We start from the raw sequence: 226,668 nt of genomic DNA, 5'->3' as shown, positions 1-226,668 counted from the left end.
GACGAGCGCAGCGAGATCAACCGCATCATCATGGAAGAACTGGTGCCGGGCGTGGTCAAGGGGGACAGCGTGGCGCGCTTCCAGGCCGTCATTGCCGGCTTGCGGGAGCAGGGCTGCGACGCCGTCATCCTCGGCTGCACGGAAATCCCGCTGATCATCAGCGACGCCAATTCGCCGCTGCCGACGCTCGATTCCACGCGCTTGCTGGCGCGCGCCGCCTTGCGCCGGGCGCTGGAAAACTAGCGTTCCAGCTGCGCCTGCAGCGCGGCCACCACCAGTGCGTGGTCGTCGGCTTGCGCCAGGCCGGAAACGGTCACCGTGCCCACCAGTCCCACGCCGCGTATCAGCAGGGGGAAGGCGCCGCCGTGGCCCGCGTACTCGATGTCATCGAGGTATTTCACGTCTTCGAAGGTGCTGCCGCGGCTTTTATACGAGATGCCCATGTAGTAGGAGCTGCGGCAAAAGCGCTGTACCGTATTGTTCTTGCGGCGTATCCAGTCCGCCTGGTCCGCCGTGGCGCCCGTCATGGCGTGGTGGAACAGGATTTGACCGTTGCGCGTGATGTTGACGGTGACGGCCTTGCCCCGCTTGCGCACTTCCTCGACGATCCACAGGCCCACGGCCAGCGCGGCATCGTTGTCGAAGCGTTCGAATTGCAGGGATTCTTCCTGTTGCGCCAGGGTTTGCAGCAGATCGGCGTAATGATCCATCGTGGAGGCGGGTAGTAGTGGCTGGAAGCGCTACTGTAGCGCACCATGGGGCAGCCGCGCGCGCTTTTTCCGTGGCGCGGCTAAAATAGGCCGCATGAACCTGTCCCTGTTTGCCGATGAAGACCAGGCCCCGGCCGGGCCGGCGCCGCTGGTGCCTGGCTCTTCCGCCTCGGTGCTGCTGCGCGGTTTTGCGCTGCCGTATCTGGACGAGGTGCTGCCGGCGCTGGACGCCATCGTGCTGGCGGCGCCCCCGCGCCACATGGCCACGCCGGGCGGTTTGCGCATGTCCGTTGCCATGAGCAATTGCGGCCCTCTCGGCTGGGTCACGGATGGACGCGGTTACCGTTATGCGCGGCTCGATCCGGCCAGCGGCCTGCCTTGGCCGCCGATGCCGCCCGTGTTCCTGCGCCTGGCGCGGCAGGCGGCGCTGGCGGCCGGCTATCCGGGATTTGCTCCCGACGCCTGCCTGGTCAACCGTTATGCGCCCGGTGCGCGCATGGCCCTGCACCAGGACCGCGATGAATGCGATTTCACCGCGCCCATCGTCTCCGTCTCGCTGGGCTTGCCCGCCACCTTCCTGTTCGGCGGGGCGGAGCGGGCCGACAAGGCTGCTCGCATCGGCTTGCTGCATGGCGACGTGGTGGTGTGGGGCGGCACCGATCGCCTGCGTTTCCACGGCGTGGCGCCCCTGAAGGAGGGCGAACACGCGGTACTGGGTTCGCAGCGCATCAATTTGACGTTTCGCAAGGCTAGCTGATCTGCCCATTTGCCCTATTAATGCAAGTTTCTTGCAAATGTGATTGTTTTTCTCCATGATATGCAACTTGTTTGCATATGGAGCCACCAACATGAAGCGCGATCCGATTTCCTCGCCCCTGCCCGACGTGGCGGCCGGCCCCCATCTGGGCAGTCCCTTGCCGCTGGAGTGGGTCGGCATGCAAGGCATCGCCTTGCCGCTGTGGCTGGAGGAGGGCGGGCAGGCGCAGCAAGTGCATGCCTGGGCCGACGTGCACGTGGATTTACCCGACCCGCGTGTGAAGGGCATCCACATGTCGCGCCTGTACCTGCTGCTCGATGCGTTTGCCGCAGCGCAGCCGCTCGATGCCGGGGGCCTGGCCGCCGTGCTGCGGCGCATGGTGGACAGTCACGCCGATTGCGGCAGCACGCAGGCGCGCATGGCACTGGCCTTTCCCTTGCTGCGGCGCCAGCCGGCGCTGCTGACGGCGGGACTGTCGGGCTGGAAATCGTATCCCGTGCGCCTGCAGGCCAGCTGCTCGCCACAGGGCTTTGCGCTATCCCTGACGGTGGAGATCGGCTACTCGTCGACCTGTCCGTGTTCGGCGGCGCTGTCGCGGCAACTGCTGGCCGACGCCTTTGCGGCGCAGTTCGGCGCGGGCGGCATTGACGGCGCGGCCGCCCGCGCCTGGCTGCAGGAGCACGCCAGCCTGGCCACGCCGCACAGCCAGCGCAGCACGGCGACGGTCACCGTGCCATTGACGCAGCAGGCGGAGCTGGACCTGTTCCCCCTGATCGACCTGGTGGAAGCGGCGCTGGCGACGCCGCTGCAGACAGCCGTGAAACGGGCGGACGAACAGGCGTTTGCGCGCCTGAATGGTGCTAATCTGATGTATGTGGAAGACGCGGCCCGCCGCGTGCAGGCGGCGCTGGCGCTCAGGTACGCGCAGGCCAGCGTTAGCGTGCGGCATATGGAAAGCCTGCATCCGCACGATGCCGTGGCGCAGACGGGCAAGCTTGCCTGAGCTTTTCACCCAACCACCGTGGAGGAGGACAGCATGCCGGAGAAAATCGAGCGGGAGCCTGACGAAGGTAGCCTGGAAGAGGAACTGGAGCGGGAGCGGCGCGAACATGCGCTGATCGATGAGGAAAAGCTGGGGATGGATGAGCTGGAGGAAGAACATCTGAAGCGGGAGCGCCCGCCGGGCGGGCTGGCAGGGCGCTAGAATCAAGGCGACGTCATCATCGCTGGCATCGCGCCGCGCCGCCCGGTACAATTTCGCTTTGTCCTTCTCCCCCAACCCCGGAGGCTCATGAAATATCGCGCATTGTTCCCGTTCATCCTCGGCCTGGCAGGCGCTATTCCGGCCGCCTCGCAAGCCCAGGCCGCCACCATCTGCACCGCCATGGCCGATGCCAAAACGGGCGCCGTCCTGCTGCAAGAGGGCAATTGCCTCGACCGCGTCACCCCCGCATCCACGTTCAAGATCGCGCTTAGCCTGATGGGCTATGACGCCGGTTTCCTCAAGGACGAGCACAAGCCCAGCTTGCCATACCGCCAGGGCTATGTGGACTGGGGCGGCGAAGCCTGGCGCCAGGATACGGACCCGTCGCGCTGGATGCAGTATTCCGTCGTCTGGTATTCGCAGCAGATCACGCAGGCGCTGGGCGCCGAACGCTTCCAGAAATACGCCAAGGCTTTGCGCTATGGCAATGCAGACCTCTCGGGCGACCCGGGCAAGGACAACAGCCTGGAACGCTCGTGGATCAGCTCTTCGCTGAAAATCTCTCCGCTGGAACAGCTGGGTTTCTTGCGCAAGCTGGTCAATTACCAGCTGCCCGTGACGAAGCAGGCGATGGAAGCAACCCAGCGCCTGACCCGCCTGGCAGACGTGGACGGCTGGCAAGTGCATGGCAAGACGGGCGCCGCTTTCCCGCGCAAGGCAGATGGCAGCTTCGACGAAGCACATGGCTACGGCTGGTTCGTGGGCTGGGCCAGCAAGGGCGAGCGCAGCATCGTCTTTGCGCGCCTGGTGCAGGACGAGCAGAAAGGCCAGCAGTCTGCGGGCTTGCGCACGCGCGAAGCCATGCTGAAAGAATTGCCGGCCCTGCTGGAGCAGGCGCAGAAGTGACGGCCAGCATCGTCGCCGCCACCTTCATCGCGACCGAGGGCGAGTACCTGGAAGCCATCATCGAGGTGGGCGGCCAGCGCCTGCATGTGATGGACGAGTTCGGTGGCGGGCAGATGGCCGCCGGCGCGCACGTCCAGCTCGAACTGTGGCCCATGCCCGGCGAGATGGATGACTGGGACGCCATCTTCCGCGCCAACCCGGGTGAAGAAAAACGCCTGCAGCGCCTCGATGGCTGGCGCTACCTGGCGTTGGGCGTCGTGACCCAGGTTGATCCCGTCATCTGCGACTGCGGCCTGTTGCAGCTGGAAAACCCGTTTACGACGCATGACGCGCGCTGCATTGGCGCCTATGTCGGCGTCACCCTGGCCCGCCTGGATGCTTGCCTGCCGTAAATTCCGGCCCGCTTTGTTGCCCGCCCTATATACTTGCTGAAACGGATTTTCCGGCATCAGACAAGGTACAGGCATGGCATCAGGCATGGAGCAGTTTCAGGAAAAAGCACGGCAGGCATTCATACGGGCGCGCGCGCAGGCATGGCGCGTGGCGCGTGCGGGGTGGGCAAGGGCGGTGGCGCTGTACCGGCGCGGCCGCGCGCATTTGATGACCTTGCCGCCCGTGCGGCGCGCGCTGGTGCTGGCCTTATGGTCTTTCCTGGCCGTGCTGGCGCTGCTGACTGCATACATGCTGCTGCTGATTCCCCTGACACCGAGCATCCACGACTTGCGCCAGGCGCGCGCGGCCGCGCCGAGCACCATGGTCAGCGCGGATGGGCAGGAACTGGCCCGCTTCGACCAGGGCTTGCAGGAACGGGTCACCTTGAAACAGATTTCGCCGAACGTGATCAGCGCGCTGATCTCGACGGAAGACCACCGCTTCTACGACCACCACGGCATTGACTTCACGCGCACGGCGGGCGCCATCTTGCACACTGCGGGAGGCAATCCCCAGGGCGGTTCCACCATCACGCAGCAGTTGGCGCGCAATATGTTCCCCGAAGAAATCGGCCGTTCGCGCAACCTGAACCGCAAGCTGAAGGAGCTGATCACGGCCCTCAAGATCGAGGCCACCTACAGCAAGACGGAAATCCTGGAAGCGTACCTGAACACCGTACCCTTCCTGTACAACACCTACGGCATCGAGATGGCGGCCCGCACCTACTTCGACAAGCCCGCCTCGCGCCTCGATATCCTGGAAAGCGCCACCCTGGTCGGCATGCTCAAGGGGACGAATTATTACAATCCGGTCGGCAATCCCGAACGCTCGCTGCAACGCCGCAACGTGGTGCTGGGGCAGATGCGCAAGCATGACGTCATCGACGAGGCGCGCTACAAACAGTTGATCAAACGCCCGCTGCGCCTGCATTTCGAGCGCCAGAGCGAACGGGCGCAATCGGATAGCCATTTCACGGCATATGTGCGCAAGTGGCTGATCCAGTGGGCCGACGAGAACGACTACAACCTGGAACTCGACGCCCTCGTGGTGCACACCACGCTCGACTACGACTTGCAGCAGGCGGCCGAGCGCGCCGTCGAACGCCAGGCGAATGCCTTGCAGGCGATTGCCGACGTGGAATGGAGCCGCGCGGGCGTGCCGTCGTCCACCTCGACAGGCATGTACGCGGGCATGCAGGGCGGCAGCGTGCCGTTCGATTATTTCTGGAAATCGCATCCGGCCCTGCTGGACGCCTTCGTGCGCGAGTCGGGCGACTACCGCAAGCTGACGGCCGCCGGCGCCACGCCGGACGACGCGCTGGCGCAACTGAAAGGCGACCGCGCCTTCATGGCGGCCCTGCGCAAGTCGAAGACGCGCCTGGAAGCGGGCTTTACGGCCATGGATCCGGCCACGGGCGCCGTGCGTGCCTGGGTGGGCAGCCGCGACTTTGCGCGCGAACAGTTCGACCATGTGTCGCAGGCGGCGCGCCAGCCCGGCTCCACCTTCAAGCCCATCGTGTATGGCGCCGCGCTGGAAAAGGGCTTGAGTCCCGAGCACGTCTACCGCGACGCCGTGATGGATATCAAGGCGGCCGACGGCACGATATGGCGCCCGACGGACATGAGCGGCACCACGGGGCGCGACATGACCATGCGCGACGGCCTCGTCTACTCGAAAAACACCATCACGGCGCAGGTGATGCAGGACGTCGGCTTGCCGCCCATCATCAAATTGGCGCGCGCGCTCGGTATCCGCGACAGCAAGCTGGAAAAAGTGCCGTCGCTGGCGCTGGGCACCAGTCCCGTCACCTTGCTGGAAATGGTCAACGCCTACGCCAGCATCGCGGCCCAGGGCGAAGCCCGCCTGCCGTTTGTCGTCACGCACATCACCGACCGCGAAGGCAAGGTCATCGCCCGCTTCGGCGAAGACAAGCCCAAGCGCGCCATGCAGGCAGCATCGGCGTCTACCTTGACGGACATGATGCGCGGCGTCATCGACCGTGGCACGGGCACGGCGATCCGCAGCCGCTTCGGTATCCGCTCCGACGTTGCCGGCAAGAGCGGCACCACGCAAAACAATGCGGATGGCTGGTTTATCCTGATGCACCCGGAACTGGTGGGTGGCGCCTGGGTCGGTTTCAATGACGCGCGGGTCACCATGCGCAGCAATTACTGGGGCCAGGGCGGCCACAACGCCGTGCTGGTGGTGGGCGACTTCTTCAAGACGGCGCTCGACACGGGCAAGCTGTCGCGCGACGCCATCTTCCCCGGCGGCAAGCCGCCACCGCCGCTGCGCCATGTGGAGCCGGTCGAAGAGCCCGAGGATGAACCGGTGGAAGAGCCGGGCGATTTGCTGCAAGAGGGCGCGCCGCCGGCGCCGCTGGCCATGCCGGCCGAAGGCGACGGCGGACAGGAGTCGCATGGCAAGGCGGTGCCGGAGCCGGCCCCAGCCCCGGCACCGCAGCCCGCTCCAGTGCCGGCGCCGCAAGGCTGAGCACCGGGGTGTTGTGGCGTTTTATTGATAGCGACTGATAGCGGGAGCCATGCGGATGATTGCATTCAAACACGGCAGTGTCATCACTGAGATTGGCTTCGAGAATGCGTTTTACTCCCTGTTTTCCACGGTGGCCGTCCACCTGGAAGACGGCCGCTGGGGTTCACGGTTTCCGCATATCATGGAAAAACTCTACCAGGGCAGGCTGGACGCCGCAGATGCGCCGGCTGCCTGCCTGCAAATACAGGCCATCAAGAGAGGCCTTGCCGCGCTGGCGCCGACGGAAGTCGTCTGGGATATGCATGACCGTGCGAAGGAACCGCCCTGGGGGAGCGCCATCGGCCCCAACGTGACGTCCATGGCAAATTACCATGCGACGACGGCCGGCCGGAATCTGCTCGACGAGATGGCAGGCTGCGTAGCGGCGCTGGCCGCACTTGGCGGGATGCTGGAGATTATCCCGTTTGACGGCATTCCTCCATTTTACTATCCCGACTAGCCAGCCTCAGGCCGGGATATGCTGACTCCCGGACGGCCGCCGCGGCATGACCATGCGTGAGTGTCATGGCGGGAATGGCCGGTCTACAGCGTATTGCGCCTCAAGCCCGCTTCCCGCACGAACACTTGCAGCGCAGGCATGGTCTGCCGGTGCAGCGCTTCCAGTTCCGCATCCAGCGCGGGCCGGATGACGAGGCTGCCGTCGGCCTGGCGGTGCACGGGCAGGCCCAGCGCCTGCGCCATTTCCACCGGGTAATTCGTGAAGTCTCCGTACGGGCGTTTGCCGTCGACGGACGGGGTGGGCCAACAGCCTTCGGCCAGGTAGTCTTCCGCCGCCATGCCCAGCATTTCCAGCGGCAGCCACGACTGCTGGCGCAGCAGTTGCAGGTGCCGGGTGGTAAACGTGAACGGCGCCTTGCCGTTGGCGTAGCTGCCCGGCTTCAGCCTGGCCATCTGCACGAAGTGGGGCAGCAGCAGTGCCGCTTCCATCAGGCGCTGCGCGGCCAGCGCCGCATCCTTGCCGGCGATGGCTTGCATGGCCAGTTCCAGGGTATCGCCTTTGCCCAGTGGGTAGGCCGGATTGAGCATGGGCGCGCCGCTTTCCACGGGCGACCAGCCGATGTTGAAACGCCGTATCAACGCCAGATGGTGCACATTGAGCACCTTGGGCAGCGGAGCGTCGAGGGTGGCCAGGATGCGCTGGCGCACGGCGCGGGGCAGGCCGCCGCCGTCGGCTGCGCGCGCGAGCATGGGCGAACATAGCAGGGCGCCGGCGAGGCGCAGCAGCTGGCGCCGCAGGGGCTGGATCAGGCGCGGCATCACGGCGCCGTCAAGTCCTGGCGCTGGAATTCGATGCGGTTTTCCTGGTAGTCCCACTTGGTGTAGGGGCCGAACACGCGCCGGTTTTCCTTGCTGTCGGCATTCGACAGCTCGCGTTTCATGCGCCGTACCAAAGCGGGATCCGTGAGGGGCGCTGTCGTGGCGGCGAAGACGTCATGCCGCACGCTTTGTTTGGCATCGGCGCCGCGCGAAATGATGGTGAGCTTGCGCGAGGCCGGGTCGAAGTACAGGCGCATGGCGAAGGTATTCATGTCTTGCAGATACAGGCCGTCGTCGCGCTGCTGGGCATAAAAATAGTCGCCGCAGACGGCCTTCGGCTCGCGTTTCCATTCGCAGGACAGGGCGATCAGCAGATGCCGCTCATCGAGTTGCTTGACCGAAATGCGTCCTTTGGAATAGCCCCAGGTGCTGGCCGGCACGGTCGCCGACGAGGCAAGATTGTATTCGCCCACCAGCTTGGCCAGGGGGAGGGGAGATTGCGCCGATGCGCTGATGCAGAGCGTCAAGGCGGCTGCCGCTGCGGCGCCGCGTATCTTGGTAAATGGTGTCATGATGGCCATAAAGAAAAGTTGCCATATTATAGATGGCAACTTTTCAATCTGGCCACGCGCTAGCGCAGCGCGCCGGCCTTACTTCAGCTTGCTCAATTCCGCCACGTCGATTTTGACGGCCTTGCCCTCAGTGGCGGCCACCAGGGTCAGGAAGTGGGGTGTCGCATAGTGCGCCGTCAGGGCCGCCTTGTCGGCCCATTCTTCCAGCATGATGAAGCGCGTGGGAATCTTGTTGTCGAGGTGCAGTTCGTAGCGCAGGCAGCCGCTTTCCGCGCGGCTGGGCGGCACGACGGCTTCCAGGGCGGCGCGCACGGCGTCGATATGGTCGGCTTGGGCATCGATGGTGGCGACGACGATCAGGGTCATGGTGTTCCTTGTGGTTGGGGTTCCGGCAGCTTAGCGCATCTGGCGCTTCCTTGCCGGCCATGCCCAGTCTGGCTGCGCCGAAACAGTTTCTGTTGTAGAAATGAAATGAGCTGTTTTGTTACGCTGGCACCGCCGCTTGCGCCTCTGTTTCCTCGCTGATCTCGCTCAATATGGCGGAGCTCAATGCAGCGCACGCCCAGTGATTCTAGGTAGCTGAACAAATAGCTTCTTAGTATTCCGTAAATATGTCCCCCTACGATTCTCATTCGGCGGTCAGTATTGATGGTATATAAAAATACTGGAACTGTCCTCAGGTACGGTAGAATGTTTTTATATTATCGACTGGGAGGAAAATATGCATCGTATCGTGAAAGCACACTTGGAAAGTTTTGTGTCGAGCTTTGGACTTGACGCTGATGATGAGGCAACGCAATTCGAAAAATTTGCGACGTATTGTGTACTTTCGAATCGATATAGCTCAAGTTTCGATCTTGACGACGTATCAACTGGTGAAGGCGATGAGGGGATTGATGGAGTGGCTCTCGTCATTGATGAGATCGTTATCCCATCAGCCGATGATGCGCATAGTGTTTTTTTGACGCCAAGGCGTAACCATGACGTTGATGTTGTTTTCGTTCAGGCTAAGAGATCCGAAGGCTTCGATCTTGGCGATTTTTTGAAATTTAAAGAAGGTATTCTTCGTTTTGCAACGCAAAGTCCTTTTGCCGCTTTAGATGAAAATCTTGTCGAAGCACGCTCAATTTTTGATGTTGTATTGAAGGAAGTGCCTAAGGTGCGCAATGGTAAGCCCTCTCTTATAGCACGCTATGTTACAACCGGGCACTATCAAGCTCCCGCTGCATTGGAAACAGCTCTTAGAGATTTCTTGATTCAACTACATGATTTAGGTTTATTTCATGAGATAGATGTGAGGTTTGTCGATCGTGATGAATTGACTAGACTTTGGGTTGGCACCTATTCAGGAATCAATGCGAGTCTTCCAGCTTTTAGTACGGCCGCTTTGCCAAATATTGCAGGTATTGATGAGGCCTATCTTGCTGTAGTTAAAGCAAGCGACTTTGTTGGGAATCTTTTGTTATCTGAAGATGGTAATCTGCGCACTCAGGTTTTTGAGGAAAACGTTAGATCATTCCTCGGCTTAGAAAATTCAGTAAATCAATCTATTGCTGCGACTCTCGCTTCAGATGTTGCCAGTAGATTCCCGGTTTTGAATAATGGAATTACCATTGTTTGTCCTGAAATGAAGCTTCAAGGTACTACTCTTCATTTGACAAATTTTCAAATTGTTAATGGGTGTCAGACGTCAAATGTTCTTTTTGAGAATAGAGATATCCTCAAAGATGTGATGGTTAATGTGAAAGTTGTAAAAACACAGTCGGAAGATGTTTTCTCCGAATTGGTTCGTGCTACCAATAGCCAAACAAAAGTTGAGGATACCCAATTCCTTTCATTGCGGCCTCTTATAAAGCGTGTGGAGCAGTATTTTAACACTTATAACGGTGCAGAAAGTCGCCTTTATTTGGAACGTAGAGATCGTCAATATGTTGGTCAAGACATCCCTGCAACTCGAATATTTTCTCTGCACAATGCTGCAAAGTGCGTGGCAAGTATGTACTGTAATCGACCAGAATTTGCCTCAAGATACCCTAAGCAAATGTATGAGGAGCTAACTGACGTCATGTTTGATGATTCAACGCGAGAAATGATATTTTATGCTGCCTGTTTAACCATGTATCGGTTCAATTTGCTGGTTTCAAATAGCACCATTCCACAGAACATGAAAAGATTTAAATGGCATATGTTGCCGTTGGTTCGTGCTGTAGTTTCGGAAAAAACCGTTTTGCCACTTAACTCGAAAAAAGCCGAGCAGTCTGCTGAGAAAATTATTAAGGTGATGGGTCAGCATGGAAAGAAAGCAACGGAGGTATTTGAAAAAATCGTTGAAATTTGTCAGTCAATGGGCGAAGTGTCAAACGATCGCCTGAAGCGTCAGGCAATTTTGGCTGAGATGCTAGATAAGATTTAAGGAAGGTGTTTTTTATATTTGTCCGGTTCTATTTTTCGAGAATTTCTGATGCGGTATCAGGCACATTCCGCCTCTTAATCGATTATGTAGCCGAGTTTTCTGACCTTGATGCTTTTCTGAGAGTAAGCTCACGTAAAATCCCATCTTCGCACATTGAGAGGAGTAAGATCAATTGATCGGAGTGTCAAGGGGTCTTTCCTTCATTCGTACGCGAATTTAGAGTTAATGCAATTTTTTATATTTTATGTGAAATATTTATCTCTTGTTCGTAATCGCTATGAAAAATTCAGTTCCTGCCTGACTGTTAGCCAGACAATTCTCAAGCCGGGGTTCAGTAGCACTGGCGAATGTGCGAATACGGTCATATTGTTTTGTTTATTGTTACTATCGAGGCTGTCACTATGCGGTGGCATTAGGGGCTGCGCCGCAACGGCTTGCGGCGCAGCTGGCACTCCTTAGGCCGCTTGCAGTGCGCCGATCTGCTCGAAGGCGCCCGTCAACGCCTGCGCCCGGGCTGCGTCGCTGATCTTGACGCCTTCGGCGCGCACGATCTCGATCTGCGTGACGCCGAGGAAGCCGAGGAAGGCGCGCAGATGGCTTTCCTGGTGTTCCAGGGCCGCCATCGGCGTGTCGGCACCGTAATAGCCGCCGCGCGTCGAGGCGATGATCACGCGCTTGCTGCCCAACAAACCTTCGGGGCCGCTGGCGCCATATTGGAACGTCTTGCCTGGCACGGCCAGCGCATCGAGCCACGACTTGAGCTGGCTGGGGATGGCAAAGTTGTACATGGGCGCGCCGATGACGATGACGTCGGCGGCCAGCACTTGCTCCAGCGCGCCGGCCAGCACTGCGCCGTCGGCGGCGCTGGGGGCTGCCGTAAATTGCGGCAACGGTTGCGCGGCCAGGTCGCGGTACTGGGCGGTGGTGCCAGGCGCGGCCGCTTGCAGGCGGGCGACGATGGCGGCGGACAATTGGCGGCTGATGGAATGCTCGCCGAGGATGCTTGAATCGATATGCAGGATGTTCATGTGGGCCTTCTTGGGTGGTATGATCGGGTGGTATGTTTTTGTAACCGAGTTAAATATAGTGACTATCAAATGAACGCACAAGAAGGCACTTTTTCCACACTGGGGCACACGGATGTGACTATTGGCGACGCCGCCGCGCAAGGGGCGGAGCTGGAACGGCGCATGCGCGACGAAGGCGGCCATGCGGGCGTGGCCGCTTCCTGCCGCCCGATCACGGACATCCTCACGCGCGTGGGCGACAAATGGAGCGTGATGGTGGTGATATTGCTCGGCAATGGCACCAAGCGCTTCAACGAGATGCGCCGCCTGATCGGCGGCATCTCCCAGCGCATGCTGACGCTGACCCTGCGCGGGCTCGAGCGCGACGGCCTGGTGACGCGCACCGTGTTCCCCACCGTGCCGCCGCGCGTCGACTACGCCTTGACGGACCTGGGCCGCTCGCTGCTGATCCCCATCAGCGCACTGGGCGCCTGGGCCCATGGCCACCGCGACGCCATCGATGCGGCACGGCTGGCGTTTGATGCCAGGGCAGCGAAGCAGTTGCCAGCCGACGATTAAGCCAGCTCGATGATTTACCTGGCTGCCATCGCTTCTGTTGCGGCCTGCGGTGCCTGCCAGCCGCCGCCCAGCGCCCGGTAAGTGGCGACAGCAGCGCGCGCCGATGCCGTTTGCGCCTGCGCGCGCGCGTCCGCTGCGCGCAGCAGCCTCGTGTCGGCTTGCAACACATCGAGCCGACTGACCACGCCTTTTTCGTAGGCTGCCAGCGCGGCGGCGCGGGCGCGCTCAAACGCTTGCACGCTTTGCGCCAGCAGTGCGGCCTGTTCTTCGTGGCGCAGCAGGGCCGAGCAGGCGTTTTCCACGTCTTCGGCGGCATGCAGCGCAGCGAGCCGGTAGGCCGCCAGCAGCTCGGCTTCCCGGCCACGGGAAGCCTCGATCTGCGCATCGATGCGGCCGAAATCGAACAGGCGCCAGCGCAGGCCCAGCATGCCTGCGGCCTGGCCGGAGCCGCTGCCGAACAGGGCGCCGCCGGACGTGGCGCTGCCAAACAGGGCACCCAGGCTCAGTTTCGGGTAATACTCGGCGACGGCCACGCCGATGCGTGCGCTGGCCGCGGCCAGTCGCCGTTCGGCGGCGATCAGGTCGGGCCGGCGCCGCAGCAGTTCGCCCGGCGCACCATCGGCCGTGATGCGCGGCGCGCGCGCCATTACCCCTGCCGCGGCCATTTCATCGCCATAGGTGCCGGGTGCGGCGCCCAGCATCACATCGAGCGCATGCAGCGCCACCTCGCGCGCCGTGTCCAGGCCGGGCACGACGGCGCGCGCTTGCGCCAGCGACGCTTCGGCCTGCCGCAGCGCCGGCTCGTTTACCAATCCCTTGTCATATAGCAGCGTGGCGAGCTCCAGCAGCGCCGCCTCCGTGTCGACCTGCCGGCGCGCCAGGTCGAGCCGCGCCTGCAATCCCTGGATGGACAGGTACAGGTCGGCCGTTTGCGCCGCCACGGCCAGCCGCGTGGCAGCCCATCCCGCCTCGCTGGCTTCGTAATCGGCGCGCGCCGCTTCGCGTTCGCGGCGCAGGCCGCCGAACAGGTCGAGCTCCCACGACGCCTGCAGGTTCAATTCGCGCGCGCTGCCGGCGCGATCATGGCCTGGCGTCGCGTCCAGGACCTGGCCCAGCGGCGTCTGCACCGATTGGTAGGCGCGCGCCGCCTGGCCGCCAAGGCTGGCCGACGGCAGCAGCGCTGCGTCGGCCGCACCGGTGGCGGCGCGCGCTTGCCTGACCCTGGCCTGCGCTTGCGCCAGGTCGAGGTTTTGCGCCAGCGCCACCGTCACCAGATGGGTCAGGCGCGGATCGCCGAAGGCCGTCCACCACTGCCGCAATTCGGCAGCGTCGGCAGTGTTGGCACCCTCGCGCGCGCCGAGCGCCGCCCGGTGCGGATACTGCGCCGCTTGCGCTAGCTCGGGCGGGCGGTAATCGGCACCGGCGGTGCAGCCAGCGGCCAGGCTGGCGGCGAACAGCAGAAAGGGGAGGCGCAGGCGCGGCAGTGACATGGGGTCTTCCAGTTCAAAAGAGAATAATGTGTGACTATAATACACATTGGTCACTTATTGTGCATTCCGGCGCGGCACGTTAAGCTGTCGCCATGAATTCCACTACACCCGATACACCAAGCCCTGCGCGCGGCCCCGCCGGTCACGACGTGCGCGACCAGATCGTTGCCGCCGCCACTGACTACTTCAGCCGCTACGGCTATGAAAAGACGACTGTCTCCGACCTGGCCAGGGCGATCGGCTTTTCCAAGGCCTATATCTATAAGTTTTTCGAATCCAAGCAGGCCATCGGCGAGCATATCTGCGCCAGCTGCCTGCGCCAGATCGAAACCGAGGTAAGAAGCGCGGTCGCGGCGGCCGAGCGGCCGCCAGAGCAGCTGCGGCGCATGTTCAGGGCCAGCGTCGAGGCCAGCTTGCGGCTGTTTTTCCAGGACCGCAAGCTGTACGATATCGCCGCCTCGGCCGCCACCGAGCGCTGGCCAGCCGTGCAGGCCTACGAGCTGGCGATGGGCGCCTTGCTGCAGGATATCTTGCAGCAAGGGCGCCAGACAGGCGACTTCGAACGCAAGACGCCGCTCGACGAGACGGCCAGCGCGATCTATCTGGTGATGCGCCCCTACGTCAATCCCTTGCTGTTGCAACACAGCGTCGACAGCAGCGAAACGGCGGTGGTGCAACTGTCCAGCCTTGTGTTGCGCAGCCTGTCGCCATAACCTTCCAGTCAGATTGTGACCATTGACTTATTTGGTCACTAGTACCAGAATGAGAACCCTGATCACTCGTTCATGGGATTCTTATGCGCTGGCGCCGCCTCGCTTCATCTGTAGTCATCTCCACCTTGCCCCTGGCTTTGAGCGCCTGTGCCGACAAGGCGCAGGCCGATCCGCGCACCGCCACGCCGCTGGTGCGCGCCGTCGCGGTGCAGGGCGCCGAACCGGGCGCGCGCAGCTTTACGGGCGTGGTCGCGCCGCGCGTGCAGAGCGATCTCGGTTTTCGCGTTTCCGGCAAGGTGCGCGAACGGCTGGTCGACGCCGGTCAGTCCGTGCGCCGCGGCCAGCCGTTGATGCGCCTCGACGCCGACGACTTGCAGCTGCTGGCGCAGGCGCGGCAGGAGTCCGTCACGGCCGACCGCGCCCGCGCGCGCCAGGCGGCGGACGAAGAAGCGCGCTACCGCGACTTGCGCGGTACCGGCGCCATTTCGGCATCCAACTACGACCAGGTGAGGGCGGCGGCTGAGGCGGCCGGCGCCCAGCTCAAGGCGTCCGAAGCCCAGGCCGGGGTGGCGCGCAATGCGCTGCATTATGCGGTGCTGCTGGCCGACGCCGACGGCGTCGTGATGGATACCCTGGCCGAACCGGGCCAGGTGGTGGCGGCCGGGCAGGTGGTGGTGCGCCTGGCCCATGACGGCCGGCGCGAAGCGGCGATCCAGCTGCCGGAAACCGTGCGCCCCGCGCTCGGCTCCACCGGCCAGGCTACCTTGTTCGGCCGGCCGGGCGCCAGCGTGCCGGCCACCTTGCGCCAGTTGTCGCAGACGGCGGACCGGCAAACGCGGACCTTCGAGGCGCGCTATGTGCTCGATGCGGCGCTGTCAAGCGCGCCGCTGGGCGCCACCGTCACCTTGCGCCTGCCCGGTGGGCAAACGGCCGGCGGCACCGTGCAAGTGCCGCTGGCGGCCCTGTACGATGGGGGCAAGGGGCAGGGCGTGTGGGTCATCGCCGGTGCACCGGCGCAAGTCACCTGGCGGCCCGTGAAGGTGCAGGGGCTGCACGATGACGGCGCCGACGTCAGTGGCCTGAAGGCGGGCGAGCGCATCGTCGCGCTGGGCGCCCATCTGCTGCATCAGGGCGAACGGGTCAGGGTCGAGCAGGCGCCAATGGCCGCTGGCGCCGGAGCGCGTCCATGAGCGCGGCCGGCTTCAACCTGTCGTCGCTGGCCGTGCGCGAGCGTTCCGTCACCCTGTTCCTGATTTGCCTCATTTCGCTGGCCGGCCTGCTGTCGTTCTTCAAGCTGGGTCGCGCGGAAGACCCGGCCTTCACGGTCAAGGTGATGACCATCGTCACCGCCTGGCCAGGCGCCAGCGCCCGCGAAATGCAGGACCAGGTGGCCGACAAGATCGAGAAGCGCCTGCAGGAGCTGCGCTGGTATGACCGGGCCGAGACCTACACCACGCCAGGCCTGGCCTTCACGACACTGACCCTGCTCGACGGCACGCCGCCCGAGCAGGTGCAGGCCGAGTTTTACCAGGCGCGCAAGAAGGCCGGCGACGAGGCGGCCAATTTGCCGGCCGGCGTGATCGGTCCCATGATCAATGACGAATACGCCGACGTCACCTTTGCCCTGTATGCACTGAAAGCCAAAGGCGAGCCGCAGCGCCTGCTGGTGCGCGAGGCGGAAACCTTGCGCCAGCGGCTGCTGCATGTGCCTGGCGTCAAAAAGGTCAATATCATCGGCGAACAGGCCGAACGCATCTACGTGGAGTTTTCTCAGGAGCGCCTGGCCACCCTGGGCGTGCGGGCGCAAGACGTGTTCGCCGCGCTGAACGGCCAGAATGCCTTGAGCCCGGCCGGCTCGGTGGAAACGCGCGGGCCGCAGGTATTCATCCGCCTCGAGGGCGCGCTCGATGCGCTGCAAAAGATCCGCGATACGCCCGTGGTGGCGCAGGGGCGCACCTTGACCCTGTCCGATATCGCCACCGTGCGCCGTGGCCAGGAAGATCCGGCCAGCTTCATGGTGCGCAATGGCGGCGAGCCGGCGCTGCTGCTGGGCGTGGTCATGCGCGACGGCTGGAACGGGCTGGACCTGGGCAAGGCGCTGGAAGGGGAAGTGACGGCCATCGGCGCCGCCATGCCGCTGGGCATGAGCCTGGCCAAGGTCACCGACCAGGCCGTCAATATCGGCGCGGCGGTCGACGAATTCATGCTCAAGTTCCTCGCCGCGCTGCTGGTGGTGATGCTGGTGTGCTTTATCAGCATGGGCTGGCGGGTCGGTATCGTGGTGGCCGCCGCCGTGCCGCTGACTCTGGCGGTGGTATTCATCGTGATGGCGGCGACCGGCAAGAACTTTGACCGCATCACCCTCGGTTCCCTGATCCTGGGCCTCGGCCTGCTGGTGGACGACGCCATCATCGCCATCGAAATGATGGTCGTGAAAATGGAGGAGGGCTACAGCCGCATCGCCGCCTCCGCCTACGCCTGGAGCCACACGGCCGCGCCCATGCTGGCGGGCACCCTGGTCACGGCCGTGGGCTTCATGCCCAACGGCTTTGCCCGCTCCAGCGCCGGCGAATACACCAGCAATATGTTCTGGATCGTCGGCATCGCCCTGATCGCCTCGTGGGTGGTGGCGGTGGTGTTCACTCCCTACCTGGGCGTGAAGCTGCTGCCCGAGCTCAAGCAGGTCGCCGGCGGCCACGAAGGCCTGTACGACACGCCGCGCTACCACCGCTTTCGCCGGCTGCTGGGGCGCGTGATCGCCCGGAAATGGCTGGTGTTCGGCACAGTGATCGGGCTGTTCGTGCTGGCCGTGCTGGGCATGGCCATCGTCAAGAAGCAGTTTTTTCCGATCTCGGACCGTCCTGAAGTACTGATCGAAGTACAACTGCCGTACGGCAGCGCGATCGGACAGACCAGCGGCGCGGCGGCCAGGGTCGAAGCGTGGCTGGCGGGCCAGCCCGAGGCGAAGATCGTCACGGCCTATGTCGGCCAGGGCGCGCCGCGCTTTTACCTGGCGATGGGCCCGGAATTGCCCGACCCGTCGTTTGCCAAGATCGTCGTGCGGACCGACAGCCAGCAGGCGCGCGACGCCCTGAAGCAGCGCCTGCGCGTGGCCGTGGCCGCCGGGCTGGCGCCCGAGGCCAGGGTACGCGTCACGCAACTGGTGTTCGGCCCGTATTCGCCGTTTCCCGTCGCCTACCGGGTCAGCGGCCCCGATCCCGCGGTGTTGCGCGGCATTGCCGGCGAGGTGCAGCGCGTGATGCAGGCCAGTCCCATGATGCGCACCGTCAATACCGACTGGGGCACGCGCACGCCGACCCTGTATTTCAGCCTGCAGCAGGAGCGCTTGCAGGCGATGGGCCTGACGTCCGGCGCCGTGGCGCAGCAACTGCAGTTCTTGCTCAGCGGCATGCCGGTCACCGCCGTACGCGAAGATATCCGCACGGTGCAGGTGGTGGCGCGCGCGGCCGGCGACGTGCGGCTGGATCCGGCGCGCATCGCCGACCTGACCCTGGCCGGCGCGAATGGCGAACGCATCGCGCTGTCGCAGGTGGGGACAGTGGAGGTGCGCTCGGAAGAACCCGTGATGCGCCGGCGCGACCGCCAGCCGACCATCACCGTGCGCGGCGACATCGCCGACGGCCTGCAGCCGCCGGACGTTTCGGGCGCCATTTCGACCCGGCTGCAAGCCGTCATCGACAAGCTGCCAGCCGGCTACCGCATCGAGCAGGCCGGCTCCATCGAGGAATCGGCCAAGGCAATGCAAGCCATGCTGCCGCTGTTTCCCATCATGCTGGCGCTGACCCTGCTGATGATCATCCTGCAGGTGCGTTCGATCTCGGCGATGGTCATGGTGCTCCTCACCAGTCCCCTGGGCCTGATCGGCGTGGTGCCCACCTTGCTGCTGTTCCAGCAGCCGTTCGGCATCAATGCGCTGGTCGGCCTGATCGCGCTGTCGGGCATTTTGATGCGCAATACCCTGATCCTGATCGGCCAGATCCACCAGAACGAAGTGGCCGGCCTGGCGCCGTTCGATGCCGTGGTTGAAGCGACCGTGCAGCGCGCGCGTCCCGTGATCCTCACGGCACTGGCGGCCATCCTGGCGTTTATCCCGCTGACCCATTCGGTTTTCTGGGGCACCTTGGCCTACACCCTGATCGGCGGTACGTTTGCCGGCACGGTGCTGACCCTGGTGTTCCTGCCCGCCATGTATGCGATCTGGTTCCGGATACGGCCGGGTAGAGATTGAGAACAGCGGGCCGGAGACGCGGGCCTGAGAAAATGCCGATGGCGGCGTTGCAGCTTCCTTGCCGTACATGCGTACTGTCTGCGTCGCTGCGCCTTGCCCTCGACATTTTTCAGGCCCGCTTGGCCCGGGGAGCCTGTCTCCCTGACTTGGGCCGTTTCGTGGCTTGCAGGTTTTCTTGTTTCTTGTTTCTTGTTGCTTGCCACTTGTCTCTTTCTCTAGGCTCCGGCGGCATCCTGCCGGTAGCGCGCCGGCGGCAGTTCGAACTGGTTCTTGAAGAAGCGGGTGAACGCGCTTTGCGAGGAAAAGCCGAGGCGCTCGCCGATTTCCACCACGCTCAGGTTCGTTTCGCGCAGCAGCCGGCGCGATTCGCGGCTCTTGGCGCGCAGTTCCAGCGCGCGGAACGACGTCTGCTCCTGCTGCAGCTGGCGCTGCAAGGTCCAGCGGTTCATCGCCAGGCCGTCGCACAGGGCCGGCAGCAGCGAGGCGCCGTCGGCATCTCCTGCGCCTTGCCGGCCCAGCAAATCGATGATGGCTTGCTCCACGCGGGCGGAAAACAGCTGCGCGCCTTGCAGCTGCTGCAATTGCCCCTGCGCGTGCCGCAGCGCGTGCGGCGCCAGCATGGCGTTGAACTGGGCGAAAGGCCGGTCCAGCGCCGGCGCGTCAAACGTCAGCGTGTTGCGTGCCTGGCCGAAGGTGGCGGCGGCGCCAAAACACTCGGAAATGGCCGGCGCGAACCACGGCGCCTTGCCCTGGAAGCCGGCATGGAAGGCGGTGGGCGCGCCATCGTCGTAGGCGCGCGCCACCAGCGACAGCATGCGGAAATTGGCCAGCGCCTGCATGGCGCCGCCTGCCGGGCAGAACTCGGACAGGTATTCGATCTCGATGCGCGTGCCGTTCTCGCTCATCAGCATGAAGTCGAACTCGCCGATCAGGCCCCGCAAGTGCAGCAGCTCGTGCAGGGCGCTGCGCAGGGTGGGGCGGTTGAAGCAGACGTGGGCGATGCCGGAGTAATGCGCGAACCAGTGCGTCACATCGAGGTCGAGAAGGGCCCGGTGCTGCGGCAGTTGCTGGGCGTAGGCCGTCATGCGGCGGTGCCGCTCGGCGTTGATGCGCCCGCCAGGTTCCGTAAGCTGCGCCGGCGTGATGCCCGTTTGCTGAAAAAAGTCGGCGGGATCGTGTCCATCGGCCTGCATGGCGCGCGCGCATTGCTGCGCGATCCGGTTCGAAACCGTGCGCGTATCGGGTTTGTGCAAGGGTGTCTCCTGCTTGTTGTAGTAATTTTTCACAAATATTAGCACTTTGTAGGAGATTGTTGGTTGTCGTGCCGTCTAACCAAAAATTGTTCTCGCGGGTATAAAACGCGTGCTGCGCGGTCAAGAAACTCACGCATTCTCACGCTATATTGTTTTCGGCCGGCCTTGCTGCCGCGCCTTGATACCTACAAAAACAGTCTTGGAGATAATGATGAATTGCACTTTGAAACCGATGGCCCGCATGGTCGCCGGCTGCGTCGCCACGCTTGCCCTGGCCGCCTGCGGCAACGACACCGTCAGCGAGGAATACAAGCAGCCCGTGTTCGGCGCCACCACCTATGCCCAGCTCAAGGTCGACGGCTATGCCTTCAAGGACATGAACCGCAACGGCAAGATCGACCCGTACGAAGACTGGCGCCTGTCGGCCGAGGCGCGCGCCGACGACCTGCTGTCGCGCATGAGCCTTGATGAAAAAGCGGGCCTGATGATGCACGGCACGGCGCCCACCGTGGCCGACCCCACCGGCATCGGCCAGGGCGGCGCGTACGACTTGACGGCCCTGCAAGACCTGATCGTCAAGCAGTACGTCAACACCTTCATCACCCGCATGGCGGGCGACGCGGCCAACATGGCGACCCAGTACAACAAGGTGCAAGCCCTGAGCGAAACGTCGCGCCACGGCATTCCCGTCTCCATCAGCACGGATCCGCGCCACCATTTCCAGTACACGGTGGGCGCCAGCGCCGGCACCAAGGGGTTCTCGCAGTGGCCGGAAACCCTGGGCCTGGCTGCCATCGGCGACGATGCGCTGGTGCGCCGTTTCGGCGATATCGCGCGCCAGGAATACCTGGCCGTCGGCATCACGCAGGCGCTGTCGCCGCAGGCCGACCTGGCCACCGAGCCGCGCTGGTCGCGCATCAACGGCACCTTTGGCGAAGACGCGGACCTGGCCAAGCGCATGGTGCAGCACTACATCGAGGGCTTCCAGGATGGGAACACGGGCTTGCACGATGGCAGCGTGGTGGCCGTCGTCAAGCACTGGGTCGGCTACGGCGCCACGAAAGAGGGCTTCGACGGCCACAATTACTATGGCCGCTACATGACCTACCCGGGCAACAACTTCGCCTACCACGTGAAACCTTTCGAGGGCGCCTTCACGGCCAAGGCGGCCTCCGTCATGCCGACCTACGCTCTGCCTGATGGGAACATCACCATCGACGGCATCACCCTGGAACAGGTGGCGGCCGGTTTCAGCAAGACCATGCTGACGGATCTGCTGCGCGGCAAATACGGTTTTGACGGCGTGATCCTGTCCGACTGGGGCATCACGTCCGACTGCGACGCCAATTGCCGCAACGGCACGGCGCCTGGCGTGGCGCCGTCCTTCATCGGCTTCGGTACGCCGTGGGGCATGGAGGACGCCACCAAGGCCGAGCGCTATGTCAAGGCCGTGACGGCGGGGATGGACCAGTTTGGCGGCGTGACGGAAGCGCCGTACCTGACGCAAGCCGTGCAGCGGGGCCAGTTGACGGAAGCGCGCATCAACGCCTCGGCGCGCCGCATCCTGGTGCAGAAATTCAAACAGGGCCTGTTCGAGCATCCGTTCGTCGATGCGGCTGCTGCGGCCACCACCGTGGGCAAGGCGGACTTCATCGAGGCGGGCCTGGATGCCCAGCGCCGCTCGCTGGTCCTGCTGGAAAACAAGGACAAGGTCTTGCCGCTGGCGGCCAGCGTCAAGAAGGTCTACCTGTACGGCATCGATGCGGCCGTGGCGAAGCAGTATGGCTACACGGTGGTCGCCACGCCCCAGGAAGCGGACGTGGCCCTGCTGCGCGTGGCCGCGCCATTCGAGATACTGCACCCGAACTACATCTTCGGCAGCATGCAGCACGAGGGGCGCCTGAACTACGCCGATGGCGACGCCGACTACGAGGCGATCAAGAACGCGGCGAAGTACGCGCCGAAGACGGTGGTCACCGTGTATCTGGACCGCCCGGCCATCCTCGGCAACGTGCAGGACAAGGCCAGCGCCATCCTCGCCAACTTTGGCGTGAGCGACGGCGCGCTGTTCGACGTCCTGACGGGCAAGGCCAAGCCGCAAGGCAAGCTGCCGTTCGAACTGCCATCGTCGATGGCCGAAGTGCAGGTGCAGAAATCGGACGTGCCGTATGACACGGCCCATCCGCTGTACAGGTTCGGTTACGGCCTGGCGTACTAATCACGCTCCTGCTGTCAGCGCAGCGTGATCCAGCTGCGCTCCTGCACGGAGCGCAGCGCCGCGTCGATCAGCCGGTCCACCTCGTAGCCGTCACGGAAGGTGGGCCAGACCGGCTGGCCGCTGGCGATCGCCTGCAGAAAATCGCGCGCTTCGATGACGATCTGCTCGTTGTAACCGGTGCCGTGCCCGGCGCCCTGACTGAATGCCAGGTAGTCGGGGTGGGCCGGTCCCATCAGCAGGCGCTGGAAACCCTGGCGCTGCGCGGGGCGGCTGGCGTCGTACAGCCATAGTTCATTCTGGTTTTCCTGGTCGAAGGCGATCGCGCCTTTCGTCCCCGTGATGCGGTAGGTGTAACCCATCTTGCGCCCGGCCGCCACGCGGCTGAAGGTCATGGCGCCCAGCGCGCCGCTGGCAAAGCGCAGCATCACATTCCCCTGGTCGTCATTTTCCACCGCCTCCATGCCGTCCGGCCCTTGCCGCTGCGCGTGCACGGTGTTCATGTCCGCCACCAGCGAGTCGACGGGGCCGCCCAGGCGCAGGGCCAGGTTGAGCAGGTGCGAGCCCACGTCGGCCAGCGCGCCGGCCCTGGTCGCCGTAGCTTCGCGCGTGCGCCACGAGGCGGGGGCGCGCGGATCATGCAGGTAGTCTTCCACGTGTTCGGCGGCGACGTGGATGATCTCGCCGATTTCGCCCGACTCGATGATCTGTCGCGCCAGCTGGCTGGCCGGTGTGCGGATGTAGTTATAGCCCACCATGTTGGCCACGCCCGCTGCTTCCGCCGCCTGCGCCAGTAACAGGGATTCGGCGGCCGTCATGCCCAGCGGCTTTTCGCAAAATACGGGTTTGCCCAGGGCCAGCGCCGCCAGCACGATCTCCTTGTGCGTGGCCGGCGGCGTGGCGACGACGATGGCGTCGATGGCGGGATCGGCCACTAGTGCGCGCCAGTCGCCCGTGGAACGCTGCCAGCCCAGTTCCTGTGCGCTGCGGGCAGCGCCTGCTTCGCTGCTGGTGCTGATGCAGGCGCACACGGGGTTCAGTGACGTGTGAAAAATGCTGCGCACGGCTTTATAGGCGATGGTGTGGGCCTTGCCCATGTAGCCGGCGCCGATCAGGCCGATGTTGAGGTCTTGCATATGAGCTTGCTCCTGAGGTGACGGGGGATGGGATCAGGCTTGCTGGCGCCAGGCATGGCTGTCCAGGGCATCGAGGAAGCGGGCAGCGGGCCAGTGTTGTGCCAGCGCTTCGTGCATGAGCTGCTGCTGCGTGGGCGGCGCCATGCCGCCGATGGGCTGGTCGCGGTCCAGGTTGCTGGGGAATGCATAGCCCTCGGCGCAGGCGGCGATCGCGTGGCTGGCGCCAAGCTCATTCAAGTCGCCCTGCGCGCGCAGCGCCTGCAGCGCCGGGTATAGCGCTGCGCTCATGGCGCGGCGGTCCAGCGCTTCCATGGCGCGCCCGAATGGCGACGATACCTGCAGCAGGTTGGCCATGCGCCGGATATCGGACGAGCGGTTGTGGCCTGCCGCATGGAACAGGGCCGGGTTGAAGAAGACGGCGTCGCCTTGGGACAGCGGCAGCTGCACGCAATGTCGCGCAAAATAGTCGCGGAAAGGCTGCTGCTGCCAGGCGAGAAAGCCGGCCGGGTAGCGCTGCGAATAGGGCAGGTACAGGGTGGGCCCCGATTCGAGCGGCATGTCGCAGTGGGCGACGGCGCCCTGCAAGGTCAAGAGGGCAGACATCTGGTGCACGGGCGCGGGATAGGCGGCGCAGCTGGCCGCGCTCTGGAAGCCCAGGTGGTAGTCGCGGTGCGGCGCCTGGGCCGCTCCGCCGGGATTGACGACGTTCACTTGCGCCGTCACCTGGTAGGCGGGCCCCAGCCAGGCCTCGGCTATCCAGGCGAAGACGGGATTGGCGTAGTAGCGCGCGAACGCCTCGGGCGCGCGCAGACACAGTTTTTGCTGGGCGTTCCAGATGCGGTCATTCGCGCCCGGTTTGGCGAAGTGGTCACCGCCCGCCTGGCCGCTGGCATGCTGTTCGGCGATCAGCGCGCGAAACACGCCGCTGACCTGTTCCAGAGTCGCCGTGTCGTCGACGGCGCGTTGGAGCACGATGACGCCGGGACCATCCATCAGCGCCTTGCCCCATTCTGCCTGCAGCGCGCGCAGCGACGCCGCACTGGCGGCCAGCGCACGCACGGCGTCGCAGTCGTAGACGAGGATATTCGCATCGACCGAAGCGGCGTGGGGATAGTCGGCCAGCGCCGTGCGTTGGCTGACGGTACGGATGAAATCATCGAGCCGGCAGTCTTGCTGCGACAGCCAGAAGGGGCTGGGCGGCGCTGCGCCGGCGTTTGTGGTGGGCATGCGGTGTCTCCTGATGTTGTATGTTGTAGTATCAGTATAGGGATGAAAATCCGCATTTTTCATCAAGAAATCCATCAAAAAACCATCAATTAGATCGGACATGGCATGACGCATCCGTTTCCCGTCAAGGTCGTGGCGCTGCAGGCCGGCGTCAGCGTGGCCACGGTCGACCGCGTGATCAAGCAGCGCGGCGGCGTGCACGCCAATACCGTGCGCCGCGTGATGCAGGCGCTCGATGAGCTGGCGCGGCAAAGCACGCAGGTGGGGCTGGCCGGCAGAAAATTCATGCTCGACGTGCTGATGGTGGCGCCGCAGCGCTTTACGCACGCCGTGCGCGTGGCGCTGGAAACGGAACTGCCGTCCTTGCATCCGGCCGTGCTGCGCTCCCGCTTTCACCTGCATGAAACGCTGGACGTGGATAGCATCGTCGAACTGCTGGAACGCATCCGCAAGAACGGCAGCCACGGCGTACTGCTGAAAGCGCCGGACTTGCCGCCGGTGGCCGAGGCGGTGAGCCGGCTGGCGGCGGCCGGCATTCCCGTGGTGACCCTGGTGACGGACTTGCCAGCTTCCGCGCGCCGCAGCTATGTGGGCATGGATAACCGCGCGGCGGGCGAAACGGCCGCCTGCCTGATCGGCCAGTGGCTGGGCGCGGGCAAGCGGCAGCAGCAAGTGCTGGTGACCCTGAGCAGCAACCGTTTTCATGGCGAGGAAGAGCGCGAGATCGGCTTTCGCCGCGCGCTGCGCGAACGGCACCGCCATTTGAGCATCGTCGAAGTGAGCGAAGGCCATGGCATCGATGGCGCCACGGGCGCGCTGGTGCGGCAAGCCCTGGCAGATCATCCGGATATCGCCGCCGTGTATTCCATCGGCGGCGGCAATGCCGCCATCGTGCAGGCATTCGCGCAGGCGGACCGGCCTTGCCAGGTCTTCATCGGTCATGACCTGGACGCGGACAACGTGGCGCTGCTCAAGTCGGGCGCCATCCAGGCCGTGCTGCACCATGACCTGGGCCAGGACATGCGCCGCGCCTGCCAGGAAATCCTGCGGGCGCAAGGCGCGCTGCCGGCATTGGCGCAGGCGCCGCCATTGTCCGCGATCCAGATCGTCACCCCGTGGAACCTGCCCGCAACCTGCCCGCGCTGAACGGCCTGAATTGACAGGCATGCGAGGCTGGCCGATACTCGCCGCTTCGCTCATCGCTCACCTCAGGAAGGAATCCCCCGATGTCCGTCACTCCGCAATTGTCCAAGACCGTGCTGGTAGCCGCACTTTCCGTCTCGTTTGCCATGCCCGCCATGGCCGCCGCCCCTGCAACTGCCAGCGCTTCATCGGCCTGGGTGGAAGCGAGCAACCGCAACGCGGCCATCGTGCTGGCGGCCCAGGCGCAGTTCTCGCCCGAAGACGCCTCCGACACGGGCCTGGCCCAGTACGACGGCCTGGCCGCCGACCTGGGGCCGAACATCACCGAGCGCCATGTGGCGGCCATGCAGAAGGCGCGCGCGCAATTGCAGCAAAAGCTGGAACTGGAACGCGACGAGCGCATCCGCCAGGATCTGGAAATCTTGATCGGCGCTGTCGACCAGGAAATCACGGACACCCAGCTGGAAGCCAAGTACACCTTGCCGTGGGTCGATGTGCCGCAAATGGTCTTTGGCAGCATGCAAAGCCTGCTGCAGGAACAGCGCCCGGCCGCGCGCCGCGCCAAGGCGCTCGAACGCCTGCAGCGCTATGTGGGCCAGTTCCCGGGCAGCACGCCGATCACGCAGCAGGCCAAGGCGCGCTTCACGGAGCAAATCGGCCAGCCTGGCCTGGCGGGACCCGTGCGGCTGCAGGTGGAGCAGTCGCTGGAAAACGTGCCGACGTATATCGCCGGCATCCGCAAGCTGTTCGCCGACATGAAAATCACTGGCGCCGGGCCTGCGCTGGCGGCCATGGAGCTGCAGTTGAACGAATACGCGGCGTGGGAAAAGCAAGTGGTGCTGCCCCTGTCGCGCACGGATTTCCGCATGGCGCCCGAGCTGTACGCATTCCGCCTGAAGCAGGTGGGCATCGATATCGAACCGCGCGCGCTGGTCGAACGGGCGCAGGTGGCTTACCTGGAAACGCGCGCCGCCATGCAGGCGCTGGCGCCCGTGGTGGCGGCCAAGCTGGCATTGAAGGGCGTCGACGGCAGTGATTACCGCCAGGTGCTGCGCGCGCTGAAGGCCGATTCCATCCCCAACGAGCAGCTCGAGGCGCACTACAAGGGCGTCAATACGCAGCTGGAGCAGCGCATCGCCCGGCAGCGCGTGGTCGATATTCCTGCGCGCGCCATGACCATGCGCCTGGCATCCGCCGCCGAATCGGCGGCCCAGCCGGCGCCGCATATGCGTCCGCCTCCGCTGATCGGCAATATGGGCGAGCACGGCCAGTTCGTCCTCCCCGTCAGCAATCCGGCTGCCAGCGGCAAGGGCGAAGCCTATGACGATTTCAATTTCGCCGGCGCCGCCTGGACCCTGAGCGCGCACGAAGGCCGCCCTGGCCACGAGCTGCAGTTCAGCGCCATGGTGGAGCGGGGCGTGTCGCAGGCGCGCAGCCTGTACGCGTTCAACAGCGTCAACGTGGAAGGTTGGGCGCTGTACGCGGAGGCGGAGATGATTCCCTACGAGCCGGCCGAAGGCCAGTTCATCGCGCTGCAGTTCCGCATGCTGCGCGCGGCACGCGCCATGCTCGATCCGATGCTGAACCTGGGGCAAGTCACGCGCGAAGAGGCGGGCCGTATCCTGACGGAAGAAGTGATGCTGTCGAAACCGATGGCGCGCCAGGAACTGGACCGCTACACCTTCAATGCGCCGGGCCAGGCGGGCAGCTATTTCTATGGCTACACGCGCATCCTGCAGCTGCGCGCGGAAACGGAGCTGGCGCTGGGAGACAGATTCGACCGCCTGGCATTCAATAATTTCCTGCTGGGGCAGGGCTTGCTGCCGCCGGACTTGCTGGCCAAGGCCGTGCGCGAACACTTCATCCCGGAGCAGAGAAAAGCCAGGGGCTGACGCGATGGCAGGGGATGGCGCGCCGCATGCCAGCGGCGAACGGCGCGCGCCATCCGGAGCGGCATGGAGGGGGAATTTTGCCGCTATTGTCCCCGGGCGAGTCGTATAATGACGCTCATTGTGCTGGCCACCCAGGAGTTCCACTTGCAGCTACCGATCCGTTATCCGAACATGCCGCAACTGCTGCTGAAGGCCCGCGACAGCCTGCTGCAGCATTTCCGCCCCATCCTCAATCACTTCGGCGTGACGGAGCAGCAGTGGCGCATCATGCGCGCGCTGAATGAAAGTCCGACCCTGGAACCGCGCGAGCTGTGCGAGATCTGCCAGATTTCCAGTCCCAGCATGAGCGGCATCCTGGCGCGGATGGAAGAAATCGGCCTGATCGGGCGCAGCAAGTTCGAAGGCGACCAGCGCCGCCGCAAGGTGCACCTGTCGGAAGCGGGCGCCAGTTTGCTGATGCAGATGGGTAAACTCATCGACCTGCAATATGCCCACCTGGAAGCGGCTTATGGCAAGCAGGTGTTCGAAGACATGCGCCGCACCCTGGAAGCCTTCATTGCCCTCGAAACCCTGCCGGTGGCGCCCGCCATCCTGCGCTGACCTCCCCGGTTTCCCCGTTTTTCTGCCCGCCTGACTATCCACCGGGCGCGTGTTTTCCGACACGCGCCGCCGCTGCTTTCCCCATATCTGTTCCCCGCATTTCCGCACGTTGCGGGGCATGCGGCCGTGCTCCTGCCGATTTTGCTATAAGACACAAGAAAGTTTTGCTATAAGACTATGCCTTACAGTCAATCACTTATATGTGAGTAAATAAGCGTATAATTTGCCTCACTTGATCCAAATCAAGAAGAACAGCGGACGCCCGTATCGATGGATGGGGCGGCAACAGGCGCCACGCCCGTATTTCGCCAGATAAAACAGGAAAGTCAGGAAAAAAATGAACAAAACATGCATGCGCGCTGCGGCGCTGGCCGTCTCCACGCTCATCGGCGCAAACGTTTGCGCCCAAAGCAATGTCACCATTTATGGCGTGGTCGACGCGGCCACCGCGTACGCGAGCAATCAGGGCGGCAATTCGAATACCTACATGCGCAGCGGCAGCTTGTCTGCCAGCAAAATCGGTTTCCAGGGCGTGGAAGACCTGGGCGGCGACCTGAAGGCGCTGTTCCTGCTGGAAAACGGCTTTGAAAGCGACACGGGCGCGCAAAGTTCGGCCAGCTCCCTGTTCAATCGCCAGGCTTACGTGGGCTTGCAATCGGCAGCCTACGGCACCGTGACGGCCGGCCGCCAGTACACGCCGTACTACCTGCTCGTGGGTTCCCTGGCGTCGAGCAATGTCTTGACGGGCGCGACCGGCGCCCACCCGGGCGATATCGACGGCCTCGATACGACCGTGCGCATCAGCAATTCCGTCACCTACAGCATGCCCGCATGGCGCGGCCTGCAGGCCAGCGCGCAATACGGCTTTGGCGAGGCGGCCGACGGCAATGCCGCGGGCAGCAGCTTCAGCGCCGCCGTCAAGTACAGCACCGCGCCAGCCGAATTCGCGCTCGGCTACTTGAAACTGAAAAATGGACAGAATGGCGCCGGCTGGAGCGACAACGCATCGGGCAGCTTCGGCATCTCCGCCATCAACCAGGGCTACGCCTCGGCGGAAAGCATAGCGTTCATCGCCGCCAGCGCGCGCTACACCATGGGCAAGTGGATGGTGGGCGCCAATGTCAGCAACGTGCAGTACCAGGCGGGCAGCCGCTCGGCCTTCCGCGACACGGCCATCTTCAACACGGCCGGCCTGATCTCCAGCTACCAGCTGACGCCGCAGTGGTTCCTGTCCGCCGGCTACAGCGACACCTTCGCCAGCCACGCCAACGGCGTGTCGGACCGCGCGCGCTACCGCCAGCTGTCGTTCGAACAGAATTACGCGCTGTCCAAGCGCACGGCGATCTACCTGATCGAAGCGCGCCAGCTGGCGCGCGGCCAGACCCTGGGCCAGGACGGCAACATCGTCAACGCCGTCGCCTCGGTCGGCGATTCGCAAAACGGCACGCCGTCGTCGAACGGCGGCCAGACGGTGGTGATGGTCGGTCTCAAGCATTCTTTCTGAACGGTTGCTGAACTCACGGGAGCTTCAATTGGACGCTACACACAATAAGGAGGGCCGCGGCCCTCTGAATCCCGGCCGCCGCATGGTGCTGGCCGGTTTGCTGTCGGCTTCGGCCGCGGCGCTGATCCCCTGGGCGCTGGCCGAACCGGTCGCCAGTGCGGAGCAGGGCGCATTCCTGGGCGTGTCGGCCATGCTGGTGGGGCGCCAGGTGCTCGATCCCGTGCTGGCCAGGCGCCTGTATGACGCGCTGGTGGCGCAGGACGCGGCCTTCCCCGTGAATGTGCGCGCGCTGCTGGCCCTGATCAATGCGCAGGGTCTGCAGGCGGCCGGCCTGCAGGAAGCGCTCGACGGGCTCGACCCGGCCCAGTCGCCGCTGGCGGCCTTGCCGCGCCAGATCGCCAGCGCCTGGTACCTGGGCATCGTCGGCACGGGCGAGGCGGCCGTCTGCGTCGCCTACGAGCAGGCATTGAACGCGGCCGTCGTGGCCGATGTGCTCAAGCCTCCCACGTATTCCTACGGCGCCTACGGCAGCTGGGCCAGAAAACCAATTTAAGGAGCCATCATGGCTGAAGAACTCTCCGCCGATTACCTCGTGATCGGCTCCGGCATCATCGGCTCGCTGGCCGCGCGCAAGCTGGCGCTGGCCGGCGCCTCGGTGCTGATCCTGGAAGCGGGGCCACGCGTGTCGCGCGGCGAAATCGTCGCCCGCTTCCGCAACACGACGCGCCGCAGCGACTGGATGTCGCCGTATCCCTCTGTGGCCACGGCGCCGCACCCGATCTACCAGCCGAAGGATAACGGCTACCTGGTGCAGGCCGGTCCGTATCCGTACCCGGCCGAATACATCCGCCAGTTCGGCGGCACCTCGTGGCACTGGGCCGCGCAGGCGTGGCGCAATGTGCCGAACGACTTCCGCATCCATACCCTGTACGGCGTGGGCGTCGACTGGCCCATCAGCTACGCAGACCTGGAGCCGTTCTACCAGGAAGCGGAAGACATCATGGGCGTTTCCGGTGCGGACAATACGGGTTCGCCGCGCAAGCAGGCCTTCCCGATGGACCCCGTGACGGAGCCGTACGCCATGCGCCGCATCCGCGAACGCCTCGATCCCACGTTCAAGGTGGTCGGCAACACGGTGGCGCGCAACAGCGTCAGCTACGATGGCCGCCCGGCCTGCTGCGGCAACAACAGCTGCCAGCCGATCTGCCCCATCGACGCGCAATACCACGGCGGCATCGCCGCGCAGCAGGCCGAAGACGCGGGCGTGAAGATCGTCTGCAATGCCAACGTCTACAAGCTGGAGCACGACGCGCAGGGCCGCATCACGGCCGCCCTGTACTACGACGTCGACAAGAAAAGCCACCGCGTCACGGCCAAGACCTTCATCCTGGCGGCCAACGGTATCGAAAGCCCCCGTTTGCTGCTCGTTTCCGCCTCGGACAAATACCCGAACGGCCTGGCCAATAGCAGCGACATGGTGGGCCGCAATCTGATGGACCACCCGAGCACCTCGATCACCTTCGACGCCGATGAAGACCTGTGGCTGGGCCGGGGCCCGCAAAGCCCCAATTCCATCAACACCATGCGCGACGGCGATTTCCGCAGCCAGCATTCGCCGTACCGCCTGGACTTCACGAACATCTCGCGCGTCGATGGGGCCACCAAGGAACTGATCGGCAAGGGCGTGTTTGGCGAGGAATTCGAGCAGCAGCTGCGTTTCCGCTCGGCCCGCGAAATGAGTTTGAAGAACGTGCTGGAAGTGCTGCCGAACCCGGAAAACCGCATCGCCCTCAGCAGCGAAAAGGATGCCATGGGCATTCCCAAGCCGCAGGCGCACTATGCGATCGACGAGTACACCAAGCGGGGCCACGAGCGCTCTAAGCAGGATTTCGAGCAGATCGCCAGGCTGATGGGCGGCACCAATCTGCGCCACAGCAAGGAATGCGTGTTCGCCAACAACCAGCACATCTGCGGCACCCTGTCGATGGGTTCCGATCCCGCCAAGGCCGTGTGCGACCAGTGGGGCCGCACCTTCGACCATGCCAACCTGTTCCTGTGCAGCACCGGCGTGCTGCCCACATCCGGCACCTGCAATTCGACGGAAAACGGCCTGGCCGTGGCACTGCGCACCGTCAAGCACATCCTCGATGAACAACGGGGAGGCACAGCATGATGGCGGCCTTCCGACTGGCGGCTTGCGCCGCCTTGCTGTCCCTCGCGGCCATGCCGGTGCTGGCCGCGCAAGCTCCCGGCGCGGACGTGCAGGCGATCGAACGTGGCCGCTACCTTGCCACGGCCGGCGACTGCATTGCCTGCCACAGCGTACCTGGCGGCAAGCCGATGGCGGGCGGCCTGGCGCTGGCGACGCCGCTGGGCGCCATCGTTGCCACCAATATCACGCCGTCGACAACGCATGGCATCGGCAACTACACGCTGGCGCAGTTCTCCGCTGCCGTGCGCCATGGCGTGCGGGCCGACGGCGCGCGCCTGTACCCGGCCATGCCCTACACGGCCTACGCCAAAGTGACGGATGACGATACGGCCGCCCTGTACGCCTACTTCATGCATGGTGTGGCGGCGGTGGACACGGCGCCGGCGCAAAAGACGGACTTGCCATTCCCGTTCAATATCCGCCTGTCGATGGCGGGCTGGAATCTGCTCTTCCTCGACAAGAAACTGTTTGTGGCAGATACATCGAAAAGCATGGAGTGGAACCGCGGCGCCTACCTGGCGCAGGGGCTGGCCCACTGCAGCACTTGCCACACGCCGCGCAATGCGCTGATGGCCGAGCAGCTGTCGAAGGAACTGGGCGGCGCTGATCTGGGCACCTGGCATGCGCCGAATATCACGTCGGACGTCAACAGCGGTGTCGGCGGCTGGAGCCAGCAGGAACTGGCCGGCTACCTGCGTACGGGCCGCGCGGCCAACAAGGCGCAGGCGGCCGGACCGATGGCCGAAGCCATCGACCATAGCCTGAAGCATCTGAGCGACGCGGACTTGAACGCCATCGCGCATTACATCAAGAGCGTACCCGCCATCCGCGACAAGGCGGACGTGAAACCGGTGACGCAATGGGGCCAGGCGGGCGACGAGCTGAACGCCATCCGTGGCGTGCCGCTGCCGCAAAACCTGAACCAGATGTCGGGCGCGCAGCTGTACGATGCGCAGTGCGCCAGCTGCCACCAGGCCAGGGGCGAGGGCAGTTTCGACGGCAGCTTGCCGCCGCTGTTCCATAACTCGGTGACGGGCCGCAGCAACAGCAACAACCTGGTGATGGCAATCCTCGATGGCGTCGAGCGGCAGGATGGCAGGGGTGCCCATGCCGGTCATTTGATGCCTGCCTTCCGCCAGACTCTGTCGGACGAACAGATCGTCACCCTCGGCAATTACGTGCAAAAGATGTACGGCAATCCCGCCATCAAGGTGACGGCGGAACAGGTGACGACCTTGCGCAATGGCGGCGCGCCGTCAAACCTGATCGGCCTGGCCCGCGCGGGCATCATCGTCGGCGTGCTGGTGCTGCTGGCCTTGCTGGTATGGTGGCGGGGACCGCGGCGCAAGCCGGTGTAAGCGTGAATTGATCGCATAAGCTGGGGCCAGGCCGCAAAGTCTGGCCCTTTTTTTATGCCGCAAAAATTGCAACTCAATTGCATCTGCGCAGATTATGTACTATCATTAGTTACATGAGACGCGACAGCAAACTATCATCGATCCTCCATGTGCTGCTGCACATGGCCCATGCGGGACGCCCGATGACGTCCGAGGAACTCTCCGGCTACCTGGACACCAACCCCGTGCTGGTGCGGCGCGTGATGGCAGGCTTGCGCGAGCGCGGCTACGTGGCGTCGGGCAAGGGCCATGGCGGCGGCTGGCGCATCGTTTGCGACCTGCACCGCGTGACCCTGCAAGACATCTACGTGGCCGTGGGTTCGCCCACCATCTTCGCCATGGGAAACCGCGTCGACCAGCCGGGCTGCCTGGTCGAGCAAGTGGTCAACCAGTCGCTGGCCGGCGCCTTCGACGAAGCCGAGGTGCTGCTGATCCAGCGCTTTGGCGCCGTCACCCTGGCCGACCTGGCCGACCGTTTCAGCCAACAATACGCCAACCACAGAGGAGCACCGCATGCACATTCCTGAACTCCAAGGCGCGGGCAGCGGCACGCCTGCCGCCCCGTTCGACGCCATCATCGTCGGCGGCAGCTACGCGGGCCTGTCCGCGGCCACGCAACTGGCGCGCGCCCGCCGCCGCGTGCTGGTAATCGACGGCGGCCAGCGCCGCAACCGATACGCCAGCCATTCCCACGGTTTCCTGACCCAGGACGGCAGCGGGACGGCCGCCATCGCGGCCGAAGGCAAGGCGCAGCTGCTGGCGTATGCCACCGTCACCTGGCTGGACGGCACGGCCACGCAGGCAGCCGCCAGCAGCGATGGCGATGGCTTCGGCGTGACCCTGGCGGACGGCAGTGTCGTTCACGGCCGCCGCCTGGTGCTGGCCACCGGCGTGATCGATGAACTGCCGCCCGTCGATGGACTGGCCGAACGCTGGGGCGGCAGCGTCTTTCACTGCCCGTATTGCCACGGCTATGAACTGGAGCAGGGCGCCATCGGCGTGCTGGCCACCGGCCCCCTGTCCATGCACCATGCCCTGATGCTGCCCGACTGGGGCACGGTCACTTTTTTCCTGAATGGCGCATTCGAGCCCGATGCGGCGCAGCTGGCGCAACTTGCCGCGCGGGGCGTGACGGTGGTGCGCGCGCCCGTGGCGCGGATCGACGGCGTGGCCGACGTGGTCATGGCGGACGGCAGCCGCCACGTCATGGCCGGCCTGTTCGTGGTGACCCGCACCCGCCTGGCCAGTTCCCTGGCCGGCGAATTGGGCTGCTTGCTGGAAGACGGTGCCATGGGACCGTTCGTGCGCACCGACGAGCAAAAGGCCAGCAGCGTGCCCGGCGTCTTTTGCTGCGGCGATGCGGGCCGCATGGCTGGCAGCGTGGCGTTCGCGGTGGCCGATGGCGCCATGGCAGGCGTGGCAGCACACCGCTCGCTGATGTTCGGACTGGATCAGGCGGCAAAACCGCCATCGATCTTCAGCCCGGCACCCGTGACGAACGCCGCTTCCGGGCTGGCCAGGTAAGCCACCATGCCGGCGATTTCATCGGCCGTGCCGTGGCGGGGCAGGGCCATCAGGCCGTGCATCAGGTCGGCGAAGTCGCCCGTGGGCGGATTCATGTCCGTGGCGACGGGGCCCGGCTCCACATTGTTGATGGTGATGCCGCGCGGGCCCAGGTCGCGCGACAGGCCTTGCGTCAGGCCGCTCAGCGCCGATTTGCTCATGGCGTAGGCAGCCGCGCCGCCGAACGGCATGCGGTGCGCATTCGTGCTGCCGATATTGATGATGCGCCCGCCCGTCTGCATGTGCGCGACGGCTGCCTTGATGGCGACGAAGACGGCGCGCACGTTGACGTTCAAGGTCTTGTCGAAGTCTTCCAGCGAAAAATCGTCGATGGCGCCGGGCAGGAACACGCCCGCATTGTTGACGAGGATGTCGATGCTGCCAAACTGCGCCGCCACCTTGTCGATGGCCGCCGTCAGGGCCGTGGCATCGGCCGCGTCGGCTTGCACGCCCAGGGCCTTGCCGCCTGCGGCCTCCACCTTGCCGGCCAGCGCCTGCGCTTCGGCGGCGGAGCTTTGATAGGTGAAGACGACGTTGGCGCCCTGGCTGGCCAGGCGGCGCACGATGGCGGCGCCGATGCCGCGCGAGCCGCCCGTCACAAATGCGATCTTGTCTTGCAGTGGCAAAGAGGTGCTGGCGGTGGTTTGGGTTTGCATGATGTGCTTTCTAAGTGAGGAGTCGAGGAGTTCAGTATCTGCCTTTCATTCCTGCCGCGCTAGCCATGAATCATTACAATCACTTTCAACCATTGGTATCAGCTGAGCGGGTAGAATAGGCGCATGGACGCTCTCAATCACTTGCAATCCTTCGTGCTGTCTGCCGAACTGGGCAGTTTTTCGGCCGCCGCGCGCCGCCTGGGGCTGACGCCGGCGGCCGTCAGCAAGAACGTGGCGCGGCTGGAAGCGAGCCTGGGATTGCGGCTGTTCCAGCGCAGCACGCGCCGCCTGACCCTGACGGAAGGGGGCGAGCGCTTCCTGCAGCAGATCGGCGGCGCCCTGACCACCTTGCGCGAGGCGATCGCCGGCGTGGCCGAAGAGGGCGGCCAGCCGGCCGGCATACTGAAAATCAGCATGGCGCCGTCGTTCGGACGCAGCTATGTGGTGCCGCTGCTGGGCGACTTCATCGCGCGCTACCCTGGCGTCATTCCCGACTGCCATTTCGATAACCGGCAAGTGGACCTGATCGGCGAAGGGTTTGACGTGGCCATCGGCGGCGGCATCGAGCTGACGCCCGGCGTGGTGGCGCGCGAACTGGGCCACGCCCACATCGTCGCCACGGCGTCGCCCGCTTTCATGCAGGGCAAGGCCATGCCCGTGCATCCGTCAGACCTGGCCCACTTCGACGGCGTGGCGCGCCGCTCGGCCGGCAGCGGCAGATTGCGCAGCTGGATACTGCGCGACGGCTCGGGCGGCGAAGGCGTGGCCGAATGCCGGCCGCGCGCCATCTTCGACGATCCGGAAGCGATGGCGCAGGCGGCCATCCTCGGCGTCGGCGTGGCGCTGCTGCCCATGCCGCACGCGCTGGCCCATCTGCGCAGCGGCGCCTTGGTCCGGCTGCTGCCTGGCTGGCATGCCGATTCCGGTCCCCTGTCCGTGTACTATCCCAGCAAGAAGCTGCTGCCCGCGAAGACGCGCGTGTTCGTCGATTTCCTGCTGGAGCAGTTCCGCCAGCGCGATTTCGCCGCGCAGATACGGCCCGATTAAACGATGAACAATTCCCATGCATAGTAACTACAGCCTGTTTTACACCTTTGACGGCGATCAGCCCCTGCATTTCCGCGAAGCGCGCGTCTTCGGCACGAGCGTCTGGACGGCCGCCGGCGCGGCCATGACTTGGGGCGCGGAGACGCGCAACGACTATGCCAGCGAGGCGCAGGCGCACGCCGCCTGCCTGGCCCACTGCGATGCAGCGCTGGCCGACGGTTATGCCCTGGCGCGCGCCATGCCGATCGACCCGGCCGTCTTCGATTTCGCGCTGCTGCAAACCCTGGTGGCGCATGCCGCGCGCCAGGCTGTCGATGCCGTGCGCCGTGCGCATCCCGACCAGCACATCGACGCCTTCGCGCTGGTGAGCGACGACAGCGCCATGACGATAGGCTGCATGGCGAATAGCCGCGAAGCGCTGGCTGCCTCGGAATACGGCGAAGAGATGGTATGGAACCCAGCCGAATGGGCGTTTGACGAAGGTGGCGCGTACTTCGACAGCGCCTACCGCTTGCTGCTGCAGGCGCACCGCTGGCTGCCGTTCGACGTGGATTTCACTACCTTTCGCACTGGGGTGTTCGACGCCTGCATCGCGGCGCTGGCGCAGCTGGACGCCGAAGGGATATTTGGTGCGGGCGCCCGGCGCGACGGGAGCGTGCTGCTGTTCGAGGTCAGCGACAGCGAAGCGGTGGACGGAGCCATGGCGCGCCTGAATCCGCCGGCGGTGGTGGCGCGTTTCGAGGCGTGGATGGCCAGCTGGGCGGAGTGAGTCTTACTCCGCCACCAGCCTGAGTAGCGTAATCTCCGCCGGCGCGCCGATGCGTTTCGGCGGACCCCAGTAACCGGTGCCGCGGCTGACGTAAATCCACAGCCGGCCTTGCCGGTGCAAGCCCGCCACGTAGGGCTGCTGCAGCGGCACGAACAGGTTCCATGGCCAGAACTGGCCCCCGTGCGTGTGGCCCGACAGTTGCAGGTCGTAGCCGGCCGCTTCGGCCTCGGGCGCGCTGCGCGGCTGGTGCGCCAGCAGGATGCGGGGGATATCGGCCGGTGCCCCGGCGATGGCGGCCTGCGGGTCGCTTTTCTGGGCAGGGTCGAAGGAGGCGGCATTGAAATCGGTCACGCCGGCCAGCGCCAGGCGCGCGCCGTCGTGCTCGAGCACCGCATGTTCGTTCATCAGCACGCGCAAGCCCAGGCGACGAAATTCCGCCACCCACGGCGCGGCGCCCGAATAGTACTCGTGGTTGCCGGTGACGAGGAAGACGCCATGGCGCGCGCGCAGCTCGCCCAGCGGCGCCGTATGGCTGCCCAGTTGCGCCACCGTGCCGTCGACGACGTCGCCCGTGATGGCGATGATGTCGGGCTGCAGGCCATTGGCGCGCGCGACGATGGCCTGCACGTAGGCGCGCTTGATGGTGGCGCCCACGTGGATGTCGCTCAGCTGCACGATGGTCAAGCCCTGCAAGGCGGCCGGCAGGCCGGCGATGGGCACTGTCACGTCGCGCACGCGTGCCACCCGGCGGGCGTTGATGAAGCCGACGACGGTGGCCAGCAGGGCCAGGAGCAGCACGGCGATGGCGGACGCCTGCGCGTGCTGGCGGGCGGCGGGAATCAGCAAGGTGAGTTCGCGCAGCACGGCGAGCACGAACAGCGAGGAAAAAAAGCCCATGCACAGCGAGCCGGCCCAGATCAGGCGGTCGGCCAGGCGCGCATCGTTGGTGACGGCGCGGGCGAAGATCGTCATCGGCATGAGCATGGTCGACGCCAGCAAGACCAGGCCGCCCAGCAGCCAGCCGGCCAGGCCGACGGGCAGCGAAGGCAACAGCAGCCAGCCCAGCAGGGCGTGCAGGGCGCCCAGTATCATGGTGATGCGCAGCAGCGGCGTGCGGGTGGTCATGTCATGGTTCCAGAGGTGAGGCGGCCGCCGATTATAGCCGACGCCCTGGCCGCAGGCAGCCGCCACCCTGTTCAGGGGGCGATATGCAATCCCAGCATGGCCAGCTTGCCGAAATCGACAGGCTTGGCGAAGTGCTCGTTGAAACCGGCTTGCAGGGCCGCCTGGCGGTCGTGTTCCTGGCCGTAGCCGGTCAGCGCGACGAGCAGGAATTGCTGCGGTATCGGCAACTGGCGCAGTTTGACGGCCACGTCGTAGCCGCTCATGTCGGGCAGGCCGATGTCGAGAAAGACGATGTCGGGCTTGAATTCCAGGGTGCGCTCGGTGGCTTGTATCCCCGTGTAGGCCGTGCGCACCGTGTGGCCGTACATTTCCAGCAATTCGGCCAGGGTGTCGGCCGCATCGCAGTTGTCGTCGACGACGAGGATGCGCTGGCTGCCGCCGGTGGCCGTCTCCGGTACTGGCGCGGCCGGCAGCGGCACGTTGGCGTCGAGCGGAAGGATGACTTCGAAGGTGCTGCCCAGTCCCACGCCGGGGCTGTGCACGCTGACCTGGCCGCCGTGCAAGGTCACCAGATTGCGCACCAGCGACAGGCCGATGCCCAGGCCATCCTGCACCCGGTCGGGCGAATGGCCGCTCTGCTCGAACAGGCCGAAGATGCTGTCGATGCTGGCGGCGGCGATGCCGATGCCGTTGTCGCTCAGGCGGATGCGCACGTTGTCGCCTTCGCGCCCGGCGCTAATGGCGATGCGCCCGCCCGGCGCCGTGAACTTGGCCGCGTTGAGCAGCAGGTTGGCGACGATCTGCGACAGGCGCACGGCGTCGCCGCAGACCCACAGTTCTTCCTGGGGCAGGTTCACGTCCAGCGCATGGCCGCGCGCCTCGACGCTGTGCGAACTCGTTTCCAGCGCGCTGCGGATGACGCTGGCCAGGCTCACGCTTTCCCATTGCAGCGAGATTTTGCCCTGTGAAATGCGCGACACGTCGAGCAGGTCGTCGACCAGGCGCACCAGGTGGTCCGTGTGGCGGCCAATGGTGCGGCGCGCATTGTCCTGGATGGCCGGCACGACGGGATCGAGCTTGCACAGCAGGGCCAGCGCCGTGCGGATGGGACCCAGCGGGTTGCGCAATTCATGCGCGAGCGTGGCCAGGAATTCATCCTTGCGGCGGTCCACGTCGCGCAGCGCGCGCTCGACGCGGCCCAGGCGCAGCAGCGCCTTGACGTTGGCGATCAATTCATCGGCCTCGATGGGCTCGACCAGGTAATTGTCGGCGCCGCCGTCGAGGGCGCGGATCTTGTCGGCCGAGCCGATGCAGGAAGCGGACGTCTGCAGCACCAGGATGGTGTTCGTCTCGGTGCCGCCCTTCAATTGGCGGCATACTTCCAGGCCGTTGATGTCGGGCAGCTTGACGTCGAGGAGGATCAGGTTGGGGCGGTCCTGGCGGGCGCGCAGCAGTGCGTCTCCCCCGTTCGAGGCTTCGATGACCTTGAAGCCGGCGCGTTTGAGGATGCGCGACTTGGCGTAGCGTGCGCCATCGCTGTCATCGACGTTCAGGATCAGAGCATCGCTGTTGTTATCCGGTAGCATGCGCATTGTCCCAGGTGGTTGTGCCTTGCGGCGGAACCGGCTCTTGCCGGTGGTGTTGGTTGCCGATCAGCGCGCGCAGGGTCGCCAGCAATTGCTGGCGCGACAGCGGCTTGACGTAGTAGGCGTCGGCGCCCAGGGCCAGGCCCTTGCGCACGTCGTCGATCTCGGTGGCGACGATGACGGGCACCTGGCGCCGCAGCGGGTCGTTTTTCAGCTCGGCCAGCCAGTGCCAGGCCGTTTCGCCGTGCAGCATGATGTCGAGGATGACGGCGGCCGGGCGCTGCTGCTCCCAGCGCTCCTGCGCTTCGCGCACGCTGCGCGCGGGGACCACGCGAAATTCGCTGCCGGCCAAAAATTTTTCATACAGCAGGCGCACGGGTGGATTGTCTTCCACCACCAGCACGCCGATGCGCTGGTCGTTGCCGTTGTCGTTGGCCGACGCGCTCGGCGGCAGGCTGCCTTCGGGCGCATGGTAGCTGGCGGGCAGGACGACGGAAAACAGCGAGCCCTCGCCCGGCGTGCTTTCCACGCTCACCGTGCCATTGAGCAGGGTGGCCAGGTTGCGGCACAGGGGCAGGCCCAGGCCCGTGCCCTTGACCTTGCGCTGCATGTGGTTTTCCACCTGGCTGAATTCTTCGAAGATCAGCTGCACGTCTTCGGCGGCGATGCCCAGGCCCGTGTCGGAGACGGAAAAGCGGATGGCATCCTGCTCCGGCAAGGGCGTGGCGCTGACGATGATGGCGCCCGCTTCCGTGAACTTCAGGGCGTTGGCGATGAAGTTGCGCAGGATTTGCGACAGCTTGCCTTCATCGGTGTGGATGTGCAGCGCCGGATCGGGGTCGATGAAGGTCAAGGTCAGCGACTCGGACACCAGCAGCGGGCGCAGCATGCCGCGCAGGGCGCTGAACAGGTCGGCCACCTGGAAGCTGTTGGCATGCACGTCGACCTTGCCCGCCTCGATCTTGGCCAGGTCCAGCAGGTCGTTGACCAGTTCGCTCAGGCTGACGGCGCTTTGCAGGATGAACCGCACCTGCTTTTCCTGTTCCTCGGACAGCTCGCCGTCGATACGGTCGAGCAGCAGCTTGGACAGGGCGCGGATGGAGCTGAGCGGGGTGCGGAATTCATGGCTCATGTTGGACAGGAAGCGCGATTTCATCTGGTCGGCGCGGCGCAGGTGGTCGGCTTTCTCGTCCAGCTCCGCGAATAGCGCCACCACGCCCCGGTTGGTGTCTTCCAGTTCGCGCGTCAGCTGCAGCAGGTCGTCCTGGCGCGTCTTCAGTTCGGCCAGGGTGCTCAGGAGTTCGCGGTTCTGCTGCTGCACTTCGGACAGCGTGATATCCGGCGGCAGCGCCTGCAGGCTGCCGGACAGCACGCCGATCGTGGCGCCGTCGAGCAGGGGCGCGTCGCGGGGGAACAGCTTGTGCAAGGTGATCTGCGTGCCGTCGCCCGGCGTGCTGTGGATATGGCAGCGGTCCATCAGGCGCTGGGCGCCCAGGATGCCCAGGCCCATGCCTGTCGGCGAGCGGTAGGTGCCGGCCAGTATCTTGTCGAGCTGCGCGATGCCGGGGCCCTGGTCCTCGATGCGGATGCTGAGCACCTGCGGCGCCGTCTGGCCATCGATGGCGAAATGCACCTTGCCGCTGCCGGCGTAGTTGTAGACGTTGCGCGCCAGTTCCGATACGGCCGTGGCGATGCGCACCTGGTCCTGCACGCCGAAGCCGCATAGGGCGGCGATCTGCCGTGCGCGCTGGCGCGCACCCACCACATCGAGTTCGCTGCCGATATGGGCTGTCAATATGCGTTGTGTCATGCCGCACCTGTCCCTTCCGCTGTTTCAGCTGTTACAGCCTGGTGTTCCTCATGTTCGCGCAGCACCACCACCGTGACGTCGTCGCGCCCGCGCGCAAAATCGCGGTACAGCACGGCGGCGACGAGGCTGGGGTGGCATTGCGCCAGGCCCGGATAACGTTCCAGGTCCCAGCGCGTGTGCAAGCCGTCCGAATGCATGATCAGTGTCGTGGCCTGCTGCCATGGAAAGCAGAACTCCTGCACCTTGCGCAGATTGCTGCCGACGATGCCGTTATGCGACAGCAGATGCCGGCGCTGCTGCGCATCGAAGGCGCAGGCGGCGATATTGCCCACGCCGGCGTAGCGCAATTCGCGGCGTGCGCTGTCGATATGCGCCACCGCCAGGGCTGCACCGCGCGTGGCACGCAGGGCGCCGTGGGCCAGTTCGATGAAGGAGGCGGGCAGGGGCGGCAAGCCGGGCGTGCTGTGTTCCAGCAGGGCGCTGGCGCATTCCGAAGCGCGCGCCGCCAGCGGGCCGTGGCCCAGGCCATCGGCCACCATCAGGCTCAGTTCATGGCCTTCGCAGACGACGTTCCAGGCGTCGCCGCACACCTGTTCCGAGGCCAGCGGCAGGCATACGGCGCCGATCTGCCAGTTCGGACTGGCAGGAATGGCGCTGCTGGCGTGCTGTCCCCATACCACCATCATCAGCACCGTGCCCTTGCCGGGCGCCGTGTACAGGTCGAATTCCTGGCTCAGGCGGCGTATCGCGCCCAGCCCCACGCCGTAGGTGCCCGTGGTGGAATGACCGTCCTGCATGTGCTGGCGCACGTTGGCCATGCCGGGACCGTTGTCGATGGCCAGCACTTCGATGCCGCTGGTACCGCCGCGCAGCACCTTGCGCAGCAGGATTTCGCCGCGCTGCGCGTGCTTGACGATGTTGGTCGCCGCCTCGCTGATGATGATGGCCAGCTGGCCCGTGCGCACGTCGTCGAAGCCGATGCGGCGCGCCAGTTCGTTGCCGGCGCGGCGGGCCGCGGCGATCTCGCTCGGTTCGCCGATGGGAAAACTGCGTTGCCTGGCAATGTCAGGGGCTTGGTCGAGGTGGTTCAAAACAGCTTCCATTTCGCGATGGTGACAGTGGTGCCCGCGCCGGGCGCCGTGTTGATGTGAAATGCGTCGGCCAGGCGCTTGGCGCCGCCCAGCCCCAGTCCCAGCCCGCCGCCGCTGGTATAGCCATCGGTCAGCGCCAGGGGAATATCTTCGATGCCCGGTCCCGCATCGACAAAGCGCAGCTCCAGTCCCTGGCGCGCGCCATCGCTGACGCGCGCGATGCGCGCTTCGCCCCCGCCGCCGTAGCGCAGGGTATTGCGCGCCAGTTCGCTCGCCGCCGTGATGATCTTGGTCTGTTCGATCAGGCCAAAACCCATGGCGACCATGCTGTCGCGTACCTGCTTGCGCAACCGTACGACGTCTTCGTCGCTGTGCAGGGGCAGGATCTGCGCGCTCTCGTGTGCCTGCGCGCCTAGCACGGCGCCCCCGTCATGCGCATGCGCCGCCCCGTTCCAGCAGCTTGATGCCCAGCTCCACGTTGAGCGCCGTGCTCACGCCTTCCAGCGTCAGCCCCAGTTCCACGAGGGTGATGGCGACGGCTGGCTGCATGCCGACGACGACGGTGCGCGCGTCGAGGATTTTCGCCATCGCCGCCGTATTGCTGATCATGCGGCCGATGAAGGAGTCGACGATGTCGAGCGCGGAAATGTCGATCAGCACGCCCGTGGCGCGGTCCGTCACGATGCGGGTGGTCAGGTCATCCTGCAAGGTCATCGCCAGGCGGTCATGCATGTCCACCTGGATCGTCACTAGCAGCAGCCGTCCCATGCGTAAAATGGGGATTCTTTCCATAGGCGCCTCAGTGTTGTTGCTGCTGGTAGGTGATGCTGGACCCCGTGCGTTTCAGGGCCACGACGAATGCGTCGGCCAGCGTGGCCTTGGTCATCACGTCTTCCAGGTTGACGCCCAGGTGCACGATGGTTTGCGCGATCTGCGGGCGGATGCCGCTGATGATGCAGTCGGCGCCCATCAGGCGCGCGGCGGCGATGGTTTTCAGCAGATGCTGCGCCACCAGGGTGTCGACGGTAGGCACGCCCGTGATATCGATGATGGCGATCAGGGCGCCCGTGTCGACGATCTTTTGCAGCAGGCTTTCCATCACCACCTGCGTGCGCGCGCTGTCGAGGGTGCCGATCAGGGGCAGGGCCAGCACGTTTTGCCACAGCTGCACCACGGGCGTTGAGAGCTCCAGCAATTCCTGCTGCTGGCGCAAAATCACCTGTTCGCGCGCTTTCTGGTAGATGGCGATGGTCAGCAGGCCCAGTTCATCGAACAGCTTGCTGGTGCTGACGATGGCGTCGCCCAGTTGCTCCGGATGCGCCGTGATTGCCTTGCGCAGGTAGGCGAACAGCGGCTCCTTGAGGGCAAACATGAAGCTGGCCGTGTCGATCGGCGAATAGCCCTGGCGCACGCGCGACTGCGATATCTCCGCGATCAGCTGGCGCGTATCGTCCCAGGCGCCGCCTTCGATGTCGAACGAGTCGCCGCTTTCCAGCGCGCCCGCCAGCAGCGGCAGGAATTGCGATGCCTGCTGGCGCAGCTCGTTCTCGGCGATCTTGTCGCGCCGCACCAGGCGGGCGATCAGGCCGGCCATCCAGCCGTCCAGCAGGTCCGTGTGGTGCTCGTTGATGATGCCTGCCAGTTGCTGCGCCTGGCCCGTGCCCGTCTTGTTTTTCATGCTCATCCTTGGCTGGAGTGGAGGGTGCGGCACGGCCGCAAACGGGCCTGTGCTGTGATAAATAAATTATAGGCAGACATGGCCGTAGCTTGTGTTCTCTGGCGCACATAGTGGCGCATGTCGTTCCAGATTCCTTCAGGAAACACTTATGCATTTAAAGATGCATGTAATTTGCATGTTTAAGCGAATTCCGCTACACTGGGAACACTCAACAAGAGAAACACGCCATGAATATCGACAAATTCAAACAGCAGCACCTGGACATCCTGGCCGCCATTGACGACTTGCGCCGGCTGGCGCGCGGCGGTGTCGCTGCGCAGGCGCAAGCCATTGCCGAACAGATCATTGCCATGAGCGGCTTGATCAAGCTGCACCTGGCCGTCGAACAGCGCTACCTGTATCCGGCTGCGCAAGCGTCCGGCGTAGCCAAGGTGGCACAACTGGGACGCCGGTACGAAAACGAAATGCAAGGCATCGCCGGCGCCTACCTGGATTTCGCCGGCCGCTGGAATACGCCCGTGCGCCTGGAAGCCGAACCGGAAGCCTTCCGCAGCGAAGCCAATACCGTGCTGCACGCGCTGTTCCAGCGCATGCGGCGCGAAGACCACGAGTTATATCCAGCCGTTGAAACGCTGGCCTGAGACCGCTTATAAATATGCACAGGAGTTTTACATGCTGACCCAAGAACAACGCGCCATCATCACGGCCACCGTCCCCATCCTCGAGCAGGGCGGCGAAGCGCTGACGCGCCACTTCTACAAGAATCTGTTCCGCGACCATCCCGAAGTGCTGCCGTACTTTAACCAGGCGCACCAGCACAGCGGCGACCAGCAGCGCGCGCTGGCCAACGGCGTGCTGATGTATGCCAAAAATATCGACAAGCTTGCGGCGCTGGGTGACTTGGTGGCCACCATCGTCAACAAGCACGTGGCCCTGCAGATCCGCGCCGAGCACTATCCGCTGGTGGGCGCCAGCCTGCTGCAAGCGATACGCGAAGTGCTGGGCGAAGAGGTCGCCAGCGACGCCGTCATCGACGCCTGGGGTGCGGCCTACGGCCAGCTGGCGGACATCCTGGCCGGCGAAGAAGGGCGCATCTACAAGGCGCAGGCGGCCGCACCGGGCGGCTGGAGCGGCGCGCGCGATTTTTTAGTGCGCAGCAAGACGGTGGAAAGCGGCGAGATCACTTCCTTCCTGATGGCGCCCGCCGATGGCCAGCCCGTGCTCGACTTTGCGCCAGGCCAGTATATCGGCGTGCTGGCCACCGTCGATGGCGTGCCCATGCGCCGCCAGTATTCCCTGTCGGCCGCCAGCAATGGCCAGACGTACCGCATCAGCGTCAAGCGCGAAGAGGGCGGCAAGGTCTCGAATTTCTTCCACGATCAGGTGCAGGCGGGCGACACCGTGCAGCTGACGCCGCCCTCGGGCGACTTCGTGCTGACGGATAGCGACAAGCCGCTGGTGCTCATCAGCGGCGGCGTGGGCATCACGCCGACCCTGGCCATGCTGACGGCGGCCCTGCGCGGCAAGCGTCCCGTGCATTTCATCCACGCGGCGCGCAACCACGGCGTGCATGCTTTCCGCGCGCAGATCGACGCGCTGGCCGCGCAGCACCCGCAGCTGCAGCGCTATTACTGCTACGCGGAACATGGCGGCGAACAGGACGCACCGGACGCCGTCGGCTTGCTGAATAAGGAGCAGCTCGGTCACTGGCTGCCGGTTTCGCGCGACGTCGACGCCTACTTCCTGGGACCGCAGCCATTCATGCGCGCTATCAAGCAGTACTTGCGCGAACTGGGCGTGCCGGAACAGCAGACGCACCACGAGTTCTTCGGACCGGCTGCCGCACTGAATTGATTTCTTTCTGCATTGTGTTGTCACCGCGAGAAAAAACGCTGCCGTAAGGGGCGGGTAAGCCTCGCACTGTACTGTGAATCCAAGCTCGAAAACAAAAGAGCAGCTTTTACATAACAGGAGGCAACACAATGCATGACGATCTGGTTCAAAAAATCAAGAGCGACCCCAGCTATCATCAGCTGGTCAAGGTGCGTTCCCGCTTCGGCTGGGCGCTGACGGGCCTGATGATGCTGGTGTACTACGGCTACATCCTGCTCATCGCCTTCAACAAGGAATTTCTGGCCACTAAGACGGGTGCGGGTGTGATGACCTGGGGCATGCCGATCGGCCTGTTCGTCATCGTGTTTACCGTGCTGGTCACCGGCATCTATGTGCGCCGCGCCAACAAGCAATTCGACGACCTGACCAGCGCCATCCAGGCACGGGTGCAAGCATGAGCGCCGCCAAGCATGCGCTGCGCGGCGTGTCTTGCCTGAGCGCCCTGGCATTGCTGGGCGCCAGCAATGCCGCGTTCGCGGCCGGCGCCGACCTGGGCCAGGCAGTCAAGCAACCGACCAACTGGACGGCCATCATCATGTTCGCCGCCTTCGTCATTTTTACATTGTTCGTCACCAAGTGGGCGGCCAAGAAGACCAAGTCAGCCTCCGATTTCTACACGGCTGGCGGCGGCATCACAGGCTTCCAGAATGGCCTGGCCATTGCGGGCGACTATATGTCGGCCGCCTCCTTCCTCGGCATTTCCGCGGCCGTCTTTTTGAACGGCTATGATGGCCTGATCTACGCCATCGGCTTTCTTGTCGGCTGGCCCATCATCACCTTTTTGATGGCCGAGCGCTTGCGCAACCTGGGACGCTTTACCTTTGCCGACGTGGCCGCCTACCGCTTCAAGCAGGCGCCGATCCGCATCTTTTCGGCTTCCGGCACCCTGGTCGTCGTGGCTTTTTATCTGATCGCGCAGATGGTGGGCGCGGGCCAGCTGATCAAGCTGCTGTTCGGCCTCGAATACTGGATCGCCGTCGTCCTGGTCGGTACATTGATGATGATCTACGTGCTGTTCGGCGGCATGACGGCCACCACCTGGGTACAGATCATCAAGGCGGTGATGCTGCTGGGCGGCGCCACCTTCATGGCCGTGGCCGTGCTGGCGCAATTCAACTTCAGCCCGGAAGCGCTGTTCGCCAAGTCGGTGGACGTGCACGCGACCAAGGAAGCCATCATGGGCCCAGGTTCCTTCATCAAGGACCCGATCTCGGCCATCTCGTTCGGCATGGCGCTGATGTTCGGCACGGCCGGCTTGCCGCACATCCTGATGCGTTTCTTCACGGTGCCGAGCGCCAAGGAAGCGCGCAAATCCGTGTTCTGGGCCACCACCTGGATCGCTTACTTCTATGTGTTGACTTTCATCATCGGCTTTGGCGCCATCGTGCTGGTGAGTACCAATCCCGAGTTCAAGGATGCTGCCGGCAAGCTGCTGGGTGGTAACAACATGGCGGCCGTGCACCTGGCCAAGGCCGTGGGCGGCAACGTCTTCCTCGGCTTTATGTCGGCAGTCGCGTTTGCCACCATCCTGGCCGTCGTGGCGGGCTTGACCCTGTCGGGCGCGTCGGCCGTGTCGCACGATCTGTATGCCACCGTCATCAAGAAGGGCAAGGCCACGGGCGCCAACGAATTGAAAGTGTCGCGCGTGACGACGGTCGTGCTGGGCATCATCGCCGTGGTGCTGGGCATCGCCTTTGAAAAGCAGAACATCGCCTTCATGGTCTCGCTGGCATTCGCCATCGCCGCCTCGGCCAACTTCCCCGTGCTGTTCATGTCGGTGCTGTGGAAGGATTGCACCACGCGGGGCGCCACCATCGGCGGCTTCCTGGGCTTGACCACGGCTGTCGCGCTGACGGTGGTGTCGAAGTCCGTGTGGGTCGACGTGCTCGGTCATGGCGAAGCGCTGTTCCCGTATGCGTCGCCGGCGCTGTTCTCGATGACGGCCGGCTTCGTTGGCATCTGGCTGTTCTCTGTGCTCGACAAGAGCCCCCGCGCGCGCATCGACCGCGCCGGCTACGAAGCGCAGCAAATGCGTTCGGAAACGGGTATCGGCGCGGCTGGAGCCAGCGCGCATTGAGCATTTGAATCGCTCTACACCTTGAACACCCCTTTCGCAGGGGTGTTTTTTTGTCTGCGATTTGCAGGATCTGGCCAGCCGGTGTACTCTCGCGCAGAGAAGGTCCGCTTGTTGTTACTTGTAGTAAGTGCAACTTGAAAGAGCCAATGAAGCACACATACGCGGTAAAAAAACAGGAACGCCAGGATCGTTTCGTCGCGCCCGGCGCTGGCAGCGGGGCAGGGCAGCTGGCCGCGGCATTCCGTTCCGGCAGTGAGCTGTCGCAAGCCACAGGCTCGCGTAAATGGCCGGGCATGGTGGATGGGGCTGGCGGTGCGGGCAGCCATGCCATGCATGGCACGGCCGATCCATCCCGCGTGCAGGATCTGCTGGCCAGGGCCCGGCAAGGCAGACTGCGCGATGGCGAGGTGGAAATGACGCAGCGGCCCGACGTCGGTGCCATGCACCTGCGCGATCTCGCGCAATCGCTGGAAGCGACGGCCACTGCGCCTGGCAGGCCGGTGGCGGACGCCTTGCAATCGGGCTCGGCCAGCATCGGCAATGGACGGGTGCGGATGCCGGGCATCGGCGGCGCAGGCAATCCTGCGGCGATCGCCCATCAGCTGGGCGTGCTGCGTCCGCAGGCAACGCGCATCGTGTCCGCTCCGAGCGGGCGTTTCGAGGTCCAGGCAAAACTCAACCCGTGGGTGTCCATGGCGACGGGACGCGCATTGCCGGAATTGGACGAAAACCCCAATATGATCGGCCCGCAGATGCAGTACAAGGATGGCGATCAACATCCGATCGAGCTGGGCGTGGAATGGCGTAGCGTGGCTCCCCAGCACCCGCCGTTGCAACCGTACCATTCCGAAGACACGTATGGTGAATTCATGCAGGCGCTTGCCGCGGTCGATGGGTCGGACATGGAGGCAGAGCAAAAACAGGCGGAGAAAGTGCGCCTGCTGTCTGATTTTTATCATCAATTGAAAAGCTTGTCAGCAGCGCAATTGGAGGAACTTGGAAGCCTGCTTGAAAAAGATATCGATAAGCATGAGGCTGGCGATACGCTTGACAAGGCATTTGAAGAAACCCGGCTTGTCTACAGAACCTGGCATGCGCCAAAACATATTTCCGTCTCAACCGGCCTGGGAGTGTCACAGGCTGACGGGAGGGAACTTGTTGGCGCCGATAATCTCAACACCGTGCTCGACCCCGAGAAATTCAGGCATTACAAGGAGCAAAGCAAATTGCCAGGGGCGGTACTGCCTTCGCTTGGCGCTTCTCCTTCGTCATTGCTTTACCCTGATGCTGATCAACCTAATATTGTATTTTTAAAGGAACGCGGTACAGCAGCAGCCCTTTTGCCCGAGAATCTGAATGCCGGCTTCGCCGCTTACAATGAGGCATCCAAATCCTTGCTTCGCGGGAAGACAAGCGAAGAATTGGCAGGTGAATTCAGCAAACTTCATTACCATGCCAAGAAAATGCGGTCCAGCGTAACGCGGCCGCTATTTTTTAATAGCGACGATATTCAATCGAATACGGATGCTTTCATACACCCGGACAAACCCGGTGACCGCCCCCACGTACGTAAAATCCATAATGGGCTGCATGAGGAGCATAACCCATTAAGACAAAGCTTCGATCGTAAGCTGGCAGACCCGTTCCGCACCAACGCCATTTTCTACCAGACATTCTCTCAGCATTCAAAACCAGACACTTATGCCGAGCAATGGAATGAGATGGTGGTCAAATACCGGCAAAAAGGGCATATGGCAGGCCTTTTCAAAGAGATCAGGGATTGGGTGCCCGAGTTGAAGGATTATCCAGGGATTGTTGATGAGTTAATAGATAGCGGGAAATTTAATGCGGATTTTGCGAAGGCGATTGCCGGGAAGAAGGAACCCGCCACCAGTGCCAAGAGCAGCGGTTCAAAAACAAAGTCGAAAAAGCAGACAAAACATGTAAAGCAGGCAAAGCATAAAAATAAAGAATAGCAGGCATGCTCTGATGCGCAGCCCCCTCACCACGATGCAGCGTGGCGCACATCGCGCCGATCGCCCGTCCGGACTGCCTGTCTGGTCCTGACAACTATTATGTATTTTCCACGTGCAGGCGGATCACGCCTGCCATCGGCGCTGGCGCGCCCGGCGTCGCTTCGAGTATCGATGCGAGGGTCACCGTGTCGAGCACGGCCAGGAAGGCGGCCGTGGCCTGGCCCAGCTTGGCCTTCAGCAGGCAATCAGGCGTCAGCGGGCAAGTGTTGTTTTCCTTGTTAAAACATTCCGCCATAAAGAAATCGCTTTCCGTCTCGCGCACGACGGTGCCGATATTGATCTCGGCCGGGTCGCGCGCCAGGCGCAGGCCGCCATTTCTCCCACGTACCGTTTCCACGATGCCTGACAGGCCCAGCTGGTGCACCACCTTCATCAGGTGATTCTTCGAGATGGAATGCAGGTCGGCGATGTCCTGGATGGTCACGAGGCGGTCGCGGTGCACGCCCAAGTACATCAGGGTGCGCAGGGTGTAGTCGGTATAGGCAGTCAGTCGCATGGGTATCATTCATAAGATGTGGATTACATCCTTGTTTGAACCGCAGCATACAGGAGAGCGCCGGCCCTGTGTGTTGCGCCGTCACTTTTCAGCATCGAAAGACAAAAGTTGATTGCCTTTCGCTCAAATGCGTAGTAAATTTTCATATTGTTGCCGTGGCAAACAGCTCGTTAGCCCTTGCCTACCCTTTGGGTGGGATTTTTGTTGATGGAAATCAAGAGGATGGTGAAGCAATAAGGTAAATTTACTACAAATTGGACGATGGGCGTTTCCCGGGCCGGGAAGCGCGTACTACGCAATCTGTGCGGTGCCGCCGTGGCCGCCCCAGGAAATGAATACCATGCAAATGAATGAAGTGAAAGACGAGCTGCTGAGCAGCGATATCCGCCAGCTGGGCCGTCTGCTGGGCGACGCCATCCGCAACCACCTGGGCGACCCCGCCTTCGAACGCATCGAACATGTGCGCCAGCTGGCCATTCGTTTCCGCCGCGACAATGATGAAGCGGCGCGCGCGCAGCTGTCGGACGCGCTGCAAGCGCTGTCGCAGGAAGAAACCACGCAGTTGACGCGCGCTTTCAGCTATTTCTCGCTGCTGGCCAATATTGCAGAAGACCAACATCACATCCGCCGCACGCGCGCCCATCTGATCGCCGGCTCGCCGCCGCGCCAGGGTAGCCTCAGCCATGCCGTCGGCAACGTATTTGACGCCGGCAAGGCCGATGCGCTGGAAACGTTCTTTGAAGATGCGTTTGTCAGCCCCGTCTTCACGGCGCATCCGACGGAAGTGCAGCGCAAGAGTATCCAGAATTGCCAGATGGCCATCGCCCGCCTGTTGAGCGAGCGCGACCGCGTGCAAATGACGCCGGAAGAGGCCGAGCAAAACGAAGAAGCGCTGGGCCGCGGCATCGTCACCCTGTGGCAGACGCGTCTGCTGCGCACCAGCAAGCTGTCCGTCATGGATGAAGTGGCCAATGGCCTGTCGTTCTACGACCATACGATCCTGCGTGAACTGCCAAAATTGTATTCCTCGCTGGAAACCATGCTGGCCCAGCGCGATGCCCGCTGGGAGGATGCGGAATTACCCAATTTCATGAAAGTCGGCAGCTGGATCGGCGGCGACCGCGACGGCAACCCGTTTGTCACGGCCGACATCCTGCGCAGCACCCTGCAAACGCAAGCCGACAAGGTGCTCGATTTTTACCTCGGTGAATTGCGCAAGCTCGCTTCGCAACTGTCGCTGGCGCAAATATTGAACGCGTGCAGCGAGCCGCTGCGCGCGCTGGCCGAGCGCTCGGCCGATGCGTCGCCGCACCGGGTCGACGAGCCGTACCGCCGCGCCCTGCACGGCATCCATGCACGCCTGGACGCCACGCGCGTGGTGCTATCCGGCAAGGGCAAGCAGGCAGACGGCGTGCAGCCCTACGCTGCAGCTGTTGAACTGCTGGCTGACCTGGACGTCGTCCAGCATTCGCTGGTCAGCAATGGCTTGCGTGCGCTGGCGCGCGGCCGGCTGCGCCAGCTGCGCCGCGCCGTCAAGGTCTTCGGCTTTTCGCTGGCGCCGCTCGACTTGCGCCAGAATTCCGACGTGCATGAGCGCGTCGTGGGCGAACTGTTCGCGGGTGCCCAGCCGGGCCTCGTCTACCTGGACCTCGATGAAGAGCAGCGCATCAGCTTGCTGCTGGCCGAGCTGGAGTCGCCACGCCTGCTGACCTCGCCGTATGCGCACTACTCGGAAGAAACGACGTCCGAACTCGACATATTCCGCGCCGTGCGCGAGGCCCATGTCAAATATGGCAAGGAATCGGTACCGAACTGCATCATCTCGAAGGCGGCCAGCGTCTCGGACTTGCTGGAAGTGGCCCTGCTGCTCAAGGAAGTGGGCTTGCTGCGCCAGGATAGCCGCGAAGTCGATGTCAACATCATTCCCCTGTTCGAAACCATCGACGACTTGCGCGCCGGCCCCGCCATCATGGCGCGCGCCTTCGGCTTGCCGTTCTACCGCGGCTTGCTCGCGTCGCGCGCCGACCAGCAGGAAGTCATGCTTGGTTACTCGGACAGCAACAAGGACGGCGGCTTCTTGACCTCCGGCTGGGAACTCTACAAGGCCGAGATCGAGCTGGTGACGGTGTTCAAGCAATACCAGATCAAGCTGCGATTGTTCCACGGCCGCGGCGGTTCCGTCGGCCGTGGCGGCGGACCCAGCTACGAAGCCATCCTGGCCCAGCCGGCAGGCGCCGTGCAGGGACAGATCCGTTTGACGGAGCAAGGCGAAGTCATCACAGCCAAGTATGCGAACCCGGAAGTAGGGCGCCGCAACCTGGAAGTGCTGGTGGCGGCCACCATCCAGTCGACTCTGCTGCCGCAGGCGCAGCTGCAACCGAAGGCCTCGGCCGGCGCGGGCCACCTGGCCGCGATGGAAGAACTTTCGGGAACGGCCCTGAACGCCTACCGCGACCTCGTGTATGGCACGGAGGGCTTTGAACAGTATTTCTGGGAATCGACGGTGATCGCGGAGATTGCCGCCCTGAATATCGGCAGCCGTCCCGCCTCGCGCAAGAAATCCACGTCCATCGAAGATTTGCGCGCCATTCCCTGGGTCCTGAGCTGGGCGCAATGCCGTTTGATGCTGCCGGGCTGGTTTGGTTTTGGTTCCGCCGTGCAAGCCTACCTGGCCGCCCATCCTGCCGATGGCGCGGACGTGCTGCGCGGCATGTACACGGACTGGCCATTCTTCACATCCTTGCTGTCGAACATGGATATGGTCCTGGCCAAGAGCGATATCGCCATTGCCGGCAAGTATGCTGAACTGGTCAAGGACAAGGCCTTGCGCGACGCCATTTTCACGCGCATCCGCGCCGAATATGCGGCCACCCTGGACGCCTTGAAACTGATCACGGGCCAGGAAGAGTTGCAGCAAGCCAATCCGCTGATGCAGCGTTCGATACGCAACCGCTTCCCGTATATCGATCCGCTCAATCACGTGCAGGTGGAGCTGTTGAAACGTTTCCGCGAGGGTAAGCAGGATGCGGCGGCGCGCACGGGGATCCATTTGTCGATCAATGGCATTGCGGCGGGGTTGCGCAACAGCGGTTGATTCTTTTTAACCCAACAACAAATGCTGGGGTCGTACCCTCAGGGTACGACCCCGGTTTTTGCACTTGGGTTGGATTTACGAACTCAGTAGAAAACATCTAGGAGACAGCATGACCATCAAAGTTGCCATCAATGGCTATGGCCGCATCGGCCGCAATGTCTTGCGCGCGTTTTATGAAGGCGGCAAGCAGCAGGATATCGAAATCGTCGCCATCAATGACTTGGGCGACGCCAAGTCGAATGCACACCTGACGCGCTACGACACGGTACACGGCAAGTTTCCCGGCGTCGTCACCATCGATGGCGACAACATGCTCGTCAATGGCGACCGCATCCGCGTCTTCGCGCAGCGCGACCCGGCCCTGATACCGTGGGGCGAACTCGGCGTCGATGTGGTGCTCGAATGCACGGGCTTCTTCACGACCAAGGAAAAAGCCTCGGCCCACCTGAAGGGCGGGGCAAAGAAAGTCATCATTTCCGCGCCGGGCGGCAAGGACGTTGACGCCACCATCGTGTTCGGCGTCAACCAGCATGTGCTGAAAGCCACGGATACCGTGATTTCCAACGCTTCGTGCACGACGAATTGCCTGGCGCCATTGGTGAAACCCCTCAACGACGCCATCGGCATCGAATCGGGCCTGATGACCACCGTGCATGCCTACACGAACGACCAGGTGCTGTCCGACGTGATGCATGAAGACTTGCGCCGCGCCCGTTCGGCTACGCATTCGATGATCCCCACCAAGACGGGCGCGGCTGCCGCTGTCGGCCTGGTCTTGCCGGAACTGAATGGCAAGCTCGATGGCTTTGCCATCCGCGTGCCGACGATTAACGTCTCGCTGGTCGACCTGTCCTTCATTGCCAAGCGCGATACCAGCGTCGAGGAAGTCAATGCCTTGCTGAAAACGGCGTCGGAAGGCACCCTGAAAGGCATCCTGACGTACCAGACGGAACCGCTCGTCTCCATCGATTTCAACCATAACCCCGCTTCGTCGAACTTCGATGCCACCCTGACCAAGGTCTCGGGCCGCCTCGTGAAAGTGTCGTCGTGGTATGACAACGAGTGGGGCTTCTCGAACCGCATGCTCGACACGACGGTCGCCCTGATGGCGGCCAAGTAAGAACGTAGTACCGCTGATCCAGCGCACCAGGACGGTCGGCCCACAAGGCCGGCCCTTGTAGCAGCACGAACTTTATAGAAAGCAGCACACCATGACCATGCAAGTACAGCAACGCGCCACCAAGATCGTTTCCACCATCGGCCCCGCTTCCAACGATATCGATACTCTGGTCCGCATGTTCAAGGCCGGCGTCGACGTCGTGCGCCTGAACTTTTCGCATGGCAAGGCGCAAGACCATATCGACCGCGCCCGCATGGTGCGCGAAGCGGCAGCCCTGTGCGGCCGTGAAGTGGCCATCATGGCCGACTTGCAAGGCCCGAAAATTCGCGTTGGCAAGTTTGAAGAAGGCAAGATTTTCCTGGAAAACGGCGCCAAGTTCATCCTCGACGCGAAATGGGGAGAAAACGGCGAATTGGGCAATATCGAGCGCTGCGGCCTCGACTACAAGGAATTGCCGCGCGACTTGCGCACTGCCGACGTGCTGCTGCTGAATGACGGTCTCATCGTGCTGACGGTGGACAAGGTCGTCGGCAGCGAAATCCACACCACCGTCAAGATCGGCGGCGAATTGTCGAACAACAAGGGCATCAACCGCCAGGGCGGCGGCCTGTCCGCACCGGCCCTGACGGCGAAAGACATGGAAGACGTGAAAACGGCGATGAGCTTCCAGGCCGATTACGTGGCTGTGTCCTTCCCGAAAAATGCCACCGACATGGTCATGGCGCGCCAGTTGGCCAATATCGCCGGCGAAGCGTGGGACCACAAGCCGATGATGATCGCCAAGATCGAGCGTGCGGAAGCTATTCCTGCGCTGCAAGAAATTCTCGACGCGTCCGACGGCATCATGGTGGCCCGTGGCGACCTGGCTGTGGAAGTGGGCAACGCGGCCGTACCGGCCTTGCAAAAGCGCATGATCAAGATGGCGCGCGCCTCGAACAAGCTGGCCATCACGGCCACGCAGATGATGGAATCGATGATCGTCAACGCCGTGCCGACCCGCGCGGAAGTGTCCGACGTGGCCAATGCCGTGCTCGATGGCACGGATGCCGTCATGACGTCGGCGGAAACGGCCTCGGGCCGTTACCCGATCGAAACGGTGGAAGCGATGGCCGCCATCTGCCTGGACGCGGAGAAATGGGACACCTGCAAGCTGGACGCCGATTTCCTCAACGCCACGTTCTCGCGCATCGACCAGTCGATCGCCTATGGCGCCCTGTTTACGGCCCATCACCTGCGCGTGAAGGCGATTGCCACCCTGACGGAATCGGGTTCCACGGCACTGTGGATGAGCCGTTGCAATATCGACATCCCGATCGTGGCCCTGACCCCGAGCGTGGGCACGCGCCGCAAGCTGGCCCTGTACCGCAACGTCAGCACCCTGGAGCTGACGTCCGGCACCGACCGCGACAAGGTCTTGCAACAGGCGGAAGACTTGCTGCTGGAACATAAAGTCGTGGCCAAGGGCGACACCGTCGTGCTGACCTGGGGCGAGCCGATGGGCAAGGTCGGCGGCACGAACGCGCTGAAAATCATGAAGATCGGCCAGCACTGACCGTGTATTATTGACCATATCGCTGGCCGGCAGCCGTCTGCAGTCTTAAGAATGGCTGAAAGAGGGGCGCTTGGCCGCCCACTGCAATGGCAGATGCGCAATCTGCCATTGCAGTGGCCACATTTCCGTGTCAGCATGGTTTTCCTGCCTTCCAAGGCGCATCCGGAGTTCATGATGACTGCATACTTGCCTGCCTTGCTCTGGTCTTTGTCGGCCTTTGCCTGCATGTGCATTGCCAAGCGCCGCCAGATCAGGACAACGGCCGTCCGGGCCGTCCTGGTGACCTTTTTGGGGCCGTTTGCCATCCCCTTCGTGCTGGCCGCAAAGCCCGGGAAAGCCTATCCGGCGTAAATCCGCGCGGCCGTCATGCACGGCTAAGCGTGTGGCCTGCGGGCATTTCTCTTTGCTATATTCAAGTTTTTAGCCGAAAGAGCATGCCCATGAAGCGCCGCGCGACCTTGTTTCTGATGACCATCCTTCCCCTGTGCGCGGCCACGTTCGCTTCGGCGGGCGAGCCGGTGCAGCGCTTGCAGCGCGCCACGGGGCTGTGGAAGGTGACGCCCGCCACCTCGCCATTTTCCTGGGAAATCTGCGTCGACCAGCCGCGCGACCGCCTGATCGACGACGATCTGTGGTCCGGTTTCGAGCAGGAATGCAAGATCGAGTCGCAAAGCCGCCAGGGCGACAGTTATCAATTCGAGGCCAGCTGCCCGGACGCCAGGCTGGCTGGTGCCTTCAAGGGCGACCTGGCCAAGGCATATACCCTGAGCGCCGACACCACTGTGCAAGTCAATGGCAAGAACGAAGTGCAGCACACGGAACTGGCAGCCGTGTTCCAGGGCGCTTGTCCGGCAGGGCTGGCGCCGGGCGCGAAGAAAATGCGCGGCGGCATGGTGATGAAGAGCCTGTACATCAAGCGCTAGAGGATTGCGGCCGCGTTGAAACAACAGTTTCCACGGATAGGCAGGCGCCGGCATTGACGGCGGAGGCAATGATTTGTGATAATGAGAATTATTATCAATTGGCCGCGCCTTGCCTTGTGCGCATCGGAGTCCCTAGTGAACATTGCGCAGTCCAGCGAGTCGATAGCCGGCATCTACAGCAGCCACCACGGCTGGCTGATGCGCTGGCTGCGCGCCAAGCTGCAGTGCGCCGACCATGCGGCCGACCTGGCGCAGGATACCTTCGTGCGCCTGCTGACGGCGCCGCCTGAGGGCCGGCAAACCTTGCACGAGCCGCGCGCCTACCTGACGACCGTGGCGCAGCGCCTGCTGATCGACCATTACCGGCGCCTGTCGCTGGAACAAGCCTGGCTGGAAACCCTGGCGCAGCAGCCCGATCTGCTGATGCAGTCGCCGGAAGAGCGTTTGCTGGTGCGCGAAGCCCTGCAGCGCATCGATGCCATGCTCGACGGCTTGCCGCCGCCGGTGCGCAGCGCCTTCCTGCTGGCGCATGTCGATGGTCTCGCGTATGGGGAAATCGCCCGGCGCCTGGCCGTGAGCGAGCGCAGCATCAAGCGCTACATGGTGCAGGCGTTTGAGCGCTGCATCTTGCTGATCCTGTGAGTGCCAGCACGGCTGCCATCGATCCCCGTGCCGCGCGGGCGGCGGCGCAATGGCTGGTGCGCCTGCACGGGGGCGCCTTGACTGCAGGCGAGCAGCAAGCGTTCCAGACCTGGCGCGCCAGCGATCCCGCGCACGAAGCTGCCTGGCAGCGTGCCGAACTCGTGTGCAGCACCCTGGCCAGCGTGCCGCCCGCGCTGCGCCAGACGGCGGACGCGGCGCCGCAGTCGCCGCACCGGCGTGCCGTGCTCTACGGCCTGGCCGGGCTGATAGCGGCCGGGCCGGCGCTGTGGCTGGCCAGCCAGTCGGCGCCGTGGCAGGCGTGGCGCGCCGCCATCCGCACGGCGAGGGGGGAAATCCGCCACCTGACCTTACCTGACGGCACGCGACTGGTGCTTAACACGGACACGGCCATCGATGTGCATTTTGACGGCGCGGCGCGGCTGCTCGTGCTGCATGCAGGGGAAATCCATGTCGGCACGGCGCACGACGGGGCCGTGCCGGCGCGCCCCTTCCTCGTGCGCAGCAGCAATGGCGCCGTGCGCGCGCTGGGCACGCATTTCAGCGTGCGCCACGCTGGCAGCGTGCTGGCGCCGCGCACCGAGGTGAGCGTCAGCGAAGGCGCCGTCGAGATACGGCCAAGGGACGCTCCCGACGCCTTGCGCAGGATCGATGCGGGCCGGCAGGGCAGTTTCGACGACCGCGCCGTTTCTGCCTTGACGCCGCTGGCGCCGCGCGCTGCCGGCTGGCTGCAGGGCGTGCTGATCGCCGAGCGCATGCCGCTGGGCGAGGTGCTCGAACAGGTGGCGCGCTACCGCTATGGCGTGCTGCGCTGCGATCCCGCGCTGGCGGCCATGCCCGTGGACGGTATCTTCCAGTTGAACGACCCGGACAACATCCTGCTCTTGCTGCAGCGCTCCTTGCCGATCCGTCTGGCGCGCCGCACGCGCTACTGGATCAGTGTCGAAGCGGCTTGAGATTGTCGGCTTACGCGTGGCCTTGCCACGCTAAGCCGACCTACGGCTGTCGGGTATGGCAAGTCGGCTTAGCCCGCAGGGCGTAAGCCGACATGCCCCAATTTACTTTTTGCCTGTCCCTTTTTCCGGATTGCTTCGTCATACAAGGTAGAGAACGAACAATCCGAACCATCGAAAGGGTCCACATGGCTTTGCAGCACCGCATTACCGCAGCACGAATGACGCTCCATCCCACCACCGGCGCCGTGCGCGCCGCGCTGGTCCTGCTCCTCGCCGTGGGCGCCGCCGGCACCGGTTTGCCGCAAGCGGCGCTGGCCGCCGAGTCCAGTCCGGCCGCCAGCGTGCGCGACTACAGCATTCCCGCCGGCAGCCTGCGCAGCGCGCTGGCATCGTTTGCCATCGCCGCCGGCGTCAACCTGTCCACCCAGGGCGTGGCGCTCGACGGCCTGGTGACGTCGGGCTTGCAAGGGCGCCATGGCATCTCTGCCGGCCTGCAAAAACTGCTGCAAGGCAGCGGTCTCGAAGTGACGGACGGTGGCAATGGCAATTACCTCTTGCGTAAAATCAATACCAGCACGGCCGATGGCGGCCTGGCCAGCATGCCCGCCGTGGTCGTCAGCGCCGAGGCGGACCGCGCCACGGAAGGCACGGGCTTATATACGGCGCGCAATATGTCGACGGCCACGGGCCTGAACCTGTCGCAGCGCCACACGCCGCAAACGGTCAGCGTCATTTCGCGCCAGCAAATGGAAGATTTCGACCTGACCACCTTGCAGGACGTGGCGCGCGCCACGCCCGGCCTGTATGGCAAGACGCAGGGCGTGTCCGACCAGGAAACCACGTATTTCGCCCGGGGCTTTGCCTTGAGCCACGTCAACGTGGATGGCTTGCCGCTCGATGTGACGGGTTTCAATGAGCGCAACGTTTCCGCCGACATGCTGATGTACGACAGGGTGGAAGTGGTGCGCGGCGCCACGGGCCTGATGGAAGGGGCGGGCGCACCGTCGGGCAGCATCAACATGGTGCGCAAGCGTCCCATGGCCACGCCCTTGCTGAACGCCTCGGCCCACCTGGGCAGCTGGAAGGACCGGCAATTGACGGTGGACGCCAGCAATGCCCTGAACGCTTCGGGCAGCGTGCGGGGGCGTGTCGCGGCCAGCTGGCGCGACAGCGACAGTTTCGTCGACGTCGTCAACAATACCAACGGCACCTTGTATGCGATCGTCGAGGCGGATCTGACGCCGTCGACCACGGCCGGCATCGGTTTTTCGCGCCAGCACAGCCGCACCGACGGCGTGTTCGTCGGCTTGCCCACGTTTGCCGATGGCAGCCACATGCCCTTGCCGCGCTCGACTTTCCTGAACAATGCTGATTCCTTCCAGAAACGCGACAACAACGTCGTTTTCGCCGACTTGGAAACGAAGCTGGACAAGGGCTGGCGCAGCCGCTTCGCCATCACGCGCATCGATGCCTCGTCGAGCACGCGCAACACCACCAACAGCCGCGTCGACGGCGAAACGTATCTGCTGGAACAGTCGGAAACGGGCTGGAAGTACAACACGGAACAAGTGGTGGCGGACTGGCGCCTGAGTGGCCCCGTCACCTGGTTCGGCCGCCAGCATGACCTTATCGTGGGCGCCAGCTACCGCCATGACGATTCGGACGCGGGCCAGAGCTGGGAAGGCGCCGGGAAGCGCGTGATCGATATCCGCCACTGGAATCCGCGCGCCTACCGCATGAACGGCGCGCCGTTCGAGCCATATAACTGGGGCCGCAAGACGGACGAGAAGGGCCTGTATGCGGCTGGTAACTTCAGCCTGGCCGATCCGCTGCGCCTGGTGCTGGGCGGGCGCTTCGGCTGGTATGCGCAGGATGTCACGGGCTGGTATTCCACCAACCCGGCCTGGCGCCGGAGCCTGACGGAAAACGCGAAATTCACGCCATACGCGGGCCTCGTCTACGACCTGGACCAGCACCATTCCGTATATGCGAGCGCCACGCAGATCTTCCAGCCGCAAAGCGAGCTCGATGTGCGCGGCAACACCTTGCCGCCACTGAGCGGCACCAACCTGGAAGCGGGCGTCAAGGGAGAATATTTTGGCGGCAGGCTCAATGCCAGCGGCGCCTTGTTCCGCATCAGGCAAAACAACCGCGCCATGGCCGACGAGGTCAATTGCCCCACGGGCGGCGCCATCTATTGCGCCCGCGCGGCCGGGCAGGTGCAGAGCGAAGGCATCGACTTGCAATTGTCGGGCTCGCCATTGCCGGGCTGGCAGATCGCGGGTGGCTACACCTATGTACTGGCCAAGTACACCAAGGACAGCGTAGCGGCCAACATCGGCCAGCGCATCGCCACGGATGAGCCGAAGCAATTGTTCAAGCTGTACACGAATGTGCAGCTGAGCGGCAGCCTGGCGAAATGGAACCTGGGCGCCTCCGTCTACGCGCAGGACAAGATCTACCGCCGCGAAACGGGCTTCGATACGCGGCAGGGCGCTTACGCCATCGTCGGGCTGACGGCCGGCTACCGGATCAGCGAGCAGCTGCAGCTGCGCGTGAATGTCGACAACGTGCTCGACCGCCGCTACTACCAGGGACTCGGCTATTCATGGTCGGGCGGGCTGGAACGCTACGGTGCGCCGCGCAGCGTGCTGCTTTCCTTGAACTACAAGATGTAGCCGTTGTGCCAGCAGAGCGCGTCCCGGGCGGGCGCCTCTGCTACACTGCCGCCGTCCCCATTTCTGACTGTTCCCATGTCCGCCACACCTGTCCTCACGCCCCTGAAAAGCGCTTTCCAGCAATCGCGCGCCGAGAATAATATCGAGCTGATCCTGCCCGAACTGCTGACCGCGCAATTACACGTCGTCATCGGCGGACAAAGCGAACAGATCGACCTGTTCCTCGTGCCATCGCCCAATCCCGAGCGCCAGTGCGTGACGGTGGCGGAAGACCTGGCCTTCCTGGCTGGCATTAACTTTCCCAAGATTCCCGTGACGGGCGCGCAACTGATCGCCTCGATTCCGCCCGAGATCGAGATCGTCCTCCTGCATGGCGATGGCGCCAATTACCTGACGCGCGAGCAGCTGGCGTGGTTCCGCGGCATGCTGGCGCAGAACGCTTGAGCGGGGAGCTGAGACCCACGCTGAAGCCGGCGCGCGCCGAATGGATCCGTTTTTCGCCGGCCGACGATGCAAGCTCGCATGCGGCGATGATGGCCAATCTGCGTCCCGTGCTGTGGCGCAGCGTGCTGCTGGGCGGCTGTGCCCTGATCCTCGCGTTTGTCCTGCAAGCCGTCTGGCGCGACGTGCCGTACGCGGGCGAGGCAGTGTTGTTCTCTCCGCTGGCGCTGGCCGCCTGGATCGCGGGCCTGGTGCTGTTTCCGGGACGCAGTCTGCTCTTTCATGTGGAACTTGACGATGCGGGCCTGTTGCTGCGGCGCCATGCGCGGCGCCTGCCCGGCTGGGATAAAAGCGTGCAGCTGGACTTGTCGCAGCTGCAGCGGCTGGACGTGGTCGCGTATGGGGGCGCATTGCAGGTCTATCGGACCCCGGCACCGCTGGCGCGCGTGGAGCTGCTGCTCTACACGACTCTCGCGGACTATCCGCTGATCCGCGTGGTGGGCCTGAACCTGCCCGTGCCGCAGCGCTGGACGCTGTGCCATATCAAGGAGGAACTGAGCCGCCGCTGTAGACTGGCCGGTATCCCTGTCAGCGAGACGGCTGGACCGATCAGCCAGGAATCCGCGGCCATCCGCGCGCGCTGGCCGCAGGGGTAGGCGCAGACGGGCCAGTGTCGCATCGCCGCCGCAATAACTATCATTTTTGATAACTGTATTGCTGAAGTCCTATGAATATGTTCGCAAAGCAACTATACTCATGGCTCTTTAAAAAATCATCGTCACGCTGGCGGCCAGCCATCCGCGCCAGAGTTCGTACGCATTCCGCTTTTTCACTCTGTAAAAAGCACCTTTCCCCCGCGCGGCAGGCGCGGGCGTGATGACCGAGCCTTGCCCTGGTCGACTGCTACCGTTGTCATTTCCGCTGTGTTGCCGCTTTAGTAAAAAGCGTGGCGCCAGCGCGCGCGGTGGGCCGTCATGTTTTGCGACGTCACGTTTCACTCACCTTATGCCACGACAGTATGTTTAGTTCCATCTTTGCCGTATCGAGCGATACCATGCAGTACATCTACGGCACGCACAATGCGTGGCTGGTGCTGTTTTCCGTCGGTATCGCCATCTTTGCCTCGTTCATGGCCTTGCAGATCGCCGGCATGGCGCGCAGCAGCGAGCGTGGCTTCCAGCGCCAGACGGCCATCATCACGGGCGCCATCGCGCTCGGCGGCGGCATCTGGTCGATGCACTTCATCGGCATGCTGGCCTTCGACATCTGCACGCGCGTATCCTTCGACCCCAGCCTGACCTTGCTGTCGATGCTGCCCGGCGTGGCCGCTTCATGGGTGGCGCTGCACCTGCTGGCGCGCCCGAGCATCAACTGGCGCCAGCTGGTGGTGGGCGGCGTGCTCGTCGGCGTGGGCATCGGTTCCATGCATTACAGCGGCATGGCCGCCATGCAGACTTCGCTGACCCTGCATTACCAGCCGTGGCTGTTCGCCTTGTCGCTGGTGGTGGCTGTCGTCATGGCCATGCTGGCGCTGTGGATACGCTTTGGCCTGAGCGCCATGCGTTTGCGCCTCACTCCCCTGGCGTCGTTGCTGGTCAGCAGTGTTGTCATGGGGCTAGCCATTTCCGGCATGCATTACACGGGCATGCTGGCGGCCCGCTTTTCCGGCACGCCCACGGCGGGCGAGAACACGATTACGGTACAGGCCTCGTTCGTGGCCCTGGCCGTGGCCTTGATCACCGTCACCCTGACCGTCTTCGTGGCCGCCGCGAACGGCTTGCTGCGCTACCGCCAGCTGCTGCGCCACGCCAGCGCCAGCGAATCGCGCCTGCGCGCCATCGTCGATACGGCGGCCGACGGCCTGATCACCATCGATGGCCAGGGCAAGGTGCGCTCCTTCAATCCCGCCGCGGAAAGCCTGTTCGGCTGGCGCGAAGCGGAGATCGTGGGGCGCGACGCCAGCGTGCTGCTGCAGCCGTCCGACGCGGCCGAATACGAAGGCTATCTGCGCGACTACCTGGAAACGGGCGCCTCGCGCATTCTCGACAGCGGACGCGAACTCGATGGCTGCCACAAGGATGGCACCGTGCTGCCCATGCGCGTGGCGATCGGCAAGATCGACACGCCGGGCCAGCCCCTGTTCGTGGCGTTTGTCACGGACATGCGCTCGTCGCGCAGCATGGAGCAGGCACTGAAGGACAGCGAGCGCCAGTACCGCACCCTGATCCGCAACATCCCCGGCGTGTCCTTCCACTGCAGCTTCGCGCCCGAATGGAAGATGATCTTCATCAGCGATGCCGTCTTCAACCTGACGGGCTGGATGCCGCAGGACTTCGCCGAAGGGCGCGTCAGGCTGTTCGACCTCGTGCACCCGGACGACCGCCAGCGCGTCAACGACACCTGCGTGCAGGCGGCCGGAGAAAAGCGCGACTTCGAGAACGTCTACCGCATGATCCACCGCGACGGGCGCGAGCGCTGGGTGCGCGAAAGCAGCGGCCCCGTGCTCGATAACGACGGCGTGGTGCGCTGGATCGATGGCGTCATCCTCGACATCACGGAAAGCGAATTGCGCAACGCCGAATACGAAGGCAAGGTGACGGCCATCTCGCGCGCGACTGCCGTCGCGGAGTTCGACTTGCAGGGGCGCATCCTGGCGGCCAACGAGAACTTCCTCGATCTGGTCGGCTACCAGCTCGACGATGTGCTGGGACTGCACCACAGCATCTTCTGCGAACCGGGTTATGTGACCTCGCCAGACTACATCGCGTTCTGGCAGCAGCTGGCCAGTGGCCAGTTCAATACGGGCGAGTACAAGCGCATCGGCAAGGATGGCAAGGAAGTGTGGATACAGGCTTCGTACAATCCGATCTTCAACACGGACGGCAAGCCGTTCAAGGTGGTCAAGCTGGCCACCGACGTCAGCGAGCGGCGCGCCATGCAGGAAAACCTGCGCGCGGCAAAAGACCGCGCCGAGCTGGCCGCCGAATCGAAGACCAGCTTCCTGGCCAACATGAGCCATGAAATCCGCACGCCGATGAACGCCATCATCGGCTTTACGGAAGTGCTGCTGGGGACCGCCCTGGACAGCCTGCAGCGCCGCCATCTGGGCACGGTGCGCCAGTCCGCCCGTTCCCTGCTCGAGCTGCTCAACGACATCCTCGACATGGCCAAGCTGGAAAAAGGCGCGACCGAACTGGAACTGGTGGACTTTTCGCTGCCCGACCTGGTCGACCACGTGGCCGCGTCGCTGCGCATCACGGCGCATGCGCGCGACCTGGTGCTGCATGTCGATGTCGATCCGGGCATGGGCCAGTTCTTCCTGGGCGACGCGCGCCGGGTGCAGCAGGTGCTGACGAATCTGATCGGCAACGCCGTCAAGTTCACGGAAGTGGGCCATGTGCGCGTGGCCGTCGGCATGCAGGGCGAGCAGGTGCATATCGCCGTGCACGACACGGGCATCGGCATCCCCGCCGACCGCCTGGACAAGATATTCGCCCCCTTTACGCAAGCCGATTCTTCGATGAGCCGCCGCTTTGGCGGCACGGGCCTGGGCACGACGATTTCGCTGCAATTGGTCGAACTGATGAAAGGCACGATCACGGTGGAGAGTACCCTGGGCGTGGGCAGCGTGTTCCACGTGCTGTTGCCGCTGGCGCCGGGCAAGGCCGTGGCGCGCCGCAGCGAGCAGCCTGTGGTGGCCTTGCCGCCGCTGCGCATCCTGGCGGCCGACGATGTGCCGCAGAATGTGGAGCTGCTCCTGATCAGCCTGGGTGCGGCCGGCCACCAGGTGATCGCCGCCAGCGATGGCGAGAGTGCCGTGCGCGAGTTCAGCAAGGGCAGCTTCGACATCGTCCTGATGGACGTGCAGATGCCGCGCATGGACGGCCTGGAAGCGACGCGCCTGATCCGCGTGCACGAGCGCGAGCAGGGCTTGAAGGCGACGCCCATCATCGCCCTGACGGCCAGCGTGCTGGAACAGGACCGGCGCGCCGCGCAGACGGCCGGCATGAACGGCTTTGCTTCGAAGCCGCTGGAAATGCACAAGCTGACGGCGGAAATCGCCCGCCTGCTCGATATCGCCGTGGCCATGCCGCCGCCGGCGGCCGGCGCGGCGGCGCGTGCCGCCGCCGGCCAGGTCGACTGGCAGCGCGGCATCGCCCTGTGGGGCGGACGCGCGGCATTGCAGCGCGCCATTGCGCGCTTCGTGCAAGCCAATGGCGACTGCGCCGCGATGCTGGCGGCGGAACTGGAACGCGGCGGAAGCAGCGTGGCGGGCCACCTGCTGCACCGTATCAAGGGCGCGGCGGGCAACCTGTGCCTGGTGCAGGTCGAAAGCCTGCTGGGACGCATCGAGCAAGCCATCGCGCGCCAGTTGCCGGTGACCGAATTGCTGGTGCAGCTGGCGGCTGCCTTCATGGCGCTGGCCGGCGAGCTGGAAGAGGTGGATATGCCGGCCGTCGCCATGGAAGCGCCGGCCGCCAGCGCGCCCCTCGATGCAGCCGCCGCCGGCGCCTTGCTGCGGCAAGCCATCGCCAGCCTGGAAGGCGGGCAGCTGGACGACGCCTTGATGGCGCAGATTGCCGCCATGCTGGCGCCGCACGGCCAGCAGCCGCGCCTGCAGGCGCTGGCCAGCGCCATCGACGACTTTGAATTTGCGCGCGCCGCAGGCGTGCTGCGCCAGTTGCTGGCATGGCTGGAAGCACCAGCGCCTGCCGACCTTTCCTGACCTTGGGCCAACGATGACCTTACACGAAGACAAACCGATCCTGCTGCTGGTTGACGATGAAGCGACGAATCTGCAGGTGCTGCGCCAGATTTTGCAAGACGATTACCGCCTGCTGTATGCCAAGGATGGCGAGAAGGCGCTGGAACTGGCGCAACACAATCCCGTGGAACTGATCCTGCTCGACATCATGATGCCCGCCATGACGGGCTATGAAGTGTGCCGGCAGCTCAAGGCCATGCCGGCCACGGCGTCCATTCCCGTCATTTTCGTCACCGCCCTGTGCGACGTGAAGGACGAGGCGGATGGCTTTGACGCGGGCGCCGTGGACTACATCACGAAACCCGTCAGCCCGCCCATCGTGCGCGCCCGCGTGCGCACGCATCTGTCTCTGGTCGACGCCGAAGAGTTGCGCCGCTCGCGCCTGCAGGTGATCCAGACCCTCGGCCAGGCGGCCGAATACAAGGATAACGAGACGGGCATGCACGTCATCCGCATGAGCTATTACGCGCGCCAGCTGGCGCTGGCGGCCGGCTACAGCGCGGCCAGGGCGGAAGACCTGCTCAACGCGGCACCCATGCATGACGTGGGCAAGATCGGCATCCCCGACGCCATCCTGCAAAAACCGGGCAAGCTCGATGCGGACGAATGGCAAGTCATGCGCAGCCACGCGGAAATCGGCGCCGCCATCATCGGCGAGCATGCGGGCGGCCTGCTGAAAATGGCGCGCACCATCGCCCTGACGCACCACGAAAAATGGGACGGCAGCGGCTATCCGCAAGGCTTGAAAGGCGAGGAAATCCCCCACGAAGGCCGCATCGTCGCCATCGCCGACGTCTTCGACGCGCTTACCAGCGAACGCCCGTACAAGCGCGCCTGGACGGTCGACGAAGCCATCGCCACCATGCAGCGCGACAGCGGCACGCACTTCGACCCGCAACTGCTGGCGCTGTTCATCGAACAGCTGCCGGCCATGCTGGAAATCAAGGACCAGTGGCGCGAGCCGGCGTGAACGGGCTACCCGCCGACCTGTCTCTTATAGTAGCGTCCTGACCCTCATCCCAGGATTGCCCATGGATTACCGGAACCGCATTGCCGACCATCTCCGGCAATGGTCATTGCAAGCTGATGGCATGCCCGTGCATACGCATGGCGCATGCCTGTTGCCGGTGCTGCACGGTGGCCAGCCGGCCATGCTGAAGCTGTCGACCGGCGACGATGAGCGGCGCGCTGGCGCCGTGCTGCGCTGGTGGGATGGCAACGGCGCCGTGCGCGTGCTGGCCACCTCCACGGAGGAGGATGTCCTGTTGCTTGAGCGGGCGATGGGTTCCCGTTCGCTGGCCGCGCTGGCGCGCGCGGGGGAGGCGGGCGATGCGGCCGCCACCGGTATCCTGTGCGCCGTGGCGGCACGCCTGCATGCGCCGCGGCCATCCGCTCCACTTTTGCCTCCCTTGTCCGGCTGCTTTGCCGCGCTGGCCGCTGCCGCCGCGCGCGGCGGCGTGTTGTCGGCATGCCATGCCGTGGCGCAGGATTTGCTGGCGGCGCCGCAGGACAGCGTGGTGCTGCATGGCGATCTGCATCACGCGAACGTGCTCGATGGCGGCGCGCGCGGCTGGCTGGCCATCGATCCGAAAGGCTATGTGGGCGAGCGGGGTTTTGATTTCGCCAATATCCTGTGCAACCCGGATGCCGCGCTGGCCACTTTTCCGGGCCGGCTGGAGCGGCAGGTGGCGCTGATCGCCGATGCGGCGCGCCTCGATCCGGCGCGGCTGCTGGCGTGGGGCGCCGCGTGGGCGGGCCTGTCGGCGGCATGGCATCTGGAAGACGGCACGCCGCCGGAGACGGCGCTGGCCGTGGCCGCCGCCGCGCTGGCGGCCTTGCGGGAGTGATGGCGCCTAAGAACCTATCCCAGCAGAAGATGCTCCCTACTGGGATAGGCTCTAAGGCAGGCTGTCGGGCATGCGCAAGATGCGCCGTATCTCCAGGATCGCCTGCGGGCTTTCCTGCACGCTGTGCCAGGACGGGATGACTTTTTCCGACAGGGCGCCATCGAGGTGGGCGCTGGCGTAGGGGACCACGCCGTCGCTCGATTCGGCCAATGGCAGGTCCGGCGTGTCATTGCCCATGATGGAGTAGTAGCGCACTTTCGGGCTGATGGGCAGGTCTGCCACCAGGCGCACGAACGGGTCCTTGTCGCTGAGGTTATCGATGCTGTTGGGGATGCGCAGCGGTTCGCTGCTGCCCGTGTCGAGCTGCGCCAGGCTGCCGGCCGCGTCGGACAACTGGTCGAGCATGTTGATGGGCAGTGTGATCAGGTTGGCGATCCAGCGCGCCACCTTGTGGTTGGCGAACGAGGTGCCGCGGTGCGGCGCCGCGATGAAGATGGCGCGGTTCACCTGCGGCATGGCCGTGAAATTCAGGTAGGGCGCCAGGCCGGCGCGCACTTTTTCCGCCTTCTTGCCCTTCAAATTGTATTCTTCCGTGATGGCGTCGAGCAGGGTATTGCTGGCATCGGAGACCATCAGGCGCGCCAGCACGCCGCCCATGCTGTGGCCGATCAAGACCATGTCGTTCGCGGCATCGGCCCTGGCCGAAGGGTCGAACTGCGCCAGCGTCGCGTTCAGCGCCTGGCGGATGGCGGCGTTGTTGGCCGCCAGCGGCGCATTGCTCGGGTAGTACACTTGCCAGATCTGATAGCGGCGGCGCAGCTGTTCGTCGCCCATCAGTTCATTCGCCACGTTGATCCACGCTTCCGGACTGCTGGCCAGGCCGTGCAGCATGACGATGGTGCGCTTGTTGGGGTCGTAGGGCTGCATCAGGTGCACCTGCGGGCGCGAAATGCCGTCGGCACGGCCGAACAGGGTGCGCAGCGCCTGCACGCCGAAGCCGGAGCGGGCCAGCCACAAACCATAGCCGGCCGTGAAATTGGCTGCCACGGGCAGTTCCTGTCCCGCCATGCGCGTCGATTCGCTGCGGGTCGGGTCGACCAGCATCACCAGCAGCTGTTGCGTGGCCAGGACTTCCTGCAGGCTGTTGCCGTCGAAGCGGATCAGCGCCGTGACGACGGGGAAGCGGGTTTCCTGATAAGGGACATACTCGCCTTTCGACGCTCGCGGCTTGGGCATGACGGCCACCAGGTCGGCGCCGAAGCCGTCGCGCCGGTAGACATTGCGCAGGCCGGAAAACGACAGCGAGGTGGCCGGCAGCAGTTCGTCGGGCAGGGTGCCGTCTTCGGGCAGGCGCAGTGCCGACAATTCGCTGTCGATTTCCCAGCCGGCGACGCGGATCACATGGCCGTCGGGGCGGTATTCGCCGCGGTGGCGGAACAGGTTGCCGACGGCCTTTTGCACGGCATAATTATAGTAGTCGCGGATTTGCGTCTGGCGCTCTTCGAAGGCGCGCTGGCCCGGCGTGCGCGTCGTGTAGAACAGGTAGGCATACGCATAGCGGGCCGATTCGAGCCAGGCGGCCAGCCGCTCGGCACTCGGGTGGCCGCCCTGTTTTTCTTCCGCCAGGGCGCTTTCCAGCCACAGTTCGGACAGGGTGGCCAGGCGTTGCTCGTCGCTGAGCAGCTCGGAGCGGGCCAGATCGGCGCGGCAGCTGCCCGTATTGGCTTCGCAGGCGGCGATGTCGCTGCCGATGATGCGCAGCACTTCGCTGGCCGAGGCACTGAGTTTGCCCGTGGTGAGGATGTCGCCGCGCCGCTGCTGCAGGTAGTCGGCCGGCGAGATCGCGCTGACGGTCACGGCGGCGCAGCCGCTCAGCAGCGCCGCGGCGCACAGGAGGGCGCATACGCGCAGACGTCGCATCAGCATGGCCGGTCCGCGTCTAGAACGAGTAGACCAGCGTCAGCGAGGTTTGCGTATCCGTGTTCTTCTTGTCGTCCGGCACGCGCGTGTCGTTGCGGGCGCTGAAGGCGGCTTTCATCTGCATGGTGCCGTTGATCTTGGTGCTGAGGGCTGTTTCGGCGATCGAGTGGGTGTTCGAGGTGCCCCGCTCCACGCTGACCGTTTGCGTAAACATGGCCGACTGGCTGATTTTCCACTTCATGGCGGCCGCGCCGCGCACCGTCAGGCCGTGTTCCGACTCGCCTGCATCATTGGTGCCGCTGAAATAGCCTGGACCGACTTCCACGTCGATGCTCTTGTCGCTGGACTGGTACCAGCGCGAACCATGACCGATGGCCAGGGTCGAGTACTTGGTGTAGGCGCCGAACTTGTCGTTCACGTGCGAGGCTAGCACGAACAGTTTTTCATGGTCGGCCATCAGCTTGTAGGCGGCCTTGGCGGAGGCGGAAAAGCGCTCGGCCGAGCGTTCGCGCACTTTCTCGCCGTCGTCGTTCGTCGTTTCGTCTTCCTTGAAGTAGCCGCTGAAGATGTACTGGTTGCTCCAGTCATCGAGTTCCTGGCGCGCGTCGATCTTGCCCGTGACGGAGGTGCCGACCGTATTGCCGGAGGTGGTGATGGCGCCCAGTTCGGCGGACGTGCTCCAGCTGCCGATGGGGATTTCATCGAACAACAGGCTTTGCTTGGTGTCTTTGGCGGCGGCGCTGCCGCAGGTGATGGCCATGGCCAGCGCCAGTGCGAGAGAGTGGGTCGATTTCATGGCTGTATTGGTCTGTGGCGCGCGCCTGGCGCGCCTGATATTCGTTAATGGCAGTGGTGGCTATGCAGGCCGCGGCAAGCCGTGAGGCGCCGATAAAACCTGCGCACATGCGCGCGCGGGCGCGGCCAAAAATTGTCGAGGCTGTATTGTACCCGACCCTGTCATCGCGCGCCGCACGCCGGCGGGGCTGGCAAGTGGCGCGCGGCTGGCGTATGCTGCGCCTATCTGCTGCCCTGATTTTTACAAGGAACTCCCGTGCGCTGCCTGGTCATCGAAGACGAAGCTGAAACTTCCCGCTATATCTGTGCCGGCCTGCGCGAGGCGGGCCACGACGTCACCGCCTGCGACAATGGCATCGATGGCATGCGTCTGGCCTGCGGCGAAGACTGGGATGCGCTGGTGCTCGACCGCCTGCTGCCTGGCGAGATCGATGGCCTGGCCATCGTCGCGCGCCTGCGCGGCATGGGCCGCAACACGCCCGTGCTGGTCCTGTCGGCCCTGTCCAGCGTCGACGAGCGTGTGCGCGGCCTGCGCAGCGGCGGCGACGATTATTTGTCGAAACCGTTCGCCATCGCCGAACTGCTGGCGCGCATCGAAGCGCTGCTGCGCCGCGCCGCGCCCGTGCCCGAATCGACGCAGCTGCAGGTGGCCGACCTGGTACTCGACATGCGCACCATGCGCGTGACGCGCGCCAACCGGCAGATCGCCTTGCAGCCGCGCGAATTTCGCCTGCTGGAATACCTGATGCGCCACCAGGGCCAGTCCGTCACGCGCGCCATGCTGCTCGAAGCCGTGTGGGACTACCATTTCGACCCGCAGACGAACGTCATCGACGTGCAGGTGAGCCGTTTGCGCACCAAGGTGGACAAGGAATTTTCGCCGCCGCTGATCCACACGGTGCGCGGCGTCGGCTACACCCTGGGCGTGATCGACAGTGCGTAACTGGCACCGCTCGATCGCTGCCCGCCTGGCGCTCGGCTATGGCGTGCTGGTGGTCGTGTCGATCAGCATCGTCTGCGCCGTGTTCTATTTCGGCACCATCGGCGTGCTCGATCGCAGCGTGGACCGCAAGCTGACCCTGCTCTCGGAGCGCCTCGCCGCCCTGTACCAGCAGGACGATGCCAGCCGCACGACGGCGGAAATCGCCCATTTGCTGACCGACCGCACCGACAGCGACACGGAGATTTTTTTGCTGGTGGGCGCCGATGGCAGCCGCGTGGCGGGCAATCTGTCGTCCTGGCCCGACGTGGGCAGCCCCGTGGGCCGCTTGCTGCACCGCGACGTCACGCGCGAAGGGCGCAGGGTGCCCGCGCGCATGCTGATCCGTGAACTGGAGGGCGGCGCGCGCCTGTTCGTCGGGCGCGACATGGAAGAGGGCAAGTCGATCCGTTCGCTGGTGCTGCGCTCGCTGGCCTACGGCGGCGGGGTCGCCATCCTGCTGGTGGTGGCGGGCGCCTGGCTGTTCCGCCGCCAGCTTGAGGCGCGCATCGGCCAGATCCGCCGCACGGCGGGGGAAATCGAGGCGGGAGACCTGAGCCGGCGCATTCCCGTCTCCAGCGAAGACGAATTCGGCTTGCTGAGCCGCGACATCAACCGCATGCTCGACCGCATCGAGCACCTGATGGAAGGCGTGCGCCACGTGTCGAACGCCATCGCGCACGACTTGCGCACGCCGCTGGGCCGCATCCGCAACAAGCTCGATGGCGCCCTGCGCCAGCAGCAGGGCGTGGCCGGCTACGAGAGCGCGGCGCAGGCGGCCATCGACGACATCGACGACCTGACGCGCGTGTTCGACAAGCTGCTGCAGATCGCGGCAGCCGAATCGGGCATGCGTCCCGAGAATTTCAACGACATCGACCTGCAGCAGATCGGCGCCGACATCGTGGAAATGTACGAGGCCACGGCCGACGAGCAGGGCGTGCTGCTGGTGCAGATGTATGGCGAGGGCGTGCCGGCGCGCGGCGACCGCAACCTGCTGGGCAGCGCGCTGGCCAGCCTGGTCGACAACGCCATCAAGTATGCGGGGCGGGGCGCCACGGTGGAAGTGTCGGCCGGCAGCGATGATCAGGGCAGCTGGCTGGCCGTGCGCGACAACGGCCCTGGCGTACCAAAGGAAGAACTGCCGAAGCTGACGCAGCGTTTTTACCGGCTCGACAAGAGCCGTCACTTGCCCGGCAATGGCCTGGGACTGTCCATCGTCGCAGCCATCGCCGCCCTGCATGGCGGCAGCCTGGAGATCGAGGATGCGGCGCCCGGCTTGCGCCTGCGTTTCAGGCTGGCCGATTTTATTGTCCGCTAAGCCCAGCCTTGCTGGTCGCCGTGTTTTTTTTGCTATAAGTGTTGTCATATTTACTTTTTAATAAAGCATCATGATACAATTTTGATACTTTTATGGCGTCGCCATTGGACGGTGCATCCTGCCCGTCGTCGTGCGGCCGCATCGAGTGATCGCCATATCTGCCTGGTTCTCTTTGCTGGCGCGGTGCGCCAGTTCGACAGGTGGATATCGGGAGTAAGCATGATTGGTGCCGGCATGAAGAGTGGCCATTTCAGCGGCCGCATCGTTTCTCTCGATGGCTTGCGTGGCCTGGCCGCGATGCTGGTCGCCGTGTATCACCTGCCAGTCATATTCGGCTTCAAGATCACGCACGCCTACCTGGCGGTCGACTTCTTTTTCATCCTGTCCGGCTGGGTCATGGCACACAGCTATGAAGAGCGCATCCGCCTTGGCATGCCGTTCAGTGACTTTCTGTATAACCGCTTTGCCAGGCTGTATCCGCTGTACGCCGTCGCGCTACTGGCGGCCCTTGCCGTGACCCTGCTCAAGATCCGCATCGGCGCCACGTCAGCGAACATCGTATGCTTTGTGCCCAATGCGCTGATGCTGCCCTGCCTGCAGGATGACGGGCCTACCTTCCCCTTGAACGGACCCAGCTGGTCAATTTTCGTCGAGGTGTCCATCAATTTGATCTGGTTCTTTGTCGTCCGCATGGGCATGCATGGTTTGCGTTGGAAGCTTGCGCTGCACCTGTGCTCGGCGCTGCTGCTATGGGGGTTCGCCGTCTGGATGAACCGCTACCTGATTGGCTATGAGTCGGATGATGTACACGAAGGCTTGCTGCGTGGTCTGCTGGGCTTTACCGGTGGCTTGCTGTTGTTCCAGTGCCGCATGCATGCCTGGATACTGGCCTATTTTGCGGCGCTGGCGCTAGGCGTGTTTGCCGCTTTTTATGCGGCAGGCGATGCCGGCGATGTCATACCGCTGGGCCTCGTCGTCATGGGCGTCCTGCCCGCGACGGTGTGGCTTGTCGCCAGGCTGCGGCCGGCGATACTCGAGGGCCAGGCAGCCGCCTTCCTGGGCGACTGCTCGTATGCCATCTACTTGCTGCATGTGCCGCTGGCCATGCTGCTGCAAAAACCGCTACGCCTGATGTTGCCTGGCACGGGCATAGCGGACTACATGATGAAGGCGGCGATCTTCACCGCCATCCTGCTCGTTGTCAGCGGCATCAGCTACCGCTTGCTGGAAGTGCCGGCGCGGCGTTGGCTGCTGCGGCGGCTCAAGCGCGACCTTAGGGAACCTGCCGTCGGCTCCCTGCCGTAATGTGCTTGTGCGCCATACGCCAAGTCGACATTACCAACTTGTAACCCCCTTCATTTTCGCCTCCCCCTATCATCCGTTCTACCCGGCGTAGAGCGGCTGCGTGCGCGCAGCCGCCTGTTCCGGGCTGCCCGCGGCCTGCCGCGGCTTGCCAGTCCCGACCCGTCGCAGAGCCGTTTTCATGCATACTTTTACCGTCACCGGCGACAACGCCGCGCCGCAACAGGCGCCACTGCGCCAGCATGGCCACCGTATCAAGGCCGCGCTGGGCGCCATCGTCTTTCCCCTGCAGCGCGCGCGCTGGCAAGCGTTCATCGCCGGCACACCGGGCCTGGCGGCGCTGGCGCAAGCCCATCCCAGCCTGCTGTACAAGATTTATCGTCCCTACGCCAGCCGCCAGTTGTGCTGCGCGGCGAGGGTGGCGCTGCTGTGCGGGCATTACCGCTTCATGTGGCAGGCGGGCGCACGGCCGCTGGTGGAATACGCGGCGCGCCGCGCGCTGGTGCTGGCCGCCATCGAGGGCAAGGATGGCGCCAGCTACCGCTTGCAGCTGACGGCCATCCACGATAGCCACCGCGAAGGGGAGCTGTGCCTGCGCCTGACGCGCGATGGCGTCCCGCTGTACCTGGCCAGTTTCCTGTTCCGGCCTCAGCCTGGCGGCGCCGTCATCCAGCTGGGCGCCTTGCAGGGCTTGCGCTCGCCCGCCGGCGCGCAGGCGGTAAAAGAGGCCACGCGGGCGCTGCACGGCTGCCGGCCGAAAAACCTGATGGTGGCCGCCTTGCGCGACCTGGGCGACTTTTTCGGCTGCGCCCACCTGGACCTGGTCAGCAACGCCAACCGCATCGCGCTGAACTGGCGCCGGCGCCGCCATATCTCGTGCGACTACGACCAGGCGTGGCGGGAACTGCACGCGCTGCCCACCGGCGATGGCAATTACCGCCTGCCATGCGGCCCATGCCGGATGCCGGAGCTGGAGCTGGTGCCGTCGAAAAAGCGCGCGGACGCGCGCCGCCGCGGCGCCATGCTGGTGCAGCTGGCGGCCGACATGCGCTGGCAAGTGGCGGCCCTGCTGCACGCGCAATGACGGCGCAGGGCGGGGTTTCTTGACCTGCGCGGCTTTTTTGCCGGGCAGCCCGGCGCAATCGGCGTGATCGGCGTATACTAATCGGCGTTGTTAACCTGAAGCCAGTCATTCCATGCCAGCACAATTTCCCACTTCGCGCATGCGCCGCCTGCGCGCGACCCCGCAACTGCGCGAGCTGTTCCGCGAAACCGAGATCAATCCGCGCGACCTGGTCCTGCCGATCTTCGTCGACGAAGGCAGCAGCGATTTCATCGACATCAAGTCCATGCCCGGCGTGCGCCGCATTCCCGAAGCGAAGCTGGCGCAGGAAGTGGAGCGCTACGCGCGCGCCGGCCTGCGCTCGGTCATGACCTTCGGCATTTCGCACCACAAGGATAGCCACGGCACGGACACGCTGAATCCGGACGGCCTGGTGGCCCGCATGTCGCGCATCATCAAGGATGCCGTGCCGGAAATGGTGGTCATGTCCGACACCTGCTTCTGCGAATACACGGACCATGGCCATTGCGGCATCCTGCATGGCGACACGGTCGACAATGACAGCACGGTACTGAATTTGGGCAAGCAGGCCGTCATCGCGGCCCAGGCGGGCGCCGACATCATCGCCCCATCGGCGGCCATGGATGGCCAGGTGGCGGCGATCCGCAGCGCGCTGGACGCGGCCGGTTTCCACGACACGCCCGTGATGGCGTATTCGACCAAGTTCGCTTCCGGCCTGTACGGCCCGTTCCGCGACGCGGCCGGCAGCACCCTCAAGGGCGACCGCAAGACGTACCAGATGGACCCGATGAACCGCCGCGAAGCGGTGCGCGAGTCCCTGATCGACGAAGCCGAAGGCGCCGACGCGCTGATGGTGAAACCGGCTGGGGCCTACCTGGACATCATCCGCGACCTGCGCGAAGTGACGCGTTTGCCGATCGGCGCCTACCAGGTCAGCGGCGAGTACGCGATGATCAAGTTCGCCGCCGAGGCGGGCGCCATCGACGAGCGCCGCGTGGTGCAGGAAACCCTGGGCGCCATCAAGCGCGCGGGCGCGGACATGATCTTTACGTATTTCGCGATGGATGTGCTGAATAATTCGTACTGAGGCAAGTTGGCGGAGTACCGCCAGCAATCCTTCTTCAACCCAAAAGCAAAGTCTGGGGTCGGACCCTCAGGGTCCGACCCCGGTACCCGCTGTTGGGTCTACTCCGATTTACCCATGCCCCTGAAAATCTCCCGCATCCTGCACGCCGGCTATGTCTTCGAATGCGAAGGCACTGCCATCGCCTTCGACCCCATCGTCGAAAACCCGTTCAGCCGCAACTGCCACGCGTTTCCGCCCGTGCGCTTCGACCTCGATGCCGTGCGCCGGCTGCGCTGGGATGCCGTCTTCATCTCGCACTTCCACGACGACCACTGTTCGCTCGACAGCCTCGATGTGCTGGACCGCGCCACGCCCATCTACCTGTACTGCGTCTTCGATGAACTGTTCGCGATGCTGCGCGCGCTGGGTTTTACCCACGTGCAGCGGCTGCACGTCGACGTGCCGGTGCGGGTGGGCGCCATCGAAGTGATCCCGCGCCGCGCGCTGGACGACGATGTCGATTCGCTGTTCCAGGTGTGTGCGGCCGGGCTGAATGTGCTCAATGTCGTCGATTCCTGGATCGGCCCGGAGACGCTGGCACAGCTTTCCGCCTTTGCGCCCTGGGACATGGTGCTATGGCCATTCCAGACCATGCGCGAGATCGCCGTCATCGCGCCGTCGCAGGCGCAGCCTAGCCCGGTCGACCTGCCCGACGACTGGGTGCCGCAGCTGCGCGCGCTGGCGCCCCGTTACATCGTGCCTAGCTCCTGCCAGTTCGTGCAGGAAGACTGGTCCTGGTACAACCACGCGATGTTCCCGATTACCTACCGCCAGTTTGCGCAGGAAATCGGCGCCGCGCTGCCCGAGGCGCACATCTTCCGCCTCGACCCGTCGACGGCCGTGCTGCTCGACGCGCACGGCATGGCACCGGCCGCGCCACTGCCCTGGGTCATTCCCGTGGGCCCGCAGGACGTGGATTTCGACTACCGCCCCGAGGCGCTTGCGCCCGCCACGGCGGACATCGCGCGCCACTTCGCGCCCTTGACCGATGCCGATGCGGTGCTGGTGCTCGATTTTTGCCGTAACGGCTTGCTTGAGCGCTACCGCGACATGGAGCTGCCCGAAGACAGCTATTTCCAGGCCCCGCGTGTGTGGCGGCTGTCGCTGTACGGCCACGACGGCGCGGCCACGGTCCTGCATTACCGCACGCACGGCGATTTAATCGACCTCGTGCCGGACACGGGCGAGGCGCCGGGCTGGACGACGGAAGTGCCGCTGGTGAAATGCCATGCGGCGCTGGTGCTGGGCGAATCGCTGACGTCGATGTACATGCGCATCAACGACGGGCCATTCGATGCGGCCACGCGGGAAGAACTGATGGAAGCCGACATCGTCGACGACCCCTTGATCCGCTGCCTGTTCAACGACGCCATCGGCGCCTACCAGGCGGCGCAGCTCAAGCGCTTGCTGGCCCGCTGAAGAAAGTCGCGCGACAGAGTAAGATAGCTGCTTCTGACTAGAACGGGAAAGACACCATGGCACAAGACAATGAAACCGCGATCCTGGCCGGAGGCTGCTTCTGGGGCGTACAAGACTTGCTGCGTCGTTATCCGGGCGTGATCGCCACGCGCGTGGGCTACAGCGGCGGCGACGTGGCCAACGCCACCTACCGCAACCACGGCACGCATGCGGAAGCCATCGAGATCATTTTCGACCCGAACACCATCAGCTACCGCAAGATCCTGGAATTCTTCTTCCAGATCCACGACCCCAGCACGCCGGACCGCCAGGGTAATGACCGCGGCAGCAGCTACCGCTCGGCCATCTATTACACCAGCGATGAGCAAAAACGGGTGGCCGAAGACACCATCCGCGACGTCGACGCTTCCGGCCTGTGGCCCGGCAAGGTGGTGACGGAAGTGGCGCCGGCCGGCCCGTTCTGGGAAGCGGAACCCGAGCATCAGGATTATCTGCAGCGCTTGCCGCACGGCTATACCTGCCATTACATCCGGCCGGACTGGGTCTTGCCGCAGCGGCAGCAATAAGTCCGGCGGGCAGGGGAGACGGCCATGCGCTATTGGCAGGTGGAACGGCGGCAGGCGGAGGGACAGCTGGATCTGGGGCGCGCCCTCGATCTGGTGGCGGCCATCGGCCATGCCGACGTCAATGCCATGGCGGGCGCCATCCTGAAAACCGCCGGCGCGGCCGCTTCCATCGCCCAGTGCACGATCTTTGCTTATGAGTTCGGCAACCGGCCCCGCACGGTGGCCGTGGCCGACCGGCGCGGCGGACGCTTTTTGCAGGATATCGCCGACAGCTACGCCCGCCATTACTATGCGCTCGACGGCAACCAGAGCGTCATCGCGCCCGCGCGCCAGCCGAAGCTCGATCCCGCCATCGTGCTGCACCAGCAAGCCAGCGCCGAAATCCGCCATCCCGGCTACCGCGCCGCGTGTTACCAGAAGCCGAATGTGTCGGACCGTTTGTCGCTGCTGGTGCAGCCGGCCAGCGATATCTGGCTGTCCGTCAATTTCTACCGCGACAGCAGCCAGGGGCAGTTCCAGCCTGGCGAAATCGCCGCCATCGAAACCCTGTCGCCGCTGTTCGCCTATGCGGCCAGACACCACTACAGCCTGAGCGGCCAGCCCGCGCAAGGCGTCTCGCCCATGATGCTGGCCCGGCTGCGCCAGCATGGCCCGCAATTGAGCAAGCGCGAACTCGATGCGCTGCGCGGCGTGCTCGAAGGCTTGACGGCCGCAGAGATCGCCGACACCATGGGCGTGCAGCCATCGAGCGTGATCACGTATCAAAAGCGCGCCTATAAGCGCCTGGGCATTGCCAGCCAGCGCCAATTGTTTGCGCTATGCCTAGGGGTATAGGCTGGATAAATGCTAGCGGTAGGCGCATGCCTGGGGCTGCATAAAATTGCCGAAATTCAAGGCAATAATGTGAGCATATTGCTACGAAAATACTGGCTATGCTATCTGCAGAGTGCTGATGCGCCGAAGCATAACGGCCATCGGCAAGGCTGATAGCCAGTGCCTGTCGCGCCCGCGATCTCCGGTATTCATGGCTCAGGAATCATTCCCCGAAGGAGTCCATTGTGTCCTCAACTGAATTGAATGCGGTAGAACACGTCTATCTGATCGCCGGCAATCTGGGCCTGCCTGGCGCCCCCATCCTGAATCTGGCCCTGTTTTACAATCCCGACGACGGCACCGTCAGCGGCGAAGCCCTGATCACGCAATCGGTCACGCCACCGCATGGCCGCGTGGTGATCCGTCCCGTCAGCGGCCCCGTGCATGGCCTGGGCCTGGGCAACGCCACGCGCGTCTTCAGCCTGAGCGGCGAATATGTCGTGTCCGTGCCGCCACCGGCCATCGGCAGCTACCTGGCCAAATTCGAAGCCACTTTTGTTACCGACAACAACTGGAGCGGCCACGGCTCCTTCAGCTATGACCAGCAGAAGGTCAAGAACGTGCCCATCAAGAAACGCGGCTAGTCCTTTTGGCCGATGGTTGTCCCCAAAATGGGGACAACCATCGGCGTAGTCGTCTGCATACTGTGTCGCACGCCGGAGCATCCGGCCGCTCTCACCCAATAACAATAGCAAGGGGAGGGCGACACCTTATGGAGACCAGCATGACCATCGCCCACGCGGCCACCCCCGCCACCCCGGCGCCCGTCCTCGACGCGGCCACCGTTCAACTGGAACAGCAAGTGATGCGCAAGGTATCGCGCCACCTGCTGGGATTCTTGTTCCTGCTGTTCGTGTTTTCCTTTCTTGACCGCATCAATATCGGCTTCGCCGGCCTGACCATGATGCAAGACCTGGGACTGTCCGGCACCCAGTTCGGCTTTGCCACCACCCTGTTCTACATCGCCTACATCGCATGCAGCATTCCCAGTAACATCGTGCTGGCCCGCATCGGCGCCCGTAAATGGATAGGCAGCATGATGATCGCCTGGGGCCTGGCCTCGACGGCGACCTTGTTTGCCAGCGGCCCGGCCAGCCTGTACGCACTGCGCTTTCTCGTCGGCGTGACGGAGGCGGGCTTCCTGCCCGGCATGCTGCTTTATCTGACCTATTGGTTTCCCAGCGCCTACCGCGCGCGCGCCAATGCCCTGTTCATGATCGCCATGCCGGTCACGGCCGCCATCGGCTCGGCCCTGTCGGGCCTGATCCTGGGGCTGGACGGGCACTGGGGCTTGAAGGGCTGGCAATGGCTGTTCCTGCTGGAAGGCATGCCATCCGTGCTGCTGGGCCTGGCCGTGTACGGCTACCTCGACGACTCGCCCAGCAAGGCAAACTGGCTGGGCAAGCTGGAACAGCAGGTGCTGGCGCGCATGCTGGCGGCCGAGCACAAGCCGGTGGCAGCGAAGGAAAAAGGCTCGCTACTGGCGGAAATGTGCTCGCCTACCGTATTGAAATTCGGCATCGCCTATTTTTGCCTGGTGAATACTTTGGCCATGGTGGCCGTGTGGACGCCGCTGATCGTGAAAAGTTTCAGCGGCGACGCCAGCAACACGCAGATCGGTCTGCTGGCGGCCATCCCGCAGGTGTGCACCGTCATCGGCATGATCCTGTGGGGGCGCCGCTCGGACCGGATGCAGGAGCGCCGCTGGCATATCGTCTGGCCCATGCTGCTGTCGGCCGCCGGCTGGCTGTTCACCGCGTATTCAGCCAACCCCATCGTGCAATTGCTGGGCGTGTGCATGGCCTCGACGGGCGCCTACACGGCCATGTCCGTCTTCTGGACGACGCCGGACCGAGCCTTGAGCCTGGGCGCGCGCGCCATCGGCATCGCCGTCATCAATGCCACGGGCAATATCGGCTCGGCCCTGAACCCCGTCGTCGTGGGCTGGCTGAAGGATCTGACGCACAGCTTTGCCACGGGCTTGCTGTACGCCAGCGTGCTGCTGGTGGCGGGCGCAGCCATCGTGTTGACCCTGCCGATTGCGCGCGGCGGCAAAGACCATACTTGATCGAAGAGGACCCATCATGAGCGACACGTTCCACCCTTATCCCCATGTGCCGAAGGTGTATCCACCCGGCAAACCGGCCGGCGCCGCCACGCAGCATGTCCCGGTGCTGATCGTCGGCGGCGGTCCCGTGGGCCTGGCCACGGCCCTGGGCCTGGCCCGCCACGGCGTGCGCTCCGTGCTGATCGAAGCGGACGATGGCGTGTGCACGGGCAGCCGCGCCATCTGCATCTCGCGGCGCAGCCTGGAGATCATCGAACGTCTGGGGGCGCTTGACGGATTTCTGGCCAAGGGCTTGCCGTGGGCGGGCGGACGCAGCTTTTACCGCGACGAGGAAGTGCTGCACTTCACGATGCCGCAAGACGCGAACCAGAAGCTGCCGCCCATGGTCAACCTGGCGCAATACCATATCGAGCAATTCCTGCTCGATGCGGCCGAGCGCCAGCTGGAGCTGATCGATATCCGCTGGCAAACGCGGGTCACTGGCGTGGATCGGCGCGTCGACGGTGCCACCGTCACCATGGCCACGCCCGATGCAAGCTACCAGATTGAGGCGGACTGGCTGGTGGCGGCCGACGGCGGGCGCAGCGCCGTGCGCGATGCGCTGGGCTTGAAACTGCAGGGCACCAGCTATGAAGGGCGCTATGTGATCGTCGACATCCACTTGAAAAGCGAGCGCCCGACGGAGCGCCTCGCATATTTCGACCCGCCGTCGAATCCCGGCTCGACCGTGCTGGTGCACAAGCAGCCCGACGATATCTGGCGCATCGATTACCAGTTGCGCGACGACGAGGATGCGCAGGCGGCCGTGCTGCTGGAAAACGTGGCACCGCGCGTGGACAGCCTGCTGGCCATGATGGGAGAAACAGCGCCGTGGCATCCCGTGTGGATCACCATCTATAAGGCCAACGCGCTGACCCTGGAAAAATACCGGCATGGCCCCGTGCTGTTCGCGGGCGATGCGGCCCACCTCGTGCCCATCTTCGGCGTGCGCGGAGCGAACTCGGGCATCGACGACGCGGACAACCTGGCCTGGAAGCTCGCCTACGTGGTCAAAGGGCAGGCGCCGCATGCCTTGCTGGACAGCTATTCGGACGAGCGCGTATTCGCCGCCCGTGAAAACCTGCGCCACGGCACGAAAAGCACGGAATTCATGGCGCCGCCCACGTTTGCCTTCGACCTCATGCGCACGGCCGTGCTGGGCTTGGCGGGCAAGCATGCGCATGTGCGCTCCCTGATCAACCCGCGCCAGACCAGCGCCATCGCGTATGCGCAATCGGCCCTGAATGCGCCGGAATCGGGTGTGTTTTTCGCTGGCCCCGCGCCAGGCACGGTCTTGCCCGAGTGTCCGCTGGCGCTGCTGCAAGACGGCGCGCAGCAAGCGGGGTATATTACCGATTTGCTGAAACGCGTTGATGGCCATTTCACGGGACTGTACTTCAGCGACGAAGGGTCTGTACCATCCGCACTGGCGGCGCTGGGCGACACCTTGCCGTTGACGACCGTGGCGATTTCCCGCAGCGGGGAGCAAGGGTGCGCCTGGGACCACACGGCGCAGGTATTCTCGCTATTCGACGCGCAGCCAGGCAGTTTTTACCTCGTGCGCCCGGACGGCCACGTGCTGGGGCGTTGGCGGCAGGTGCAGGCGGGGCAGGTGGCGGCTGCGCTGGCGAGGGCCGGCATCGCCCAATCAAAGTAACAAGGAGATAACATGACCGACATCGAACTGGATAATCTTTACACCGAGTTGTGCCACACCATGGGTGGCCTGGGCGAACAGCGTTCGCCCTTGTTCCTCGCCCGCTTCGCCTTGCTGGCCATGGGCGCCATCGGCAAGGCCGACGTGGTGCAAGGCTTGCTGCGCGACGCGGCTGACGGACTGGGGGAGCGCGCATGATAGGCGCCGGCTACCAAAGCGGCTTCGGCAACGAATTTGCCACGGAAGCCGTGCCCGGCGCCTTGCCGCACGGGCAGAATTCGCCGCAGCGGGCGCCCTTGGGCCTGTACGCGGAGCAACTCTCGGGCACGGCCTTCACGGCGCCGCGCGCGCAGAACCGGCGCTCGTGGCTGTACCGCATTCGCCCCGCCAGCCAGCATCCGCCATTCACCCTGGCTGAAAATACCCGCATCGTCAGCGACTTCCACTCCATGCCGCCTACGCCGCCCAACCAGCTGCGCTGGGACCCGCTGCCGCTGCCAGACGGCGGCACGCCGGTGGACTTCATCGATGGCTGGCAGACCATGGCCGGCAACGGCAGCGCCGAAGCGATGAGCGGCTGCGCCATCCACGTGTACGCAGCCAACCGCTCCATGCAGCGCTTCTTTTACTCGGCCGACGGCGAATTGCTGGTCGTGCCGCAGGAAGGCCGGCTGGCCATTGCCACGGAGCTGGGCTTGATCGAGCTGGAGCCGCAGGAAATCGCCGTGATTCCCCGTGGCGTGCGCTTCCGCGTGACCCTGCCGGACGGCAAGGCGCGCGGCTATGTGTGCGAAAACTTCGGCACGGCCTTCCGCCTTCCCGACATGGGCCCCATCGGCTCGAACGGCCTGGCCAACAGCCGCGATTTCCTCACGCCGCACGCGGCGTATGAAGATATCGACGGCGACTGCGAATTGCTGGCCAAGTTCGGCGGCCACCTGTGGCGCACGACCCTGGACCATTCGCCGCTGGACGTGGTGGCCTGGCATGGCAATTACGCGCCGTACAAATATGACCTGCGGCGCTTCAACACCATCGGCTCGATCAGCTATGATCACCCGGACCCGTCGATCTTCCTCGTGCTGCAGGCGCCCAGCGAAAATCCCCTGTTCGGCGCCATCGACTTCGCCATCTTTCCGCCGCGCTGGCTGGCGGCCGAGCACACCTTCCGTCCGCCGTGGTTCCACCGCAACGTGGCCAGCGAATTCATGGGACTGATCCACGGCGTGTACGACGCCAAGGCGGCCGGCTTCGTGCCGGGCGGCGCCAGCCTGCACAACTGCATGTCCGGCCACGGCCCCGATGCGCAGACGTTCGAACGCGCCTCGCACAGCGACACGTCCGCGCCCGTGAAGGTGGCCGACACCATGGCCTTCATGTTCGAGACGCGCACCATCCTCAAGCCCACCCCATTCGCCTTGAACAGCGAACTGCTGCAAAACGACTATTTCGCGTGCTGGCAAGGCTTGCGCAAGCATTTCGATCCGGACCAGGCTTAGTCACAGCGCAGTCAGGCGGCCCGCGCCCGCGCCACCGTGTGCGGGTTGGCGGGCCGCGCCAGTCCGAGATTGCCGCGCAGGGTGCTGGCCGCGTATTCCGTGCGGAACAGGCCGCGCCGCTGCAGTTCCGGCACCACCAGGCGTGTAAATGCCTCGAAGCCTTGCGGCAGCAGCGGCGGCACGACGTTGAAACCGTCCGCGCCCCGTTCCACGAACCACTGCTCCATCAAGTCGGCCACCGTCCTGGCGGATCCGATGGCTTGCAGGTGACCGCGCGCGACCCTGAAGCGCAGCACCAGCTGGCGCAGGGTCAGGTTCTCGCGGCGGGCCAGCTCCAGCTGCTGCTGGAAACGCCCCTTGCCGTTCTCGCCCGCCTGGTAGGGCAGGTCGGGCAGGGGGCCGTCGAGCGGATAGCCGGACAAGTCAAAACCGCCAAATTCCAGGTTGCTGAAGTCGACCAGGTCCTGCAGTGCGCCAAATTGATCCTGCGCCTGCTGGTCCGATTCGGCCACCAACACCGACAGGCCCGGCGTCACTTTTAATTGATCTTCGGCGCGGCCATACTTTGCCATGCGGCCCTTCACGTCCGCGTAATACGCCTGCGCCACGGGCAGCGACGTGGCGGAGCAGTACACCATTTCGGCCAGGCGCGCGGCAAATTCGCGCCCTGTCTCGGAATTGCCCGCCTGGACCAGCACAGGGTGGCCCTGCACGGGACGGGGCAAGTCCAGCAAGCCTTGCGAGGCAAAATATTCGCCGTTGAAGTCCAGCGCATGGCCCGCTGCCGGTTGGTAGAACTGGCCGGCGGCGCGGTCTGGCCGGTCGAAGGCGTCGTCATCCCAGCTATCCCACAGGGCCCTGGACAGGGCGACGAATTCGTCGGCCCGCGCATAGCGCTCCGCATGGCTGCGCGGTGCATCGATGCCGAAATTGCGCGCCGTATGCTCGCCAAACGATGACACGACGTTCCAGCCCGCGCGCCCGCCGCTCAGGTGGTCGAGCGAACTGAATTTTCGCGCCACGTGGTACGGGTGCTCGTAATTGGTATTGACCGTGGCGATCAGGCCGATATGGCTGGTGACGGCGGCAATCGCCGACAGCAGGGTAAACGGCTCGAAGGGCAGGCCGATGGCGGCGCGGCCAGTGTCGGGCGTGACGTCGCCGGCGCGGCCGATGAAGTCGGCGATGAAGAAGCTGTCGAACTTGGCCGCCTCGGCCAGCCTGGCGGCACGCAGCCACCAGGCCAGGTCGGGCCGGCCGCTGGCGCTGGCCGATGGATGGCGCCAGGCGGCCGGATGGTGGCCGTGGCGTTGTAAAAAAACATTCAGGACAAGCTGGCGTGCTGGCATGGGGAGGTGCTCCGTGGTGCGCAGGCGACATTGCCTGCCCCCCAGCCTGAGCAAACTCCGGGCCAGCATGGGAGCAGCGCCTGCATATGCAAAATCCGGATAAGCTAGCGCGGCACCATTCGTTCACGCCTGGAGATGGTGCGCGGTATAGTCGGCCCATGGAACTCTTAGCCCACAACTTCAGCAGCGATTTCGCGCGCAGCGCCCACCTTGCCCGTGGCGCCGGCGTTGACGGCGACAGCGAGGCGCTGGTCGCCTTCCGCGACCCGCAGCAAATGAGCTTGCTGGTGCGCGCCACGGCCTTTGTCTTTGCCGACCCCCGTTCGCGCCAGTTGCACGAGCTGATCGAACGCATCGCCCCCAGCGAGGCGACAGTGCTGATCACGGGCGAGACGGGGACTGGCAAAGAACTGATTGCGCGCCACGTGCACGGCTTGAGCGGGCGCGCCGAACAGACCTTTGTGGCGATCAACTGCGGCGCGTTTTCCGAAACCCTCGTCGAGAGCGAACTGTTTGGCTATGAAAAAGGCGCGTTTACGGGCGCGCAGCAGGGCAAGCCCGGCTGGTTCGAGACGGCCAGCGGCGGCACCCTGTTCCTCGATGAAATCGGCGACTTGCCGCTGGCGATGCAGGTCAAGCTGCTGCGCGTGCTGCAGGAGCGCGAAGTGGTGCGCCTGGGCGCGCGGCGCGCCATTCCCATCGACGTGCGCCTGATCGCCGCCACGAATGTAGACCTGGCCGAAGCCGTGCGGGCCGGGCGCTTCCGCGAAGACCTGTATTACCGCTTGCAGGTGATCGGCCTGCCGCTACGCCCCTTGCGCGAGCGCCCGGGCGACATCATGCCGCTGACGCGCCATTTCATGGCCATCTATGCGCAGCGATTGCACCTGGGCGAGGTGGAGCTGGGCCCCGACGCGCAGCAAGCCTTGCTTGCTTATCCATGGCCGGGCAATATCCGCGAACTGGAAAACGTCATCCACCGCGCGCTGCTCGTGTGCCGCAGCGGCGTCGTGCGCGCCGAGGATCTGAGTTTGTCGGGCTGGCACAGGGCGCCTGCTGCCGCACCGGCCGCTATACCTGTTCCAGACGCCTGGGCCGGCGGTGCCGATATCGCCTATGCGGCCCACGGCGCGTCCGGCCAGGACGATTTATTGGCGGCCGAGCGCTTCGCCCGCGCCTGGCAAGCCTTGCTCGACTCGGGCGAGGCAGTGGAATTCGAAGCCATGCAGCAGGAACTGGTGCGCGCCGCGTGGGAGCGCAATGAGCGCAACCAGGTGCGCACGGCCAGGCACCTGAACCTGAGCCGCAATATCCTGCGCACCTTTTTGAAAAAGGCGGGCGCCATCGACTAGGCGCATGATGCCCTTCCTGGAGCCGGACCCGCAGCGATGCGGCTCCGGCTTTTTTCATGGCTGCTGCGGGCGCAGCATGCTGCTGCCCTGGCTGCAGCCGGTTGCTGCCAAATCAACAGCGAATGGGGCTGGCCGGCGTATGCGGCATGGCATGTTTTCTGCGAGGAGGGAAGGGCAGGCCGCTGCGCGCAGGTATCCAAGGCGCATAGCGGTGTTTTCTTCGACCCACGACAGGAGTCCATGCATGACCATAGAATTCATCTGGCAATTGCCCACCAGCGGCGATGGCCGTTACGCGGCACCCGGCATCACGCGCAGGGGCGAACGGGCCGCCGGCGCGCCCACTCCCCTGCAGGCGGGCGTGAGCGACCCGCGTGGCGCGCGTCCGCCCTTCAATTATTTCGATTACCTGCACCAGATCGCCCGCGCAGCCGATCTTTCCGGCTTCGACGGCATCCAGATACGCCACGATACGCAGGGCGATGAAAGCTGGATCGTCGCGGGCTACCTGGCCCGCAGCACGCGCCATTTGAAACTGATCGCCGAATTCGACGCCGCCTGGGGTTCGGCCGTGTATGCGGCGAAGAACGCCGTCAGCTTCCAGCGCTTCACGGGCGGACGCTTCGCCTGGCAGATCGGCCATGGCGGCGATGCGGCAGCGCGCCGGCGCCAGGGCGATGCGGCGCCGGACGCCGACATCCTGCCGCGCATCGATGAATTCATCACGGTGGCGCGCGGCGTGCAGAATACGTCGCCGTTCAGCTTCAAGGGCAAGTTCTTCGAAGTGCAGGACGGCGGCTTCAAGGGGCCGCTGGCGCACCATCCCGTCAACGGCATCTATCTGACCGGCGAGTCGCCTGAAGCACTGGCCCTGTCGGCACGCCAGGCCGACGTGCACGTGTTCGATGCGGCGCCGCAGGCGGATTTGCAGCCTGCCATCGACAGCCTGCAAGCGCAGGCGCGCCAACTGGGCCGCGCCGTGACGGCGGGCTTGCGCATCGACGTGCTGGCGCGCGAAACCTTCGACGAAGCCTTGCGCGACGCGCGCCGCTACCGCAGCGGTGCGGGGCTGCCCGACGATGCGCCATTCGACGGCAGTGCCGCAGCCTTCTGGCCCGGCTTTGCGCAAGCGCAAACGGGCGCCCACGGCGCCCTGGTCGGCAGCTATGCACAGGTGAGCGCCGCGCTGGAGGCGTACGCGCAGGCCGGCGTGTCCAGCTTCGTGCTGGCTGCGATTCCCCATTTCGAGGAAGCCTACCGCATCGGCGAGCACGTGCTGCCCCGCGTGCGGGCAGCTTTGCGCGCGCAGCTGCAAGCGGCTTGAGTTCCTGTATCCAACCTATTCAAGGAGTAACCCACATGGCAATCGATTTCTTCTGGCGCATCCCCACGCATGGCGAACCGAGTTCGCATCGCGCCCGCACGCCGTTTCGCGGCGACTGGTTTCCCGGCAATGACAACCTGCGCCAGTCCGGCCTCGGTGGCGGCGGCGCCGACGGCTTTACCTACATCGACTACCTGGCCGAGATCGCCCGCGCCGCTGAAATATCGGGCTTTCAGGGCGGTTTGATCCCGTCCTTCCCCATGACGGACGAACCGTGGGCGATTTCTGCGCTGCTGGCGCGCGAGACGAGCACCTTCCGCTTCATGATCCCGTTCCAGCCCGGCTTCTTGAACCCCGTGGTGGCCGCGCGCATGACGGCCAGCCTGCAGCGGGCCACGGGCGGACGCGCCCTGTACAACGTCATCACGGGCGGCGGCGGTCCGGCGCAACTGTGGTGGGGCGATTCGGCCGGCCACGACGACCGATACACGCGCACGACGGAATTTCTCGACGTGGTGCGCGGCGTGTGGCGCGGTGGGCCGTTTTCCTACCAGGGCAAGTTCTACCAGGTGGAAGATGCGGGACTGGCCACGCCGCTGTCGGAGCAGGATTTCCCCGAGATCTATTTTTCCGGCTCGTCCGACGCGGCCTTGGGTTCCGCCTCGAAGCACGCCGACTACTACCTGACGTGGCTGGAACCGTTCGAGCAGCTGCGCGAGAAATTCGCCCGCGTGCATGAAAAGACGGCGCTGTTGGGCCGCAAGATCAAGTGCGCCGTGCGCGTGGACATCGTCGCCCGCGCCACGGAAGAAGAGGCATGGGACGAGGTGCGCAAGGGTTTTGACGCCGTCGATCCCGCCACACTGCGCCAGTTCCTCGGCGCCGATGGCGGCGATTCCGTGGGCGCGGCGCGCCAGCGCGGCAACCGCCCGACGACCTTGAACAGCTACAAGGACTTGATCACGGCGCCGAACATCTGGTCCGGCTTCAATCTGCTGCGCGGCGGGCAGACGCAGGGCATTGTCGGCAGCTACCAGCAGGTGGCCGAACGCCTGGACGAACTGGTGCAACTGGGCGCCGACGCCTTCATCCTGGCCAGCACGCCGCACCTGGAGGAAGCCTATCGCGTGGGCGAAGAAGTGCTGCCCCTCGTGCGCGGGCATACGGCGGCACTCTTGCGCGCCGCCTGAGACATTCCCCTGTTGCCGCGACAGCAGCGCCACCGCCTGCTGTCGCGCAGGCAGCACGCGGCAGCGCCGCTGCTGCCAAATCAACAGCACTATCATCACGATAGTCTTCCTTTGAAATCAATCACTTGACTCCCATTTTGCTGCGCCGCGGCAGCGGGCATGCCCCTTGCAATACCAGTCATCACCATCTCGCGTTTTGACTTTACTCAAGGATAATCACCCATGCGCCGTTCGACTGCCCCCGCCGCCTTCTCCCCATCTCCTCTTCATTTGACGCCAGTGCGCCGCGCGCTGCGCTCGGCCTTCGCCATCGGCGGGCTGATGCTCGTCCACGGCATGGCGCATGCGGAAACGCCTGGCGCCGATGTCATTGCCGCGGCCGACGCGAACGGTGGGGGCGAGGGCGCCTCCCTGCAATCGGTGACGGTGACGGCGCAAAAGCGCGAGGAATCGGCGCAAAAAGTGCCGAGCGCGATCACTGTATTGGGCGGCAAGGAGCTGCTCGATACGGGCATCGGCCGTTCGGCCAGCGAAATCCTCAACTACGTGCCAAACGCCTCGGCCGGCACGCAGCAGCATGGCCGCCCGCGCTGGTGGATACGCGGCGTCGGTGCGGGCCAGCAGCAAATCGATTTTCCGAACCCCGTCGGCTTTTACCTCGACGACGTCTACATCAGCAATTCCAGCGCCACGGGCTTTCCCCTGTTCGACCTGGACCGGGTGGAAGTGCTGCGCGGGCCGCAAGGCACCCTGTGGGGCAAGAACACGACGGGCGGCGCCATCAACGTGATTTCGCGCAAACCGTCGTTCAAGTCCAGCGGCTACGCCAAGATCGATTACAGCAGCTACGACACCAAGCTGGCCGAAGGGGCCATCGGCGGCGCGCTGGTCGACGAGGTGCTGGCGGGGCGCCTGTCCTTCCACACGGAGCAGCAGGACAAGGGCCGCTTCCACAACCAGTTTACGGGCGAACGCGATGGAAAGCTCAAGGACAGCGCCATCCGCGGCCAGCTCAAGGCCCTGATCGGACGCGACCTGACGGCCAATCTGAACCTGCATTACCGCGACTACACGACCAAGGGCGCCACCACCACGGTGGCCAGCTATGGCGCGAATGGCGTCTACCGCAACGGCTACATCCCCAGCACCAATCCCGATGATGTGAGCACGAATGCGCCGGCCGACAGCGACGTGACGCAGGGCGGCGCGCAGCTGAACCTGGAATACGCGCTGGGCGAGCTGACCCTGACGTCGATCACGGGCTATGAAAACTTCCGCAACGAAGCCATGGGCGACAGCGACAATACGCCGCTGGAAGTGGGCCGCAGCCGCTCGAAGGCCAGCAGCCGGCAAGTGTCGCAGGAGCTGCGCCTGACATCACCGCAAAACGGCGCCGTGAGCTGGGTCGCGGGCCTGTTCTACTTCAATGAAAAGATCGATTCCGATTCGGCCGGTGCGCGCCTGCCCAACGGCACCGTGCCGGCGCTGGCGGGCAGCACGCAGCCCGTCGGCTACAACCGCACCATCTACCAGCACAAGGCGCGCAGCGCGGCCATCTTCGGCAGCACGACCGTCAACTTCAGCGAGCAGTTCCTGTCCACGTTTGGCCTGCGCTGGACGACGGAAACCAAGGATCTCGATTTGCGGCGCGTGCAGGCTGCATCGAACACGGTGACGTTTGGCGATGCGGCCAACTGGTGGAACACGGTCCGGGGCGGCAATTACGCGGCCGCCTCGGTGGCCAACAACAATTTCACGTCGAATCCGTCCACCACGTGGAATGCGCTGACCTACGACGTGACGCCCGAATACCGCTTCAGCCGCACCCTGCGCGGCTACCTGAAATACGCGCACGGCATCAAGTCCGGCGGCTACAACACGAGCGCCACGGACGTGCGAGCATTGAATACGGTGAAGCCGGAAACCCTGAACTCGTTCGAGGCGGGCATCAAGTCGGAATGGCTGGACGGGCGCCTGAATTTCAACGCCAACGTTTTTCACTATGATTACAAGAACGTGCAGGTCAATATCACGGGCGTGTACAACGGCGACCCTACGCAAAGCGTCAATTACCTGCAGAACGTGCGCAAGGCCCACGTGAATGGCGCGGAATTCGAGATCGAGGCGCAGCCGACGGACAACCTGCACATCAACGCCAATATCGGCCTGCTGCGCACGGAATTCGACGATTTCGCCATCCAGAACAATGGCGGCGACCGCTCCGGCAATGAATTCGTGCGCTCGCCCCACGTGACGGCCCTGCTGGCGGCCGATTACCGCTACCCGCTGGGCAATGGCGCGCAACTGGTCTTCAGCGGCGACGTGCGCTACACGTCCAAGCAGTACTACTATGTCGACCCGCAAAGCGACGCGCGCGGCTTGCTGAACCAGGGCGGCTTCGCGCTGGCCAATGCGCGCCTGTCGTATGTGCTCCCGGGCGGCAAGCACCGCATCACGGCGTATGCGAACAACCTGGCCGACAAGGTCTACCGCAACCATACGCTCACCAGCTTCGTGCCGGGCGCCGTCAATGGCGACACCGTCATCATCGGCCAGGGCCGCACGGTGGGGGCGTCGTACACGATCCAGTTCTGAGCGTGGCTGCCTGATGTAAAAAGGCCGGCGAATTCGCCGGCCTTGTGCTATCCGTTTTATGCCGCCACTTGCAGCAGCGCTTCCAGCCGCCGCTGCGCCTCCGCCAAAGGCCGGCGGTCGATCCACGCCTCGATATCCACGTCGCGATCGAGGAAACCGTGCTGCAGCTGGAAATCCTTCTGCTGGCCGAACAGCGCCACCTTCTCGTCGGACAGGTCGGGCGCCAGGGTCAGGTGAAAGCCGTCGCGGTAGGCTTCGGCCACGGCGTCGGCGCCGGCCCGCGTCTCGCCCTGCAGGATGGCCAGCACGTCGGCCTGGTGGCTGCGCGCCCAGTGCGCGGCGCGCAGGGTTTGCGTCAGGAAGCGCACGACCAGTTCGAAATGCTGTTCCAGCATCGTTTCATGCACGGTGATCGGGCGCGGCGTGCCGTTGTTCACGCGGAAGCGCCGGTCGGGCAGGGCGTCGATATCGATGCCCACTTCCAGCCCCGCCGCGCGGGCCGCTTCGGCCGCCGCCGCGCCTTTCACATACACGGCGTCGACCTCGCCGCGCAGCAGCGGGGCGATGCCTTGCCACAGTCCCGCACCCAGATTGGCCGATGCCTGGGCGTCGGCGCCCACTTCCACCAGTTGCACATCATCGAGCGTGAGGCCGGCCGACGCCAGCACGCCCTTGTAGCCGGCCAGGCTCATGCCGCGCGCGATGCTGCGCCCGCGCCGGTTCTCGCGCAAGTCCTCGGCACGGAACACGGGCAGCGCCAGGCGCTTGCCCTGCAGCTGCGCGGGCTTCGTGATGCCGGAACCGGGGCGCACGAGGATGGCTTGCCATTCATCGATCCACGTCAGGCCGATCAGGCGCGTGGGCGCCCCTTGCGCGCGTGCCGGCAGGGCCAGCAGGTTGCCGCCTTCGCGCACGAGCGTGGACAGGCCGTGGTCGTAATGGTGGCGCGCCAGTTCGCCGCCCACTTCCTGCAGGGTTTTCAGGGCGATGCCGTCGCGGGCGAATTCCTCGTCCAGCCAGCCCAGTTTGTAGGCCAGGCCCGTGGCCGTGGGCACGGGGCAGCGGGTGAACCAGACGGTATCGACAGCAGGGGATGGTGCGGTAGTCATGGAATTCCTTGGTGGTGGGTGGAGCCTTGAACCGTGCAGGAAACGTGCCCGCGCCGCTTGCTGGCTTGCCGACAGCGCGTGCGCACGCCGCTGCTGCCACGCCAGCAGCCGCTGTTGCGCAGGCAGCAGCCTTCCACCATTTGACTGGCCGCGGCGCTGGCACGCGTCTTGCGAAAGTAGAGGCAGGACTGACCCGTATCCCAACCCCAAAGAATGGAGCATGACATGACGGACGTGGCACAAGCGGAAGCACAACAAGTACAGGTGCCGGAATTGACGGCGGCCGAACTGGTCTTCGTGGAGCAGGTGCGCCGCGATGCGCAGATCGCCTTCGACGGCTTGCGCGAAACGGGCAGCCTGACGGCCAACGGCACGGTGGGCTTCGTCGAGCGCACGCCTGGCGGCGACAAGGTGGTGGTGGTCAACGATCCGGGCCCGTTCCGCCGCGGCCAGCCCCTGAAGGCGGCCGTGCTGGCGCTCGATGGCACGGTGCTCGTGGGCGACGCGAACAACGGCGGCGCGCGCTACTTAAAACTGTTCCGCGAGCGGCCCGAGGTCACGTCGATCTCGCACGTGCACTCGCCGTCGCTGGGCGCGTGGGCGCAGACGCACCGCACCCTGCCGATCCGCTACGTGCCCGTGCAGCGCTACCAGCTGGTGCGCGAAATCCCCATCTACATCGACCGCCGCCAGCCGGAAGTCGATTTCATCCTCGGCGAGATCGCCCGCAATACGCATGCGACGGCCATCCTGGAAGCGAACGGGGGCGCCACCGTGTGGGGCAAGCAGGGCTTGCTGAAGCTGGCCGAATTCATCCTGCTGCTGGAAGAGGGCGCGAAGATCCAGATCGCGGCCGAAGCCATCGGCGGTTCGCGCGATTTCGGCCCCGGCGTGCTGCTGCAGCAATGGAAGATGAGCAAGCTGATCGACACGGCGCGCGCCTTGTCGCTGCTGCCCGCCACCGACCTGGTGTAACCCTTTCACGAACAGGCTACAGATGTCATTGAAATTCTTACGTTTGAGCTGGCGCAAAGCATTCGCCGCCGCCGTGGCGGCCAGCCTGCTGGTGCCAGCGATGGCGACCGCCGCCGAAGCACTGCCGGCCGCCGTGCGCATCGCCGTCGTGGCCCGCACGGCGCCGTCCGGCAAGACCGTGTTTGCCGGTTCGGCCGCCCAGGTGGCGTCAACGGGCTGGCTGGCGGCCGAGCTGGGCAAGCTGGGCGTGAAGCTGGAGTGGGTGCCCGTCACCACCAATTCCGTGGCGACGCAAGTCAACGAGGCGTTTGCCAACCGTTCGATCGACCTGGCCCAGTATGGCGACTTGCCGTCGATTATCGCCAATGCCTCGGGCTTGCAGACGCGGCTGATCCTGCCCGGCGGCAGCGCCAACAATACCTATCTGGTGGTGCCGAACGGCTCGACGGCCAAGTCGATCAAGGATTTGAAGGGCAAGAAGATCGCCCTGCACCGGGGCCGGCCGTGGGAATACCCGTTCGCTCGCCTGCTGGAAGCGAATGGCATGACCTTGCGCGACGTCAAGATCCTCAATCTGAATCCGCAGGCCGGTGCGGCAGCCGTGGCGACGGGCGGCGCCGACGCCTTCTTTACCCTCAGCGATGCCTTCCTGCTGGAAGATAAAAAGGTGGGCAAGATCATCTGGGCCAGCAAGGCGCCGCCGCAGGATTGGAAGATGCGCGCCGAACTGTGGGCCGACAGCGGTTTCCTGCAACGCTGGCCGCAACTGGCCCAGCTGGTGGTGACGGCGTATGTGCGCGAGCACCACCGGGCCGCCGGCGCCGGCGGCGAAGACGACTATGTGCGCACGGAGGCGGCCGCGGGCCAGGTGGAAAGCGTCGTGCGGCGCGAACTGGCGGGCGACCATACGCCATGGCAGGCGCGCTGGTCGCCCCTGTTTACGGCCAGCCTGCGCCAGCATTACGTGGGCGAGGCGGCGTATGCGAAGAGCGCGGGCCTGATTGCGCGGCCCCTGCAAGTGGACAGCCTGTTCGCGCCCCAGTTCGTCAACCAGGCACTGGCGCAGCTGAAGCTGCAAACGTACTGGGCGCCATGACTTCCCTCGCCATCGCCTTGCCCCGCGCCCCTGCGCCAGCGCGTGCGGCCTCCGTCCCCTGGCTGCGACGCTTCGTGCGCTCGCCGTGGTCCGTGTGGGCCTCGCCGCTGGCCTTGCTGCTGCTGTGGACGGCCGCCACCACGTTCGAATGGATGCCTGCGCACATCTTGATGTCGCCCTGGCAAGTACTGCTGACGGCCCGCGACCTGGCCGAAAGCGGCGAACTGGGCCAGCACCTGGGCATCAGCCTGTTCCGCCTGCTGGCTGGTTTCGGCCTGGGCGCCAGCTGCGGCCTGGCCTTTGGCGTCGTGCTGGGGCTGTCGCCTGGCTTGCGCAGCTACGTCGACCCCACGTTCAACGTCTTGCGCCAGTTGCCGACGGTGGCCCTGATCCCCCTGTTTATCTTGCTGTTCGGCATAGGCGAGAGTTTTAAAGTGTTTATCGTGGCCAAGGCCAGTTTCTTCATCGTCGCGCTGGCCGTGCATGACGCCATCCGCAACTTGTCGCAGCGCTACTTTGAGGTGGCGCAAGTGTATTGCTTCTCGCGCTGGCAGCGCATCCGCCTGATCGTCTTGCCGGCCATCGTGCCGGCCGCGCTGACGGGCATGCGCATCGCCCTGTCGCGTTCGTGGATGGTGCTGGTAGGCGCGGAATTGCTGGCCGCCGACAGCGGCCTGGGGCAGATGATGGAAATGGGCCGCCAAATGTTCCGCCTCGACGTGGTGATGGTGGGCGTGGTGCTGACGGGCGTGATCGGCTTCGGCCTGGACCGGCTATGCCATGCGCTGGAAGCACGGCTGATGCGCTGGAAACGTAGCGGCGATGGCAAGGGAGGCGCCGCATGAAGCAGCGTTTGATACTGTTCATAAAAGGCGCGCTGCTGCCGCTGGCCTTGCTGGGCGCCTGGCAATGGGCTTCCGGCCGGGGCGCTGCCGCCGCCTACATCTTTGTGTCCCTGGGCGACCTGGCGCACAGCTTGCGCGACCTGGTCTTGACGGGCGAGCTGTGGGTGCATTTGCAGGCTAGCCTGGGCCGCACCCTGGCCGGCTTGCTGCTGGGCGGCAGCGCCGGCATCGTCACGGGCGCGCTGATGGCGCAGTCGCCGCTGGCGGACCGGTTGATCGGGCCGCTGTTCCACAGCATCCGCCAAGTGCCGCTGCTGGGCCTGATACCCTTGCTGGGCCTGTGGGTGGGCAATGGCGATGGCGCCAAGCTGCTGGTGATCGCCATCGCCGCCTTTTACCCGACCGTGCTCAACACGTATGCGGGCATGCGCCAGGTGGAGGGACGCTTGCGCGAAGTGGGGCAGGTGCTGACCCTGACGCGCTGGCAGACCCTGCGTCAGATTTTGTTGCCGGGCGCCATGCCGGCCATCGTCACCGGTGTCACGCATGCGCTGGCCTTTGCCTGGCTCGCTTGCCTGGGCGGCGAACTGCTGTTTTCAGCCGGTCCCGGCATGGGTTCGTTGCTGCTCAATGGCGAAGTGTCGGGCCGCATGGATGTCGTCCTGCTGGCCGTGCTCGTGATCGCCTTGCTGGCGCAGGCGATGAATGTGGCGTTTGCGCGCCTCGCGCGCCTGCTGGTGAAGGGGCGCAGCAGTGAGTGAATCCCTGCCATTCCAGCCAGACGCGGCTGTCAGTGCGCGCGAAGGCGAGCTGCGCGCCTTCTTGCTGCGCTTTATCGGCTTGACCCTGCTGTCGGGCGTGACCATCGGCATGAACAAGGTGCTGGCCACCTTGCTGGGACTGCACCTGCACGTGAGCAATTTCCAGCTGGCCGCGATCAGCAGCGCGGAAACCCTGGCCATGGCGCTGGGTACCATACCGGCCGGCTACATCTTGTCGCGCGGCAATCCGAAGCATCTGTATGCGGGCGTCAGCCTGAGCCTGGCGCTGGCGTTCTGCGTGCTGCCGTGGCTGCCCGGCTGGCAGTGGGTGGCTTTGCTGATGTTTCTCGTGGGCCTGTGTATCTCGCTGCGCATCGTGGCCATGAGCACCGTGTTTCTCGTGCGCCTGCCGGAACTGGGGCAGGGCAAGGCGGGCTGGTACAAGGGAACATTAATTCTCGGCATGCAATTCCTCGGCCCCTTGTGCGGCAATTACCTGATCGCGCAACTGGGACTGAAGGCGGGCTTTTTGATTTCGGCCCTGATGTTCGCCATCCTGGCCGTGCTGGGCTGGCAAGTGTTGCCCAGCAATACGGCGCCGCGCAAGCTGGAAGGCCAAGCCTTGCTGCCCGGTGCGGCCAGCTTGCGCGAACTGTTGCGCCTGCCCATCGTGCGCGTGACTTACCTGTTCGAGATCCTCGCCAGTTTCACGGCGTCCAGCGTGGGCGTGTTTTCCATCCTGCTGGCCATCCGCGTGCTGCACTGGCCTGCGCATCATTCCGTCTGGCTGATGGCCGTGCAGGGACTCAGCTGCGTGCTGGTGCTGCTGTTCCTGGGACGCTTCGTGCTGGCCAGCCGCTACCGCGAGCAGCTGTATGGCGGCGCCCACCTGGCCATCATGGCCGCCTTGCTGATCCTCGGCTTGTGGCCCAGCAGCATCGCCTACCTGGCCGCCTCCGTGCTGCTGGGACTGGGCCTGGGCGTGAACAACCTCGTCAATACAGACAATATCGCCCGCGCGCCCGTCGACAAGGCCAGGGTCTCGGCCCACTTGACCCTGTTCGGCATGGTGGGCGGCACGGCCGGCGCGCTGGCGGCGGGCCGCCTGGCCGACCTGACGGGCTTGCGCAATGTATTCCTGATCTGGCTGGCTCCGTGGCTGGCCGCCTGGCTGGTTTTCCACGGCAGCCGCTGGCTGCGCCGGGCGCCGCCCGCCGCCATTCCTTCCCTCGCCCCCACCGCAGAGAGTGCGCCATGAATGATGTCATTTCCCCTTCGGCCTTGTCGCCGCAACAGCAGCACCTGAGCGGCGGCTTGCAAGTGCAGCACGTGAGCAAGTCGTTTTCGCTGAAAGGCGCTCCGCTGCTGGTGCTCGACGATATTTCCCTGACGATTGCTCCGGGCGAATTCGTCGCCATCGTCGGTGCGTCCGGCTGCGGCAAGTCCACCTTGCTGCGCCTGCTGGCGGGCCTGGACACGGACTACACGGGCTTGCTGCTGCACGATGGCGTGCCCATCCGCGGCACGGACTTGCACCGGGGCCTCGTGTTCCAGGATCACCGCCTGTTTCCCTGGCTGACGGTGCAGCAGAACGTGGCCGTGGCGTTCAGCAATACCCGTGTGCCCTTGGCCGAGCGCGCATCGCGCGTGGCGGCGGAAATTGCGCGCGTGGGCCTCGACGGCTATGCGGATGCGTATCCGCATCAATTATCGGGCGGCATGTCGCAGCGGGCCGCGATTGCCCGCGCCCTCGTGGGGCGGCCCGACGTGCTGCTGCTGGACGAACCGCTGGGCGCGCTCGACGCGCTGACCCGTTTGCGCCTGCAGCAGGAACTGCGCCGCCTGTGGCAGGACGAGGGCATCACCATGGTCATGGTCACGCATGACATCGATGAAGCCGTGTACCTGGCCGACCGCATCGTCGTGCTCGATGCGCGTCCGGGCAAGGTGCGCCGCGTGCAGGACGTGCCGCTGGCCCACCCGCGCCAGCGGGGATCTCCGGGCTTTGTCGCCATCCGCGATGGCTTGCATGCGGATTTCAGCGACCTGGACGACACGCATGCGCCCGTGGCGCAGGATGTAGATCCCAGCAGCTCATGGGATGGCAATGAATGGGCGCGCAGGATGGCGCTGTAGTTTCCTTTTTGACCGGTCCACCCACTCTGGAGATACAAGATGAGCAATAACAACGCACTCGACACCCTGTGGTACACGCGCTGCCCCGTCCCCACGGGCCTGGGAATTTCTCTGCAGCAAGGCTGGCTGGAAGATGCCTTGCGCGCCGACGGCACCAGCTTGCGCTCCTTGCGCGAGTCGGACCAGGAAGCCGTGCGCGAATCGCATTTCGACCACACCCTGCAGAACTCCGTGCGTCACGGCGGCAATATCCCGGCCCTGTGGGCGCGCGCGGCGGGACGCGAGACGCGCGTGATCGGCCTGTCATGGTCGGACGAGACGCAGCTGATACTGACCTTGCCCGGCAGCGGCATCCAGACGGTGCGTGACTTGAAGGGACGGCGTTTCGGCTTGCCATTATGGAGCAAGGCGCAGATCGACTTTGCGCGCGCGCAAGCCTTGCGCGGGCTGGAAAACGCGCTGAGCCTGGAAGGGCTGGCCGTGGCGGACGTGGAACTGGTCGATTATGTGGTCAGCACGGGCCAGAGCGAGGCGGCGCCGGAGAAGGGCGCGGCAACGAATCTGTTCAGCGGCGCGCGGCGCGGCGGCCAAAGCCCGGAACTGCTGGGGCTGTTGCGGGGCGAAGTGGACGCCATCTTCCTGAAAGGCGCCTCGGCCGCACAGCTGGCGCAGCAGTTCGGCTTGCACACGGTAATCGACACGGGCATCCATCCGGAACCCTTGATCCGCGCCAACAACGGCACGCCGCGCACCCTGAGCGTCGATGCGCACCTGCTGGACAACCATTTTGCTTCCGCGGTGACCCTGGTCGACCAGGTGCTGCGGGCAGAAGCGTGGGCGCGCGGCCATGCGGACGAGACGCGGCGTTTCCTGGCGCGTGAATCGAATGCCAGCGAGCACTGGGTGCAAGTGGCTTACGGCAAGGATGCGCATCTGCGCCTGGACACGGACCTGGCGGAAACGTCGATCGCGGGTTTGCAGGATTTCAGTGATTTCCTGTTCCGCTGGAACTTCCTGCCCAGCAAGGTCGACGTGCGTGCGTGGATCGATCCCCGTCCCTTCGAAGCGGCGCTGGCGCAGACGCGCCGGGCGGCTTGAGCGGGAAGCACGTCGACAGTGGCCATGCTTGATGATGAGGAGAATGCGATGCGGCGACGCACGGTGATGGGCGGGCTGGCCTTGCTGCCCCTGGCGGGACAGGCGGTATCGGCGGCGAAGGCGGGGGCGCCGCCGGCGGCCTTGCGCATCGCCTCGACGGGTTTTGCGGAAAACGGCAAGGCGGAACTGGGCGGCATCGCTTACCGGGTGCAGCAGGAAGGCTGGCTGGCGCGCGAACTCAAGCAGCGGGGCGTACGGCTGGAATGGCTGCCCGTCACGGGCGACACGGGCGCCACCATGAATGAAGCGTTCGCCAGCGGGCGCATCGACATGGCCGCGTATGGCGACTTGCCGTCCGTTATCCTGAACGCGGGCGGCGTGCGCACGCAGGTGATCGTGCCGGCGGGGCGGGGCACGGACCAGTTCCTGCTGGTGCCCACCAGTTCGCGCGCCACGTCATTGGCCGAACTGAAAGGCAAACGCATCAGCGTGCACCGGGGCCGGCCGTGGGAACTGGGCTTGCGCCAGCTGATCGCCGACCAGCGCATGTCGCCCACGGATTTTCGCCTGATTAATATGGACCTCAAGCCAGGCACGGCCGCGCTGGCCACGGGCGCCGTCGACGCCTTGTTCATGATCAATGGCTATCCGCTGGAAGACAAGGGCATCGGCCGCATCATCTGGTCCAGCAAAGGACTGCCGGAACGCAAGATGCGGGCGGAACTGTGGGCGCGGCGCGACTTTACGCAAGCCCATCCCGATATCGCCGAGCTGGTGGCCACGGCCTGGCTGCGGGCCCAGCACTGGGCGGCGCTGGACGGCAACCGCGAGGCGGTCATCAAGGATGGCACGCGCAACGGCACGCCCGACAGCGTGGTGCGGCGCAGCTATGACGACCCGGGCTTGCAGTGGAAGGAGCGCTGGTCGCCCCTGTACGACGACGCCGTGTACCGCCATTACCGGCGGGTGCTGGCGTTTGCGCAGGAACAAAAATTGATCCGCCTACCGTTGACGGCGGAAGAATTGCTGGAACCGCGCTTCGTGGCGGCAGGCTTGAAAAAGCTGGGCCTGGCCAGTTACTGGGAGCCGGCCAAGGTATAGCGTCAGCGCAAGGCGTGGCTCAGTGCGGCAGGCACACGCGCCCGGCCACAACGTTGTCCGTGCCATCGCCCGCATGCGCGCGCAGTTGCAGCAGCATCAGGGCCACGCCCAGCATCAGCGCGGCTGCGCAGAGTTTCTTGTGCATCGTCTTTTCCGTTTTCACTATCTATGAAGGTGTTCAGCGATATTATTGCCCAAATTCAGCGTGCGGGCTGAGCTTGTGCCTAGCGTGCTTTACAATTATGCATCGGGCGCATCCGCGCCATCTGAATTCTATGCATAGTATGTGAAGGGAATGACAAGCCTGTGACTTCCAAGCCGATCAAGATCGCCGCCACCGTCGTCGTGGCACTCGCCGCTGGGGCCGGCATTTATAGCTACACCCGTCCCGCCGCCACCGCCACGCCGGGCGCACCCGCCTCTGGCAGCCCGGCCGCCGCGACCCAATCGACCGTCGATACGGCCGCCGTGGCCGCCCAATTCCGCGACTTGCTGGGCAATTTCCGCAAGATCATCGTGCTTCTGGCCGACGAGCAAAGCTTGCCGGAAGGCGCGCGCGACGAAGCGCGCAAGGTGGGGCAGGCGCTGTTCCATGAAAACCAGGAGCGCATCGCCAAGCTCGATCTTGTGCTGGATCAATTGACGGCGCCCACCAATCCGGGCCGTTTCGAGGCGCTCGACAGCTTATTGACGTATATCGAATCCGATCCCGGCCTGTACGACGCCGACCGCCTGGCGTTCCGCGAACTGCTGCAAAGCATGCTGGCCGACGTGGCCAAGGATTCCTCCTTGCCGGCGATCAAGCTGCACAAGCGCATTTCCGAAGACCTCGATGCCCTGGGCGAGATCGAGCGCAATTACGAGAAGGAAATCCGTCAAATCTTCGGCAACCTGGGCCAGCGCGCGATCGAACTCAAGCGCGAACGGTGGGACGATTACGTGGCGCAGCTGAAAAAACTCTACAGCCGCGAACAGATCCTCAAGGAAAACGGCATCGTCGTACCGTATGCAGTACCGCCGGCCGGTTCCGTGCCCGAAGCCAAGCCGGTGCCAAAAAAAGATGAGGCGGAAATCTTTGGCCTCGGCTTGCCGAAGAAAACCATCGTGCTGACCTTCGACGACGGCCCGCACCGCCGCTACACGGAAGAAATCAGCGCCATCCTGAAACAGTATGGCGTGCCGGCCGTGTTCTTCAATGTGGGCCGCAACCTGGGCAGCCTGGACGCGGAAGGCCACGCCAAGCTGAACGCGGGCGCGGAAGTGAGCCGCAAGCTGATGAAGGAAGGCTATGCCGTGGGCAACCACAGTTTCAGCCACGCACAGTTGTCGAAACAGACGGGCGACAAGCTGAAGGGTGAAATCCTCGGCACCGACACCCTGTTGAAGGCGATCAGCCCCGAGCGGGCCGCGCTGTTCCGCTTTCCATATGGCGCGCGCAACAGCGAAGGCATGGCCGCGCTGGCCGATGCGCATTTGAAGTCCGTGATGTGGAATATCGATTCGCTGGACTGGGCCGACCCCGTGCCCAGCTCGATCACGAACCGCGTGCTGGCGTCCGTCGACAAGGCGGGACGGGGCATCATTCTGTTCCACGACATCCACGAACGCACGGTGAAAGCCTTGCCGGCCGTGCTGGACAAGCTGATCGCCGAAGGCTATCAATTCGCGGGCTGGGATGGCACAAGCTTCCAGGTGGCGAAAAGCTCGGCGCCTGCGCCGGAAAAAGTGCCCGTCACCACCGGTTACGCCAATTCCTGGGCCGTGGTGATCGGCATCGATGACTACGCGAAATGGCCGAAACTGCAATATGCGGTGCGCGATGCGCAAGGCATCCGCGAAACGCTGATTGAAAAATTCGCGTTCGCGCCCGAGCGTGTCGTCACCCTGAAAAATGGCGAAGCGACGCGCAACAATATCCTGGCCGCCTTCCACGACAAGCTGGCGCATGGCGGCGTGCAAAAGAATGACCGCATCTTCGTGTTTTTCGCCGGCCATGGCGCCACGCGCAAGCTCAGTTCCGGGCGCGACCTCGGCTACATCGTGCCCGTCGATTCCGATCCGGCGCAGTTCGCCACGGATGCGATCCCGATGACGGAAATCCAGAATATCGCGGAAAGCCTGACCGCCAAGCACGCGTTCTTTGTCATGGACGCCTGCTACAGCGGCCTGGGCCTGACCCGCGGCGCCGGTTCCAGCTCCTTCCTGCGCGACAATGCCAAGCGCATCGGCCGGCAAATGCTGACGGCTGGCGGCGGCGACCAGCTGGTGGCCGACGGCGGGCCGAACGGCCATTCCGTGTTCACGTGGACCCTTCTGCAAGGCTTGGCGGGCAAGGGCGACCTGAACGGCGACGGTCTCATCACGGCCACGGAACTGGCGGCCTACGTGGCGCCGGCCGTGTCCAGCGTATCGAACCAGACGCCCGCGTTTGGCAGCTTGCCGGGCTCGGAAGGGGGCGATTTCGTGTTCGAATTGCCGGGCGAAACGGAGTTCCTCAGCCCGAACACGACGCAGCTGTCGACGGAAGCCATTGCCCTGAACAGCAAGCTCGACGCCAAACCGGCGGCGGCCAGCGTGACGGTGAAGGATTTGCAGGGCGGCGAACAGAAGATCGTCACGCCGGGCGCCGTGCCGACGTCAGCGCGCCAGCTGGCGCAGCGGGCCAACGACCGTGGCTTGCAGCTGTACAAGGAGAAACAATATGCGGCGGCGGAAGCGCAATTTACGGAAGCGCTGAAACTGCGGCCCGATTTCGCACTGGCGGCAAATAACCTGGGCTTTGTTTTTTACAAGCAGGAAAAATACCGCGAAGCGGCCCGCTGGTTTGAAAACACGGTCAAGATGGATCCGTCGCGCGCCATCGCCTATCTGAACCTGGGCGACGCGTATGCCAAGGCCGGCGATGGCGTCAAGGCGAAAGCGGCCTATAAAACCTATCTGGAACTGGCGCCGACGGCTGCGACGGCACCGGCCGTGCGGCAAAAGATGGAGAAGCTGTAAGCTTGTCTTCCACCATGCCGACCGTCCACGTGTTTGCTTGCAACGGGCGCTTTCCCGGCTGGGAAGCGCTGCAGGCCTACCTGGCGCCCACATACACGGAAGACGGCGATGTATTGCCGTCGCCGTTCTTCCTGGAAACGGGACTCACGGGCTATGAGCCGGCCTGTGTTGAAAGCGCGCTGCTGGCGTCGCCAGTGCCGCTGGTGCAGTTGCTCGATGGCGTGTCGTATGGCGACAGCTGGCTGGCGCAGGCCTGCGCGGACGCGGAGGCGCAGGGCGTGCTGGCCGACACGAGCGTGTGCGTGTTTGCGCCGAATCAGCTGGCGCACCCGCAGCGCAGTTCGCTCCATTACGTGGGCAGCTACCGTTACAGGGTGGATTGATCGCCGTCCTGGCGTTCGTCATGCAATAGCTTGTTGACGGCCGCCAGCAGGCTGGTGCCCGATGTGGTGATGAAACGGGCGCCGGCCGCTTCCGCTTCCGTGCCGTAGCTGGCGACCGTATCCTTGCTGCAATACACGATGATGGGCAACGCGGGCTGGGCCTGCCGCACTTCGCGCACCGTGTGCACGCCCGCATCCTTGATGCGCTGGCGGTTCTCCACCCGCGCCATGTCCGTGATGAGCAGCGCATAGTGCTTCTGTTGCAGCATGGCCAGCGCCTGCCGCGTCGAGACCGCCTGGTCTACCTTGATGTTTTCCCGTTCCAGCTGCTCCACCAGCAAGGTATTGTTGCGCGGATGGTCATCCAGCCACAGCACCAGGCCTGCCTGCTTTTTCTCCGCCGGCATGCCGGCCAGGGCCGTGACGGCCGCGCCCCCGTCCGGCGGATGGGCCAGCAGCAGCTGCGTCACGGCTTCCTGCATGTCTTCGAGCGATTTTTGCTGCAAGCGGCTCAATTCCGTCACTTCGATTTCCTTGCCGCTCTCCAGGCGCACGGATTCGTTCTTGACCATGCTGTCGGCCCGCTTGATCATGATGGACAGGTAAATGCGCGTGAGCAGGTAGCCGATCAAAAAACCATGCACGGAAAAGAACAGCATGATGCCGCCCACCACGGCCATGGCGGTCGGCGTGTCGGTGGCCAGGCTGGGCGCGATGAAGGCGGCCATGCTGCGCGCGCTGCCGGGCAGGCTTTTGAGCTCGATCAAGCCCACGCCGACGATGATTTTCGTTAGCCAGTCCGACACTTCCACCAGGTTCGAATTGACTTCCATGGGCGTGGGCGTGCCCAGGAACAGGGTGTTGCCGGCGTTGGCCGTCGCCGCATCGGCTCCGGCGGCGGGCGCTTCGTCCGTGGGGCGGCCCTTGCCATTGGCCCGCTCGTCGGGCGGCGCCGCGTTGACGGTGCCCGATGGCAGGCTGCGCGGTATGCCGAACAGGAATCCCAGCAGCATGCCGCTGACGCAAAAGCCCAGGCTCCACAGCAGAGCCGGCACGGCATGGTAGTGGGGCGCCAGTACCGCCCCCCCTATCACGGCCAGCAAGCCCGCCAGCAGGATGTATAGCAGGATGAATGGCAGCGCATCTTTCTTGCGCACCGCTGCCGGCGCACTGGCGCCGGCGCTGCTGGTATCCGATTTGCCCACGGCCCCCCCAAATGGATGCGGCATTGCACAAGCTGCATATGCTCATCATAGGAAGCAGGGCGGCCGTGGCATTGAGACAGCGCAAAGCGGCGGCATCCTGACAGTGACAGTCTTTGTCAGGCGCCTCCTTGCGCCAGCGCCGCTTCGCGCGCCACCCGCGTATAGGCATTGGCCAGGTCGTGCCATTGCTGTTTCGCCGCATTCAGGTGCAGCCGCTCGAGGAAACTGCCCAGCTTGTCGTTCTGCGCCGCCTTGAGCAGGTCGAGGATGGATTGCATGTCGGTCTGCGAGGTGACGACAGCGCCCAGCAGTGCGGCCAGGCCGGTCTCGGCGCCGCGGCTGCTGTTATCGAGCTGCTGGAAAGCTGCCGAGATGCTCTGGATCGAACGCTTGAAGTCGTCGCGGATGGCATTGAACTTTTGCGGCAAGCCATCCTGGCAGTGATGCGACTGGGCCGCCTGTTCAATCTGCCGCAGCGCTTCCTGGGCCGAGCGGTCGGCACCCTCGATGGCCAGGCGGATCTGTTCGCGATAGGCGCTCTGCTGCTGCAGCGACACCGCCAGCGCCTGCGTACCCGCCTTCAGCTGGGCCGAACTGCGCTCCATGTCGCTGCTCAGCTGTTGCAGCGCCTGCGTCGCCGTTTGCCGCTGCTGGTCGTTGGGCCCGATTCCCTGGCGAATCTGCTCCTGCACCGCCAGCACGCGGTCGGCGTTCGCGTCAAAGGCGCGGCTAAAGGCCGGCAAGCTGTCTATCCACGCCTGGGTGGGAGCATATGCCGCGCCCAGGTTGCCCGCATCGCGTTCGGCGCGGGCCAGCACTTGATCGAGCTGGTTGCGCGTCCATGTGAAATCGACATTTTGCGACCATGTTTCCGTGGTCGTCTTGGTGCACATGCCCAGGCCCCACCACGCATGCTCGCTGCACCAGCTGCACTGCGTGTACAGCGGGTATGGCCCCAGAGGCTGGCGCACGGCATTGCGCATATTCGCCACTTCTCGCTGGAATTGCGCCAGCTGGCGCAGCGCGTTTTCCAGCGCGGCGGTATTGCTGTTTTGCGCCATGGCGGGCGCATGCAGCAGTCCCAGCGCCAGGGTGGCCATGGCCAGCAGATGCAGCAGGCGTGCGGCGGCGCGCCTCATGGCTGCCGTCCCGTCGCGTCGGGCGGCGCGGGGAAGTCGACCAGCGCGTTGGTGGCGTAGCCTTGCGCGGCGGTGATGAGCGCCTGCCACAGGGGAAAGGCCATGGCGGTGGCCAGTGTTTGCGCCAGCCAGCTGTCGCTGCCCAGTTCCGCGTCGCTGGCGTCGGCCGCCAGCTGGGTCGTACCGGAGCCGAGAGCGCTCCACGCGGTGCGCAAGCCGTCCAGCCAATGGATCAGCTCATCGATAGCCGCTTCCAGCCAGCCGCCATTGGCCAGCAGCAGGTTGACGCCTTCCAGTTGCAGTCGCAGCTGCTCGGACAGCGCCGTGTCGCGCGTCAGCTGCTCGCGCAAGGCGTGCAACTGCGCCTCCAGTTCCTTTTTCTTGTGCCCGCTGAACAGGCCCAGGTGCGCCAATTGTTCCTCTATCGATGCGATGGATGCCAGCAAGCGCCCCAGCGCCTCTTGCTGTGCCTGCAGATCGGTGCCCGTCTGTGTTGCCAGCTGGGCCAGCGCCGCATTCGCCGGCAAGACGCCATCCTTCCATTTGTTCAAGCCTTGCAGCAGGGGGGCAATGGACGCGCGCGCTTCTTCCACCATCGGTCCCAGCGCATGCAATACTTCGCGCCTGTCGCTGGCGGCAACACCCGCTTCCAGCAGTGATTGCTGATACGACAGCATGCTGGCAGCGGAATTTTTCAGGCGCAAGACAAACCACACCAGGCACGCGTACAGCATGGCAGGCGGCGTGTTCTGCGCCAGGGCGTCAGGCGATGTGGCCAGCAGGGCGCGCAAGCTTTTCGGCGTGCCAAAGCGGGCCGCCTCGTCCGCTACGGCTTGCGCCGCCGCTGCCAGCGGCTGGTCCGGGCCGGGCTGCAGCTTGTCCGCCTGGACCAGGTAGTACGTGAGGTGATCCCAGGCGCTGCCGCCTTCAAACGCCAGATGGGGATTGCCCTCATCAACAGCTTGCCGCAGCGCCGCCTGTTGCACTGCCAGCGGATATCCGAATTGTCTCGACATGATGTTTGCCTTTCTAGAAGCCAACGATCGGTATGTTTGCCCCCCGGTGCCTGCGCCGGGGGGCAACTGTCATCAAGCGGCGCGCTGGTTTTCCGACAGGTGCTGGCCGAATGCGAGGTTGTCGTAGTCGACCAGCGATTGCACGGTGAACTGCTTGGCGCTGTCATCGATGGCTTGCCAGGAATCGATGGCCAGCTTGGCTTTCGCCTTGACGAGGAAAGGCATGCTGCCCACGTTCGATTCCGTGATGCTGTTGCCCAGTGTGATCATGTCCGTATTCATCTGCACCCACACGCCTTCCACCGTTTGCAGGTTGCCGAGGAATTTGGACATGGCCGGTCCCACGCGCGCCATCTGCGTGTTGAAGTCGCCCAGGTCGCTGCGCAGCCGCTGTTTCTTTTGCAATTCCTGCGTCTGGCTGCTGATCTGCGTGCAATATTCGTTGTAGGCGGCGCGGTTCTGCGCCGCCTTGATGCCCAGCCCGACGCCGGCGGCGATGGCGGCTGCGCCGCCCACCAGCAGCGAGACGCCGCCCGTGAACGGCGCCAGCAGGCCGCCGATCAGCGCGCAGCCGACGGAGGCCGTGACGGCGGCGATGGTGAAGTCGCGCCAGGCCTTGTAGGCGGCATCGCGCAGTTTCTCCAGCTCCACGATCTTCGTTTCCAGGCCGCCGATGGTGCGGTTGACATTGGCGATCATCGTCGACGAACTGCTGGTAAATGCCTGCAGCTTGCTGTTGTATTCATTCATTTTCTGTTCGAACAGACCCAGCTTCCTGATCAGTGCCGCCACTTCGGCCGACATTTTTTGCGCCAGCGGTATCGGCCCCATGGTCTGGTCGAACAGATAGGCTTTCAGGTTCTCCACCTGTTCCTTGGGAGGCAGGCCCGGCAGTTCATCCAGTACGCTTTGATAGCCGCTCACCAGCTTGGTCGAGGTGTCATGCACGCGCTGGCCCAGCCATACTGTGTGCGTGTAGATTTCTGTCGGCGGCGTCGGCGTGGCCAGCAGGCCGGGATTCTTGATCAGGGCCGCGCGCAGGCTTTTCGGGTTGCCGAATTCGGTGGAGGCGTTTTGCACGCTTTTCATTGCGCCGATGCAATCGAGTACCGTCTGCGAGCCATCGACGGCGCCGTACTTGCTTTCGAAATCGCCTTTGGTGATGGGCAATTCGGTGGCCGAGCCCACATAGGCCTGCAATTCGATCCAGCTATCGCTGAACAGGGCAAACTGGCTCTTTTGTCCGGATTGGGGATTGGCCGGCGTGGTCAAGCCTGGCGGCGGATCGATCGATGGCGTGGCGGCGGTATTAATAGCGGTAACACTCATGGTAGTTCCCTTCAGTGATCAGGTCAGACTGCGTGGAAGTACGGAAAACAGCTACTGAAAACGCTGGCGTCAGGCGGCGAGCCTGGCCGTCAGTTGCTGCTGCCAGTCGGGCTGGTCTGGCGGCAAGCTGGCGCCAAAGCCGATCAGATTGGCATCGACAAAGGACCCGGTAACAAACGCCTTCAAGGCGTTGTCGAGCGTGCGCCAGCCATCGGCAGCCTTGACCATCTCGGCTTCGCGCAGCCATGGTCCGGTGTGCAGGTTGTCCACGCTCAAATCGCTGGCGCGCGCGCCCAGTTCCCGCGCCGATGCGCTCCAGGCCGCTTGCACGCTGCGCAACTGGCCCAGGATGCCGTTGGATGCCGGCAGCGAGAATTTCATCAGTTCATCGAGCGCGCCCAGGTCGCTGCGGTAGCACGCGCGCTTGGCGAGGAAGGCGCTCTGCTCGTGCACTTCCTGTACCAGGCCATCGTATTTGCCGCGCGCCACGCCGGCCGCCGCGCCCAGCGCCGCTGCGGAGAGGGCCACGCCGCCGCCCGTGACGGCCGAACCGATGGCAAAGCTGCCGCCGCCCGTGGGCACGGCCAGGATCACCATGATGGCAATGCCGATGATGCCGATGACGGCGGGCACGATGCAGGCGGAAATAGTCAATGCCAGCCATTTCGAATAGGCGGCGTCGCGCGCGCGCTCCAGTTCGCCGATTTTCTGTCCCAGGGCGCCGATTTCCTTGTCGAGTTCAGTGCGCGTCTTGGATGAGCGTTCGGTGAAGGTGCGCATCAGCAACTGGGCGTCGTCCAGCGCTGTTTCGATGTGTTCGAACTCCGCGATCAACTCGCCGATTTTCGCGATGGTGTCCTGCATATTGTCGAGTATCTGGCCATTGTCGAGGAACAGGCTCCTGATGCCGGCCGTGGCGTCGGCCGCCGATTCGTGGCGCGCCATTTCCGGGATGCTGCGCAAGGTCGACGACAGCGTAAAGGCATCGCGGTGCGCCCGCTCCACGGTCCAGACGGTGGCGGAAAAGGCATCGTTTTTCGGGCGCGTGCCGTTGGCCAGGAAATTCGGGTCGTGCAGGATCTTTGCACGCAGGCTGCTGGGACTGCCGTAGCGCTCGGCCGTCTGGCGCAGCTTGCGCATGGCGTCGAAGCATTCCTTCATTTGCGAACCGGACGAAGCGTCGCCGTAGCGCTGTTCGTATTCGCCGATATCCGACGGCAGGGCCAGCACGGCCTGGATGCGCGTCTGCAAGTCGATCCATTGCTGCGAGGCCAGCACGAAGCGCTGGCCATCCGGATTGTCGCCCGGTGTCAGCAGAGTGGAAGAGGGCAGGAACAATGTCATGTAGTTCTCCAGTTCAAAGTGGTCGCCAGGCCGCGCCGTGCAGGCGTGCCGGTGTCTGACAATATGGAAAAAACCAAAGACTTTGCCGCGGCTGCGCCAGCCTGCGTGGTCGACATGGCAGGGCGTCGCGTAGACGGCGAAATCACAGCGACAGCCCTGATGCGCGCGGCGGAGCGGCGCGGGCGAAAGAGCGGCAGGCATGGCAGGAGATGCTGGCGGGCCGGTCTTGTGCGCGGATTCTGACAGGTAGTATGCACTTTTTATATGGCGAAATTCTCTCTAAAGATAACTCGCCTCGATTTATTTCATTGTTTGAAAACATGTGTTTTGCAGCTTGATTTTGCGCAAATGTTTGAATCCGAACGCCGGTGTTTTGCGTATCTTCAGGGGCGAGCCACAAGCAGTTGTTTTCAGGATGAACGGGAGAAGAGATGCAATCCAGGAAAATCCCTTTGGCATTGGCCTGGCTGGCCATCCAGGCCAGCGCATGGGCGGAGCCGCCTGCCGCCGCGATGCCTGATGCCGTTGCCAATGAAGCGCGCACCGTACGCGTGACGGGCCACTACGACAACGCCGTCGGCACGTCGGACGCGGCCAGCCAGGGCGTCATCACCAGCGAACTGATCGTCAACCGGCCCGCCTTGCGCACGGGAGAGCTGCTGGAATTCGTGCCGGGATTGATCGTTACCCAGCACAGCGGCGACGGCAAGGCCAACCAGTATTTCCTGCGCGGTTTTAACCTCGACCACGGCACGGATTTCGCCACCCACGTCGATGGCATGCCCGTCAACATGCGCACGCATGCCCATGGACAAGGCTATTCCGACCTCAATTTCCTCATTCCCGAACTGGTGCAGCGCATCGACTACAAGAAGGGGCCGTATTTCGCCAGCGAAGGTGATTTTTCCTCGGCAGGCAGCGCGCGCATCCGCCTGGCCGACAAATTGCCGGAGGGCCAGGCCAGCGTGTCCGTCGGCCAGCATGGCTATGTGCGCGGCGTCGTGGCCGATTCCTTTGCTGCAGGACAAGGCACCTTGCTGTACGGCCTGGAAGTCAACCGTAACAACGGCCCCTGGGACGTGCCGGAAAGGGTGCGCAAATATAGCGGGGTGCTGCGCTACAGCCAAGGCACGCCGGACAACGGTTTCAGTGTGACGGCGATGGCGTACAAGAATGGCTGGAACGCCACCGACCAGGTGCCGCTGCGCGCCGTGGCATCGGGCCGGATCGGCCGTTTCGGCTCGCTGGCGCCCAGCGACGGCGGCGACACGTCGCGTACCAGCCTGTCCTACGCCATGCGCCAGCGCACGCAGAACCGCCTGTTCGAATTCGACGCCTACCTGATCCGTTCACAGCTGGAACTCAACAGCGATTTCACCTACTTCCTGGCCAATCCGGCCGCCGGCGACCAGTTCCAGCAAAGCGAGCGGCGCACGGTGGCCGGCGTGAATGCCGGCGAAAGCTGGACCACGGAGCTGTTCGGTCTTTCCCTGCGCAACAAGCTCGGCGTGCAGGCGCGCTACGACAGGCTGTCGCCCGTGGGCTTGTACAACACGGTGGACCGGGTACGGCAGAGTACGGTGCGCGAAGACCGCGTGCGCGAGGCCAGCATCGGCCTGTATGGCGAAAACACGGTGCAATGGCTGCCCTGGCTGCGTTCGGTGGCGGGCTTGCGCTACGACGCCTACCGTTTTAAAGTCGACAGCAGCATAGCCGGCAACAGCGGCGCGGCGAACGACCATGTGGTGTCGCCCAAGCTGTCCCTGATTCTGGGGCCCTGGAGCAAGACGGAATTTTTCGTGAACTATGGAAAAGGTTTTCATAGCAACGATGCACGCGGCACGACGCAGACGCGCCTGCCCGATGGCGAGGCCGCCATGCCCGTCACCCCTCTGGTGCCGAGCAAAGGCATGGAACTGGGCGCGCGTACGGAATGGCTGCCGGGACTGCAAAGCTCGCTGGCCCTGTGGCGCCTCGATATCGCGTCGGAATTGCTGTTCGTGGGCGACGCGGGCGTAACGGAAGCGAGCCGCGCCAGCCGCCGCCACGGCATCGAGTGGAACAACCATTACATTGCCGCGCCGTGGCTGCTGTTCGACCTGGACCTGGCCGCCTCGCGCTCGCGCTATACGGAAAATGATCCGGCTGGCAATTTCATTCCGGGCGCAATCGACAAGGTGGCCTCGTTTGGCGTGACGGTGACGGACCAGGGCCCATGGTCGGGCGCCTTCCAGCTGCGCTATTTCGGCCCCCGACCCTTGATCGAAGACAATAGCGTGCTCTCCGCCTCGACCACCTTGGCGTATGCGCGCGTGGCATACCAGCTCAACCGCAAGACGCGGCTGTCGCTCGACGTGTTCAACCTGTTCAACAAACGCGCCAGCGACATCGATTACTACTATGCGTCGCGCCTGCCCGGCGAGGGGGCGGATGGGGTGAATGACCGGCATTTTCATCCGGTGGAACCGCGTTCCGCGCGCCTGACCTTGTCATATGCGTTCTGATAACGGTAGACTGCGGCATGACAGATCATTTGGTAAATACCAGCAAATTCCTTTCCCTCATCCTGCGCCACGCCCCTGAAAAAATCGGCCTCGCGCTCGATCCCCACGGCTGGGCCGATATCGGCCAGTTGCTGGCACTGGCGGCGCAACATGGCCGTCGCATTTCCCGTGAACAATTGGATGACGTGGTGGCGCGCGACAGCAAGACGCGCTACGCCATCAGCGACGACGGCTTGCGCATCCGCGCCAATCAGGGGCACTCGCTGGCGGCCGTCGACATCGCCTTGCCGCCCAGTACGCCGCCTGCCATGCTGTATCACGGCACGGCCAGCCGCTTTGTCGAGGCGATCCGCGCCGGCGGCCTGCTGCCGGGATCGCGCAACCATGTGCACCTGTCCAGCAACCACGAAACGGCCGTGGCCGTCGGCGGGCGCCATGGCAAGCCCGTCGTGCTGACGGTGGATGCGGCCGCCATGCGGGCGCAGGGCCACGTGTTTTACGTGTCCGACAATGGCGTGTGGCTGACTGACGCCGTGCCGCAGACCTTCATCACTTTTCCCTGAGGGGCGCTTCCACGCCCGAATAGGCCAGCACGGCGTCGGGCAGGCGCGCGCCCCGGATAGCAATGGCCGCGACAGCCCGGTTCAGCTCGGCCACTTCTCCCGACGTCAACCGCACGTGAGCCGCGCCGATATTGTCCAGCATGTGCGCCATCTGCGTGGTGCCGGGAATCGGCACGATCCACGGCCGCTGCGCCATCAGCCAGGCCAGGGCGATCTGCGCCGGTGTCACCTGCTTGCGCGTGGCCCAGCTATTCGCCAGGGCCGCCAGCGCCAGGTTGTGCGGCAGGTTTTCCGGTGAAAAACGCGACTCGATCTTGCGGATGTCGCCATCGGCAAAGCGCGTCCTGGCGTCGATGGCGCCCGCCAGGAAGCCCACGCCCAGCGGGCTCCACGGCACGAAGCCGATGCCGAGTTCCTGGCACAGGGCCAGCACGCCGTCTTCCGGCCCCCGCCACAGCATCGAGTATTCGCTTTGCACGGCACTGACGGGCAGGGCCGCATGGGCGCGGCGCAAGGTGTTCAAGCCCATTTCCGACAAGCCCCAGTGCAGCACCTTGCCTTCTTTCATGAGGTCCTGCACGGCGCCGGCCACGTCCTCGATCGGCACTTGCGGGTCGACCCGGTGCTGGTACAGCAAGTCGATGCGGTCCGTGCGCAGGCGTTTGAGCATGCCTTCCACGGCCAGCTTGATGTGCGCCGGACGACTGTTGCGGCCCGGACGCCGCTCGCCCGTTTCCAGGTCGATATCCCAGCCGAATTTGGAAGCGATGACGATCTGGTTGCGGAACGGTGCCACGCCTTCGCCGAGGATGCGTTCCACCTCGTGCGGACCATACGCCTCGGCCGCGTCATAGAAGGTGACGCCGCGCTCGAATGCCGTGCGGATAATCTTGTGCATCTCTGGACGGCTGGGCACGGTTGTCTGGTAGGTACGGCTCATGTTTTGCACGCCCAGGCCCAGGCTCGATACTTCCAGCGTGCCCAGCTTGCGGCGCCCGTCCACTGTCGCCTGCACCGCCTGGCCTTGCGCCGAGCTGATCAATGGCGTGGCGGCCAGGCTGCCGGCCGCCAGCAGGAAGCCGCGGCGGCCCGTGCTTGTATCTTCTGTTGGCATATGTGCTTTCCCTTAAATATCAAGCGTGCGTTCGGCCATCCACTGGACAATGGCCGGGTCGCGGTGCGAAAAGAAGCTGCTGGTAGCCGTTTCCAGGGTGGCGATGGCGGCTATGTCCGCTTCATCGAGGTCGAAATCGTCGATGGCCAGGTTTTCCGCCATGCGCTCGCGGCGCACGGTCTTGGCCAGCACGGCGATGCCCCGGTGCGTGAGCCAGCGCAGGACGACCTGGCCCACGGACTTGCCGTGTCTGGCGGCGATGCCCAGCAGCAACTCATTGTGGAAAAGGTTGTTGCGGCCCTCGGCGAATGGCGCCCACGCTTGCGGCTGCACGCCGTGCTCGAGCATGAAAGCCACGCTGTCCGCCTGCTGGTGGAAAGGGTTGATCTCGATCTGGTTGACGGCGGGCGCGATGTCGTTGAAGGCGATGAGATCCATCAGCCGGTCGGGCTGGAAGTTGCTGACGCCAATGGCGCGCAGCTTGCCGCCGCGATAAGCGTCCTGCATGGCGCGCCAGGAACCGTGCACGTCACCAAACGGCTGGTGGATCAGGAATAAATCGAGATAATCGAGCCGCAAGCGTTGCAGCGACTGCTCGATGGCGTCGCGCGTACGTTCATAGCCCGTGTCCTGCACCCACAGCTTGCTGGTGACGAACAGCTCTTCGCGCGCCACGCCGCTGTGGGCGATGCCCTTGCCGACGGCCGCCTCGTTCATGTAGGACGCGGCTGTGTCGATCAGGCGGTAGCCGGCGGCGATGGCGTCGATCACGCTGCGCTCGCATTCCGCGGGGTCGGGAATCTGGAAGACGCCGTAGCCGGCGACGGGCATGCTGATGCCGTTATTCAGGGTGACGCGGTTCATGGCTGGCTCCTTCAATCATTGACAGGAGCTACTTTACGGCGTCAGCCACTCGTTGATAAGCCGTTGGAATCGGCATGGTCTTATTAGCGAGGCTAATGAATCGCCCCGCTCATGCGCTGATCAGCTTGATATCGGCAATTCTCTCCACCAGCCACACGCAAGCCACCAGCGCGATGGCCAGCGAGCCGACGGTCAGCACTTGCCGGTACAGCCAGGTCTTGCGCAGCAGCCAGGCAATGGGCAGGAAGGCGGCGACGATGGCCAGCTGACCCAGTTCCACACCCACGTTGAAACCCAGCAGGCTGGCCAGCAGGGAACCCTGCGGCAAGCCCAAGTCGCGCAGCACGCTGGCAAAGCCGAAACCGTGGATCAGGCCAAAGGCGAAGGCGGCCACGGGGCGTTTGCCGCGGAACAGGGGCAGCAGGTTGTTCAGCGCGGCCAGGATCACGGAAGCGGCAATCGCCGATTCCACCCAGCGCGACGGCAGCGACACGAGCGACAGGCTGGCCAGGCTCAGGGTGATGGAATGGGCCAGCGTAAATGCCGTGACGACTTTAAAAACGTCAATAAACGCTGCGTTCAAACCCAGATGCAAAGTCTGGGGTCGGACCCTCAGGGTCCGACCCCGGCTCTCCGCCATTGGGTTTAAACGGTCCGTGTCATTTGGACTTTTTAGCAGCACGGCCGGCAGCAGCAGCGACAGCAAAAACAAAATATGGTCGTAGCCGATCCAGATATGCCAGATGCCGTGTTTCACATAGGCGCCGAACTGCGCCAGGCGATTGGGCGTGGTCAGGGAAATGCTCTGGCGCGGGTTGTCCGGGTCGAAGATGGCCGTTTGCGTGGCGCCGCCGTTGACGATCTTGAACAGGCCCTTGTGCTGCGGATCGAGGTCGGCAAACAGCGTATAGCCGATGCTTAAGGTGGCTGGCGCTTTGGCGCCAGGGCAGGCGGCCTGGAAGCGCAGCACGCTGTAGGCGCCGTCCGTGTGGCTGTCGATCAGCTGTTCGAAGGCTTTCAAGGGGCAGACGCCCTGGTCGCTGGCCAGCTGCAGGCGCTGCAAGGCGTAGGCGGCGATGGCGTCGTGGCGCGCGCGGATTTCATCCCAGGTCAGGGCGCCGTCGCCATTGCCGTCGAGGCCGATGGCGAAATCGAGGTCGCGCAGGGCGATATCCCATTGCCCGTCGATCTGCTGGCCGTGCACGGCCAGGCTCAGGTAGCTGTCGCTGGGCTTGTGCGCCTGCGCGGGGGCGAGCCAGGCGCACAGCAGCAAAACGAAAAGATATCGTTTCACAGCGCACCTGCTTTCTTTGCGGCGCTAAGCTTTTGCGCATCCTGCGGCCCCAGCTGCCTGGAGAGCCGCTGCAGGGCCACGTCTTCCACGCCATGCGCCGCCACCCAGGCCAGCACCGGTTGCGCCGCGGCGTAGTTGCGCGCGGCCAGGGCCGCTTCCAGCAAGATGCGCATGTCGGACACTTCCTTCTGGATGGCCCAGTTCTTCTGCGCCAGTTGCAGGGCAGCCGGCACATCCTGTTGCAAAAACAGGGCGAAGCGGGCCTGTTCGCGCTGGTGCACGGTGTCGCCGCGCTGCATGGCGGCGTTGAAGCGGGCCGCGAGTTCCGCCTTGGCCGCCTGGAAGGCCGTCTGCTGGCCGGGCAACGCTTGCAGCGCCAGTGCGTAACGCAGCAGCAGGGCGTCGATGCGCTGCTGCTCCTTCAATAACCGGGCGACTTCCTGCGGGCGCTTGCGGTCGAGCAGGAAATCCGCGTAGGCGCCCAGCAGATAGCTGTCGCGTGGCTGCTGCGCCAGCGCCCTGGTGTAGCGCGCTTCGGCCAGCGTGGACTCTCCGCGCCGCGTGGCCATTTCCGCCAGCAGGGTCAAGGCCCAGCTATCGAGCTCGGGTGCCGCGCCGGCGCTGCGTTGCAGGGTCAGTTCCAGCAGGCGCTCGCTGCTGGCGGCGCGGCCCGTGACGCTGGCGATATTGGCAAGGCAGGTGAAGGTGGCCAGCTGTGTCGTCAATGCCGACAGCCGGGCGCAGCTGGCGGTCGCCTGGGTGTAGTCGCCCTGCACGGTGAGGACGGTGGCGCGCGTCAGCCAGGCCTGGGCGTTTTGCGGCTGCTGCGCGATGACGGCCTCGAGGTCTTGCAGGGCCGGGCCGAACTGGTGGGTGCTTTGCAAAATGGTGGCGCGCAGCAGGCGCACGGGGACGGGCGGCGCCGCCTGCCGCCACCAGGGCGCCAGCGCCGCTTGCGCGTAGCCCAGGTAGCGCGGGTCCGTTTCGCTGCGGGCCAGGGCGATGTAGCGCTGGGCCAGGCTGGTGGCCAGGGCCAGGTCTCGCGGCGTGTCATTCAGTTGCTGGCGCAAGCCGCGCAAGGCCAGCTGCGCGGCATCGGCGCGGCGCGGCAGCTGCTCGATGACGGCGCTGCCGTCTTTCGGCGTGTAGGGCGCGGCCCATGCCAGCATCGGCAGGCAGGCGCACAGCAGGGCAATCGGTGTTTTCATCGTGGACGCCATCGACGGTGGAGTGGGGCAGCAAGGGCGGGGTGCCGGAGAACGTGGTCTCCGGCGCCCGCGCTTGCTTACTGCGCGTTACAGCGGTACCGGCTCCGTATTTTCCGGAGAGGTCGCCATGATGGCGTCGATGGCGACGCCGTCCTTGTCATCGCTGGTGGTCAGAATGACGTTGCTGACGGCCACATAGAAGGCGTCGAGCAAGACCACGGGCGGAGGGTTGACACCGCCGTCACCGTTGTCGCCGCCGTGGCTGCTACCGCCGCCTCCGCAGCCGGCCAGAATCGCCGTGAGCGCCAGGGCGCTGATTGCATGGAGCTTTTTCATCGCATTCTCCTCGTTACAACTGCGGCGAACCGGCCACGGGATTTTTCAGGTAGGGGAAACTTGCCGTGAACGCGGTTTCGTCGAGGAAGGCGCCATCCGTGAAGTGCAGGGTGCCAGCCGGGGCATCGGCCGGGGCGCAGCCGATGTTCAGGGTGCACAGCTTGCCCATGGCCACGCGCAGCACCACGTCGACCACGTCGTCGCCGGGGCGGCGGCCGTTCGGAAAGCCCGCGTTATCGCCGCCGATGACGCCGAGGCGGTTTTGCGCGCCGACATTGGTGGCCGCGATCGAGGTGTTCAGGCGCAGCATTTCCGACGCCGTCACGGTGACGGGCTGGTTCACGCCCTTGATGCCCGTTAAAAAGGTGGCCACCAGGTCGTTGCGGGGGAAGTTGGTGGGTGCCTTGGCGCCTGCCGAGCCGAACAGCACTTCCACCAGGGCCGGCGCCGTGGGGTTGGTGACGTAGTCGGCAAACTGCGCGTCGCCCGATGGCTTGCTGGCGTTGAAGCGGTCCTTGTCCTTCAGGCCGATGACCAGTTCATTCACCAGCGGCATGCCCAGGCGCGACACTTGCACCCACGCGCCGCCTTCCTTCGACGCCGTGGTGGCCGTGCCCGGTGCCGGGTTCAGCAGGCGGCCCTGGCGCAGGCTGGCCGTGGTCCAGCCGCCGATGACAGGATCGCTGCCGGCCGTCAGGCAGGTGGTCGGTACTTCCATCTCGATGGCCGTGACGTTCTTGCGCGCCAGGTCATCCTTGGCGGCCGACTCCGCATTCGCGGCGAACTCCGTGGCGGGCACCTTGATGTTGATCAAGTCGAACGTTTCGCCCAGGTTCACGACGAACGGGTCCTTGCGCTGGCCGACGAACAGGCGCGCCGGCGTGGCGCAGCCGGGAATGTTGACGGCGTACACATGCTGCGCGGCATACGCGGCGTAGTTGGGGATGGCCTTGTTGCCGATATTGTCGACGGGCTTGTCGAAGGTCGTGCCGCCGCCGCTGGCGTTGGTGACGGCGCTCCTTGTGCCCGTGCGGCGGTCTCCACGCACCAGCGTCACGCTGTAGGTTTCGCGCACGTTCAGGCCGGCCGGGTTGACGGAATCGATGGCGCCGCCGTTGATGACGAGCGGAATCGAGACTTTCTTGCCGCCCACGGTGAACTGGCCATCCTTGATGGTGTTGGTAAAGCGGAACTGGAAGGTGAGGTCTTCCTTGCCGTCGCCATTGTTGTCGATATGGATTTCGTACAGGGCGGCGGGGTCCATGGCGAAGTAGTTCGGGCCGCCGTAGGCGTCCTGCAGGGGGATATAGTCGGCCACCAGCGTGGTGTAGGCCCCGCGGCCCGCTTCATAGCTGCGGAACATGTAGAAGTCGGTGGCGTCGACTTTCGGGTTTTGCGTGATGAATGGCGCTTCGCGGTGGCTGGAGGCATAGGCCGCTGGCGCGATCGCCAAGGCCAGCAGGTTGCCCAGGAGTGCGGCGCCCAGTGCGGTTTTCGAGTGTGACAAAGACATTTCTATTCTCCCGATTTTTGTTAGCGTTGACAGACAAGTCCAAGAAACTGCAGGCTGCCTCACTTGTACGCGCGGAAGAAGAAAACGGATTCACTCCTGGGAAAAGGATGTCATTGGCTTACCAGGCCAGCACTTTCGGCCCTATGGCCGCGCCGATGGCGGTGGGCACCAGCATGCCCAGTACATACCAGAAGCCGACGAAGCTGGCCGCCAGCTCCGGGCAGTGCAGGCAATACACGAGCGCGGCCATGCCGCCGGCGGCAAAGCCGGCAGCGGCGCCCGCCAAGCCCAGGCGCGTGGGCGCCAGCTGGCGCATCAGGCGCAGCACGGCGGCCAGGATGGGCAGCGAGAGCAGCGCGATCAGCAAGGGGCAGCTGCGCCAGGTGGCGCCCCAGAACAGCTCGGCGCGTTGTTCGGGCGGGGCTTCCTGCAGGATGATGGCACCCAGCGCCCACATCAGCAGCAGGGGCATGGCGAGCAGCAAGGGCAGGGTGCGGGTGGCGGCGCCCGGCAGGCACAGGCGGCGGCTGACGTGCCAGGCCGCCAGGCAGAGGCAGACGACAAAGCCTACCTTGATCCAGAAATCGGGCAGCTGGGCCAGTTGTTCCAGGTTGGGCCGCACGCCCAGCAGCATGGCCATCAGCGCCACGCTGGCCAGCAGACCGGCGCCCAAGGTGCCTGCGGCGCGCCAGCGCATGCCCGGTGGCGGTGCGGCAGCCACGTCGGGGCCGCTGGCCAGCATGGCGATCAAGTCATCGGTTTTCATGATGCAATCCCTTCATTGCCTGTTCTTAAATTGGCCGCCAGTGCCTTCAAGCCGCGATGCACGGCCACTTTGACGCTGGCTTCCGAAATCTGCATGGCCGCCGCCGTGTCGCGCACGGACCAGCCGTCGAGCTTGGTATGCACGATGGCGTCGCGCTGCTGCGCCGGCAAGCTGGCCAGCAGCTTGCCCAGGTCGCGGCTCGCTTCGGCCGCCTCGGCGTCGGCGCTGGAAAACAGTTCCTGCGCGCCATCTTCTTCGTCATACGGCAAGTGCTGCGCCTCGCGCCGCGCATGCCGGCGCAGCCAGTCGATCAATTTATAGCGCGCGATCGCATGGATCCACGACGTCAGCGGCACGCCCGTATCGTACGTCAGACGCTGGTTGTGGATAGCCAGCAGACACTCCTGCACCAGGTCTTCCACCTCGTCCGGCCAGCGCTGCAGGCGGCGCCGCAGGAACGCGCGCAAATGGCCGCTGGTGGCTTGCAAGAAACTGCGATAGGCCGCCGCATCGCCATCGAGCCCGCGCAGCATCAAGCCATGCAGCCGCAATTCCGTGCCATGCAGGTGTTCGCTTACAGGTATTCGTTGCATGCAGGCCTTTGGTGACAGGCATTGAAAAAAATAAATCCCGGATTATTTTGCTGGCGGCTGTAACCAATCGGCCTGCGGCGGCGAATTGACTGGCAAGCACGCTTCTTAATTCAATATACCGGTGAAAGACCATGGACATCAAGCACCGCCTTGCAACACTGCTTTTCCCCGTGCTGGGCACGGTCCTGGCATCCCCGGCCATGGCGCAGCTGGCCGCCGGCCAGCGCTGCGCCGTGCAAAGCGGGCCGCAGACGGCGGCGCTGGTGGAGCTGTACAGCAGCGAAGGCTGCTCCAGCTGCCCGCCCGCCGACCAGCGCCTGAGCGCCTTGCGCAAGGAAGCGGGCTCGGCCAGCCTGATCGTGCCGCTGGCCCTGCACGTCACCTACTGGGACCAGATCGGCTGGACGGACCCGCTGGCGCAGGCGCAATTCGATGCGCGCCAGGCCGAACTGCTGCGCCACCAGCCGCGCCACGTGGCCTACACGCCGCAGTTTTTCGTGGGCGGCACGGAATTGCGCAGTTGGGATACGCAGCTGCCGGCCGCCATCCGCCGCATCAACGCGACCGCCGCGCCCGTCAATATCAGCCTGTCCGCCACGCCAGGGGCAGGTGGAAAATTATTGCTTGAAGCCAATGCCAGCGCGCCGGACGCACAGACGGGCGGCCAGCTGTATGTGGCCATCAGTGAAAGCGCCATCGTCTCGAAAGTGCTGCGCGGCGAAAACCGCGGCGCCACCCTGCATCACGATGCAGCCGTACGCCTGTGGCTGGGGCCGGTGTCTCTGGCGCAAGGCCGCGCCCAGCTGCGCCGCGCAGTCAACCTGCCCGCCACTTGGCGACCCGAGCAGCTGCAAGTGGTCGCCTTCGTGCAGCGGGCCGACAGCAGCGCCATCCTGCAAGCCGTCAGCACGGCGCAATGCGCGAAGGGAGCGATGTGATGAACGGACAAGCGAGCGTGATCCACCCCGCCTGGCTGCGCCTGACGCACTGGCTCAATGCCGTGGCCGTCGTGGTGCTGGCCACCAGCGGCTGGCGCATCTATAACGCGGCGCCATTTTTCCCCTTCGAGCTGCCGCGCGCGCTGACCCTGGGCGGCTGGCTGGGTGGCGCCCTGCAATGGCATTTCGCCGCCATGTGGTTGCTGGTCGCCAATGGCTTGCTGTATCTGGCGATTAACATCGCCTCTGGACGGCTGCGGCGCCAGTTCTTTCCCCTGACGCCGCGCCTGTTGCTGGCCGATTTCATGGCGGCCCTGAAAGGCAAGCTGGCCCACGCGGACCCCCGTCATTACAACATGGTGCAGCGCGCCGCCTACCTGTTCGTCATGCTCGACTGCATCGTGCTGGTGCTGTCCGGGCTGGTGCTGTGGAAGTCCGTGCAATTTCCCCTGCTGCGCGAGCTGATCGGCGGCTACGAGAGTGCGCGCAGGGTCCACTTCATCGCCATGGCGCTGCTGACGGGCTTTGTCGGCGTGCATTTGCTGATGGTGGCGCTGGTGCCGCGCACCCTGGTCGCCATGCTGCGCGGCCGCTGAAGGAGACGATCATGAAAAAAACCATTCTCGTGCAAGAAGAGGGCCAGGCCATGCTGGACGACGCCTTGCGCCAGATCAAGCAGCCTTCGCGCCGTTTGTTCCTGCAGCGCAGTCTGACCTTGGGCGGCCTGTCCTTGTTGACCGGTTGCAACGTCAGCGACCCGTCCGGCATCGAGACAGCCCTGACGGCCGTGTCGCGCTTCAACGACAAGGTACAGGGCTGGCTGTTCGATCCGACCAAGCTGGCGCCAACGTATCCCGATTCCATGATCACGCGGCCGTTTCCCTTCAACGCGTATTACGGCGAAGATGAAGTGGAAGACGTTGATGGCGACGCCTGGCGCCTGGAATTGAGCGGCTTGATCGCCGACAGGAAGCCGTGGAGCTTGCCGCAATTGCGTGCCTTGCCGCAGGAAACCCAAATCACGCGCCACATCTGCGTGGAAGGCTGGAGCGCCATCGGAAAATGGGGCGGCGTGCCGTTTTCCCACTTCCTGAAGCGGGTCGGCGCCGACACGACGGCGAAATACATCGGCTTCAAGTGCGCCGACGATTATTTCACCAGCATCGACATGGCCACGGCCCTGCATCCGCAAACCATCATGGCCCTGAGCTACGACGGCCAGGAATTGCCGCCCAAGTACGGCTACCCGATGAAACTGCGCATGCCGACCAAGCTGGGCTACAAGAATCCCAAGCACATCCAGGCCATTTTCGTCACGAATACGTATCCGGGAGGGTATTGGGAGAATCAGGGCTACAACTGGTTCGGCGGCTCTTGAATATTTTTAGCAGCACCCGTAGCACAGCAACAGTTTTACCACCGGGCAATCTCGCCCATCCAACACTGAGACAAGGACATATCATGAAAACCACGACCACTACCTTCGCCGCCATCCTCGCTTCCGCCATCCTCATGTCGGGCGCCGCGTTCGCCCAGGATGCCATGAAGAAAGACGCCATGGCCAAGGACGCCTCGGCCGATGCCATGCACAAGGACGCCATGCACAAGGATGCGATGGACAAGGATGGCATGAAAAAGCCGATGGCCAAGAAACACATGAAGAAGGACCACATGGCCAAGGATGGCATGGCGAAAGATGCCATGGCAAAAGACGGCATGAAGAAGGATGACATGAAAAAGGATGGCATGGCCAAGGATGCGATGGCCAAATAAGACAGCAATCCGGCGCCGTCAACGCGACGGCGCCGGGCCTGGCTTGCGCTTTCCCGCCGTTTGCGGGCGACGCATCTTGCCAAAGTTTCATTCTTGCTGGGCCTCAAGATGCGAAGTTGCCAATTGGTGTAAGCTGGTCGCCTCCTGATTTCTTGCATGCACAGTCATGACCGAACCGTCCGCCACTACGCTGTCCGCCACCTCGTCCCCCTCCGACAAATCGATCCGCCGCCGCTCGCTGTTCGCCGCCTGCAGCGCGCATGCCGTGCATGACGGCTTGACGGACGTGATCTATGTGCTCCTGCCCATCTGGCAGGCGCAGTTTGCCATCAGCTACGCCATGGTGGGCCTGTTGCGCGGTTCGTACTCGGGCATGATGGCCGGATTCCAGCTGCTGGCCAGCCGCCTGGCGAAGCGCTGGGGGCGCGAACGCATGCTGGTGGGCGGCACGGCATTGGCCGGGGTCGCCTACCTGATCGCGGGGCAGGCAGGCGGACTGGCCGTGCTGCTGTGCGCCTTGCTGCTGGGCGGCCTGGGCGCCAGCACGCAGCATCCGCTGGCCTCGTCCATCGTCACCGACACGCACGAGGCGGGCGGCGGCGTAAAGGAAGCGCTGTCGCACTACAACTTTGCCGGCGATATCGGCAAGACCCTGATTCCCGCGCTGGTGGGCTTGTTGTTATTGGTGTGCAGCTGGCAAGCCAGCGTCTCCTTGCTGGGTTTGCTGGGCCTGGCGGCGGCCGGCTTGCTCTGGTGGCTGCTGCCGAAACCGGGCGAGCTGCAGGCGGGCGCGAAGACGGCGGGCAAGAGCATCGCCGGCAGCGGCTCGAAGGCGAGCTTTCGCGCCTTGCTGGCCACGGGCACCCTGGACAGCGCCGTGCGCATGGGTTTTCTGACCTTTTTGCCATTCCTGCTGAAAAGCAAGGGCGCGGGCACGGCCGGCATTGGCGTGGCCTTATCGCTGCTGTTCGTGGGCGGCGCCTTCGGCAAGCTGCTGTGCGGCTACCTGGGCGCGCGCATCGGCATGATGAAAACCGTATGGCTAACGGAATCGATGACCTCGCTGCTGATCGTGGCGGGCCTGTGGCTGCCGCTGGCCGGCATCATGGTCATGCTGCCTTTGCTGGGGCTGGCGCTCAATGGCACCTCGTCCGTGCTGTACGGCGTGGTGCCGGAACTGGCAGAGCCCGGCAAGCGAGAGCATGCGTTCGCCCTGTTCTACACGGGCAGCATCGGCGGCGGAGCACTGTCGCCCGTGCTGTTCGGCGCGCTGGGTGACCATACCAGCGTGCACACGGCCTTGCTGGCGCTGGCAGCCGTATTGCTGCTGACCTTGCCGCTGGCTTGGAAAGTCCAGCGGGGCCTGGCGCATGGTGGCACCTCATGAAGCGGACCGGCAAGACGTCTCGCACGCCTCTGCCATTGCCACGCGATAAACACGATACGCGGAACGCGCAAGCCCTGATCGCCTTGAGCTGGGAGGAAGTCCGTCCAGCCATGCCGCAAATTCTGGAATGGATGCAAGATGTCAATTGGCCGGTGGCCGGCGTGCTGCTGCCGTACCTGGCCGGCATCGGTGTGCGCCTCGCACCCTATATAAAAACGGTGCTGGCCGGTAATGACGAACAATGGAAGTATTATGTATTGCAGGGCATCGTGCGCCATTCAAGGGAGCTGGCATTCGAATTGGACGGGGAATTGCAACGCTTCGCCCATGCACCGACAATGGGAGAACTGGAAGAAGGCGTGGCCGAGGTGGCCCGGGAAATTCTGCAATGGCAGATAATAACTGTGGTCGGCCAGTAATCAGGGTCATTATTGTAAGAAATCAGTATTGAGTGTGCGTGCGTGTGGCCATTCCTGTAATAGATAGGAGACAATCCGGGCCGAATAAATTTCGACCTCCGGGTTGTAAAACCCTCCCTATCATTTAACAGGAAGATTACATGGGCAATTTTAGTATCCCGCAAACCAATAAAGCACTCGCCGTGTATTTTCATGGCAAGACGGTGCCTATGCTGTTTGCGGTATTTGCGGCGATCCTGGCGGCAGTGGCAGGTTTTGTCTTGTACCTGAGCACGACCATACCTCAGAAAACACTGACCGATACGCAGGCCATGACCTTGCGTAACGGCGCCAAGCTGGGCACGCACAGCAATTTGACTATTCTGTACGGCACGGCGGCTTTTCTATTGCTGCTCGCCGTGCTGGTGCTGGTCATGCGCGCGGTAATGCTCAAGCGGCGGAAAAGCCGTTTTGAATTGCATGAAGATGGTGTGGTGCATGAATTGAACGGCATTCGCAACTACGCCGCCTTTGCCGATATCGAAGACCTGTATCTGTTTGCCGGCGGTTCCACCGCCATGACCGGCATGATCAATAACCTTGCCTACCGCACGGGCGCCGACCAGCCCTGGATATGGGCTACCGGAGAACTCAAGCGCTTTGACGAGTTCATGGACGAATTTCGCTCCCGTTACCTGGAATACCGCATGCCCGTCTTGCAGCAGAAGCTGGCGGACGGCGAGCGCGTGACTTTCCGCTATATCAGCAGCGGCGACGTGTACAAGAAACGCTTGTTCGGTAATTTCCTGAATGTCAAGACACAGGAACTGGCCTTGTCGGCGCAGGGCTTGCATGTGGAGGGCGTCACCTGGCCTGGCGCCAGCCTGAAGTGCATGAATCAGAATGACTGGACCGAGAGACTGACGATCAAGGATGCGGCGGGTACGACAGTGTTTTCATGCATCGGCACGGGTATCCTGAGTTTCGACCTGTTCGCCAATATGATAGACGACGAGATTAATCAAGCGCAGTAATTCCGGCGGAAATAAGCCTCCTGATACGGGGAGGCTTGCGACCGGCTTATCCCGGTCGGCGGCCGAATTCAGATAAATAATGAAAACGCATTTACTGTCGAATAACGAATATTAAAAAATCATTCCATGCGCCTATGGCATGACTTGCCCGCCAGCGCCCCCATCGTCTACACTCGCCGCATGAAAAATTTTGAAAAGCGGCGCGACCGCTATGACTTGTTCCGGGCGTTTGACAATCCCCTCGTCAACATCAACTTCCAGCTCGACGTGCCGGATTTCCGGCCATGGTGCAAGGAACGGAAAATTCCCGTGTTTCACTTTTTCCTGTTTTGCCTGCTCAATACGGTCAGGGACATCGACAACTTCATGTACCGCATCTACCAGGGTGAAGTGATCAGGATCGACGATTTTCCCGCTTCCTATACCGTCATCAACGGCGATGAAAACCTCAATTACACGCGTTTCGCGATGACGGACCAGCTCGACCTGTTCATCGCGCGCAGCCTGGAAGCCAAGCGCATTGCCGAAGCCAGTTCCGCGCTGATCAATACGGGCGAGGGCGAAAGCGAGCGCGAGCAGCGCAACAATATCTTCATCACTTGCCTGCCGTGGCTGGAACTGGCGGCCATCGAACACCCGATCCACCGTCACCGCGATGCCGACATCCCGACCTTTACCTGGGGCAAGTTCGGCCCCGCGCAGGCGGATGGCCGCATGCGCATACCGTTTTCCGCACAAGCCCACCACGGTTTTGTCGATGGCTACCATGTGCAGAAACTGGCGCAGGCATTGTCGCAGCGCATCGCCGCCATCATTTCCTAGGCTAAATAATCGCTGGGTGCCTGGCCCAGCACGCGGCGGAACGCGGCCGTGAAGGCGCTGGGGCTGGCATAGCCGAGGTCGAGCGCCACGCGGGTGACGGTTTGCCCGTCCGCCAGCCGCGTGATGGCGGCCAGCAGGCACGCTTGCTGGCGCCACTGGGCAAAGGCCAGCCCCGTCTGGGCGCGGAATTGCCGCGTAAAGGTGCGCCGGCTCATGCCGGCCTGCGCCGCCATCGCATCCAGGCTGCTGTCCAGGCTCGGTTGCCGCAGCAAGTCCATGCACAGCCGCGCCAGCCGGGGCTCCTGCGGCAGGGGCGCGCTCAGGGGCAATGGTCTGGCAGCGGCAATTTCATCGAGCAGCAAGGCCATCAGTCGTCCGGCCCGCGATTGTTCCGCATACAAGCCATCGACCGTCACGGCCTCGGCCAGCAGCTGGCGCAGCAGCGGCGAAGCGTCCAGTACCTGGCAGTGTGACGGCAAGCCCATCCCTGCAATGGCCGGTGCGTCGATAAACACGTTGTGCATGGTCACGGCGCCATGCATGCGCATGCCGTGGGATAGCTGGGCAGGTACCCAGCAAGCGCGTTGCGGCGGCACCAGCCAGTTGCCTTGCTGCGTGTGCACGCTGATGACACCGCGTGCCGCATACGCAAATTGCCCACGCGCATGGCTGTGGCTGGGGAACATTGCGCCAGAAGCATAGTCGCGTGCCGTGGCGATCAATGGGCGCGGTACTTCCGTATAAAAATCATCCATGGCCCATACTCTACAGTAGTTGACCTGGCATCGAAAGCGGGCCGCTTGCTGTCCGCTTACCATCACACTCTTTTTCCGGAGTGAACATGCACAATACCTGTCATCGCGTGGGCCATGGTCCCCACGCCGTCATCGTCCTGCACGGCTGGTTTGGCGACGCCAACGCTTTTTCCCCGATGGAAGCGGGTCTCGACGGCGGCGCTTTCAGCTATGTCTTCATGGACAATCGCGGCTATGGCGGCATGCGTGGCGCAGAGGGTGAGTATTCGATGGACGAGGTCGCCCGCGACGCGCTGGCGCTGGCCGATGCGCTCGGCTTTGCCACTTTCAGCGTGGTAGGCCACTCCATGGGGGGCATGGCGCTGGAACGGCTGGCCTTGCTGGCCCCCTTGCGCCTGCGCAAACTGGTGGCCGTGGCGCCCGTGCCCTGCTGCGGCGTGGCCTTCGATGCGGCCGCCCGCGCGACGTTTCTCGCGGCCGCCGATAGCGTGGCGGCGCGGCGCGCCATCATCGACCGCAGCACGGGCGGGCGCTTGCCAGCCACCTGGCTGGACTGGAAGGCGCAATATTCGTGGGAAAGTTCGGATCCAGCCGCGTTTGCCGCGTATTTCCTCGCGTGGAGCGAGACGGATTTCAGTGAAGAAATCAAGGCGGCGCGCGTGGAATTGCCGTTGCTGGCGCTGGTGGGGGAGCATGACCCCCGTTTTGACGCGGCCCTGATGCGCCGCACGTATCTGTCATGGTACCCGCAAGCCCGGCTGGAGGTGCTGGGCAATGCGGGACACTATCCGATGAATGAAACACCGCTGGCCCTGGTGGCCAGCATCGAGGCGTTTTTGACGGAAAAAAACTAATTACGCCGCCTTGGCGCGCAGGCGCAGCAGGCTCAGGCCCAGCAAGACGAAGGCGCCGCCCGTGATGCGGTTGAACAGCTTGGCGCGGCCCGGCGTGGCCAGCTGGGTTTTCAGCAGGCGCGCCAGGTTGGCGTAGAACAGGTGGGCCAGCATGGCGCAGGCGACAAACGAAGTCGTCAGCACGGTGAACTGGATGGCCACCGGTTCGCCCGGGGTAATGAATTGCGGGAACAGTGCCGAGAAGAACAGGATCGCTTTCGGATTGGTCAGCGCCACCGTCAAGCCCTGGCGGAAGAGTTTCCAGAACGAGTTAGGATTCGCCGTGCCGGTCACCACGGGCGCATCGGCCACGACGCTGGTCTTGCTGCGCCATTGCTTGATGCCCAGGAACACCAGATACAGGGCGCCAGCCAGTTTCAGCAGCATGAAGGCCGTGGCCGAGGTGGCCAGCACGACGCCCATGCCGGCCATGGCCACGCCGGAAATGATAAACAAGCCAAAACCATTGCCCATGCTGCTGATCATTGCGCGACGCGGGCCGACGGCGATGGCGTTCGAGATGGCCAGCAAGACGGCCGGACCGGGAGAAAACGTGACGAGCAGGGCGACGCTGCAGAAAAGCAGCCAGTTCGAGAGATGCATGGGTGTTCCTGGGTGGGGCCGAAGCCGGATTGAGAGTCAAAACACATATATTGTACGAAGTTTTCGACTCCCGCGTCAGCGGCCCCCGCTTGTATCAAGCTGCGCCTTAAGCAAACAGGTTGGCGACCACATGGTTGATGGCGGCGCCACCGGCGATGAGCCAGCAGAACAGCAGGCCGGCCAGCAGCAGGGGCTTGATGCCGGCGCGGCGGATGGCCGACATGTGCGTCGTCAAGCCGAGGGCAGCCATGGCCATGGCCAGCAAGACTGTGTCGAGCTCGGTGATGGTGGCGACTGTTCCCGCTGGCAGCAGGCCCAGCGAATTGAATGCCACCACGCCGATAAAGATGAAGGCGAACCAGGGGATGGCCAGCTTGGCCGCCTTGTCGTGGCCGTTGTTGCCACCTTTGGCCTTGCCGCGCGCCAGCACCGCCGACAGGATGACGAGGAAAGGGGCCAGCATCATCACGCGCACCATCTTGGCGATCACGGCCGCATTCGCCGCTTCCTGCCCGATCGACTTTCCGGCCGCTACCACCTGCGCCACCTCATGCACGGTCGAGCCGATGTACACGCCAAAGGCGGATGGTGTTGCCGCCAGCACATGCCAGCCTTGATTCAGCTGGTACAGCAATGGATACAAAAAGATGGCGATGGTGCCGAAGACCACGACGGTCGAGACGGCCACGGTGACATCTTCGCTGCGTCCCTTGACGACGGGCTCGGTCGCCATCACGGCCGCCGCGCCGCAGATCGAGCTGCCCGCGCCGATCAGGATGGCGCTGTTGCGTTCCAGCTTGAATACCTTGGTGCCAAGAAACATGGCCAGGCCAAACGTGGACGCCAGCACCAGCGCGTCGATGGCGATGCCGGCCAGGCCCACCTGGCCGATATCCTGGAAGGTCAAACGAAAGCCATACAGGATGATGCCGAGTCGTAATAGTGTCTGTTTGGAAAAGGTCACGCCCGCGCCGCAGGTGGGCGCCAGGCGGCCATACACGCTATTGCCGAGCACAATGCCCAGCATGATGGCCAGGGTCAGGGCGCTCATGCCGTGGCTTTGCATCCATTCCAGCTTGCCCAGTTGAATGGCGCCCCAGGCGATCACGCCGCTGAGCAGCAGGCCGGGGAGAAGACGGCCATAGCGGTCGCTGAAACTTGTTGTGTTGCTTGTTGAGAGGGATGACATGCCGTACTCCGTGGTTCCTGGTTCGTATGGCATGACTGTACAGTTCGTCGATTAAATGGTAAAACGGATTGTTTTTGTATATTTAACCGATTAAATAGGTAGATAAAATGGCGTTGACCTTGCGGCAACTGCAGATTTTCCTCGCCGTGGCGGATACGGGCAGCACCAGTGCGGCCGGTGAGTTGATTGCGCTGTCGCAATCGGCCACCAGCGCGGCCCTGAATGAACTGGAAGCCTTGTTGGGAGCGCAACTGTTCGACCGTGTAGGCAAGCGTTTGCTGCTCAACGACAATGGCCGCCTGCTGTTGCCGCAGGCGCGCCAGATGCGCGACGGGGCCGCCAGCATCGAGCGCCAGTTCGCGGGCGCCGACCCGTCCGTGCCCGTCAGCCTGCAGATCGGCGCCAGCACCACTATCGGCATCTATTTGCTGCCGCAGATACTGGCGCTGGCGGCGCAGCAATACGGGCGCAGCATTCCGCAAGTGACGATTGCCAACACGGCCGACATCGCCGCCGCCGTGGCGGAGTTCCGTGTCGATATCGGCCTGATCGAAGGGCCGTGCCACGAAGCGGGCTTGCTGGTGGAGCCGTGGCTGACGGACCAGATGCTGATCGTGGCCGCGCCCACGCATCCGCTGGCGCAATTGCGCCATCTGCTCAGCTTTACGGAGCTGAACCAGGCGGGCTGGCTGCTGCGCGAAGCGGGCTCGGGGACGCGCGAAGCCGTGGAGCAGGCGCTGGTGCCGTATCTGCACTATCTGCGCGCCGCGGGCGAGTTCAGCAATTCGGAAGCTATCAAATATGGCGCGGCGGCGGGGCTGGGCATCGCCTGCCTGTCGCGCGTCGTCGTGGCCGATTTGCTGGCCAGCGGGCAACTGGTAGAACTGGAAACCATGCTGCCGCCGCTGGAGCGTAATTTCTATCTGATCCGCCAGTCCAGGAAAATCCTTTCCCCGCGCCTGGCCGGCTTCCTGGAGCTGTGCCGCCACGCCACACGCATGGCAGGCTAGCGGGATCAGGCAAACAGCTTGACTGTTTTCCATATTGGGAATAAATTCCCATATATGGAAAATTCAACATTCGTAGAAAGCGATACGGAACAGCGGCTGGCGGCACGTTTAAAGCAGTTGCGTGTGGAGCGGGGCTGGTCGCTGGACCAGCTGGCCAGTGCCAGCCAGGTCAGCCGCGCCACCCTGTCACGCCTGGAAAATGGCGAGGTCAGCCCGACCACGAGCGTGCTGGGCAAGCTGTGCGCCGCATATGGCTTGGCCATGTCGCGCCTGCTACGCATGGTGGAAGACGACTTTCCACCCCTGCTGCGGCGGGCCGAGCAAAGCGTGTGGAGCGACCCGGACACGGGCTTTATCCGCCGCTCCGTTTCGCCCCCGTCGCGCGCGCTGGCTGGCGAAGCGCTCGAATGCGAGCTGGGTGCTGGCGTGACGATCGCCTACGCGGCCTCGCCCCGGCCCGGCATGGAACACCATCTGTTGCTGCAGCAAGGCAAGCTGAACGTGACCGTCGACGGCCGCTCCCACGACTTGCTGGCCGGCGACTGCCTGCGCTACCAGCTGCATGGCCCCAGCGCGGTCACGACGCTGCCGGACAGCGGCGCCCGCTATTTTCTCTTTCTTGTCTGAGGCCACCATGTCCGTATCGCTACGCCATTTTTCATCCACCGATATACGTGACCGCTTGCCGGAACTGGGGGCCTTGCTGCAAAACTGCGTGCACGACGGCGCCAGTATCGGTTTTATCTTGCCCTTCGACACGGCGGCCAGCCAGGCGTTCTGGACGGATAACGTCTTGCCGGCCGTCACGCGCGGCGTGCGCCTGCTGCTGGTGGCCGAGGTGGACGGGCAGGTGGCGGGCGCCGTGCAGCTGGACTGGGATACCAATCCGAACCAGGCACACCGGGCCGAAGTGCGCAAGCTGCTGGTCGCGCCCGCTTTCCGCCGGCGCGGCCTTGCGCGCCAGCTGATGCAGGCGCTGGAAGAACAGGCGCGCCTCTTGCCGCGCAGCCTGCTGACCCTGGACACGCGCAGCAGCGACCACGCGGAACCGCTGTACTTGTCGCTCGGCTATGTGGTGGCCGGCAGCATCCCCGGCTATGCGCTGGCGCCGGCCGGCGACCGGCTGGACGCCACCACCATCATGTACAAGCAGCTATAGCGATTCTATGGCGGCGCTGCGATGACGGGGGAACTCAGGCTTTCAGCCGCGCTCTAACGCTTGCGGCAGGGTGGTTTGCCGGCGTGGAAATGGCGTGCGCAGCCTGTCCGGCTACCAGGCTGATGCCGTGCGCGGCCTGGGCAGGTACCTGGTCACGGCTCAGCTTGAAGATGCCCACCGTGCCTGACAGTAGCGTGGCGCGCTGCTGCATGCTGGCCGCCGCCGTCGATGCCTGCTCCACCAGGGCCGCATTTTGCTGCGTCACCTGTTCCATCTGCACGATGGCGGCATTGACTTGTTCGATGCCGGACAATTGCTCGCCGCTGGCCATGCTGATCTCGCCCATGATGTCCGTGACGCGGTGCACGCTGGCCACGATCTCGCGCATGGTGGCGCCGGCCGTGTCGACCAGGCGGGCGCCAGCGTCGACCCGCTCGACGGAGTCGCCGATCAGTTGCTTGATTTCTTTTGCCGCGCCGGCAGAACGCTGGGCCAGGGTGCGCACTTCAGCGGCCACGACGGCAAAACCGCGCCCCTGTTCTCCGGCCCGCGCCGCTTCCACGGCGGCATTCAGGGCCAGGATATTCGTCTGGAAGGCGATGGCGTCGATGACGCCGATGATGTCAACGATCTTTTTCGAGGAAGCGTTGATCGAGCTCATGGTATCGACCACTTGCGCCACGACCGTCCCCCCTTTGCCTGCCACAGCGGCGGCCGATTGCGCCAGCTGATTGGCTTGCCGTGCGTTATCGGCATTTTGCTTGACGGTGCCAGTCAGCTCGTCCATCGAGGCGGCCGTGCGCTCCAGCGAACTGGCTTGCGCTTGGGTACGCTGCGACAAGTCCAGGTTGCCGGCGGCAATCTCTCCCGAGGCGCCCGCGATCTCGTGCGTGCCGCCGCGCACCTCGCCCACGATCGTGATCAAGCTGGCATTCATGTCTTTCAGGGCCTGCAGCAGTTGCCCCACTTCATCGCGGGAATCGACGCGGATATGCTCGCTCAAGTCGCCGCCAGCCACCTTGCGCGCCACTTTGACGGCATGCCGCAAGGGCCGCACGATGCCGCTGCTGATGAACCAGGCCGTCGCCAGGCTCAACACGCCGCCGACCAGGCCCAGCGCAATGATCAGCACGCTGGTATCGTGCGCGCGGGCCATGGCCGCTTCGGCCACCGTGCGCATCTGCACCGATTGCGTGGCGATCTGCTGGTCGAGCTCGCGCAGGGCAGGCTGTTCCTGCGTGCTGTTGCGCGTGGCCTGCAATTGCGCGATGCGCGCATAGCGCTTGTTCACGCTGCTATCGATTTCCCCGCTTACCGCCGACAGCTGCCACGTGCTGATGACCACCACCACGGCCAGTAACAGCGAAGTGAGCAAAAAGCCTGTGGTCAGGCGCACACCGATACGTATGTTTGAAATATTCATGTCCCCTCAGCTGTTGTCCCATGGTGGCCGGTTCCCATGCCTGCGGCATGACGCGGCGCTTGTCCCCTGAAGTTGCCGGGGTGAAATGAGTGTAGCAGCGCGGTACTAAGTAATCTATAAATATTTCCATATTGGAATTAGTCACTGTCTGTTTAGTAACAGCGGCATGGCATGTTGCCAGATAAAATCACCCGCCGTATTGCAGACGCATCCTACCTCGATACCCGGCATCGTCCGACTGGCACATGGCGGTGCCGCGCCTACACTGTTCCTTGCACGGACCCGGCGGCGGGTCTTTCTTCTTATCTTCACAGGAGGCTGACATGGCGAATATCCAGGCAGGATCGGACGGAGCGGCAAAGGAGGAAATGACGGCCAAGCGCCTGAACGTGGTGGACTGGATCTCGATGATCCTGCTGATCGTGGGTGGCTTGAACTGGGCGCTGGTGGGCTTGTTCGATATCGATATCGTGGCCCGCATCCTCGGTGCCATGTCGACGGCGTCGCGCGGCGTGTACGTGCTGGTGGGGCTGGCGGCGCTGTATTCCATCTATCTGTGCGTGCGCAAGCTGCCGGCCAAGCCCTAGAGTCGTCTGCGCGACTATGAGGCGGCGCACAAGAAGCGCAAGGGTGTGCTGCAAGCGCCGGGAATTTGATCTGGCGTCACGGGCCTGATGCCGCCTTGTGCGCGTGCATGTGCCAGCCTGCGTACAGGCTGGCGCTCGGCCAGTTTGGACGCTGACGTTATTGCATGTGCTTATTGCGTGCGCAGATAGGCGAGCAGATCGGCCACTTGCTGCGCGTTGCCGATGCCCCAGAAGCGCATGTTGTTGCCAGGAATGAAGTCGCTCGGTGCTTTCAGGAAGCCAGCCAGGTTTTGCTCGGTCCAGACGATATTCGTGTTTTTCATGGCCGCCGAGTATTTATAGTCGGTGGTGGAGCCGGCCTTGCGGCCGATCACGCCCGTCAGCTTGGGGCCGAAGCCGCCGCGCGCCGATGGCCCCACCTGGTGGCAAGAGGCGCACTTGCGAAACGCGGCCTTGCCCGCTTCGGCGTTGCCCGTGAGTGCGGCAGGAGCGGCCGCCTGTGCGACGGCGACTGGCGCCAGCAGCACGGCTGCGGCGGCGAGAGGGGAGAACCAGCGAAAAAGAAATGGATAGGTCATCGGTGAGGCGGAAGTGCACGATATGGCAAGCAATGACGTATTTTACAGGCGGGCATCAAAACCTGTCCGTCAACGGCGCAGCGATGCCAAGCAGCAGCGCAGGAATAGCTGCAGGAAGCGCGCAGGAATCGATACGGGATGGCCTGAATGGCGCTAGCGCTTGCTGCCCTGTGCGCCGAGCGCCGCCATGGCCGACGCAAACACGATGCAGGCGATGGCCAGCCACTGGGTCAGGCTCAGCAGCTCTCCCAGTACGGCCATGGCAGCCAGCGCGCTGACGGCGGGTGCCGCGCTGCTGAACATGCCGAACACCCCTTGCGGCAAACGGCGAAGGGCAAAGATTTCCAGAGAGTACGGCAGGGCGCTGGACAGCATCGCAATGGCCAGGCCCATCAAGGCAATCGATGGCGCCAGCAAGGCCGTGCCCGAATACGCGACGCCGATGGGCACCGTCACCATGGCCGCCACCGTCATGCCCCAGGCTACGGCTTGTCCGCCTTGCAAGGTAGAGGCGCGCTTGCCGAAGATGATATACAGCGCCCAGCACAGCGCCGCTCCCAGCGCATACGCCACGCCGACGGGGTCCAGACTGCCCGGACTGCCTTGCAGCGGTAACAGTAAATACAAGCCAAACACGGCGCACGCCACCGCCAGCAAATCGCGCGGCCGGCGCGACGACAGCATGGCTACTGCCAACGGTCCCGTCACCTCGATGGCGACGGCGATGCCGATCGGTATCAGCGCAAACGCCCGGTAAATCAGCAAATTCATCAACCCCAGCACGGAACCATAGACCAGCAAGTTCAGCACATCCTTGCGCGTCAGCCGGTAGCGCCACGGCCGGAAGATCGCCAGCAGGATCAGCGCAGAAAACCCCACCCGGTACGCCGTAATCCCCTCGACCCCGATGACAGGAAACAGATTCTTCGCAATCGCCGCCCCCAGATTGACGGAAATTTGCCCTCCCAGTACGGCCAGGGAAGGGAGCAAGATGCTGTCGGGAAGGGCGGAGGTCGAGGCGGGGGAGGTCATGGGACGGTATTCTAATATGCCTGAGGCTGGCAGTCGCTGGCAGATTGGTAAGCCGAGGAGATTTAACGAGGTAGTTGCTGACATGACTGGTGCATCGCGGCTTCTTTTTCTATATCATGTTGCAAAATACGCTACAGTTGCGGAATTGTTTACGAATGGTCAGAAGTCGCCGCTCCTAATCGAACAGCCTTTACCATTTTGAGTCTTAACACTTTCGGGAGCTGCCATGCAAATGGTCCGGGTAAATTCCAGCGCCATTGTTGCAATTGGTTACGACGAGCAAGCAGCTCGCATGCGTATCCAATTCCAGCAGGGGCATAGTTATGATTTTTGCTGAGTACCTCCAAATGTGCATGCTGCGTTCATGTGTGCCTACTCCAAGGGTATTTACTACAATGAGCACATCAAAGACCGATACCAATGCTAATCGGAATTTCGACTCAAAGAGTCGGCAATCGGCCAATAGCGGTCCTTCGCAAACGACCGAGATCGGCCCAGGGCAGCATTGAATGCCATGCTCACGGAAGATCACCGCGTAATGCCGATGGTGCGTGAAAACTGCATCAGTACATACGTCCAGCACGACAGAAAAAATGAATAAAATGCCCACGCTTGCCACGGCCAATTCTCCAGTCGCCCCCGATAACGGTTTTGCCGCTTTGATCGATGCCACTATTGCCTCTTTCTACAAGGCCAATGAGCCAGGCGCCACTGTTATCGTCATGCTGGAGGGCAGGACGATGTTCCGCCAAGCTTATGGCATGGCCAGTATCGCGAAGCCGGAGATGATGACGCCCGAAACAACGATGCGCCTTGGTTCAATTAGCAAGCAATTCACTGCGGTATCCATTTTGATGCTCATCGAACAAGGAAAATTGTCCCTCGCTGACAAAGTAGGAGATTTTTTTCCGGACTACCCTGCACAAGGTAGTCAGATCACAGTCGAGCACCTTTTGACCCATACTTCGGGCATCGTCAGCTATACGGGCAAGAAGGATTATGACGCCAACATTGCCACCGAGCTTACGGTGACCGAGGTGATCGACAGTTTCAAAAATGACCCGCTAGAATTCGCGCCGGGTACCGCTTTCAACTACAACAATTCGGGATATTTCTTGCTAGGAGCGCTCATCGAAAAAATTTCGGGGCTGTCTTACGCAAAGTTTGTAGAACAACACATATTTGTACCCCTCGGTATGAATTGCACCTACTACGAAGGCCATGAACTGAGCCTGCAGCGAGCAGCGGCGGGACACACATATTGCGATAACAGTTTCGTCCCATGTGATCTGATGAGCATCAGCCAGGCATATGCAGCTGGTGCGCTGGTCTCGAACGTGGACGACTTGGCGCGTTGGGAGAATGCGGTCGCTAGCGGTAAGCTCATCAGCGCATTGAATTGGACGAAGGCATTTACACCCTACAGGTTGGTGGACGGCAGCTCCTGCGCGTACGGCTATGGATGGGAGATCGGAACGCTGCAGCAACGACCGATGTTCGCGCACGGTGGTGCTATCAACGGCTTCCAGACCTTTGGGCTGCGTTTGCCGAAAGATCAGCTATTCATAGCAGTTCTGAGCAACGCTGACTTCGGCATCGTAGATCCAGAGTATGTCGCACATAAAATTGCTGCGATTGCGATCGACAAGCCGATCCAAGATTTCAAGGAGATCAATCTGGACGCCAGCTTGCTCGACGCCTACGCCGGCGTTTATACCGTGAATGCCACTGAGCAACGCACTTTCTGGCGTGATGCTGACCAGTTATTGATGCTTCGCACCGGGGGCGACGTCACCCCTGTGCATCCCCATTCAAACAACGGATTTTTTATAAAAAACACACTAGTCCACATGGAGTTCGTGCGCGATACGACCAATACCGTGGTTAAAGTCGTTCTCCATCAAAATGGTGAAATGAACGAAAATCTGCGCGTCGCAACGTGATTACGAACAAAACATGGGCTGTGTTGCAGAAATGTCTTCATCTGAATAATCGAAATGCATTTCATTTTTTAAAGTCCCGCGCGATGCTGTAGCAATAACCGCTTCGGGGCGATACCTGCCAACGACGGCAACCGGCCATGAGCGGACGGACGAAAGATAATGCAACCGCGTCGAATAGAGATAGGTATGGTAAAGATAAATACAACAGGTACTATCATAAATTCTGAGCATCCAACTCATCAGGTTCGAGTGGAGTATGACGCGAAAAAGACAGGAGGCTATTTCATCTTTGAATGGTGGGACGGCGATGGTGGTCCACATTCAAATCGTGCTTTTGATTCATGGGTGGAGACTTTGAGTGGCGTGTCTCAGTTCATTGCCGAGTCTGGATGGAAAATCCGTTGGCAATAAAGCCAGGGCCGCTTTCCATGGGATTGATTGCCACTCGTGAACTCGACATGTACGGCGACAAACCCGATCTCGCATTGTTGATCAACGATATCCAAGACGCTGGGCTTTGACTTCATTGATCCGCCAACTTCGGTGGTTCTACGACCGCTTCGGGGCGGAAGCTGTAGCACATGAACATCGGCAAACGGCCACTACCGGACGTTCGGGACACACAAACAAGTAAGCTTAAAGATGTTGTTGGTTACGCCAGTTGATGACTAACTACTGACTCCAGCCAGAAGCGGCCGCAGCAAGAAATATTTTTCACGTACCAGCCGTGAAGTTATAAATTAGGAGTACCTCGCTTTCCGACGATTTTCGAGCACCATAGTCCTTGACGTGCAACCGCTCCTTTCGAGTCCGGATAAACCGAGGAGAGACAGTCACAAATTGGTAGATGGGTGAAAGTCTTGTGGATATAATCAATTTAACAAAACATCTAAGGCCAACATGAAAGCATTCCTTTCGCATTCCTCCACGGACAAGCCCTTTGTCGAAGAAGTAGGAAAAGAGCTGGGTCGGCAGCACTACCTGTTGGATAAACACGAATTCGATCTAGGGCAAAGCTTCAAGGCAGAAATTTCCCGGTGTCTGAAGAATGCAGAGACTTTCGTTCTTTTTGCCAGTCGGGCCGCTTTAAAATCTGACTGGGTATCATATGAAATTGATATTGCAGAAGATAAGAAGATTAGTGGCCTTCTTGAAGATGCCCTTGTTTTTCTATTGGAAGATGTCGCCCATACCGACTTGCCACCATGGCTAAGTAAGGGCTTGGTAGTCAAAGCCGAGTCACCAAAGGTAGTGGCTCGTGAAATCGGAAAGGCGTTAGATAAACGGTTGGGCGCGATGAGGTCCGTGTACTTCTTCGGACGAAATTCCGAGAGAGATCGCGTTAGCAAGGCACTTAATCCAATTTCCGGCAACTTGCCACGAGCGATAGCTGTAATTGGTTTGCCAGGGATAGGCCGCAGGACGTTATTGGAAGACATCGCACGCAACTATCTTCAATACAAAAATTTTTATGCAATAGAGGTTGAAAGTGGTGACGAACTTCAAGATCTTCTTTACAAATTGGCTGCAGAAAAGGAATTTTGGGCTGACGGTGCCCAGCTGAAGTCAATTGGTGAAGTTATACGCTCGGAGTCCGTTGACCTTCTATTTAAACGGTTGAACACCTACCTAACTAGAGGTAGCGAACGTTCTTTCTTGACTTTGGTTGATTCAGGTGGCCTAGTCAATGAAGATGGTAACATTTCCAAAGTATGTAGCGCAATTTTGGAGGTTATATCAAAAGAAAAAGGTTTATACATTGGCTTGGTATTACGACGGCTTCCGTCTGGTCTTGAGGGGCCAGGAGTAATTTATGACGGGGTTATTCACGAACAGGTCAAGGCGCTGTCTAACGATGACATTGAACGTCTCTTGGTAAAAATATTAAGTGAGCGCGACGTCAAATTTGAAGGTCATCAAATAAAGAGATTGGCTGAGTTTGTGCGCGGTTACCCGCCTGCTGCTTATTACGCAGGTGAATTGGCAAAGAAATCTGGTTTAGATCTCTTGCTCAGCGAACCAAGACCGATGATCGATTTCAGATCTCGCGTTCTGGCCTCCGCTTTAAATGGAGTAAACTCTGACGATTCCATAGCTAATACTCTCGAAGTTCTGGCGTTTTACAGTCCACTTCCTCTCGCAGTAATTGGTCAGGCGACAGGATTGAATGCAGAGGTTCTTGCGAAATGCCTCGGATCGTTAATTCATTCATCCATCCTGGAAGTTGATGAAGATGGTTTTTATCGGGTTTCTGAACCACTAATAGAATCAGCACAACACCTTTTTGATCGTTGGAAAACTCCTCATCAGCGAGTTGCCAAAGCGTTACAAAATTATGTTTCCGAGTTCGGAGTACATCGTGGCGGGTTAGCTGTCTTGCGTGGGCTATTCCGCGCTCGAAACTTGGCGCAGTTGAAAGGGAGCGACGACGAGATAAGTTTTCCATCCGACTTGGTACGATTAACAGAGGATTTTTATCATCAACGTGAATTTGATCGTGCGCTGGAAATAGGGAACCAAGCATTGCTATTGCGGCCGCAAAATGTAGATGCACTTAGTTTCATGGCAAGGTCGTACGCACAGCTCGGTCGTTTCGACGAGGCTACTGGGGAAGCACAAAAGGTCCGCGATCTGGGGGCATTGAAAGAATACTATTTCCTTATGGGTTTTAGTAATCGGCTTCAGTCAAATCTGCCCGAGGCAATTCGTCACTACGAGGATGCTGTAAAACGAGGGAGACGAGGAGTAGCAATCAATCGTGAACTCGCAAGTTGCTACTTTCATTCGGGTGACCTTCAAAAAGCGAAGGAACACCTTTTTTCTGCACAGAATAGCAATGACAGAAAGAACCGATACATTGTCGATCTTCTTGTGACTATTGCAGTCGCTGAAGGAGATGAGGCGGGCGCCCGCAAGGCCCTTGTAGATTTGGAGGAAGTCGACAAAAAGGGATTCTTCCTCCACAGATGTTCGACTGTCGAGTTCCGATTTGGAGATCGACAAAAGGCGAACGAACTTGCAAATAAGGCAATTGATTCAACAAATAGACCGCCGTTCGCCATGTTATCTCAACGGATCAAATGCGAAATAGCAACGGGTGACTTAGACGGCGCAGCCTTACATATCCGGGAGGCGGAGGCGCGGTTCAGTTCTGTTCAAAGAGATTCACTACTCGCACTTCGATGCAAATGGGAACTGGCCGATGATAAACCGTTCAATGCAAATGCGCTTTGGGAACAACTCCGAGCAAAGAATATTCCGGCAGGTCAAGTACTGCGTCGCGATATCATAGAAGCAATTATCTCAGTAATTGGTCCTAAGGATCCTCGTTTTAACGTGCTGGATATTGAACTTCGCGCGCTATTGCAGACTGTAGGAAAGATCGGGTGGGAGATGCTCGACGAGGAGTTCGATTAATTAATTGGACTATTTTCAAGGTGTTTTTCTTTAAATTAGCGCTAAGTGCTCTTGGCGCTGAGCCATTTCCGAATGCTCGTGAAATGTCTAGGTCCTATGACATTTCCCTATGTCAAGTTGCACCAGAAACGTCATTGGACCAATTATTGTAACTACAGAAAAATGGCTTGTTCAAAGCAATCTCACTTTGCCTGCGATTTTCCATGCCTTTGAGCTAGGCATACTCATGCATTTCGGGTTTGGAAAACAAAATTCTTAGTTAGCACTTGTCATCAAAACAGAGCATCAATTTTCGAATTGGAGGGCCGCTTTGGGGCGCAAGCGGACATTACAAGTTTTATCTGTTTTGCGGATAAACGGACCTTTCTTGCATTCATTGGCATTATTAAAGGTGGTAAAGTTTAATGTCATTGCTGTGCGCATTGATAATAGTTAAATTAATATGGTGAAGACACGGCAATCCTGCATTTCTTGCTGTTTATCGCACCGTCTATTTGCTTGTAACTCAGGAGAAGTATTGAATGACTGTTTTTAGTATCGGCAACACCAATTTTGAAGTGGATGTAGCGAAATCAAACATTAGTCTGGAAGCTCATGGCAGCGGCATGCTGGAGCTGAATATCGATATCCATGGCGACGATGAGGTGTTTATGCGCTTGACCGAGCCGGAGGATGCCGAATGGTCGTGGGCGTTGTATCCGCCGGCTTTTTTCCTGCATGGCTTGCGCATACCGGAGGGGCAGGGAGGAGCGCTGGCGATCGGGATGCTGGATATGCATCCCGAGGCAGAGGAATCGGGTATCTATATGATGGAGTACGGTGACTTGTCGGCCGTCAACATCCTTGAATTGTCGGCGGATCGACTAGCCGTGTCGGGCATGGTGGACTTGTGCGGCAAGCGCCTGCCATTTCATATCGATATGCCGCGCAGATAGTATCGGGGCCGGGCTTCTCGGGAACGGAATGCGCCCCATTAGGGCGTATTCCCCCGGCCGGGTCGGCCCCGCCTGATTATTCCAGCTTCAAGGCCTTCGCCACATCCCCCCACGCCACATACTTGAAGTTCTGCGGTCCGTCCGGCAAGCGCTTGTAGCCGTCCTGGATCACCAGCATGCCTTGCGCGTACGCGCCGCCCAGGTTGGCGGAGGTGACGTCGAGGCCGTCCGTTTCCGAGGTGCCGTCTATGCCCGCGGGCAAGTTGAAGCCCACCTTGAAGCGCCCGCGCACCTTGTAGGGGGCGTGCGCGTCGAGCACCACATAGCTGCTGTCGCCCTGGCTGGAAACGATCAGGTAGCCCGTATTGGCCTTGGCGCCAGGCTGGCGGTAGATGGCCATGCCTTCCACGTCGGCCGTCAGGTTCGCGCCCACCGGCAAGACCATAGTGAGGGCGTCCGGCTTGGCGGCGTCGGCCGAGGTGGTCCAGATGCCGCGCGTTTCCTCGCCCAGGAAGAGGCGGGCGTTGGCGTCGTCGGCCACGCAGCCTTCCGGTTGGGTGGCAACCTTGAAGCTGCGCAAGAGGGTAGCGCTGAACTTGTTGCTTTCCAGGCCGATGCTGTACTGCTGGAAAGTGCCGTCCTTGTCGTTGATGAACGCTTGCACGCCGCCGCTGGCCGGCTGGTACAAACACATGCCGTAGATGCTTTTCAGACCGGTAGGAAAACGGCCCGCTTCCGTTACGTCGCCGCTGGCATTGATGGTGAACAGCATCATGCTGTTGTCGTCGCGCTGGGTGGCCACGGCCAGGTCGACCTTGCTGCCGCCAAGACTGATGTTCTGCCGCACGTCGACGTTGTTCAGGCGACCCACTTCCAGCAGCTGCGTCTGCTTGCCTTGCAGGTCGTAGACCAATAAACCCTGTTTCTTGTTGGTGCCGAGGATGCGTGCGTCGGCGGGATTGCTGGACAGCCAGATGGCCGGATCGTCGGCCGCGTCGCCTTGGCGCGCCATCGGTTCCGTCTGCGCTTGCGGGGCGATGATGGCCACGGCAGGCCGCGTTTCCGCTTTGCCAGCCCATTTCAAGGGCCGCGCCTGCCAACCATTCTTGCCGCGTAACATCAACGAATTTCCATTGAGTGCCAGCTGGCTGTCGCCCTTGCGCACGTTCAAGGCGACGGCTTGCGGTGACATGGCCGTCCATTGACTTCCCTGATGGGCGAACAGGTGCAGCTTTTCCGCCTTGCCGTCGAGTACTGCCACGCCGCCCGGTAGCACGGCCAGCGCCCCGGCGCCGCCGTCCAGCTGGCCGTACGGCTTGCGCAGGGCGACCACTTCGCGCTTGCCCATGCCTTCTGACTCGGCGTCATAGGACCAGACGCCCATGTTGGCCTCGCTCACCAGCAGGCGCTGGGCGCCATCGTCGGCGCGGCAATGTTTCGCGTGCGGCGGCAAGGCCAGTTTACGCACCAGGCTGCGCTGTTCGCCCTGCATCACCCACTGTTCCGCTTGCCCATCCTTGCCGATCAAGAACAGATGGGCTAGCTGCTGGGCGTCGCGGTACAGGCACGATGCTTCCACGGAAAACGTCGGGATGGGGAACGGCGCCAGCTTGACCAGCTTGCCGGCCAGCACATCGACGGATACGAGAAGCGGGCGCTGCGTGTCCGCTTCCAGGAACACGGCCAGCACCTTGTTGCCATCGCTGCGCGTGTCGAGCTGCTTGGCGCGCACGGCGATGCGGTCCTGCTCCTGGCCGCCTGCGTTGAACAGGCGCAAGCCGTGCTTGTCGAGCAGCAGCCAGCCGCCGCCGGGCAGGCGGGCCAGTTCTTCCGCTTCCTGCGTGAAGGAGGGGACAGCTTGGGCAGGCGCGGCCTGTGCCGTACCCATGATGCAGAAGGCAGCCAGCAAAGCGCTGCAGAGTACGGTTTTTTTCATGTTATTGGAAATCATCATCAGAAGGCGCTGGCTTTCAGGCTCACTTTAAAGGTGCGGCCATATTGTTCGTTCTGCACGTTGTATTGCTTCGTGCCCTGGTAGACATAGTATTTCTCGTTGTTCAGGTTGGCCGCCTCGAACATCAACTGGAACTGTTTATTGATCTGGTACGACAGCGAGAAATCGAGCTGCTTCTGGCTGGCGACGATATGGTCCTGGCTTTGGTCGAGGATGTCGCCGCCCATTTCCAGCAGATAAGGCGACTTGTAGTTGAGGGCCAGGCGGGCGCTGACCGGCCCCGTTTCATAGCCCAGCATCAAGTTCATCACCTGGTTCGACTGGCCCGGCAGGCGGATATCGCGGTTCAGTTGCTTGTTGCTGGCCTTGTCGAAGCGGCCGATTTGCGCGCTCGAGGTGCTCAGGGTGCCGTTGACGCCGACGAGGAATTTATTGAACGGCGCCGGCAGCATGCGCAGCGGCTGCATGTAGGCCAGTTCGATGCCCTTTACTTTGGCCGCGTCGCCATTCGCATACGAAGTTGCCGTCGTGTAGCCTGCCCACTGGCCCGTGCCGGCCAGGTTCGTCGTGTAGGTAAAATTCTTGATGTCCTTGTAGAAGCCGTAGGCCGACATCACGCCGTCGTTGCCCAGGACTCTTTCGATGCCCAGGTCCAGGTTGTTCGCCTTCAGCGGCTTCAAGTCCGGGTTGCCGATCACGGCTTCCGTGTTGCTGGCCAGGCTGATGCCGGGCGCCAGCTGGCTGAAGTTGGCGCGCACGACGGCTTGCGTCCAGGCGGCCCGCACGCTGGTATGTTGATCCAGGTCATAACGGGTTTGCAGGTTTGGCAGCCAGTTGGTGTACGAGCGTTCGCGCGTCAAGGCCGTGGCGACGCCGGCGCTGTCCACTTGCGAGCCGGCCGCCTCAAAGCTGGTGCGCTCGGCGCGCACGCCGCCCAGGATGTGCCAGGCGTCGAAGTCATAGCTGTTCTGCACATACATGGCGTTGATGTCTTCATGCATGCGGTAGTCGTTGATGATGGACTCGGTGGCCAGGCGCGCCTTGGCGCGGTCCAGCCCCGCCACGCGGGCGCGGATGAGGGCCGGGTCCAGCGCCACGCCGATGTTGCCCAGGTCGTAGTCGAGATTATGGCCTTGCACGAAGTTGCTCATCGAGGTCGAGCCTGCGCCCCAGTAATTGCCGCTCGTGGTTTTGCTGCTGTTGTACGCCCATTGATCCGTGTCATTGGATTTTTCGCGGCGGCTGACTTTCGCGCCGAACTTCAGGGTGGCGGTGTCGAACTTGCGCGCCAGGTCAATGCGCGCGTGGTGCTCATTGTCCTTCGAGTAGCGCTTTTGCAGGGTGATGGCGTTGAGCGCGTAGCTGGCCGGGTCGTACAGCGAGGCGGGGCCGCTCAATTTTGGTTCCTGCGTGTCCGTGAAGCTGATGCCCGCGAAATTGCTGGTGCCGCGGAAACGGCCATCGTTCAGCGACTCCGGCGTGTCTTCCGTGGCGCGGCTCATGCCGCCTTTCACGTCCAGCGTCCAGTCGCCCGATTTTTGTTGCGTGCCCAGGACTAAGGAGCGCACTTGCTGCGTGTACTTGCGCTGGCGGATGCGGCGCTCGGCGCGCGCGCTGGCCGTCTGGCCTTCGGCCAGGCTGCCGCCCGCGATATTGCTGATGGTCAGGCGGTCGCGCACTTCATCGTCGGAAAATTCGCTGACGAAGGAGCGCAGGAACCAGCTGTTGCCCGCTTCGGGACGGTAATCGAGGTTGACGGCCAGCGCGCCACGCTTGCGCACGGGCAGGTAGTCGCGCAATTCCAGGCCCGACAATTTACCCTTGCTCCAGGCGCCGCCCGTTTCCACGTCGTCGGAGCCGAACGAGCGCTTTTCCGCGCTCAGGCCGGCGGCTACGCCCAGCTTGCCGTCGAGGAAGCGCTGGGCCCACAGGGCGCCGCCGCTGGGGCTGGTCTTGCCCGTTTTTTCATCGTAGCTGGCGCCCACGTTGGCCGACAGCAGCTTGCCCGGCAAGTCGAAGGCGGACAGCGATTTGACTTCGACGGTGGCGCCCAGCGAGTTGGCGTCCATTTCCGGCAGCAAGGTCTTCGAGACTTCCAAGGTGCGGATCAGGCCGGCTGGCAGGATGTCCAGCGCCACGGCGCGGCGGCCCGCTTCCGGCGACGGCACCAGCGCGCCGTTGATGGTGACGGCGTTCAGGTCAGGACCCAGGCCGCGCACCGTGATGTAGCGGCCTTCACCCTGGTCGCGCTGCACGGACACGCCCGGCAAGCGGGCCAGCGCCTCGGCCGCGTTTTTGTCGGGCAAGCCGCCGATATCGTCGCTGCTGATGACGCTGATGATGTTGTCGGCCTTCTCTTGCGCGGCGATGGCGTTGCGCAGGCTGGCGCGCTGGCCGCTGACGACCACGGTGGCGGTCGGCTGGCCGTCCGCATCTTGCGCTTGCGCATGGCTTTGGCCGCTGAAGACGGCCATGATGCCGAGGGCCAGGGCTGTGAGGCGCAGCGGGGAGGGGAACGATGTGTGCATGGTTTTCATGAAGAGCTCGGTTAGGGGGAAGGAACCGGGCGGATTCTAGGCAGCAAATATGACGGTTGCGTGACAGGCAAGGGCTTGCCACCCTGAAAACAACGGCATGCGAACGCTTTCCGGCTGGAATGGCGCTGCCATGAGCTGAAATGACCTGGCAGCGCGGGGCGCATGGGATGCGGCTTGCCGGATTTGCATCGGCTGCGCTACTAATGATGAGCCGTTTGCACCTGCCGCACGGGCGCGGGGCATGTCATCGTGCCGTCATGGGCGGGCGCTATCGTGGCGACAGCACCACTTTTAAAGGTTTCCCACATGCTGCCGTTGCACCGTAACAGCCTGATTGCCGCCGCGCTCGCGTTGACCCTGTTCTTGTTCCTGTATGCCACACTGGGGCACCTTAAACCGTTTGCCATCTGGAAGTGGATGGATATCGTCTGCGAAGGCGGCACGGCCGTCATGGCGGGCATCTGGTTCTTGTTTACCCTCAGCAGCCGTCCCCGCGGGCTGGTGACGAGTTTGATCGCGGGCGGCCTGTGCGCCATCATGCTGGGGTCCTGGGCCGATTGCCTCGATGAATTCTTTGCCGTCGATAAGAGCGCCGTGTGGGATAACTGGCTGGAAGCCTTGATTCCGTTTGGCATGCTGGTGCTGACGATCGGTATGTATTACTGGCGCCAGGAACAGTTCCGGTTAAATGAACACCTGCAAAAGCGCGAACGCCTGTTCCGCGACCACCGCGCTTTCGACCGCATCACGCAACTGGCCGACGCCAGCTACCTGCGCACGCAGATGCGCCTGGAGCAGGAGCGCCGTCCCGGCCTCGATTGCGCGCTGGTCTTGCTCGATATCGACAGCTTTCACCTGATTAACCGCGAATACGGCCACCGCGAAGGCGACCGCGTGCTGCAAGCCGTGGGCCACATGCTGCTGCTGAACTTGCGCAATGACGATTTGCTGTGCCGCTATGCGGGCGACCGCTTTGCCGTGCTGATGCCGGGCGTGTCGCGCGAAGATGCGGCCGTGAAGGCGCGCCACCTGTGCGCCATGGTCGGGCAGATGCGCCACCACGCCAACGATAACCGCGAAATCCGCCTGAGCCTGCGGCATGCCTGCTCGCTGACCGATGGCGTGCCGGAAGTGGTCTTGGCCGAGTTGAGCCGGGCCGTGGAAACGCCGCGCTCCGGTGCCGGAATCAGTTCCGCCGCGCCTGCCTGATGCCGCTGAACCAGCAAGGCGACCCCAGCATCGCGGCCCATCACCAGCCGGCGCTGGTGCTCGATTACGCGCGCAGCCGGGAGCTGGCTGTGGCCCCGCTGCTCAAGGGCACGGGTCTCGATGGCGGCGCGCTGCCGTCCGAGGAAAGCCAGGTCAGCGCCGCGCAATACCTGCAATTGCTGGCCAACGTGGCGCGCGGCCTGGACAGTGCCGACACCAGCTTCATGCTGGGCCAGCAAATGCTGCCCGGCCATTACGGCGCCGCCAGCCATGCCTTGCTGCAGGCACAGAATCTGCGCCAGGCGCTGGGCATCCTGTGCGGCTTTCATACCTTGCTGTGTCCGCTGCTGCAGCCGCGCTTGCGCGAAGCGGGCGACATGCATGTGCTGTATTGGGTCGATGCATTCGGGGCGCCGAGCCAGCTGCCTTTTTTGGTGGAAATGCACATGACGGCACTGGCGGCCATGTGCCGCTGGCTGGCCGGGCAGTCCCTGCCGTGGCGCTTCTGCTTCAACCGCGCGCGGCCCCGCCACGTCGAACAGCATGAGGTGCACCTGGGCCAGGCGCTGCGCTTCGATTGCCAGGTCGATGCCATGCTCATCGATTCCAGCTGGCTCGACAAACCCTGGCCGCGCGGCAATGCCACGGCGGCCGCGCTGGCCTTGCGGGCGGCCGCCCTGGCGCCCGTGCCGGCAGCGAGCCTGCTCGGCGCGCTGTACGATTACCTGCTGGCCAATATCCGCTGCGCGCCGACCTTGGAGCGCACGGCGCAGGAATTCGGCGTCAGTCCCGCCACCCTGAAACGCCACCTGGCGCGCCATGGCACGCATTTCCAGGCCGAGCTGGACCAGGTGCGCGCGCACAAGGCCATCTACCTGTTCCAGGCCCATGGCTACGATAACGATGCCGTGGCCGCCTACCTTGGCTTTCATGATGCCACCAACTTCCGCCGCTCGTTCAAGCGCTGGACGGGGCAAACACCGCAACTATTGCGTCACGCGCTGGCACTGTTCGTTGCTGGTTGATCGCCGGCGTTGCGCGCCAGCGCCACGGACAGTCGTTCCTGAGGGAACAATTGCCCGTTCTGCTACATCCATAGTACACTCGATCAGAGAGCGAACAGACGCGCTTTGAGGCGCTCCGGCACGGCGTCAAACGACGCCGCAATACCGCCATCTTGATGGCGGGGCCGGCGGCAAACGACCGGTGTGCCGTGCCTTAACCCAGCCTGGAAACTGGCGTCACCCGTGTGGTGTGCCGGAAACCGGGCAACTTGATAATGCTCAATCGTGTATTCACAATCGCAGATCGATCCAGTCGTCAGTTTCCGCAACACCCAGGGTGAGGCGGTGCGTGGCACGATTTTCAACTTGCAGCGCAATTCGCTGGTCATGGAAATCTATAATCCATACTCGATTGTGCAGGTCAGCGAGGTGCTCAATGACGTGACGGTGCGCATGGGGGCGAAAAACGCCTACGTGGGCAAGGCCGTCGTCATCAGCAGCGTCAACACGGGCCTGACCGCCATCGTTTCCGTGACCCTGATCGACGAGTGGCGCGAGCTGAGCGACGTGGTCGTCGTCAAGGGCGCCGTGCTGAAAGAGTCCAGCGCCTTTGTCGCCGGCTGGGGCGAGCGTTTCCGCATCCGCCGCGATTACCAGATCGTCGTCAACGAAATGCGCGCCTTCCTGTCGGAAGTGGCGCGCTGGGTCGAGCAGGTCGACCTGTCCGACTCGCTGCCCAAGGAAAATGGCCGGCTGCGCCCCGATATCTTCGATGAACTGGCCTTGCCGCTGATGGAGCAAACCCAGCTGTACCTGCGCCAGCTCGAGGTGGAAGCCTCGCTGGTCGAGGAAGAGCGGGCGCCGGCCCACCGCGCCTTCGCCCAGGCGGCGCTGCATCCATTGATCCTGCGCGCGCCGTTCGTCTTCCGCACGTTTACCAAACCGCTCGGCTATGCGGGCGATTACCAGATGGTCAACCAGCTGCTGGACGATCCGCGCCAGGGCCCGAGCACGTATTTTCAGATCGTCAATGCGGCCTTCCTGCAGGCGGCTGTCGCCACGGCGCACCGCAACCGCATCGATATCCTGACGGAATTCCTGTCGCAGAAGGCGGCCGCGGCGCGCACTGCCGGGCGCGTCTACAAGGTGCTCAACGTGGGCTGCGGCCCGGCCATCGAAGTGCAGCGTTTCCTGGAAACCTGTCCCGATGCGCAATGGCTGGCCTTCGAGCTGGTCGACTTCAGCAGCGAGACCCTGGACTGGACGCGCGCGCGCCTGACCACCATCATGCAGCGCACGGGGCGCGTGGTCGAGATCGACTATGTGCACGATTCCGTGCATAACCTGCTCAAGCGCCGCCATGGCTCGGGCGCCACGGGCTTGCCCGGCAGTTTCGACGCCGTGTATTGCGCCGGCCTGTTCGACTACCTGTCCGACAAGGTGTGCGCGCGCCTGCTGATGCACTTCGCCTCGCGCGTGGGGCCGGGCGGACGTTTGCTCGTCACCAATGTGCACGCGAACAATCCGGGCAAGTTCGGCATGGAGCATTTGCTGGAGTGGCATTTGATCTATCGCAATGAAGAAGGCCTGTCGGCCTTGCTGCCCGAGCACGCAACGGATCCGCTGATCTATGTCGACGCGACGGGCGTGAATGTGTTCGCGGAAGTGAGCATTCCTTGATGGATACTCCAGGCCTGCACGCCGGCTACACGGCCGTTTTGCGCGACTTCCGCCTGGAATTCAGCCGCGGCGGGGCGTACACGGGCATCGTGCTGATCCTGCTGGGCATGGGCCTCGATTCGGCCCTGTACCCGGACAAGCAATCGGCGTTTACCAGCGCGCGCATCGTCGTGTCCGTGCTGATCTTTTGCGTCGTGCTGGCCATGCGCACGCGCTGGGCGCAAGACCGTATCCAGGGCCTGACGTTTGTCTGGCTGATCCTGCCGCAAATCATGATCGCCTGGATGATCGCCGTCACGGAAGGCGCCACCTCGATCTATTATGTGGGCATGACCCTGGCCATCTATTCGTCGGGCATCGTGCTGGCGTTCGGCCTGTGGCAAAACATGGTCTTCGGCGCCATCTCCTGCCTGCTGTATGTGGCCGCCTGCGCCTGGCATGCGGGCGGCTTCGACTTGCCGGGCACGTTTGTCGTCAACTGCCTGTTCCTCATCATGTCGGCCAGCATCAGCGCCGTATTTACCTATTTTAATGAGCGCGCCCGCTTCATGCTGTTCCAGCTGAAGGCGGAAGTGGCGCAAAAGAACACGCAGCTGGAAGAAACCAACAAGAGCCTGGCCGATATCAAGGGGCAGATGCTGCAGCAGGAGAAAATGGCCGCCATCGGCACCCTGGCCGCCGGCATGCTGCATGAAGTCAATAACCCCGTGAATTTCTGCATGATGGCCATCGAGGTGGCCATCGAAGACCCTGCCGCCCAGCAAAGCGCACTGGTCAGCGAATGCCTGGCCGACGCCAAGCAGGGCATGCTGCGCGTGCAGCACATCGTGTCCGACTTGAAGACCTTTGCCTACCGCAAGAGCGGCAACCAGCTGGAAACGGGGCATTTCCAGTTCCGCAGCGCGCTCGACGCGGCCATCCGCCTGGTGGGGCATGAAACGAAAAATGTCAGCATCAGCCACGACTTGCCCGTCGACACCCTGGTGCGCGGCGACGAGGCGGCCATCGTGGGCGTGCTGATCAACTTGCTGGGCAATGCCGTGCTGTCCATGCGCAAGGGCAATGCACCGCCGTTCGAGATCCGCATCACGGCCCACTGGGATGAGAACCGCCTGCGCATCAGCGTGCGCGACAATGGGCCCGGCATCGCGCCGGAAAACCTGGCGCGCGTGTTCGAACCGTTCTTTACCACGCGCGAAGTGGGGCAGGGCCTGGGTCTGGGCCTGAGCATCAGCTATGGCGTGATCGAGCGCCACGGCGGCACCCTCAGCGCCGAAAGCGAGCTGGGCGTCTGGGCCAGCATGAATTTCGACTTGCAGCGCTCCGATTGGGAGGGCCGCTAACATGGATAACGATAGCCGCGCCAGCGTGCTGTACGTGGACGATGAGGCGCTCGCCTGCAAGTATTTCGAGCGCGCCGTCGGGCCACGCTACCGCGTGCTGACGGCGCAGAGCGTCGATGCGGCGCTCGCGCTGCTGCAAGACGAGGCCGGCCAGATCGACGTGCTCGTCACCGATTACCGCATGCCGGACCGCCTGGGCAGCGAATTGCTGCAGGAAGTGGCGCAGCGCTATCCGCACATCGTCTGCATGCTGGTGACCGCGTATGCGGACAAGGACGTGCTGCTCGAGCTGATCAACGGCGGCGCGGTGTTCCGCCTGCTGGAAAAGCCGCTCGACTTGCCCGCCATGCAAACGGCGCTGCAACTGGCCGTGCAGACGGGACGCGAGCGCGCCGCGCGCCGCCAGGGCCTGGTGGCGATGGAGGAATCGCTGGCTTTCCTCGCGCATGAATTGAACACCCCGCTGGCGGCCATCGCCAATTTTGCGCGCGGCATCGCGCGGCGCGCGCAGGCGGACGCGGCACCGCAGGCCGAGATCGGCGAAGCGGCCGCCTTGATGCACGACAATGCGCGCTATTGCCTGTCCGTCCTTGCCAGCTTTATCGACACGGTGCGCCTGGCCAGTGCCGGGCCGGGCATGCAGGGCGGACGCCGCGCCGGCAGCGCGCGCCAGCTGCTGGCCGCCTTGCTCGACAGCTATCCCTTGAGCACGGCCCAGCGCGCCGCCATCACGGTCGAAGTGGGCGACGATTTCTCCATTGCCGAATCGCCCAATTGCGTCGCGCTGATTTTATCGTCCGTGCTGGCGAATGCCTTGCGCTCGGCCGGCGAGCAAGCCCATCCGGCGATCGGCATCCGCATCGACGCCGGCCGCATCATGGTGCGCGACAATGGCGCCGGCATCGCCCCCGAGATCGTCGAACAGCTGTTGATCGACCCCGTCAGTACCGGCGGCGGCGAAGGCAAGGGCTGGGGCATGGTGTTTTGTCACCGCATGATGCAGTCGTTCGGCGGCAACCTCGATATCGCCACCGAGTTTGGCACTTCCACCACGGTAACCCTGAATTTTCCAGTACATATAAGGAACGAGCATGATTGACGCCAATCTGCGTTTACCGGCTCAGCGTGAGCCGGCGCAAGGCTTGCCGACGATACTCTATGTCGATGACGAGGCCAACGCCCTCAAATATTTCCAGCGCGCTATCGCGCCGCTGGCCGTCGTGCTGACGGCCACCTCGGTCGAGGAGGGCAAGCGCATCCTCGACGAGCAAGCCGACCGCATCGCCGTGCTGGTGTCGGATCAGCGCATGCCCGGCGCTTATGGCAACGAGCTGTTGTCGTATGCCTGGGACCGCCATCCGCACATCGTGCGCATTTTGACCACCGCGTATTCCGAGCTGGAGCACACGGTGGAAGCCGTCAACCAGGGGCAGATCCACCGCTACATCCAGAAGCCGTGGGATATCGCGGCCCTGCGCATGGAACTCAAGCAAGCGCTGGAACTGGCGCGCTTGCGCAATGAGCACGCCCAGTTGCTGCGTGAAAAGCTGATGGTGCGCCAGCGGCAAGCCGTCGCCAACCGCATCGGCACCCTCTACGCGCTGTGCGCCAGCCTGGCTGGTCCGGAGCAGCAGTTGCCCGTGGAAGCGTATTTGTCGGCGGCCCTGACGGCCGGCGTCACGCCGCCCGAGCCGGACTGGCTGCTGATGGATTATGCCGACCTGGTCAGCTCGGAAGCTTTCCGCGGCACGGCCTTTGCCGCCGCCGTGCGCCAGCAGCTCGACACGCTCGAACGCGACTATCCGGGGCGCGGCGTGGAACAGACGATCGACATGTTGCTGCCCGTGTTTGGCGCGGCGCTGCAAAACCAGGGCGGCACGGCGCTGTTTCTCGATGGCCGGCTGCTGACGGAATTCCTGGAAGCGCCGACCACCACGCCCGTCTCGCCCATCCACTCGTTCTGGCTGGCCAGCTTGCTGTGGCTGGCGCGGCGCGGCTGGTCCTTGCAGCTCAGCAAGACGGAGCAAGGCTTGCAAGGCAAGGTGGTGCAGGCTGAACCGGCGCTCACGCCAGACCACCTGGCGGCCTGGATCGAGCAGTTCTAAGCATGCCCCCCGCAAGGGGCGGCGCCAACTAAAACAGGGCCGCGCGGGCCCTGTGTCTGGTGGCGGTGAGCGGGCTTAGCGCTCCGCCGCCGCCTTCAGGTTGTTCAAGCCTTTTTCAAAATCCTTGCCTATCATGGTATCCATGCTGACGAACACCGTCATGACCTTGCTGACGTAAGGGCTGGGGCCCGTCATGGTCCAGTTCACCTTGGTGCCATCGCCTTCGGGCGCCATGGTAAAGGTGGTGGTGTTATGGCTTTCAAACGGCTTGAGGAAGTCCAGCTTGATGACGGTGCGTTCGGGCTGGGCCGCTTCCGTGATTTCCATGCGGCCGGCACCGACCTTGTCATTGCCCGTCCACGCATATTGCGCGCCCAGGCCATTGGCCGGACCCGTAAACGTGCGGCGCATGGCCGGATCGAGCTTTTCCCACGGCGACCATGCGGCCCAGTAGTGGAAGTCCGTGATCAGGGCGGCGATTTTCTCGGGCGGGGCCTTGATGGTGATTTCGCGCTGGACACTGAAGGTGTCGGGCTTGGTGGTGGCATAGCCGAGGATGGCGGCGACGACGACAACGATCAGCAGCAGGGTTTTTTTGATCATATGCTCTCCAAATCTTGAATGGTCGATGCGAACAAATCAAGGCAATCTTAGCAGATATGAATGGCTGTGCGCGGCCTGTTGGCCTTTATTTACGCCAGCTCTGCGCAGGACCGCCTGTACGCCTGTTTTTCGCCGCGCACGCGAGGTTTGTGCAGCTTGGTGCTGAGGGCCGGCGTCCGCTAGAATGCTGGCCTGCAAGATTTCAGAGGGAAATATGATTCAACGATTGATCGCCAGGCTGACCCTGGCGTGCGGCCTGCTGGCTTCCGCCTTTGCCGCGAACCTGGCGCATGCCGATGCCTGTCCTGCCCATTACGTCGATGGCCGCAAGCCGGAAATCACCAACCCCAAGCTGGACGTGGCCACCAAGGAGCTGTGCTACAACGTGTTTGGCGTGATGCACTCGGGTATCACGCGCACGCCGCTGTGGTCGGCTGAACACTTGACGGCGAATAACCTGGAAGCTGCACAGGATTTGTCGCGCGAAAACTCTTTCCATGCCGAACGCAAGCTGCCCGCCGCCCAACGCGCGGAACTGGCCGATTATGCGCGCAGCGGCTTCGACCGTGGCCACATGGCGCCCAACGGCGACATGCCGGACCGCCAGAGCCAGCGCGACAGCTTCACCCTCGCCAACATGGTGCCGCAAGATGCGCGCAACAACCGCTATGTGTGGGCCGGCATCGAGGGCGCCGTGCGCAAGATGGCGAAGAAGGAAGGCGACCTGTACGTGATCACGGGCCCGGCTTTTATTGGCGGCAACCTGCGCAAGGTGGGAAGAGTCATTGTGCCCAGCCATCTGTACAAGGCAGTGTATAGCCCGCGCCAGCGCGCCGGCGCCGCCTACTTCATTGAAAACGTCGATACCAAGACGTATGAAGTGTTGAGCATTGCGCAACTGGAAGACAGGATAGGCATCGATCTGTTACCGTCGCTGACGCGGCAGCAAAAGTTGCGCATGCTGAGTTTGCCCAAGGTAAAGAGCAAGTCCAAGAAATAAGACCGTCAAAAAGGAAATCCCATGTGCGCAAAGAAATTCGTCCCGTATGCCAATGAAAGCGATGTGCTGGACATTGGCAGCCTGACTATCGAAAACAGGATCGACCGCATCAGCATCAGCGGCGACATCGACCTGACCCTGGACAAGCCGGGCCTGGCGCTGGCGAAACAGCTGCAAAAACTGCTGGGCGACGTGGTGGCGCAGCTGGAAAAGCAGGAACTGCCCGACCAGCTGCCGCCGCCCGAAGTGACGTCGGTGGCCAATCCCTTCGAGTGATGCTGGCGGGGACGCCTACTGCGCCGCCTTGGCGGCGCGATAATAGCCCTCTCGGCTGAGCTCCTCCGGCGCGTTCGCCACTTCATACGCGCTCAAGGCGATGGCGATGGCGGAGTATTGCTGCGCCGAACTGAAAGGTTGCACGCTGTCATAGGTATCGAGTACCGTGTGATGCACGCGCGCATAGTCGAAATCGCCGAGCACGGTAAACTTCGGCGTCGGCACGCCATGCAGGCTGAAGACGGCGTCATCGCTGCCGGCGCGCGCATTCATCGCCTTGCTGGCATCGCGCGGCACGTCGTTGATGGTCGTGGCGAAGCCGAACACGGGGTGGATGTCTTGCAGGGCCTGTTCAACCCGGCCAAACACGGGTTTCCAGGCCGAGGGAATCGCAATGCCGTCGATGGCGCCAGGCCGGCCGTCGCGGTTCAGCATCATGACGATATTGTGCAATTCCCCCGCATGCCGCTCGGCGAATGCGAACGAACCCTTGCGGCCGATTTCCTCCGCGCCGAAGGCCGCCAGCATGATGGTGCGGCGCGGCCTGGCATCGGACTTGGCCAGCAGGCGCATCGCCTCCAGCATGGTGGCCACGCCGACGCCATTGTCGGCTGCGCCCGTGCCGCCATCGTAGCTGTCGAGGTGGGCACCGATCAGCACGATTTCCTCCGGCTTTTCCGTGCCCGGAATGCGGGCGACGACGTTGTGATACGCCACCGGCCCCGGGTAGAACCAGTTGCGGATGTCAAACTCCAGGGTCACGGCTTCACCGCGCGCCACGCGCTGGCGGATGTCGGCATATTGTGGCGCGGCCAGCTTGATGTCTGGCAAGGTCGGCAGGGCCGCCCACGCGGTGGGCGCGGCGCTGGCGGCATACAGCGGTTCTTCGCCGGACTGGATGGTGCCGAGGGCGCCCGCCTGCATCAGCACGCGGGTGATGGCCCTGGGCTGGTGGACGGTCTTGCCATCGCGCCCGCCACCGCTGTTTTCGCCGCCGGTCAGCACCCATTTTCCCTTGAATTGCGCGGCGCGCTCCAGCGCCTCTTCCAGGGTGGCCGGCCCCACGATTGCCAGGCCTTGCTGCACGCCACGGGTGCCGGCCGTATAGGCGGGCGTCGCCAGGCGCAGGGGCTGCTCCCGGGGCGCCAGCATCTTGCCCGACCAGGGACCGCGGTTGAAGCCGACGGGCATGTGGCCCGCTTCTTCCAGCTCGGCTTGCACACCCCATTGATGCAGTTGCATGCGCGCCCATTGCGCCGCATGCGTGTAGGCATCGCTGCCGGCCATGCGGCCGCCGAAGCGGTTGCTCAGGATGTCGAGCCAGTCCATTGCGCGCGGTTCGCTGGTGCCCAGCGCCACAATCCGGCGCGCCTTGGCGTCGCCGGATGGCGATGTCGTCGCTTCAATACCAGCATCCCTGCCGGACAGCGTGGCGAGGAAGGCGGGCAGCCTGTCTTCCCGGCGCGCCGCCAGCGCCGCGTCCAGCTTGGCGGAACGGTGCAGCTTATCCTGTCGCAGCAGGGTTTCGTAGGCGCGCAGCACGCCCTGCATCCCCGCCAGGTCGCTGGCGCTTTGCCGCCCGGCCTGGTCCGGGTGTTCGATCTGGAAAGCCATCGCGCTGGCCAGGTATTGAAAGACTGTCGCCTCGCGGATGGCGGCCTGGCTGGCGATGGACAGCCAGCTTTCCAGCGCACTGGCCGGTAAGGTGAAGTCGGGAATCGCCTCGATCCATGCGCCTAGCCAGGCGCCGTCGCGCTGTTGCACGGCCAGGGGATCGCGCTGCGCCTCTTGCGCCATCTGCACCACGCGCGCGCGTTCGGCCGGCGTGGAAGGGCCGCGCGCGGCGCCGCTTGGCACTGGCGGCGCGGCCGGCAGTGCCGGCGGCACATAGCGTTCCTTCAGCCGCGTGCCGCTTACGGGCTTGGGTTCATTCTCATCGGTTTCGACCAGGCGTTCGCCGCTCAGCACGTTGCCCTTGGCTTGCAAGGTCCAGCGTATCGTCACCTCGGTGCTGATGTCCTGGCCGTTGCGCCCCGTGCTGACGCGCTTGCCGCCGTGCCTGAAAATGGTGCCGGCGGGGCCTGGCGTACCCTTGACCGTTCGCGGCGGCGTGAGCTGGCCCCGTTCGTCGAGCCACGCGATCGTCGCGCGCCAGCCGGCTTGCTCTTCGGTAATGTCGAGGATGCCCGTGTCGATCAGGTCGACCTCGACGCCATTTGTCGTGGTCGTGCCTGTCGCCGTCTGGAATTGCCACTGTCCGGCGAGGGCCGGCGCCTGCGCGTACAGGGCGCCCGGCAGGGCGGCAGCGGCGAGGATGCAAGTGGCGTAAAGGTGGGGATGGAGCAGGTGCATGGCTATCCTTGTCATGGTTTTCACTCGGGAAGAGTCGAAAACAGTATGCGGATAAGCCGATTGCCAAGATGATACTTTGCGACCAAGACCGGGATTTAAGGCTTGAAGGCGGGTTTGGCCGCGCCGAATGCCAGATCAACCTCGTCCAATGCAGCTTGCCGGACGAGCTTGATCTGGCGAAACGCTTACTTCGCGAACGCCTGCGCCGCCGGCGTGACGGTGACGGCGGCCGGCTTGATGTTCAGCTTCATCGCGCCGATGACCTTGTCTTCATCGAGCAGCGCCTGCGGCTTGTTGCCGTCGTACTTGATGGGCGAAAACGCGTCGCTGACGAGCTTTTCCTTCAAGCCGGCCGCATCCTTGGCGACGATCACCACGGACAGGTTCTGCGCCGACAGGTGCTGCTTGATGGCGCGGTTGACGTCCGCCACCGTCAGTTTCGACAAGCCATCACGCATCAGCTTGGTGAACTCTGGCGTGCCATACCATTGCGAATCGAGCGCATAGCCCAGCTGCTGATCCTGTGTCGACGTCATGACGAAGACGTTCTTCATCAGGTAATCGCGGGTGGTGGCGAAATCGTCCTGCGTCAGGCCGTTGTCGACCAGTTTGCCCAATTCCGTCAGGGCCACGCGCAGGGCGAAGTGGGCGTTGTCCGGCGCCACGGGACGGATCCAGATTTCGAACAGCTGCGCCTTGCGGCCCAGGTTCGGGTTCGGGAAGAACTGGTACATGCCGCGCGGGAAGGCTTCAATGTACGCGTAGTCGCCATAGTTCATGCCGCGGATTTCACGGATGCGCTGGTACAGGTAGGAATTCGAGGCGCGGTGCTCGCCCAGCCACGTCTTCGCCAGCCACAGGGCGGGGAAGTCCGGGTGCGTGCGCGTCACCTCCAAAGGCAAGCCGAAGGAAATCGCCGTGGCGCGCGTGTTCTTCTCGATGATTTCCACTTCCAGGCCCTGCGCCTTGCGGCCCACGGGTTTCACGGTGGCTGGCAAGCCGGGGCCGGCCGGCAAGCTTGCCAGCGCCTGCGTCAGCGAGGCCGTCATGGCGTCGGACACATCGCCGGAAATGCCCACCTTGACGGCGCCTTGCGCGTAGGCGCTCTTCCAGAACTGTTTCACATCGTCGAGGGTGATGGCGTCGATGCCGGCGACCGTACCCAGCACCGGGTGGCCATACGGCGTGCCCGCGTAGACATTGGTTTGCAGGCGTTCCTTGGCGAATTCCTCTTCGTTATTGTCCTTCAGGTCCAGCAGCAGCGCATTCTTTTGCGCATCTTTCAGGCGGCGGAAGTCATCCTCGCGGAAACCGGGCGAGAGCAGCAGGGGCAGGGCGATGGCGTTGAACTGCGTCCAGTTATCCTTGTGGATGGAGCCCGTAAACGTCGTCATTTCCTTGTCCGTCTGCTGGCTGAAACTGCCGGCCAGCGGGAACAGGGCCTGGTTGACTTCGTCGATCTTGCGCTCGGACGAACCAGCGGACGCCACCATGGCTGCCGTCAGCGCGGCCAGGCCTTCCTTGCCTTGCGGATCTTGCGCGGAACCGGCCGTAAACAGCAGCTTGTAGCGGATTTGCGGCAGCGCGGACTTTTGCACCAGCACGTCGAACTTCGCGTTCGAGGCGGCAGGCAGCAGGCTGGCCAGTGTCGGCGTGGTGGCAATGGCGGCCGCCATCGGCTGGTGCGACAGGGTCGTCACTACCAGTCCGTCGTCCGTCAGGTATTTGCGCGCGGCTGCCTGCAGGTCGGCGGGCGTCAGCGTGTCGATCAGCCGGTAGTACTGGTTGATGGTGGCGTACGAGCGGTCGAAATGCACGAAGGAAGCCAGGGTGCCGGCGATCTGCTCCGTGTTGTCCAGCGAGCGGATCAAGCCGTATTTTTCCGCCGACTTGGCATCCGCCAAGTCTTTTTCGCTCACTGGCGTATCGCGCAGCTGCGCCACGGTAGCCAGGATGGCGTCGCGCACGTAGACGGCATCATCGATGTTTTTCACGCGCGCGCCGAGCACGGCGAGGGTCGGGTCGACCCGCTCCGGTGTCATGTCGAACAATTGATCGACCTTTTGCTCGTTCTGCACCAGGCGCTTGTACAGCGGCGAGGTGCGGCCGAACGACAGCGACAGCAGGGTCGACAATGCGGCCTGGTCTTTGTCCTTCACGGAAAACGCGGGCGCGTGGAAGCCGACGGCGACCCATGGCAGGGTCGGCGTTGGCCAGGCCACGTGCTTGTAGACGGGGCCGCGCGGGGCCGGTTCCACGGGCACGGCCGCCTGCTGCTTGCCGCGCTGCCAGGCGCTCCAGTACTTTTCCACCAGCGCGATGGCTTGCTGGGTTCCACGTCGCCGGCGATGATGATGGTGGTGCGCTCGGGACGGTACCAGCGGTCGAAGAAGACCTTCGAATACGCGTACTGGTTCGGCATGTCTTCGATGTCCTGGATGAAACCCATCGTCGTATGCTTGTAGGTATGCGTCGTGTAGGCGCTGTCGCGCATCACTTCGAACAGTTTCGAGACGGGATTGGCGCTGTTCTTGTTGTATTCGCCCAGCACGGCCCGCGATTCCGTCTTGAACGCGTCTTCCGCATAGTCGAGATGCTGGAAGCGGTCCGCCTCCACCTTCAGCACGGTTTCCAGGTCTTGCTTGGCAAACGTCGTGTGGTAATTCGTCAGGTCGTCGCTCGTATACGCATTCTGGCGCGCGCCGGCGCGGGTGATGACTTCCTGGTATTTTTCGGGCGGATAAGCCTTGGTGCCGCGGAACATCATGTGTTCGAAAAAGTGGGCAAAGCCGGACTTGCCCGGCTCGACTTCATTGCGCGAACCCGTCTGCACGGGAATCTGCAGCGAAACCAGGTTGGGGAAGCCGGTCGGCACGATGATGATCTTCAAACCGTTGGCCAGGGTCTTTTCCGTCGCCTTGAACGGCAGCAAATCGGCCTTGCTGGCGGCAACGCCGTGGGCGGCGGCAGGTTTGACGGGCGCGGCACCCAGGTTCGACGAAGCCATGGCCGACAGGGCCAGGGCGAAAGCGGGTAATAAAACGGGCATGATTCTTGACACGGGGGCTCCTTCTTTTCTTGGAATGTGGAAAGTGCAACGCCGCAGCATAGAATATTCGTGCCGCCCTGCATAGGGGCTAACAGTCGGGCCGCAGGATGCGCGCCGTCAAGTGGGCGAGGAAGTCGCGTTTGGTGGGCAGGAACATGCGGATGTACACGATGTCGTGCGCGCGCTCATGGTGATACACGACGCGGATTTCTTCGCACAGGCGTTGTCGCACATCCATGCCAACTTCACGGGCGGCTTCGACGGGCGTGCCGCTGTCGGGAAAGGTCTTGAGATCGGCAAATAATTGCCGGAAAGCCGCGATGAACTGGGCATGGGCGGCCGCCGTGTGGCGTGCCTTGAAGTCGCTGCGCAGTTCATTGAAATCGGCTTGCGCGCTTTTCAGCACGACGATGCGCGCCATGTCAGTCGTGATCGAGGCTGGCCAGGAAGTCTTCTTCGGACATCACGTCGCCGCGCGCGATGTCCTGGTTGCCCATGGCGATCAGTTTCATGAATGCATGCTGCTCCTGCATCTGCCGCGCTTGCCGCTTGCCTTCCTGATACGCGTGCATGGACAGCACGACCATCTTCGCTTCGCCATTTTGCGTGATGATGATGGGCTCGTCCTGGCCCGCGTCAAAGCTGTTGACGATCTCGGTGGTATTGGCCTTGAGATAGGAAATCGGCTTGATGCGTTCCTTGAAGTCCATGGCGGCTCCGAATGCGAAAAAAATATGATAGGACCAAATATACACCAAATTTGGTCGTGCTTCCTTGTTGCCTAGGTGAGCGTCGTTTCCGGCAGGCTGATGCGGTTGCGGCCCAGGTGCTTGGCGCGGTACAGGGCGCAGTCGGCCGTGTGGATCAGCTGCCCCAGTTCCGTGCCGGGGCCGGGCAGGGCCGTGGCGGCGCCGATGCTGACGGTGACGCAGGCGCCGTCGGGACGCTTGCGCGGCAGTTGCAGCCGCTCCACGCGCTGGCGGATGCGTTCGGCCACGATGGCCGCGCCCTTGAGCGACTGGTTCGGCAGGATGACGGCAAATTCCTCGCCGCCATAGCGGGCCACCAGATCGTTCGTGCGCATTTCGCTGGCCACGGCGCCGGCCACCTTGCGCAGGCACAGGTCGCCGCCCTGGTGGCCGTGGCTGTCGTTGTATTCCTTGAAATTGTCGACATCGACCATCAGCAGCGACAGGGGCTGGCCTTGCCGCTGGGCGCGCTGCCATTCGGCCAGGATGGTGTCGTCGAAGCAGCGCCGGTTGGCCAGGCCAGTCAGGCCGTCGCGCGTGGCCAGGCGTTCCAGCTCCACATGCGCGCGTTTTTCATCCGTCATGTCGCGCAGGGTTTCGACGACGGCGATCAGTTCGCCGTGATTGCCATAGATGGGGCTGGCATCGACGGCCAGGTAGCGGCGCCGTCCCGTGCGGGGCATGTCGCACCAGTTTTCCGCGCACAGATTGCTGCCCGTGCTGCTGCGGTATTGCTGTTGCGCGTGCAGGGCGCGCATGTCGCCGCCGCGCCCTGCCAGCAGCAGGTCGGCCAGGGTGGGACGCTCGTCGTTGTAGAAGCAGCGGCCCGGTTCGCGCGTGCGCAGCACTTCGGCCGCCGGCACGCCCGTCAGCTGTTCGCAGGCGCGGTTCCAGATCATCACCTGGCCATGCACGTCGAGGACAAAGGTGGGCACCACCAGCAATTCCATCATCTTGACGGCGAAACCCTGGGCTGCATCGCAGGGCGATGCGCTGGCATGTGCATGGCTATCCGGCATGTAAGCATCCTTCTCGGGGTGAATGGGGCTGGCTCGCTGGCCATGATGCAGTGTGGAGAGTCGATAGTATTGATATTGAGCAATATTTTCAGCGATGGGCCGTCGCCTTATCGTGGCAGCCTGGCAGCGGCAGCGACACGCGCAAGGTGGTGCCGGCGCCGCTGTGGCTTTCGATGTGCAGGCTGCCGCCGGCGGCGGCCACGCGCTCATGCATGCCGGACAGGCCGCAACCGAGGCGCGGCGGCGAGCCCGACAGCCCGACGCCGTCATCGCTGATGCGGCATGCCAGGGTGGCGCCCGTTTGCTGCAGGCATAGCTGGACATGCGTGGCGCGCGCATGGCGGGCGATGTTCGCCAGCGCTTCCTGCAGCGCGTGGTAGAGCAGGGCGCCATGCGCGCTGCCGGCGGCGGCGTCGAGCCGGTAATCGCAGCTGCAATCGATGCCCGTGGTGCGCTTGAAGTCCGCCAGCAAGCCGTCGCACGCCGCTTGCAGGCCCGCGTCGAGGGCGGGCGGGCGCAGGTCGTGGATGACGCAGCGCAGCGCCGCGATGCTCAGGTCGACATTGCGCGCCATCATGGCCAGTTGCCGTGCCAGCAAGGGCGCCGCGTCATGCGTGCTGGTCTGCAGCATGGCCAGGTCGATTTTCAGGGTCAGCAGGTGCTGGCCCAGGTCGTCGTGGATGTCGCGCCCGATGCGCAGGCGCTCCTGTTCGCGCGCCTTGTTCTGCTCGCCCGCCAGGCGCGCCTGCTCGGCTTCCGCGCGCAGCTGTTCCAGCGCCTGCAGGCGCAGCGCCAGGCGGCGCAGGCGCCACAGCAGCAGCGCCAGCGCACCGAGCAGGACGGCGCAGGCCAGCATCGAAGGGGACGCTGCGCCAGTCTGCAGCATCGGCCCGGCGGCATGGCCGGCGTGCAGGGAAGCGAGTGCAGCGGCCGCCAGACAGGCCAGAATGCTCAGGCGGTACGGCGGACGTATCCAGCGTTGCAGCATGTCCATGCTCCCCAAAAATGTTTTCCATCAGGCAATGCTCTTACAGAAAATATATTAACTTGGGGCTATTTATATTGTCTAAACGCAAAAGCTGCGTCGTTATTCCTGCCTGTGTGGCTTTCTTGCCCCCTGGATGCGGCGGCGGCAGGTGGCAGGCACGGCATTTGCACGGGAAGTGTCGTGGCGGCATATAATAGAGGGTTGTCAATCGGCTTTTGCGGTGACGGTGCAGTGCGCCGGCCTCGATGCGTTCGCCCTGCGCGATGACGCCAGCCAGCTCTTAGGAAATACAGTGACTTATAGCATCAAAGAGATTTTTTACACCCTGCAGGGCGAAGGCGCGCATGCGGGCCGTCCAGCCGTGTTTTGCCGCTTTTCCGGCTGCAACCTGTGGACGGGCCGCGAAAGCGACCGCGCCACGGCCGTATGCCAGTTCTGCGACACGGATTTCGTCGGCACCGATGGCGAGCTGGGCGGCAAGTTCAAGACACCGCAGGAACTGGCCGCGCTGATCGACAGCCTGTGGCCGGCCAGCTACGCGCCCAGCAAATACGTGGTGTTTACGGGCGGCGAACCGCTGCTGCAACTGGACACGGCGCTGATCGACGCCATGCATGCGGTGGGCTTTACCATCGCCATCGAAACCAACGGCACCTTGCCCGTGCCGGCCGGCGTGGACTGGATCTGCGTCAGCCCGAAGATGGGCTCCACCCTGGTGGTGCACAAGGGTAATGAAATCAAGGTGGTCATTCCCCAGTTCCAGCAAGACCTGGCCGCCTACGAACAACTGGATTTCGAGAACTTCTTCGTGCAAGCGATGGACGGCCCCCTGGCCGCGCACAACATGAAGCTGGCCATCGAGACGTGCAAAAGCAACCCGAAGTGGAAGCTGAGCCTGCAAACCCATAAACTCCTGCAAATACCTTAATCAAATAATATGCTGACTATCACACGCAAGCTCGAATTCGACGCGGGCCACCGCATTCCCGACCACAAAAGCCAGTGCCGCAACCTGCACGGTCACCGCTATACGGTGGAAATCACCCTGGTTGGCAAGGTCATCGAAGCGGAAGGCAATTCCGATAATGGCATGATCATGGATTTTTCCGACGTGAAAACCCTGGCCAAGCAGCACCTGGTCGATGTCTGGGACCATGCCTTCCTCGTGTATGAAAAAGATACGGCCGTGCGCGACTTCCTGGCCAGCCTGCCCGACCATAAAACTGTCGTCATCGACCGCATTCCCACCGTGGAAAACCTGGCGCGCATCGCCTTCGAGATCCTGAAGGCGGCGTTTACCGACCATTTCGGCACGGGCTTGCACCTGCATAAACTGGTGCTGCATGAAACGCCGAATTGCTGGGCAGAAGTGACCGATGACTGAAACGCACGCTGGCGCGCAGGATGCGCGCTACATGCGGCTGGCCCTCGAGCAGGCCCAGCACGCGTGGGATCTGGGCGAAGTGCCCGTTGGCGCCGTCGTCGTCAAGGATGGGGAAGTCATCGCCGTGGGCTACAACCAGCCCATCGGCCGCCACGACCCCACGGCGCACGCGGAAGTGATGGCCTTGCGCGCGGCCGCCGAAAAGCTGGGCAACTACCGCTTGCCCGGCTGCGAGCTGTACGTGACCCTGGAGCCGTGCGTGATGTGTTCGGGCGCCATGCTGCATGCGCGCCTGGCGCGCGTCGTGTATGGCGCGGGCGATCCGAAGACGGGCGCCTGCGGTTCCGTGCTGAACCTGTTCGAGCAGCCTGCGTTGAACCACCAGACGGCCATCGAAGGCGGCGTGCTGGCCGACGAGTGCGGCGCTTTCCTCAAGCGCTTCTTTGCCGAGCGCCGCCGCGCGCAGGCGGAAGCGCGCAAGCTGGCCAATCCGCAGGCCTGACACCAGTCCTGACAGGGCAGGGCCGCCATGGCCTTGCCCAGCCAGCCCTCCTTGCCAGCCACCGAGGCTGGCATTTTTATAACTGTTGCGAAATAACATCTGTCTAGACCACTTCGCCATTCTCAAATGAGAATGATTCGTGTTACAGTATTGTTTTCGCCAGCAAACTTCCCTTGCGCATCGTTATCGATCCGGGTTCAAGAGCCAGCCTTTACTCTTAGACCGGATCATCATGACTACTGTGCCTCTGCAGCGCTTCGCTGCGCCCGTTGTATCTTCATCTTGCCTGCCGGCCCGCCGCCATAACCTGGTGCTGCGCGCCGCCTTGCTGGGCCTGTTTGCAGCGCCGCTGCTGCCTGCCGTGGCCCAAACGGCCGCCATCAACGCGGGCACGGCCGCCCAGGAACCGGCCAAGCTGCCTGTCTTCCCGGAAATCGTCGTCAATGCCAAACAGGACTATGAGCGCCGCGCCGGCACCAAGACGGTGATCCGCAGCGACGATCTGGAGCGCCGCAACGTGACGGACATGGCCGGCATCGTGCGCTACCAGCCGCTGATCAGCACGCCAATGGCGGCATCGGGCGCCGGCAGCGTGTGGGATGGTTCGGGCAACACGGGCTACAACATCCGCGGCATGGAAGGCAACCGGGTCAGCCTGGACGTGGATGGCATTTCCCTGCCGGATGCGGCACCGAAGCCGGACGGCACCACCTTGAACGCCTTCGGCACGGGGCGTGACTATTTCGATCCTGAAACTTTCCGCGAGGTGCGCATCGATTCGGGCACGACGGCCGCCAGCGGCGCCAATCCTGGCCTGGGCGGCAGCGTGGCGTTCATCACCAAGTCGCCCGAGGATTACCTGGGCGCAGGCGTGGACCATTATGTGGCGTATAAATACGGCCGCGCCACGGCCGACCGCAGCAATGCGCATACCTTGACGGGTGCCGCCAAGATCGGCGCCAATCTGCAAGGCCTGGCCGTGTACGTGCACCGCGACGGCGAGCAGACGGACAGCCGCGGCAGCGCCCCCGTCAATCCGGACGACTGGCATTCGAACGCCTTGCTGTCCAAGCTGGTGTGGGCCTTGCCGGGCGAACAAAAGCTGGACTTGACGGTCGACATGTTCGAGCGCAAGAACAAGCGCGATCTGCGCAACAAGGTCAGCACGTATTATCCGACGGGCGTGCAGCAGGATTCCACCACCAAGCGCACGCGCGTCAGCCTGGGCCACGATGTGGCACTGAAAGACTTCGCCCTGTTCGACCGCCTGACGTCGAAGGTGTATCTGCAGAATGCGAAAATCGATGACCAGACGCAAGGCCGCTACACCTTCGGCAGCCCGTCGCAGCGGACCATCGATACCAGCTTCAAGAATGACAGCATCGGCCTGACGTCGGAAGCGTTCAAGCAAGTCAATGCCGACAATGCGCTGCTGTACGGCGTGCAGCTGGAGCAAAGCAAATCGCGCCGTCCATGGGTGGAAGACCGCACCATCATCGCCACGGGCGTACACCAGATCACGCGCAAGAACCGCATGGCCGACATGGACAGCACCAAGCTGGCCGTGTACGTGCGCGACGACCTCAGTTTTAACCTGGGCGGCAAGAAAGCCGTGCTGACGCCGGGCCTGCGCGCCGACTACCGCAAGCTGGAACCGAAAAACCTGCAAAACTATGTGATCGCCGTGCCCAATGCCGCCAAGGAAGTGCGCAAGGAAAGCGATACCTATTTCACGCCGAGCCTGAGCCTGTCCGTGGAAGTGCTGCCGCAGATGAATGCCTATGCCACCGTGACGCGCGGCACGCGCCTGCCGACGGCGGCCGAGCGCACGGGCACCTATGATTCCTTCAGCTATACGGGCACGGGCACCGGTTATGCCGTGCTGGGCAATGCGAATCTGCGCAAGGAAACCAGCCAGGCCTACGAGCTGGGCTTGAAGGGCGATATCGTCAAGGGCTTGAGCATGCACGCCTCCGTCTACCAGACGGAATACAAGAACATGATCGAGTATGTGGCGCAGGAAGACGATCCGGTCAATTTCCCCACCATCGTGCAGGGTCTGTTCCGTCCGGAAAACATCGGCGATGCCCGCACCTGGGGTGGCGAGCTGAGCTTGCGCGCGGAGCTGGGTGCCTGGTCGCCTGCCATGCAGGGCTACCGCGTCGACCTGGCCACGGGCGTGGCCAAGGGCCGCTCCTTCAATACCCAGACGGGCCAGAGCGGCGGCCTGGCTTCGGTGGCGCCGCCCAAGACGGCGCTGACCTTCGGCTACGACCATGCGAACCAGCTGTTCGGCCTGGAGCTGACGGCCCTGCATGCAGGCGAGAAACAGGCGCCGAACGACCTGTTGATGGGCACGACCGCACCGCGTTTCAAGGTGCCGTCGTACACCATCTTCGACCTGTCGACCTACTGGAACGTGCACAAGAACGCCAAGATCATCGTCGGCGTGTACAACTTGACGGACCGCAAGTACTGGGATTACGCCGCTGCGCGCAGCCTGTCCGCCGGCACCACGGTGGCCAGCCGCGCGGAGATCGAGCGCTACGCCAAGCCGGGCCGCAACGTCGCCGCCAGCCTCAGCGTCAACTATTGATTTTTACCGGGGAGGGGTGCTTGCCCCTCTTTTTTTCCATGTTTGATTGAATGGTCTCTCTATGAAGTTATCCAAACTCGTTCTATCCCTGCTAGGCAGCCTGCTGATCGCAAACGCATACGCGGCCCCAGCCACTTTGGCGGAACGCTGGTCCACCTTGCGCACGGAGCAGCCGAAGCTGCAGATCCGCGACGCGGCGCGCGCGCTGGGTGTGTCCGAAGCGCAATTGCTGGCAACCAACATCGGCAAGGGCGTGACGCGCCTGCAGGCCGACGGCAACCAGCCGCGCGAAATCATGCGCGCCGCGCTGGACCTGGGCATCGTGCAAGCCATCACGCGCAATGAAAATGGCGTGATCGAAACGACGGGCGTCGCCAGCAAATTCAAGCAGGCGGGCGACAAGTCGGAACAGGCCGACGCCAAGCAGGATCCGGAAACGGAAGCGCGCCAGCGCAATATCGCCGGCGGCTACCTGGGCGGCCAGATCGACCTGCGTTTCCACTTTGAAAACTGGAAATACGCATTTGCCGTGGAACAGGCCGGCCGCGATGGCAAGCCGACGCGCAGCCTGCAGTTTTTTGACGCCAACGGCACGGCCGTGCACAAGATATACCTGCGCAACGAGCCGGGCGTGGCCGTGTACGACAAGCTGGTGGCGACGTTCCGCCTGCCGCAGCAAAGCGCGGAGCTGAACGTGCTGGCCGTGGCGCCGAAAGCGGCGGAAAAGCCGGATGCCGAGATCGATGTCAAGGAATTCCAGCTGGCCTGGAAAGACATGACGGACGTGCACCAGTTTGCGCAAATCATGCGTGAGTTCCACCTGTCGCGCGAACAGGCCCTGCGCCTGGCGCCGGCCGGCGTGGTCGAGCGCGTGACGCCCGAAGCGCTGCGTACCCTGCTGGAAAACGCGGCAAAGGACAAGGTCGCCATCATGGTGTTCCTGGGCAACGAAGGCTTGACGCAGATCTACAGCGGCAAGATCGAGAAAACCATGGCCGCTGGCGGCTTCTTCAACGTGCTGGACCCGGACTTCAACCTGCACATCCGCGACACGGCCCTGCGCAGCGGCTGGGTCGTCAAGCGCGGCGGCGTCACCTCCGTCGAGTTTTTCGACAAGGAAGGCACGCAAGTGGTCTCCTTCTTCGGCGTGCGCGAACGGGGCAAACCGCAGCCGCAAAGCTGGGTCGACCTGGCCGATTCCTTGCCTAAAGCCAAGTAAGCAGCACCGTTGATTCGTCACCGTTGCCGCGCGCCGTACCGGCGCGGCAACACTTCAGCTGAGTGCCGCGTGCCGGTCTCATGTCTGAAGCACAATAGTGGTATGCTGATTACAAGGCCGCAGCGATCGTGCCTGCGTGCTGGTTCCTGGAAGAGAGGCAATCATGGCAACCATCATGGCGAACGGCCTGAACATAGCTTATGAGAGCCACGGCGACCCCAACGATCCGTGCGTGCTGCTGGTCATGGGCCTGGGCATGCAATTGATTGCCTGGCCGGCGGACTTCGTCGAAGGCATCGTCGAGCAAGGGTTTCGCGTCTTGCGTTTCGACAACCGCGACAGCGGCCTGTCGAGCAAGATGGCGCTGGCGGGCAAACCCTATCTGCGGCTGGCCTATGTGAAAAACCTGGTCGGCTGGCCCCTGAAAACTTCCTACACCCTCAATGACATGGCGGAAGACGCGCTGGGCTTGCTGGCGGCCTTGCGCATTGCCCAGGCGCATGTGATCGGCGTGTCGATGGGCGGCATGATCGCGCAAGTGATGGCGGCGCGCGCGCCGCAGCAGGTGCTCAGTTTGACGTCCATCATGTCGAGCAGCGGCCGGCGCGGCTTGCCCGGCCCCACGCGGGCCGCGCGCAACGCTTTATTGCAACGCCCGAAACGCAACGCCAGCCGCGCCGAACTGATGGCGCACATGGCCGCCACCGTGCGCGTCATCGGCAGTCCCGCCTATCCTGTCTCGGAAAAACTGCTGTACCAGCGCATCGAGGCGGCGCTGCAGCGTGGCAGTTGCCCGGAAGGCGTGGCGCGGCAAATGGTGGCCATCGCCGCATCGGGCGAACGCACGGCCTTGTTGCCGAGCATCAGCTGTCCGGCGCTGGTGATCCATGGCGCGGCCGACCCCCTGATTCCCGTCGCCTGCGGCATCGATACGGCGGCGCTGATCCCGGGCGCCCGGCTGGAAGTCATCGAAGGCATGGGACACGACATGCCGCCCCAGCTGATCGAGCGCCTGCTCGCCTTGATCGATGTGCATCTGCAAGGTAAGATGGCGCCCCAGATGCGCTCCCAGCCAGCTTGAGCCAGGCGCGCCCACCCCTTGACTAGCCGGGCATATTTTGAAGACACCTGAGATTGGCATCGCCATCGTCGCGCCGGGCGGTTATGCGCCCGACGAGGCGGCCTTGGCACGCGGTATCGCCCGCTTGCAGGCGCAAGGCGCCACCGTCCACAATTACTACGATCACGAACATAGATTCCAGCGCTTCGGCGGCACGGATGCGGGCCGCCTGGCGCAGCTCCATGCCGCCGCGGCCGATCCTGCCGTGCAGGTGGTGATCGCCTTGCGCGGCAGCTACGGCATCAGCCGCATCCTGCCCGACATCGATTTCGACCTCATGGCGGACAGCGGCAAGCTGTTTGTCGGCTACAGCGATTTTACGGCCTTCCACATGGGCTTGATGGCGAAAACGGGCCGCGCCAGCTTTGCCGGTCCCATGATCTGCGACGATTTCATCCGCGACGAGCCCGAGCAATTTACGCTCGATCAGCTGTGGTCGTGCCTGGCCGGCCCCACGCACACGGTCACGGGCACGGCAACGGGCAATCCGCAGGTCGAGCTGAAAGGCAAGCTGTGGGGCGGCAACCTGGCCATGCTCGTGCATCTGCTCGGTACGCCATATTTCCCGGAAATCGACGGCGGCATCCTGTTCCTGGAAGACGTCAACGAACACCCGTACCGGGTCGAACGCATGCTGCTGCAACTGCTGCACGCGGGCGTGATTGGCCGCCAGCAAGCCGTGGTGCTCGGCGATTTTTCCGCGTATAAACTCAGTCCCATGGATAACGGCTACGATTTCGACGCCATGCTGGCTTACGTGCGCCAGCGCCTGCCCGTACCCGTGCTGACGGGGCTCGAGTTTGGCCACATCCGCCGCCGGGTCACCTTGCCGTTCGGCGGCCAGGCGAGCCTGCAATCGGATGCGTCCGGCTTCAGCCTGCGGGTGACCGATTACCCCACCCTGGCGCGCCCCTGAACTCCATGTCCGCCAGGCCCGGCAGGTTGCTGCAGCTCGATGTGCTGCGCGGCCTTGCCGTGTTCGGCATCTTGCTGGTGAATATATGGGGCTTTGCCTGGGGCACGATTTCCTTGCGCTACGGCACCTTGCCGGCGCAGCCGCCCGTGCTGGACCAGCTCGTCATTTTTTTGGTGGCGGCGCTGGCGCAATTCAAGTTCTATCCCATCTTTGCCTTTTTGTTTGGCGCCGGTTTTGCCTTGCAGACACGCTCCCTGCAACGCCAGCTGGGTAGCTGGGAGCAGGCGCGAGCGGCTTATCGGCGCCGGCTGCGCTGGCTGCTGGCATTCGGCCTGTTGCACGGTTTCCTCATCTGGAGTGGCGACGTGCTGACCTCGTATGCCGTCGCCGGCATGCTGATCCTGCCCCTGGCATCAGCCCGGCTCAGCCGCGTGCGCAACCGCGCCTGGCTGGTGGCGGCCGGCTTTTTGCTGTTCATGTGCCTGCTCATTCCCGTGGGCCAGCAGGGCGGCGCACCGGACATCGCGCGCGACCTGCACAGTTTTGCGGAGCGTTACGCCATCTACACGCAAGGCGGTGCGTGGGCCGTCGCCAAGCTGCGCGCCAACGATTTCCTCGTCTCCTTGCTGTATGCCGCCGTCATGCTGCCGCATATCATCGTGTTGTTCCTGCTGGGCATCTTGTCCGTGCGTTGTGGCTGGCTGACGCAGCCGCAGCGCCACCAGCGCCTGTGGCGCCGGGTGCGCGCCGTGGGGCTGGGCGTGGGCTTGCCGTTCAACCTGCTGGCGGCGGGCGCTGTCGCGTGGCAAGTGGCCGATCCGTATCAAACCGTGTTTGACACGGCCCTGTTCGAAGTGGGCCTGTTTGCCGGCGGCCCCGTGCTGGCGGCCGGCTATGTGGCCGCGCTGATGCTGACCGGTCCTTTCATGCTGCGCTGGCTGGGCGCATGGCTGGCGCCCGTGGGCCGCATGGCGCTGAGCAATTATCTGCTGCAATCCTTGATCGGCACCTGGCTGCTGCAAGGGCCGGGCCTGGGCTGGGGCGCAACACTGCGCCCGGCCGAGATGCTGGGCCTGGCGGTAGTCATCATGGCGGGGCAGGTGCTGCTGAGCCGTTACTGGCTGCGGCATTTTCGCCAGGGGCCGATGGAAGCGCTATGGCGACGGCTGGCGCGATTGCCTTAATCCGTTCCCCAGTCAAACGCGCTCTGCGCCGCAGCCGGCGGTGGCGGCTTGGGTTTGGCAGACGGCACCAGCGGATTATCGACGGCATGCCATTCAAACAGATCTACATCCAGCATGCAGGTGCGCGCCAAATGCAGCGCCTGCTCCGGCGTCAAGGCGGGGTCGAGCCAGCGGTGCGCGTCTTCCAGGCTGACGGCGACGGGGCGGCGGTCGTGGATATCGACCATGCCGCCCATGCTGTCGGCCGTCACCAGCACGAAGCCGGCTTCCTCGCGGTTGTGCTTGTACGGCCCGAACTGGGCCAGCCCCAGCAGGAACAGGGGCGCGCGGTCCTTGCGGTGGATGTGCCACGGTTGCTTGCTGCCTTTCTCTCCCGTCCATTCATACCAGCCGGAAACGCTGACGATACCGCGCCCCGCGCGCAGCAAGGGCTTCCAGTAGGCGCCAGCGAGTTTTTCCAGACGGGCATTGATGGCGATGGGGATTTTTTTCTTGCCGGGGGCGGGCACGGCTTGCGCGGCCCAGGCGGGGCGGTAGCCCCAGAAGACGTCATCGACCTTGTGGACGCCATCCTGGATATGTAGCACGGGCCGGTAAGTGCCGGGCGACACGTTCAGGTGCGGCTCGGCCTCGCTGTCGAACACCGCGTCGGTCCAGCCGAAGGATGACGCCAGCACGGGCGCCGTGTCATGTTGATCGAGTCGTCCACACATGCTGAAATCATACCCGATCGCCCGGCGCCGCGAGGCAGGCGCGCGCGTGCTTTCTGTGTGTGGTCAAACGTACAGACTGCGGGCGGCAGGTGGCGCACAGTGGAGACCAGTCAGCTTCCTGACGCTTCTTGCACCGGAGGAACTATGTCGTTTGAAAATCCCACCACCCACAAAGGTTTTATTATCAGCGCCACGGCCAGTCAACGCCGCGATGGCCGCTGGGTCGGCTCGTATGTCAGCCAGAACCAGGCATGCGGCGCGTATGCGGACACTTGCGATTACGACGATTGCAGCAACGAAAAAGAGGCGCAGCAACTGGCGCTGTCCGTCGGCTGGCGCCTGGCCGATGGCGTGCAGGCAGGTTGAGGCAACTTGCCGGTCAGCTCTTCCTCCGCAGGGCCAGCAGCAAGCCGGCCACGGGGAAGAACAGGACGGTACCCAGCCGTACGGCGGTCAGCGAAGCGGTTTCCACGCCCAGTACATGGGGCAAGGCCAGCAGCAACAGGGGCGCGGGCACGGCGATGGCAAAGAAAAACAGGTACCACGAATAGCCATTTTTCTTGGCCAGCAAAGCGATCAGCGCGCAGCCGACCAGGAAGACCAGCGGTAAATTCACAAATTCCATGGTGTAGAGTTTTTGTCCGGGAAAGCGCGTCATTATACGCGTCCCCAAGGTGCCCAGATCGGCTTGCCAGCGTCAATTGCCGACGAAATCCGGCGGCTGCGGCGCCTGTTTTCCTGCGAGCGGCGCATCGGCCGGCAGCAGTGCCTTGATGGCGCCGTTATAGATGAGTTCCTGGGCATACGCCGATGCCTCGATCAACGCCGCATGCACGGACTTGAAACTGCTTGGCGTCTCGATCAGCACGGGCTTGGCGTACACCTGCTGCGTATCGCCGCGCTTGCTAATCAAAATCATGCCCCGGTAACGCCCATCCTTCTCCAGCGCCCCCGCAACATGAAATTCATAGCCCCTGATCTGGTGTTTTTGTTCCTGATCCATGTCTCCCGCCTCCAGACCTGATTGTCCCGGCTTTGGGCTATCAATTCGATTGGAACAGCTGAGTGTTTGATCTAAGTCAATACGTTCACTGCATGGCTTAACGACCATATCGACGTTTGTCGCAAGCGTAGCGAGCGGCGGTGATTTGTGGCTGAGAAGCGCAACCGCACTTCGGTGCAGTGAGCATCGCCAGCCGCAAAGCGCCCCGCGCAGTAGCTTGCGGAAAGCGTCATCATCCAGCGCGAATGGCGCGGATCTGCTGGGCTGTTTCCTCGATCTCCCGATACGCTTCCTGGATATAGCCATTGATCGGATGCCCATCCATCCACTCGAAATAGGCGCGCTCGTCGTGTTTGATGGCAAAAGGAATGTGGTGGTCGCGTATCGATTCGGCCGTTTCGCGCACCAGCGAGGCAAAAAGCAGCTCAAGAGTTTCCATGATGGTCACCTTGCTAGACAGGAATGCAGAACATCGAATGTAGCACAAAGCGGGGCGCCGGCTGCGCCGCTTGCCGTCAGGCGTCGCGGAGGATGTCGAGCGCACACTCGGGATAGGCTTGCTTGAACAGAAATTGGTCTTTTTCGTACACGCAAAAGACAGCCGTACGGTTTTCTTCGCCCGTGAAGTAATCGCCATCGACGCACAGTACCGTCATTGCCGGACCGCCACATTTGACGCGTACGGTATCGCCTTCCTTGAATTGCTTAGTCGATTGCATCATCGCTGCTTTCAGGCTGCAGGAGCCAAGTTGATTCACGTCATCATACGCCAGCAACAGTGCGCGGCGCGCCCGCCAGGCAGGCCGTCGGCGGCTATCGAGAAGGAAGGCGGGGCCGGCGTGCCGGGGTTCAGGCTGCCGGATGGCCGATATGCTCGTACAGGATCACGCAGCCGATGACGATCAGCACCAGGCCGCCCACCAGTTCGGCGCGCCGGCCCGCTACCGTGCCCAGCACGCGGCCCAGCATCACGCCCAAGGTCACCATGACGAAGGTGGAAAAACCGATGGCGGCGGCCGTCACGACGATGTTGGCACCCAGCAAGGCCAAGCCCGCACCCACCACCATGGCGTCGATGCTGGTGGCCAGGCCGGTGACGGCCAGCACCCAGAACGAGTGCGACTGGGCTGGCGCTTCTTCCTCATCGCTATCGCTGAGGGCATTGCGTATCATCAGCAAGCCGATGATACCCAGCAGGCTGAAGGCGATCCAGTGGTCCCATGCTTCCACGTACGGCGCGGCCACGCTGCCCAGGGCCCAGCCGATGATGGGCGTGATGGCTTCGATGACTCCAAAGATCAGGCCCGTGCGCAGCGCCTCGCGCCATTGCGGCTTGTGCAGGGCGGCGCCTTTGCCCACGGCCGCCGCGAAGGCATCGGTGGACATGGCAAGCGAGAGGGCGGCGGTGGCGGCGAAATTCATCGTTGGCTTTCAGTAAAACTGGCTGGGATGTGTATAGCTGGAAACCCGGCGATTTTACCCTACGTACAGCACCACTAAGGAGGCCAGCAGGCAATACGCGCCAAAGAAATGCCAGCGGCCCTGTTCCAGCCAGCGCGACAGCCAGCGCAGGGCCAGCAAGCCGGCCAGGAACGACAGCAGCATGCCCAGCAGGCTGGGGCCAAGCAAGTGCAGCAGGCTGTTGCCGTGTTGCAGATGGTCCAGGCTGCCATTTGCCACGGCCTGGTAGAAGCGCCAGCCTTCCTTGACCAGCACGGCCGGCGTCAGCACGACGGCAAGGGCAAAGCTGAATTCCTCGGCGCGGCGCTGCGGCACGCCCATGGCGATGCCGGCGGAAATGGTGGCGCCAGAGCGGGAAAAGCCGCGGAAAGGCAGGCACAGGCCCTGCACGGCGCCGATCGCCATCGCCTTGCCGATGGACAAGGAGCCATGCTGGCGCGCTTGCTGGCGCGACGACACAATGATCAGCACGCCGGCGGCGGCCAGCGCGGCGGCCATCAGCTTCGCGTTGCCGAACAGGTGTTCGATTTCAAAGCCGGGCGCATCCTCGCTCATGACGTGTGTAATGCCTTTCAGCAAGCCAAAGCCGACGATGCCCGTCAGGGCCGTGGCGGCCACGAGCAGCAGGACGTTGCTGCGGAAGGCGGTGGCGGAGCTGAAGTACGTGGCGCGCCAGGATTTCCAAAAATACACGATGACGGCGAACATGGTGCCCGTGTGCAGCATCACCAGCAGCATGGTCAGCTCCGGCGACGTCGGGTCCAGGCCCATCCATTTTTCCGCCATGATGACGTGGGCGGAGCTGGAGACGGGCAGCAGCTCGGCGAAGCCCTGGACGATGGAAAGGATCAATAATTTCAAAAAGCTCATGGGTATCTGACTCGGGCGGGAAAAGCAGGGTCGCCGATTTTACCCGCCAGATGTGGCGGGCACGTCCCGCGCCAGATTACAGTTTGTCCATGTTGGCGCAGGCGAGCGCGACGCCCAGCGCCATCAGGACCGCGCCGATCAGCCGGTCGATGGTCCGCTGGTGGCTGACCATGCGCATGCGAAAGCGCGCTTGCGAGAAAAAGACGGCCACCAGGGCGAACCAGGCCAGGTGGATGGCGGACATGCACAGCCCGTAGCCGAACTGGACTGTCAATGACGTGCCGGGCTGCACCACCTGGGTATAGGTGCTGATGACAAACAGGGTCGTTTTCGGGTTCAGGGCATTGGTCAGAAAGCCGTTGAGCAAGATTTGACGCCGTGGCACGCTGGCGCCGCCATGCAGGTCGATGACGAGTCCGGCGCGGTTGGCCCAGGTTTTCCAGCCGATCACGGCCAGGTAGAGGGCGCCAGCCAGCTTGATCGCCGTAAATAGCGCAGGCGAACCGGCGATGAGCAGCGCTACGCCAAACATCGTATAGAACACGTGCACTTGCACGCCCAGCGCGATGCCAAGCGCGGCCAGCAGGCCGGCACGGCGGCCATGCAGATAGCTGTTGCGCGTGACCATCGCGAAATCGGGGCCGGGGACGATGGATGCGAGCAGGGTAATCAGGGCAACGGCAAGCAATGCAATCATGTGTCTTCCTTGGACAGTGGTGGCGTCCGCACGGCCATCGGTGACTATTTCTCGCCTGTGCGGCGAGGGCGTGGCGCGCATGCGGGCTGCCGGAAGACAAATTATCCCTATAATGGCCTTCCATGAAAAACGATGATATCTTGCGGATATGTGTGAGAAAAAGTGACAGATTATGACTAGGCAGTCGGCGCTCGGCACCTTGCGGTTCTTCGAGGCTGCGGCCAGGCTGGGCAGTTTCGTCCAGGCGGCCGCGGAGCTGCACGTCACGCACGGGGCCGTCAGCCGACAAATCCGCCTGCTGGAAACGTCGCTGGGCACGCCCCTGTTCGAACGCCGCAACCGCGGCGTGTTCCTCCTGCCTGCGGGCGCGCAGCTGCGCGATGCCGTCCAGCAAGCATTCGAGCGGCTCGACGCTGCCCTCGAAGCCGTGCGCCAGCCGGTGCGCCAGGGGCCGCTGGTGGTGTCGTGCGAGCCGACGATCGCGATGAAGTGGCTGATACCGCGCCTCGGCGACTTTTACCAGCGGCATCCCGAGGTGCCGCTGCACCTGTTCGCCTCGGGCGGGCCGGTGGCGTTCCAGCGCGACGCGGTGGACGTGGCGCTGCGCCGCAACGATTTTCTGTGGGATGCGGGCTTGCATGCGGAAAAGGTGTGCGATGAATGGATTGCGCCCGTGTGCGCGCCGGCCCTGCTGGGGCAAGGCCGGCTGGACCTGTCCACGCAGCGCCTGCTGCACACGGCGTCGCGCCCGGCTGCCTGGGCCCACTGGCGCGCCGCCGTCAAGGACGCCGACGCTGACGGCGGAGGCCAGGGCGACAGCCAGACTTACGAGCACTTCTATCTGAGCCTGCAAGCGGCTTGCGCCGGCCTCGGCGTGGCCATCGGCTCTGTCTTCATGGCGCGCGAAGACCTCGACAGCGGACGCCTGGTCGCGCCCTTCGGGTTTCGGCGCGACGGCAGCGCCTATTTCCTGCTGTCGCCGCTGCCATTCGATGGCGATGCGCGCCGCACCACCTTGCTGCGCTGGCTGCGCGAGCAGATGGGGCAGGCGCTGCCGGCGCCGTAGCCGTCCCCCTTATTGCGGCGGCGTGGCCGGCTTGAAGATGCTGCGAAACGCTTTTAGGGCTGCCGGGTGATAAATCGTGCCATGTGTTTCTTCCGGCATCTTTTCCAAGTGCCATTGCAAGCCGGGCGGCGCCTGTTTTTGCAGCACGTCGGCCAGGCGCTGCACTTCGATGGCGATGCCTGCTTCGCTGCTGGACGCCATGTAGAGGCTGTGCTTGCCTGGCGCGCCTTTCGCCAGCAGGGCTGCCGCCTGGCGCGGCAGGGCGCCACGATTCCACCACAGGCTGGGGTCGAAGGCCAGGTAATGGTCGAACAGCTGCGGTTCCAGCAGATACGTTTCCACCACGAACAAGCCCCCCAGCGACTCGCCGACGATGGCCGTTTCGCCCGTTGTGCGGTAGCGGCGCTTGATTTCCGGCATCAGCTCATCGCGGATGAAGGTCCGGTAGGCGGACGCGCCGCCCACCACGGGGGCGATCTTGCGGTCTTCCGCATTCCCGGTCGGGCCCGTCAGGTCGCGCCGGCGCTGCGTATTTTGCATGCCGACCAGCATGAAGGGGCGCATCGTGCCATTGGCTACTGACACTTGCAGCAAGCCGGCCACGTGCAAAAAGTCTTCGGCCATGCCACCGTCCGGCATGTACAGCACGGGCAGCGGTGCGTCGGGCGGCGTATCCCAGGCGCGCGCCATGTAGACATTGATGTGGCGTTTTTCTTTCAGCGCCTGTGAATCGATGCTGAAACTTTCGCCGATGACGAGCGGCGTGGCCGCGCTGGAGGAAGCGGTAGCGGCGGGCGCGGCATTGGCGAGGTGGAAGGGGCTGGACAGCAGCAGGGCAGCGGTGAGGTGTAGTGCAAGGCAAGAGCGGCGCATGTTTTCCTGTAATAAGTAAGTTTGGATCGATGGCATGTACTCGTATAGACATGCCATCAAGCAATTCTATCTTATCTTTGGTGCAGCATTACTTGATCGTCAATAGCTTGCGCTCGCGCACGATTCCCGCCTTGTCGATCGTGTAAGCAACCAGCAGGGCGCCATCCTCGGCGCAGGCGTGGCAGGTGATCAGCGGCGTGGAAAACAGCACGCTCTGGCCGCCATCGCTGGTGGCCGTGCTGCCGACGAAGTCGGCGGGCGCAAACGGCACAGAGTCTGGATGGGCGGCCGCAAACGCGCGCCAGGCCGGTGTGGCGCGGTCTTCCTCGCGCACGGAGTTCTCGTCGACATCGATGGCCGCGCCATCGCTGCCGATCAGCAAGGTGCCTTCATTCGTGTTGGCGCGAAACGGATAGGTGACGGTGGCCAGGGCCGCCTTGCCCAGCGGACGCCAGGCGGAAATGAAGCCGGCATTGTTCGCTTTCACCAGCATCCTGGCGGCGGCGATGGCTTGCGGGCGGGCACCGGAGCGCTGCATGGTGCGCAGCAGGCACACGTCGGGCGCGGTGGTCGATTGTTCGCTGCGGCAAGCCGACAGCGAGCGTTCCTGCCACACGGCGCGCGCGTCGATGGGGCCTGTCGGCTGAGGTTGGGCCTGGGCCGCCTGCATGGCGGCCAATCCTGAGAAAGCAAGAATAGCGCAGTTCAATACGTGGCGGGAAAATCGTGTGGGCATGGGCGTCTTTCAATAGCGGAAACAAGAGAGCTTCCCATTATAGAAGGGCGCCGGCGTGCCAGCGCGCACGGGATGGCAGTGCTGGAGGCCGGCTTGCTCCTCGATTAACGCTTTTTTGCCGCCGCCTGGCGCAAGGCCTTCGCTTCCAGCTTGTTGGGGATGTGCGGGCGCGTGGCCAGCTCCGTCTTGACGGCGGCGATGGCGGCGCCAAACATCTGTTCGGCTTGCTCGCCGCTGGCGCCAGCATAATCCTGCTGGTTGGATTGCGCGGCACGCAGCCGGCGCAGCAGCGCCAGCAATTGCTTGCCGTGCAGGGCGGGCAAATCCAGCGCCAGCACTTGCGCGCCCAGCGTGACCTCCACATGCTCAGGGGCGAGCAGGTGCAGCAATGCCAGGCCTGCGGGCTGGGCGACTGGTGTCAGTTTGGGTTTATCCATCGGCAGTTTATCAATCCGTGAAGGATTACAAGTATTCCCAGATTTCATCGAAGGTTTCGCGCGCGAAATCGTTGCGCCAGGCTTCCGAGTTCTTTTCGCGGCTGACGGCAAATACGGCGCGCCACGCCTGTTTCGACGAGCTGGTGTAGGTCGCAGCGATCTTTTGCAGGCCAGCCTTGCATTGCTCGACCTTGCAGCCGCTCTTCGCCAGTTGCTGGGCGGCAGGTGCCCATGCCAGCGGTACCTTGACGATCTGGCATTCGAAGCTGACGGCCGCCGTCTGTATGCCGTTTTCCACCGTTACCGGGTCCGCCTTGGTGGCCTGGCAGGCGGCGCCCTTCTTGGCGGCGATGACGTTCGCGGCCAGCAGTTCGGCTGCCGGGGTCACGGCCGCGCGCATGGCGGCGGGGAACAGGTCGGCGATCAGCTTGCCCGTTTCCGTTGGGAATTTGGCGTCCGCTGCCTTCAAGTCGCTGTACGACGCGTATTCGGCGCTCTGGTGGCCGGCCAGGCGGGTGGGGCGCAGGTAGGCGTTGAGCTTGGCGACACTGGCTTCATCCTGGTTGATGATGGTCTTAATGTACAGGTCGGCCACGTCGACTGGCGCCAGTTCCGCGGCGTCGGCGGCGATGGCGGGCTGGGCCAGCGCCATGGTGGCAGCAAAGGTGGTCGCGAGCACGGCGATGCGCGATGTTTGTTGTGTTTGGTGCATGTATTTTCTCCACGATTCAATGTCAGGCGCCAAAAGATGCCTTGTGGCAATTTCGGCGCCCGCATTATATATGGTGAAAGTCATAACGTTGCGCACGCAACGTTGTCCACCTCAGGCGGCCGTCTTGCTGGCCGCTTCAAGCAAGGCCAGCAGCAGCTCCTTGCGCCGGCCTTGCGCCTTGCGCGCCAGGGCCGCCAGTTTTTCCAGCTTGCCCCAGACGGGATACAGCATGTGTTCCACCAGATAGCCTTCCAGCCCTTGCAGTTGCTGGCAGAACAGCTCCAGCTTCTCCACCTCCTCCAGTTCCGCCTGGATTTTCACCTTTGCGTTATCCGTGCACGCGCGCAGGCAGGCCGCCAGCGCGGGAGCGGAGGCGGGCGTGACGCCATGTTGTTCGGCGAAGGCTGCCGTGAACTGGTCCTGCACGGACTGGTGTTCCTCGTCGACATTGGCCATGTAGTGCTGCACCAGCGGGAAATAGCGCGAGTCGAGCAAGCCCAGCCCAAACGTGGCGTAACTGCCGGGCATGCAATTCTTTTCGCCTTCCGTGTCGGCATAGAATTCGAATTGCTCGATGGCTGCGCGCGCATACGCTTCCAGTTGCGGCTGCAGGGCGGGCCAGGCGAGGGTATTGGCAAAGAAGCGGTGCGTATCGGATTTCGCCAGTCCCTTGACCGGCAGGTAGGCCTTGGCCTTGGATTTGAGCTTGATCTGGTAGTTTTTCGGAAAACCGTTTTGCAGCAAATGCGTGATGAAGGCCAGCGCCTGTCCATACGCGCCTTCCTCTTCCCGGGCGATGGCGATGCTGATCGTGGCAAACACATCGTTGGCGCGGCATTCCAGCAGCGCATTTTTTACGTGGATATCGCCGTCCGGGAAGGTGCCGCTGCCTTCCTTGAGCATGCGCACGGCCCGTTCGCTGCCCAGTTCGCGCGCGCTTTCCAGGAATTCGAGGCCCCTGGATTTGGCGTAGCTCGGTTCGTGGCGCAATATCATCACGGCGCCATACAGCAGCAGATCGATCGCTTGTCGCGCCTGCGCATCGGGCGCCGCGCCCGGCTTCAGGGTGTATTCCGTGCTGCGGTAGGCTGATTGCTGCACATCATAGAACTGTGGCAGGAACTGCTTTTCCGCCCAGGCCGACACGGCCTGGATGATATCGCTGCGATGTTCGGCCAGCGCTTGCGGCCGCGACTTGTTCAGCTGCTCGATGCGCTCGAATTGTGCGATGGTCCAGGCGATATCGGGCTGCGGAAACAGCTGGGGATCGAGCAGGTGGCGCGCCAGGAAGAAAGTTTCCAGCTTTTTCGTCGGCCGGCTGCCGCGCTCGAGTTTTTGCGTGACGTAGCCGTGTATGCGCTCGAGCAAGGCTAGGCGCTTGCCTTCGTTGACGTAGTCGAGCAGGTTCAGGTGCAGCGTGCCCTGTGCTGTCTGGAATTTGCCGCGAAAGCTGAAGCGGTAGTCGATCAGGGCCGTGTCGGCCAGTGTTTCCAGCTTCGCTTGCACCATGGCAACCAGCTGGGGCGCGATGCTGTCGCGCACGACGGCTTCATCGAGCCCCGATCGTGTCCTCGGTGCGAACTCATCGGCATCAGTCAGCTGGAAATCGTCGGCCGTGGTGCGTCCGGGTTTGTAGTCGAGCAATAAATCACTGAAGACACCCATCTGCAAGGTGGTGCGATTCACGGCGCTTTCCAGGTCGGTGCGCTTCAGGCGCTCGACAAACCAGGCTTCCACGGACGCCATCATTTCCGCCGTTGCCTGTTCTTCTACAAGTGTGCTCATTGACTTCCTTGTGCGTGACATTGGTGCTTGTTGCCGTCACGATCATGTTTAATATAAAGCACTATTTTAGGTGGTCAGGCCTGCCCGGAACAAGGGGCGCACGGCTATCAGGAGGGAGCGCTGAGAAAACGTTCGTCGATTTCGTCGGACTGCGGTCCCACGGTGATCGTGGTGTGCCAGCCGGAAGGCTTTTCGTTGCCATCAAACAAGGCAATGCGTGTGTGGACAAACAGCACAGAATAGACGCCGGATTTCATGTCGCGGTTCAAGTCCCAGTGCATCAGTTCGATCGCTTCGCCCATGCGCGGCAGATGGGCGCCCGGCGGCAGCAGAATGTTCTGATTGATGAATTCCCTGCTCGGGCCCGGTTCCTTGTGGCGTGGATCGATGTAGCGGAACGAGACGCTGGTAACGATGTTGAGCATGCATGACTCCTGCCTGATGATGTATCCGACGACAATAGCACAGGGATCTGGCCGATGCCCGCGCTGCACGGCGCCAGGCAGGCGGGCGCGAATATGTACGGTAACAGACGGTGTTTGACAGGTCGGCGCGCTAGGCTTGCTTATTCTTAATCATTGAGATTGCCGGAAACGTCATGATGCATTTATTCCTAGCGGAACATCGCGCCGAGCTGGAGCGCCGTTGCCGAGATAAAGTCGCCAGGAGACCATTGCGATTGCCGACCGAACAACAGTTACAACACGGCATACCCATCTTCCTGGATCAGCTGATCCGCACGCTGCAGGCGGAAGAGGCAGGCCAGATGGCGAAAAGCCTGGCCATTTCCGGTCCCGCTGACGGCAGTGCGGCGGGTACATCGGAACTGGCCGGCAGTGCCACTATGCACGGCGGGCAATTGCTGACGCTCGGCTATTCCGTCGGCCAGGTAGTGCACGACTATGGCGACCTGTGCCAATCTGTCAGCGACCTTGCCGTGCTCATGGAGGAACAGTTCGCCGTCGAGGAATTCAGGACGCTGAACCGCTGCCTCGACAACGGCATTGCCGAAGCCGTGTCCGAATTTACCCAGCGGCGCGACGTGCTGATTGCCAATGAACAGGCACTGGCACTGAGCCAGCGCATCGGCTATTTTGCCCAGGAGTTGCGCGCTCATCTGGGAACGGCCAGCCTGGCTGTCGCCGCGCTCAAGCAGGGTGGCATGGGTGTGACGGGCGCGACTGGGGCCGTACTCGAGCGCAGCCTCGTGGATTTGCGCACCCTGATCGACCGCTCCCTGGCGGAGGTGCGGGTGGAGGCGGGCCTGACCTTGCAGCGCTCGGTTTTCTTCCTGAGTAACTTCATCAATGAACTGCGCTATTCGGCAAGCCTGGAAGCGAACTTGCTGCACTGCACCCTGGTTGTGGAAGAGGTCGCTCCCTTGCTGCAGCTCCATGCGGACCAGGATCTGCTGCTCTCCGCCGTGGGAAACCTGCTGCAGAATGCCTTCAAGTTTGGCGTGCCAAATGGCACCGTGGTGCTGCGCGCGTATGCGAATGGCGAACGGATCAGGATCGAGGTGGAAGACAACGGCGCTGGCCTGTCGCCCGAGGCCGCGGATGACATGTTCCTGCCATTTACGCAAGCCGGCGCCAACAAGACTGGCCTGGGACTGGGCCTGTCGATTGCCCGGCGCAGCGTGGAAGCGAATGGCGGCAACTTGAGCGTGGAAAGCGTGGTTGGCCATGGCTGCGTCTTCATCATCGACTTGCCACGGCATGTCGATCCTGCCGCCACGTTCGCCACATGAACGGGTGCCACCGGCCTGCGCATTCGTCCCACAGCGGGGAGAACTGCCATGCCCTATGAAATCCTGCGCGACAGCATCGCGCTCGAGCAGGCGGGTGACGCCATCCGTTTCCATTTGACCGTTTTCGGGGCGGAAAAGACGTGCCGTATCACCATAACGGCATTGCACAGCCTGGACCAGGGGCAGGGCGGCGACTTGCTGGCCATCTTCGACACCCACCGCCTGCGCATCGGCCAGCGTGCCTTCGCCTACCTGAGCCGCGATCTGCTGGTCAGCGGCGTGGTCTTGCGCGCCCTTGATTTTTAGTTACTATTTCCTGTGCTGACGCCAGTGCCCAGGCCGGATATGGTATTTCTGCACAGATCATCAAGTAAATGCAGGTATGGCTGGACGGAAATGTTACATCTGGGTATTCTGCGCATCTGATACTTATTTCTATACGGAAAAAGGTAAGAGGGCGGTTCGTGCCGGCGGCAACGCGGCGCGCGCTGCCACGCAAGGTCAGACATGCAAAGGTGAAGTCGTCCGCTTGCTGAGCGAAACTGTCGTATTTCGGCTCGCGGCGGACAGGGAACAGTGCTGTCATCTTTAAAATAGTAGGAGAGGTTGCTCATGGATGCAGAAAAGGATGTTGTGTACGGTACAGAAGATTTGTTGATGAGTTTGTGCAACTCGGTGGTTCGGGTGCTCAACGTTGCAACGCAAAGCAAGGTCAATTATTCGGGCATGGTGCAGCGCATCACCAAGACGGGTTTGAAGCCGGACATCGGCTGCTTCGTGATGTTCGATGGCGGTTTCACGGGTCTGGTCGTGCTCAATTTTGCCGCCGATACGGCGATGGAAATCTACGAGCGCTACATGTTGCACATGGGTATGCCGAAGTCGGAGCTGGCCAGTTTCTACACGTCGGACGAAGTGTCGAACATCATGGGCGAGCTGATGAACCAGATCGTGGGCGACTTCACGGGCAAGGTGCGGCGCGAACTGCAAACGAATATCACCCAGAGCCAGCCGAAGATGCTGGTGCTGAACAAGCAGGTGATGCTCAGCGTCGACACGCCGCTGGACCGCCCGGAAATGCGCCGCGTCACTTTCTACACGGAAAAGAACAATATTTTCTACTTGGAACTGGCGATCGACCGTACCGAGTTCATCAAGTTGCACGATTTCGATTCGCGCGAAGTCGACGCCGACTCGCTGATGGATGGCGAATTCGCGAACCGCGAACGGGACGCCGCCCCGGCGCCTGCAGCGGAACCGGAAGACGACGACAACGCCGACCTGCTCAAGTCGCTGGGCATGTAAGCAATTGCTGTTGATCGTGGCTGGCGGCAGGTTTGCCGCCGGCCACTGTCGCATGCGGCTTACAGGGCCTTGCTCATGAACACCCGGCTCGTGCCTTCCGGGCTGCAGGCGATGTCGCCGAAGCGGCGCCAGCCGCGGCGCTCGTAAAACTCGGGTGCCTGGAAACTGATGGTGTACAGCACCGCCGAAGCGCAGCCGCGCCGGCGTCCTTCCTCTTCGAATTGCGCCAGTATCTGGCTGCCCAGACCCAGCCCGCGCAAGGCGGCGGGCAAATAAAACAGATCGAGAAACAGCAGGCCCAGCGAGGTCCGGCCCATGGCGCCGCCCAGCACCCGCTGGTTGTCGCGGTCGCGCACGACCACGCTCAATACCTGCCTGTCCTGGTATCCCGTGATCGCATCGTTATAGGCATTCAAGCCGTCGAGGATGGTTTGCTCGACCTCCGCATCGATCGTGGCGCTGATGCAGATGGTGTAGGGTAAATCGTGGTGCGGGTGTGCAGGCATGCTCGAAAGGGGTGATAGTCAATAACTGTATGAATATACAGTATTTCACCTGTTCGCGCCTATTTTATTGCGGCAACGTCAAGGTTTCCATCCTGCGCTTGCCGACCATGCCGCTTTGCTGGCTGTCATCGAGCGACCAATATTCGAGCGCATACACATAACTGCCATCGGCGATGGTCAGCGATTCCTTCTGGCGCCCGTTGGGCGCCTTGTAATACAGCCGCCGCGCGGGCTTGCCATCCACGGTCTGCTGGAACGATTGCGGCGAAATGCTGACGCGCTTGCCCGTCTTGCCCGCCATCGACATCGCCGTGATCGTCACGTAAGCCCTGTCCGGGCAGCGGGCCAGCAGGTGTGCGCCGCTCAGGACGGTGGGCTGCGTTTGATCGAGCGGGAAGCCGAACGGCTGCACGCCGATGATGTCCAGGCAATCCATCTGCTGTGCCAGGCCGTTCAGAACGGCCGGGTCGAGCGCGCTGGTATAGTGTTTTTCAGCGGCCTGCGCCTGGCCCAGTGCCAGGCGGCGCTCCAGTTCGGCCAGAGAAATGTCGCTGGGCAAGGGCAGCAGGGCGGGAGCATCCGGATCGGCAGCGTTGGACGTTTCCGCCTGCATGCGCGCGGCGACGGAGTGGCTGCGTTCGGCGCCAGCAATCCCATCCGTGGCATGGGCGGTTGGCGCGGCGCAGGCCATGGCCAGCGCCAAGGCGGTGTGTTTCAGCATGAAGTTTCCTGCAATCTGATGTAAATGACCCGCATTGTGTCTCAGATTGCTGGCGCATGCGCGCGCTTTGCTAATGTGCGGCCATCGCCGAGGCAATCTCGATCGAGCTCAGTTTCCAGCCCCACACGCCATGGCGCAGCAGGACCAGCGCGCCTTCCTGCGCATTGCCATCCTTGGCGCGCACGACGAAAGTGTTCACGCCGGCATAGCCCGCCGTATAGTCGGCCTTCTTCCGTGCACCATCGGCGGGCGCATCCGGATTCGCATTCACCTCCGCTTGCGGGCTGACGGCGCTCTTGTTGACCAGCGCGACCACGCCGGCGGGCGAGACCATGGTGTCGACCATCTTGCCCAGCATGGCATTGGCGATCGACTGTCCCAGGGCGGCCAGCGGGTTGCCGCTGCCGGCTGTCGCTTCGATGCTGCGGGCCATGCTGGCTTCCAGCTGCATCTTGACGCTGGCGCGCAGGGCGGGGAAGTCCACGTGTGCGGCCAGCGCTTCGGCATTGCGCTCGGCCAGCGCAGTCTTGATCTGGTGCAAGGCGTAGTACGGCGAAGCGTAGACGGTGGCGGCGATGGCAATGATGGCCGTAGCGGCGGCAATGGTAGTTTTTTTCAAGTGATGCCTGTGAGTCCGGTAGGGTTGGGATGCGCCCGCACAATTCCAATGTCTGGTGGCGGGCGAGCACGCAGCCTAACTGCTAAAGACGGACAAGGCAATCATGATGCATGGATAATTTTCCATGGCATTGCCCTAGTTTATCGATTGCATGGTTTCTGTATTCAGGTCCTTCTCTAACGAAACGGCGCTTTTGCCTGATTGGTTCGCCAGATCCAGGACCGCCAGGAAGAGGCTGGCGCGGCTTTGATACCGCTGAACATCGGAAATCGCTTCGCTAATAGGATAGACACTCGTGGACTTGTTCATTTTTGAAATAATGACGGTCTTGTCCGAAGATCTGCTTGCCTCCATGGAGTTGATAATGGCCCGCATGGTTTGTTGTGCGAAGAAATTTTTGTCTACGGTTGCTCGCGATCCTTTTAACAGGGTTGATGCCGCCCCAAGGTTGGTCTTGGTCATCAGGCCACCGGTGAGCGTGGTGGCTGTGGATAACAGAAGTTCAGTGATGTCCGCAATCGTATCGGTACGCACCCGTCCAGCCAGCAATTCGTTCTTGAATTGCATGTAATTATGGTCGGCGATGGCCATGAAGTCGCGAACTATCCCGTTTCGTATGCGCATTCGGTCTTTTTCCGATGTCTGGTAAACCTTCCCATCGATCGTTTTTACTATTAATTTTTTTTCCTCGATGAGCAAGATTTGCGATGACTTATCCGCTTCAAATTTTCTCAACGTTGATGCAATCTCGGATAGTTTTGTTTTTCTTTCATCAATTTTATCTTGCAGCGCAGCTATCGCGACGTCAGACGACGGTGTTTTTTTGTTGAGTGCCGAAAATTCCTTCTCCAGGGATTTCAGACGATTTTCTTCGATAGCCTTATATGTCAAGTGCCGCGAAATATCGGCCTCAATACTATGCAAGCCATTTGTCAATGAATGAATGTCGACAAGGGCAAGTGATTTGATTCCAACGTCAGCCTTCCTGGCTTCCTCATCTAGATCCTTGCCTTCGAGGCTATCGTAGTTTATGAGTTGCTGATGGAAGTTCGAGCTGGTTAGCTTATCGTTGGGTTTATATTTTTCTGACAGGGAATTCATGTAGCTCGCACTGAAATCAATTTGAGTTGCCTGATCTTGTGGAGTACGTATCATGCCTGCGCAGCCAGCCAGGGAGAGCAACATTGGAAGCGTCAAGAACATATGAAATTTCATATTTCCTCCCAAAAAGTTGAATCAAATATAGAGAATTTACTTCACCGTGTAGGATGATTCCTACTAATTGTAGTTGGTTGAATATCAATAATTCTAATCAATTGTCACTGATTTGTTGTAATTCTGAGTAGGGTTTATGCGGCGGCTGGGCGTCCTGGCAGCCGACGTCTTGCGGAGGCGATGGTTGCATCAGTGCCGGCGGACGGCTTGTTGATTTCAAATGGGCAATAATTCAACTACATTGTTTGATTTGGCTAACTGGCCGCGACGCTATGTCTCTGGGCAAAAAAGTGCCCTGCTTGTCGCTGGCCTGCTCCACGGTCATGGCGCAAGCGCCGCGTGGATGCCGGGGCAGGACACGTTCGGCGGATATCGCTCGCTGGACTGGATCAATCGGGCCCGCAGCAAAAAGATAATGCTGATCGTGCAAGCGACGGCAAGCAGGCCTGGAATGATTGCCGCGCCGACGCAACGACCAAGGCGCAAACGAACGACGTCGCTTTTCTGGCCGCCCTCATCGATCGTGCGATTGCTGAAAGCAAGCTGCTCGGTGAAATGAACCATGACGTTGATACGCCGGCAGCCGCGTGGCAGTTTTTTGAGTCCAGGATGCGCAAGCATCCGGGTGGTAACGACTGAACGCATGCCTGGATCGTGGAGATGCCTGGCATGAGCCGCGGCATGCGCAGCAGTGCCGCGCTGCAGCTGAGGGCCGATGGCGATATTGTCACAGGTCCGACGTTGCGTTTCCCTCGGGAATGACCAGTACGAAATCGTAGCCCTGAATCATGCCTTGGACACTGCTGTCTCCATTCGCCAGAGTTTTCGCCGATCCCAGCAAGGGACGCACGTCGAACAATGACCATTCCTTATGCTCTTTCGCCGCAGCAAAGAAGGGCAATACACCAGCCATGGAGGACTTGCTATCGACTTTTTCAATTTCTGTGGAGGCCGACGCGCGTCCAATGCCCGCAAATTGCGCCTGCTGGCCTTTGAGAGCCAGCACCAGCACATGCAGCGATTTTTGTCCGCGGCCTTCCGCATATTCAGCCAAATAATTGCCGATCTCCCGGCTACCGGCACCAAGCGGGTTATAGCCTCGGAAGACATGAATTGCACCGGCTTTCAGCAACATGCGCTGTGCAGGCGCATGCGTCAAATGGCTGGCCACATACTGTTTCATCAGCCTGGCACGTTGTGTATTCGACCCATATCCTTGTCCCGGAGTCATGTTTTTAGTATAAATGCTGCGGCTTTCAATCAATGAATTTAACATCGCCAAGGCGGGCATTTCCTCAGGTGCCGTGAGCAGCTTCTGCAGCGCGAATAATTCTTCCTCTTGGATTTTTACCATGAAGAGCTCTCTCGGGTCTCCGCTCTCCGACGCTCGGCGATAGTTGTCGCTTTCAAGCTTGCGGAAGGCCTCGATTTTTGCTTTCGCCAAAGGATTAAGCGGTTGCTCAGCCATTTGGTCGAGCAAATATTTCGAAGCGCCCATGAGCTCCTGATCCATTCCCACCAATTGGAACGATGGCCCGGCAGCTTTGGCGATACGGGCCAGGAATTGCGCCTCAGCTTGCCACTTGTAAAAAGCAGTGGCGACCGGATATGCCTGATTAAATGCGGCTATGCCAGCGACGCCAGTATTGGACTTCAACGCTTTTTCCAAGGCACCGGCAACCGCCGGCCCATTTTCGACAATCAGCGTCGTAAATCCTTGACCTGCCAATGCTTCAAAATACGCCGCCGAAAAATTCGCAATTTCTGTAATCCCATGGTCCTCACCGATGAGTACGAATTGGCTTTCCAGGCCCGCATTTATTAATGGTGCCGCGCCGGAACCAACCATCTTTCCATGGTCGATTGCGATAGTCGTGCGAAGGGCAGCCAGGCGGTCCGGCAAAGAAAGCGGCTTATCCGCCGACAATACAGGCATGGCCAAACTGGCCAGCATGGTAAAAATAATCGTGGAACGAAGTTTTCGCATTATTTTTCTCAAAAGGGTGTTCTGGGCGGCGATTTCAGATTGGCGGCAAGGAGAAACTCGGCAATGCTACGGTAAATCAGGGGACGCGACAACTATCCTGATATAACAGGGAGTGAATGATTTTTTGTCGGCGGTCATTTGGCGAGAGGCTGCCGCCATTAAGGAGACAGAATGACCGTATTCAAGCGTAACAAGCGGGCCAGGCCCAAGCCCGAAAGGCGTAAACCGGCTGACAGCCCGCTGGCCAGCTGCCGGAAACCCGAGGATATGAGCGGTGAAAACGGCCTGCTCAGGCAGCTCACCAGGAGTAGTGGTCAGGATAGTGGTTCATGGTGGTTGCTGTATAATGGGAGAAAAGTACCTAACTACCTGTTTTCACTGGATAAAGACCTCACTAATGCTTTCAACCGCAAATATTACGATGCAGTTTGGCGCCAAGCCATTGTTTGAGAATATCTCCGTCAAGTTCGGCGACGGCAACCGCTATGGTTTGATCGGCGCGAACGGCTGCGGCAAGTCGACGTTCATGAAGATCCTGGGCGGCGACCTGGATCCGTCGGGCGGCAACGTCATGCTCGATACCAACGAACGCCTGGGCAAGCTGCGCCAGGACCAGTTTGCCTTTGAAGACATGCGCGTCCTCGACGTCGTCATGATGGGCCACACGGAAATGTGGGCTGCCATCCAGCAGCGCGACGCGATCTACGCGAACCCGGAAGCGACCGACGACGACTACATGCAGGCCGCCGATCTGGAAGGCAAAGTCTCCGAATACGACGGCTACACGGCCGAATCGCGCGCCGGCGAACTGCTGCTGGGCGCCGGTGTCGCCATCGACCTGCATCAGGGTCCGATGAGCAATGTGTCGCCAGGCTGGAAGCTGCGCGTGCTGCTGGCGCAGGCGCTGTTCTCGAACCCGGACATCCTGCTGCTCGACGAGCCGACGAATAACCTGGACATCAACACGATTCGCTGGCTGGAAGACGTGCTCAACGAGCGCAATTCCACCATGATCATCATTTCCCATGATCGCCACTTCCTGAACCAGGTGTGCACCCACGTGGCCGACATGGACTACGGCACCCTGAAGATTTATCCAGGCAACTACGACGAATACATGTTCGCTTCGACCCAGGCGCGCAACCAGCAGCTGGCCAACAACGCGAAAGCGAAAGACAAGGTTGCCGAGCTGCAGGAATTCGTGCGCCGCTTCGCCGCGAACAAATCGAAGGCCCGCCAGGCCACGTCGCGCGCCAAGCAGATCGAAAAGATCAAGGTCGACGACATCAAGCCATCGTCGCGCGCCTATCCGTTCGTGCGTTTCGACGGCGAAAAGAAATTGCACCGCCTGGCCGTGGAAGTCGAAAACATCTCGAAAGGTTTCGACCGCCAGCTGTTCAAGAATTTCAGCATCATGGTCGAGGCGGGCGAGCGCATCGCCATCATCGGCGCCAACGGTGCCGGCAAGACCACCATGCTGCGTTGCATCGCGGGCGACATCGCTGGCCTGCAGCCTGACCAGGGCCGCGTGAAGTGGGCGGAAAACGCCAACGTCGGCTACATGCCGCAAGACCCGACGGAAGATTTCGCCAAAGACACGAACCTGACCGACTGGATCGGCCAGTGGACGAAAGAGGGCGACGACGACCAGGCCGTGCGTTCTATCCTGGGCCGCTTGCTGTTCGGCGGCGACGATGTCAAGAAGGCCGTCAAGGTACTGTCCGGTGGTGAAAAAGGCCGCATGATGTACGGCAAGCTGATGCTGGGCCGCCACAACGTGCTGATGCTCGATGAGCCGACCAACCACATGGACATGGAATCGATCGAATCGCTGAACATCGCGCTGGAAAAATACGCGGGCACCCTGATCTTCGTGTCGCATGACCGCGAATTCGTCTCTTCGCTGGCCAACCGCATCATCGAGATCAAGGAAGATGAAGTGGTCGATTACCGCGGCAACTATGAGGATTACCTCAAGAGCCAGGGTATTGATTAATTGCTGCAGTAACGTTGCGTCGGATTACGCGCTGTGCGCTAATCCGACCTACGCCAGATGCAATCGGTTGGCACAGGCCGGTAGGTCGGATTAGCGTAGCGTAATCCGACATTGCAATGCCAGGTGCAACGCCAACCGCCAGCACCACACCGACGCGCCGCGGTCCTTTCGTTCCGGCGCACCTGCTTTATTGCAATCGTGCCGGTCTATCCCGTTTTTGTTTGACACAGCCATGCAAACTTTAGCCATCAAATCCGTCGAGTATGAACATCCACAAGACGGAGCCAGCTGCACTGCCCACGCCTGGGCACGCACGCCAGCGACGCCTTCCCCGGCTGAAAAAGCCGAACTGATCACGCGCATCAAGCGCCTGCTGATCGAGCGCGAAGCTGTGCTCGTTGCCCACTATTACGTTGATGCCGACCTGCAAGACCTGGCGGAAGCCACGGGCGGCTGCGTCTCCGATTCCCTGGAAATGGCCCGCTTCGGGCGCGACCATCCGGCCAAGACCCTGGTCGTGGCCGGCGTGCGCTTCATGGGCGAAACGGCCAAGATCCTCAGTCCCGAAAAAACGGTATTGATGCCCGACCTCGACGCGACCTGTTCCCTCGATCTCGGCTGCCCGGTGGACGAATTCACGGCCTTCTGCGACGCCCATCCGGACCGCACGGTCGTCGTCTACGCCAACACCAGCGCGGCGGTCAAAGCGCGCGCGGACTGGATGGTGACGTCGTCCATCGGCCTCGACATCGTTGCCCACCTGCATGCGCAGGGCAAGAAAATCCTGTGGGCACCCGACAAGCACCTGGGCTCGTATATCCAGAAGCAAACGGGCGCCGACATGCTGCTGTGGCAGGGCAGCTGCCTCGTGCACGACGAATTCAAGGGCATCGAACTCGATTTGCTCAAGGAAGAGTATCCGCAAGCCAAAGTGCTCGTGCATCCGGAGTCGCCCGCGAATGTGGTGGCGCTGGCCGACATGGTGGGTTCCACGTCGCAAATGATTGCGGCAGCGCAAACCATGGACACGGACACTTTTATTGTCGCCACCGACAACGGCATCCTGCACAAGATGCGTGCGGCCGCGCCGGGCAAGCGTTTCATCGAAGCGCCCACGGCCGGCAACAGCGCCACCTGCAAGAGCTGCGCGCATTGCCCGTGGATGGCCATGAATGGCTTGCTGAACCTGGCCGAAACGCTGGAAAACATGCACAACGAAATCCACGTCGATCCTGCCGTCGGCCAGTTGGCCGTGCGCTCGATCAACCGCATGCTCGATTTTGCCGCCGCCAAGAAGGCGGGCCTCAAGCCAGGCGCGGACCTGGCAAAAGAAACCACATTGTTCCAAGGAATCGGTCCAGCATGAGTACCCTCGTTAATTCTTTCGCCCCTTTCGATCCCGCCCTGGCGCGCGCTTTCGAAGGCAATTTGCTGGCCGCCTTGCTGGAAGACGTGGGCCAGTGCGACCTGACGGGCGAGCTGGTGCCGCCTGACCACATCGTCACGGCCCGTGTCATCGTGCGCGAAGCAGCCGTGCTGTGCGGCGCGCCTTGGTTCGAAGGCATCATGAAAAGCCTGGACCGCAGCATCGACATCGTCTGGCATTACGCCGAAGGCGACATGATGGCGGCCGACAGCGTTGTCTGCACCATCGAAGCGCCGGCGCGCGCCTTGCTCACGGCCGAGCGCAGCGCCCTCAATTTCCTGCAACTGCTGTCGGCCGTGGCCACGGCCACGCGCCAGTATGTCGACGTGATCGCCGGTACCAAGGCGTCCATTTTAGATACGCGCAAGACCTTGCCTGGCCTGCGCCTGGCGCAAAAGTATGCGGTGCGCGTCGGCGGCGGCAAGAACCAGCGCCTGGCCCTGTACGACGGCATCCTGATCAAGGAAAACCATATCGCGGCCGCAGGCGGCGTCAGCCAGGCCCTGGAAAACGCGCGCAATCTCGACGCGGGCGTGCCCGTGCAGATCGAGGTGGAAACCCTGGCGCAATTGCAGGAAGCGCTGGATGCGGGCGCCGTCTCCGTCTTGCTCGATAACTTCAGCAACGACATGATGCGCGAGGCCGTGGCGATCACCAAAGGCCGCGCCTTGCTGGAAGCGTCCGGCGGCATCAATTTCGATACCGTGCGCGCGATTGCCGAAACGGGCGTGGACCGCATCTCGATCGGCAGCCTGACCAAGGATGTGCGGGCCACCGATTACTCCTTGCGCATCGTCGGCTGATGAACGGAGCAGGGCGGCGCCTGCTGGCCCTGGCGCTGCTGGCGCCTGCGCTGGCTGTGCCATCGCAGGCGCCAGCCCGGGAATTGCTGGCCGTGGGGGCGCAGTTCGAGCGCGTGTTCGAGTACCAGGACAGCGGTGAATATGGCGGCCTGGGCGCGGAACTGCTGCGCCTGATGGCGGCGCGCACGGGTAACACCGTGCGTTTTCGCATGGTGCCGTGGGCGCGCGCGCAAGCAATGCTGGTGCAGGGCCAGGCCGATATCCTGATCGGCCCCTACAAGACGCCCGAGCGCATCGCCAGCATGGCGTTTTCCGACAAGCCGTTCTACCAGGACCAGATGGTCTTCTATACGCGCCAGGATGCCAGCTTCGGCTGGGATGGCGACTACGCGGCACTGAAGAACCGCCGGGTGGTGCTGCTCAATGGCTGGGCCTATGGCGCGGACTGGGAGCGCGTACGGCCCGGCTTGCAGGTCAGCGTGGCCAACAATGTGGAAAATGGCTTGAAGATGCTGGTGCACAACCACGTCGACGTGTTTGTCAGCAACCGCCGCAACACCGATCCCGTGATTGCGCGCCTCGGCTATGGACGCCAGGTGAAACCCCTGCCCAAAGTCATAGAACTGCAAAACGGCTATTTCGCCTTCCCCCGCTCGCCCACCTTCGACAAGCTGCGCCTGCAGTTCGACCAGGAGCTGAATAACCTGATCGAGACGGGCGAACTGAAAAGACTGGGCAAGCGCTACGACGTCACCGTGCCCTGATGGATACGCATGCCGGCCCGCAGGGCGGCATGCGTGATGGCACTACAACTGGCGTGCCTCGAACGTATTGCACTGGGAAATCTGGCCGCTTTCGATGCCCTTGGTAAACCAGCGCACGCGCTGCTCCGAGGTGCCATGCGTAAACGAGTCCGGCACGACATGGCCTTGCGACTGGCGCTGCAGCGCATCGTCGCCAATGGCCGTGGCCGCTTTCAGGGCCGCTTCCACGTCGCCCTGTTCCAGGATCTTGCGGTCGGCGTTCGCGTGATACGCCCACACGCCGGCAAAGCAGTCGGCCTGCAATTCCAGGCGCACGGACATGGCGTTGGCCTGGCGTTCCGATTGCGTGCGGCGCGCCTTGTCGACCTTCTCGGACAAGCCCAGCAGGTTTTGCACGTGGTGGCCCACTTCATGGGCGATCACATACGCTTCGGCGAATTCACCCGACACCTTGAAGCGCTGCTGCATCAGATTGAAGAAATCCAGGTCCAGGTAGACTTTCTGGTCGCCGGGGCAGTAGAAGGGGCCGCTGGCGCTCTGGCCCGTGCCGCAAGCGGTCGGCGTGCTGCCGGAAAACAGCACCAGCTTGGGTTTCACATAGCTGCCGCCCTCGGCCTTGAACAGGGCGCCCCACGTGTCTTCCGTATCGGCCAGCACGGTTTTCACGAAGCGGGCCATCTCGTCCGATTCGGGCGGCTGGCGCGCCGGTGCCTGGCTTTGCTGGGTGCTGACCTGGCCGCCACCGCCGCTGAGCAGATTCAGCAAGGTCAAGGGATTGACGCCCAGCACATACGAGCCGACGAGGGCGATGACGATGGTGCCGATGCCGATCGAGCGCCCACCAAAACCAAAGCCGCCCCCGCCGCCGCCACCACCGTCTTCGCCACGGCGATCTTCCACATTGTCGCTTTCGCGATTGCCTTCCCATTTCATGATATCTACTCCTGCTGCGATTTGCGATTGATTGGTGACGCCGCAAGATGTCTCTTGCGGTGAATCTGATAACGAATCTTACAATTATCGCAGCAAACCGCGCCGCGACAGGAGCGACAGTGTTACGCTTTGCAACTTTCCAACCACATCACAACAGGTGCATGCATGGCGCTTGCCAACGATACACTCATTTCGGCCACGGCGGTGGTCCAGGCACAACTGGATGCCTATAACGCACACGACGTGCCGGCCTTGCTGGCCATCTATGCCGATGACGCGCAGCAATTCCAGCATCCCGATACCTTGCTGGCTCAGGGCAGCGCGCAGATCGGCCCCCGTTTCACTGCCCGTTTCGCCGCCAGCAAACCGCATGCGCAGTTGCTGAACCGCATAGCCTGCGGCAAGCTGGTGATCGACCATGAAATCGTCCATGGCGACACGGATGATGGCGTATCGGCGCAGGAACTGGTGGCGACATATGAAGTGGAGCACGGTCGCATCAGCCGTGCCTGGTTCGGCTTTGGCGCGCTGACGCGCCTGCGCGTGGCGCTGCCGGCCGATGTGCCGCAAATGAATGCGCTGATCGCCCGTTCCGGCGTGGAACTGAGTGCGGGGTTTTATACGCAGGAACAGGCCGAGTCCGTGACGCGCCACGTGTTCGGCGTAGATACGCAACTCGTTGCCGACCGGACGTATTTCGTGATCGAACGCGATGGCGCCATGCTGGCCTGCGGCGGATGGAGCCAGCGCGCCACCCTGTATGGCGCCGACCGCGCCAAGAGCGGGCCGGACCCGCTGCTCGATCCGGCCAGCCAGCCGGGCCGCATCCGCGCCTTCTTTGTGGAACCCGCGGCCGCGCGCCAGGGCCTGGGCAGCATGCTGATGCGCCATTGCGAGCGCCAGGCGCTGTCCGCCGGCTTTACCGCCCTGGAACTGGCCGCCACCCTGCCCGGCGTGCCGCTGTACCTGGCCAGCGGCTTTGCCGTCACGGAAGAGTTTCACCTGGACTTGCCCGACGACATCAAGCTGCCGCTGGCGCGCATGCACAAGCGGCTGTGATGTGGCGCTTTACCACGGCAGCGGCGCTTGCTCTCCGTTGGCGTGTTCGCCGTAGTACAGCGAGGGCAGGAAACGCGACAGATAGGTAAATTCGCTGTAGCAATGGCGCAGCAGGTTCAGGCCCAGCACGTCGGGCACGTCGCGCACGGGGTTGAGGCTGTTGCGCCCCAGCAGGAAGCGGCTGCGCAGCACGCAGCCCGTGGGCGTATCGCGCGCCAGGTGCAGCATTTCGCCATCGAGCGGATCGCCGTACGGGTCAAGCACGACGTAATCGCCAAAGCCGATGCGCGCGCAGACGGCGGCCGACAGGGCGCCGCTGTCCTGTGCGCGGCGCAGTTGCTCCGCATCGAACACGTCTTTCGGATCATGGAACTTCAGCTTGGCTTTCACGGGCGGAATGTCGCCCAGCGATTCCACCGCCTCGATCGAGGCGCCGTAGTAACTCTCTCCCTTTTTCCACGCGCCGTTCCAGCCGTGATGGGCCACGTGATCGTGCGGGTGCCACCACTTGATGTGCTGTGTCGTCTCGAAAAACGTAAACCACCAGTCCAGCATGCGCCCGCTGCAGCCGTGCAGCTCGGTGCGCGCCGCCACCAGCAGGCAACCGTCTTGCAGGCGCGTGATGCCCGTTTCCAGGTGCAGGGGAAACGGGTCGAGCAAGTCGCCCGTGTCGGTGATGTTCCATGGGAATTGAATATGCTGCGTCATGTCATTCTCCGTTGTTTGAGTAAAACAATTATATATTAAAGAAACGCATATCGTTTCCTAAATTGGATTCAGTGTAAAATCGTCCATCGATCAAGCTTGGAGCGGGCATGCGGGAAGAAGAGAGCAAGGCTGTGCGTGGACGGGGCCGTCCGGCGCGCCCGCCCGAGGAAGCGCGCGAGGCGGCCGTGCAGGCCGCCACCTGGCTGCTGCTGCACGAAGGCTATGCGGCCACGACCATGGAAGCGGTGGCGCGCCACGCGGGCATGGCAAAGAAGTCGCTGTATCAATATGCGGCCAACCGCGAGGAACTCGTCGCTCTGGTGGTGCGCGGCTGGACGGATGCCTTCCTGCCGGCCATGGCGCAGGATGCGGCCGCGCCTGGCGAAGTGCTGCCCTTATTGAAAGAGATCTTGCAGGCGATAGCGGCGCGCGTGCTGACGGCGGATGCCGTGGGCCTGTTCCGTTTGCTGTGCACGGAGTTTCCCGCCCGCGCCGATCTGCTGGCCGTATATCAGCGCAACGGCATCGAGCGGGGCACGGCCCTGCTGGCCGAGTGGCTGCGGCGCCAGGCTGCGCGCGGCCATCTGGTGCTGCACGATGGGAAGGAACTGGCCGGCTTGCTGCTGGCCATGGTGATCGCCGAGCCGCTGCGGCAGATGGCGCTGGACTTGCTGGCGCCCGTGCCATCCTGGGATGCGGCGCCGCGCATCGACGCCGCGCTGCGCCTGCTGGGCGGCTCGGCCTTCAGCGTGGCTGGTGCTTCAGCGCTTCGCGGCGGCTGAGGGGAGAGAGCAGCTGGCGGTGCGCGTTGGCAAATGTAGTCACCGCCTCGGGCGCGTGGCGCGCGTAATCGCGCAAGGCCCAGCCGATGGCCTTGCGGATGAAAAACTCGTTTTCGTGGGCCAGCGCCAGCGCCGCGTCAAATAGCCAGGCCGCATCCGTGTCGGCGCGCCAGCCCAGCTGGTGCAGCATGGCGATGCGGCGCAGCCAGAAATCGTCATGGCGCAAGGCCGCGTCCATGTGCGCATGGCCATTGCCGCCGCGCAGGTGTTCCGCCTGCAGCACGTCGCCGACAATGCCCGCCATGCCGTCCACGCTGTCCCACCATGCGCGCTGGCGCGCCAGGCCGAGCAGGGCGGGGAGGTGCTCGATGCCCAGCTGGCGCCAGTGCAGGGCCAGCATGTCGAGCGCCACGTGCTGGTATTCGCGTTCCGGCTGCTGCCACAGCCGTTGCGCGTGATCCAGCAGCGTTGCGGGATCGATGCCCTTCAAACCCGCCAGCAAGCCCTTGGCGGCCATCCGCCGCTGCGGCGCGGCCAGGCCAAGGAAAACGAACTGCTCGCGCATATAGGCCTGCATGGGTGCCGCACGGCCCGGTTCAGCGGCCGCTTCCAGCGCGGCCTTCAGTTCTGCATGTAAATCCATCGCATCTCGCTTTTTTCAGACGTAAAAAAAGCGCCCCGAAGAGCGCTCTTGTTCAGCCATCCAAACGGCTGATAGAACCGTAGCGAGCGGCAGCGATTTGTGGCCGAGACGCGCAACCGTGCTGGAGCACGGTGAGCATCGCAGGCCGCAAAGCGCGACGCGCAGTAGCTTATATCAGGCGTTTTTATTGGATTTTGGCTTTCTTCATCAGCTCGTCGCGGTAGGCGGCGAGTTTCTTCTGTTGCAGCGACTCGGCCACTTGACCCTTGACTTCTTCCAGTGCCGGCAACTTCGTCGGACGGGTTTCTTCCAGCTTGATCACGTGGAAGCCGAATTGCGATTGCACTGGCGTTTGCGTGACCTGGCCTGGTTTCAGGGCAACCATGGCGTCGGAGAATGGCTTCACGTACGAAGCTGGGCTAGCCCAGTCCAGGTCGCCGCCATTGGCTGCGGAACCGTCTTTCGATACTTTGGCCAGTTCTTCGAACTTGGCGCCGCCTTTCAGCTTGGCGATGATATCTTTCGCTTCGGCTTCGGTGGCGACCAGGATGTGGCGTGCATGGTATTCCTTGTCGCCCGCTTGTGCCTTGAACTTGTCGTACTCGGCCTTGATTTCAGCGTCCTTGACGGGGTTTTTCTTGACGTAGTCGGCCAGCAGGGCGTTGATGATGATGCTTTGACGGGCATTGTCGATCTGCGACTTGACTTCCGGACGCGTGCCGTAGCCTTGCTTGTCGGCTTCCTGGATCAGCACTTCGCGGCCGATCAGGTCTTTCTTGATGGCTTCGCGCAATTGCGGCGAATCAGCTTGCTTGCCTTGGGCGACGACTTGTTTGACGACCTGGTCAACGCGCGACGATGGGATGGCCTTGCCATTCACGGTGGCCACGTTTTGCGCGAACGCAGGGATCGCTACAACGGCGACCAGGGCTAAGATCAGGCGGGCTGGCTTCAAAATCATGTTCATTCCTAATAAATTTACAAAAACTGATACAAGAGATCGCGACTGCCGTGCAGTTCGCGTTCAGGCGCAGAATACACGACCGGCGCCGAAAAGGGCGCCGGGGAGGTCAGTTCTTATTGAACTTTCGCTTTTTTGATCATTTCTTCCTGATACGCTTGCAATTTCTTTTGCTGCAGCGCTTCGGCGATCTGTGGCTTGACTTCTTCCAGGGTAGGCAGTTTTGCCGCGCGGGTGTCGTCCAGCTTGATCACGTGGAAACCGTTAGGCGTTTGCACCGGGGTGTCGGTGACCTGGCCTTTTTGCAGTTTCACGAAGGCGTCGGAGAATACTTTCGGGAAGGACGATGGCGCTGCCCAGTCCAGGTCGCCGCCGTTGTCGGCCGAACCGCTATCTTTCGATTGCTTGGCCAGGTCTTCGAACTTGGCGCCGCCTTTCAGCTTGGCGATGATGTCTTTCGCTTCAGCTTCGGTGCCCACCAGGATGTGGCGCACGTGGTATTCCTTGTCGCCGGTCTGGGCCACGAAGCGGTCGTATTCCGCCTTGATTTCAGTGTCGTTGACGGGATTCTTTTTCAGGTAGTCGCCGACCAGGGCGTTGATGACGATGGCCTGGCGTGCGTTCTCGATTTGCTGCTTGACGGCTGCATCTTTACCGAAACCTTTGTTTTCCGCTTCTTGCATCAGCACTTCACGGCCGATCAAGTCCTTCTTGATCATTTCGCGCAGTTGCGGCGAATCCGGTTGCTGGCCTTGGGCGACGACTTGCTTGACGACTGCATCAACGCGCGACGATGGGATAGGCTTGCCATTAACAACGGCAACATTTTGCGCAAAAACAGGTACCGCGACAACGGCGAGTAGTGCGATCAGCAAGCGGGCTGGCTTAAAAGTCATTATTAAATCCTGTTAGGGAAAGTTTCGTAAAAAACGCATGGAAAGAAAACGCGTGCATGGCGCTTGCAGCAAACGGCATACCAAGTTGCCCCGGTACGCCAAAAACGCCATCCTTACACTACTTCGGATGGCGCCAGTGCCACAATCGCCAATGCATGTATCTCATTATGCATCATATCGTGCACGGAATCATACACCAGTCGATGGCGCATGACGAGCCTGAGCCCCTCAAATTGACTAGAAATAATCCGCAGATTGTAATGGCCTCCGCCGGAGGCGGCGCCCGCATGGCCCCGGTGGCGTGCCGAGTCGTCTTCCAGCACGCATTCCAGAGGAGAAAGTGCCGTTTCCAGGCGGGTACGAATGCGCTGCATGCGCGTTTCCGGCGCGGTGTTTTCGGTGGTGGAGCTCATCATGCGTCTTCCTTGATATGTTTGGCCAGGAACAGGGTTTGCGCCACGATGAAGGCAAAGAAGATGCCCGTCGCGCCAAACGCCTTGAAGCTGACCCAGGCGGCCATGTCGCCCTTGTACAGCACGAAGGCGACGAACAGGTTCAGTGCGCCGATGGCGCCAAAGAAAATGATCCATGCGGCCAGCAACTGGTTCCAGACGGCATCAGGCAACTGCACTTGCGCTTCCATGGTTTTGCGGATCAGGTTTTTCTTGAAACCCACGTAGGCGATCAGGAGGGCCAGGCCGGACAGCCAGTAGATCAGGGTCGGCTTCCATTTCAGGAAGAAATCGTCATGCAGGTAAATGCTGGCGCCGCCGAACACGACAAAGATGAACAGCGACAGCCACAGCATGCCGTCCACCTTGCGCCCGCGCAGCAGCAGATAGCTGACCTGGCAAGCCGTGGCGACGATGCCGACGAGGGTGGCAAGTATCCACGGCGCCTGGTCGGCCTTGATCAGGCCGCCAGACACGAAGCCGGACAAATATTGCTGCACGAAATCGTGAGTGGCCGCTTCATACATGCCGCCCAGTTTAAAAGCGGCAAAGAAGGCGATCAGGGGGAATAGGTCGAATAGAAATTTCATGGCGAGACTTTACACTGGTCTTATTAGAATCATCTTAGGAATGGCTTAGGAGCAACGCCCAAGCCATTGCCAGATCAAGGCTGCGGATCGAAGCGCAAGGAGGCCGAATTGATGCAATAGCGCAAGCCGGTGGGTGGCGGGCCGTCCGGGAAGACGTGGCCCAGGTGGGCGTCGCAGACGGCGCAGACGATTTCCGTGCGCAGCATGCCGTGGCTGCGGTCGACGATTTCCGTCACATTCGCCGGGTCGAGCGCCTGGAAATAGCTGGGCCAGCCGCAGCCCGAGTCGAATTTCGTATCGGAAGCAAACAAGGGCGTGTTGCAGCAGACGCAGGTGTAGACGCCGTGTTCATGGTGGTCCCAGAACTTGCCCGTGAAGGCCCGTTCCGTGGCCGCGTGGCGCGTGACTTCGTATTGCATCGAGTCGAGCATGGCGCGCCATTCGGCGTCGGTTTTTTTGACTTTATTGGTGGTCATAATGACTCCTCAGGATGAGCAACTGACTTCAAGGTGGCTGGCCCAGTCGGGCGGCAGGGCCGCATAGTGCTGGTGTTCGGGCTGTTCGTCAAATGGCTTTTGCAAAACTTCCAGCAATTTCGCCACTTCGGTGTAATCGTGCTGCTGGGCTTTCTCGATGGCCACTTGCGCCAGGTAGTTGCGCAGCACGTATTTCGGGTTAACCTGGTTCATTGCCGCTTGCCGTTCGGCATCGACGCTGTGCTCCTGCAGCAGGCGCGCGCGGTACGCCGCTGCCCACGTATCGAAGGCGGGGCGGTCGATGAACATGTCGCGCAGCACGGTGTCGTGCTCTGGAGCGGCTATTTCCAGTGTCGCCAGCGCGCGGAAAAAGTTGGTGAAATCCACGTGGTTGGCTTGCATCAGGGCAAACATGCCGTCGAACAGTTGCGTATCGTCGTCATGTTGCGTGCGCAAGCCCAGCTTGGCGCGCAGCAAGGCATTCATCTTCTCCGCAAACGCGGGCTGGTAGCTGTCCAGCGCCGCCTGCGCCTCGGCCACTTCACCGATCAGCGGCAGCAGGGCCTGGCCCAGCGCATAGCAGTTCCAGTGGCCCACCTGTGGCTGGTTGGCGTAGGAATAGCGGCCCTGCTGGTCCGTATGGTTGCAGATGTGCTCGGCATCGAACGCTTCCATGAAGCCGAAGGGGCCGTAATCGAGCGTCAAGCCCAGGATCGACATATTGTCCGTGTTCATGACGCCATGCATGAAGCCCACGGCTTGCCATTGCGCAATCATGTGCGCCGTGCGCACGCAGATTTCGGCCAGCAAGGCTTGATATGGATTTGATGCAGCGCGCAAATGGGGATAAAAACCGTCGATGATGTAATCGGCGAGGATTTTCAGCTCTTCCGGCTTCTTGCGGTAAAACCAGTGTTCAAACGAGCCGAAGCGCACAAAGCTGGGGGCCATGCGCGTCACGACGGCTGCAGTCTCGACGGTTTCGCGCATGATGCCTTGCTGCGAGCCCATGATGGAGAGCGCGCGCGAGGTGGGAATGCCCAGCGCCGCCATGGCTTCCGAGCACAGGAATTCGCGGATGGACGAGCGCAGCACGGCGCGGCCGTCGCCCATGCGCGAATACGGCGTGGCGCCGGCGCCTTTCAGCTGCAGTTCCATCGGACCGTGTTCGGTGGCGATGTCGCCCAGTAGGATGGCGCGGCCATCGCCCAGCTGGCCAGCCCAGACGCCGAACTGGTGGCCTGAATACACGGCCGACAGGGGCAGTGAACGCTCGGCAACCGTATTGCCGCTCAGCAGCGCCACATAGTCGGGCTCGGCCAGACGCGCGGCATCGAGGCCGATGAGGGCTGCGGCAGGTGCGCTGGCGGCCACGAAATATGGGGCGGGCAGGGGCGTGGGCATCAAGCGCGTATAGAACGCGGGCGGCAAGGCCGCAAAGGCATTATCCAGTGGTAAGGTATGAGCGGTGATGGCAATTCCAGTCAGTAAGATGGACCGGCAAGGTGCGCCAGCCTGGAATGCGATTTTACCGCACAGCGCCAGGGCGCGTGGCGGGCGCTGTCGTGGGGAGCAATGGGGTAAAAAACGGAATCAAAAATTCCATGCTGCAATGCAATATCGAAATGCGTTGACGATTTCCGCACGACCGTACGAAACTAAGGAAAATCTTTAACTTCCAACAATAACCGAGTATCCAAACCAGGAGACACGATGTCGGCATTTCCCTTGAGTCCAGTGATGGGCCAGATGATGAATCAGCCCCTGCTGATTTCCAGCATTATCGAGTTTGCAGCGCGTCATTATGGCTGCGGCGAAATCGTGTCGCGCCGGGTGGAAGGCGATCTGCACCGTTATACCTACCGCGATTGCCACCAGCGCACGCGGCGCCTGGCGAATGCCTTGCACGGCCTGGGCATAGGCATGGGCGACCGGGTCGCCACCCTCGCCTGGAATGGCTACCGCCACCTGGAAGCGTACTATGCCGTGTCCGGCTCGGGCGCCGTGCTGCACACCATCAATCCGCGTTTGTTTCCCGAGCAGATCGCCTACATCTCGAACCACGCGGAAGACCAGGTGCTGCTGTTCGACCTGACCTTCCTGCCCGTGGTGGAAAAGATCGCCGCCGACTGCACCTTCGTGCGCCATTTCGTGCTGATGTGCGACCGCGACCGCATGCCCGCCAGCAGCAGCATTCCCGACCTGCTGTGCTATGAAGACCTGATCGACACGCATTCCGACGAGTATACCTGGCCCGTGTTCGATGAAAACTCGGCCGCCGCACTGTGCTATACCTCGGGCACGACGGGCAACCCCAAGGGCGCCCTGTATTCGCACCGCTCGACCGTCCTGCACGCGTATGCTTCGGCCATGCCCAGCGCACTGAACGTGCGCGCCACCGACACGGTCCTGCCCGTCGTGCCCATGTTCCACGTGAACGCCTGGGGCTTGCCGTATTCCGTGCTGCTGTCTGGCGCGCGCATGGTGTTTCCCGGCGCGGCGCTGGACGGCAAGTCGCTGTACGAACTGTTCGAATCGGAAAAAGTGACCTTCTCGGCCGGCGTGCCCACGGTCTGGCTGGGCCTGCTGAACTATGCCTTGCAGAATGACCTGAAATTTTCCACCTTCCGCCGCACGGTGATCGGCGGCGCCGCGTGCCCGCCAGCCATGATGGATACCCTGATCGACAAGTTCGACGTGGAAGTCATCCATGGCTGGGGCATGACGGAAATGTCGCCGTTGGGCACCACGGGCGGCTTGCAGACCAAGCACCTGGCCATGGACAAGGAAGCGCAGCGCGATATCCTGCACAAGCAGGGCCATGCCATTTACGGCGTGGACATGAAGATCGTCGATGACGATGGCAAGGAATTGCCGTGGGATGGCGTGGCCTACGGCCATTTGCTGGTGAAAGGGCCATGGATCATTTCCGCGTACTACAAGAACGAGGGCGGCGAGGTGCTGCAGGATGGCTGGTTCCCCACGGGCGACGTGGCCACCATCGATGCGGACGGCTACATGCAGATCACGGACCGCAGCAAGGACGTGATCAAGTCGGGTGGCGAGTGGATCGGCACCATCGACCTGGAAAACCTGGCCATGGCGCACCCGGCCGTGCTGCAGGCGGCCTGCATCGGCGTGTTCCACCCGAAATGGGACGAGCGTCCCGTGCTCGTCGTGGTGCTGCGCCCCGGCATGACGGTCACGCGCGAAGCGCTGTTGCAATTTTTTGAAGGCAAGATCGCCAAGTGGTGGACGCCCGACGACGTGCTGTTCATCGACGCCTTGCCCATGGGCGCCACGGGCAAGATCCAGAAGAATAAGCTGCGCGAGCAATTCAAGGGGCACAGGTTGCCTGGCTTGTAAAAAAACTTACGCCGCCTGCGGCAGCGCCGAGCCCAGCTTTTCCAGCAGATGGTCGCACTGGAAGACGGACAGGGTCTGGCGTTGCGCCTCCGTGCCGATATCGATCATTTCATCCATCTCGCTGCGCAAGTCGTCATGCTCTCCCGTGCGGATGATTTGCGGCGCCGCAAAGCGCTGGCTGTCGGAGATGGTCATGATGTTGTCGACATGGTCGACGAGAAAGCCGTAGCGCTCGGCGCCCCGTTCCACGATCAAAATCTTGCCCGCGCTGGCGTCCGGCAGGGCCGGCATGGCGTACAGCTGGCGCAGGTCGATGATGCTGATCATTTGCTGGCGCAGGTTGAGCATGCCGCGCATGCAGGCCGGCATGCCCGGTGGCGTGGTGATGGCGCCGCTGAAGTCGATGATTTCGCGCACTTGCCCGATTTCCACGGCGAAGCGGGTTTCCACCGTAAACGTGATGTAGACGCGGCGCTGCGCCTTGCGCGTGGCGGCGCTGCCCGCTTCCGTGTCGGTCGGGTACAGGCGCGCGTGGCCGTCGCGCATCTCGACGATCTCGGCCTGCGACAAGATGCCCTTGTGGTCGAGGAAAATGATGTCGCCCAGACCCTCTTTCGTGATGCAGCCGGCAAACATGGCGGCGCGTGCTTTGCTCAGCAGGGGAATCGGCAGCACCTCGTCGCCAAAGAAATGCACGATGCTGTCGACGGAGTCGACGAGGAAGCCCACGGTCGTATCATCGAGGCGCACGACGATGATACGCTGGTCGCTGGTCGCCGCCGTGCCGGACCCGGCCGCCTGCAGCAGGGCGCCGAAGTCGACGACGGCCACCTGGCTGCCGCGAAAATGCATGCGCCCGAGGCACAGTTCGCTGTTCAGCAGGGAGCTGTGCAGTTCCGGCACGCGGATGATTTCCTGGATGGCCAGCATTTCGAAGGCAAACGTGGCGCCGGCCGCATGGAAGCTGACGCACTGCCGGCGTTCGCTTTGCGCATGGTAGCGGGCCGAACTCAGCTTGGCGCCCGTCGCCTGCAGGGCCAGCACATGGGGTACGTTTTCGATGCGCAGCAGGGCATGCGGATCGAGTACCTGCAGCAGGCGCGCACCGCCGTCGAGCAGGATCGTGCCGGCGATGACGGCGTGGCTGTCGCCGGCCGCATATTGCAGGGCGCTGCGGGCGCTGGCGGGCACGCGCAGGATTTCACCCGTATCCTGGAAGACGATACCGACCAGCACTTGCTGGAAGTCGAGGATGGCGATCTTGTCCGTGGCCACGGCGCGCGGCGCATCGGGGCGGAACAAGCGCCCCAGGTTGACCACCGGAATGACGCTGCCGCGCAAGGTGAACATGCCTTCCAGGTAGGCGGGCGACAGGGGCAGGGTCGTGACTTTCGCGGGGTAATTGACGACTTCGCGGATGCAGCTGGCGGGCAGGGCGAATTCATCGTCACCCAGGTGGAAGGAGCCGAACAGATCGGCGGCCGTTTCTCCATGGGCCTGCGCTTGCAAGCCTGTCGCTTCATGCATATCCATATGCGCCTTCCTTGCGTGGAATTAATTCGGGTTGCGCCACCACATCGGTGACGGCATAGCTGTGGTTGGCGCAATCGATCAGCAACTGACGCCCGTGGCGTCCGCCCAGCGCGCAAAAACTCACCGACAAGCCGCACTGGTCCAGGTATTTTTGCGCTGCTTCCGCATTTTGCCGGCCCACTTGCAATCTCCCATTGCGCGGGCCAAACATGCTGGCGCCGCCCGCCAGCACCACTTCGATATCGGCGTAGTCGGCCTGGCGCACACCCATCATCCGCAACAGCGAGGGCACGGCCTGGCTCACATAGCGTGCCCCCAGGCTGCTGTCGGTGCCTGGCGCTTCCGGCAGCAGGCAATGGGCCAGGCCGCAGCAGGGGCCATTCTTCCAGATGAAACCGATGCCGATGCAGGAGCCGAGCAAGGCTTGCAGCTGCTCGCCATGCGTGCCCACGCTGAGTTGCCCCATGCCAACATGGTGCAGCGGCAAGCTAGGGTCGATGAGGATGTTCATGCGCTACCCGCCTTATAAATCATGGGAAACTCGAATTGATAGCCGGTGCCGAGGCGGGCGATGGTTTCCGACTCGCCCAGGATCAGCCGGCCCTCGTCCTTGAGGCTGAGCCGTGCCTGGCGCAGCACGGTTTCCTGGTGTTCGGCATCGAAATAGATCAGCACATTGCGCAGGAACACCAGGTCGAACTGCCGCGCCGGGCGCAATGCTTCCAGCAGATTGTGCTGGGCAAAGCTGACGTGTTGCCGCAATTCCTCGTTGACCCTGACGCCATGCGGCGAGGGCGTGAAATATTTGCGCAGCAAGTCCGGATGCGACAGGCGGATGCGTTCGACGGAGCGGCCGCTGTACTGGCCGGCCCGCGCCGCGCCCAGGATTTGCTGCGAAATGTCGCTGGCCAGGATCTGGTAGCGGAAAGCGGGCGCTTGCAGCTTGAATTGCTCGCACAGCATGGCGATCGAATACAGCTCCTCGCCGCTGGCGGCCGCTGCCGACCAGATGGACAGGCAGCCGTCCGGATGCTCACGGGCCCAGACGGGCAGGTAGCGGTCGCGGAAGTAATCCCAGATGGACGGCGTGCGGAAGAACAGGGTGTCGTTGGTGGTCACCAGGTCGATGAAATGGGCCACCTCGTCGCGGTCGCTGCTGACGCGCTCCAGGTATGCCTGGTAGCTGTGCAGGGACAGCGCCCGCAGCCGAGGCTGCAAGCGCCGTTCCAGCAAGACGCTCTTGCGCGCCGTCATGGCGATGCCCGTATGCTGGCGCACCAGGGCGATCAGGGTCGTCAGCACCTCGGGCGTCAAGGTGGCCGCATGGCTCATGGCTTACACCACGAAGCCGGAGACAGTCTGGTTCAGGCTGCCAGCGCGCTCGTTCAAGCCATCCGTCGAGCGGGCGATGCTGTCGCAGTTGGCGGCCGACTTTTCCGTTTCCTCGGCGATGTACTGGATCGCCGTGGATACTTCGCGCGCCGTCAGCAGCTGTTCATTGGCCGCCTTCGAGATATCGGAAATGGCCAGGGTGGTCTTCGCCACGCCCGAGACGATCTTGTCGAAGGCGTCGCTGGCCTGGCGAGAGATTTCGCTGCCCGTCGAGACGCGCTTGACGGATTCGTTGATCAGCTTGGAAATCTCTTTTGTTGCCTGCGAGGAGCGCTCGGCCAGCTTGCGCACCTCGTCGGCAACGACGGAAAAGCCCAGGCCGTGCTCGCCCGCGCGGGCCGCCTCGATGGCCGCGTTGAAGGCCAGCATGTTTGTCTGGTTGGCGATTTCGCTGATCACCTTGACGATTTCGCCGATGTCTTCCGACGAGCGGTTGATCAAGTCCATCGCTTCGATCGACTTGGCGACGGCGCGCGCGCCCGCTTCCGCTTCCTGCTGCGTGGCTTTCGCCAGGTAATCGGCGTTCGAGGTGTTTTCCGCGATGGAATTGATGGAGAACGTCAAACCGTCGATGGACGCGTTCATTTCTTCCACCGTGGCGCCCAGCGCCTGCGTGCCCACGGCCACGCCCGTGGCCCGTTCGGCGATCGCGTGCGAGGCATCGGCAAAGCCGTTCGCGGCCGATACCACGTTGCCGATCACGCCGCGCAAGTCGACGATCATCTTGCTGATGCCGCCGGCCAGCAGGTCGATCGGCTCGTCGCCCTCGGGCACGATATTGCAGGTCAGGTCGCCTTGCGCCGCGCGCGCCACCGATTCAAGCAGGGCATTGACCTTGCGGCTGTCGTTGGCGGCCTTGGACTGGATGCTGTTTTCCAGGTTCACCTGTTCCGTGATGTCGATGGCGAACTTGACCACTTTATACGGCTTGCCGTTCAGGTCCAGGATGGGGTTGTAGGTGGCCTGTATCCACACTACCTTGCCATGGTTGCCCAGGCGCTTGTAGCGGCCCGCGTCGAATTCGCCGCGGTTGAGCTTTTGCCAGAATTTCTTGTACTCGGGGCTGCTCGCGTACTCGGGCTCGCAAAACATGCGGTGGTGTTCGCCCTGGATATCGCTCAAGTCGTAGTCCATGACGGCGAGGAAATTGTCGTTTGCGTCCAGCACATTGCCGTGCATGTCGAATTCGATCACGGCCTGCGCCTTGCCGATGGCGCTGACCTTGCCTTCGTATTCGGCATTGCGCATTTTCAGGGCCGTGATGTCGCTGGCGAACTTGACTACCTTGAAGGGCCGGCCTTCCGCATCGAAAATGGGGTTATACGAGGCATTGAGCCAGATTTCGCGGCCGTCCTTGGTGACGCGCTTGTATTCGCCCGAGTCGAACTGGCCTTGCCCCAGTTTCTGCCAGAACTGTGCATAGTCGTCGCTCCTGGCGTAGTCGGGCAGGCAAAACATGCGGTGGTGCTTGCCCTTGATCTCGTCGAGCGTGTAGCCGACGGACTTGAGGAAATTGTCGTTGGCGTCGAGGATGGTGCCGTCGAGCCGGAACTCGATCACGGCCTGGGCCTTGCTGATGGCGTCGATCTTGCCTTCGTAATCGGCGTTGCGGCGCTTGCTGGCCGTGATGTCGGTGGCAAACTTGATGACTTTATACGGCTTGCCGTCCGCATCGAGGATGGGATTGTAGGACGCATTGATCCACACTTCGCGCCCATCCTTGGCGCGGCGCTTGTATTCGCCATGGTCGAACTCGCCACGTCCCAGTTTGGCCCAGAAGGTGGCGTATTCGGCCGTTTTCACATAGTCGGGGTCGCAGAAGATGGCATGGTGCTTGCCTTGCACTTCGTCCAGGGTATAGCCGAGGACGCGCAGGAAATTGTCATTCGCATGCAGGATGGTGCCGTCGAGTTCGAATTCGATGACGGCCTGGACACGGTTCAATGCAGTATTTATCGCTTGTAAGTCCAGATCCTGGGAGTGGCTGACATGGCTGGCTGCGTCCATAGTATTTCCTTCGGGGTGAGAAGAGGAATGGGAACGATAAGGCTGCTGTTATTATTTTTTCTGCTATCCATATAAGGCAGCGATGTTATTGCATGGATCGACATCTGGTGATAATCGGTGAGAATGTGCGCGATCAACGGCCGCCAGTGTTTGCCCTGCGGTTTGCCTTATAGTGGATAAATTGTAGAGTATTGATTTGAATCAATAATTTGATTATTCCCCAGCATCTGGCGAAAAACAAGGGGCGGAAATAAATAATGTCAAAACTGTCGTAATTGACCCATGCCCGCATATAACAAAGCCTTTATTTTGCATAATAAAACGCCGTTATTATTATTGTGCTTTTATTATTTAAATGAATATCCAAGTGATAGCTTCTACGGGAGCTTGCTGCTTGCAGCAGAATCTTTCCGCAAACGATGTTGTACCATGGCGTACCATGCTGGCGCCGGGCACGCCACGACAAAAATAATACGAGCGTTCTTTTATGCGGTATAGTGAAGCTTCATCCCTTGCAACCACCTCATCGCTGAGCAAAATCAATAAGGAAGAGACATGAGTGCTGAATATCAAGTGAACGGCGCCGTTGCCGTCATTACCCTCGCCAATCCGCCCGTCAATGGACTGGGCCTGGCCACGCGCACGGCCGCCGTGGCCGGCATCCGCCAGGCGCTGGCGGACGAGTCCGTCAAAGCCATCGTCATCACGGGCGCCGGCAAGGCCTTTTCGGGCGGCGCCGATATCAAGGAATTCAATTCGCCCAAGGCGCTCACGGAACCGACTCTCCACACCCTGATCAACGTCGTCGAGCAATCGACCAAGCCGGTCGTGGCGGCCATCCACAGCGTCTGCATGGGTGGCGGCCTGGAGCTGGCGCTGGGCTGCAACTACCGCGTGGCCGCGCCGGGCGCGCAGATGGCCTTGCCGGAAGTCAAACTCGGCATCTTGCCGGGCGCGGGCGGCACGCAGCGCCTGCCGCGCGTGCTGGGCCTGGAAATGGCCCTGAACATGATCGTTTCCGGCACGCCCGTCACGTCCGAAAAACTGGCCGGCACGGCCCTGTTTGACGAAGTCATCGCGCCCGGCGCGGACTTGCTGGCCGCCGCCGTCGCCTTCGCCACCAAAGTGGGCGACGTGCGCCCGCTGCCGAAAGTGCGCGAGCGCAAGGTCGATTACCCGAACCACGAAGCGTTCTTGCAGTTTTCGCGCAATACGGTGAAAGCCATGTCCGGCCCGTTCCCCGCACCGCTGAAATGCGTCGATGCCGTGGCGGCCGCCGTGACGATGAAATTCGACGAGGGCTTGAAGTACGAGCGTGAACTGTTCATGCAGCTGGTGCAGTCGCCGGAATCTAAAGCCCTGCGCCACGCCTTCTTTGCCGAGCGCGTCGCCAGCAAGGTGCCGGACGTGCCGGCCGACACCCCTGTGCGCACGATCGCCAGCGCGGCCATCGTCGGCGCCGGCACCATGGGCGGCGGCATCGCCATGAATTTCGCCAACGCGGGCATTCCCGTCATCTTGCTGGAAACGAAGCAGGAAGCGCTGGACAAGGGCCTGGCCACCATCCGCAAGAATTACGAGAACACGGTGAAGAAGGGCAAGCTGACGCAAGAGAAGGCCGAGCAGCGCATCGCGCTCGTTAGCGGCACGCTGGCCTACGCCGACATTGCGCAAGCCGACATCGTCATCGAAGCCGTCTTCGAGGAACTGGGCGTGAAGGAAACCGTCTTCAAGCAGCTGGACGCCGTCATGAAGCCGGGCGCCATCCTCGCCTCGAACACGTCGACCCTGGACCTGGACAAGATCGCCGCGTTCACCAAGCGCCCGCAAGACGTGATCGGCACGCATTTCTTCAGCCCCGCGAACGTCATGAAGCTGCTGGAAATCGTCCGTGGCAAGGAAACGGGCAAGGACGTGCTGGCCACGGCGCTGGCGCTGTCGAAAAAGCTGAAAAAGACGGGCGTCGTCTCGGGCGTGTGCGACGGTTTCATCGGCAACCGCATGATCGAGCAGTACAGCCGCCAGGCCGGTTTCCTGCTGGAAGAAGGCTGTCTGCCGGAACAGGTCGACAAGGCGGTCGAGAAATTCGGCTTCGCCATGGGCCCGTTCCGCATGGGCGACCTGGCCGGCAACGACATCGGCTGGGCCATCCGCAAGCGCCGCTACGTGGAAAAACCGGAAGTGACGTATTCGAAGACGGCCGACCTGCTGTGCGAACTGGGGCGCTACGGCCAGAAGACGGGTGCCGGCTGGTATGACTACAAGCCGGGCGACCGCAAGGCGTATCCGTCGGAACAGGTCAACGCCATGATAGTCCAGCATTCCGCCGACATCGGCGTGGCACGGCGCAAGATCAGCGACCAGGAAATCGTCGAACGCCTCGTGTATGCGCTCGTCAATGAAGGCGCACGCATCCTGGAAGAGGGCATCGCCCTGCGCGCCTCGGACATCGACATGGTGTATCTGACGGGCTACGGCTTCCCGCTGTTCCGCGGCGGCCCGATGTTCTACGCGGATACGGTCGGCTTGCCGAACGTGCTCGATACGATCGCCGGCTATGCGAAAGGCCGCCACGGCGAAGCGTGGACGCCAGCGCCGCTGCTGGTGAAGCTGGCGGGCGAGGGCAGGGGCTTTAACAGCTGATGAGGCACGGTTGAAAAGATGTAGGTCGGATTAGCGAGGCTCCGCCTCGCGTAATCCGACAACATTGTTGGCCATAGCGGTGTCGGATTACGCGGCATGCCGCTAATCCGACCTACGTTGTTATTTCTTCTTCGCCACCATCTTGACCGCCTCGTTGACGATGACGGGGTTGTCCTTCTGGATGTAGTAGCCGGCGCCCGTGATGCGTTCGATGGCTGGCGCGCCGGACAGGCGCTGCCAATCCTTTTCCTGGGCCCGCACGACGTTTTCAAACGAGCCCATTTCCTCGATGCCGAACTTGTCGCGCACCAGCAGCATGGCGGGCACGCGCAGCGGGCTGCTCATGTCGACATGTTGCAGGCACTGCGTCTGAGCATCGAATTCGGCCGATTCAGTACTGTTGAACATCAGCTTGCGCCGCGTCTTGACGAGCATGGCGTAGGTGGACGCGTCTGTCTGCAGGCGGTTCCATTGCTGCGGGTGCGTGGGATCGAGCAAGACCAGGCCGGCCACGTCCTGCGGGTACAGCCTGGCATACACGTACTGGTACAGCCCGCCCAAGCCATGGCCGACCAGCACATACGGCGGTTTCAAGCCCGCTTGCGTCAGCAGGGCACGCTGCTGGGCGGCGATGGTGCAGGGATCGCGCGGCGTGGTGGTCTTTTTGCTCTCGCCGTAGCCGGGACGGTCGTACACGAGCACGCGGTGCTGCCTGGCCACTTCGGGCACCACCTTGGCCCACACATCCTTGCCGTCGCCCATGGCCGACTGGAAGACCACGGGCAAGCCGCCCTGGCCGCTCAGGGTGTAGGCGATGCTGGCGTCGGGCAGGGCGGCGGTGGCCGGCACGCCTGGCATGACCGGGGTGGATGGCAACAGGGAGCAGCCGGAAAAACAGCCTGCCAGCAGCAAGCCGGCGCTGGAGAGGAGCATGGTGCGCGCGGGGCGGCCGACGAATAGATGATGCATGAATCTCCTTCTTGGTGCACGGACCGGGGACCGGTATGGCTTGTCAGCCATTATAGGCAAATCGTGCCGAAGTGGAAATGCCGAACAGAGGCGGATTTACCGTTCTGTCAGCCGGCGTCGGCGCGATGGCAGACGGCTTCGATGCGGTTGCCGTCCGGATCGAACAAAAAGGCCGCGTAATAGCTGGCGTGATAGTGGCGCAAGCCGGGCGCGCCCAGGTCGATGCCGCCGTGCGCCAGGCCCGCGTGCCAGAACGCTTCCACGGCCGCGCGCGAGGGGGCCTTGAAGCAGCAATGGCGGCGCGGCGCGTCGTCGGGCTTGGGGCCCAGGCGCACGGAAAAATAGCTGCGCTCGGGATACTCCGCATCGCTGCGCTCGCCGTAGCCTATCCAGGCGTTGGCATGGTCGCTACCCACCTTGGGCACGTTCAGCGCGGCGAAGATGGCGTCGTAGAAGCGCTCGGCGCGTTCCAGGTCGCTGACGGTGAGGGAAACGTGATCGAGCATGGGCACTCCGCTGTAAAAACAAGGACGGCCATAGCATAGCCCGGATCAGGGCGGCCGTGGGCGGGAGTGACCGAGTGATACTGTTGCTGGCCGACTGCCGGTTAAGGGCGGCTGGCGCAGGCACATGGCGCATCGGCCGGGCAGGCGGGGCAGCTTGGTGGCGCCGGGCGCGCCAGGCGGGCCACGATCGTGCGGCTGAACAGCTGCACGCGGGGCGCGAACAGCATCACGGCGCAGAAGGCCACGGGCCAGGCGGCAAAGAACGCGTGGCGCCAGCGGGGCAGGAAGTCGGCCTGCAGGCCGATATTCAGCCAGGTGACCCAGGCGCTCATCAGCAGGGTCATGACCAGCGACATCAGGAAGGCAAATACACAGCGCAAACGCAGGGCTTCGGACATGGCGCACTTTCAAGATATGAGGATATGGCAGCGTAACAACTTGCAGCAATCTATACTAGAGCCATATTTTTAATTTCAAATTCCAAAAATGCAATCATGCTTGATGATTTAGCCCTGTTTGTCGCCATTGTCGAGGCGGGCAGCCTGCATGCGGCGGCCGTGAAGGAAGACTTGCCCGCCGCGACGGTCACGCGCCGGCTGCAAAAGCTGGAAAGCCAGCTCGGCTACCGCTTGCTCAACCGCAGCGCGCGCCGCCTGCAGCCGACGGCGGAAGGCTGGCAATACTACGAGCAGTGCCGCCCCCTCGTGCATGCCTTGCGGCAGGCGACGCAGCAGCTCGACGCCAGCCTGTCGGCCGTTTCGGGCAGCATCCGCGTGCTGGCGCCCGTCAACTTCGCCAGCGGCTTGCTGACGCCGGCCTGGGTCAGTTTCATGCAGAAGTATCCGGATATCCGCCTCGAGCTGGAACTGTCGAACCTGCTGCAAGACCTGGTGGGCAGCGGCGCCGACCTGGCCATCCGCGTGGGCGCGCTCGACGATTCCTCGCTGATGCAGCGCCGGCTGGGCAGTGCCGCGCTGGTGATGGTGGCCGCGCCCGGCTATCTGGCGCGCGCCGGCGTGCCGCGCGACTTGCAGGAATTGGAAAAGCACGAGCTGATCGTGGCCGAGCCGCTGCGCAGCTGGCGGCTGCGGCGGCCCGGCGACGGCGCCGAAATGGTGATCGAACCGCAGGCGCGCCTGCGCGTCAACGAGATGCGTCTGGCCGTGGAGATGGCCGACGCGGGCATCGGCATCCTGCTGTGCCCGCTTTTGCAATGCCGCGAGGAAGTGGCCCGGGGCAGCCTCGTGCGCGTCTTGCCCGACTGGATGCCGCAGCCGCGCCACGTGTATGCCGTGTGGACGCAGCGGCGCTACCTGCCGGCCCGCGTGCGCGTGCTGCTCGAGCACCTGGCGGCGTTTGCGGCGGATAATCCCTTGTTGAACGAGGAGCCGGGCGTTTAGCTTGCCTGTTGCTGCGCCAGCCACAGCGTGAACTGGCGCAGCGCTGGCGTAAAACCGCTGGCTGGCGCGGCACCGGGCCTGGCCTGGGCCAGGAAATACGCGATGGGCGCCTGCATGGCGGGAAAGTACCGCAGCAACAGCGCCACATGCTCGTCCAGGCTGGTGGGCCAGCCTGGATCGCCATCCTGGCGCAGGGTGTTGCAGGAACGGATCAGCTTGCGCGACGCTTCGCGCTGCAGGCGGGCGATGGCGGCAGGGTCGCGTTCGTCATCAAGGCGCTGCGCATACTCGTCCAGCACGCGGGCAAAGTCGCCATTCACGGCCAGGGCAATGGCGCGCGAGGGCGCGAACGGCGCAAAGTGCCGCGCCAGGTCTTCGCCCCACAGGCAGCGGCACTGGTGCTTGAGCCAGTAGCCCCAGCTGTACAGGTGTTCGGGCGCCAGTACCTGGGCCCGGTGGCCGATATCGAAATCGATCTTTATTACTTCCCGGTGGCGCGCCTGCAAGGCCAGGCGCAGCGCCTCCAGCGCGCCGGCCTGCTGCTGCGTAGGTGGATGGCGCAGTACCAGGGTCAGGTCGAGGTCGGATACGCCCGGCGTGGCGTCGCCGCGGGCGACGCTGCCATACAGGTATATGCCGTCCAGCAAGTTACCGGCGTGCGCAGCCAGGCTGGCGCAAACGTCTTGCAGCAAGGCGTCGAAATGCTGCTGCAGTGGGCCGCAGGGGGCGGGAGGAATGGTCGGCATGCCTGGTACGAATCCGCTGGGAGAAACTGCCACCATAGCATGCGGTGGCGGGCGCGCAGGCAATCCTTTCCATTAAGTAATACCGAGCGCTTGTACTTTTCGTCAAGATCGCGTTAAGATAAAGCTGCCCGCTTATCCAGTGGGCAATCTGGTGTTTTTTCGCGCAATCCCGTCCCTATCCATGAGAGTAGCAATGAAATATCTGATCATTCCCTTCTTGCTGGCCATCACTGGCTGCGAAGTACTGTATGACGCAAACCGGGACAAGATCGGCGAGTATTGCAACAGCCTCAATAATTTTGACGACCGGAATGCCTGCCGCAAGCGCAACCAGACCAGCTATCAGGAATACGTGCAGCAGCGCGACCAGCTGAAAAAGGGCAAGAGCGAAAAGTAAGTTCGGCAAGTTCGCCGCCGCATACGCCGCATAAAAAAACGCCGCTGACGAGTCAGCGGCGTTTTGCTTTGCGAACCCCGGCCTTGCGACCGGGGCATGCATCAGATCAGTCGTCGGCGTAGATATTGTTGTCCTTGGTTTCCTTGACGAACAGGGTGCCGATCACGACAGTCGCCAGGGCGACGACGATCGGATACCACAGGCCGTAATAGATATCGCCCTTGAAGGCCACCAGCGCGAAGGCCGTGGTCGGCAGCAAGCCGCCGAACCAGCCGTTACCGATATGGTAGGGCAGGGACATCGAGGTGTAGCGGATACGGGTCGGGAACATTTCCACCAGCATGGCGGCGATCGGGCCATACACCATGGTCACGTACAGCACCAGGATGAACAGCAGCAAGACCACCATCGGCTTGTTGATCTGGTCCGGATCGGCTTTCGCAGGGTAGCCCGCTTCCTTGATGCCGGCGCCCAGTTCTTTCTTCAGCGCCGCTTCGTGGGCCTTGCTTTCCGCATCGAAGTTCAAGCCATCGGCCGTCATGACGGCGTTAAATGACGTGAATTCCTTCGTGCCGATGCGTACCTTGGCGATGCTGCCTGCCGGTGCGTCTTCCTTCGTGTAGTTCACCGAGCTGTTCGACAGGAAGCCCGTGGCGATGTCGCACGACGATGGGAATTTCTTCGTGCCCGTCATGTTGAACTGGAAGTGGCAGGAAGCAGGATCGGCGACCACCACCACTGGCGAGTTCTTCAGTGCCGCTTCCAGCTGCGGATTGGCGAAGTGGGTCAGGCCGTTGAAGATCGGGAAATAGGTCGCAGCGGCGATCAGGCAGCCGCCGAGGATGATGTACTTGCGGCCGATGCGGTCGGACAGGCTGCCGAAGAACAGGAAGAATGGAGTGGCCAGCAGCAGGGCGATGGCGACGAGCACGTTGGCCGTTGCCAGGTCCACTTTCAGGGTCTGGATCATGAAGAACAGGGCGTAGAACTGGCCCGTGTACCAGACGACAGCCTGGCCGGCCGTCAGGCCGATCAGGGCCAGGATGACGATCTTCAGGTTTTTCCACTTGCCGAACGCTTCCGTCAGCGGGGCTTTCGAGGTCTTGCCCTCGGCCTTCATCTTGGCAAACGCCGGCGATTCATTCATGGCCAGGCGGATCCACACGGAAATACCCAGCAGGATGACGGAGACCAGGAAGGGAATGCGCCAGCCCCATGCCTCGAAATCCTTCTCGCCGGTCGCCAGGCGGGTACCCAGGATGACCATCAGCGACAGGAAGAAGCCCAGGGTTGCCGTCGTTTGTATCCACGCCGTGAACGCGCCGCGCTTGCCTTCAGGCGCGTGCTCGGCCACATAGGTGGCTGCGCCGCCGTACTCGCCGCCCAGCGCCAGGCCTTGCAGGATGCGCAGGAAGACGAGGATGATCGGTGCCGCGATGCCGATGGAAGCGTGGCCCGGCAGCAAGCCGACGATGAAGGTGGAGCCGCCCATGATCAGGATGGTGATCAGGAAGGTGTACTTGCGGCCGATCATGTCGCCCAGGCGGCCGAAGACCAGCGCGCCGAACGGACGCACGATGAAGCCGGCGGCAAAGGCCAGCAGCGCGAAGATGAAGGTGGTGGTAGGGTCGCCGATGAAGAATTGCTTGGCGATGATGGAAGCGAGCGAACCGTACAGGTAAAAATCGTACCATTCAAAGACGGTGCCCAAGGATGATGCAAAGATGACCTTGCGTTCCTCGGGCGTGATCGGAGTGCCTTTGGTGGAAAATTTCCGTACGTCGGCCGAGCCGGATGGTGATGCCATGGTTTGTCTCCCTATGTTTTATAGTGAACTGGTGCCGCGGTCTTTTTGACCATTCTTGCAACAGCTGGAGGCGAGTGTGTTCTCCGAACCTTACGTCATGCTTGCTTGAAACTTACGCCAAGCTTACAAATTGATGCACGCCAGAACTTTGCGAACGATCGTACTTAAATGTGCTATTCTGATTCCGCAGATATTCCACCCCATAATATTCCCCACAAGGAGACACAGCATGAATGAAGCCGTCATCGTATCGACCGCCCGCACGGGCCTGGCCAAGTCCTGGAAGGGCGCGTTCAACATGACGCATGGCGCCACCCTGGGCGGCCACGTGCTGGCGGCCGCCGTCGAGCGCGCGCGCATCGAGGCGGAGGAAGTGGAAGACGTGCTGGTCGGCTGCGCCTTCCCGGAAGGCGCCACGGGCGGCAATATCGCGCGCCAGGTGGCCTTGCGCGGCGGCTGCCCCGTGACGACGGCCGGCATGACCGTCAACCGCTTCTGCTCGTCGGGCTTGCAGGCGATCGCCCTGGCCGCGCAGCGCATCATCGCCGGCGAAGGCGATATCTATGCGGCCGGCGGCGTGGAATCGATTTCCTGCGTGCAAAATGAAATGAATACGCATATGTACCGCGACGTCTGGCTGCAGCAGCACAAGCCGGAAGTGTACTGGCCCATGCTGCAGACGGCCGAAACCGTGGCCAAGCGCTACCAGATCTCGCGCGAACGCCAGGATGTGTATGGCGCGCAAAGCCAGCAGCGCGCCGCCGCGGCCCAGGCGGCCGGTCTGTTCGACGCGGAAATCGTGCCGATGACCACCATCATGGGCGTGGCCGACAAGGCCAGCGGCATGCTGCTGTCGCGCGAAGTGACGATCTCCGCCGATGAAGGCATCCGTGCCGACACTACCTACGACGGCGTGGCGAAGATCCGTCCGGCCATCCCGGGCGGCGTCATCAGCGCCGGCAACGCCAGCCAGTTTTCCGATGGCGCGGCGATGGCCATCGTCATGAATGCGAAAGTGGCCGAAGCGAAAGGCTTGCAGCCGCTGGGCATCTTCCGCGGCTTTGCCGTGGCCGGCTGCGAACCCGATGAAATGGGCATCGGTCCCGTATTTGCCATCCCGAAACTGCTGAAAAAGGCGGGCTTGACTGTCGCCGACATCGGCCTGTGGGAACTCAACGAAGCGTTCGCCGTGCAAGTGCTGTACTGCGCCGATACCCTGGGCATCCCCATGGACCGCCTGAACGTCAACGGCGGCGCGATTGCCGTCGGCCACCCGTATGGCGTGTCGGGCGCCCGCCTGACGGGCCATGCCCTGATCGAAGGCAAGCGCCGTGGCGTCAAATACGTGGTGGTGACCATGTGCATCGGCGGCGGGCAGGGCGCGGCCGGCCTGTTCGAAGTGCTGTAAGGTAGGTTTTATCCAGTCTGCGGGCGGCTTACAAGGCCGCCCGTTTGCATTGCGCGCCCGTTTCCTGCAAGGCGCGCCGATAGCGGGTACAGTAATGCTTCATTAATAAACAACCAGCCCGCTACCATGATCAAGCATATCGTTTTCTGGAAACTGTTAGACCACGCCGAAGGCGCCGACCGCGCCACGAACGCCTTGAAACTGAAAGCCCTGCTCGATTCCTGTTCGGACCTGGTGCCCGGCATCCTGGCATTCGAAGCAGCCGTGGCCCAGCCGGGCCTGGAAGCCACCTACGACATCGCCCTGTACAGCGAGTTCGCCAGCCGCGAAGCGCTCGACGCCTACCAGAACCATCCCGAGCACGTGAAGATCAAGCCGTTCTTTGGGGCCGTGCGGGAAGCACGGCAATGTATGGATTACGAAGTGTGAAAACCCGTTAACCCCAAAGCGAAGGGCCGGGGTCAGACCCTGAGGGTCTGACCCCGGACTTTGCCTCTGGGGTTCATTTGACAAATGACAGGAGCATTCATGACCACCTACCAACGCATCGTCCTCGCCTCGCGCCCCGCTTCCAATGAGGAAGTGCAGCCAGCACATTTCCGTCTGGAAACCAAAGAGATTCCCGCCATCGCGGATGGCCAGTTGCTGGTGCGTAACCAGTATCTGTCCTTGGACCCTTACATGCGCGGGCGCATGAGCGCCAATAAAAGCTATGCGTCGCCGCAGGCGCTCGATGAAACCATGATCGGCGGTACGGTGGGCGTGGTGCTGGAATCGAAGCATCCGAAGTTTGCCGCAGGCGACACCGTCGTGGGGACTTTGGGCTGGACGGAAGTGGCCGTGTCGGACGGCACCATGCTGCGCAAGGTCGACACGACGCATATTCCCGCCTCGGCCTACCTGGGTTCCGTCGGCATGCCGGGCATGACCGCCTGGTATGGCTTGAACCAGATCATGGCGCCGAAAGCGGGCGAAACGGTGGTCGTGTCGGCCGCCAGCGGCGCCGTGGGCAGCGTCGTGGGGCAACTGGCGAAATTGAAAGGCTGCCGCGTGGTCGGCATCGCCGGCGGCGCCGACAAGTGCGCGTATGTGGTGAATGAACTGGGTTTCGATGCCTGCGTCGACTACAAGGCGGGCAAGCTGGAGGCTGACCTGGCGGCGGCCACGCCGGACGGCATCGACGCCATCTTTGAAAACGTGGGCGGCGCCATCTTCGATGCAGCCCTGGCGCGCACCAACGCGTTTGGCCGGGTGGCCGTGTGCGGCTGGATCGCCGGCTACAACGGCGAGCCGACGCCGCTTGACAATGCGCGCCTGATCCTCACCAATCGCCTCACCGTGCGCGGCTTCATCGTGTCGGAACAGCCGGAATTCTGGCCGCAAGGATTGGCGGAACTGGGAACATTGGTGGCGACGGGCAAGCTGAAATTCCGCGAATCCGTGGCCGATGGCCTGGCCAGCGCGCCCGAGGCTTTCATTGGCTTGCTGAAAGGGCGCAACTTCGGCAAGCAATTGGTGAAACTGGCCTGACCTTCCTTCCGCAAGGCGGGCCGTGCGACAATTGCGGCCCGTCTCTTACTAGCGCATATCCATGACCAAGCACACCATCCGCCTCGGCGACTGGGCCACCCTGGGCCCTGACGCCACCGCCATCCGTTTCGAAGTCTTTGTCGATGAACAGAAAGTGCCGGCCGAGATCGAACTCGACGACATGGATGCCGTCTGCCTGCACGCCGTTGCCTACGACGGCGCCGGTAACGCCATCGGTACGGGACGTTTATTGCCAGACGGCCACATCGGCCGCATGGCCGTGCGCCAGCCGGGCCGCGGCACGGGCGTGGGCGGCGCCA

The 226,668-nt window shown here is 63.0% G+C and carries 212 protein-coding genes and 3 pseudogenes (2 of these 215 cut by a window edge); 125 read left to right on the top strand and 90 right to left on the bottom strand.

The features are described from left to right. Positions 1-243, top strand: partial view of an aspartate/glutamate racemase family protein gene (locus CSQ92_RS08585; protein WP_099393861.1) — the end only. Its footprint begins 450 nt before the window's first position; 243 of the gene's 693 nt are visible here — the last part of the coding sequence; the start codon falls outside the window, past its left edge; its stop codon occupies positions 241-243. Here the strand turns inward: CSQ92_RS08585 and CSQ92_RS08580 are convergent. Then, complete coding sequence (locus tag CSQ92_RS08580; protein WP_034786432.1) at positions 240-710, bottom strand: heme-degrading domain-containing protein; 471 nt, start codon at positions 708-710, stop codon at positions 240-242. The two genes, CSQ92_RS08585 and CSQ92_RS08580, sit on opposite strands and share 4 nt — an antisense overlap. 94 nt (positions 711-804) lie before the next feature. On the opposite strand from CSQ92_RS08580, the gene alkB reads away from it, so the two are divergent. From alkB to CSQ92_RS08550, 7 genes are all read left to right on the top strand, one after another. Beyond that, positions 805-1,467, top strand: coding sequence for a DNA oxidative demethylase AlkB (gene alkB / locus CSQ92_RS08575; protein WP_099393860.1), 663 nt, complete (start codon positions 805-807; stop codon positions 1,465-1,467). A gap of 91 nt (positions 1,468-1,558) precedes the next feature. Then, a complete protein-coding gene (gene folE2, locus CSQ92_RS08570; protein WP_218964043.1) occupies positions 1,559-2,470 on the top strand; it encodes a GTP cyclohydrolase FolE2 in 912 nt (303 codons plus the stop codon). Positions 2,471-2,503: 33 nt separating this feature from the next. Beyond that, positions 2,504-2,671: a hypothetical protein gene (locus CSQ92_RS29010; protein ID WP_180276970.1), complete on the top strand. Its 168-nt coding sequence runs from the start codon at positions 2,504-2,506 to the stop codon at positions 2,669-2,671. Between the two features lie 87 nt (positions 2,672-2,758). Beyond that, entirely contained in the window at positions 2,759-3,577 is an 819-nt protein-coding gene (gene blaOXA / locus CSQ92_RS08565; protein ID WP_099393859.1) for a class D beta-lactamase, read from the top strand. Then, complete coding sequence (locus CSQ92_RS08560) at positions 3,574-3,969, top strand: hypothetical protein (RefSeq protein ID WP_052140493.1); 396 nt, start codon at positions 3,574-3,576, stop codon at positions 3,967-3,969. Before blaOXA ends, CSQ92_RS08560 begins: the two co-directional genes overlap by 4 nt. 85 nt (positions 3,970-4,054) lie before the next feature. Next, positions 4,055-6,502, top strand: a complete 2,448-nt coding sequence (locus tag CSQ92_RS08555) for a penicillin-binding protein 1A (protein WP_257219165.1) — start codon at positions 4,055-4,057, stop codon at positions 6,500-6,502. A gap of 55 nt (positions 6,503-6,557) precedes the next feature. Then, complete coding sequence (locus tag CSQ92_RS08550; RefSeq protein WP_176384150.1) at positions 6,558-7,001, top strand: Imm70 family immunity protein; 444 nt, start codon at positions 6,558-6,560, stop codon at positions 6,999-7,001. A gap of 83 nt (positions 7,002-7,084) precedes the next feature. Here CSQ92_RS08550 and CSQ92_RS08545 read toward each other — a convergent pair whose 3' ends face one another. From CSQ92_RS08545 to CSQ92_RS08535, 3 genes are all read right to left on the bottom strand, one after another. Next, positions 7,085-7,819, bottom strand: coding sequence for a hypothetical protein (locus tag CSQ92_RS08545; RefSeq protein WP_099393856.1), 735 nt, complete (start codon positions 7,817-7,819; stop codon positions 7,085-7,087). Further along, positions 7,819-8,391 (bottom strand): hypothetical protein, encoded by a 573-nt coding sequence (locus CSQ92_RS08540; RefSeq protein ID WP_099394632.1) that lies wholly within the window; start codon positions 8,389-8,391, stop codon positions 7,819-7,821. Before CSQ92_RS08540 ends, CSQ92_RS08545 begins: the two co-directional genes overlap by 1 nt. Positions 8,392-8,469: 78 nt before the next feature. Next, the gene (locus CSQ92_RS08535; RefSeq protein ID WP_070256952.1) at positions 8,470-8,757 is read right to left on the bottom strand and encodes a putative quinol monooxygenase; all 288 of its coding nucleotides are present in this window, start codon (positions 8,755-8,757) and stop codon (positions 8,470-8,472) included. Between the two features lie 355 nt (positions 8,758-9,112). Between CSQ92_RS08535 and CSQ92_RS08530 the strand changes: the two genes are divergently transcribed. Then, complete coding sequence (locus tag CSQ92_RS08530) at positions 9,113-10,804, top strand: AIPR family protein (protein WP_099393855.1); 1,692 nt, start codon at positions 9,113-9,115, stop codon at positions 10,802-10,804. Between the two features lie 455 nt (positions 10,805-11,259). Here CSQ92_RS08530 and CSQ92_RS08525 read toward each other — a convergent pair whose 3' ends face one another. Next, the gene (locus CSQ92_RS08525) at positions 11,260-11,832 is read right to left on the bottom strand and encodes an FMN-dependent NADH-azoreductase (RefSeq protein ID WP_099393854.1); all 573 of its coding nucleotides are present in this window, start codon (positions 11,830-11,832) and stop codon (positions 11,260-11,262) included. Between the two features lie 162 nt (positions 11,833-11,994). On the opposite strand from CSQ92_RS08525, the gene CSQ92_RS08520 reads away from it, so the two are divergent. Further along, positions 11,995-12,390 (top strand): winged helix-turn-helix transcriptional regulator, encoded by a 396-nt coding sequence (locus tag CSQ92_RS08520; RefSeq protein ID WP_092606813.1) that lies wholly within the window; start codon positions 11,995-11,997, stop codon positions 12,388-12,390. A gap of 14 nt (positions 12,391-12,404) precedes the next feature. On the opposite strand, the gene CSQ92_RS08515 is transcribed toward CSQ92_RS08520, so the two are convergent. Further along, positions 12,405-13,880, bottom strand: coding sequence for an efflux transporter outer membrane subunit (locus CSQ92_RS08515; protein WP_099393853.1), 1,476 nt, complete (start codon positions 13,878-13,880; stop codon positions 12,405-12,407). A gap of 92 nt (positions 13,881-13,972) precedes the next feature. Between CSQ92_RS08515 and CSQ92_RS08510 the strand changes: the two genes are divergently transcribed. The 3 genes from CSQ92_RS08510 (at position 13,973) to CSQ92_RS08500 (ending at position 18,842) form a co-directional block, all read left to right on the top strand. After that, complete coding sequence (locus tag CSQ92_RS08510; protein ID WP_070256955.1) at positions 13,973-14,593, top strand: TetR/AcrR family transcriptional regulator; 621 nt, start codon at positions 13,973-13,975, stop codon at positions 14,591-14,593. An 83-nt stretch (positions 14,594-14,676) separates the two neighbouring features. Next, positions 14,677-15,783 (top strand): efflux RND transporter periplasmic adaptor subunit, encoded by a 1,107-nt coding sequence (locus CSQ92_RS08505; RefSeq protein ID WP_099393852.1) that lies wholly within the window; start codon positions 14,677-14,679, stop codon positions 15,781-15,783. Continuing rightward, positions 15,780-18,842 (top strand): efflux RND transporter permease subunit, encoded by a 3,063-nt coding sequence (locus CSQ92_RS08500; RefSeq protein WP_099393851.1) that lies wholly within the window; start codon positions 15,780-15,782, stop codon positions 18,840-18,842. Before CSQ92_RS08505 ends, CSQ92_RS08500 begins: the two co-directional genes overlap by 4 nt. 215 nt (positions 18,843-19,057) lie before the next feature. On the opposite strand, the gene CSQ92_RS08495 is transcribed toward CSQ92_RS08500, so the two are convergent. Next, positions 19,058-20,095, bottom strand: coding sequence for a helix-turn-helix transcriptional regulator (locus tag CSQ92_RS08495; RefSeq protein ID WP_099393850.1), 1,038 nt, complete (start codon positions 20,093-20,095; stop codon positions 19,058-19,060). A 208-nt stretch (positions 20,096-20,303) separates the two neighbouring features. On the opposite strand from CSQ92_RS08495, the gene CSQ92_RS08490 reads away from it, so the two are divergent. Next, positions 20,304-22,313 carry a glycoside hydrolase family 3 protein gene (locus CSQ92_RS08490; RefSeq protein WP_099393849.1) on the top strand — a complete coding sequence of 670 codons (2,010 nt, stop codon included), beginning with the start codon at positions 20,304-20,306 and terminating at the stop codon, positions 22,311-22,313. Between the two features lie 14 nt (positions 22,314-22,327). Here the strand turns inward: CSQ92_RS08490 and CSQ92_RS08485 are convergent, their stop codons facing one another. After that, positions 22,328-23,446 carry a Gfo/Idh/MocA family protein gene (locus CSQ92_RS08485; protein ID WP_099393848.1) on the bottom strand — a complete coding sequence of 373 codons (1,119 nt, stop codon included), beginning with the start codon at positions 23,444-23,446 and terminating at the stop codon, positions 22,328-22,330. A 33-nt stretch (positions 23,447-23,479) separates the two neighbouring features. Continuing rightward, positions 23,480-24,673, bottom strand: a complete 1,194-nt coding sequence (locus tag CSQ92_RS08480; protein WP_099393847.1) for a phytanoyl-CoA dioxygenase family protein — start codon at positions 24,671-24,673, stop codon at positions 23,480-23,482. 105 nt (positions 24,674-24,778) lie between these two features. Between CSQ92_RS08480 and CSQ92_RS08475 the strand changes: the two genes are divergently transcribed. The 9 genes from CSQ92_RS08475 to CSQ92_RS08435 all read left to right on the top strand — a co-directional run bounded on the left by CSQ92_RS08475 (position 24,779) and on the right by CSQ92_RS08435 (position 34,945). Continuing rightward, entirely contained in the window at positions 24,779-25,819 is a 1,041-nt protein-coding gene (locus CSQ92_RS08475; RefSeq protein ID WP_099393846.1) for a LacI family DNA-binding transcriptional regulator, read from the top strand. 80 nt (positions 25,820-25,899) lie between these two features. Further along, positions 25,900-27,708, top strand: a complete 1,809-nt coding sequence (locus tag CSQ92_RS08470; protein ID WP_099393845.1) for a DUF885 domain-containing protein — start codon at positions 25,900-25,902, stop codon at positions 27,706-27,708. Positions 27,709-27,816: 108 nt separating this feature from the next. Beyond that, positions 27,817-28,308: a homoprotocatechuate degradation operon regulator HpaR gene (hpaR, locus tag CSQ92_RS08465; RefSeq protein WP_240317709.1), complete on the top strand. Its 492-nt coding sequence runs from the start codon at positions 27,817-27,819 to the stop codon at positions 28,306-28,308. Positions 28,309-28,645: 337 nt separating this feature from the next. Then, the gene (locus tag CSQ92_RS08460; protein WP_257219164.1) at positions 28,646-29,812 is read left to right on the top strand and encodes a porin; all 1,167 of its coding nucleotides are present in this window, start codon (positions 28,646-28,648) and stop codon (positions 29,810-29,812) included. 28 nt (positions 29,813-29,840) lie between these two features. Further along, positions 29,841-30,365 (top strand): sorbitol dehydrogenase family protein, encoded by a 525-nt coding sequence (locus tag CSQ92_RS08455; RefSeq protein ID WP_231958148.1) that lies wholly within the window; start codon positions 29,841-29,843, stop codon positions 30,363-30,365. Between the two features lie 9 nt (positions 30,366-30,374). After that, on the top strand, positions 30,375-31,985 hold the full coding sequence (locus CSQ92_RS08450) for a GMC family oxidoreductase (RefSeq protein WP_099393843.1): 1,611 nt from the start codon (positions 30,375-30,377) through the stop codon (positions 31,983-31,985). Continuing rightward, positions 31,982-33,382 (top strand): cytochrome c, encoded by a 1,401-nt coding sequence (locus CSQ92_RS08445; protein WP_099393842.1) that lies wholly within the window; start codon positions 31,982-31,984, stop codon positions 33,380-33,382. The genes CSQ92_RS08450 and CSQ92_RS08445 overlap by 4 nt, the downstream gene beginning before the upstream one ends. A 113-nt stretch (positions 33,383-33,495) precedes the next feature. After that, positions 33,496-33,948, top strand: a complete 453-nt coding sequence (locus tag CSQ92_RS08440) for an RrF2 family transcriptional regulator (RefSeq protein ID WP_099393841.1) — start codon at positions 33,496-33,498, stop codon at positions 33,946-33,948. Further along, positions 33,935-34,945, top strand: a complete 1,011-nt coding sequence (locus CSQ92_RS08435) for an NAD(P)/FAD-dependent oxidoreductase (RefSeq protein WP_099393840.1) — start codon at positions 33,935-33,937, stop codon at positions 34,943-34,945. The genes CSQ92_RS08440 and CSQ92_RS08435 overlap by 14 nt, the downstream gene beginning before the upstream one ends. Here CSQ92_RS08435 and CSQ92_RS08430 read toward each other — a convergent pair. Continuing rightward, positions 34,873-35,640: an SDR family oxidoreductase gene (locus tag CSQ92_RS08430; protein ID WP_099393839.1), complete on the bottom strand. Its 768-nt coding sequence runs from the start codon at positions 35,638-35,640 to the stop codon at positions 34,873-34,875. The two genes, CSQ92_RS08435 and CSQ92_RS08430, sit on opposite strands and share 73 nt — an antisense overlap. Before the next feature lie 123 nt (positions 35,641-35,763). On the opposite strand from CSQ92_RS08430, the gene CSQ92_RS08425 reads away from it, so the two are divergent. After that, a complete protein-coding gene (locus tag CSQ92_RS08425) occupies positions 35,764-36,687 on the top strand; it encodes a LysR family transcriptional regulator (protein ID WP_099393838.1) in 924 nt (307 codons plus the stop codon). A 16-nt stretch (positions 36,688-36,703) separates the two neighbouring features. After that, positions 36,704-37,456: a DUF4303 domain-containing protein gene (locus tag CSQ92_RS08420; protein WP_099393837.1), complete on the top strand. Its 753-nt coding sequence runs from the start codon at positions 36,704-36,706 to the stop codon at positions 37,454-37,456. 3 nt (positions 37,457-37,459) lie between these two features. On the opposite strand, the gene CSQ92_RS08415 is transcribed toward CSQ92_RS08420, so the two are convergent. The 7 genes from CSQ92_RS08415 to CSQ92_RS08385 all read right to left on the bottom strand — a co-directional run bounded on the left by CSQ92_RS08415 (position 37,460) and on the right by CSQ92_RS08385 (position 44,746). Continuing rightward, complete coding sequence (locus tag CSQ92_RS08415; protein WP_099393836.1) at positions 37,460-38,581, bottom strand: metallophosphoesterase; 1,122 nt, start codon at positions 38,579-38,581, stop codon at positions 37,460-37,462. 71 nt (positions 38,582-38,652) lie between these two features. Then, the gene (locus CSQ92_RS08410; protein WP_099394631.1) at positions 38,653-40,167 is read right to left on the bottom strand and encodes an ATP-binding response regulator; all 1,515 of its coding nucleotides are present in this window, start codon (positions 40,165-40,167) and stop codon (positions 38,653-38,655) included. Continuing rightward, a complete protein-coding gene (locus tag CSQ92_RS08405; protein ID WP_099393835.1) occupies positions 40,154-41,977 on the bottom strand; it encodes an ATP-binding protein in 1,824 nt (607 codons plus the stop codon). The genes CSQ92_RS08410 and CSQ92_RS08405 overlap by 14 nt, the downstream gene beginning before the upstream one ends. After that, positions 41,974-43,068, bottom strand: coding sequence for an ATP-binding SpoIIE family protein phosphatase (locus CSQ92_RS08400; protein WP_225317332.1), 1,095 nt, complete (start codon positions 43,066-43,068; stop codon positions 41,974-41,976). Before CSQ92_RS08400 ends, CSQ92_RS08405 begins: the two co-directional genes overlap by 4 nt. Further along, entirely contained in the window at positions 43,065-43,487 is a 423-nt protein-coding gene (locus CSQ92_RS08395) for an ATP-binding protein (RefSeq protein WP_257219163.1), read from the bottom strand. Before CSQ92_RS08395 ends, CSQ92_RS08400 begins: the two co-directional genes overlap by 4 nt. Positions 43,488-43,497: 10 nt before the next feature. Next, a complete protein-coding gene (locus CSQ92_RS08390) occupies positions 43,498-43,860 on the bottom strand; it encodes an STAS domain-containing protein (RefSeq protein ID WP_034785745.1) in 363 nt (120 codons plus the stop codon). 7 nt (positions 43,861-43,867) lie between these two features. After that, positions 43,868-44,746 carry an STAS domain-containing protein gene (locus tag CSQ92_RS08385; protein ID WP_070257095.1) on the bottom strand — a complete coding sequence of 293 codons (879 nt, stop codon included), beginning with the start codon at positions 44,744-44,746 and terminating at the stop codon, positions 43,868-43,870. A gap of 227 nt (positions 44,747-44,973) precedes the next feature. On the opposite strand from CSQ92_RS08385, the gene CSQ92_RS08380 reads away from it, so the two are divergent. The 5 genes from CSQ92_RS08380 to CSQ92_RS08360 all read left to right on the top strand — a co-directional run bounded on the left by CSQ92_RS08380 (position 44,974) and on the right by CSQ92_RS08360 (position 50,692). Further along, the gene (locus CSQ92_RS08380) at positions 44,974-45,387 is read left to right on the top strand and encodes a hemerythrin domain-containing protein (RefSeq protein WP_034785752.1); all 414 of its coding nucleotides are present in this window, start codon (positions 44,974-44,976) and stop codon (positions 45,385-45,387) included. Positions 45,388-45,418: 31 nt separating this feature from the next. Continuing rightward, positions 45,419-46,600 carry an NO-inducible flavohemoprotein gene (hmpA, locus tag CSQ92_RS08375; protein WP_099393834.1) on the top strand — a complete coding sequence of 394 codons (1,182 nt, stop codon included), beginning with the start codon at positions 45,419-45,421 and terminating at the stop codon, positions 46,598-46,600. Positions 46,601-46,728: 128 nt separating this feature from the next. Beyond that, positions 46,729-47,037, top strand: coding sequence for a DUF485 domain-containing protein (locus tag CSQ92_RS08370; protein ID WP_046682872.1), 309 nt, complete (start codon positions 46,729-46,731; stop codon positions 47,035-47,037). Then, positions 47,034-48,716: a cation acetate symporter gene (locus tag CSQ92_RS08365; protein WP_070256995.1), complete on the top strand. Its 1,683-nt coding sequence runs from the start codon at positions 47,034-47,036 to the stop codon at positions 48,714-48,716. The genes CSQ92_RS08370 and CSQ92_RS08365 overlap by 4 nt, the downstream gene beginning before the upstream one ends. Positions 48,717-48,862: 146 nt before the next feature. Then, on the top strand, positions 48,863-50,692 hold the full coding sequence (locus tag CSQ92_RS08360) for a hypothetical protein (protein WP_099393833.1): 1,830 nt from the start codon (positions 48,863-48,865) through the stop codon (positions 50,690-50,692). 97 nt (positions 50,693-50,789) lie between these two features. Here CSQ92_RS08360 and CSQ92_RS08355 read toward each other — a convergent pair whose 3' ends face one another. Beyond that, positions 50,790-51,248 carry an RrF2 family transcriptional regulator gene (locus CSQ92_RS08355; RefSeq protein ID WP_034785762.1) on the bottom strand — a complete coding sequence of 153 codons (459 nt, stop codon included), beginning with the start codon at positions 51,246-51,248 and terminating at the stop codon, positions 50,790-50,792. Between the two features lie 340 nt (positions 51,249-51,588). On the opposite strand from CSQ92_RS08355, the gene ppc reads away from it, so the two are divergent. From ppc to CSQ92_RS08290, 13 genes are all read left to right on the top strand, one after another. After that, complete coding sequence (gene ppc / locus CSQ92_RS08350) at positions 51,589-54,342, top strand: phosphoenolpyruvate carboxylase (RefSeq protein WP_218963722.1); 2,754 nt, start codon at positions 51,589-51,591, stop codon at positions 54,340-54,342. Positions 54,343-54,451: 109 nt separating this feature from the next. Further along, positions 54,452-55,462, top strand: coding sequence for a type I glyceraldehyde-3-phosphate dehydrogenase (gap, locus tag CSQ92_RS08345; protein WP_099393832.1), 1,011 nt, complete (start codon positions 54,452-54,454; stop codon positions 55,460-55,462). Between the two features lie 91 nt (positions 55,463-55,553). After that, positions 55,554-57,014 (top strand): pyruvate kinase, encoded by a 1,461-nt coding sequence (pyk, locus tag CSQ92_RS08340; RefSeq protein WP_081345659.1) that lies wholly within the window; start codon positions 55,554-55,556, stop codon positions 57,012-57,014. Between the two features lie 93 nt (positions 57,015-57,107). Continuing rightward, the gene (locus CSQ92_RS08335; protein ID WP_099393831.1) at positions 57,108-57,365 is read left to right on the top strand and encodes a hypothetical protein; all 258 of its coding nucleotides are present in this window, start codon (positions 57,108-57,110) and stop codon (positions 57,363-57,365) included. A gap of 89 nt (positions 57,366-57,454) precedes the next feature. Further along, positions 57,455-57,937: a DUF3617 domain-containing protein gene (locus CSQ92_RS08330; RefSeq protein ID WP_099394629.1), complete on the top strand. Its 483-nt coding sequence runs from the start codon at positions 57,455-57,457 to the stop codon at positions 57,935-57,937. Positions 57,938-58,072: 135 nt separating this feature from the next. Further along, a complete protein-coding gene (locus CSQ92_RS08325) occupies positions 58,073-58,579 on the top strand; it encodes a sigma-70 family RNA polymerase sigma factor (protein ID WP_034788871.1) in 507 nt (168 codons plus the stop codon). Continuing rightward, positions 58,576-59,553: a FecR domain-containing protein gene (locus CSQ92_RS08320; protein ID WP_099393830.1), complete on the top strand. Its 978-nt coding sequence runs from the start codon at positions 58,576-58,578 to the stop codon at positions 59,551-59,553. Before CSQ92_RS08325 ends, CSQ92_RS08320 begins: the two co-directional genes overlap by 4 nt. 218 nt (positions 59,554-59,771) lie before the next feature. Beyond that, positions 59,772-62,231 (top strand): TonB-dependent siderophore receptor, encoded by a 2,460-nt coding sequence (locus CSQ92_RS08315; RefSeq protein ID WP_257219162.1) that lies wholly within the window; start codon positions 59,772-59,774, stop codon positions 62,229-62,231. A gap of 75 nt (positions 62,232-62,306) precedes the next feature. Beyond that, on the top strand, positions 62,307-62,675 hold the full coding sequence (locus CSQ92_RS08310) for a hypothetical protein (RefSeq protein ID WP_099393828.1): 369 nt from the start codon (positions 62,307-62,309) through the stop codon (positions 62,673-62,675). Further along, on the top strand, positions 62,672-63,328 hold the full coding sequence (locus CSQ92_RS08305; RefSeq protein ID WP_099393827.1) for a hypothetical protein: 657 nt from the start codon (positions 62,672-62,674) through the stop codon (positions 63,326-63,328). Before CSQ92_RS08310 ends, CSQ92_RS08305 begins: the two co-directional genes overlap by 4 nt. Before the next feature lie 362 nt (positions 63,329-63,690). Further along, positions 63,691-67,398 carry a PAS domain S-box protein gene (locus CSQ92_RS08300; RefSeq protein ID WP_099393826.1) on the top strand — a complete coding sequence of 1,236 codons (3,708 nt, stop codon included), beginning with the start codon at positions 63,691-63,693 and terminating at the stop codon, positions 67,396-67,398. A gap of 13 nt (positions 67,399-67,411) precedes the next feature. After that, on the top strand, positions 67,412-68,407 hold the full coding sequence (locus CSQ92_RS08295; RefSeq protein ID WP_070280554.1) for a response regulator: 996 nt from the start codon (positions 67,412-67,414) through the stop codon (positions 68,405-68,407). 61 nt (positions 68,408-68,468) lie between these two features. Then, positions 68,469-69,284, top strand: a complete 816-nt coding sequence (locus CSQ92_RS08290) for an aminoglycoside phosphotransferase family protein (RefSeq protein WP_099393825.1) — start codon at positions 68,469-68,471, stop codon at positions 69,282-69,284. 51 nt (positions 69,285-69,335) lie between these two features. On the opposite strand, the gene CSQ92_RS08285 is transcribed toward CSQ92_RS08290, so the two are convergent. After that, entirely contained in the window at positions 69,336-71,210 is a 1,875-nt protein-coding gene (locus CSQ92_RS08285) for an esterase/lipase family protein (protein ID WP_099393824.1), read from the bottom strand. A gap of 13 nt (positions 71,211-71,223) precedes the next feature. Continuing rightward, complete coding sequence (locus CSQ92_RS08280) at positions 71,224-72,000, bottom strand: DUF481 domain-containing protein (RefSeq protein ID WP_034785793.1); 777 nt, start codon at positions 71,998-72,000, stop codon at positions 71,224-71,226. 255 nt (positions 72,001-72,255) lie between these two features. Here CSQ92_RS08280 and CSQ92_RS08275 point away from each other — a divergent pair, with 255 nt between their 5' ends. The 13 genes from CSQ92_RS08275 (at position 72,256) to hmgA (ending at position 85,932) form a co-directional block, all read left to right on the top strand. Beyond that, positions 72,256-72,942 carry a winged helix-turn-helix domain-containing protein gene (locus tag CSQ92_RS08275; protein ID WP_034785794.1) on the top strand — a complete coding sequence of 229 codons (687 nt, stop codon included), beginning with the start codon at positions 72,256-72,258 and terminating at the stop codon, positions 72,940-72,942. After that, a complete protein-coding gene (locus CSQ92_RS08270; protein ID WP_099393823.1) occupies positions 72,935-74,299 on the top strand; it encodes a sensor histidine kinase in 1,365 nt (454 codons plus the stop codon). Before CSQ92_RS08275 ends, CSQ92_RS08270 begins: the two co-directional genes overlap by 8 nt. Before the next feature lie 219 nt (positions 74,300-74,518). Beyond that, positions 74,519-75,604, top strand: coding sequence for an acyltransferase family protein (locus CSQ92_RS08265; protein WP_099393822.1), 1,086 nt, complete (start codon positions 74,519-74,521; stop codon positions 75,602-75,604). Positions 75,605-75,782: 178 nt separating this feature from the next. After that, positions 75,783-76,685, top strand: a complete 903-nt coding sequence (locus tag CSQ92_RS08260) for a VirK/YbjX family protein (protein WP_099393821.1) — start codon at positions 75,783-75,785, stop codon at positions 76,683-76,685. 112 nt (positions 76,686-76,797) lie between these two features. Then, positions 76,798-77,772: a porphobilinogen synthase gene (gene hemB, locus CSQ92_RS08255; protein WP_099393820.1), complete on the top strand. Its 975-nt coding sequence runs from the start codon at positions 76,798-76,800 to the stop codon at positions 77,770-77,772. 114 nt (positions 77,773-77,886) lie between these two features. Continuing rightward, a complete protein-coding gene (locus tag CSQ92_RS08250) occupies positions 77,887-79,230 on the top strand; it encodes an MBL fold metallo-hydrolase (RefSeq protein ID WP_099393819.1) in 1,344 nt (447 codons plus the stop codon). 56 nt (positions 79,231-79,286) lie between these two features. Beyond that, positions 79,287-79,796 carry a peptide-methionine (S)-S-oxide reductase MsrA gene (gene msrA, locus CSQ92_RS08245; RefSeq protein WP_034785801.1) on the top strand — a complete coding sequence of 170 codons (510 nt, stop codon included), beginning with the start codon at positions 79,287-79,289 and terminating at the stop codon, positions 79,794-79,796. A 24-nt stretch (positions 79,797-79,820) separates the two neighbouring features. Further along, a complete protein-coding gene (locus tag CSQ92_RS08240; RefSeq protein WP_070257028.1) occupies positions 79,821-80,630 on the top strand; it encodes a helix-turn-helix domain-containing protein in 810 nt (269 codons plus the stop codon). A gap of 224 nt (positions 80,631-80,854) precedes the next feature. After that, a complete protein-coding gene (locus CSQ92_RS08235) occupies positions 80,855-81,253 on the top strand; it encodes a DUF1842 domain-containing protein (RefSeq protein WP_034785805.1) in 399 nt (132 codons plus the stop codon). 140 nt (positions 81,254-81,393) lie between these two features. Next, positions 81,394-82,737, top strand: a complete 1,344-nt coding sequence (locus CSQ92_RS08230; protein WP_257219161.1) for an MFS transporter — start codon at positions 81,394-81,396, stop codon at positions 82,735-82,737. Between the two features lie 16 nt (positions 82,738-82,753). Then, a complete protein-coding gene (locus tag CSQ92_RS08225; protein ID WP_099393817.1) occupies positions 82,754-84,433 on the top strand; it encodes an FAD-dependent oxidoreductase in 1,680 nt (559 codons plus the stop codon). Positions 84,434-84,445: 12 nt separating this feature from the next. After that, positions 84,446-84,631 carry a DUF2783 domain-containing protein gene (locus CSQ92_RS08220; RefSeq protein ID WP_034785812.1) on the top strand — a complete coding sequence of 62 codons (186 nt, stop codon included), beginning with the start codon at positions 84,446-84,448 and terminating at the stop codon, positions 84,629-84,631. Continuing rightward, a complete protein-coding gene (hmgA, locus tag CSQ92_RS08215) occupies positions 84,628-85,932 on the top strand; it encodes a homogentisate 1,2-dioxygenase (RefSeq protein WP_099393816.1) in 1,305 nt (434 codons plus the stop codon). The genes CSQ92_RS08220 and hmgA overlap by 4 nt, the downstream gene beginning before the upstream one ends. A gap of 11 nt (positions 85,933-85,943) precedes the next feature. On the opposite strand, the gene CSQ92_RS08210 is transcribed toward hmgA, so the two are convergent. Then, positions 85,944-87,281, bottom strand: coding sequence for an LLM class flavin-dependent oxidoreductase (locus CSQ92_RS08210; protein WP_099393815.1), 1,338 nt, complete (start codon positions 87,279-87,281; stop codon positions 85,944-85,946). Between the two features lie 158 nt (positions 87,282-87,439). Here CSQ92_RS08210 and CSQ92_RS08205 point away from each other — a divergent pair, with 158 nt between their 5' ends. The 4 genes from CSQ92_RS08205 to CSQ92_RS08190 all read left to right on the top strand — a co-directional run bounded on the left by CSQ92_RS08205 (position 87,440) and on the right by CSQ92_RS08190 (position 93,742). Next, positions 87,440-88,633, top strand: a complete 1,194-nt coding sequence (locus CSQ92_RS08205) for a sigma-54 interaction domain-containing protein (protein ID WP_099393814.1) — start codon at positions 87,440-87,442, stop codon at positions 88,631-88,633. A gap of 244 nt (positions 88,634-88,877) precedes the next feature. Then, entirely contained in the window at positions 88,878-89,957 is a 1,080-nt protein-coding gene (locus CSQ92_RS08200) for an LLM class flavin-dependent oxidoreductase (protein ID WP_099393813.1), read from the top strand. Between the two features lie 35 nt (positions 89,958-89,992). After that, complete coding sequence (locus CSQ92_RS08195) at positions 89,993-91,147, top strand: LLM class flavin-dependent oxidoreductase (RefSeq protein WP_099387915.1); 1,155 nt, start codon at positions 89,993-89,995, stop codon at positions 91,145-91,147. Between the two features lie 222 nt (positions 91,148-91,369). Next, positions 91,370-93,742, top strand: coding sequence for a TonB-dependent receptor (locus tag CSQ92_RS08190; RefSeq protein WP_099393812.1), 2,373 nt, complete (start codon positions 91,370-91,372; stop codon positions 93,740-93,742). Positions 93,743-93,798: 56 nt separating this feature from the next. Here the strand turns inward: CSQ92_RS08190 and CSQ92_RS08185 are convergent, their stop codons facing one another. Further along, on the bottom strand, positions 93,799-94,851 hold the full coding sequence (locus tag CSQ92_RS08185) for an ABC transporter substrate-binding protein (protein ID WP_099393811.1): 1,053 nt from the start codon (positions 94,849-94,851) through the stop codon (positions 93,799-93,801). Between the two features lie 225 nt (positions 94,852-95,076). Here CSQ92_RS08185 and CSQ92_RS08180 point away from each other — a divergent pair, with 225 nt between their 5' ends. From CSQ92_RS08180 to CSQ92_RS08145, 8 genes are read left to right on the top strand one after another with little or no spacing between them, the layout of a single operon-like run. Beyond that, a complete protein-coding gene (locus tag CSQ92_RS08180; protein WP_099394628.1) occupies positions 95,077-95,826 on the top strand; it encodes a class II aldolase/adducin family protein in 750 nt (249 codons plus the stop codon). 22 nt (positions 95,827-95,848) lie between these two features. Continuing rightward, positions 95,849-96,922 carry an ABC transporter substrate-binding protein gene (locus CSQ92_RS08175; RefSeq protein ID WP_180276969.1) on the top strand — a complete coding sequence of 358 codons (1,074 nt, stop codon included), beginning with the start codon at positions 95,849-95,851 and terminating at the stop codon, positions 96,920-96,922. Beyond that, the gene (locus CSQ92_RS08170) at positions 96,919-97,767 is read left to right on the top strand and encodes an ABC transporter permease (RefSeq protein ID WP_080753357.1); all 849 of its coding nucleotides are present in this window, start codon (positions 96,919-96,921) and stop codon (positions 97,765-97,767) included. Before CSQ92_RS08175 ends, CSQ92_RS08170 begins: the two co-directional genes overlap by 4 nt. Continuing rightward, a complete protein-coding gene (locus tag CSQ92_RS08165; RefSeq protein ID WP_099393810.1) occupies positions 97,764-98,528 on the top strand; it encodes an ABC transporter permease in 765 nt (254 codons plus the stop codon). The genes CSQ92_RS08170 and CSQ92_RS08165 overlap by 4 nt, the downstream gene beginning before the upstream one ends. Further along, on the top strand, positions 98,521-99,786 hold the full coding sequence (locus tag CSQ92_RS08160; RefSeq protein WP_099393809.1) for an MFS transporter: 1,266 nt from the start codon (positions 98,521-98,523) through the stop codon (positions 99,784-99,786). Before CSQ92_RS08165 ends, CSQ92_RS08160 begins: the two co-directional genes overlap by 8 nt. Continuing rightward, on the top strand, positions 99,783-100,664 hold the full coding sequence (locus CSQ92_RS08155) for an ABC transporter ATP-binding protein (protein WP_099393808.1): 882 nt from the start codon (positions 99,783-99,785) through the stop codon (positions 100,662-100,664). The genes CSQ92_RS08160 and CSQ92_RS08155 overlap by 4 nt, the downstream gene beginning before the upstream one ends. A 39-nt stretch (positions 100,665-100,703) precedes the next feature. Continuing rightward, positions 100,704-101,762, top strand: coding sequence for an ABC transporter substrate-binding protein (locus CSQ92_RS08150; protein WP_099393807.1), 1,059 nt, complete (start codon positions 100,704-100,706; stop codon positions 101,760-101,762). A 48-nt stretch (positions 101,763-101,810) separates the two neighbouring features. Beyond that, entirely contained in the window at positions 101,811-102,863 is a 1,053-nt protein-coding gene (locus tag CSQ92_RS08145; protein WP_180276968.1) for an ABC transporter substrate-binding protein, read from the top strand. Between the two features lie 19 nt (positions 102,864-102,882). Here CSQ92_RS08145 and CSQ92_RS29330 read toward each other — a convergent pair whose 3' ends face one another. Next, positions 102,883-103,008 (bottom strand): hypothetical protein, encoded by a 126-nt coding sequence (locus CSQ92_RS29330; RefSeq protein ID WP_256608825.1) that lies wholly within the window; start codon positions 103,006-103,008, stop codon positions 102,883-102,885. 161 nt (positions 103,009-103,169) lie between these two features. Between CSQ92_RS29330 and CSQ92_RS08140 the strand changes: the two genes are divergently transcribed. Both CSQ92_RS08140 and CSQ92_RS08135 read left to right on the top strand, forming a co-directional pair. Then, positions 103,170-105,863, top strand: coding sequence for a polysaccharide deacetylase family protein (locus CSQ92_RS08140; RefSeq protein WP_099393805.1), 2,694 nt, complete (start codon positions 103,170-103,172; stop codon positions 105,861-105,863). A 2-nt stretch (positions 105,864-105,865) separates the two neighbouring features. Further along, positions 105,866-106,246 carry an immunity 22 family protein gene (locus CSQ92_RS08135; RefSeq protein ID WP_143450313.1) on the top strand — a complete coding sequence of 127 codons (381 nt, stop codon included), beginning with the start codon at positions 105,866-105,868 and terminating at the stop codon, positions 106,244-106,246. Here the strand turns inward: CSQ92_RS08135 and CSQ92_RS08130 are convergent. The 5 genes from CSQ92_RS08130 to CSQ92_RS08110 all read right to left on the bottom strand — a co-directional run bounded on the left by CSQ92_RS08130 (position 106,231) and on the right by CSQ92_RS08110 (position 112,279). Further along, positions 106,231-107,451 carry a response regulator gene (locus CSQ92_RS08130; RefSeq protein WP_180276967.1) on the bottom strand — a complete coding sequence of 407 codons (1,221 nt, stop codon included), beginning with the start codon at positions 107,449-107,451 and terminating at the stop codon, positions 106,231-106,233. The genes CSQ92_RS08135 and CSQ92_RS08130 overlap by 16 nt on opposite strands. Before the next feature lie 116 nt (positions 107,452-107,567). Beyond that, entirely contained in the window at positions 107,568-108,590 is a 1,023-nt protein-coding gene (locus CSQ92_RS08125) for a hypothetical protein (RefSeq protein ID WP_099393802.1), read from the bottom strand. Then, positions 108,587-109,606 (bottom strand): hypothetical protein, encoded by a 1,020-nt coding sequence (locus CSQ92_RS08120; protein WP_099393801.1) that lies wholly within the window; start codon positions 109,604-109,606, stop codon positions 108,587-108,589. Before CSQ92_RS08120 ends, CSQ92_RS08125 begins: the two co-directional genes overlap by 4 nt. 72 nt (positions 109,607-109,678) lie before the next feature. Then, entirely contained in the window at positions 109,679-110,935 is a 1,257-nt protein-coding gene (locus CSQ92_RS08115; protein WP_034782366.1) for an alpha-xenorhabdolysin family binary toxin subunit A, read from the bottom strand. A gap of 69 nt (positions 110,936-111,004) precedes the next feature. After that, a complete protein-coding gene (locus tag CSQ92_RS08110) occupies positions 111,005-112,279 on the bottom strand; it encodes an alpha-xenorhabdolysin family binary toxin subunit A (RefSeq protein WP_070279783.1) in 1,275 nt (424 codons plus the stop codon). A gap of 431 nt (positions 112,280-112,710) precedes the next feature. Between CSQ92_RS08110 and CSQ92_RS08105 the strand changes: the two genes are divergently transcribed. Beyond that, a complete protein-coding gene (locus tag CSQ92_RS08105; RefSeq protein ID WP_099393800.1) occupies positions 112,711-114,783 on the top strand; it encodes a TonB-dependent receptor in 2,073 nt (690 codons plus the stop codon). Between the two features lie 17 nt (positions 114,784-114,800). Continuing rightward, the gene (locus CSQ92_RS08100) at positions 114,801-115,346 is read left to right on the top strand and encodes an RNA 2'-phosphotransferase (protein WP_099393799.1); all 546 of its coding nucleotides are present in this window, start codon (positions 114,801-114,803) and stop codon (positions 115,344-115,346) included. Here CSQ92_RS08100 and CSQ92_RS08095 read toward each other — a convergent pair. The 8 genes from CSQ92_RS08095 to CSQ92_RS08060 form a co-directional block, all read right to left on the bottom strand. Then, entirely contained in the window at positions 115,333-116,460 is a 1,128-nt protein-coding gene (locus CSQ92_RS08095) for an aldo/keto reductase (protein WP_099393798.1), read from the bottom strand. The two genes, CSQ92_RS08100 and CSQ92_RS08095, sit on opposite strands and share 14 nt — an antisense overlap. 12 nt (positions 116,461-116,472) lie before the next feature. Beyond that, entirely contained in the window at positions 116,473-117,324 is an 852-nt protein-coding gene (locus CSQ92_RS08090) for an aldo/keto reductase (protein ID WP_099393797.1), read from the bottom strand. 109 nt (positions 117,325-117,433) lie between these two features. Further along, entirely contained in the window at positions 117,434-118,618 is a 1,185-nt protein-coding gene (locus CSQ92_RS08085; RefSeq protein WP_099393796.1) for a HupE/UreJ family protein, read from the bottom strand. Continuing rightward, positions 118,615-119,826 (bottom strand): hypothetical protein, encoded by a 1,212-nt coding sequence (locus CSQ92_RS08080; protein WP_070279779.1) that lies wholly within the window; start codon positions 119,824-119,826, stop codon positions 118,615-118,617. The genes CSQ92_RS08085 and CSQ92_RS08080 overlap by 4 nt, the downstream gene beginning before the upstream one ends. An 87-nt stretch (positions 119,827-119,913) precedes the next feature. Then, positions 119,914-120,162, bottom strand: a complete 249-nt coding sequence (locus CSQ92_RS08075; protein WP_099393795.1) for a hypothetical protein — start codon at positions 120,160-120,162, stop codon at positions 119,914-119,916. Positions 120,163-120,175: 13 nt separating this feature from the next. After that, positions 120,176-121,675: a DUF4331 domain-containing protein gene (locus CSQ92_RS08070; protein ID WP_099393794.1), complete on the bottom strand. Its 1,500-nt coding sequence runs from the start codon at positions 121,673-121,675 to the stop codon at positions 120,176-120,178. Between the two features lie 118 nt (positions 121,676-121,793). Beyond that, positions 121,794-122,441 (bottom strand): NrsF family protein, encoded by a 648-nt coding sequence (locus CSQ92_RS08065; protein ID WP_099393793.1) that lies wholly within the window; start codon positions 122,439-122,441, stop codon positions 121,794-121,796. Beyond that, on the bottom strand, positions 122,438-123,034 hold the full coding sequence (locus CSQ92_RS08060) for a sigma-70 family RNA polymerase sigma factor (RefSeq protein WP_052140122.1): 597 nt from the start codon (positions 123,032-123,034) through the stop codon (positions 122,438-122,440). The genes CSQ92_RS08065 and CSQ92_RS08060 overlap by 4 nt, the downstream gene beginning before the upstream one ends. A gap of 131 nt (positions 123,035-123,165) precedes the next feature. Here CSQ92_RS08060 and CSQ92_RS08055 point away from each other — a divergent pair, with 131 nt between their 5' ends. The 8 genes from CSQ92_RS08055 to CSQ92_RS08020 all read left to right on the top strand — a co-directional run bounded on the left by CSQ92_RS08055 (position 123,166) and on the right by CSQ92_RS08020 (position 129,386). Beyond that, positions 123,166-123,972 (top strand): DUF1223 domain-containing protein, encoded by an 807-nt coding sequence (locus CSQ92_RS08055; protein WP_257219160.1) that lies wholly within the window; start codon positions 123,166-123,168, stop codon positions 123,970-123,972. Then, complete coding sequence (locus tag CSQ92_RS08050) at positions 123,972-124,568, top strand: cytochrome b/b6 domain-containing protein (protein ID WP_070260666.1); 597 nt, start codon at positions 123,972-123,974, stop codon at positions 124,566-124,568. The genes CSQ92_RS08055 and CSQ92_RS08050 overlap by 1 nt, the downstream gene beginning before the upstream one ends. An 11-nt stretch (positions 124,569-124,579) precedes the next feature. After that, entirely contained in the window at positions 124,580-125,350 is a 771-nt protein-coding gene (locus CSQ92_RS08045; protein ID WP_099393791.1) for a molybdopterin-dependent oxidoreductase, read from the top strand. An 83-nt stretch (positions 125,351-125,433) separates the two neighbouring features. Further along, positions 125,434-125,745, top strand: coding sequence for a pentapeptide MXKDX repeat protein (locus CSQ92_RS08040; protein WP_180276966.1), 312 nt, complete (start codon positions 125,434-125,436; stop codon positions 125,743-125,745). Between the two features lie 166 nt (positions 125,746-125,911). Continuing rightward, entirely contained in the window at positions 125,912-127,132 is a 1,221-nt protein-coding gene (locus CSQ92_RS08035) for an MFS transporter (protein WP_099393790.1), read from the top strand. After that, positions 127,129-127,551: a DUF5071 domain-containing protein gene (locus CSQ92_RS08030; RefSeq protein WP_099393789.1), complete on the top strand. Its 423-nt coding sequence runs from the start codon at positions 127,129-127,131 to the stop codon at positions 127,549-127,551. The genes CSQ92_RS08035 and CSQ92_RS08030 overlap by 4 nt, the downstream gene beginning before the upstream one ends. Positions 127,552-127,691: 140 nt before the next feature. Further along, positions 127,692-128,564 (top strand): hypothetical protein, encoded by an 873-nt coding sequence (locus CSQ92_RS08025; RefSeq protein WP_257219159.1) that lies wholly within the window; start codon positions 127,692-127,694, stop codon positions 128,562-128,564. A gap of 126 nt (positions 128,565-128,690) precedes the next feature. Next, positions 128,691-129,386 (top strand): CatA-like O-acetyltransferase, encoded by a 696-nt coding sequence (locus tag CSQ92_RS08020; protein ID WP_257219158.1) that lies wholly within the window; start codon positions 128,691-128,693, stop codon positions 129,384-129,386. Here the strand turns inward: CSQ92_RS08020 and CSQ92_RS08015 are convergent. Then, the gene (locus CSQ92_RS08015; RefSeq protein ID WP_092605035.1) at positions 129,383-130,141 is read right to left on the bottom strand and encodes an AraC family transcriptional regulator; all 759 of its coding nucleotides are present in this window, start codon (positions 130,139-130,141) and stop codon (positions 129,383-129,385) included. The genes CSQ92_RS08020 and CSQ92_RS08015 overlap by 4 nt on opposite strands. A gap of 86 nt (positions 130,142-130,227) precedes the next feature. Here CSQ92_RS08015 and CSQ92_RS08010 point away from each other — a divergent pair, with 86 nt between their 5' ends. After that, positions 130,228-130,995: an alpha/beta fold hydrolase gene (locus CSQ92_RS08010; protein ID WP_099393788.1), complete on the top strand. Its 768-nt coding sequence runs from the start codon at positions 130,228-130,230 to the stop codon at positions 130,993-130,995. Here the strand turns inward: CSQ92_RS08010 and CSQ92_RS08005 are convergent, their stop codons facing one another. Next, complete coding sequence (locus CSQ92_RS08005; RefSeq protein WP_099393787.1) at positions 130,996-131,637, bottom strand: LysE family translocator; 642 nt, start codon at positions 131,635-131,637, stop codon at positions 130,996-130,998. Between the two features lie 106 nt (positions 131,638-131,743). Next, the gene (locus CSQ92_RS08000; RefSeq protein WP_099393786.1) at positions 131,744-132,826 is read right to left on the bottom strand and encodes a YeiH family protein; all 1,083 of its coding nucleotides are present in this window, start codon (positions 132,824-132,826) and stop codon (positions 131,744-131,746) included. Between the two features lie 107 nt (positions 132,827-132,933). Between CSQ92_RS08000 and CSQ92_RS07995 the strand changes: the two genes are divergently transcribed. Genes CSQ92_RS07995 through CSQ92_RS07985 form a run of 3 tightly spaced genes read left to right on the top strand, consistent with a single transcriptional unit; the run spans position 132,934 to position 134,995 of the window. After that, complete coding sequence (locus tag CSQ92_RS07995) at positions 132,934-133,836, top strand: LysR family transcriptional regulator (RefSeq protein ID WP_034786119.1); 903 nt, start codon at positions 132,934-132,936, stop codon at positions 133,834-133,836. Positions 133,837-133,890: 54 nt separating this feature from the next. Further along, positions 133,891-134,463: a helix-turn-helix domain-containing protein gene (locus tag CSQ92_RS07990; RefSeq protein ID WP_099393785.1), complete on the top strand. Its 573-nt coding sequence runs from the start codon at positions 133,891-133,893 to the stop codon at positions 134,461-134,463. Positions 134,464-134,470: 7 nt separating this feature from the next. Further along, complete coding sequence (locus tag CSQ92_RS07985; RefSeq protein ID WP_099393784.1) at positions 134,471-134,995, top strand: GNAT family N-acetyltransferase; 525 nt, start codon at positions 134,471-134,473, stop codon at positions 134,993-134,995. 34 nt (positions 134,996-135,029) lie between these two features. On the opposite strand, the gene CSQ92_RS07980 is transcribed toward CSQ92_RS07985, so the two are convergent. After that, complete coding sequence (locus tag CSQ92_RS07980; protein WP_099393783.1) at positions 135,030-136,418, bottom strand: methyl-accepting chemotaxis protein; 1,389 nt, start codon at positions 136,416-136,418, stop codon at positions 135,030-135,032. A gap of 323 nt (positions 136,419-136,741) precedes the next feature. Here CSQ92_RS07980 and CSQ92_RS07975 point away from each other — a divergent pair, with 323 nt between their 5' ends. Then, positions 136,742-137,005: a DUF378 domain-containing protein gene (locus CSQ92_RS07975; protein WP_080753630.1), complete on the top strand. Its 264-nt coding sequence runs from the start codon at positions 136,742-136,744 to the stop codon at positions 137,003-137,005. A gap of 170 nt (positions 137,006-137,175) precedes the next feature. Here CSQ92_RS07975 and CSQ92_RS07970 read toward each other — a convergent pair whose 3' ends face one another. Both CSQ92_RS07970 and CSQ92_RS07965 read right to left on the bottom strand, forming a co-directional pair. After that, positions 137,176-137,583 carry a c-type cytochrome gene (locus CSQ92_RS07970; protein ID WP_099393782.1) on the bottom strand — a complete coding sequence of 136 codons (408 nt, stop codon included), beginning with the start codon at positions 137,581-137,583 and terminating at the stop codon, positions 137,176-137,178. A gap of 153 nt (positions 137,584-137,736) precedes the next feature. Then, the gene (locus tag CSQ92_RS07965) at positions 137,737-138,615 is read right to left on the bottom strand and encodes an EamA family transporter (RefSeq protein WP_180276965.1); all 879 of its coding nucleotides are present in this window, start codon (positions 138,613-138,615) and stop codon (positions 137,737-137,739) included. 226 nt (positions 138,616-138,841) lie between these two features. Here CSQ92_RS07965 and CSQ92_RS29325 point away from each other — a divergent pair. The 4 genes and pseudogenes from CSQ92_RS29325 (at position 138,842) to CSQ92_RS07945 (ending at position 144,910) form a co-directional block, all read left to right on the top strand. Next, positions 138,842-139,042, top strand: a pseudogene (locus CSQ92_RS29325) (KTSC domain-containing protein). Positions 139,043-139,208: 166 nt separating this feature from the next. Beyond that, positions 139,209-140,558: a serine hydrolase domain-containing protein gene (locus tag CSQ92_RS07955; RefSeq protein WP_257219155.1), complete on the top strand. Its 1,350-nt coding sequence runs from the start codon at positions 139,209-139,211 to the stop codon at positions 140,556-140,558. 900 nt (positions 140,559-141,458) lie between these two features. After that, entirely contained in the window at positions 141,459-143,975 is a 2,517-nt protein-coding gene (locus CSQ92_RS07950; protein ID WP_099393780.1) for a toll/interleukin-1 receptor domain-containing protein, read from the top strand. Positions 143,976-144,496: 521 nt separating this feature from the next. Then, entirely contained in the window at positions 144,497-144,910 is a 414-nt protein-coding gene (locus CSQ92_RS07945) for a hypothetical protein (RefSeq protein WP_099393779.1), read from the top strand. A 76-nt stretch (positions 144,911-144,986) separates the two neighbouring features. Here CSQ92_RS07945 and CSQ92_RS07940 read toward each other — a convergent pair whose 3' ends face one another. Then, positions 144,987-146,846, bottom strand: coding sequence for a phytase (locus CSQ92_RS07940; RefSeq protein ID WP_099394621.1), 1,860 nt, complete (start codon positions 146,844-146,846; stop codon positions 144,987-144,989). A gap of 17 nt (positions 146,847-146,863) precedes the next feature. Next, positions 146,864-149,401, bottom strand: a complete 2,538-nt coding sequence (locus CSQ92_RS07935; protein WP_099393778.1) for a TonB-dependent receptor — start codon at positions 149,399-149,401, stop codon at positions 146,864-146,866. Between the two features lie 306 nt (positions 149,402-149,707). Here CSQ92_RS07935 and CSQ92_RS07930 point away from each other — a divergent pair, with 306 nt between their 5' ends. The 6 genes from CSQ92_RS07930 to CSQ92_RS07905 all read left to right on the top strand — a co-directional run bounded on the left by CSQ92_RS07930 (position 149,708) and on the right by CSQ92_RS07905 (position 156,742). Next, positions 149,708-150,610, top strand: coding sequence for a GGDEF domain-containing protein (locus CSQ92_RS07930; protein ID WP_034785943.1), 903 nt, complete (start codon positions 149,708-149,710; stop codon positions 150,608-150,610). Further along, complete coding sequence (locus CSQ92_RS07925) at positions 150,610-151,635, top strand: AraC family transcriptional regulator (RefSeq protein WP_034785941.1); 1,026 nt, start codon at positions 150,610-150,612, stop codon at positions 151,633-151,635. Before CSQ92_RS07930 ends, CSQ92_RS07925 begins: the two co-directional genes overlap by 1 nt. Positions 151,636-151,899: 264 nt before the next feature. Then, positions 151,900-153,294, top strand: coding sequence for a class I SAM-dependent methyltransferase (locus CSQ92_RS07920; protein ID WP_070279756.1), 1,395 nt, complete (start codon positions 151,900-151,902; stop codon positions 153,292-153,294). Continuing rightward, positions 153,294-154,637 (top strand): sensor histidine kinase, encoded by a 1,344-nt coding sequence (locus tag CSQ92_RS07915; RefSeq protein ID WP_034785939.1) that lies wholly within the window; start codon positions 153,294-153,296, stop codon positions 154,635-154,637. Before CSQ92_RS07920 ends, CSQ92_RS07915 begins: the two co-directional genes overlap by 1 nt. A gap of 1 nt (position 154,638) precedes the next feature. Then, on the top strand, positions 154,639-155,736 hold the full coding sequence (locus tag CSQ92_RS07910; RefSeq protein WP_099393777.1) for a hybrid sensor histidine kinase/response regulator: 1,098 nt from the start codon (positions 154,639-154,641) through the stop codon (positions 155,734-155,736). After that, the gene (locus tag CSQ92_RS07905) at positions 155,729-156,742 is read left to right on the top strand and encodes a response regulator (RefSeq protein ID WP_099393776.1); all 1,014 of its coding nucleotides are present in this window, start codon (positions 155,729-155,731) and stop codon (positions 156,740-156,742) included. The genes CSQ92_RS07910 and CSQ92_RS07905 overlap by 8 nt, the downstream gene beginning before the upstream one ends. Positions 156,743-156,817: 75 nt before the next feature. Here the strand turns inward: CSQ92_RS07905 and CSQ92_RS07900 are convergent, their stop codons facing one another. Beyond that, the gene (locus tag CSQ92_RS07900; RefSeq protein ID WP_034785934.1) at positions 156,818-157,345 is read right to left on the bottom strand and encodes an SRPBCC family protein; all 528 of its coding nucleotides are present in this window, start codon (positions 157,343-157,345) and stop codon (positions 156,818-156,820) included. A 214-nt stretch (positions 157,346-157,559) separates the two neighbouring features. On the opposite strand from CSQ92_RS07900, the gene CSQ92_RS07895 reads away from it, so the two are divergent. Next, positions 157,560-158,345, top strand: coding sequence for a DNA/RNA non-specific endonuclease (locus CSQ92_RS07895; protein WP_099394620.1), 786 nt, complete (start codon positions 157,560-157,562; stop codon positions 158,343-158,345). 21 nt (positions 158,346-158,366) lie between these two features. Next, positions 158,367-158,621: a hypothetical protein gene (locus tag CSQ92_RS07890; RefSeq protein ID WP_034785932.1), complete on the top strand. Its 255-nt coding sequence runs from the start codon at positions 158,367-158,369 to the stop codon at positions 158,619-158,621. A gap of 15 nt (positions 158,622-158,636) precedes the next feature. On the opposite strand, the gene CSQ92_RS07885 is transcribed toward CSQ92_RS07890, so the two are convergent. From CSQ92_RS07885 to CSQ92_RS07860, 7 genes and pseudogenes are all read right to left on the bottom strand, one after another. After that, positions 158,637-160,973: a M28 family metallopeptidase gene (locus tag CSQ92_RS07885; protein ID WP_180276964.1), complete on the bottom strand. Its 2,337-nt coding sequence runs from the start codon at positions 160,971-160,973 to the stop codon at positions 158,637-158,639. Positions 160,974-161,158: 185 nt separating this feature from the next. Then, positions 161,159-163,285, bottom strand: a complete 2,127-nt coding sequence (locus CSQ92_RS07880) for a M16 family metallopeptidase (RefSeq protein ID WP_257219153.1) — start codon at positions 163,283-163,285, stop codon at positions 161,159-161,161. Between the two features lie 194 nt (positions 163,286-163,479). After that, positions 163,480-163,980, bottom strand: a pseudogene (locus CSQ92_RS29320) (M16 family metallopeptidase); the annotation flags it as partial. Positions 163,981-164,110: 130 nt separating this feature from the next. Continuing rightward, entirely contained in the window at positions 164,111-164,443 is a 333-nt protein-coding gene (locus CSQ92_RS07875) for a type II toxin-antitoxin system RelE/ParE family toxin (RefSeq protein ID WP_099393774.1), read from the bottom strand. Position 164,444: 1 nt separating this feature from the next. Further along, on the bottom strand, positions 164,445-164,732 hold the full coding sequence (locus CSQ92_RS07870; protein ID WP_099394619.1) for a type II toxin-antitoxin system Phd/YefM family antitoxin: 288 nt from the start codon (positions 164,730-164,732) through the stop codon (positions 164,445-164,447). Between the two features lie 71 nt (positions 164,733-164,803). Continuing rightward, a complete protein-coding gene (locus tag CSQ92_RS07865; RefSeq protein ID WP_052140442.1) occupies positions 164,804-165,790 on the bottom strand; it encodes a sensor domain-containing diguanylate cyclase in 987 nt (328 codons plus the stop codon). A gap of 88 nt (positions 165,791-165,878) precedes the next feature. After that, positions 165,879-166,784: a sensor histidine kinase gene (locus tag CSQ92_RS07860; protein WP_099393773.1), complete on the bottom strand. Its 906-nt coding sequence runs from the start codon at positions 166,782-166,784 to the stop codon at positions 165,879-165,881. 286 nt (positions 166,785-167,070) lie between these two features. Between CSQ92_RS07860 and queE the strand changes: the two genes are divergently transcribed. The 8 genes from queE to CSQ92_RS07820 all read left to right on the top strand — a co-directional run bounded on the left by queE (position 167,071) and on the right by CSQ92_RS07820 (position 175,699). Beyond that, the gene (queE, locus tag CSQ92_RS07855; protein ID WP_034785949.1) at positions 167,071-167,706 is read left to right on the top strand and encodes a 7-carboxy-7-deazaguanine synthase; all 636 of its coding nucleotides are present in this window, start codon (positions 167,071-167,073) and stop codon (positions 167,704-167,706) included. Positions 167,707-167,715: 9 nt separating this feature from the next. Next, positions 167,716-168,162 carry a 6-carboxytetrahydropterin synthase QueD gene (gene queD / locus CSQ92_RS07850; RefSeq protein ID WP_035819191.1) on the top strand — a complete coding sequence of 149 codons (447 nt, stop codon included), beginning with the start codon at positions 167,716-167,718 and terminating at the stop codon, positions 168,160-168,162. Further along, complete coding sequence (tadA, locus tag CSQ92_RS07845) at positions 168,155-168,664, top strand: tRNA adenosine(34) deaminase TadA (RefSeq protein ID WP_099393772.1); 510 nt, start codon at positions 168,155-168,157, stop codon at positions 168,662-168,664. Before queD ends, tadA begins: the two co-directional genes overlap by 8 nt. A gap of 232 nt (positions 168,665-168,896) precedes the next feature. After that, positions 168,897-171,260 carry a TonB-dependent hemoglobin/transferrin/lactoferrin family receptor gene (locus CSQ92_RS07840; RefSeq protein ID WP_099393771.1) on the top strand — a complete coding sequence of 788 codons (2,364 nt, stop codon included), beginning with the start codon at positions 168,897-168,899 and terminating at the stop codon, positions 171,258-171,260. Between the two features lie 61 nt (positions 171,261-171,321). Then, positions 171,322-172,479, top strand: a complete 1,158-nt coding sequence (locus CSQ92_RS07835) for a hemin-degrading factor (RefSeq protein WP_034785915.1) — start codon at positions 171,322-171,324, stop codon at positions 172,477-172,479. A gap of 163 nt (positions 172,480-172,642) precedes the next feature. Then, positions 172,643-173,560, top strand: coding sequence for an alpha/beta fold hydrolase (locus CSQ92_RS07830; protein WP_070279737.1), 918 nt, complete (start codon positions 172,643-172,645; stop codon positions 173,558-173,560). A gap of 37 nt (positions 173,561-173,597) precedes the next feature. Then, positions 173,598-174,515: a muramoyltetrapeptide carboxypeptidase gene (gene ldcA / locus CSQ92_RS07825; protein ID WP_070279734.1), complete on the top strand. Its 918-nt coding sequence runs from the start codon at positions 173,598-173,600 to the stop codon at positions 174,513-174,515. A gap of 5 nt (positions 174,516-174,520) precedes the next feature. Beyond that, complete coding sequence (locus CSQ92_RS07820) at positions 174,521-175,699, top strand: DUF418 domain-containing protein (protein WP_099393770.1); 1,179 nt, start codon at positions 174,521-174,523, stop codon at positions 175,697-175,699. On the opposite strand, the gene CSQ92_RS07815 is transcribed toward CSQ92_RS07820, so the two are convergent. Continuing rightward, positions 175,696-176,412, bottom strand: coding sequence for an SOS response-associated peptidase (locus tag CSQ92_RS07815; protein WP_099393769.1), 717 nt, complete (start codon positions 176,410-176,412; stop codon positions 175,696-175,698). The two genes, CSQ92_RS07820 and CSQ92_RS07815, sit on opposite strands and share 4 nt — an antisense overlap. Positions 176,413-176,556: 144 nt before the next feature. On the opposite strand from CSQ92_RS07815, the gene CSQ92_RS07810 reads away from it, so the two are divergent. Further along, a complete protein-coding gene (locus tag CSQ92_RS07810; RefSeq protein WP_070279728.1) occupies positions 176,557-176,778 on the top strand; it encodes a hypothetical protein in 222 nt (73 codons plus the stop codon). Between the two features lie 13 nt (positions 176,779-176,791). Here the strand turns inward: CSQ92_RS07810 and CSQ92_RS07805 are convergent, their stop codons facing one another. From CSQ92_RS07805 to CSQ92_RS07775, 7 genes are all read right to left on the bottom strand, one after another. After that, positions 176,792-177,070, bottom strand: a complete 279-nt coding sequence (locus CSQ92_RS07805) for a hypothetical protein (RefSeq protein WP_099393768.1) — start codon at positions 177,068-177,070, stop codon at positions 176,792-176,794. Between the two features lie 39 nt (positions 177,071-177,109). Next, positions 177,110-177,415 carry a hypothetical protein gene (locus CSQ92_RS07800; protein WP_099393767.1) on the bottom strand — a complete coding sequence of 102 codons (306 nt, stop codon included), beginning with the start codon at positions 177,413-177,415 and terminating at the stop codon, positions 177,110-177,112. A 232-nt stretch (positions 177,416-177,647) separates the two neighbouring features. Then, entirely contained in the window at positions 177,648-177,854 is a 207-nt protein-coding gene (locus tag CSQ92_RS07795; RefSeq protein WP_099393766.1) for a hypothetical protein, read from the bottom strand. 76 nt (positions 177,855-177,930) lie between these two features. Beyond that, positions 177,931-178,137, bottom strand: coding sequence for a DUF2158 domain-containing protein (locus tag CSQ92_RS07790; protein WP_099393765.1), 207 nt, complete (start codon positions 178,135-178,137; stop codon positions 177,931-177,933). A gap of 127 nt (positions 178,138-178,264) precedes the next feature. Further along, on the bottom strand, positions 178,265-178,837 hold the full coding sequence (gene mntP, locus CSQ92_RS07785) for a manganese efflux pump MntP (protein WP_034785905.1): 573 nt from the start codon (positions 178,835-178,837) through the stop codon (positions 178,265-178,267). A gap of 54 nt (positions 178,838-178,891) precedes the next feature. Beyond that, positions 178,892-179,746, bottom strand: coding sequence for an undecaprenyl-diphosphate phosphatase (locus CSQ92_RS07780; RefSeq protein WP_099393764.1), 855 nt, complete (start codon positions 179,744-179,746; stop codon positions 178,892-178,894). Positions 179,747-179,822: 76 nt separating this feature from the next. Beyond that, the gene (locus tag CSQ92_RS07775) at positions 179,823-180,443 is read right to left on the bottom strand and encodes a LysE family translocator (protein WP_034785902.1); all 621 of its coding nucleotides are present in this window, start codon (positions 180,441-180,443) and stop codon (positions 179,823-179,825) included. Between the two features lie 172 nt (positions 180,444-180,615). Between CSQ92_RS07775 and CSQ92_RS07770 the strand changes: the two genes are divergently transcribed. After that, on the top strand, positions 180,616-181,509 hold the full coding sequence (locus tag CSQ92_RS07770; protein WP_099393763.1) for a LysR substrate-binding domain-containing protein: 894 nt from the start codon (positions 180,616-180,618) through the stop codon (positions 181,507-181,509). A 9-nt stretch (positions 181,510-181,518) separates the two neighbouring features. On the opposite strand, the gene CSQ92_RS07765 is transcribed toward CSQ92_RS07770, so the two are convergent. From CSQ92_RS07765 to CSQ92_RS07740, 6 genes are all read right to left on the bottom strand, one after another. Continuing rightward, positions 181,519-182,382 carry an alpha/beta hydrolase gene (locus tag CSQ92_RS07765; protein WP_099393762.1) on the bottom strand — a complete coding sequence of 288 codons (864 nt, stop codon included), beginning with the start codon at positions 182,380-182,382 and terminating at the stop codon, positions 181,519-181,521. A gap of 88 nt (positions 182,383-182,470) precedes the next feature. Then, a complete protein-coding gene (locus CSQ92_RS07760; RefSeq protein ID WP_139178974.1) occupies positions 182,471-183,052 on the bottom strand; it encodes a hypothetical protein in 582 nt (193 codons plus the stop codon). 170 nt (positions 183,053-183,222) lie between these two features. Then, positions 183,223-183,555, bottom strand: coding sequence for a hypothetical protein (locus CSQ92_RS07755; protein WP_099393761.1), 333 nt, complete (start codon positions 183,553-183,555; stop codon positions 183,223-183,225). A 25-nt stretch (positions 183,556-183,580) separates the two neighbouring features. Further along, positions 183,581-184,267: a hypothetical protein gene (locus CSQ92_RS07750; RefSeq protein WP_099393760.1), complete on the bottom strand. Its 687-nt coding sequence runs from the start codon at positions 184,265-184,267 to the stop codon at positions 183,581-183,583. 111 nt (positions 184,268-184,378) lie between these two features. After that, positions 184,379-186,052, bottom strand: coding sequence for a DUF6138 family protein (locus CSQ92_RS07745; RefSeq protein WP_099393759.1), 1,674 nt, complete (start codon positions 186,050-186,052; stop codon positions 184,379-184,381). Positions 186,053-186,159: 107 nt separating this feature from the next. Continuing rightward, positions 186,160-186,477, bottom strand: a complete 318-nt coding sequence (locus tag CSQ92_RS07740) for a hypothetical protein (protein WP_092605004.1) — start codon at positions 186,475-186,477, stop codon at positions 186,160-186,162. 254 nt (positions 186,478-186,731) lie between these two features. Here CSQ92_RS07740 and CSQ92_RS07735 point away from each other — a divergent pair, with 254 nt between their 5' ends. From CSQ92_RS07735 to CSQ92_RS07725, 3 genes are all read left to right on the top strand, one after another. After that, positions 186,732-187,802 carry a sensor histidine kinase gene (locus CSQ92_RS07735; protein ID WP_373606019.1) on the top strand — a complete coding sequence of 357 codons (1,071 nt, stop codon included), beginning with the start codon at positions 186,732-186,734 and terminating at the stop codon, positions 187,800-187,802. Between the two features lie 48 nt (positions 187,803-187,850). Further along, positions 187,851-188,108 (top strand): DUF1488 family protein, encoded by a 258-nt coding sequence (locus CSQ92_RS07730; RefSeq protein ID WP_034784632.1) that lies wholly within the window; start codon positions 187,851-187,853, stop codon positions 188,106-188,108. Positions 188,109-188,414: 306 nt separating this feature from the next. After that, positions 188,415-189,107 (top strand): DUF3334 family protein, encoded by a 693-nt coding sequence (locus CSQ92_RS07725; RefSeq protein WP_034784631.1) that lies wholly within the window; start codon positions 188,415-188,417, stop codon positions 189,105-189,107. A 59-nt stretch (positions 189,108-189,166) separates the two neighbouring features. Here the strand turns inward: CSQ92_RS07725 and CSQ92_RS07720 are convergent, their stop codons facing one another. The 6 genes from CSQ92_RS07720 to CSQ92_RS07695 all read right to left on the bottom strand — a co-directional run bounded on the left by CSQ92_RS07720 (position 189,167) and on the right by CSQ92_RS07695 (position 194,155). After that, a complete protein-coding gene (locus CSQ92_RS07720) occupies positions 189,167-189,613 on the bottom strand; it encodes a GNAT family N-acetyltransferase (RefSeq protein ID WP_099393758.1) in 447 nt (148 codons plus the stop codon). A 64-nt stretch (positions 189,614-189,677) separates the two neighbouring features. Beyond that, positions 189,678-190,334 (bottom strand): hypothetical protein, encoded by a 657-nt coding sequence (locus CSQ92_RS07715; protein WP_099393757.1) that lies wholly within the window; start codon positions 190,332-190,334, stop codon positions 189,678-189,680. A gap of 70 nt (positions 190,335-190,404) precedes the next feature. Then, positions 190,405-190,953 carry a DUF2939 domain-containing protein gene (locus CSQ92_RS07710; protein WP_099393756.1) on the bottom strand — a complete coding sequence of 183 codons (549 nt, stop codon included), beginning with the start codon at positions 190,951-190,953 and terminating at the stop codon, positions 190,405-190,407. 135 nt (positions 190,954-191,088) lie between these two features. Then, on the bottom strand, positions 191,089-192,168 hold the full coding sequence (locus CSQ92_RS07705) for a hypothetical protein (protein WP_143450312.1): 1,080 nt from the start codon (positions 192,166-192,168) through the stop codon (positions 191,089-191,091). Positions 192,169-192,489: 321 nt separating this feature from the next. After that, positions 192,490-192,813 carry a hypothetical protein gene (locus CSQ92_RS07700; protein ID WP_143450311.1) on the bottom strand — a complete coding sequence of 108 codons (324 nt, stop codon included), beginning with the start codon at positions 192,811-192,813 and terminating at the stop codon, positions 192,490-192,492. Positions 192,814-192,895: 82 nt separating this feature from the next. Then, positions 192,896-194,155: a hypothetical protein gene (locus CSQ92_RS07695; protein WP_099393754.1), complete on the bottom strand. Its 1,260-nt coding sequence runs from the start codon at positions 194,153-194,155 to the stop codon at positions 192,896-192,898. Between the two features lie 171 nt (positions 194,156-194,326). Between CSQ92_RS07695 and CSQ92_RS29660 the strand changes: the two are divergent. The 5 genes and pseudogenes from CSQ92_RS29660 to CSQ92_RS07675 all read left to right on the top strand — a co-directional run. Continuing rightward, positions 194,327-194,461 (top strand): annotated as a pseudogene (locus CSQ92_RS29660) (IS256 family transposase); the annotation flags it as partial. Between the two features lie 91 nt (positions 194,462-194,552). Then, positions 194,553-196,151 (top strand): ABC-F family ATPase, encoded by a 1,599-nt coding sequence (locus CSQ92_RS07690; protein WP_034784627.1) that lies wholly within the window; start codon positions 194,553-194,555, stop codon positions 196,149-196,151. A gap of 232 nt (positions 196,152-196,383) precedes the next feature. Next, entirely contained in the window at positions 196,384-197,517 is a 1,134-nt protein-coding gene (gene nadA / locus CSQ92_RS07685; RefSeq protein ID WP_092604999.1) for a quinolinate synthase NadA, read from the top strand. Beyond that, a complete protein-coding gene (gene nadC, locus CSQ92_RS07680; protein ID WP_070259452.1) occupies positions 197,514-198,380 on the top strand; it encodes a carboxylating nicotinate-nucleotide diphosphorylase in 867 nt (288 codons plus the stop codon). Before nadA ends, nadC begins: the two co-directional genes overlap by 4 nt. Further along, positions 198,380-199,144: a substrate-binding periplasmic protein gene (locus CSQ92_RS07675; protein ID WP_099393753.1), complete on the top strand. Its 765-nt coding sequence runs from the start codon at positions 198,380-198,382 to the stop codon at positions 199,142-199,144. Before nadC ends, CSQ92_RS07675 begins: the two co-directional genes overlap by 1 nt. Positions 199,145-199,186: 42 nt before the next feature. Here the strand turns inward: CSQ92_RS07675 and ypfJ are convergent, their stop codons facing one another. Next, positions 199,187-200,077 (bottom strand): KPN_02809 family neutral zinc metallopeptidase, encoded by an 891-nt coding sequence (gene ypfJ / locus CSQ92_RS07670; protein WP_034784624.1) that lies wholly within the window; start codon positions 200,075-200,077, stop codon positions 199,187-199,189. Between the two features lie 165 nt (positions 200,078-200,242). Between ypfJ and CSQ92_RS29315 the strand changes: the two genes are divergently transcribed. Continuing rightward, on the top strand, positions 200,243-201,136 hold the full coding sequence (locus CSQ92_RS29315; RefSeq protein WP_099393752.1) for a GNAT family N-acetyltransferase: 894 nt from the start codon (positions 200,243-200,245) through the stop codon (positions 201,134-201,136). Between the two features lie 9 nt (positions 201,137-201,145). Here CSQ92_RS29315 and CSQ92_RS07660 read toward each other — a convergent pair whose 3' ends face one another. Then, on the bottom strand, positions 201,146-201,844 hold the full coding sequence (locus tag CSQ92_RS07660; protein WP_099393751.1) for a DAPG hydrolase family protein: 699 nt from the start codon (positions 201,842-201,844) through the stop codon (positions 201,146-201,148). Between the two features lie 107 nt (positions 201,845-201,951). Between CSQ92_RS07660 and CSQ92_RS07655 the strand changes: the two genes are divergently transcribed. Further along, positions 201,952-202,626, top strand: a complete 675-nt coding sequence (locus tag CSQ92_RS07655; RefSeq protein WP_099393750.1) for a TetR/AcrR family transcriptional regulator — start codon at positions 201,952-201,954, stop codon at positions 202,624-202,626. On the opposite strand, the gene CSQ92_RS07650 is transcribed toward CSQ92_RS07655, so the two are convergent. The 7 genes from CSQ92_RS07650 to CSQ92_RS07620 all read right to left on the bottom strand — a co-directional run bounded on the left by CSQ92_RS07650 (position 202,589) and on the right by CSQ92_RS07620 (position 208,132). Beyond that, positions 202,589-203,269 (bottom strand): DNA alkylation repair protein, encoded by a 681-nt coding sequence (locus CSQ92_RS07650; protein ID WP_099393749.1) that lies wholly within the window; start codon positions 203,267-203,269, stop codon positions 202,589-202,591. The genes CSQ92_RS07655 and CSQ92_RS07650 overlap by 38 nt on opposite strands. A gap of 184 nt (positions 203,270-203,453) precedes the next feature. Then, positions 203,454-204,230 carry a peptidylprolyl isomerase gene (locus CSQ92_RS07645; RefSeq protein WP_034756072.1) on the bottom strand — a complete coding sequence of 259 codons (777 nt, stop codon included), beginning with the start codon at positions 204,228-204,230 and terminating at the stop codon, positions 203,454-203,456. A 116-nt stretch (positions 204,231-204,346) separates the two neighbouring features. Next, a complete protein-coding gene (locus CSQ92_RS07640; protein WP_099393748.1) occupies positions 204,347-205,126 on the bottom strand; it encodes a peptidylprolyl isomerase in 780 nt (259 codons plus the stop codon). Positions 205,127-205,239: 113 nt separating this feature from the next. Beyond that, positions 205,240-205,542, bottom strand: a complete 303-nt coding sequence (locus CSQ92_RS07635; protein WP_225317325.1) for a BolA family protein — start codon at positions 205,540-205,542, stop codon at positions 205,240-205,242. Further along, positions 205,539-206,168 carry a septation protein A gene (locus tag CSQ92_RS07630; protein WP_034784619.1) on the bottom strand — a complete coding sequence of 210 codons (630 nt, stop codon included), beginning with the start codon at positions 206,166-206,168 and terminating at the stop codon, positions 205,539-205,541. The genes CSQ92_RS07635 and CSQ92_RS07630 overlap by 4 nt, the downstream gene beginning before the upstream one ends. Positions 206,169-206,242: 74 nt before the next feature. After that, positions 206,243-206,644 carry a peptide-methionine (R)-S-oxide reductase MsrB gene (msrB, locus tag CSQ92_RS07625; RefSeq protein ID WP_099393747.1) on the bottom strand — a complete coding sequence of 134 codons (402 nt, stop codon included), beginning with the start codon at positions 206,642-206,644 and terminating at the stop codon, positions 206,243-206,245. 9 nt (positions 206,645-206,653) lie between these two features. Continuing rightward, positions 206,654-208,132: a protein adenylyltransferase SelO gene (locus tag CSQ92_RS07620; RefSeq protein WP_180277027.1), complete on the bottom strand. Its 1,479-nt coding sequence runs from the start codon at positions 208,130-208,132 to the stop codon at positions 206,654-206,656. Between the two features lie 225 nt (positions 208,133-208,357). Between CSQ92_RS07620 and CSQ92_RS07615 the strand changes: the two genes are divergently transcribed. Next, on the top strand, positions 208,358-210,010 hold the full coding sequence (locus tag CSQ92_RS07615) for a 3-(methylthio)propionyl-CoA ligase (RefSeq protein WP_034784617.1): 1,653 nt from the start codon (positions 208,358-208,360) through the stop codon (positions 210,008-210,010). Positions 210,011-210,016: 6 nt separating this feature from the next. Here the strand turns inward: CSQ92_RS07615 and CSQ92_RS07610 are convergent, their stop codons facing one another. Genes CSQ92_RS07610 through CSQ92_RS07595 form a run of 4 tightly spaced genes read right to left on the bottom strand, consistent with a single transcriptional unit; the run spans position 210,017 to position 214,942 of the window. Next, positions 210,017-211,543 (bottom strand): chemotaxis protein CheW, encoded by a 1,527-nt coding sequence (locus CSQ92_RS07610; protein WP_257219149.1) that lies wholly within the window; start codon positions 211,541-211,543, stop codon positions 210,017-210,019. Next, the gene (locus CSQ92_RS07605) at positions 211,530-212,054 is read right to left on the bottom strand and encodes a chemotaxis protein CheD (RefSeq protein ID WP_099393745.1); all 525 of its coding nucleotides are present in this window, start codon (positions 212,052-212,054) and stop codon (positions 211,530-211,532) included. Before CSQ92_RS07605 ends, CSQ92_RS07610 begins: the two co-directional genes overlap by 14 nt. Continuing rightward, entirely contained in the window at positions 212,051-212,875 is an 825-nt protein-coding gene (locus tag CSQ92_RS07600; RefSeq protein WP_099393744.1) for a CheR family methyltransferase, read from the bottom strand. Before CSQ92_RS07600 ends, CSQ92_RS07605 begins: the two co-directional genes overlap by 4 nt. Positions 212,876-212,878: 3 nt before the next feature. Next, positions 212,879-214,942 carry a methyl-accepting chemotaxis protein gene (locus tag CSQ92_RS07595; RefSeq protein WP_080753571.1) on the bottom strand — a complete coding sequence of 688 codons (2,064 nt, stop codon included), beginning with the start codon at positions 214,940-214,942 and terminating at the stop codon, positions 212,879-212,881. Between the two features lie 555 nt (positions 214,943-215,497). On the opposite strand from CSQ92_RS07595, the gene CSQ92_RS07590 reads away from it, so the two are divergent. Then, positions 215,498-217,585, top strand: coding sequence for a 3-hydroxyacyl-CoA dehydrogenase NAD-binding domain-containing protein (locus tag CSQ92_RS07590; RefSeq protein WP_099393743.1), 2,088 nt, complete (start codon positions 215,498-215,500; stop codon positions 217,583-217,585). Positions 217,586-217,705: 120 nt separating this feature from the next. On the opposite strand, the gene CSQ92_RS07585 is transcribed toward CSQ92_RS07590, so the two are convergent. The 3 genes from CSQ92_RS07585 to CSQ92_RS07575 form a co-directional block, all read right to left on the bottom strand. Further along, positions 217,706-218,554, bottom strand: coding sequence for an alpha/beta fold hydrolase (locus CSQ92_RS07585; RefSeq protein WP_180276962.1), 849 nt, complete (start codon positions 218,552-218,554; stop codon positions 217,706-217,708). Between the two features lie 107 nt (positions 218,555-218,661). Further along, entirely contained in the window at positions 218,662-219,060 is a 399-nt protein-coding gene (locus tag CSQ92_RS07580; RefSeq protein WP_099393741.1) for a VOC family protein, read from the bottom strand. Positions 219,061-219,161: 101 nt separating this feature from the next. Then, positions 219,162-219,458, bottom strand: a complete 297-nt coding sequence (locus CSQ92_RS07575) for a DUF2798 domain-containing protein (RefSeq protein WP_099393740.1) — start codon at positions 219,456-219,458, stop codon at positions 219,162-219,164. Positions 219,459-219,554: 96 nt separating this feature from the next. Here CSQ92_RS07575 and CSQ92_RS07570 point away from each other — a divergent pair, with 96 nt between their 5' ends. Next, on the top strand, positions 219,555-220,460 hold the full coding sequence (locus CSQ92_RS07570; protein ID WP_034784612.1) for a LysR family transcriptional regulator: 906 nt from the start codon (positions 219,555-219,557) through the stop codon (positions 220,458-220,460). On the opposite strand, the gene CSQ92_RS07565 is transcribed toward CSQ92_RS07570, so the two are convergent. Then, complete coding sequence (locus CSQ92_RS07565) at positions 220,457-221,206, bottom strand: nucleotidyltransferase domain-containing protein (protein WP_099393739.1); 750 nt, start codon at positions 221,204-221,206, stop codon at positions 220,457-220,459. The two genes, CSQ92_RS07570 and CSQ92_RS07565, sit on opposite strands and share 4 nt — an antisense overlap. 193 nt (positions 221,207-221,399) lie before the next feature. Between CSQ92_RS07565 and CSQ92_RS07560 the strand changes: the two genes are divergently transcribed. After that, on the top strand, positions 221,400-221,603 hold the full coding sequence (locus tag CSQ92_RS07560; RefSeq protein WP_099393738.1) for a hypothetical protein: 204 nt from the start codon (positions 221,400-221,402) through the stop codon (positions 221,601-221,603). A 106-nt stretch (positions 221,604-221,709) separates the two neighbouring features. Here the strand turns inward: CSQ92_RS07560 and CSQ92_RS07555 are convergent, their stop codons facing one another. Next, positions 221,710-223,410: an MFS transporter gene (locus CSQ92_RS07555; protein WP_034784609.1), complete on the bottom strand. Its 1,701-nt coding sequence runs from the start codon at positions 223,408-223,410 to the stop codon at positions 221,710-221,712. Between the two features lie 229 nt (positions 223,411-223,639). On the opposite strand from CSQ92_RS07555, the gene CSQ92_RS07550 reads away from it, so the two are divergent. The 4 genes from CSQ92_RS07550 to CSQ92_RS07535 form a co-directional block, all read left to right on the top strand. Further along, on the top strand, positions 223,640-224,818 hold the full coding sequence (locus tag CSQ92_RS07550) for an acetyl-CoA C-acyltransferase (RefSeq protein WP_099387840.1): 1,179 nt from the start codon (positions 223,640-223,642) through the stop codon (positions 224,816-224,818). A gap of 126 nt (positions 224,819-224,944) precedes the next feature. Then, the gene (locus CSQ92_RS07545; RefSeq protein WP_099393737.1) at positions 224,945-225,247 is read left to right on the top strand and encodes a Dabb family protein; all 303 of its coding nucleotides are present in this window, start codon (positions 224,945-224,947) and stop codon (positions 225,245-225,247) included. 99 nt (positions 225,248-225,346) lie between these two features. Beyond that, the gene (locus CSQ92_RS07540; protein ID WP_099393736.1) at positions 225,347-226,348 is read left to right on the top strand and encodes an NADP-dependent oxidoreductase; all 1,002 of its coding nucleotides are present in this window, start codon (positions 225,347-225,349) and stop codon (positions 226,346-226,348) included. Positions 226,349-226,409: 61 nt separating this feature from the next. Then, positions 226,410-226,668, top strand: the 5' portion of a protein-coding gene (locus tag CSQ92_RS07535; RefSeq protein ID WP_099393735.1) for a GNAT family N-acetyltransferase. 167 nt of this gene lie beyond the right edge of the window; the window shows 259 of its 426 coding nt (coding positions 1-259); the start codon lies at positions 226,410-226,412; its stop codon lies beyond the right edge, outside the window.

Source organism: Janthinobacterium sp. BJB446 (assembly GCF_002735655.1).
GTDB lineage: Bacteria > Pseudomonadota > Gammaproteobacteria > Burkholderiales > Burkholderiaceae_D > Janthinobacterium > Janthinobacterium lividum.
The sequence above is the reverse complement of the archived record's forward strand: the minus strand, read 5'-3'. Positions and strand labels throughout refer to the sequence as shown.

Bases quoted from the DNA above. Each gene is read 5' to 3' on its own strand.
- CSQ92_RS08315 (WP_257219162.1), top strand. From the start codon at position 59,772: ATGACGCTCCATCCCACCACCGGCGCCGTGCGCGCCGCGCTGGTCCTG.
- CSQ92_RS07835 (WP_034785915.1), top strand. From the start codon at position 171,322: ATGAAGTTATCCAAACTCGTTCTATCCCTGCTAGGCAGCCTGCTGATC.
- CSQ92_RS07570 (WP_034784612.1), top strand. From the start codon at position 219,555: ATGCTTGATGATTTAGCCCTGTTTGTCGCCATTGTCGAGGCGGGCAGC.
- CSQ92_RS08530 (WP_099393855.1), top strand. From the start codon at position 9,113: ATGCATCGTATCGTGAAAGCACACTTGGAAAGTTTTGTGTCGAGCTTT.
- CSQ92_RS08430 (WP_099393839.1), bottom strand. From the start codon at position 35,640: ATGCAAACCCAAACCACCGCCAGCACCTCTTTGCCACTGCAAGACAAG.
- CSQ92_RS08150 (WP_099393807.1), top strand. From the start codon at position 100,704: ATGAGCAATAACAACGCACTCGACACCCTGTGGTACACGCGCTGCCCC.
- CSQ92_RS07985 (WP_099393784.1), top strand. From the start codon at position 134,471: ATGTCCGTATCGCTACGCCATTTTTCATCCACCGATATACGTGACCGC.
- CSQ92_RS08505 (WP_099393852.1), top strand. From the start codon at position 14,677: ATGCGCTGGCGCCGCCTCGCTTCATCTGTAGTCATCTCCACCTTGCCC.
- CSQ92_RS08240 (WP_070257028.1), top strand. From the start codon at position 79,821: ATGCGCTATTGGCAGGTGGAACGGCGGCAGGCGGAGGGACAGCTGGAT.
- CSQ92_RS07925 (WP_034785941.1), top strand. From the start codon at position 150,610: ATGCCGCTGAACCAGCAAGGCGACCCCAGCATCGCGGCCCATCACCAG.
- CSQ92_RS08110 (WP_070279783.1), bottom strand. From the start codon at position 112,279: ATGACATTGTTCCTGCCCTCTTCCACTCTGCTGACACCGGGCGACAAT.
- CSQ92_RS08230 (WP_257219161.1), top strand. From the start codon at position 81,394: ATGACCATCGCCCACGCGGCCACCCCCGCCACCCCGGCGCCCGTCCTC.
- CSQ92_RS07795 (WP_099393766.1), bottom strand. From the start codon at position 177,854: ATGGAAACTCTTGAGCTGCTTTTTGCCTCGCTGGTGCGCGAAACGGCC.
- CSQ92_RS07965 (WP_180276965.1), bottom strand. From the start codon at position 138,615: ATGACCTCCCCCGCCTCGACCTCCGCCCTTCCCGACAGCATCTTGCTC.
- CSQ92_RS07655 (WP_099393750.1), top strand. From the start codon at position 201,952: ATGCGGGAAGAAGAGAGCAAGGCTGTGCGTGGACGGGGCCGTCCGGCG.
- CSQ92_RS08280 (WP_034785793.1), bottom strand. From the start codon at position 72,000: ATGAAATCGACCCACTCTCTCGCACTGGCGCTGGCCATGGCCATCACC.
- gap (WP_099393832.1), top strand. From the start codon at position 54,452: ATGACCATCAAAGTTGCCATCAATGGCTATGGCCGCATCGGCCGCAAT.
- CSQ92_RS08390 (WP_034785745.1), bottom strand. From the start codon at position 43,860: ATGGAAAGAATCCCCATTTTACGCATGGGACGGCTGCTGCTAGTGACG.
- CSQ92_RS08195 (WP_099387915.1), top strand. From the start codon at position 89,993: ATGGCAATCGATTTCTTCTGGCGCATCCCCACGCATGGCGAACCGAGT.
- CSQ92_RS08025 (WP_257219159.1), top strand. From the start codon at position 127,692: ATGGGCAATTTTAGTATCCCGCAAACCAATAAAGCACTCGCCGTGTAT.
- CSQ92_RS07900 (WP_034785934.1), bottom strand. From the start codon at position 157,345: ATGATCAAAAAAACCCTGCTGCTGATCGTTGTCGTCGTCGCCGCCATC.
- CSQ92_RS07595 (WP_080753571.1), bottom strand. From the start codon at position 214,942: ATGGACGCAGCCAGCCATGTCAGCCACTCCCAGGATCTGGACTTACAA.
- CSQ92_RS08210 (WP_099393815.1), bottom strand. From the start codon at position 87,281: ATGCCAGCACGCCAGCTTGTCCTGAATGTTTTTTTACAACGCCACGGC.
- CSQ92_RS07700 (WP_143450311.1), bottom strand. From the start codon at position 192,813: ATGCGTTCAGTCGTTACCACCCGGATGCTTGCGCATCCTGGACTCAAA.
- CSQ92_RS08185 (WP_099393811.1), bottom strand. From the start codon at position 94,851: ATGACTACCGCACCATCCCCTGCTGTCGATACCGTCTGGTTCACCCGC.
- CSQ92_RS08310 (WP_099393828.1), top strand. From the start codon at position 62,307: ATGTCCGCCACACCTGTCCTCACGCCCCTGAAAAGCGCTTTCCAGCAA.
- CSQ92_RS07715 (WP_099393757.1), bottom strand. From the start codon at position 190,334: ATGCTGAAACACACCGCCTTGGCGCTGGCCATGGCCTGCGCCGCGCCA.
- CSQ92_RS08355 (WP_034785762.1), bottom strand. From the start codon at position 51,248: ATGCGACTGACTGCCTATACCGACTACACCCTGCGCACCCTGATGTAC.
- CSQ92_RS08490 (WP_099393849.1), top strand. From the start codon at position 20,304: ATGATGAATTGCACTTTGAAACCGATGGCCCGCATGGTCGCCGGCTGC.
- CSQ92_RS07555 (WP_034784609.1), bottom strand. From the start codon at position 223,410: ATGGCATCACCATCCGGCTCGGCCGACGTACGGAAATTTTCCACCAAA.
- CSQ92_RS08100 (WP_099393799.1), top strand. From the start codon at position 114,801: ATGACAGATCATTTGGTAAATACCAGCAAATTCCTTTCCCTCATCCTG.
- CSQ92_RS07610 (WP_257219149.1), bottom strand. From the start codon at position 211,543: ATGGATATGCATGAAGCGACAGGCTTGCAAGCGCAGGCCCATGGAGAA.
- CSQ92_RS08005 (WP_099393787.1), bottom strand. From the start codon at position 131,637: ATGCATCTCTCGAACTGGCTGCTTTTCTGCAGCGTCGCCCTGCTCGTC.
- CSQ92_RS07750 (WP_099393760.1), bottom strand. From the start codon at position 184,267: ATGCACCAAACACAACAAACATCGCGCATCGCCGTGCTCGCGACCACC.
- CSQ92_RS07660 (WP_099393751.1), bottom strand. From the start codon at position 201,844: ATGACGCAGCATATTCAATTCCCATGGAACATCACCGACACGGGCGAC.
- CSQ92_RS29315 (WP_099393752.1), top strand. From the start codon at position 200,243: ATGGCGCTTGCCAACGATACACTCATTTCGGCCACGGCGGTGGTCCAG.
- CSQ92_RS29010 (WP_180276970.1), top strand. From the start codon at position 2,504: ATGCCGGAGAAAATCGAGCGGGAGCCTGACGAAGGTAGCCTGGAAGAG.
- CSQ92_RS08535 (WP_070256952.1), bottom strand. From the start codon at position 8,757: ATGACCCTGATCGTCGTCGCCACCATCGATGCCCAAGCCGACCATATC.
- CSQ92_RS08415 (WP_099393836.1), bottom strand. From the start codon at position 38,581: ATGACCACCCGCACGCCGCTGCTGCGCATCACCATGATACTGGGCGCC.
- CSQ92_RS07580 (WP_099393741.1), bottom strand. From the start codon at position 219,060: ATGCTCGATCACGTTTCCCTCACCGTCAGCGACCTGGAACGCGCCGAG.
- CSQ92_RS08460 (WP_257219164.1), top strand. From the start codon at position 28,646: ATGAACAAAACATGCATGCGCGCTGCGGCGCTGGCCGTCTCCACGCTC.
- CSQ92_RS08475 (WP_099393846.1), top strand. From the start codon at position 24,779: ATGACGCATCCGTTTCCCGTCAAGGTCGTGGCGCTGCAGGCCGGCGTC.
- CSQ92_RS07950 (WP_099393780.1), top strand. From the start codon at position 141,459: ATGAAAGCATTCCTTTCGCATTCCTCCACGGACAAGCCCTTTGTCGAA.
- CSQ92_RS07745 (WP_099393759.1), bottom strand. From the start codon at position 186,052: ATGAGCACACTTGTAGAAGAACAGGCAACGGCGGAAATGATGGCGTCC.
- CSQ92_RS08525 (WP_099393854.1), bottom strand. From the start codon at position 11,832: ATGAACATCCTGCATATCGATTCAAGCATCCTCGGCGAGCATTCCATC.
- CSQ92_RS08070 (WP_099393794.1), bottom strand. From the start codon at position 121,675: ATGTCTTTGTCACACTCGAAAACCGCACTGGGCGCCGCACTCCTGGGC.
- CSQ92_RS08330 (WP_099394629.1), top strand. From the start codon at position 57,455: ATGAAGCGCCGCGCGACCTTGTTTCTGATGACCATCCTTCCCCTGTGC.
- CSQ92_RS08180 (WP_099394628.1), top strand. From the start codon at position 95,077: ATGACGGACGTGGCACAAGCGGAAGCACAACAAGTACAGGTGCCGGAA.
- CSQ92_RS07630 (WP_034784619.1), bottom strand. From the start codon at position 206,168: ATGAAATTTCTATTCGACCTATTCCCCCTGATCGCCTTCTTTGCCGCT.
- CSQ92_RS07600 (WP_099393744.1), bottom strand. From the start codon at position 212,875: ATGAGCCATGCGGCCACCTTGACGCCCGAGGTGCTGACGACCCTGATC.
- ypfJ (WP_034784624.1), bottom strand. From the start codon at position 200,077: ATGAAATGGGAAGGCAATCGCGAAAGCGACAATGTGGAAGATCGCCGT.
- CSQ92_RS08155 (WP_099393808.1), top strand. From the start codon at position 99,783: ATGAATGATGTCATTTCCCCTTCGGCCTTGTCGCCGCAACAGCAGCAC.
- CSQ92_RS08165 (WP_099393810.1), top strand. From the start codon at position 97,764: ATGAAGCAGCGTTTGATACTGTTCATAAAAGGCGCGCTGCTGCCGCTG.
- CSQ92_RS08450 (WP_099393843.1), top strand. From the start codon at position 30,375: ATGGCTGAAGAACTCTCCGCCGATTACCTCGTGATCGGCTCCGGCATC.
- CSQ92_RS08550 (WP_176384150.1), top strand. From the start codon at position 6,558: ATGATTGCATTCAAACACGGCAGTGTCATCACTGAGATTGGCTTCGAG.
- CSQ92_RS07945 (WP_099393779.1), top strand. From the start codon at position 144,497: ATGACTGTTTTTAGTATCGGCAACACCAATTTTGAAGTGGATGTAGCG.
- ppc (WP_218963722.1), top strand. From the start codon at position 51,589: ATGCAAATGAATGAAGTGAAAGACGAGCTGCTGAGCAGCGATATCCGC.
- CSQ92_RS07695 (WP_099393754.1), bottom strand. From the start codon at position 194,155: ATGCGAAAACTTCGTTCCACGATTATTTTTACCATGCTGGCCAGTTTG.
- CSQ92_RS07755 (WP_099393761.1), bottom strand. From the start codon at position 183,555: ATGGATAAACCCAAACTGACACCAGTCGCCCAGCCCGCAGGCCTGGCA.
- CSQ92_RS08225 (WP_099393817.1), top strand. From the start codon at position 82,754: ATGAGCGACACGTTCCACCCTTATCCCCATGTGCCGAAGGTGTATCCA.
- CSQ92_RS29330 (WP_256608825.1), bottom strand. From the start codon at position 103,008: ATGCACAAGAAACTCTGCGCAGCCGCGCTGATGCTGGGCGTGGCCCTG.
- CSQ92_RS07575 (WP_099393740.1), bottom strand. From the start codon at position 219,458: ATGTCCGAAGCCCTGCGTTTGCGCTGTGTATTTGCCTTCCTGATGTCG.
- CSQ92_RS08520 (WP_092606813.1), top strand. From the start codon at position 11,995: ATGCGCGACGAAGGCGGCCATGCGGGCGTGGCCGCTTCCTGCCGCCCG.
- CSQ92_RS08175 (WP_180276969.1), top strand. From the start codon at position 95,849: ATGTCATTGAAATTCTTACGTTTGAGCTGGCGCAAAGCATTCGCCGCC.
- CSQ92_RS07815 (WP_099393769.1), bottom strand. From the start codon at position 176,412: ATGTGTGGACGACTCGATCAACATGACACGGCGCCCGTGCTGGCGTCA.
- blaOXA (WP_099393859.1), top strand. From the start codon at position 2,759: ATGAAATATCGCGCATTGTTCCCGTTCATCCTCGGCCTGGCAGGCGCT.
- CSQ92_RS08095 (WP_099393798.1), bottom strand. From the start codon at position 116,460: ATGCCAACAGAAGATACAAGCACGGGCCGCCGCGGCTTCCTGCTGGCG.
- CSQ92_RS08205 (WP_099393814.1), top strand. From the start codon at position 87,440: ATGGAACTCTTAGCCCACAACTTCAGCAGCGATTTCGCGCGCAGCGCC.
- CSQ92_RS07955 (WP_257219155.1), top strand. From the start codon at position 139,209: ATGAATAAAATGCCCACGCTTGCCACGGCCAATTCTCCAGTCGCCCCC.
- CSQ92_RS07995 (WP_034786119.1), top strand. From the start codon at position 132,934: ATGGCGTTGACCTTGCGGCAACTGCAGATTTTCCTCGCCGTGGCGGAT.
- CSQ92_RS07705 (WP_143450312.1), bottom strand. From the start codon at position 192,168: ATGAAATTTCATATGTTCTTGACGCTTCCAATGTTGCTCTCCCTGGCT.
- msrA (WP_034785801.1), top strand. From the start codon at position 79,287: ATGGCACAAGACAATGAAACCGCGATCCTGGCCGGAGGCTGCTTCTGG.
- CSQ92_RS08010 (WP_099393788.1), top strand. From the start codon at position 130,228: ATGCACAATACCTGTCATCGCGTGGGCCATGGTCCCCACGCCGTCATC.
- pyk (WP_081345659.1), top strand. From the start codon at position 55,554: ATGACCATGCAAGTACAGCAACGCGCCACCAAGATCGTTTCCACCATC.
- CSQ92_RS07890 (WP_034785932.1), top strand. From the start codon at position 158,367: ATGTGCGCAAAGAAATTCGTCCCGTATGCCAATGAAAGCGATGTGCTG.
- CSQ92_RS07970 (WP_099393782.1), bottom strand. From the start codon at position 137,583: ATGACCTATCCATTTCTTTTTCGCTGGTTCTCCCCTCTCGCCGCCGCA.
- CSQ92_RS08090 (WP_099393797.1), bottom strand. From the start codon at position 117,324: ATGAACCGCGTCACCCTGAATAACGGCATCAGCATGCCCGTCGCCGGC.
- CSQ92_RS07980 (WP_099393783.1), bottom strand. From the start codon at position 136,418: ATGAATATTTCAAACATACGTATCGGTGTGCGCCTGACCACAGGCTTT.
- mntP (WP_034785905.1), bottom strand. From the start codon at position 178,837: ATGAATTTCGCCGCCACCGCCGCCCTCTCGCTTGCCATGTCCACCGAT.
- CSQ92_RS08265 (WP_099393822.1), top strand. From the start codon at position 74,519: ATGATTGGTGCCGGCATGAAGAGTGGCCATTTCAGCGGCCGCATCGTT.
- CSQ92_RS07805 (WP_099393768.1), bottom strand. From the start codon at position 177,070: ATGACGCGCTTTCCCGGACAAAAACTCTACACCATGGAATTTGTGAAT.
- CSQ92_RS07810 (WP_070279728.1), top strand. From the start codon at position 176,557: ATGTCGTTTGAAAATCCCACCACCCACAAAGGTTTTATTATCAGCGCC.
- CSQ92_RS07790 (WP_099393765.1), bottom strand. From the start codon at position 178,137: ATGATGCAATCGACTAAGCAATTCAAGGAAGGCGATACCGTACGCGTC.
- CSQ92_RS08290 (WP_099393825.1), top strand. From the start codon at position 68,469: ATGGATTACCGGAACCGCATTGCCGACCATCTCCGGCAATGGTCATTG.
- CSQ92_RS08440 (WP_099393841.1), top strand. From the start codon at position 33,496: ATGAGACGCGACAGCAAACTATCATCGATCCTCCATGTGCTGCTGCAC.
- CSQ92_RS07615 (WP_034784617.1), top strand. From the start codon at position 208,358: ATGTCGGCATTTCCCTTGAGTCCAGTGATGGGCCAGATGATGAATCAG.
- CSQ92_RS08220 (WP_034785812.1), top strand. From the start codon at position 84,446: ATGACCGACATCGAACTGGATAATCTTTACACCGAGTTGTGCCACACC.
- hpaR (WP_240317709.1), top strand. From the start codon at position 27,817: ATGACGCTCATTGTGCTGGCCACCCAGGAGTTCCACTTGCAGCTACCG.
- CSQ92_RS07675 (WP_099393753.1), top strand. From the start codon at position 198,380: ATGAACGGAGCAGGGCGGCGCCTGCTGGCCCTGGCGCTGCTGGCGCCT.
- CSQ92_RS07935 (WP_099393778.1), bottom strand. From the start codon at position 149,401: ATGAAAACCATGCACACATCGTTCCCCTCCCCGCTGCGCCTCACAGCC.
- CSQ92_RS08300 (WP_099393826.1), top strand. From the start codon at position 63,691: ATGTTTAGTTCCATCTTTGCCGTATCGAGCGATACCATGCAGTACATC.
- CSQ92_RS08410 (WP_099394631.1), bottom strand. From the start codon at position 40,167: ATGCTACCGGATAACAACAGCGATGCTCTGATCCTGAACGTCGATGAC.
- CSQ92_RS08260 (WP_099393821.1), top strand. From the start codon at position 75,783: ATGCATACTTTTACCGTCACCGGCGACAACGCCGCGCCGCAACAGGCG.
- alkB (WP_099393860.1), top strand. From the start codon at position 805: ATGAACCTGTCCCTGTTTGCCGATGAAGACCAGGCCCCGGCCGGGCCG.
- CSQ92_RS07895 (WP_099394620.1), top strand. From the start codon at position 157,560: ATGATTCAACGATTGATCGCCAGGCTGACCCTGGCGTGCGGCCTGCTG.
- CSQ92_RS08485 (WP_099393848.1), bottom strand. From the start codon at position 23,446: ATGCAAGACCTCAACATCGGCCTGATCGGCGCCGGCTACATGGGCAAG.
- CSQ92_RS07820 (WP_099393770.1), top strand. From the start codon at position 174,521: ATGTCCGCCAGGCCCGGCAGGTTGCTGCAGCTCGATGTGCTGCGCGGC.
- CSQ92_RS08120 (WP_099393801.1), bottom strand. From the start codon at position 109,606: ATGTCGAGACAATTCGGATATCCGCTGGCAGTGCAACAGGCGGCGCTG.
- CSQ92_RS08580 (WP_034786432.1), bottom strand. From the start codon at position 710: ATGGATCATTACGCCGATCTGCTGCAAACCCTGGCGCAACAGGAAGAA.
- CSQ92_RS08125 (WP_099393802.1), bottom strand. From the start codon at position 108,590: ATGAGGCGCGCCGCCGCACGCCTGCTGCATCTGCTGGCCATGGCCACC.
- tadA (WP_099393772.1), top strand. From the start codon at position 168,155: ATGACTGAAACGCACGCTGGCGCGCAGGATGCGCGCTACATGCGGCTG.
- CSQ92_RS07720 (WP_099393758.1), bottom strand. From the start codon at position 189,613: ATGCCTGCACACCCGCACCACGATTTACCCTACACCATCTGCATCAGC.
- CSQ92_RS07780 (WP_099393764.1), bottom strand. From the start codon at position 179,746: ATGAGCTTTTTGAAATTATTGATCCTTTCCATCGTCCAGGGCTTCGCC.
- CSQ92_RS08015 (WP_092605035.1), bottom strand. From the start codon at position 130,141: ATGGATGATTTTTATACGGAAGTACCGCGCCCATTGATCGCCACGGCA.
- CSQ92_RS08470 (WP_099393845.1), top strand. From the start codon at position 25,900: ATGTCCGTCACTCCGCAATTGTCCAAGACCGTGCTGGTAGCCGCACTT.
- CSQ92_RS07930 (WP_034785943.1), top strand. From the start codon at position 149,708: ATGCTGCCGTTGCACCGTAACAGCCTGATTGCCGCCGCGCTCGCGTTG.
- CSQ92_RS08370 (WP_046682872.1), top strand. From the start codon at position 46,729: ATGCATGACGATCTGGTTCAAAAAATCAAGAGCGACCCCAGCTATCAT.
- CSQ92_RS08515 (WP_099393853.1), bottom strand. From the start codon at position 13,880: ATGTCACTGCCGCGCCTGCGCCTCCCCTTTCTGCTGTTCGCCGCCAGC.
- CSQ92_RS08145 (WP_180276968.1), top strand. From the start codon at position 101,811: ATGCGGCGACGCACGGTGATGGGCGGGCTGGCCTTGCTGCCCCTGGCG.
- CSQ92_RS08065 (WP_099393793.1), bottom strand. From the start codon at position 122,441: ATGAAAACCGATGACTTGATCGCCATGCTGGCCAGCGGCCCCGACGTG.
- CSQ92_RS07590 (WP_099393743.1), top strand. From the start codon at position 215,498: ATGAGTGCTGAATATCAAGTGAACGGCGCCGTTGCCGTCATTACCCTC.
- CSQ92_RS08425 (WP_099393838.1), top strand. From the start codon at position 35,764: ATGGACGCTCTCAATCACTTGCAATCCTTCGTGCTGTCTGCCGAACTG.
- CSQ92_RS08405 (WP_099393835.1), bottom strand. From the start codon at position 41,977: ATGACACAACGCATATTGACAGCCCATATCGGCAGCGAACTCGATGTG.
- CSQ92_RS08080 (WP_070279779.1), bottom strand. From the start codon at position 119,826: ATGAAAACACCGATTGCCCTGCTGTGCGCCTGCCTGCCGATGCTGGCA.
- CSQ92_RS08030 (WP_099393789.1), top strand. From the start codon at position 127,129: ATGAAGCGGACCGGCAAGACGTCTCGCACGCCTCTGCCATTGCCACGC.
- CSQ92_RS07990 (WP_099393785.1), top strand. From the start codon at position 133,891: ATGGAAAATTCAACATTCGTAGAAAGCGATACGGAACAGCGGCTGGCG.
- CSQ92_RS08510 (WP_070256955.1), top strand. From the start codon at position 13,973: ATGAATTCCACTACACCCGATACACCAAGCCCTGCGCGCGGCCCCGCC.
- CSQ92_RS07840 (WP_099393771.1), top strand. From the start codon at position 168,897: ATGACTACTGTGCCTCTGCAGCGCTTCGCTGCGCCCGTTGTATCTTCA.
- folE2 (WP_218964043.1), top strand. From the start codon at position 1,559: ATGAAGCGCGATCCGATTTCCTCGCCCCTGCCCGACGTGGCGGCCGGC.
- CSQ92_RS07905 (WP_099393776.1), top strand. From the start codon at position 155,729: ATGATTGACGCCAATCTGCGTTTACCGGCTCAGCGTGAGCCGGCGCAA.
- CSQ92_RS07640 (WP_099393748.1), bottom strand. From the start codon at position 205,126: ATGACTTTTAAGCCAGCCCGCTTGCTGATCGCACTACTCGCCGTTGTC.
- CSQ92_RS08365 (WP_070256995.1), top strand. From the start codon at position 47,034: ATGAGCGCCGCCAAGCATGCGCTGCGCGGCGTGTCTTGCCTGAGCGCC.
- CSQ92_RS07730 (WP_034784632.1), top strand. From the start codon at position 187,851: ATGCCCTATGAAATCCTGCGCGACAGCATCGCGCTCGAGCAGGCGGGT.
- CSQ92_RS08040 (WP_180276966.1), top strand. From the start codon at position 125,434: ATGAAAACCACGACCACTACCTTCGCCGCCATCCTCGCTTCCGCCATC.
- CSQ92_RS08250 (WP_099393819.1), top strand. From the start codon at position 77,887: ATGCCCCTGAAAATCTCCCGCATCCTGCACGCCGGCTATGTCTTCGAA.
- CSQ92_RS08045 (WP_099393791.1), top strand. From the start codon at position 124,580: ATGAAAAAAACCATTCTCGTGCAAGAAGAGGGCCAGGCCATGCTGGAC.
- CSQ92_RS07830 (WP_070279737.1), top strand. From the start codon at position 172,643: ATGGCAACCATCATGGCGAACGGCCTGAACATAGCTTATGAGAGCCAC.
- CSQ92_RS08385 (WP_070257095.1), bottom strand. From the start codon at position 44,746: ATGAAAAACAAGACGGGCACGGGCCAGGCGCAGCAACTGGCAGGCATC.
- CSQ92_RS08055 (WP_257219160.1), top strand. From the start codon at position 123,166: ATGGACATCAAGCACCGCCTTGCAACACTGCTTTTCCCCGTGCTGGGC.
- CSQ92_RS08200 (WP_099393813.1), top strand. From the start codon at position 88,878: ATGACCATAGAATTCATCTGGCAATTGCCCACCAGCGGCGATGGCCGT.
- queD (WP_035819191.1), top strand. From the start codon at position 167,716: ATGCTGACTATCACACGCAAGCTCGAATTCGACGCGGGCCACCGCATT.
- CSQ92_RS07545 (WP_099393737.1), top strand. From the start codon at position 224,945: ATGATCAAGCATATCGTTTTCTGGAAACTGTTAGACCACGCCGAAGGC.
- msrB (WP_099393747.1), bottom strand. From the start codon at position 206,644: ATGACCACCAATAAAGTCAAAAAAACCGACGCCGAATGGCGCGCCATG.
- CSQ92_RS07885 (WP_180276964.1), bottom strand. From the start codon at position 160,973: ATGCACCTGCTCCATCCCCACCTTTACGCCACTTGCATCCTCGCCGCT.
- CSQ92_RS08540 (WP_099394632.1), bottom strand. From the start codon at position 8,391: ATGACACCATTTACCAAGATACGCGGCGCCGCAGCGGCAGCCGCCTTG.
- CSQ92_RS07635 (WP_225317325.1), bottom strand. From the start codon at position 205,542: ATGATGAGCTCCACCACCGAAAACACCGCGCCGGAAACGCGCATGCAG.
- CSQ92_RS08050 (WP_070260666.1), top strand. From the start codon at position 123,972: ATGAACGGACAAGCGAGCGTGATCCACCCCGCCTGGCTGCGCCTGACG.
- CSQ92_RS08435 (WP_099393840.1), top strand. From the start codon at position 33,935: ATGCACATTCCTGAACTCCAAGGCGCGGGCAGCGGCACGCCTGCCGCC.
- CSQ92_RS08480 (WP_099393847.1), bottom strand. From the start codon at position 24,673: ATGCCCACCACAAACGCCGGCGCAGCGCCGCCCAGCCCCTTCTGGCTG.
- hmpA (WP_099393834.1), top strand. From the start codon at position 45,419: ATGCTGACCCAAGAACAACGCGCCATCATCACGGCCACCGTCCCCATC.
- CSQ92_RS07775 (WP_034785902.1), bottom strand. From the start codon at position 180,443: ATGATTGCATTGCTTGCCGTTGCCCTGATTACCCTGCTCGCATCCATC.
- CSQ92_RS08060 (WP_052140122.1), bottom strand. From the start codon at position 123,034: ATGCAACGAATACCTGTAAGCGAACACCTGCATGGCACGGAATTGCGG.
- CSQ92_RS08075 (WP_099393795.1), bottom strand. From the start codon at position 120,162: ATGAAAAAGCTCCATGCAATCAGCGCCCTGGCGCTCACGGCGATTCTG.
- CSQ92_RS07910 (WP_099393777.1), top strand. From the start codon at position 154,639: ATGGATAACGATAGCCGCGCCAGCGTGCTGTACGTGGACGATGAGGCG.
- CSQ92_RS08035 (WP_099393790.1), top strand. From the start codon at position 125,912: ATGACCGAACCGTCCGCCACTACGCTGTCCGCCACCTCGTCCCCCTCC.
- CSQ92_RS07560 (WP_099393738.1), top strand. From the start codon at position 221,400: ATGAAATATCTGATCATTCCCTTCTTGCTGGCCATCACTGGCTGCGAA.
- CSQ92_RS07565 (WP_099393739.1), bottom strand. From the start codon at position 221,206: ATGCCGACCATTCCTCCCGCCCCCTGCGGCCCACTGCAGCAGCATTTC.
- CSQ92_RS07975 (WP_080753630.1), top strand. From the start codon at position 136,742: ATGGCGAATATCCAGGCAGGATCGGACGGAGCGGCAAAGGAGGAAATG.
- CSQ92_RS08190 (WP_099393812.1), top strand. From the start codon at position 91,370: ATGCGCCGTTCGACTGCCCCCGCCGCCTTCTCCCCATCTCCTCTTCAT.
- CSQ92_RS08545 (WP_099393856.1), bottom strand. From the start codon at position 7,819: ATGCCGCGCCTGATCCAGCCCCTGCGGCGCCAGCTGCTGCGCCTCGCC.
- CSQ92_RS07865 (WP_052140442.1), bottom strand. From the start codon at position 165,790: ATGCCGGATAGCCATGCACATGCCAGCGCATCGCCCTGCGATGCAGCC.
- CSQ92_RS07550 (WP_099387840.1), top strand. From the start codon at position 223,640: ATGAATGAAGCCGTCATCGTATCGACCGCCCGCACGGGCCTGGCCAAG.
- CSQ92_RS08445 (WP_099393842.1), top strand. From the start codon at position 31,982: ATGATGGCGGCCTTCCGACTGGCGGCTTGCGCCGCCTTGCTGTCCCTC.
- CSQ92_RS08020 (WP_257219158.1), top strand. From the start codon at position 128,691: ATGCGCCTATGGCATGACTTGCCCGCCAGCGCCCCCATCGTCTACACT.
- CSQ92_RS07650 (WP_099393749.1), bottom strand. From the start codon at position 203,269: ATGGATTTACATGCAGAACTGAAGGCCGCGCTGGAAGCGGCCGCTGAA.
- CSQ92_RS08335 (WP_099393831.1), top strand. From the start codon at position 57,108: ATGCGCAATCTGCCATTGCAGTGGCCACATTTCCGTGTCAGCATGGTT.
- CSQ92_RS07605 (WP_099393745.1), bottom strand. From the start codon at position 212,054: ATGAACATCCTCATCGACCCTAGCTTGCCGCTGCACCATGTTGGCATG.
- hmgA (WP_099393816.1), top strand. From the start codon at position 84,628: ATGATAGGCGCCGGCTACCAAAGCGGCTTCGGCAACGAATTTGCCACG.
- CSQ92_RS07725 (WP_034784631.1), top strand. From the start codon at position 188,415: ATGGATGCAGAAAAGGATGTTGTGTACGGTACAGAAGATTTGTTGATG.
- CSQ92_RS07740 (WP_092605004.1), bottom strand. From the start codon at position 186,477: ATGCTCAACATCGTTACCAGCGTCTCGTTCCGCTACATCGATCCACGC.
- CSQ92_RS08105 (WP_099393800.1), top strand. From the start codon at position 112,711: ATGCAATCCAGGAAAATCCCTTTGGCATTGGCCTGGCTGGCCATCCAG.
- CSQ92_RS07765 (WP_099393762.1), bottom strand. From the start codon at position 182,382: ATGCGCCGCTCTTGCCTTGCACTACACCTCACCGCTGCCCTGCTGCTG.
- CSQ92_RS07860 (WP_099393773.1), bottom strand. From the start codon at position 166,784: ATGGACATGCTGCAACGCTGGATACGTCCGCCGTACCGCCTGAGCATT.
- CSQ92_RS08380 (WP_034785752.1), top strand. From the start codon at position 44,974: ATGAATATCGACAAATTCAAACAGCAGCACCTGGACATCCTGGCCGCC.
- CSQ92_RS07915 (WP_034785939.1), top strand. From the start codon at position 153,294: ATGGATACTCCAGGCCTGCACGCCGGCTACACGGCCGTTTTGCGCGAC.
- nadA (WP_092604999.1), top strand. From the start codon at position 196,384: ATGCAAACTTTAGCCATCAAATCCGTCGAGTATGAACATCCACAAGAC.
- hemB (WP_099393820.1), top strand. From the start codon at position 76,798: ATGCCAGCACAATTTCCCACTTCGCGCATGCGCCGCCTGCGCGCGACC.
- CSQ92_RS08555 (WP_257219165.1), top strand. From the start codon at position 4,055: ATGGAGCAGTTTCAGGAAAAAGCACGGCAGGCATTCATACGGGCGCGC.
- CSQ92_RS07940 (WP_099394621.1), bottom strand. From the start codon at position 146,846: ATGAAAAAAACCGTACTCTGCAGCGCTTTGCTGGCTGCCTTCTGCATC.
- CSQ92_RS08420 (WP_099393837.1), top strand. From the start codon at position 36,704: ATGCATAGTAACTACAGCCTGTTTTACACCTTTGACGGCGATCAGCCC.
- CSQ92_RS07875 (WP_099393774.1), bottom strand. From the start codon at position 164,443: ATGGCGCGCATCGTCGTGCTGAAAAGCGCGCAAGCCGATTTCAATGAA.
- CSQ92_RS07690 (WP_034784627.1), top strand. From the start codon at position 194,553: ATGCTTTCAACCGCAAATATTACGATGCAGTTTGGCGCCAAGCCATTG.
- nadC (WP_070259452.1), top strand. From the start codon at position 197,514: ATGAGTACCCTCGTTAATTCTTTCGCCCCTTTCGATCCCGCCCTGGCG.
- CSQ92_RS07800 (WP_099393767.1), bottom strand. From the start codon at position 177,415: ATGGATCAGGAACAAAAACACCAGATCAGGGGCTATGAATTTCATGTT.
- CSQ92_RS08115 (WP_034782366.1), bottom strand. From the start codon at position 110,935: ATGAGTGTTACCGCTATTAATACCGCCGCCACGCCATCGATCGATCCG.
- CSQ92_RS08170 (WP_080753357.1), top strand. From the start codon at position 96,919: ATGACTTCCCTCGCCATCGCCTTGCCCCGCGCCCCTGCGCCAGCGCGT.
- CSQ92_RS08295 (WP_070280554.1), top strand. From the start codon at position 67,412: ATGACCTTACACGAAGACAAACCGATCCTGCTGCTGGTTGACGATGAA.
- CSQ92_RS07540 (WP_099393736.1), top strand. From the start codon at position 225,347: ATGACCACCTACCAACGCATCGTCCTCGCCTCGCGCCCCGCTTCCAAT.
- CSQ92_RS07770 (WP_099393763.1), top strand. From the start codon at position 180,616: ATGACTAGGCAGTCGGCGCTCGGCACCTTGCGGTTCTTCGAGGCTGCG.
- CSQ92_RS08500 (WP_099393851.1), top strand. From the start codon at position 15,780: ATGAGCGCGGCCGGCTTCAACCTGTCGTCGCTGGCCGTGCGCGAGCGT.
- CSQ92_RS08360 (WP_099393833.1), top strand. From the start codon at position 48,863: ATGAAGCACACATACGCGGTAAAAAAACAGGAACGCCAGGATCGTTTC.
- CSQ92_RS07645 (WP_034756072.1), bottom strand. From the start codon at position 204,230: ATGATTTTGAAGCCAGCCCGCCTGATCTTAGCCCTGGTCGCCGTTGTA.
- CSQ92_RS07760 (WP_139178974.1), bottom strand. From the start codon at position 183,052: ATGCAGGCGGCCCAGGCCCAACCTCAGCCGACAGGCCCCATCGACGCG.
- CSQ92_RS07870 (WP_099394619.1), bottom strand. From the start codon at position 164,732: ATGGACTTCAAGGAACGCATCAAGCCGATTTCCTATCTCAAGGCCAAT.
- CSQ92_RS07585 (WP_180276962.1), bottom strand. From the start codon at position 218,554: ATGCATCATCTATTCGTCGGCCGCCCCGCGCGCACCATGCTCCTCTCC.
- CSQ92_RS08000 (WP_099393786.1), bottom strand. From the start codon at position 132,826: ATGTCATCCCTCTCAACAAGCAACACAACAAGTTTCAGCGACCGCTAT.
- CSQ92_RS08285 (WP_099393824.1), bottom strand. From the start codon at position 71,210: ATGCTGATGCGACGTCTGCGCGTATGCGCCCTCCTGTGCGCCGCGGCG.